Origin of the sequence: Microbacterium sp. NPDC058342, assembly GCF_042723935.1 — a bacterium.
GTDB lineage: Bacteria > Actinomycetota > Actinomycetes > Actinomycetales > Microbacteriaceae > Microbacterium.
This window is the reverse complement of record NZ_JBHXID010000002.1, coordinates 16,116-244,260: the sequence shown is the minus strand read 5'-3', so window position 1 is coordinate 244,260 and position 228,145 is coordinate 16,116. Positions and strand designations below refer to the sequence as shown.

Below are 228,145 nucleotides of genomic sequence, written 5' to 3'. Positions count from 1 at the left end.
AGGGGCGAACGATTCGGGAGATCGCGGCTCAGCTGGGCATCAACGACAAGACGTTGAACCAGTGGGTGGTTGCCGCGCGCAATGCCGAGATCGATCCGGAAGGGTCGATGTCGGATGCCGCGAAGCGGCGGATCCGGGAGTTGGAGAAGGAAGTCGCTCGGCTGGAGAAGGATCTCGAGTTCGAGAAAAAAGCGCGGGCCTTCGCCCAGCAGATCTCACTGCGTCGGAGAAGTTCGACGTGATTGATGGGTTGAAGGCCGACTTCGGGATCAAGTACCTGTGTGGCAAGCTCGCCGTCAGCGAGTCCGGGTATCACGCTCGACGATCACGTCCGCTCTCGGACAGGCATCGGTGGCGGTGGGAGCTGACCGCGCGAGTGCTGGGCGCGTTCGTCGCGTCGGGGCGCGCGGATGGGTATCGCAAGATCGCTGCGACGTTGACCGCGGACGGGTTCAGAATCAATCCGAAGACCGTGTTGCGGGTGATGCGGGATCTGGGCATCATGCCGCTGGCCGCGCGCGCCGCGTATCGCAAGGCCGCAGCACGAGCGCGTCGATCTCCAGACCCGGATGACCTGCTTGAGCGGCGCTTTCAGGAGAGCATCGAGCCGGGGACCGTGCTCGTCGGAGACATCACGTATGTCGCGACCAGTGAGGGGTGGCTGTATCTGGCGACCGTCATCGACCTCGCCACCCGGATGGTGCTCGGCTGGGCCACGAGCAAACGACAAACCGCTGAACTGGTCGTGACAGCGATGAACAGAGCCCGTGCCAGCGGGCACGTCCGCGCCGGCACGATCTTCCATTCCGACCACGGCACCCAGTACCGGTCGAAGCGATTCGCGTCGTTCTGCGCCCGCCACAGCATCCGCCGATCGATGGGCAAGAACTTCCAATGCTGGGACAACGCCATCGCGGAATCGTTCTTCTCGAAGATCAAGAACGAACGACTCCGCTGGCTGCGCCTGACCAGCCGCCGGCACGCGACCCGGGAGATCAGCAACTACATCCGCTACTTCAACACCCGCCGCCGACACCAGGCACTCGGCTACGCCACACCCGCCGAGACCATGCAACAACTCACCCAACCCGCCGCAACCGCGGCCTGACAGGAAGGAGCAGGGACCAACTCCACGACACGCGGAGCAGCCCAGACGTCTTCGTCCTGTTCTGGACGATCCTCATGTTCTCAGGCGCCGCGCAGGCGCTCGGCCAGGTAGGACTGCAGGTCCGCCAGCGGCACGCGCTCCTGCGCCATGGTGTCGCGGTCGCGCACCGTCACGGCGTCGTCATCGAGCGAGTCGAAGTCGACGGTGACGCAGAACGGCGTGCCGATCTCGTCCTGGCGGCGGTAACGGCGGCCGATCGCGCCCGCGTCGTCGAAGTCGACCGTCCAGCGGCCGCGCAGGGTGTCGGCCACCTCGCGCGCCAGCGGCGAGAGGCGCTCGTTGCGCGACAGCGGCAGCACGGCGATCTTCACCGGCGCGAGGCGCGGGTCGAGCTTGAGCACGGTGCGGACGTCGGTGCCGCCCTTCGCGTTCGGCACCTCCTCCTCGACGTACGCGTCGACGAGGAAGGCCATCATCGACCGGGTCAGCCCGAAGGACGGCTCGATCACGTACGGGGTGTAGCGTTCGCCGGATGCCTGGTCGAAGTAGGTCAGGCTCTGGCCCGACGCCTCGGTGTGGCTGGACAGGTCGTAGTCGGTGCGGTTGGCGACGCCCATGAGCTCGCCCCACTCCTTGCCCGGGAAACCGAAGCGGTACTCGACGTCGATGGTCCCTGCGGAGTAGTGCGCGCGCTCGTGCTCGGGAACGTCGAACTGGCGCATGTTCTCGGGGTTCACACCCAGGTCGATGAACCAGTTCCAGCACGCCTCGACCCAGTGCTCGAACCACTCCTGCGCCTCGGCCGGGGGCACGAAGTACTCGATCTCCATCTGCTCGAACTCGCGGGTGCGGAAGATGAAGTTGCCCGGCGTGATCTCGTTGCGGAACGCCTTGCCGACCTGGCCGATGCCGAACGGCGGCTTCTTGCGCGATGCGGTGAGCACGTTCGAGAAGTTCACGAAAATGCCCTGCGCGGTCTCGGGGCGCAGGAAGTGCAGGCCCGACTCGTCGTCCACGACGCCGAGGTACGTCTTCACCAGGCCCGAGAACGCCTTCGGCTCGGTGTACTGGCCCTTGTTGCCGCAGTTGGGGCAGGGGATGTCGGCCAGCTCGTTCTCGGCCTTGCGACCCTTGCGCGCCTCGAAGTCCTCGATGAGGTTGTCGGCGCGGAAGCGCTTGTGGCAGCTCAGGCACTCCACCAGCGGGTCGGTGAAGGTGGCGACGTGACCGGATGCCTCCCACACGCGCTTGGGGAGGATGATCGACGAGTCCAGACCCACCATGTCGCCGCGGCCGCGCACGAAGGTCTGCCACCACTGCCGGCGGATGTTCTCCTTCAGCTCGGTGCCGAGGGGGCCGTAGTCCCAGGCCGAACGCGAACCGCCGTAGATCTCACCCGCTTGGAAGACGAACCCGCGATGGCGGGCGAGGGCGATGACCTTGTCAAGACGGGACTGTTCGGCCACGGTGGCTCCAATGGTCGCATGCTGCGGGAGAAAGCCCGGGATCACGGGCATGTTCGATCTTACCGTCGCGCCGCAGCCGCAACCGGTCCTCTCCCGCCGGTCGAGAGCACGGGATCTCGCCGAAAGACGGATGACGGAACGGACGTCGGATGCCTCTGCCAGGGTGGTGCGCATGGAACAGCGCCTGAGCCTCATCACCCTCGCCGTCGCCGACGTCACCCGCAGCCGTGCCTTCTATGTGGACGGGCTGGGCTGGCATCCGATGTTCGAGTCCGAGGAGGTGCTGATGCTGCCCGTCGCCGATCGGGTGATCCTCTCGCTGTGGAGCGCGGAAGGCTTCGCCGCGGAGATCGGCGAGGCTCCGGCATCCGGCGTCGCCCCGATCACCCTCTCGCACAACCTCGCGACCGAAGCGGAGGTGGATGCCGTGCTCGCCGAGGCCGAGGCGCTGGGCGCGACGGTGTCGAGAGCGACCCGTCGCGAGTGGGGCGGATACTCCGGCTACTTCGCCGATCCCGACGGGTTCCGCTGGGAGATCGCGGTCAATCCCGGCGACACCGGGGCGTTCGTGCTGCCGCCCGCCTGACGGGGAGGGCTGCGAAAGGGACGCGGGCTATGCGGTGAAGAGGTAGCCGCGGGACGTGTCGAAGCCGGCCAGGCGCAGGCCACGACCGAGCAGCTCCTCCATCTCACCGCGCAGGCGCAGACGCCACTCGTGCGCGGCATCCGGATCCGAGACGCGCATCGCCTCGACGTCGCCGGGGATCTCGAGCGTCGCGACCACGGCGTCGGATGCCGGCGGCCGGGCGATGTCGGCCAACGCCCACTCGACGTCGAGACGGTCGCTCTCATCGCCGGCGTCACCGCCGCCGAAGATGCCGTAGCGGTTCACCGAGTAGCCCGTCGCCCGCGCGCCGAGGACGGTCAGGAAGAAGTGCGCGTTGCGCGCGACCAGCGGATCGTAGGTCCAGGTGATGCGACCGACCTCTCGCGAGAACGCCCACTGGCGCTGGTGCTCCTTGAGCTCACGGCCCCAGCCGCGACCCCGGTACTCCGGGAGCAGCGCCGTGATGTGCGAGTGCATCGCCCGGCGGGCGGGTTCGCCGAAGAAGGCGATCGAGGCGCCGATCATCCGCTCCTCGCCGCCGTCGCCGTCGAACAGACCGACCACGTAGTTCCCCGACTGCTGCAGCGCGCGAAGCGTGCCGGCGTCGATGACCCGCTCGGGCCCGCGGATGGAATCCAGCAGGCTCTGCGCGTCGATGATGAGTTCTACGGTGTCGAGATCGCGGATGGTTCGCACCCTGACAGTCTGCCCCTCGACGCGCTCAGGACGAAACGCGGTCACGGTCTCCGCGCGACGGGAACGCCTCGCCGCCGCCCGCGGCCAGCGCGTTCGCGACGATCTCGAGGTACTCCTGCATCATCGCCTCGGGCATCGCCGGCATGCTCTGCTCCCAGTACGGCAGGATTGCGCCGCGACCCTGCATCATGCCTGCCGGGCGCGCGTACGCCCACAGGTGCAGGTGCGCAGAACCGTCGTTCCATCGCGAGAAGTGGCAACGCGCCACCGCGGGGATCGCCTTCGCCGCCTCCGACACCCGCTGCAGTACCGGTCCGAGACCTGCCAGCACTTCAATCGGGGCGTCTTCGAGCTTGACGTGGCGGCGGGGCGAGATCGCGCCGATGAAGGGCAGTCCGCTGGGGCCCTGCATGCCGCCGCTCACCCGCCACTCGTCGTCCTCCCAGATCGTGAACTCGGATGGCTTGCAGTGGTGGCATGTCGACGGGTCGAGCTCGCCGCCACGCGGCTTCTCGGGCACGAGCATCGGCTCCAGCGGCAGGAGTTCGAACGCCGCGATGCTCGGCACTGGCCCACTGCGCGGCACGCCGCTCGTGTCGAGGGTCTGCCCGATCGGCGCCCAGCGGTGCCAGTCGGTGTCGGCGGGGTGCTGTTCGTACTCGCTCATGCGCCCATCGAACCATGCGCACCACAGAACGGCCGGAGCGTACGCTTGTCGGATGACCTCGGACACCTCGGAATCGGCACGGGCCGAGCACGGCTTCTTCGGCCAGCCCCGGGCGCTCGCGAACCTCTTCGGCGTCGAGATGTGGGAGCGCTTCAGCTTCTACGGCATGCAGGGCATCCTGCTCATCTACCTGTACTTCAGCGTCACAGAGGGCGGCCTCGGCCTGCCCGAAGCTCTGGCCGGCGGCATCGTGGGCGCCTACGGCGGCTCGGTGTACCTCTCCACGATCCTCGGCGCGTGGATCGCCGATCGGCTGCTCGGATCGGAGCGGGTGCTGTTCTTCAGCGCGATCGTGATCGTCGCGGGACACGCCGCCCTCGCTCTGCTGCCCGGTTTCGTCGGCGTCGGCATCGGCCTGGTGCTGATCGCGCTCGGCTCCGGCGGCCTGAAGGCCAACGCCACCGCCGTGGTCGGCACGCTCTACTCCGAGACGGACACGCGGCGCGACGCGGGATTCTCGCTGTTCTACCTGGGCATCAATCTCGGGTCGTTCTTCGGCCCGCTGCTGACCGGCTGGCTGCAGTCCACCGTCGGCTTCCACTGGGGTTTCGGGCTCGCGGCGATCGGCATGACGGCGGGGCTCATCCAGTACGGCTTCGGCCGGCGCAGCCTGCCCGCGGCGGCATCCGCCGTACCCAACCCGCTGCCTCGGAACCGGTACCCGATGACGATCGGAATCGCCGTCGCCGCGGTCGCGGTCATCGTCGTGCTCACGCTCGTCGGCGTCGTTCGCGCCGACAACCTGTCGGGCATCGTCATCGTCTGCGCGCTGGCCGCGACGATCTCGTACTTCGCCGTGATCCTCTCCAGCCGCCATGTCGATGCCACCGAGCGTTCCCGCGTCTGGGCGTTCGTGCCGCTGTTCATCACGAGCGTGGCGTTCTGGTCGCTGTACCAGCAGCAGTTCACCGTGCTCACCGTCTACTCGGACAAGCGCCTGGACCGGCATCTGTTCGGGTGGGAGATGCCCGTGTCCTGGGTGCAGTCGATCAACCCGGTGTTCATCATCGTCCTCTCCGGCGTCTTCGCGGCGATCTGGACGAAGCTCGGCCGACGCCAGCCCTCGACGCCGGCGAAGTTCGCCCTCGGCACGATGCTGATGGGCGGCGCGTTCCTGTTGTTCCTGCCGTTCGCCGGCGGCGGCCCGGGCTCGACGCCGCTGCTGGCCATCGTCGGCATCCTGTTCGTCTTCACCGTGGCCGAGCTGCTGCTCTCGCCGATCGGCCTGTCCGCCGCGACGAAGCTCGCGCCGGCGCGGTTCACCACGCAGATGGTCGCGCTGTTCTTCCTCTCGATCTCGCTGGGCACGGCGATCTCGGGGTGGCTCGTGCAGTTCTACGACCCGGCGGACGAGGTTGCGTACTTCGCCGTGCTCGGCGGCATCGCGATCGTCGTGGGGCTCGGACTGGCCCTGTCGGTCAGACCGGTGCTGAAGCTGATGCGCGGGGTCGCCTGAGCGCTCCCGCAGCCGAGCCGAGCGCCTCAGAGGGTGCGGCCGTCGGGATCGCCCGGACGGGCCTCGCGCAGCCGGGCGGGCGCCGGCCACGGCAGCGTGAAGCGCTCGGCGGGCGGACGCTGCATGTCGCCGAAGTCGTCGGCCTTCACGACGATGCGTCCCGCGGTCGCTCCCTCGGACGGCGTCACCTCGACGAAGCGCACGCGCAGGGGCGTGGGCGCCTCGTCTTCCAGCATCCACACGTCCGCGAGCCACGCCAGCCCGACCGCTTCGAGGGCGGCCTCGGCGTCGAGCCAGTCGACGGCGCCGGATGCTGTGCGCCCGAGCACGTCGATCGCGACCCAGCCCTCGCCGTCGGGCCGGATCCAGCCGAGCAGTTCGCCGTCGTCTCGACGATGCGGGGTCCAGTCGGAGGGGAGCATGCCTCGACGCTACCGGGTCAGTGCGTGTACTCCATGAGGTCGGTGCCCAGCACCCGGAACGCGTCGTGCGCGCGCAGCCGGTGGCTGATCGACAGGTCGTCGAAGCAGACGGTCAACGCGTAGGCGACCCCGGCGCGGGGACCGGCGAGCACCCCCGCCTCGGCGCGCACCCCGCGATCGCGGCCCGTCTTGTTGATGAAGAGCAGTCCGTGCGCGTCGTGCTCGTGCGCGAAGGGATCCAGGCCGGTCGCGGACGCCACCAGGCTGAGGTCGTGATTGAGGCTGAGCCATTCGGCCACGTGCGCGCTGACCCCGGCGTCGACGACGCGGGAGTTGACGAGGTCGGCGAACAGCCGCGCGAACTCGCGGGTCGTGCCCAGCGCGACGTGCGGGGCGTCGTCGGGACCGCGCTTGTCACGGAAGTGGTCGAGCACCGCGCTGCGCGGCATCCCGAGCGCCACCATGCGGGCGCGGACCTGCTCGTGCCCGAGCGCGTCGAGCAGGGCGTTGGCGGCGTTCGGATCGCCCGTCGCGGCCGCGAGCACGGCGAGGTCGATCATCGGCAGCGCGGGCGCGCGCAGATTGCGCCAGAGGCCGGAGCCGGCGACGAGGTCGTCCTCCGAGCGGTCGACGATGCGAAGCGGATCGAGCGCGCCGGCCTCGAGCGCCGCGGCCGTCTCGACGAGAACGGGCACGAACCCGAGGCCCGCGATCGGCAACGGCACGTGATCGTCGCCGGCGAGCACGACGCGCGACGAGTCGAGATCGGTCACGTGCACCGAGACCTGGGCGCCCGTCTGCGCGAGCTCTTCCAGCGCCCGCAGCGTCGAGCTGAAGGAGCGGCGGCCCACGGCAGCGCGGCGTGGGGCTCGCCGGCTGCTGCGCTGCGACCGGCGCAGGGCGGTGGCGACGCCGTCCGCGGACGCGGAGGACGCGCCGTCGGACGGCTCGGGGACCTGAGCGGAGTGCGAGCTCACGCGGGTTTCCTCACGGGATGGGGGATTCGGCGGTGTCCGGATGCATGCACGGGGGCTCGCGCATCCGACCGTCCCGGATATCGTAACCCCGCCGCCTCACCGCGAGGACGGCGGGGTCGAAGCGTTCACCAGATCGTGACGCGCTCGTCTTCCGGCAGGAACAGCGCATCGCCCTGGGCGACGTCGAACGCGCCGTAGAACGCGTCGATGTTGCGCAGGATCTGGTTGCAGCGGAACTCGTTCGGCGAGTGCGGGTCGATCGTCAGCAGGCGGATCGTCTCGGCGTCGCGGCTCTTCTGCTGCCACACCTGCGCCCAGCTCAGCAGCAGGCGCTGGATGCCCGTGTAGCCGTCGATGACCGGCGCCTCGTCACCGCCGAGCGAAAGCTCGTACGCCTTCAGGGCGATGCCGAGGCCGCCCAGGTCGCCGATGTTCTCACCGATGGTGAGGGCGCCGTTGACGTTGTTCTCCTCGCTCAGACCGACGGGCACGAGGGCGTCGTACTGGGCGATCAGGGCCTTGGTGCGATCCTCGAACGCGGCCCGGTCGTCGTCGGTCCACCAGTCCTGCAGGCGGCCGTCGCCGTCGTAGCGGCTGCCCTGGTCGTCGAAACCGTGGCCGATCTCGTGGCCGATCACGGCACCGATGCCCCCGTAGTTCGCGGCCGCGTCGCGGTTCGGGTCGAAGAACGGGTACTGCAGGATCGCGGCGGGGAACACGATCTCGTTCATGAGCGGGTTGTAGTACGCGTTGACCATCTGCGGCGGCATGAACCACTCGTCGCGGTCGATGGGCTTCCCGACCTTCGAGATCTGCCGATCGTGTTCGAACACGGTGGCGCGGCGGGCGTTGCCGACGAGGTCGTCGGCGGCGATCTCGACGCCGTCGTAGTCGCGCCAGACATCAGGGTGACCGATCTTGGGGCGGAAGGTCGCGAGCTTGTCCAGCGCCTTCCTGCGCGTTTCGGCGCCCATCCACTCGAGCTTCTCGATGCTCTGCCGGTACGCCTCGATGAGGTTGCCGACCAGTTCATCCATGGCGGCCTTGGACTCCGCCGGGAAGTGGCGCTCGACGTAGATCCTGCCGACCGCGTCTCCGAGCGACCCCTCCACGAGCGACACGCCGCGCTTCCAGCGCTCGCGGATCGAGGGGGTGCCGGTGAGCTCGGTGCCGTAGAACGAGAAGTTCTCGTCGATGATTTCGTCGGTGAGGTACCCGGCCAGCCCGTGCACGACCTTGGCCCGCAGCCAGGCCTTCCAGTCGTCCAGGCGCTCCTCGGTGAGCAGGGTGCCCAGTCCCTCGAAGAAGCTGGGCTGATACACCACCAGCTCGGCGAAGGCATCCGGGTTCGCGGCCGCCACGGCATCCCGCCACGGCGCGAGGTCGACGCCGACGAGCTGCTGGAACTCGTCCCAGGTGTGCAGGTTGTACGTCTTCACGGCGTCGCGCGAGGCGACGTTGTCCCAGTGGTGGCCGGCGATCTCGTGCTCGAGGCCGAAGGCGCGGTCGGCGGTGCCCGCCGCGTCGTCGACCCCGGCGAGGGTGAGGATGCGCTCGAGGTGCGAGCGATAGGCGGCACGGGTGTCGGCGAAGCTCTCCTGGCGGTAGTAGCTCTCGTCGGGCAGCGAGAGCCCGGCCTGCACCGCGAAGGGCACGTAGCGCTCGGGGTTGCCGGGATCGGGCTCGATGAACACGCCGATCAGGGCGGCGACGCCCTCGCGGTCGAGGGTGCCGACCGTGCTCAGAAACGAGGGGATGCTGTCGATCGCGTCGACATCGGCGAGCTGCGCCGACAGCGGAGCCGTGCCGAGCCGGGCGATGCGGTCGGTGTCCATGAAACTCGTGAACAGGTCGCCGACCTTGCGGGCGAGGGTGCCCTGCTCGGCGTCCTGCGATTCCTCGATGATCGCGCGCACGTCCTTCTCGGCCTGCTCGGCGAGCAGGTGGAAGGAGCCCCAGCGCGCCTTGTCGGCGGGGATCTCGGCGGACTCGAGCCACGCGCCGTTGACGTGGCGGTAGAGGTCGTCCTGGGGACGGATGGAGGAGCTGAACTCGGAGACGGCGAGGCCGGAGGGCAGAACGTCTGTCATGGGTTCCAGCTTAGGCACGCCCGCCGACGTCGTCGCTCAGACACAGCCGTCGCGCGCCGGCAGCTCGGCGAGGCGGTCGGCGGTCCACGCCAGCGCCTCCTCGATGGCGGGGGAATCCGCTTCGACGAGGCTGAGATGGCCCAGGCCGCCGTAGGCGCGGAAGTCGACGGCGCCGCCGGCCGTGCACAGCCGCTGAGCGAAGGCGCTCTGCATCGGGAATCCGACCAGGTCGTCGTCCGAGCCCTGCGCCAGCAGCACGGGGATCCCGGGCGCGGCCGGAGGGATGTTCTGCTTCAGCCTTTCGCCCAGCGGGCCCGTCGTCGGATCGTCGGCGAGGATGTTCGGGTCGTCTGCGAGCGCCATGACCGTCAGGACCGAGACGAGCGTGTCGGGCGCGGCGAGGCACCTGGTCGCCATCTGACGGACGGTCACGTCGGCACCGGGGCGGATGTAGCGGCTGAACGACACGTCGGGATACGCCGCGCCGTACGCCGAGATCACGAAGGACGCGAACACGCTGCCACCCGAGACGTCGGGCAGGCTGGCCACGAGCCCGGTCAGATCGCTCGCCGGTGCGAGCGCGACCGCGCCGGCGAGCGGCACATCGGGGGCGTACTCCTCGGCGACGGCGCTCGACCAGAGCGCGGCTCCGCCACCCTGGGAATGCCCCCACGCGACGGTCTGACCGGAGATCCGCGCGGCATCGAGCTGTCGCGCGGCGCGCACGGCATCCAGCTCGGCGCGAGCGCTGTCCTGCCCGATCAGGTAGGGATGGGGGCCCTCGGAGCCCAGGCCGATGTAATCCGTCGCGACCAGCGCCCACCCTCGTTCGACGATCGCGTCGAGAACGAACATCGCACCGGATCCGAAGGGATCGGAGGCCAGCGACGGCGCGCACGTGCGATCGAATCCGGTCGTGCCGTGATGCCAGGCGATGGCCGGATGCCGCTCCGCGTCGTCGGGGGCGACGACGATGCCGCTGGCGACCGCCGGGCTGCCGTCGCCGTGTGTCGTCGTGTACAGGATGCGCCAGCCCACGGCGCCTTCGGGCACATCGCGCCCGAAGGGCTCAGCGCGGATGAGCTCTCCCGGCTCCCCGGGGACGGACCGAGGGGCGACGTAGAAGTCGTCGACGACCGGGGCGCCGCCGCGCAGGGCGATGCTCGTCACCACGGCTCCCGCGGCGAGCGCGACGACGCACACGGCGCCGATGGTGCGCATCCAGCGTCGTGCGACGGTGTCGCGGGCCGCTCGCCTCGGACGGCCCGCGCGCAGCATCCGCAGCAGCGCGGCCGTTCCCGCGATCGCCAGGGTGGCGCCGAAGACCACGGCGACGACCAGCAGAGTGACATCGGGCCAGGAGATGGCGAGGATGCCGAAGGCGATGCCTGCGACGCCGAGCAGGACCTCGGCCACCCGCCGGTCCAGGGCCCGCTCCGGCCCCAGCACCAGGGCGCTGACGCCGACGGCCCCTCGGACGATCAGCGTGACGCCCACGACGAGCACGAGGGCGCGGACGGTGAGCCAGGGCAGCACCAGCACCACCAGGCCCGTCGCGGTCAGGGCCGCGGCCAGCAGCATGCGGAGGCGGTCGACTCGCGTCACCGGAAAGAGCAGCTCGAGAGCCCCCGCCAGCACCAGGCCGGCGCCGATGAGCAGGGCCAGCACGTCCAGCGCGGTGGTGGGGCGCACGATCAGCACCACGCCCACGGCGATCGCCGCGACGGCGAGCGCGATCACGACGGATGCGGGCAGCCGCCTCGCGACGCGGATCACGGCCGGCTGCGCGGTCGCCTCGGGCTCGGCGGTCGAGTCGGATGTCACGGCGCCAGCCTATCCAGCGGGCGGACGGCGCCCGGGGTTCGAGGACGGCTCGTTCGCGCGGCGACGCGGGTCAGCGGCGCCGCCATCCGCGTCGGCGACGGGGTGCGACGGCATCCTCTGCGCCAGCGCCGCCGGCAGCCGCCGACGACGACGCACGGGCGGCGACCCGACGCTCCCGCCAGGCGGCCACTTCGGCGTCGACGTCACGCGTGCCGGTCACGACCGGCGGCCCGCCGAGCAGCTGCCGCCGCGCCTCGGTCACCCGACGATTGAAGTCCTCCAGCACCGTGCGCACGTCCTCCTCGCGACCGAGCTGATCGAGCTCCGCGTCGAGACCGCGATCCTCCACCCGCAGCATCAGCGCAGGAGGGCCGAGACCCGACAGGTTCTCGTTCTCGATCTTGCGCCGGATCCACCAGTCCGGATCGTGGTGCGTCCCGAGGCCCTCGAGCGGCTTGCCCGCGCCGGGCAGGTCATCGAACTCGCCCCGCCGGATGGCCACCTGGATCGCCGTCTCGACGAACTCCGACGCGTTCTGCGCGCTGAGCACCATCGGCGCCTCGTCGCCGTCGTCGGTGGACGGTGCGCCTCCTGCTTCGCGGGCTGCGCGGTACCTCGCCGCGCGACCCATCGCATCCGACATCGGATCACCTCCGGTCGTTCCAGGCTACGTCGTCGTCGCCCGCAGGGACACCCCAGCGCGCCCGGGAGACGACCGCCCGGGCGCCGGCGCGTCCCTGCCACACCCTAGGCTCGTGGGGTGCCCACCCCCGAGTCCCGGATGCCCCGGGCCCGCCCGTCGCTGAACCGCGAGATCCTGCACCTCGCGGTCCCGGCGCTCGGCGCGCTCGTCGCCGAGCCGCTGTTCCTCATCCTCGACGCGGCGATGGTCGGCCACCTCGGCACGGTGCCGCTCGCCGGGCTCGGCATCGCCAGCGCCGTACTGCAGACCATCGTCGGCCTGATGATCTTCCTCGCCTACTCCACCACCCCCGCTGTCGCCCGGCGCTTCGGTGCGGGACGCCCGGGCGACGCCGTCTCGGTCGGCATCGACGGCATGTGGCTCGCGCTCGGGCTCGGCGCGGTGCTCGCCATCGTCGGCGCCCTGGCCACCCCCTGGCTGGTCACCCTCTTCGGAGCCGACGGCGCCGTCACGTCCGAAGCCCGCACCTACCTCGCCATCTCGATGTGGGGCCTGCCCGCCATGCTCATCGTCTTCGCCGCCACCGGACTGCTCCGCGGCATGCAGGACACCATCACCCCGCTCTGGATCGCCGGGCTCGGGTTCGCCGCGAACGCGCTGCTGAACTGGCTGTTCATCTACGGCCTCGGCTGGGGCATCGCCGGGTCCGCCTTCGGCACGGTGACCGCGCAGTGGGGCATGGTCGCCGCCTACGTGCTCGTCATCCGACGCCTGGCCATCCGGCACGGCGCCTCCATGAGGGCGCAGCGCGACGGCATCCGCGGCACCGCCCGCTCGGGCGGGTGGCTGTTCCTGCGCACCGTCAGCCTGCGCGTCGCCCTGCTCGCCACCGTCGGCGTCGCAACCGGCATCGGCACGCAGGAGCTGGCCGGCTGGCAGATCGCCTTCACGATCTTCTCGACCGCCGCCTTCGCGCTCGACGCACTGGCCATCGCCGCGCAGGCCCTGATCGGAAAGGCGCTCGGCTCCGGCGACCTCACCCAGGTGCACCGGGTGCTGCGCCGCACGGTCGCCTGGGGCCTGTGGTTCGGCGTCGTCGTCGGGGCGGTCGTCGCCGCGCTCTCGGGCGTGCTGGGCATCGTCTTCACGGGCGACGCGGCCGTCGCCGCCCTGGTGCAGCCCGCGTTCCTCGTGCTCGCGGTCGCCCAACCCGTCGCCGGTGTCGTCTTCGTGCTCGACGGCGTGCTCATGGGCGCGAACGACGCCCGCTACCTCGCGCTCGCGGGCCTCGTGAACCTCGTGCCCTTCCTGCCCGCCCTGTGGATCATCTCGGCCACCGGCGTCGACGGAGCCGCAGGGCTCCTCTGGCTCGCCGCGGCCTTCTTCGGCGTCTACCTGCTGGCCCGGCTCGCGACCCTCGGCTGGCGCGTGCGCACCGACCGGTGGACGACCGCGGGGGCGTGAGCGCCGGACCGCGACGCCCCGCTTTACCGCGACAGGAGTCAGGCCACCTCGCCGGCCGCCACTGTCTCGGCGAGCATGTGCACGCGCGGCAGGTGATGCGCGCCGTAGAAGTCCGCGGACACCAGTCGCGCAGCATCCGCGTCGTCCTGCGCCTCGTGCGCGAGCACGGCGACGACGGCGAGCGCATGCATCCAGCCGCCGGCGAGCGTGCCGAGCAGCATGAGGTAGGGCACGCTGACGCCGTAGGCGTCGCGCGTCTGCCCGAAGCCGAGGACGGATGCCGTGGCCGCACGCGCCGAGGCGATCGCGCGCTCGAGACGGTCGGCGGTGCGCGAAGCGATCGCGTGGTCCAGCGCACGCAGCGCATCGACGGTCTCGCTCATCGACGCGAACAGCGTCTCGGCGGTCGCGCCACCGTCGCGGATCACCTTGCGCCCGACCAGGTCGTTCGACTGGATCGCCGTGGTGCCCTCGTAGATCGGCATGATCCGGGCATCCCTGTAGTGCTGCGCGACCCCGGTCTCCTCGATGAAGCCCATGCCGCCGTGTACCTGGATCGCGTCGCTGGTCAGAGCCACGGCGTCCTCGGTGGCCCAGCCCTTCAGGATCGGCACGAAGAACTCGGCGAGCGCCGTGGTGCCATCCGTGTCGGCGCGGTCGAACAGGTCGCCCAGGTAGACGCCGAGGGCGCGCATCGCGAACAGACGGCTCTGCATCGACAGCAGCAGGCGGCGCACGTCGGGATGCTCGGCGATCGGGCTGCCCGCCGGACGGTCGAGCACACCGCCCTGGCGCCGGCCGGCCGCATACGCCGCCGCCTGCTGGTAGGCGCGGTCCGAGATGCCGGTGGCCTGGAAGCCCATCCCCGCACGCGCAGAGTTCATCATCACGAACATGCCGGCCAGTCCCCCGCCGACCTCGCCGACGAGGTATCCGGTGGCGTCCTCGTACGCGAGCACGCAGGTCGGGCTGCCGTGGATGCCGAGCTTGTGCTCGAGTGCGACCGTGGTGACGGCGTTGCGCTTCCCCGGCGCGCCGGACGCGTCGGGCAGGAACTTCGGCACGACGAACAGCGACAGTCCCTTGGCACCTGCGGGGGCGTCCGGCGTGCGGGCGAGCACGAGGTGCACGATGTTCTCCGCCACGTCGTGGTCGCCCCAGGTGATGAAGATCTTCTGTCCGCTGACGCCCCACGACCCGTCGGCACGCGGCGTCGCCAGGGTGCGGATGGCGCCCAGGTCGGTGCCCGCATCCGGCTCGGTGAGGTTCATCGTGCCGGTCCACTCGCCCGAGACGAGCTTGGTCAGGTACGTCTCGCGGAGTTCGTCGGATGCCGCGGCGTCCAGGGCGTGGATCTGCCCCGTCGTGAGCAGCCAGCACAGGGCGAAAGCCGCGTTCGAGGCGTTCCAGATCTCGCCCAGCCCGGCGCGGATCGACTCGGGCAGGCCGTCGCCGCCGGCGGATCCGGGAGCCTCGGCGGTGACCCATCCGGCGTCGACGAAGGCGCGGTACGCCTCGGCGAATCCGGCGGGTAGGCGCACCTGGCCGTCGTCGAGGCGGGCGCCCTCCCGGTCGCCGATGCTCTCGAGCGGCGCGAGGACGGATGCCGCGAACTCGCCGGCGCCGGCGATGATCTCGGTGGCGTCCTGGGCGCTGAAGGCGCCGCCCGTGCCGCGCGCGACCAGGTCGAGCCCGAACGCCTCGCCGTAGAGGAAGCGGTAGTCGTCGACCGGGGGGATGTAGTCGGATGCCATGGCGGACTCCAATCCGTTTGGGACTGAGCGGCAGTGTACGCGGAACTGCGTTTCAATGGGAGATCGTCCAGCGCGACTGACCGTCGCCGCTCAGGCGTACCGGCGGCACCATTCGTACATCACGACGGCCGCGGCCGCACTCGCGTTGATCGAGCGGGTCGAGCCGTACTGGGTGATCTCGATGTGACCGGATGCCGCGGCGAGCGCCTCCTCCGAAAGCCCCGGGCCCTCCTGACCGAACAGCAGCACGCATCGCTCGGGCAACTCGGCCCGGTCGACCGGAACCGCCTCGCCGACGTTGTCGACGGCGATGACGGGGATGCCGGCATCCGCCGCCCACGCGGCGAAGGTCTCGACATCGGGGTGATGGACCACGTGCTGGTAGCGGTCGGTGACCATCGCGCCGCGCCTGTTCCAGCGTCGCCGGCCGATGATGTGCACCGTGTCGGCAAGGAACGCGTTGGCGCTGCGCACGATCGAGCCGATGTTCATGTCGTGCTGCCAGTTCTCGATCGCGACGTGGAACGGATGCCGCTGCAGGTCGAGGTCGGCGACGATCGCCTCCATCCGCCAGTACCGGTAGCGATCGATCACATTGCGGGTGTCGCCGCGCTCCAGCAGCTCGGGGTCGTACCAGTCGCCCTCCGGCCACTCCCCTTGCCACGGCCCGAGGCCATGCGTCGTGCGCTCGGGCGTCGCGTCGAGAGCCGGCTCTTCCACGTCGCAAGGCTATCCCGCCGCACCGCCGCCCAGGTCGCAGTTCGTCCCGGAAAGTCGCTCGCGCCAGCGTTCAGGTCGCAGCTCTTCCCGGAAAACGCGCGGGAAAGCGTGCGCAACTGCGACCCGAAGACGGGGATGCTCGGATGCGGCACCCAGGACCGCCCATCGAAACGACGCGGCCGAAGGAGATTTAGGTACGCCGAAAAATTGAGTAGGGTTTCGGTATGCCTAAATCTGTGCAGAGCGTGAGCATCCCTCCGGCGAGGCGTCGGCAGCGGCGGATGCCGCGGCGCGGACTCACGCTGCTCGGCCCGGCACTCGTCGCGGGTGTCGCGTACCTCGATCCGGGTAACGTCGCCAGCAACATGACCGCGGGAGCCCGGTACGGCTACCTGCTGGTCTGGGTCGTGCTGGCGGGCAACGCCATGGCGTGGCTCATCCAGTACCTGTCGGCCAAGCTCGGGGTCGTGACAGGCCGTAGCCTGCCCGAGGTGCTCGGCGCCCGCATCCGCAACCGCTGGGCGCGACGCGCCTACTGGCTCCAGGCCGAACTGGTGGCGATGGCCACCGACATCGCGGAGGTGCTCGGCGGGGCCGTGGCGCTGAACCTTCTGTTCGGCATACCGCTGCTGTACGGCGGCGTGATCACCGGTGCGGTCTCGATGGTCCTCCTCGCCGTGCACTCCCGGCGCGGGCCGCGGCACTTCGAGTTCGTCATCATCGGGCTGATGGCCGTGATCGTGATCGGCTTCGTCGCGGGGCTGTTCGTCGCACCGCCGGACCCCGCCGGGATCGCCTCAGGGATGCTGCCGCGCTTCGTCGACAGCGGTTCAGTGCTGCTGGCGGCCTCCATCCTCGGCGCGACGATCATGCCGCACGCCATCTACGCGCACAGCGCGCTCGCACGCGACCGCTTCGGGGGCACGGCAGATGCGTCGGCACCGTCGATCCGCAGAGTGCTCGCCGCGACCCGCTGGGACGTCACGATCGCCATGGTCATCGCCGGCTCGGTGAACCTCGCGATCCTGCTGCTGGCCGCCGCCAATCTCGCAGGCGTGGAAGGCACCGACTCGCTGGAGGGCGCCCACCGGGCGATCGCCGACAGCCTCGGCGGGCTGATCGGCACGCTCTTCGCCGTCGGCCTGCTCGCATCCGGTCTCGCGTCGACGTCGGTGGGCGCCTATGCGGGTGCCGAGATCATGCACGGGCTGCTCCGTGTGCGAATCCCCCTGCTCGCCCGCCGGCTGGTCACCCTGATCCCCGCGCTGGTCATCCTCGGCGTCGGCTTCGATCCGACCCTCGCACTGGTGCTGAGCCAGGTGGTGCTGTCGTTCGGCATCCCGTTCGCCCTGATCCCGCTGGTAGCGCTCACCTCGCAGCGTGGCACGCTGGGCGCCCACACGAACCGACGCATCACGACGCTGCTGGGCATCCTGTTCGCCGTGCTGCTGATCGCTCTGAACGCGGTGCTGCTCTGGCTGGTGCTCACGGGCGCCTGAGCCGCGACCGGGCCCCGGGTAGGCTCGAGGCATGCCTTCCGCCCCCGCCAAGAAGCACCGCGACGACTCCGAGGCGCGCCGCTCCGTGCGCCTGGCGACCTGGTTCGCCCTGGTGTCGGCGGCTCTCGGGGGGCTGCTGATCGCACTGCCGAAACTGCTCCCCGCCGGCGGCCCGTGGGTGCAGCTGGCGCTCGGCGCGATGGCGCTCTTCTTCGGCTTCCGCGCCCGCGCCATCGGCGTGCGCGGCGTGAACGACTACGACGGCAGGCTCTCGCTGCTGGCCGCGCTGGCCGGCTTCGCGATCCTCTTCTTCGCCGGCGGCGAGGCCTTCCGCCTGCTAGCGGCGCTGGGGGCCTGAGATGGCTCCCGTCGCCTCCCCGGCCTTCGACGACTACCTGAAGACGGTCTACGCCCACACCGAATGGCAGGAGGCGCCCATCACGCCCTCCCAGCTCGCGGCGGCGCTGGGCATCGCCCCGTCGAGCGTCACCGAGATGGTCAAGAAGCTCGCCGCCGCCGGGCTCGTCTCGCACCAGCCCTACGGGGCGGTGCGGCTGACGGATGCCGGCCGCGACCGGGCGCTGCAGATCGTGCGTCGCCACCGGCTCATCGAGACCTGGCTGGTGAGCGAGTACGGCTACGCCTGGCACGAGGTGCACGACGAGGCCGAGGTGCTCGAGCACACGATCAGCGATCGGCTGCTGAACGCGATCGACGAGCGGCTGGGCCGCCCGCGGTTCGACCCGCACGGCGATGCGATCCCGGATGCCCGGGGGCGCGCCGAACGCGAGCCGTTCGTGCTGCTCGCCGATGCCGCGCCCGGCCACTCCGGCCGGGTGCTTCGGGTGAGCGACCGCGACCCCGGGCTGCTGCAGCAGCTGGAGGACGCCGGTGTCGGCGTGGGTGCGCGCATCACGGCATCCGGACCGGACGTGCGGGTCGACGACTCACCCGTCACCCTGCCCGCCGGCGCCGCCGAGGCGATCTGGCTCACCGCGTGAGACCCGGCGCGCGTAGGCTGACCCCGAGAGGATCACGATGACGCAACAGGACATTCTGTTCATGGCAATGGCCGGGATCGGGCTCGCCTCGCTGACGCTCGTCGTCATCCAGCTCCTCAAGCCGCGCCGGCGCGACAACCGCGGAGAATGGTACGAGGGCCCGTGGGACGACGACGACCGCCCTCGCGGATCCCGCGGCTGACGGCGTCGACGGCGGTCAGGACTTGACCGACCCGCTCATCAATCCGCCGATGAAGTACTTTCCGAGCAGGATGTACACGGCCAGCGTCGGGATCGACGCGATCAGCGCACCCGCCATCGAGGCGCCGTAGTTCGATAGCTGCGCCCCCTGCGACAGGTTCACCAGCGACAGCGACACCGGCCCCTGGTTCGCGTCGGAGAGGAACAGCGCGAACAGGTAGTCGTTCCACGCCGAGGTGAACTGCCAGATGATGGTCACGACGAACCCGGGCAGCGACAACGGCAGGATGATGCGCCAGTACGAGGCGAGCATGCCCGCGCCGTCGACGCGCGACGCCTCCATCAGCTCCTCGGGCACGCCCTCGTAGTAGTTGCGGAAGATCAGCGTGCAGATCGGCAGTCCGTAGATGATGTGCACGATCAGCAGCGTGACGATGCTGCTGGGCATCCCCAGCGACGTCTTCATCTGCACCAGCGGCACCATGATCGCCTGGTACGGGATGAACATGCCGAACAGGATCAGGGTGAACACGATGTTGGCATAGGGGAAGCGCCACCGAGACAGCACGAAGCCGTTCATCGACCCGAGGATCGCCGAGATCAGCGCGGCGGGGACGGCCAGCAGGAAGGTGCGCCCGAGAGGGGCGGCCAGCGCATCCCACGCGGTCGCCCAGTTGCCGAAGCCGGTCCGGCCGTCGGCGTCCGCCTGCCAGGGCCACAGCGAGGGCCAGCTCCACGAGGTGACGGCGCTGACGTCCGACGGGGGCTTGAGGCTGGTCACCACGAGCACGTACACCGGCATCAGGACGATGACCACGAACAGCAGCAGCAGCGCGTACTTGGCCGTGCGGCCCATGCGCGCGCGTGTGCGGTGCGCGGTCGGGATGCTGCCGCCGGTGCTGACGCGGCGCTCGATTCCGGTCGCGACACTCACCGGCGGGCCCTCCTCTCGGCGCGGGCCGTGGAGATCAGGTACGGCACGATGAAGATGCAGACCAGCAGCAGCAGCACGGTGGCGATCGCCGACGCCTTGCCGTACTCACCGCCGGTGAGTGCCGTCCACATGTAGGTCGCGGGGACCTCGGTGATGTAGACCGGGCCGGTGACGGCCATGATCAGGTCGAAGACCTTGAGCGACATGTGGGCGACGATGACGAGGGCCGAGAGAGCCACCGGGCTCAGCTGCGGGAAGACGACGTGCCGGTAGAGCTTCCACTCGCTGGCGCCGTCCATGCGGGCCGCCTCGCGCAGCTCCTCGGGGATGCCGCGGAAGCCGGAGAGGAACAGCGCCATCACGTAGCCGGAGAGCTGCCAGATCGCGGGCATCGCCATCGCCGCCATTCCCCACAGCGGCTGGTTGTACCAGTCGTTCTGCAGGCCGCCGAGCCCGATGGACTCCAGCATGCGGTTCAGCCCCGACGCGCGCTCTCCCTGCGCCGAGCTGAGCAGCCAGCGCCAGACGACGCCGGAGGCGACGAAGGAGACGGCCATCGGGAAGAGGTAGACGGAGCGGAACACGCCTTCGGCGCTCACGCCCTTGTCCAGCATCCAGGCCCAGAGGAACCCGAACAGCATGGTGCCCACCATGAAGAACAGGGTGAAGATGCCGAGGTTGGCCAGCGAGTGCAGGAACCGCGGCTCGGTGAGCAGGTCGGTGAAGTTCTGCAGCTCGACGAACTCGGATGCGCTCAGCGCCGAGTCCTTGGTCATGGCTGTGGAGAAGTTCACGCCGATCAGCACGTAGACGAAGACGCCCAGCAGCACGATCGTCGGCGAGATCAGCAGCAGCGGCGGCCCCCAGTTGCGGATGCCCTTGCGCATCGGCGTCCTCCTTCAGACGGGGATGCGCGCGGGGCGACGCGGTCGCGTCGCCCCGCGCGGTGCGGAATGTTACTCGCCGAGCCCCTTGGCCTGCGCCTGCACGAGTGCGTCCTGAAGCGACTTGCCGTCCTTCGTGGAGACGAACTGTCCGATGGCGGAGGTGATGTCGTTCAGCCAGGAGACCTTCACCGCGGCGCCGTGCGCCAGCGAGCTGACGACCGTGTCCTCGGCGAACGAGGCCATCGCACCCTGCTGGTACTCCGGGTAGTCGGTCGCGACGGCGTCGGTGCGCGCGGGGATGGACCCCTTGGCGAGGTTGAACGCCTTCTGGCCATCGGCCGAGCTGATGGTCTTCAGCCAGTTCTTCGCCCCACCGGCGTGGGGCGCGCCGACCGGGAGCGTGAAGGAGTCGGCGAGGAAGTCGAACATGCCGTCGGTCCCCGGAGTCGGCCAGGTGGTGTAGTCCGTGCCGTAGGCCTTGCCCTTGGCGTCGAACTCGGCCAGCGCCCAGTCGCCCATCACGTTGTAGGCGGCCGTGCCGTCGATGACCATGTCCGTCGCGACCGGCCAGTCCTGGCCGGTGCCGTCCGTGTTGGCGTACGAGAGCAGCTCCGTGTAGTGCTCGATCGCCGTGGTGACCTCGGCGTCGTCGAATGCCGTGGAGCCGTCCCACAGCCCCTGGTAGCCCTCGGCGCCCAGGTCGGCGAGCAGCACGTTCTCGAACAGCTGCACCTGCGTCCAGTCGGTGGCGACCGACAGCGGCGTCTCGACCCCCGCGTCCTTCAGCTTCTTCATGTCGGCGAGCCAGGCGTCCAGATCAGCCGGAGCCTTCATGGGATCGATGCCGGCCTGCGTCAGCAGGTCGGTGTTGACCCACACGACGTTGGCCCGGTGGATGTTGCTGGGCACCGAGTAGATCTTGCCGTCGACGGTCAGTCGGTCGATCAGCGTCGACGGGAAGACGTCGTTCAGGCCGTTGTCCTCGTAGAAGGAGCTGAGGTCCTCGATCTTCTCCGCTTCGATGTAGTCGGTGAGCTCGGCACCGGCGTGCGCCTGGAACGAGTCCGGCGGATTGTTCGCCTTCAGGCGCGACGCGAGGGCGTTCTTCGCATTGGAGCCCGCGCCTCCGGCGACCGCCGCGTTGACGAACTCGGTGTCGGGGTACTGCTCGCCGAACACCTTGACGAGCGCGTCGAGGCCCGTCTTCTCGGAGCCGGATGCCCACCAGGTGAACACCTCGACCTGGCTGGCGTCGTCCGAGCCGCCGTTGCTGCCGCCGTCGTCCGCGGTGCCGGAGCAGCCGGCGAGCGCGAGCGCGGTGATCGTGAGACCCGCTGCTGCGGCGAGTGCCTTGCGCATGTGATCCTCCATTGGATGGTGACAGCCCGCATTCCGCCGGCTCTTTGCCATCGAATCTGAAAACGTTGCCAAGCGCAACCGTCGAGACGTCACAACCGGATAACGCCGGGTCGATCGGCATGCCGTCAGACCGGAGGCTCCTCGCCCGAGCCCCTCTCGACCAGGCGGGTGCCGAGCACGATGCGGCGCTCGGGTCCGGACAGGCCGGCGATCCGGTCGAAGAGCAGTCCCGCCGCGGCTTCGCCGATCGCCCACGGGTCCTGCGCGATGGTGGTCACGGGAGGCGTCATCAGCTCGGCGAGCTCGAAGTCGTCGAATCCGACCAGCGCGGGATGCGCGTCGAGCAGCCGGAGCGCCTTCAGCACGGCCTTCGTCGTGCGGCTGTTCGTGGTGAACAGCGCCGTGGGCGGGTCATCCAGCGAGAACATCTCGCGCAGCGCCTCGACGCAGACGTCGACGTCGTCGTCGACCGCGACGATGAGCTCTGCGCGCGCCGGGAGCCCGGCGTCGCGCACACCGCGGCGGAAGCCGGCCTGACGGTGCTCGGAGGTGAATCTGCCGGAAGTGTGCGCGAGACAGCCGATGCTGCGGTGCCCCGCCTGGACCAGGTGCGCCACGGCATCGGCCGCACCCTTCTCGTTGTCCACCACGACGAGGTCGGCATGCAGACCGTGCGGCGGCCGGTCGACGAAGACGATGTCCGTGCCCGCGGCCTTCTCCGCCGCCAGGAAGGAGACATCGGCCTCTTCGTGCGCGACGACGATCAGCCCGTCGAGGCGGCGGCTCAGCATCCGTCGCAGCACGCGCTCGCCCTCCGCCGGGTCGTCGCCGGTGGACGTCACCAGCACGAGCAGGTCGCGCTCCTGCGCGCACTGCTCGACCGTGCTGACCAGCTGAGCGAAGAAGGGATCCGAGATGCGCGTGACCACCACTCCGATCGTGCGAGCCGATCCGGTGCGCAGGGTGTGGGCGAAGTCGTTGCGGCTGTAGCCGAGCTCTGCGACAGCACGTTCGACCGCCGTGCGCTTGGGGCGGCTGACGCCGCCCTTCCCGGAGACGACGCGTGACACCGTCGACAGCCCGACGCCGGCGCGGGCTGCGACGTCCTTCATGGTCGGCCGGCCCGCGGCGTCGGCGTTCTCACCGCTCAGATTCCCCACACACGGAAGATTCCCATGAAAACGTTGCCAGGTCCAGGTCGGATGCCCCGTCTATGCTGAGCGCAGCATCGCGCGGGACGGAACGGCGCGCTCGAGTGGAGGAATCGATGGGTGCTCTCGACGACGGCGAGCGGATCCGTGCGGCGGATGCTGCGGCCTGGCGCGACTGGCTGGAGGCCAATCACGCCTCGGCGGCCGGCGTCTGGCTGCTGAACGTGCGCGGCTCCTCGGCCGACGGCGTGGGCTATGACGACGCCGTGCGCCAGGCGCTGTGCTTCGGCTGGATCGACGGACCGGTGCGCACCTTCACCGACGATCAGACCGGACACGGGAGCCAGGCGGGCCAGTGGTTCTCCCCACGGCGGCGCGGCAGCGGCTGGGCCGCGACGAACAAGGCGCGCCTCGTCGAGCTCGAAGCGGCCGGCCTGCTGGCGCCGGCGGGCGTCCGGGCGATCGAGGCCGCGAAGGCCGACGGGTCGTGGACGATGCTCGACGGTCCCGAGGCCGGTGTGGAGCCCGGCGACCTGGCATCCGCCCTCGATGCCGTTCCCGCGGCACGAGCCGCCTGGGACGCGTTTCCGAAGTCGGTGAAGAAGTTCGGCCTCACACAGATCGCCACGGCCAAGCGCCCCGAGACCCGCGCGAAGCGCATCGCCAAAGTCGTCGCGGACGCCGCCGCCGGCCGCCGCCCTTGAATCCGGAACTACTGCGGGTCGAGCCCCAGATCGTCGAGATCGAACGCGGCCAGCCACTCCAGGCCTTCGGCCTCGACGGCGGCCTGGGCGCCGGTCCTGCGGTCGACGATGACGGCCACCGCGACGACCTCGGCGCCCTCTCGCCGCAGCGCCTCGACGGCCTTGAGTGCCGACTGACCGGTGGTCGAGGTGTCCTCGAGCACGATCACCCGCCGGCCCGACACGTCGGCGCCCTCGACCTGGCGGCCGCGACCGTGGTCCTTGGGCTCCTTGCGCACGACGAAGGCGTCGAGCGGACGCTCGGAGGCCACCGAGGCGTGCATCACGGAGTTCGCGATGGGGTCCGCGCCGAGGGTGAGCCCGCCGACGGCGGAGACGTCGTGGTCCTTGATGAGATCGAGCATGATGCGCCCGATCGCGGGAGCGGCGCGGTGGTCGAGGGTGAGCTTGCGCATGTCGACGTAGTACGTCGCCTTCTTGCCGCTGGAGAGCGTGAAGTCGCCGTGGAACACCGCCTCGGCGGTGATGAGGTCGAGCAGGGCCTGGCGGTCGGCTGCGAGATCGGTCACGGCTCCAGTGTATTCGGGGCTGGTTCTGCCGATCGTGCGCGATTAGCGTGGCATCCGGAGGTCTCATGTTCTCTTACGATCCCTATGCCGCCCTCGCCGAGCTGCGCCCGGTGCCGCCGCTGGAGCTGACCAGCCCCGAGCTGCCTCCCGGCGGGCCGATGCCCCTGTCGGCCTGGTCCTCCAGCCGCGGGGGCGAGGACAGGCATCCGGCCCTGCAGTGGTCTCAGCCCCCGGCCGGCACGAAGAGCTTCGCGATCTCCTGCTTCGACCCGGATGCACCCACCGGCTCCGGATTCTGGCACTGGGCGGCGTTCGACCTTCCCGCCGATCTGCGCTCGCTGCCGGCCGGCGACGGTGACGCGGCGAGCCTGCCCGACGGCGCGAAGGTCATGCCGAACGAGGCTCGCCTGCAGCGCTTCATCGGCGCGGCTCCCCCGCCCGGAACCGGCGTGCACCGCTACTTCTTCGTGATCGACGCGCTCGACGTCGAGCGACTCGACCTCGACGGCCAGGAGACGCCGGCGGTGCTGGGCTTCAACCGGCACTTCCACACGCTCGCCCGCGGCATCCTGATCGGCACCGCCGACCCTGCCGAGCGCTGAGCCGGAGCCCTCAGAGTCCGAGGAATCTGTCGAGCTTCCGATCGCTCACGACGAGCGTGACGGAGAAGTCCGATCCGAGGATGTACTGCGCGGTGTGATCCTCCGACTCGAGAATCGAATCGGCGGCTCCGGGCTTCGGCCCGCTCTCCGTGGCACCGCTGAGGCTCCAGCCGTCCGCGGCCAGCCCCTTCATCCATTCACCGACCTGCGGCTGGATCTCCGGCGGCCCCTTCAACGTCCACGTGGTCGATGCCGGGGTGAAGCCCTCGCCCTCTCGGTAGGCGCTCGATTCGCGGGCTTCGCAGTCCTTGAAGGACGCGTCCGGGTGAGGGAAATCGGTCCAGCTCTCGGCCGGCGTGTTCGCCACATGGACCGGGATTCCCGGCTTCGCCGTCTCCTGCAGATGGAATCGGTAGCCGCCGGTGGGAAGAGTCTCCCAGCCGACGATCTTGGTGGCGTCCATCGCACTGGGCTCGTCCTGGATGTGGCCATCCGCTTTCAGACCGTCCGTGACCCGATCCCGGATCGAATCCTGCCCGTGGCCGCTTCTGACATCCGCGGGAATCGCGAAGAGATCCTGCACGCTCTCGAGGTAGGCCTGCGTGGTCTCCTCCGTGGCGTCCGGGCTCGTGATGAGCACGGCGAGGAGGGTGCCGTCGCAGGCGAAGTGGCTGTCGATGCCGTCGAAGCTCATGCTCTCGGGCACCGGGAGCGTCATCCCCTCCGGCCACGGGATGTCGCCCTGTGCCTCGGCGAGTCCGAGTGGCTTCGGGGAGGTGGCCGGCTGCTGCGCGGCGATCTCGGCTGTGGACGGCTCGGTCGACGACTCCGGAGTTCCGGCGCAAGCGGTGGCGCCGGTCATCAGCAGTGCCGTGGTGGTCAGTGCGAGGCCGCGAGCGAGCTTTGATCCCATGGCTCCGACGCTATTGACACCTGCGGTGCTCGGAGCACTGCCTGCTGTTCAGGGTTGTGCGAAAACCGTGTTGAAGGAGGTCCGAGCGGGCCTTTCCCTGAGGACACCGAGATCCTCGATGAGGGGCATGTGCTTCGCGGACAGTCGCATCCTGGTGTGGAGTCCCGCGAAGATCGCAAGGGCGATGAAACCCGTGAGCAGCTTGTCGAGGACGGATGTCGAGATGTTCGAGGTGAAGGTGGCCACGATGAAGGGCATCCCGGCTTCCTGGAGCGATTCCGCGATCCGGCCGATGACACCGTAGGCGCCTCCCCGCAGCACGACGAGGATGGGCGTCGCCACGAAGCTGCAGGCCGTGGCCACCAGCAGGGTGAGGAAGAAGAAGCTGAGGATGTCTCGGCCGAGTCGGGTGCGGTGGACTCCGTAGCCCCAGACCAGCGCTCCGGTGATGTTGACCAGGGTGAAGGCCAGGATGCCCTCTTCGAAGATCGGCCCGGTGAACCCGGTGGCGATCGCCACGGCCACGCCGTGCCAGGGCCCGAAAGCCAGCGCGGCTGCGGCAGTGCCGATCATGTCGAGGTAGACGGGAAGGTCCAGCGATGCCGCGATGAACCAGTGAGAGGCGTGGTTGAGCACCACGAAGCCGAAGAGCAGCGGCAGCAGCGCAAGCGCGGGGACCCTCCGGGGCACGGCGGAGCCGGGGCTCGGGAGCACCGGGATCGGTGCGGGTGCCGATGGGACCGCGGACTTCGCTCTCCGGGCGTCCCTGGATCGCCGCAGCCATCGATCGGTGGCCACGTCGTCCTCTCCGAGTGCGACGACGATGTCCCGGAGCAGCTCCGTGTCGTACCGGCTCCGGCCGGTCTTGAAGGCGTTGTAGACGGTGGACCGAGCGGGGATCGCGGCCGCGGCGGGGATGCCCCTTCGCAGCCGAAGATCGGTGATGCGTCTCACCAGCTCGGCGTAGGAGACATGGCCGGCTGCTTCCCGGAGCTCCTGCAGATCGCGGGCGATCCTGTCGAAGGATTCCTGCTGCGGAGAGGATTCCGGACTCTGCATCTTCGCTCTCCTGTTGCGGGGCCCGCACGGCAGCTGCGGCACAGGGGCTCGATTCGACGGGCCCAATCATACATTCGAGCTGTTCAGGGTTGTGCGAAATCCCCGGAATCCTGCGGCTCGCAGCCGCTCTCCGCCTAGCGTGGCGTCGGCGGCATCTGCCTCGGTGCGCCATGGACTGAGGGGAACGAGGAACCGTGCGACGTCGCCAGAGCAAGCTCCTGCGGGGAGTACTCGCGCTCAGCCTGATCGGAACGCTCGCGCTTGCGGGATGCAGTGGAGCGGCGGAGACGCAGACGACCCCGAAGCCGACGGGCGCGCAGGCGTCCCCGACGTCGAGCCCGACGTCCCGACCGGTGGTCCTGCCGAACTGCGACGGCATGAACGCGACGGCGCAGCGGGAGTACGAGGACTTCGGTGTGGAGATGTTCGCGGAGCCTGCCGGGGAGACGGATCTGGTCACGTTCGACGAGGTCGTGGGCCCCGCAGCCCAGAAGGCGATGGCCCAGGCCGTGCAGCACCGGGGATGTCGCTGGCCCGTCCACTCCGAAGGCACCGTGACCGAGTACGTGGCTGAGATCGCGGAACCGGACCGAACGCCCCTCATCGAGGCGCTGCGGGCTGATCCGATGGTCACCGAATCGGTGCTCGGAGACGCCAGGAGCTTCGATTACGAGAGTCCGGCGCCCAATTCCTACATGAGCGCGACCAGGATCACGCATCTCTTCGTCGGAGACGTCTGGATCGCGATCCTCGACCATTCGGGGCAGCGGGAGTACGCACAGGCGGCCCTGGACGGAGTGCTCGCCGTGAACCCGTCGCTCAGCGGGGCCCCGGGCCCCGAATCCTCCGGAGCGGGGGACGACCGGCGCTGCTCGGGGCTCACGGGAGCCGACGCCCTCTCGAAGTGGGGAGCCGGAGTCGCAGGAGGCCCCTGGGACCTCTCCTCCCGGTACAGCGATGTGACCGGCTACGACGAGTGCGCTGCACTCTCCTGGATCGTGCTGCGACCAGAGCCCTGCTGCACGCGATTCTCGGTCACTCCCGTGCTGTTCTTCCACGAGGGCGAATACGTGCCGAGTGCGACGGTCTCGAAGTACTCCGTCGATTCCGAGACTCCGGCGGTCCGCGCTTCGGATGGCAGCGTGGCCCTGACCTTCATGTGGCCCGGCTCCGACAGCGCGGGACCCGCGAGCAAGGCGACCTCCACGTACGCCTGGGACGAGCAGTCCGGCACCGTCACCCGCGTCGGCGACCTTCCGCCGAGCTGAGCGTCCGTCCCCGCCGTCTCGCCGCCCCCGAAAGGCTGCCCATGCCCGATTACCTCCGCAGTACGCGCAAGACCGTCGCGTCGATTCTGTGGATCCCCTTCAGCTGGCTCGTCCAGGCTCTTGTCTTCGCGCTCGTGGGGATGGCGTTCACGGCGACCCTCGGATTCCGGGGGTCCGTCGAACCCGGCACCGCACTGCTCATCATCGGGCTTCTGCCGGTGCTCGGGCTCATCGCCGCAGCCGTCGCGGCGTTCGTCGTGATCCGCGCGCACCGAGGTGTGGGGACCAGCAGCATCGGTCTCTTCCTCCGGGCCTTCTTCTGGTTCTTCAGCTTCCCGGCCCGGGGGTGGCTCATCGGTTTCGGCTGGGCGCTGAAGTTCATGGTCGTCTACGCCATCGCCGTCGTGATCGGCTTCGTCGGCCTGCTCATCACGTGGTGGGCGGTCAGCACCATGGTCGGCTTCGGAGCCAACGGGTGGCTGATCCTCCTCGTCGGCGTCGGGCTCCCGCTGCTCACCGTCGGAGGCGCCGCCTGGGGGAATCAGTACGGGAGCGGGACGACGGGAGGGATGCCCATCGGCTGCGTCCTGATCGTGCCGCTGGCGATCGCCGGCGGATTCTTCTGGTTCTGTCTGCTCCTGGTGATACTCGCCCTGTTCGCGCTTCCAGCCTCGGTCGTGCTTTTCGGTCTGGGCGGAGGCACCCTCTCCATGGACTGGGAATGGCACGAGTGGGCGGCAGCAGTCGGGGGCTTCGCGGTGATGGTCGGTCCGCCCTTCGTCGTGGAGAACTTCACGAGAAGTGCCGGTCGCGAGTTCCTCGACCGGCTTCCGTACCTCGGTGTGCGGCGCCGGCGGAAGCGGGCCCAGGAGGCCCGGCTCGCTGAACTGCGACGACAGCATCTGGAGGGCGGGCGCTGGAGGCGATGAAGCCGGTGAGGCGCGTCGGCGCCCCGCAATAGGCTGGATGCATGCGTCTGGCCACCTGGAACATCAACTCGATCCGCACGCGTGTGGCGCGCGCCGTCGACTTCGCCGTGCGCGAGGACATCGACGTGCTCGCGCTCCAGGAGATCAAGTGCAAGCCCGAGCAGTTCCCGTACGCGCCGTTCGAGGAGGCCGGGTACCACGTCGAGGCGCACGGGCTGAACCAGTGGAACGGCGTCGCGATCGCGAGCCGTCTGCCGATGACCGACGTGCGCACCTCGTTCGAGGGCCAGCCCGGGTTCGCGAAGGGGCACGAGGGGCCGGATGCGCCGCTCGAGGCGCGCGCACTGGGCGCGATGGTCGACGGCGTGCGGGTGTGGAGCCTGTACGTTCCCAACGGCCGCTCGCTGGGCGATGAGCATTACGTCTACAAGCTGCACTGGCTCGAGGCGCTGCGCACCGCGACCGCCGCCGAGCTCGCCGCGGTTCCCGCGCTGCCGCTCGCCCTGGTGGGCGACTTCAACATCATCCCGTTCGACCACGACAACGGCGACCCGGCCATCGTGCAGGGCTTCTCGACCCACGTGTCACCGCCCGAGCGCGACGCGTTCTTCGCCCTGGAGTCCGCGGGCGTGAAGGATGTGGTGCGCCCGCTGATCCCCGAGGGATTCACCTACTGGGACTACCAGCGGCTGAAGTTCCCCCGCAACGAGGGCATCCGCATCGACTTCGTGCTGGGCTCGCCGACCTTCGCCGACGCGGTGACCGGCGCATCGATCCACCGCGACGAGCGCAAGGGCGAGCAGCCCAGCGACCACGTGCCGGTGGTCGTCGATCTCGACCTGGGCGGCGCCGAGGACGACGACGATCTGCCGATGATCTTCGCTTGACCCCGCCGTCGGGGCGAAGGCGGCCGCGCTGACGACACGCGCCGGGGATGCCTACGGTGCATCCGGGCTCCGAGCCTGACTCCGCCCTGCGGGGGATGCCCCCGCGTCGCACTGCTCCTAGGTTGGAAGGATGCCGCAGACCCCTTTCACCCGCACGCCGACATCTCACGACCGGCGTCAGGACCTGCTGCTGGCGGCGGTCATGCTCGTCGGGGGCGTGATCAGCGCGGGCCTGTCGACCGTCGCCGGGCTGTACGGCGACGAGCAGGCGCCGATGTGGTCGGCTCTCGTGGTGGTCGTCGTCGTCTCGGCTCCGCTGGCGGTGCGCCGCCGCTGGCCGGCCCCGGTGGCGATCGTCATCGCCCTGACCATGTTCCTCAGCGTGACCCTGCGGGTGCCGGAGGTGTATGTGCTGAACATCACGATGTTCGTGGCGCTTTACACCGTGGGCGCCTGGATGCACGACCGGCGCACGGCGAAGATCGTGCGCGTCGGCATCATCATCGGGATGTTCGCCTGGCTCATCGTGGTGATGTACCGCGATGCGATCGCCGAGGCCGGCCAGGCCGACATGGCTGCGGGCCTGTTCTCGCCGTACGTGGCCTTCATGATGATCCAGCTGCTGCTCAACGTGCTCTACTTCGGCGGTGCGTACTACTTCGGTGAGCGCTCGTGGCAGGCGGCCGCCCAGCGGCATGCGCTCGAAGAGCGCACCCGTGAGCTCGAGGCCGAGCGCGAGCTCACCGCCGCGCAGGCTGTGGCGCTCGACCGCGTGCGCATCGCGCGCGAGCTGCACGACGTCGTCGCGCACCACGTCTCGGTGATGGGCGTGCAGGCGGGCGCCGCGCGGCTGGTCGTCGAGCAGGACCCGGCGCAGGCGAAGCGGATGCTGACCGGCATCGAGGAGGCGTCGCGAGAGGCGATCCGCGACTTCCGGCAGCTGCTCGAGACGCTGCGTGCGCCCGGGGACGGCGAGGAGGGGCCCTCGACGTTCGGGCTCACCGACATCGAGCGGCTGGCGCAGTCCTCTCGCGATGCCGGGCTGCCCACCGAGTACGCGGTGATCGGCGAGCCGGTGGCCGTCCCGAGCACCGTCGGGGTGAACCTGTACCGCATCGCGCAGGAGGCGCTCACGAACGCCCGCCGGCATGCGGGCGCCGGCGCGAAGGCCGACGTGCGGGTGCGCTACGGGACCGATGCCGTGGAGCTGGAGGTGGTGAACACCGGCCGGCCCATCGCCGGCCTGCGCCCCGGGCTCGGCCAGCTGGGCATGCGCGAGCGGGCCCTGGCATCCGGCGGCTCGATCGAGCTGCTCCCCCGCCCGCAGGGCGGGTTCCGGGTGCGCGCCAGCGTGCCGCTCGCCCCGGCGCGGAAGGAGGCCGTGCGATGATCCGCGTGCTGCTCGTCGACGACCACGCGATGCTGCGGGCGGGCTTCCGCACCATCCTGGGCACGCAGCCCGACATCGAGGTGGTCGGCGAGGCGGCGACGGGGGCGGAGGGCGTCGCGCTCGCGGCCCGACTGCAGCCCGACGTCATCACGATGGACGTGCAGATGCCCGACATGGACGGCATCGAGGCGACCAGGCGCATCGTGGCGGATCCGGCGATCACGGCATCCGTCGCCATCGTCACCACCTTCGACCGCGACGAGTACCTCTTCCAGGCGCTGGATGCCGGCGCCGGCGGCTTCCTGCTGAAGAACGCGGGCCCGGAGGAGCTGATCACGGCGGTGCGCGCCCTGGCCGCGGGCGACGGCATCCTCGCGCCCGAGGTGACCCGGCGGGTGCTGGCGCGCTTCGCCGCCCAGCCGCCCGCCCCTGCCCCGGTCGTCGCGCCGCCCCGTATCAGGACGGATGGCGTGCCGTCCGAGTCGCTCACCGAGCGCGAGGGCGAGGTGCTCGCGTTGATGGCGGATGCCCGCAGCAACGCCGAGATCGCCGCGGCGCTGTTCATCGGCGAGGCGACCGTGAAGACCCACGTGTCCCGCGTGCTGCAGAAACTCGGCGCGAGAGACCGGGTGCAGGCGATCGTGCTCGCCCATCGGCACGGACTGACCTGACGTCGCGGCCCGGAGACGACGGATGCCCCGGGCCTCGTGGCTCCAGGGCATCCGATGGGTCGGATCAGACGTGCTTGCGAGCCGCCTCGACGCGAGCGATCAGCGTCAGGAAGGACTGCAGGTAGAACGCCAGGAACTCCTTGGTGCTCTCGACGGTCACGTCGCCGTCGGCGTCGATGAGACCGGGGGTGAACTGGATGAAGCCCTCGGGCTGGCCCATGGTGACGGCGTTGTAGTGGCCGAGGATCGCACGCAGGTGCTGCTGTGCGGCCGCCGTGGCGATGCCGCCGCCGGAGGCGCCGATGACGGCGGTGGGCTTGCCGTCGAAGGACGCCTGCCCGTAGGGGCGGGCCGACCAGTCGAGGGCGTTCTTGAGCACGCCCGGGATGGAGCGGCTGTACTCGGGGGTGACGATGAGCACGCCGTCGGCGTCGGCGATGGCCTGCTTGAAGTCGAGGGCCGACTGCGGGAAGGAGCCGTCGAAAGCGGGCGAGTAGAACGGCAGGTCCTTGATCGGGATCTCGCGGAACTCCACGCCCTCGGGCGCCAGCTTGGCCAGCGCGCTGGCCAGGGTGCGGTTGATGGACGTGCTGGAGAGGCTGCCGACGATGTAGCCGATGGTGGTCATGGAGATCCTTGTCCTGAAGAGCGGTTGACAGCAGGAAGAACCGGCTGCATCACAACTCTATTCCCGCGAATAGAAAGGTTTCTTCGTGTGACGATAGCCTCGGAGCATCCTGCCCGACGAGGAGCCGATGACAGTCACCGCCCGTCCCTCCCTCTCACGACCGGTCACCGCCGGCGTCGTGACCGCTCTCGTCGGCTTCACGAGCTCGTTCGCCGTGGTGCTGACCGGCCTGGACGCCGTGGGCGCCAGCCCGGAGCAGGCCGCGAGCGGCCTGCTCGCACTCAGCCTCACGATGGGCGTCGCCTGCGTGGTGCTCGCCTGGCGGTACCGGATGCCGATCACCGCGGCCTGGTCGACGCCAGGAGCCGCGCTGCTCGCGGCGACGAGCGCCGTCGAGGGCGGCTGGCCCGCCGCGGTCGGCGCCTTCCTGATCGTCGCGGGGCTCATCCTGCTCACCGCGCTGGTGCCCCGACTGGGGTCGCTGATCGCGGCCATCCCCCCGTCGATCGCGCAGGCGATGCTCGCGGGCGTCCTGCTGCCGCTGTGTCTGGCTCCGGTCACGGGGATCGTGGAGAACCCGTGGGGCGTCGCGCCGGTGGTCGTCACGTGGTTGGTCTTCACCCGGCTCGCGCCGCGGTGGGCGGTGCCGGCGGCGTTCGTCGCAGCCACGGTCGTCGTCATCACCGGCATCGCCCGCACCGGCACCCAGGTGGACCCGGCGGTGCTGGTACCGGCCGTGCAGCTGACCGCCCCGACGTTCACGGTCGGCTCCATCGCGGGGATCGCGCTGCCACTGTTCATCGTCACCATGGCTTCTCAGAACGTGCCCGGAATCGCCGTCATGCGCAGCTTCGGATTCGAGGTGCCCTGGCGTCCCGCCATGCTCGTCACCGGCGCCGGCTCGGCCCTCGGCGCCGCAGCCGGCGGCCATGCCATCAATCTCGCGGCGATCAGCGCGGCGCTCGCGGCGGCACCCGACGCCGAGCCCGATCCCGCCCGCCGCTGGGTCGCGGGCGTCTCGACCGGCCTGTCCTACATCGTGCTCGGCGGACTGTCAGCCGTGTTCGCCGCTCTCGTGCTGCTGGCCCCGGTCGCGGTCATCCCCGCGGTGGCGGGCCTGGCGCTGTTCGCCGCATTCGGCTCGGCCGTGCAGCAGGCGATCGATGAGCCGGGTGAGCGGATGCCGGCGGTGATCACCTTCCTGGTCGCGGCATCCGGCATCGCCCTGTTCGGCGTCAGCGCGGCGTTCTGGGCACTGGTCGCGGGCCTCGTCGTCCGCGGCGCGCTGCGCGCCGGCCGCGGTTGAGTCCATCCGCGGGCGGACGATCGGAATCCGCCGCACGGGGGATGCCCCCTGGCACCTGTCGTCTCTAGCGTGGAGGCATGAGCGAACGGAGCGGGATCAAGTGACAGGCAATCTGCATCTCGACGGGATCACCAAGAGCTACGGCTCGCGCACGGTGCTCGATGACATCCGCTTCGACGTCGCCCCCGGGCGGCTGACCGGATTCGTCGGCGGCAACGGCGCGGGCAAGACCACCACGATGCGCATCATCCTCGGCGTGCTCGCCGCGGATGGCGGCACCGTCACACTGGGCGGCGCACCGGTGACCACCGCCGACCGGCGCCGCTTCGGGTACATGCCGGAGGAGCGGGGCCTGTATCCGAAGATGAAGGTGCTCGAGCAGGTCGTGTACCTCGCCCGTCTGCACGGCTTCGACAAGACGGATGCCACGGCGCGCGCCACCGCCCTGCTCCGGGAGCTCGGGCTCGGAGAGCGCCTGGACGACATGATCGAATCGCTGTCGCTGGGCAACCAGCAGCGCGCGCAGATCGCCGCCGCCCTCGTGCACGACCCCGAGGTGCTCATCCTCGACGAGCCGTTCTCCGGGCTCGACCCGATCGCGGTCGACGTGGTCGCCGAGGTGCTGCAGCAGCGCGCCGCGCAGGGCACCGCGATCCTCTTCTCGTCGCACCAGCTCGACGTCGTCGAGCGCCTCTGCGACGACCTCATCATCATCGCCGGGGGCACGATCCGCGCCGCCGGCTCCCGCGAGCAGCTGCGGGCGCAGCACTCCACTCTGCGCTATCAGCTCGACACCGACGGCGATGCCGGGTGGCTGCGCGGCGAGCCCGGCGTGAGCGTCATCGACTTCGAAGCCGGCTCCGCCCTCTTCGACGTCGACTCCCCCGACACGGCGCAGCGCGTGCTGCGGCTGGCGGTCGACCGCGGTGCCGTCACGAGCTTCGCGCCGCAGCATCCCTCCCTCGCCCAGATCTTCAAGGAGGTCATCCTGTGATGTCCACCAGCCCCTCCCCCCAGAACCCGGCGTCGGCGGTCTGGCTCGTCGCCGAGCGCGAGATCGGCTCCAAGCTGCGCAGCAAGGCGTTCCTGATCTCCACGGGCATCCTGCTGCTGATCGCCCTGGCCGGAATCCTCATCGGCGGGTTCGCGGGCAAGTCCCCGGCGCCGGATGCCGTCGCCGCGACCTCGCAGACCGCCGCGGCGGTCGAGTCGCTGCCGAACGTGACGGTCACCGAGGTCGCCGACCGGGCGGCCGCGGAGCGGCTGGTGCTGGATGACGAGGTCACGGCGGCCGTGCTGCCCGCCGAGGGCAGCCCGACCGGCATCGTCATCCTCGCGAAGGAGAACCCGCCGAGCAGCCTCGTGATGGGGCTGTCTCAGTCGCCCGAGGTGGAGATCCTGGAGCCGGCGACGACGAACCCGTTCGTGCGCTACATCGTCGCCATCGGGTTCGGCGTGATCTTCCTCATGGCGGCGTCGACCTTCGGCGGGACGATCGCGCAGAGCGTGGTCGAGGAGAAGCAGACCCGCGTGGTCGAGCTGCTCATCTCCGCCATCCCGACCAGAGCACTGCTGGCGGGCAAGGTCATCGGCAACACGGTGCTCGCGATGGCGCAGATCCTGCTGCTGGCGGCGATAGCCGTCGTCGGTCTGATCGTCACCGGTCAGAACGAGCTGCTCGCCGGCATCGGGGCGCCCGTGCTGTGGTTCGCGGTGTTCTTCCTGTTCGGCTTCATCCTGCTGGCATCCCTCTACTCGGCTGCCGCGGCGATGGTCTCGCGCCAGGAGGACATCGGCTCGACCACGATGCCGCTGATGATGCTGGTGATGGCGCCGTACTTCCTGGTGATCTTCTTCAACGACAACCCACTGGTGATGACCGTCCTGTCGTACGTGCCGTTCTCCGCTCCGGTCGCGATGCCGGTGCGCCTGTTCGTCGGCGAGGCGATGTGGTGGGAGCCGCTGGTCTCGCTCGTGATCCTGCTGGCGAGCTGCATCGGGGCGATCCTGGTCGGCGCGAAGATCTACGAGAACTCGCTGCTGCGCATGGGCGCCCGGGTGAAGCTCGGCGAAGCGCTGCGCGGCTGAGGTCGGGAGACCGATCCGTCTACCGCGGGCGCAGCTCGGTGCTCGTGAGGGCGTCGGCAGCCCTCACGAGCGCCAGGTGCGAGAACGCCTGCGGCGTGTTTCCGACCTGCCGACCGGCGATCGGGTCGTACTCCTCCGAGAGCATCCCGACGTCGTTGGTCAACGCGCACAGCCGCGACATCAGGGCACTCGCCTCGTCGTGACGACCGGTCGCCGCGTACTGCTCGACCAGCCAGAACGAGCACGCCAGGAAGGGGCTTTCGGAGCCCGCGAGCCCGTCGACGCCCGTGTCGGTGCGGTAGCGGTACAGCAGTCCGTCGTGCATGAGAGTCTTCTCCATGCGCTCGACGGTCGCCAGCATCCGAGGGTCGTCGGGCGCGCAGAAGCCGACCTCGGCCAGCAGCAGCAGCGACGCATCCACCTCGTCCGTGCCGTAGTACTGCGTGAAGTGCCCGTCGCGCACGCCCTCGCGATCGATCTCGTCGCGCACCCGATCGCGCAACTCGCGCCAGGTGTCGGCCGGCCCGTCGAGGCCGAAGTCCTCGACCGCGCGCACACCGCGGTCGAACGCCGCCCAGATCATGGCACGCGAATGAGTGAACATGTGCGGCTCGCCGCGGATCTCCCAGAGTCCATGATCCGCGCGCTCGATCTGCTCTGCCTGGAACCGCAGCAGTGCTCGCTCGAGAGGCCAGGCGAACTCGCTCTCGGCGAGGCCCGCGACGCGGGCTGCGGCAAGCGTGACCATCACCTCTCCCACGACGTCGGCCTGGTACTGCGAGGCGGCTCCGTTGCCGACGCGCACCGGCGCGGATGCCTCGTAGCCGGGCAGCTCGTCGAGCACCCACTCGCCGAGATCGCGCTCGCCGGCGAGGCCGTACATGATCTGCAGGTCGGCGGGGTCTCCCGCCACGGCGCGCAGCAGCCATTCCCGCCAGCGTTCCGCGAGCGCGAGGAAGCCGTGATCGAGCAGCGCCTCGAGGGTGAGCGCCGCGTCGCGCAGCCAGACGTAGCGGTAGTCCCAGTTGCGCTCACCGCCGATCTCCTCGGGCAGCGCCATGGTGGCGGCTGCGGCGATGCCGCCGGTCTCATGGTTGGTCAGCGCGCGCAGGATGAGCAGCGATCGCACGACGCGCTCGTGATGCGGTCCGCTGTGCTCGATCCGGTCAGCCCAGCTCTGCCACCAGTCCTTGGTGAGCGCGAGCATCTCGTCGACGTCGAGCGGATCGGGCACGTCACGGTGCGAGGGAAACCACGTCAGATGCACGTCGCGGGTCTCGCCCGCGGCCACTGTCAGCTCCCCGCGGTGCTCGTGGTCAGCGGCCTGCAGGGGGGCGCCGTGCACGGCGACCGCATCCGGCCCCGCCATCGCGACCAGCCGCGGATCCTCGTCCGTGCCGGTCTGGCGCACCCACGGCATCGCCCGGGAGTAGTCGAAGCGGATGCTGACGCGCTGCTCGAACCGCATGGATCCCCGCACACCGACGATCCGGCGGATCAGGTCGGTGCGTCGGATGGCGACGCCGGGATCGGGGTCGATGGGCATGAAGTCGTGCACTTCGGCCGCCGCATCCGCCGTCTCCCACCGCGCGATCAGCACGAACGTGTCGCGATCGTAGCTGCGGCTGACGGCGGCATCCGGGTCCGCCGGGCGCAGCTCCCAGCGGCCGTGGCTGTCGTCGCCGAGCAGAGCGCCGAACGTGCTCGCCGAGTCCAGCCGCGGCAGGCAGAGCCAATCGATGCTTCCCGTTCTCGACACCAGGGCGGCGGTTCGGCAATTGCTGAGCAGGGCGTAGTCCTCGATTCGCGATGCCATCTTCCGGATACTTCCATTCGCGCCGCATGCGCGCCAGGCCCCTTGCGTTCCACGCCGACGCGACTATTGTCTGCCCCATGCCGACAACAACCCTCTTCATCCTCGGCGCCTCGGGCGATCTGACCTCGCGCCTGCTGCTGCCATCGCTCGCCGCTCTGCTGGGCAAGACGCCGAAGAAGCGCGTCGTGCTGCGCGGCGCCGGCACGGAGCCGTGGGAGGCGGACCGGTGGCAGCAGACGGTGCAGACCGCTTTCGGCGACGTCGCCGATGCACTGAAGCAGGTGGACATCGCCGACTACGTTCAGGCGGATGTGACGGATGCCTCCGCGGTGGCCGCGCTGGTCGAAGGGCTCGATGAGAACACGGTGCTGTACTTCGCGTTGCCGCCGGCGGTGACCGCTGCGGCTATCGACGCGATGGAGGGGCTCACGCTTCCGGAGGGCACGGTGCTCGCCATGGAGAAGCCCTTCGGGGAGGACGAGGCGAGCGCGCGCGACCTGAACGCCAAGCTGCTGGCGCTGGTGCCCGAGCAGCGGATCTTCCGGGTGGATCACTTCCTCGGTCGCTCCACGCTGCTGAACCTGCTGGGCGTGCGGCTGGCGAACCGCATCTGGGAGCCGGTGTGGTCGGCCGAGCACATCGAGAAGGTGCTGATCCGCTTCGACGAGAGCGTCGCCCTCGAGGGCCGGGCCCGCTACTACGACAAGGCCGGGGCGATGATCGACATGATCCAGAGCCACCTGCTGCAGGTGATGGCGCTCGTGGCGATGGACCCGCCCTCCACCCTGCACGAGCGCGACCTGCGCGATGCGAAGGCCGCCGTGCTGCGTGCCACCCACGTGATGGGCGACGATCCCGCCGCCGCGTCGCGTCGCGCCCAGTACACCGCCGGCCGGATCGGGGAGCGCGAGCTGCCCTCGTACCGCGACGAGGAGGGCGTCGACAACGCGAGGGAGACCGAGACGCTGGCCGAGGTGACCTTCGAGATCGCGAGCGATCGCTGGGCGGGCGTGCCGTTCGTGCTGCGCTCGGGCAAGGCCCTCACGCGCAAGCACTCCGAGATCGTCGTGACCTTCAAGCCGGTGCGTCACGTGCCGCCGGGGCTGGACGGCACTCCCGCCGACGGCGGCCGGCTGACCTTCTCGCTGGGCCCTGACGAGATGCACCTCCGCCTGCACGTCACCGGTGGCGACGATCCGTTCGCGCTGCGCCACGAAGACCTCGTGGCCGACCTCGGCGAGGGCCAGCAGCGCTCCTACGAGGAGGTGCTGGACGAACTGCTCGACGGAGATGTCGCGCTTTCGGTGCGCGCCGACGAGGCCGAGGAGTGCTGGCGGATCATCCAGCCGGTGCGCGACGCCTGGGCTCGCGGCGCGACGCCGCTCGAGGAGTACCCCGCAGGCTCCACGGGCCCGGACGGCTGGGCGACCTCGCACGGTTCCTGACCCGCCTCCGGCATCCACACGTCGGCCCCGCTCCGGTCGAACGACTCGACCGGCGTCGTCAGGACTGGGCGGTCAGCACCAGACCGGAGCCGTCTGCCGCGACCTCCACGCGCACCGTGTCGCCGTCGTGCACACCGCCCGAGAGCAGCGCGGTCGCCAGGCGGTTCTGCACCTCCGTCTGGATGAGCCGGCGCAGCGGGCGCGCGCCGAACACCGGGTCGTAGCCCCGCTCGGCGAGCCACGACCGGGCGTCCGGTGTCACCGCGAGGGTGAGCCGGCGATCGTGCAGGCGGCGCTGCAGCTGGTCGACCGAGAGCTCCACGATCTGCGCGAGGTCGTCCTGGCTGAGCGCCTGGAACATCACGATGTCGTCGAGCCGGTTCAGGAACTCCGGGCGGAACGACTGCCGCACCAGCGCCATCACCGCCTCGCGCTTGTCGCCCTGCGACATGACGGGGTCGATCAGGATGGGCGAGCCGATGTTGCTTGTGAGGATCAGGATGACGTTCGAGAAGTCGACCGTGCGACCCTGTCCGTCGGTGAGACGCCCGTCGTCGAGCACCTGCAGCAGCACGTCGAACACCTCGGGGTGGGCCTTCTCCACCTCGTCGAGCAGCACGACGCTGTACGGGCGACGGCGCACCGCTTCGGTGAGCTGACCGCCCTGCTCGTACCCGATGTATCCCGGAGGGGCACCGACCAGTCGCGAGACGGAGTGCTTCTCGCCATACTCCGACATGTCGATCCTGACCATGGCGTGCTCGTCGTCGAAGAGGAACTCCGCAAGCGCCTTGGCCAGCTCGGTCTTGCCGACGCCGGTGGGGCCGAGGAACAGGAACGACCCGGTCGGACGCCCGGGATCGCTGATCCCGGCGCGCGAGCGCCGGACAGCATCCGACACCGCCTTCACGGCATCCTTCTGGCCGATCAGCCGCCTGCCGAGCTCGTTCTCCAAGTGCAGCAGCTTCTCGCTCTCGCCCTGCAGCAGACGCCCGACCGGGATGCCGGTCCACGCGGCGATCACGGCGGCGATGTCCTCGTCGGTGACCTGCTCGTTGACCATCCGGCCTTCACTGGAGACGGCCGCCTCTGCCTGCTCGGCCTCGGCGATCTCGGCCTGCAGACGCTTGATGGTCTCGTACTCGAGCTTGGACGCCCTCGTGTAATCGGCCTCGCGCATGGCGAGGTCGCGCTGGGTCACCGCCTCGTCGAGCTGCTTCTTCAGCTCGCCCACGCGGTTCAGGCCCTGACGCTCGCGCGCCCAGCGCTCCTCGAGCCCGGCGAGCTCTCGCTCGAGTCCGGTGAGCTGCTCGCGCAGCGTCGCCAGCCGCTCCTTGGAGGCGGCGTCCTTCTCGCGCTTGAGGGCGAGCTCCTCGAGCTTCATCCGATCGACCTGGCGCTTGAGCTCGTCGATCTCGACCGGCGAGGAGTCGATCTCCATCTTCAGCCTCGACATGGCCTCGTCGATCAGGTCGATGGCCTTGTCGGGCAGCTGACGGCTGGGCAGGTACCGGTTGGAGAGGGCGGCGGATGCCACCAGGGCGCTGTCGGAGATGGTGACCCCGTGATGCGCCTCGTAGCGGCCCTTGAGCCCGCGCAGGATCGCGATGGTGTCCTCGACCGTGGGCTCGCCGACGTACACCTGCTGGAAGCGGCGCTCGAGGGCGGCATCCTTCTCGATGAACTCGCGGTACTCGTTGAGGGTGGTCGCGCCGATCATGCGCAGCTCGCCGCGGGCGAGCATGGGCTTGAGCATGTTGGAGGCCGCGACCGACCCTTCGCCGCCGCCCGCGCCCATGAGCACGTGCAGCTCGTCGATGAAGGTGATGACCTTGCCGTCGGACTCGGTGATCTCCTTGAGCACGCTCTTCAGGCGCTCTTCGAACTGGCCGCGGTACATCGCTCCCGCCACGAGGGCCGAGATGTCGAGCGAGACGAGCTCTTTGTCCTTGAGCGACTCCGCGACGTCCCCCGCGACGATGCGCTGCGCGAGCCCTTCGACGACGGCCGTCTTGCCGACGCCGGGCTCGCCGATCAGCACGGGGTTGTTCTTGGTGCGCCGGGTGAGCACCTGGCTCACGCGACGGATCTCGCTATCGCGGCCGATCACCGGATCGAGCTTGCCCTGCCGGGCGCGATCGGTGAGGTTGATGCCGAACTGCTCGAGGGCGCTCTGCTGCTCTTCCTGCTGTGCGGGGTTGACCATCTGTTCCTCCGGAGAGACTCCTTCAAAGTTGAGTTGTGATGACTCAACTTTATCCGAAGTGCTTCAGATCGACAAGACGACCACTCCTCGGCGTCCTGCGCCGCTTCCCCTCACCCGGATGCCGCATCGATGAGCGCATCGAGCATGCCCAGCACGCGGGAGCGCGCCGGCTCGATCCCGAGCACGGCCGCGATCTCCCGCGCGATGACCGCGTGCCCGGCGGCGTTGGGATGCACCGGATCGGCGAGCAGGCCCCACGCAGCGCGCCCGGCTCCGAGCTCGGTGAATCGCGCGTGCTGGTCGACGAGGATCACGTCGTGACGCACCGCGGCATCCCGCACCGCGCTGACAAAGGCGGGCAGACGGTCGCGGCCCGGGGCGTTCACCGCATCCACGGCTGGCGGGGTCTGCAGGATCGGCGTCGCGCCGAGCATCCGCACCCGCCGGACGAAGCCGTCGAGCGATGCCGCGAATCCGTCCGGCTCGACGAACGGCAGCCCGTCGCGGATCATCGCGTCGTTGGTGCCGATCATCAGCAGCACGATGTCGGGTCGCCACCGCGCGATGCGGTGCTCCCAGTCGTCGAGGATGTGACCGAGCTGGTGCCCCGCGACGCCCGTGTTGATGAACGCGTCACGCGTGCGCCCCAGATCGGTGCGCACGAGTTCGTGAAGGTGCTCGGGATAGCTGCGCGCCCCGAGCGTGTGCGCCATCCCGTGCGTGATCGAGTCGCCGGTGAGCACCCAGGAAAGCGCCGCACCGCCCGCGAGACGGGCGGCAAGCGCCGCCCGCTCGGATCCGTCGTCGGCCATCAGTATCCGCGCACGTCCGGCCAGTGCAGCTCCACTCCCTGGCGCTCGAGACCGCGTTGGAAGTCGGCGAGAAGCTCGGCGTCGGCATGCACAGCCGCCGGCTTCACCCCACGGTCGAGGCAGAAGGCGGCGAGCAGCCCCGCGGACTCCCCGATGTTCCACTCGACCGGATGCAGCCGGAACGCCCCATTGGTGATGTGCGTGGTCCCGACGTTCTTGCTCGCCGGCAGGAGGTTCTCGATCCGGATCGGCACGAGGGCGCCGAGAGGGATCTCGAAGGGGACCGACGCGATGTCGAGGTAGTTGTCGCCTCCCGTGGTCGGGTGCAGATCGATCCGGTACATGCCGACGCCGACGCTGTCCGGGTAGCGGGCGGGACCGTCATCGCCTCGCGCGGCGATCGACAGATCGCCCTCGACCACCGTGCGGCGCGTGCGCAGGCGACGCGACTCGCGGATGTACGGCGCCTGCGCGAGACCGTCGTCCGTGCCGGCCACATCGGGCCGCAGGCGCAACCCGGGCCAGCCGGTTCCGCCATCGGGACGCGGCGCCTCGGTCTGCAGCCAGTAGAACATCGACAGCGACAGCGATCGCGCCTGCTCCAGGTGCCGGTCCGCGTCGGGGTTGTCGATGATGCTGCCGCCCAAGTAGTCGATCATCGGCCAGTTCGCCAGCACGATGTCGCTCGCATAGGCCCCGTCGGTGAACATCCGGCGCGAGGCGATGCGACGGAAGGTCCACAGCTCCCGGTCGCCGGCCGCGGCGCGCTGGTCGGCGAGCAGCGCCTGCGGATCATCATCGACGGTCGGGGTGAAGGTGCGCGTGAACGTCTCGAGCGTGCGCGGGTCGGGACCGGTCAGAGACAACATCGGAGCGCCCCAGAACTCGGGCTGGAACGAGGCCCAGCGGTCGTAGTCCGCGGGCTTGTCGATCGTGTGGTCTCCGTCGACGTGGTCCATGACGAAGCACCACGACAGGGCCTGCACGTTGTCGGGCTGGGCGACGGCGGGCGCGCTCGGCTCGCCGGTGTCGGACTGCGCTTCGAAACCCGTGACGTACTCGGCGCCGGCGAGGGGCAGCAGCTCGCCGGTCTCGGTCGCATCGAGCACGTACCCGGCACTGATCCTGTGCAGGTCGCCATCGAGCACACCCTGCACGGTCACACCTGCGATGCGATCGCCGGCGGATTCCGCGGCCACCGGTCGCGTGCGACGGAGGATGGTCAGCCGGCCGCCCGCCACGTGCGGCGCGAGCAGCGCCTCGATCACGGCGACCGCGACACGCGGCTCGTGGCACAGTCGGCTGACGAGCCCGGCGCCGGGATTGAGGTAGGGGTCCCGCCGCGCCTCGTCCGTGAGCGGGTACCAGCGCCGGTAGTGCTCGCGGATGCCCTCGCGCAGCTGCCGGTATGAGCGCGTCGCGCCGAACTGCTCGATCCAGGTGTGCTCGTCAGGCGGCACGGCCTGGCTCGTGAGCTGGCCTCCCAGCCACTCGTACTCCTCGGTGAGGATGACGGAGCGGCCGGCGCGCAGCGCGGCCAGCGCGGCGGCCACGCCGCCGACACCTCCCCCGATGACGGCGATGTCGGCAGTGTGATCGACCATGGGTTCTCCTCCGGGTCAGGGCTGGATGGTGATGCCGGTCGCGAACGACGGCGAGGTGATGTTCAGGTCGGCCAGCGTCGTCGCGTATCCGCTGGCGCCCGGCATCCGGATCTTGTCGAAGAGCACGTTCTGCACGGACGAGGCGGCGCTGAAGCCCTTCATCACAGCGGGAGTCGTACCGGCGCTGCGCACGTTGATCGAGCGGATGAGCGTGTTGGTGATCGGTCCGGCGCCGTCGCCGTACGCGTCATCGATCTTCAGCAGCAGCCACGTGCGGTTGCCGTCGTTCGACGTGGTCAGGCGCTCGATGTCGATGTTGTAGAAGCCGACGTCATCCGCCGTCCCCGCACCCGACTTGTGATGGATCCCGATGCCGACCGAGGCGTCGTGGACCACGCTGTTCGTGAAGCGGATGTTCGAGTGGTCGTTGACGACGCCCTGACCGACCTTGAAGCCGTAGCAGTAGGTCCAGGAGATGAGGCGGTCGAAGCGCACGTCGCGCACGTCCTCCGGGTCACCCGGCCAGTTCTTCGTGATGCCGACGTTCTTGGGCCAGGACTTCGTGGTGTACGGGTCGTCCAGCCCGATCCCGACGCCGTCGCGCACGAGCACGTTCTGCGACTCGATGACGTCGATGCCGTCGTTCTCGCCCATGTCGAGGCGGTTGAACAGCTTCATATTGAGGAACTCCAGGTGGTCGGAGCGCACCGGGATCACGGCCCAGCTGGCGGCCTCGCGGACGGTGAGCCCCTCGACGCGGAAGTTCGTGGTGGCGATCGGCGCGAGGATGTTCATGCCGAAGCCGGCGGCGACGGCCGCCTGCCCGCGGCCGTCGAGCGTGCCATGGCCGCGCAGGGTGATGTTCTCCGAGCCGAACTCTGTCTGGATCCACCACGTCAGATCGCGGTTCTGGGAGCTCTTGTGCGCGTCGATCGAGTACAGCGATCTGTCGGGGATGAGCCGGAGCACGGCGCCGCGCACGAAGTAGACCTCGATGTTGCTGCGCAGCTCGAGGTTGGCGACCTGATAGGCGCCGAACGGGATGCGGACGACACCGCGCGGGTTGCCGGGCGCGCTGCCATAGGCGCTCGCGGCGTCGATCGCCTGCTGCCCGGCGGTGGTGTCGGCACCGGCGTCGTCGGGAACCGCACCGTAGGCGGTGATCGGGAAGATCCCGGGCCCGGAGACGGCGGGGATGTTCGACTCCTCGCGCTCGGCGGAGATGATCAGGCGCCGGTTGCCGTCGAGCTTGACGATCAGGTACTGCGGCCCCGCAATGGTGAAGGTCGACGTCGATCCGGCATGCGAGGCGACGTAGCCGGCCTTGATGGGAGTGATGTAGGTCGCGCCGACGTTCGTGCCGTTGAGCTTGGTGACCGCGATCCGCGCCTCACCGGCGCCCATCGTGAACTCGGCGCAGTCGTAGCCGCTGTAGCCGTTGACGGGCACGCTCACGCCGTTCACGGAGAGCGAGTACACCGACGATGCGGCATGCGCGGTGGTCAGCGGGACGGGCTCGACGGCCGCCGGGGCGGCGAAGGCGGGCGCGGGCGCCGCCACGAACAGTGCGGTCGCCAGGCCCGCGAGTGCGGATACGATGCTGAATCTCCTGCGGACATTGCGGTGTGCGGTGCGGTGTGCCATCGAGAAGCCCCTATGCTGTCGCTGACGCGTTAGCATTCATGTATGTGGACGCGTTCACGTTAGCGGCTGGCTGAGGCGATTGCAAGGGTCACGACGACCAGGGCACTCCTACCGGATGTGCGGGATCGGTGAACGGGCCGCCGAGCCGCTCGTATGCGTCCTGCGTCGACTCGACCGCGTCGGCGAACGACTCGGCATCGTCGAGCGGGTGGTACCCGATGCGTCGGCCCGGCTCGAGGGAAACCGGCCGACGCGTGTTCGCCGACACGCCCCACACGATGTGATGACCGCCCTCGCGCATGGTCGCCACCGCCTCTGTCAAGCGGACGAGATCGCCGGGAGACAGCCAGGTCTCCAGCATCCGCACCGTCCGCGGTCGCACGCCGAACGTCATGATCCGGGCGGTCACCACGGTCATCCCGTGGCGATCTGCATACAGCGAGCCGAGCGCCTCCGCCGCGGCCTTTCCGACGCCGTAGTAGGTGTCCGGCCGGACCGTGCTCACCGCGCTCTCGGCGTCCTCGCGCCGCACCCAGCCCGCGGCGTGCACGGAGCCGGCCAGCAGCACGCGACGCACCCCCGTCTCGCGCGCCGCCTCGAGGACGTCGCGCGTGCCGGTGACGTTGGCCTCCAGGATGCGCTCCCAGGTGTCCTCCCTCGGCACCCCAGCCAGATGGACGACGAGCTCGGCACCTCGGAACGCCTCGCGCAGCGCCTCGTCGTCCGAGAGCGGCGCCGTGGTCCAGCCTGCTGCATCCCCCGGGTCCGGCTCGATGTCGAAGCCGCTGACGTCGTGCCCTGCGGCCGCAAGTCGGGGAAGCAGCTCGCGCCCGATCCCCCCTGCCGCACCCGTGATGACGATGTTCATATCCGCCCCTCTTGACATCCTGTTGTCGCCATCATAGTGTCGCAGCGTTCACAATGGCGTATTCGTACACATATGTGAACGGTCGACTCGGAGCCCCTCTCCGACCCCGTCGCTCACTGGAAGGTGACCATGGAAGCTCTACCCTCTCGTACACGACTCATCCGCACCGCCGCGATCCTCAGCATCGGGGCGGTCGCCCTCGCCGGCTGCTCCGGCGGGTCGGGCGGCGACGCTGACGGCGATGCCGCCGACAAGCTCACCGTCTGGTTCCCCGGTACCAACCAGGCCGAGATCGACCTGGTGACCAAGACGATCGTCCCCGCCTTCGAGAAGGAGACCGGTGTCGAGGTCGAGGTGACGTACCTCGACTGGAGCGATCTGTCCACCAAGCTCAACGCGGCCTTCCCCGCCGGAACCGCTCCCGACGTCTTCGGCCACGGACCGGCCGCCATCGCCGATTTCGTCGTCAACGACCGCATCGAGGACCTCGACCCGTACCTCGACGAGCTCGACACCGCAGACGTCGAGGACTTCGCCGCGGCACTGCCCGGCGGTCAGGTCGACGGCGTCCAGTACCTGATCCCGCTGTCGATGCAGGGCAACCTGTTCATCTACGACGCGGAGGACTTCCGCGACGCCGGGCTGGATCCGGATGCCCCGCCGACGACGTGGGAAGGCATCCTCGATGCCTCCGAGAAGCTCACCGTCCGCGACGGGTCGGGCAAGATCACCCGGTCGGGCCTGCTCCTGCCCAGCCAGGCGGTCGGGCGCCAGCAGACCTTCGCCAACCTCCTGCTCGCCGCAGGGGGAGACCAGATCGAGGACGGAAAGGCCGCGTTCAACACGGATGCCGGTGAGGAGGCGCTCTCCTTCTTCGTCGACACCTACGCCGGCGACGACGCCGTCGCCACCAACCTCGGCGAGAACTACATGGACGCGCCGGCGGCGCAGCAGCCCATCGTCACCGACGCCGCGTCGATCACGATGACGGTCGCCCCGCGCGCCGCTCAGATCGCCGAAGCGGCTCCCGACCTGGACCTGCGCGTCCTGCCGGTGCCGTCCTTCGAGTCCGCCGACCCCGGTGCGCTGGGCGGATCGGGCGCCGGCCTGATGATCAACAAGGACTCCCAGGCCAAGGACCTCGCCTGGAAGTTCATCTCCTACATGCTCTCGCCCGAGATCAGCGAGCAGTACACCGAGGGCATCGGTGCCGTGCCCACCCGGATGTCCGCGCTGGACTCCGACTACGTGCAGGGCAGCAAGATCGTCCAGGCATGGCTCGAGGCGGGTCCGTCGTTCACACCCAACCCGAACGTCGCCGGCTGGGTCCAGGCGCGCGACACCATGGACGTCTACCTCGAGCAGGCCCTCCACGAGAAGCTCAGCGTGAAGGACGCCCTCGCCCAGATGGAGGACGCCGTGAACAAGGTGCTCGAGGCGAGCGCAGGCTGATGACCTCGATCGTCAAGGAATCGGTGGTGCGGGCGGACGCCCGCACCACCGGATCCGTACCCACCGCACCGCGCCGTCGACGGCTGTGGACGCGCAATGCGCGGGTCGGACTCCTGTTCGTGCTCCCGGCGGCCGTGTACGTCGGCATCTTCCATCTCGCACCCGTCATCTACGGGTTCGTCATCAGCCTCACCGACTTCAACCCGCTCTCCCGGGACGCCGCCGACTTCGTCGGAGGCGACAACTACGGTCGGCTGCTGCAGGACCCCGCCTTCGGGAACGCTCTGCTCGTCACCGGCCAGTACGTGCTGCTCGTGCTCCCCATCACCGTGATCCTGGCCCTCGGCCTCGCGATGCTGGTCAACCGTCCGTTCAAGGGCGTCGGGATCGTGCGCTCGGCCATGTACGTGCCGCACATCGTCTCCCTGACCGCCGTGAGCATGATCTGGCTCTGGATGTACTCCCAGAACGGCCTGTTCAACGAGATCCTCAGCGGCATCGGCCTGCCCACGCAGAGCTGGCTCCTCGAGCAGGACAGCGCGCTCACGGCCGTCGCCGCGATGCGCATCTGGAAGGCCCTCGGAAGCAACATGGTGCTGCTGCTCGCCGGCCTGCAGACCGTGCCGAGGGAGCTGTACGAGGCCGGACGCGTGGACGGAGCCGGGGCGTGGCAGCTGTTCCGCCACATCACGCTGCCGAGTCTGCGCCCGATCCTCGTCTACGTCGTCGCGATGGACATCATCTTCCTGGCGCAGGGCTTCGCCGAGATCTACGTCCTCACCGGCGGCGGGCCGCTCGGCAGCACCACGACCGTCAACTACATCGTCTACACCGAGGCGTTCCAGTACAACCGCATGGGCGACGCCTCCGCCATGGCATTCGTGCTCTTCGCGTTCATCGCCGCAGCGTCGATCCTGTCGGTGAAGGCGCTGATGGGGCGCAGGGAGAAGTGATGAGCCGTTCTGTCCGCAGCACCACTCGCGATCAGCGGATCCTCCGCGCCGCACTTCTGTTCACGGCGTCCGTGCTCGTGCTGACGCCGTTCGCCTGGATGGTCTCGCTCTCGTTCACGCCGAGCGAGGTGGCCTTCGGCAGCGTCTCGCTGCTCCCGGCGAACCCGACCCTCGAGAACTACGAGACCGCAATCGTCGACGCGAACCTCGGCCGTGCGCTGATCAACTCCGGGCTCGTCGCCATCGCCGTCGTGGTCGCGAACTGCGTCATCGCCATCCTCGCGGGCTACGCCTTCGCGATGCTAAGATTCCCGGGTTCGGGCGCGGTCTTCATCGCGCTGATCGCGACCAGCGCGATCCCGGCCTCGGTCACGCTGATCCCGCTGTTCCTGATGACCAAGGGCATCCCCCTCGCCGGCGGGAACGACCTTCTCGGACAGGGCGGAACGGGCCTGCTGAACACGGTCGCCGGCCTCACCCTGCCCCACTTGGTGATGCCCATGAACATCTTCCTCGCACGCCAGTACTTCCTCGGCGCGGCACCCGACCTCGCCGAGGCCGCGCGCCTGGACGGCGCGGGCGAATGGCGGATCTTCAGCCGCATCTACCTTCCCCTGGCGCGACCGCTCGTCGCCGTGATCGCGATCTTCTCGTTCACCGGCGTCTGGGACGACTTCCTCTGGCCCCTGGTCGCGACCAGCAGCGAGAGTGTCCAGACGGTGCAGCTCGCGCTCACTCGCTTCCTCGCCAGCGGGAACATCCAGTACGGCCCACTGATGGCCGGCGTGGTCCTGGCCACGCTGCCCGTGCTGGCGGTGTTCCTGTTCAACCAGCGAAGCTTCATCTCCGGCCTGGCGGACGGGAGCTTGAAGGGATGAGCGTGCCGCGCATCGTGGGCATCCACGCCACCCCCATCGCCCTGGAGGATCCTCCCCTGCTCAACGCCTGGGGTGTCCACGAGCCCGAGGCTCTGCGGATCGTCGTCGAGCTGCTCGCCGACGACGGTTCCACGGGCCTGGGCGAGTGCCAGGGGGGATCGATCGCGCTGCAGCGACTGCTGCACGTCGCTCCCCTCGCGACCGGACTGCGCATCGACGATGCGGCGGGGTTGGAGCGGATCGTGCGCAACGCGTTCCACGGGCAGGGCGAGCGCGCCATCCTCACCGTGCTCGCGCCGCTCGAGACGGCGGCACTGGATGCCGAGGGCCGGTACCGGGGCATCCCCTGCACCGAGCTCCTCGGCGGCCGACGCCGCGACCGCGTCGGGTTCGCGGGATACCTCTTCTACAAGTGGCCCGGGCATCCGGACGCGTCCGGGATCCTGCGTGACGATGAGTGGGGTGAGGCCGCCGACGCCGAGGGCGTCGTGCGCCAAGCGCGCGAGCTGCAGCGGCGCTACGGCTTCGAGTCCTGGAAGCTTAAGGGGGGCGTCTTCCCGCCCGCCGTGGAGCGCGAGGCGCTCGAGGGCCTCGCCCGGGAGTTCCCGCAGGCGCCGCTGCGCTGGGACCCGAACTGCGCGTGGACGGTTCCGACAGCCCGCGACACGATCCGCGCGACCGCCGACCTCCTGGAGTATCTCGAGGATCCCGTGGGAGACCTCGACGGCATGGCGGCGCTGCGCGACGAGGGGATGCCGCTGGCCTCCAACATGCTCGTCGCCACGGAGCGCGAGTTCGAGGAGGCCGACGAGAAGGCAGCCGTCGACGTGCTGTTGGTCGATCACCACTACTGGGGCGGCATGCGTCGCGCGGTGCGCGCGGCTGATCGCGCGCACGAGCACGGCTGGCGGGTGTCCATGCACTCGAACAGCCACGTCGGCATCTCGCTGGCGGCCATGTCGCACGTCGCCGCCGCCATCGCGGCCGATCCGCTCGCGGGCGACACACACTACCCCTGGACCGCGGGTTCGGATGTGGTCGCCAGCGGCGTCGCGCTCCGCGACGGCGGTGTCGAGCTCGGTGACGCCCCGGGCCTCGGGGTGGACCTGGATCGGGATGCCCTCGCGGCCGGTCACGAGCGGTATCTGCGCGCGGGCCGCACCCGGCGAGACGACACCGGGTACATGCGGCGCAGGCATCCGGACTTCCGAGCGGAGCTGCCGCGATGGTGAGCACCACCCACTACCTGTACCCCTGGGACGTCATCGGCGATCCGGGCGCCGTCGAATCCCTGCGCGAGGCCGGAGCGCAGCACGTGGCCCTCGCCGTCGCCTATCACGCGGTGCGCGCCATGACGCCCTCGCATCCCCGGCACCGCCACGTCATGCTGCCGCGCACCACGGTCCTGCTCCCCGCGACCGCGACGTACCCCGACGGGCTCGCACCGGACCACGCCCCGGAGCACGACTGGCGGCGTGCGGCCGACCTGCTCACCGCGGCGGGTCTCACCGTGAGCGCCTGGGCGGTGCTCACCCACGTCGACGGGTTGGAGAACCCGACCCGCGGACGGCGCGTGACCGCGTTCGACGACGTGCTCGACTTCTCGCTGTGTCCGAGCGCCCCGTCGACACACGAGTACGTCGAGGCCCTGATCGGCGAGGTCGCCGGCGCCGTCGGCGGGGCCTCTCTCGTGCTGGAGTCCGTCGCCGCGATGGGCTGGCGACATGCGTCCGGGCACGACAAGACCACGGGGAGGAGTTCCGCGGAGACGGATGCCGCCCTCTCGCTGTGCTTCTGCGTCCACTGCAGCACCCGCATGTGCGACGCGGGCGTCGATGTCTCACGCGTGCGCAGCCGCATCCGCTCGATGCCCGTCGGCGGTGGCGCACTGCCCGAGCTGCTGGGAGAAGACGCGGACGCGCTCCGCGCGCTGCGGATGCGCGAGGCCGCGGACGCTCTCGCACACGTGCAGCGGCTCGTGCCGGCGGCGTTCGCGGTGCAGGCGACCGCCGCGGACCCGTGGTACGCCGGGCCCGCCGTGACGGTGGATCTCGCCGACGGTCTGGAGCACGTCACGCTCATCGCCTCAGCCTGGGACGGCGACGAGCAGGCGATCCGCCGTCGGGACGCGCTGTCCGCCGCGCACCCGCGCAGCCGCACCGCCGCATTCATCCCCCTGCTCGGCGCGACGACGTCGACCGCCGTGGACCGCATCGGTCGACTGGCGTCATCGGGATTCGATGAGCTGCATCTCTATCACTTCGGCCTGCTGACACCTCACGAGAGAAAAGGGCTGGTGGCTGTGCAGGCGGCCGCCGACCGATGGAAGGAAACCCGACGATCATGACCGATGCCATTCAAGAACTCGCCCAGCGGCCGGTGATCGTCGTCCTGCGCGCCGGCACCGACCGGTGGCTGCTGCCCGCCATCGACGAGCTCGTCGAGCTCGGTTTCGACAACCTCGAGGTGACGCTCACCACGCCGGGGGCCGTCGCAGCGATCTCGGCCGCCGCCGCAGCGCACCCCGGGGCGCTGATCGGGGCGGGCACGGTGCGCTCCGCAGCGCAGGCCGAGGCTGCCGTGGCCGCCGGGGCGCGCTATCTCGTGAGCCAGGTGACGGATGCCGGCGTGCACGCGTTCGCCCGGTCGGCGGGTGTCCCGTACATCCCCGGCGGCCTGACGCCGAACGAGATCGTGGATGCCTGGAGCCTCGGGGTCGACGCGGTCAAGGTGTCGCCGATCGGGCCTCTGGGAGGGATCTCATATCTGAGTGAGCTGCGCGGACCGCTGCCCGAGATCCCTCTGATGCCCACGGGGGGCGTTCGGATCGAGGACGTCACGGGCTACCTCGCCGCCGGCGCCGTAGCGGTCGGCGTGAGCAGGCACCTGCTGGGCGACGTGCTCGAGGACGGCGACATGGCCGGCCTGCGCCGGCGGGCCGGTGCTCTGCGCGAGGCGCTGGATGCGGCAGGCCTGGCTCTCAGCACGGTCGAATGACCACGAAAGACGCGGAAACGGACACGGAGAGATCAGCATGAGCAGAATCGCATTCATCGGACTCGGGATCATGGGCCTGCCGATGGCGGCGAACCTCGTCGCAGCGGGGCATCACGTCACCGGGTACAACCGCAGCCCCGCTCGCACCGCGGAGCTCGTCGCCCGCGGTGGCACCGCGGCCGAGAGCGTCGCGGAGGCCGTCGCCGACGCCGAGTTCGTCATCACCATGCTGCCGGACGGCCCCGATGTCGCAGCGGTCGTCGAAGGCGAAGACGGCGTTCTCCGTCACCTCCGCGATGGTGCCGTGATCGTCGACATGAGCAGCATCTCGCCGACGACCGCCCGCACGCTCGCGGAACGGGCGGAATCGTCCGGTGCGCCCATGCTCGACGCGCCCGTCAGCGGCGGCGAGCGCGGAGCCATCGACGGCACCCTGTCGATCATGGTCGGCGGCACCGAGGAGGCCTTCACCCGCGCGCTCCCCGTCCTGAAGGCGATGGGCTCCACCGTCGCACTGGTGGGCCCCGCGGGGGCCGGGCAGACCGTGAAGGTCGCCAACCAGCTGATCGTGGCCGGCAACCTGCAGGTGCTCGCGGAGGCCATGGTCTTCCTGCGCAGTCGCGATGTTCCCCTCGAGGCGGCACTCGGAGTGATCGGCGGCGGGCTCGCCGGCAGCCGGGTGCTCGACGCGAAGACCGAGCCGATGAGCAGGGGCGCCTTCGACCCGGGCTTCCGGATCGAGCTGCACCACAAGGACCTCGGCAACTACCTCAGCGCCGCCCGCGACAGCGGCGTCTTCACGCCGACGGGTGCCCTGGTCTCGCAGCTCTTCGCCGCCGCGGTCGCCCAGGGCGACGGGGGGCTGGACCACTCCGGTATTCTGCGTCTCGTTCAGCGCCTCTCGCCGCAGGCGGTCGAGCAGGACTGATTCAGCGCACCCCGGCGCGGCGGAGTGCGGATGCGAGCTCCGCCGCGTGGCGCACGACTGCCTCGCCGACCCGGGCGACCTCCTGCTCCGAGGCCGCCGCGAGCGGCAGGGAGCAGCTGATGGCATCGGTCGCGGGAATCCGGTAGGGGACAGTCGCGGCGACGCAGGAGATGTCCGCGGAGTTCTGCTCCGCCTCGATCGCGTAGCCACGCTCGCGGATGCGGTCCAGCTCGGCACGCAGCTCGTCGAGGTCGGTGATCGTCCTCTGCGTGAGCGGCTCGAGCTCGGCGCCGTCGTAGAGGACATCCAGCTCGGCGCTGCTGCGGTCCGCCAGCATCGCCTGGCCGAGGGCCGTGGCGTGCGCGGGCAGCTGCCGGCCGATGCGGGAGAGCACGTGCCGGACCTCGTGCGTCTCCTTCGTGGCGAGGTAGATCACGTTGCGCTCGTCGAGCCTCGCGAAGTGACAGGTGTAGCCGAGCTCCTTCTCGAGCGCGTCGAGCTGGCGGATCGCCAGCGGCACGGCGGGGTCGCGGTCCAGGTACGCCGTCCCCGTCAGCAGCGCATGCGGCCCGACCGAGTAGGAAAGGCCGTCCGGCCCGGGCTCGAGCCAGCGCAGAGCGACCAGGGTCTGCACGAGCTGGTGCAACGAGGATCGCGGGTAACCGGTCACCCGGTGCAGATCGGAGAGGCTCAGACGCGCGGGGCTGGACCCGAACACCTCCAGCAGTCGAACCGTCCGCTCGGCCGACTTGACCAAGGGTCGTGTCTCTGCGCCGTCGCTCTGCATCCTGCCTCCGCCCGGAAGCCTAGCATCGGAGCCGGGCGGCCTCGGCGGCCGCCGCGTCAGTCGAGCTCCGCGGCGAGCTACTCCTCAGCAGCGCGCCTGCGACGGACCAGGACCACCCCGACGGTCGGTCCGATGACCGCCACCGCGAGCACGAGGATGCCGAGCGCAACCGCGATCGCGAGGTTCCCGGGACGCGCGTCCGGCGTGGGCGGAAGGGCGAGCGTCGCCGGTTCAGGCGGAGGCAGTGGTGCCGCGGTCGCGCTCAGGCGCGTGAGCGCCGCGACCGGGTTCACCACCCCGTACCCCATCGACGGATCGCGCTCGGACTCCGCTCCGGACGCGGTCGCCGCGGCGTCCGCGGTGTCGATGAGTCGCTGACCCACCTGCCCCGCGCTCAGCTGCGGCTGTTCGTCCATCACCAGTGCCGCCGCAGCGGCGACATAGGCGACCGCCAGGCTCGGGTCGCTCCCTCCGATGTGCCCAGGACCGTCGGGAACGGCCGCCGTGAGATCCATCGACGGGGCGGCGAGGTCGGGCGGCGCGCCGATCTGCCCCGACTCGACGGGCCCTGACGGAGTGAGCGGAGCGACCGCCAGCACATCGTCCATCCGCGCGGGGAACGCCGCCTTGCCGCTCGGGCCGGCCGCAGGCGCTACGACGAGCACGTCCTCGTCGACGGCGGCCTGCACCGCTCGTCTGAGCCGGCTGTCATCCTCGGTGACGGTGAGAGAAAGGGCGATCACCCGCGCACCCGCCCGCACGGAAGCGTCGATCGCCGCAGCGAGACGACCGGGATCGCCTTGGCGCTCGAACTCGGCCGGATCGTCCGTCACGCGGATCGGCAGGATCGTCGCGCCCGGCGCGACACCGGCGAACTCGGTGCCGTCGACCTGTCGCGCGGCGATGAGGGAGGCGATGAAGGTTCCGCGCCCGAAGCAGTCCACGTCGCCTCGGCCGCCCGACAGGTCGGATCCCGCCAGTACCGCGCCGCGGAGAGACGGCGTCTTCGCGCTCACGCCGGTGTCGATGACGGCCACGGTCACCTCGCCGGTCGAGCGCGGCCAGGCGCGCTCCGCGCCCATGCGCTGCTGCCCCCAAGACGGATCGGCGACGACGGGCGCGTCGGCGTTCGCCGCGCAGGAAGCAGCGGCGGCGGGTGCGACCGGCACGAGCGCGGTCAGTGTGGAGAGCAGACCCGTCGCGAGGGCGAGTGCGACACCCGACGCCAATGTGCGAGAGATCATTCGGGCGCATCCGTCCAGCCGACCTGCAGCCCGGTGCCGCCGCGGCGGGTGAGCAGTTCGGCGCGCCCCGGGGGAAGGGACCGCCCCCGGCCGAGCGAGAAGGTCATCGGCTCGGACGAGGGCATCGAGAAGGTGAGCTCCGGCGTGTTCGACTCGTGGAGTCGACGGATGACCGAGTCCATGGCCGTGCGGCTCGACCCGGCTCCTGCGCGCGCGACGATCAGGTGCAACCCGATGTCGCCCGCCTGCGGAATGAGCTCCACGAGCGGGCCGAGCGGGCCGCCCGTGACGCTCAGCAGCAGGTCGTAATCGTCGACGAAGACGAAGAACTCGGGACCGCTCCACCAGTCGCGCCGCCGCAGCTGGGCCGGTGTGATGTCGGCGCTGGGCACACGGTCCCGCAGCTCGGCGGTGAGCTGGGCGATGACCTGCTCGGCTGCGGACGAGGAGAAGGCGGTTCCGAACAGATAGGGCTCGGGCACGGTCTCGACGAGGGTGCGCCGGGGATCGATGGCGACGACGCGCGCCTGCTCGGGAGAGAACGCTGTCGTCACGCCCGATGCGATCAGGCGGAGGGCGGCTGTCTTTCCGCTTGCGGAATCGCCGACGATGCTCAGATGCGGCACCTTGGCGAAGTCGTGCCATACCGGCTGAAGGTCCTGTTCGCCCTGGCCGAGGGCGATGCGGGGCCCGGCTTCCGGAGTGGGCAGGAGGCCGGCTGCGAGCACGGCGGGCAGCATCCGCACCTTCGGCGCCGCAGCGCCCGCCCATGCGTCCGCGACCGCTTCGCACAGGTCCCGCGATGCGGCGGCCAGACCGTCGGCGCTGGTGCGTCCATCGATCCGGGGCACGCCGGCGAGGAAGTGCATGCTCTCGGCGTTGATGCCGCGTCCGGGCAGCTGCGGCACGGTCGCGGCCTTGCGCATGCCGTGGACCGAGTCGATCGGATCGCCGAGCTTCAACTCGACACGGGTACCCAGCTGGTCCCGCAGCGAGCTGTGCACGTCCGTCCACCGGTTCGTGGTGATCATCACGTGTACCCCGTAGGCCAGCCCTTGCCGGGCGATGTCACGCAGAGTCACATCGTGCTGCTCGTACTCGGCGCGCAGCGCCGCCCAGCCGTCGACGGCCAGGAAGACGTCGCCGAAGGGTTCATCGGCGAACTCGCCCTCCCGGCGGCGCGCGCGATAGTCGGCCATGCCCTCCAGGCCGTGCGCGGTGAAGAACTGCTCACGGTCGTGCATGAGCGTGGTCACTTCAGCGATCGATCGGGAGATCTGCTCCGATTGGCGCCGCGTGGCGATCCCGCCCACGTGGGGAAGCCTCTCGAGGGTCGAGAGTCCGCCGCCGCCGAAGTCGATGCAGTAGAACTGCACCTCTGCGGGGGTGTGGGTCAGCGCCAGAGCGCTGATCAGCGTTCTGAGCAGGGTCGTCTTGCCCGATTGCGGTCCTCCCGCGATGCCGACGTTTCCGCCCGCGCCGGAGAGATCGACCTCGTAGAGCTCGCGAGTCTGCTCGAAGGGCTTGTCCACGACGCCGATGGGCACGCCCAGGTTGCCCGATCCCGTGTGCCCGATCGCATGCAGGCCTCGCCGCGGGTCCGGGAGCAGCGGTGGCAGCAACTGATCGAGGGTGGGCGGATCGGTGAGCGGCGGCAGCCAGACCTGGTGCGCGGGGGGACCGAATCCGATGAGCTTGTTCACGATGATGGACATGACGGTCTCCTCCGCCGCATCCGCCGAGGCGCCGCCGGGCTCTGCGACGGCGAGCTCGGCACCCTCGGTGTCCGAGGAAGGCGCCTCGAGCGCCGGCTGCGAGAGCGTCTCTTCAGCCGCGGGCGCAGACGTGCGCTGAGCGTTGAACAGCACCACCTGCTGCCGCACCTCCTCCTGACGCTCCTCGCGCGTGCGACGGCGGTAGGTGCCGGACACGTACGCGGCCTTGAACCGCGTCAACGTCGCCACGTCACTGCGCAGATAGCCGTTGCCGGGGGCGTTGGGCAGGGAGTGCGCGTCGGGCACGCCGATCACGCTGCGGCTCTCGAGCGCCGAGAACGTGCGCAGGCCTATGCGATACGACAGGTGGCTCTCGAGTTTCGTCATCCGGCCGTCCTCGAGTCGCTGGCTGGCGAGCAGCAGATGAACGCCGAGCGAGCGGCCGAGTCGTCCGATCATGACGAACAGCTCGGCGAAATCCGGGTTCGAGGCGAGCAGTTCGCTGAACTCGTCCACGATGACGAAGAGGGTGGGAAGCGCTTCGAGAGGTGCGCCCGCCAGACGCGCCTTCTCGTGCTCCAGAAGCGAGCTGTAGTTCCCCGCCGCCCGGAGGTACTCCTGCCGGCGATTGAGCTCTCCGGCCAGCGCATCCTGCATGCGCGTGACGAGTGTCGCCTCATCCGCAAGGTTGGTGATCAGAGCCGACACGTGCGGAAGCTCGTCGAGACCGAGGAACGTCGCCCCGCCCTTGAAGTCGACCAGGACGAAGTTCAGCGTCTCGGAGGAGTGCGTCATCGCCAGTCCCAGCACCAGGGTCCGCAGCAGCTCGCTCTTTCCGGAACCCGTCGCGCCGATCAGAAGGCCATGCGGTCCCATCCCGCCCTGCGCCGCCTCCTTGATGTCGAGCTCGACCGGTCGGCCGCGCTCGTCGACGCCCAGGGGAATGCGCAGCCGTGACCGGTTGAGTTCGTCGCGCATGTGCTCGACCGGCTCCCATCGGTCGACATCCTCGACGTTGAGCAGCGTCGGCAGTTCGAAGTCGGCGACCATCGGCTCATTCGACTCGATGCTGCGCCCCCCTGCCCGATACGGCGCGATCACGCGGGCGAGTGCGACCGCCCCGGCGAGGCTGAGGGTGTCCGGCCGGCACAGCGCGGTGCGTTGCTCGGTGCCCTCGTTGCGGTCGATCCTGACCATGTGGACCTGATCGGGTTCGACTTCCAGGAAGAGCCCCGGTGACTCATCCGGCTCTCCTTCCGGGTCCAGCGAGATCGTGGTCACGCACCGGTATCCCGCACCGCCGAGGCGCGTCCCCGGAGACGGGGCGACTCCGTCGAACACCACGAGGTAGTACGGTTCCTCGGCACTGGGGGCAGCCCCCGGCTCGAAGCGCGACCGGCTTCTGAGCTCCTCGTCGAGCATCTCCGAGAAGGTCAGGGCGTCGACGCCGAACAGGCGCGCCGAACCCGCGCCGTCCTGCACTCGCGGATGCTGGGCATGCCCCAGCCACTTCACCCAGTCCCAGTCATCGACACGCTCCGGTGACACGCACACCGCCAGACGCAGCTCATCCGGGCCGTGCAGCGTCACCGCCTGCGCGACCAGGGCGCGGATCATGCCGCGGGCGACCTCTTCGTCGCCCACGATCCGGACATCCGCCAGCCGCCGCAGGAACAGGGCCACCGGAAGGTTCTCGACGGTGCTGTGGACCGCGATGAAGCGGCGCAGTGCACGGGCGGACAGCGGCTCCAGGTCAGCGATCGGCTTCGTCGACAGCGGCATGATCCGCTGGCTCAGGCTGTGCGCGCCGAGGCCGATGCGCAGCTCGCCGAAGTCGCCGTGATTGCCTCGTCGCTCCCAGAGCCGGGCGGTCATGGCCAGGTTCGACAGCGAAGCCGGGTCAGGGTGCCGCCACAGCAGTGATGCACGCTGCTGTGACGCGGCTCGCCGCACGCGCGCCCGAACCTGACCGAGGTATCGCATGAAGTCGCGCCGATCCCCCCGCACCGTGTTGCGACGCTCGGCAGCGGCCCGGGTCATCTGGACGAGGACCATCAGGCCGGCGAGCACGAGCATGCCGAGGAAGAGTCCGACGGCGAGCGCAGGGTTGCGCTGACCGAGGAAGACGAGCATCATCACGCCGCTGATGAGCATCATCGGCAGCATCATCAGCATGGTGAGCGGGTCCTTCGCCTGCAGTTCGGGCAGCGAAGGCGGCTCCTGCAGTTCGATCTCACCCGATGGCAGTTCAGGCGGCTTCTCACGCTGCCGGCGGAACGGGATGGTGCTCATCGTTGATCTCCTCGCGCGGGGATGGCTTCGCCGGGAACACGCTCGGGTGCCGTGGTTCGGTTCACATGAGGCGATTCGGGAGCGGATTGAACCCTTCCAGCGGGGCGAGGCGTATGACGAACATGACGACTCTTGCTCAGACGGTGCCGTCGGCGACACCCGGCGTCCAGTCCGACAGCGCTCTGGCGGCGGCAGGAGACATGTGCCGCCTGGTGGTGATCGGACCCACGTCCCGAGTCGAACTGGCCGTGCCGTCGCACATCCCCGTCGTAGAGCTCCTGCCGACGATCGTCGGCCATCTCGATCCGGCGCTGGCCACGCGAGGGCTGGCGCACGGCGGATGGGTGCTGCAGCGCCTCGGTCACGCGCCTCTCGACGAGAACCGGAGCACCTCTGCCGCAGGCCTGCTCGACGGCGATGTCCTCTATCTCAGGCCGCGCGGTGATGAGATGGCTCAGGCGCAGTACGACGATCTCGTCGACGGCGTGCAGACCGCGCTGGGCAAGCGAGGAGACGAGTGGACGGCGGGCGACACGCGCACGGCGGTGCTCGTGGGTCTGGTGCTCGCGTGCGTCGGCGCGGCCGCGGTGACCGCGCTGATGGGAAGCGTCGCGCCCCTCGTCGCCGGGGTGCTCGCGGCGGCGGCCACGGGTGCCGGTGCCCTCGTGGGACGCCTGTGGGACTCCCTGGCCGGCGACATACTGCTTCTCGGGGCAGTGGCCGTCGGGGCTGTCGCAGGAGCCACCCTGCCCGGGGCGCTGTTCCCGGTACCCGGCACCAGCCCGGTGGCGCAGGTGATGACGGCCGCGGTGGCCGTCGGGGTCGTCGCCGCGTCAGGCGCATACGCGCGTGGTGGGCTCCGGCCGGTACTGCTGGCGATCGCGGGGTCGGCGCTCGTCGTCGTCCTGGCCCTGGCACTGCCGCTCCTGCTGGGTCTGTCGCCGGAGGCGGGTGCGGCCATCGGAGTGATGCTGCTGCTGGTGGCCGCTCGGCTGGTTCCGCGGTTGTCCATCTGGATCGCGGGGCTCGAGATCGATTCCGTTCCCACATCGGCAGAAGAGTTCCAGACGGATCTCGACACCATCGCGACGGCGGACATCGCGGAGAAGTCGAAACGCCTCCATTCAGTCGTGACCGCCTTCTGGGTCGCGTGGTCCGTGCTGCTGTGCGCGGCGATATCGGTGCTCGCGGTGGCCGAGGGGTGGGCGCCGCTCTCGCTCGCGATCGCCGGCTCGGTCGCCACCCTCCTGCAGGCGCGCGAACTGCGCGCGAAAGCGCACCGCACGACCCTGCTCGCCGCTTCCGCCCTTCCGATCATCCTCCTCGCGCCGTTGTACGCGTCTCGCCTGGAACTGCTGTGGCAGATCGTCATCCTCACGGTGCTGGTCATCGCCGCCGGCTATGCGGTGGTCGCCGTGCGCGTGCTGCCCGGTCGTCGTCTCGCGCCGACCTGGGGACGCTCGGGTGACGTCCTGCACTGGCTGTGCGCGATCGCCGTGCCGGCTCTGGTTCTCGCGGTGACCGGCGTGTACGACCTGATCGCCGACCTGTTCTGAACCCTTGACGACTTCGCACGCGTAGACGAGATGACACCGCAGCGCACGAGGACGTGAGAGGAGGCAGACATGTACGGACGGCGCGATCTGGTTGACTCGCATCTCTTCCTGCGCGGGCGCCTCACCTCGGCCGCGCTTCGGATCGACCCGGATGCCCCGGAGCGCCCTCTGCGTCGCAGCGCTGTCGGCATGAACGTCGGCATCGCGATCGCCGTCGCGGCAGCCGTCGTGGTGGCCGTCCTCAACATCTTCCTGTTCAAGGTCAACGATGCCTGGCGTGACACCCCCGGCGCGCTGATCTTCGACGAGTCCACGGGAGCCCGTTACCTGCTCGTCGAAGACACCCTGCATCCGGTGCTGAACCTCGCCTCCGCCGCGCTGCTCGTCGGCGGCCCGCCCCAGGTGATCACTGTCTCCGCCGACGACATCGCCAGCGTCCCGCGAGGGCCCGGAATCGGCGAGGCGGGTCTGCCCGACACCCTCCCCTCGCCGTCGGTCGCCGCATCCGTGTGGACGGCATGCGCATCGGATGACGGCACGACTCTGCGCGTCGCGCCGTCATCCGATGCCGCTCCGATCCCGCGAGACGAAGCCGTGCTCGTCAACACCGAAGGTGTGCTCCACCTGGTGTGGAACGGCCTGCGATTCAAGGTGAGCGAGGACTGGAGCGCCAGGGCCCTCGGTTTCGAGCCCAAGGCTGCGAGGGAGGTCGAGCCGCGCTGGCTCGACACGATCCCCAGCGGTGCCGATCTCGACCTGTCGGAGCTGACGATCGGCGGCGAGGGCCCGGTCATCGGCGGCGAGGAGACGCAGCTCGGCCAACTGTTCGTTCTCACGGGTGAAGAGGCTGAGGGAGCCGGATACGTCGTCACCGCCGAGGGGCTCATGCCGGTGACCGAGACGGTCGCCGCATTGCTGAGCGCGATCCCCGACGACGAGCTTCCCGAGCCGCAGGCGGCCACGAGGCGCTTGCTCAGTTCGGCGGCGGTGGTCGAACGAGCCGAATGGCAGGACGCGCTGCCGCGAACGGTGCCGGAACCGCTGGATGACCTTCTGACGCCGTGTTCGGTCTGGAAGGACGGCGAGCTCAGGCTCGCCGCCCTGGACGCGGACGCCCCGGATGACGCCGTCGACGTGGCTCCGGGAGCCGGCCTGCTCGCCGCGACGGCTTCGGCCCCCGGCATCAGCGGCGCCGCCCTCTACCTCGTCAGCGACGCGGGGATGAAGTATCCCGTCGCCGACGATCCCACGGCAGCCGCACTCGGGCTGAGCGCCTCGGACGCCCCGGCGATTCCGGAGGAGCTTCTCGCGCTGCTGCCCACAGGCCCCCTGATCGCTCAATGAGGAAGGACAGATCAACGACTTTCACCTCAGAACGCTCTTCTCATACCCACTCTGAACACCCAATCGATATGGAGAACGAACATGACTGATGGAACTCTCACCGGATTCGAGGCGACTCAGCTTCAGCAGATCATCGCCCGGACGCAGGACCAGGTCGTCGCGATGGAAAGCGCGCGCGGCCGCGTCGAAGGCGCGACCGAGATGATCGCGTCTGCCGCGCAGGCCCAGGCCGGTCTGGTGCTTCGCCAGCGCCTGAGCGAATGGCAGCAGCAGTACAGCGACATCAAGAACAAGCTCGACCAGCTGAACTCCCAGGTGCAGTCGCTCCTGGCCGAGCGCACCAGCACAGACGACTCGACGGCTGCCGCCGCCGCGTCCTGACACACGACCACGAAGGGAACAGACTCATGTCATTCAACGTCAACCTTGCGCAGTTCGAGACGGCGAACATCACGCTCAACAGCTCCTGCCAGGAGGTGGAGCAGATCCTGCAGAACATCTACGACACCATCCGTCCGATGGGCGAGGCGCAGTGGGGTCGCTCGCTTCCTGCATGGGGTGAGCTGCAGCAGCGCTGGAACACCGAGTACGCCGAGGTGCAGCAGGCCGGCGTGAACATCAAGAACGCGGCGGTCCGCGTTCGCGACGACTTCTACCAGGGCGACATCCGAGGCGCTGCGATCTTCAGTTGAGCTGTCGGGGATGCCCGCGACTTCCCACGGGCATCCCCGCTTCTCACGGAACAGGAGGTAGAACCATGGCAGCAGACAACACCGGCGCGTCGCCGGCGAACGCCGTCGAAGGCGTCAGGCTGGCGACGGATCAGACTCAGGTCAGATTCGACAGAGGACCGTACGACAACCTTCGTCGTGTCATCAACGACGTGGCCGAGACGACGTCCGACGCGGTGTGGGATTCGGATGGCTACTCCATCGGATCCGATCTTCGGGGTCAGCCCGCCCAGGCCACCTGGTTGATCGCGACGCAGGTCGGCAACAGCGTCAACAGGCTCGCGACGCAGGTGCGCGGTTACACGGACACGCTGTGCGGGAAGACGCTGCCGGGCTTCTCGGACGCTGTGGCCAAGGCAGCCGACACCCTCGCCGAGACGGATGAGACGGCCAGCACCGACGCGAACAGCTAGCCGGCGCTGAGGCGCATCTCTCCCACCACGGACCCCCTGCAGAAAGGAAAGCACCATGCCTGAATCACAAGATCCTCCGGGATCGTCGGATACTGCGGGGGGTTCTGGTGGGGGTGCCGGAAGGTCGGGTGCCGGATCCGATGTCACCGCCGACATGTCTTTCGAGACGATGCTCGCGGCGGTCACCGGGCTCACCGAAACAGGCCTCGAGGAGGCGCTGGTGGCAGCCAGCGGCGGCGAAGGCACCGGATGGATCTCCACCACGCCCGGCGGACCCGGCCGCGATGCCTGGTCACCGAACCTCTCCTACGGCTACTTCCACTATGAGGACGACCAGCGCTACTTCGAACTGATCGCGAATCCCGAGCCCGTGAACGAGTTCAACAGCGCCATGACGGCGATCGCCGCGAACATCGCCAAGGTGCAGCACGACACCATGCCGGGATTGAGCGCGCAGCAGATCAATCGTGCGGCTTCGCTGTTCTCCAACTACAGTTTCCGGGTCTCCTCCAATGCGGGCACGTTGGAGAGCTATCGCGCGGGGCTCGAGGCGGAGGACTCCCCGATGAAGGGCGCCACGGCCGCCGCCTTGGTCGCGAATCTCGAGGCGATCGCGAAGACGTTCGAGTCGATCCGCAGGCAGCTCTACGACCACGGGATCGCCTACGTGGCGATGTCGACGATCGGCCAGGCGATCAAAACCTTCAGCGCAACGGTCGCCGAGATCTGGGACCGTTACGCCCCACAGATCGCATCGGCATTGACCCGGACGCGAAGGGCTTATCTCGAGGACATACGGCTCTGGATCGAGGCCTGGGACTTCTCGTATCGCAACGAAGACAGCTCGCACAACGGGATGCCCAAGGACCGCATCCTGCAGACCCTTTCGCAGTATCAGGGAAAGGTCGGCTCGAGCGACGACGGCGGTTACACGCAAGTGAGCGGAAATCTGCTCGATGCAGGAACCATCGCTCAGATGAATCAAGCGATCTCGCAGGCGGTGCGCTCGATCATGAGCAAGGCTGCGGCTGAGCTCTTCACCGCGCAGCAGACACTCGCGGACACCATGAGACGCTCGTTGCGAGCATTGGACCAGATGGTCGATCCCGTCGCCCAAGCGGATGTCCCCAACCCCGGCCCGGGCCCCGGACCCGGGCCTGGGCCCGGGCCTGGGCCGGGGCCCGGTCTCGGCGGTCCCGACGGCGACGGAAAGGACGTTCCCGACGGCGGCGGAAAGGACGGGCCCGGCGGAAAGGACATTCCCGACGGCGACGGAAAAGACATTCCCGACGGCGGCGGAAAGGACGGGCCCGGCCCGGACGACGTCGGTGGCCGCGACATTCCCGACGGCGGCGGAAGCGGCTTCCCCGGGCCGGACGACGTCGGTGGCCGCGACGTTCCCGGCGGCGGCGCGGGTGGCGGCGGCGGCCTCGACGGCAACAGGCTGGCGGGCGGTGGGCCTCCCGGCGGTGCAGGCGGCGGTTTCGGCGGCGGCGCTGGCGGCGTCGGCGCAGGTGGCGGTTTCGGCGGCGGCTTCGATGCTCCTGGCTCGAACCTGTCCGGTGCCACGGGTGGAGACGGCTTCGGCAGCGGTCCCGCCGAGGTGGGCGGTGGCTCTGTCGGAGGCGGCGGAGTGGGCGCCGGGTTCGTTGGGGGCGGTGGCGTGTCGTCGGGCCAGAACTCGTCCACGCACACTCGTTCTCAGCGAGGCGGAAGCGGCGTCGGCGAGCAGGAAGGCAGCGGCTTCTGGGGAACGGATGCCCCAGACATCGAGTCCGTCGTCGGCGGGGCACCCGGCAGCGGCACAGGGACACCGGATTCGGGGATCCCCGACTCGCTCACTTCGTCGAGTGAGAACGTGCCGCCGCGCGACTCTCCGGGAGCAGGTCTCGGAGGGTCCGGATTCGACCCCGGAGCCGGCAACGATCTCGGGGCAGTCGCGCCGGGAACGGCGGGTCCTGCCGATGATGGCTTCACCGGGACAGGTTCGGAGACCGGATCTTCTGGGACTGGCTTCGGTGGCGAAGGCACCGCAGGTCCAGGCGCCGGGTTCGACCCCGGCGACTGGACCACGGGCGGCTCCGGCACGTCCGACGACGGATACGCCGGCGGCGGCCCCGGCACCGGCACCCCGGGCGGATCCGGAATCGGCGGAGACGGCTTCGGCGGCCCCGGCACCGGCACCGGGTTCGACCCCGGCGACTGGACCACCGGCGGCTCCGGCACGTCCGACGACGGATACGCCGGCGGCGGCCCCGGCACCGGAACCCCAGACGGATCCGGAATCGGCGGAGACGGCTTCGGCGGCCCCGGCACCGACTCCTCCGGCTTCCCGGGCTTCGGAGGCGCCGACGTCGGGGGCGATTACGACTTCCTCGCGGGTGGAGGCGCTGGTTCGCCGGCGGGCGGGCCGGATCTCGCCACTTCCGGGAGCTCGGGCGGCGGCGGTTACAGCCCGTCGGGCGTCTCGGGCGACGCCGGTCTCGACGCCGCTGAGCTGCCGGCCGAACAGGCCACGTTCGGCGAATCGAACGCCGCCCATGTTCCGCCGGGCGGCGAGCAGTTCGGCCGGTCGAACCCAGGGGGAGCATTCGGCCCCGGTTCCGGCTTCGGCGACATGGGCGGCGGCGGAATGGGCGGCGGTGGAATGCCGATGATGCCGATGATGCCGGGTGGTCAGCAGGCCAAGGACCGCGACCGGGAACGCAACACCTGGCTCGCCGAGGACAGCGAGGTCTGGGGAACGACCAACGCCAACGGCAACGGAGTCATCGGCCTGACCGAGGACAACGAGGAGGCGCGTCCTGCGCACGTTCCCGCTGGCGTCGCCGCGGGCAGGGCCCCGTCGACGTCGCCGCGCCGTCGGCCCGTACAAGAAGCGAGGGCCGAGGAAGCCTCGGCCGCCGATCAAGGAGGAAACTGATGCGATTCACGGGTGAAGAGCTCGAACAGATGATCGCGGAGATGGCGGAGACTCAGGCATCCATCGCCGGTGTCGAGAAGCAGCTGAGCGAGCTCTCCGCCACGGTCGTGTCCAAGGATCGATTGGTGAGCGCGACCGTTGACGCGCAGGGAGCGATCTCGGAACTCAAGCTCTCAGGACAGTCCTGGCGTGAGATGTCCGCGAAAGAGCTCACGACGAAGATCATCGATGCGGTGACACAGGCGCAGCACGATGTCGCGGAGCGCAGCGCGGCGCTGCTCGCCGGCATCGCGCCGGAGGGGATCGATCCGATGAGCGGACTGCCCGACGGCATCGACATGGAGTCGATGATGACGGGTCTGCTGTCACAGTTCGGGAGCGTGACACATGAGTGAGGACATCTTCGCAGCCGATCCGAACGCGCTGCGCAGCAGCAGCCGACGAATCGCCGCGCTGAAGGGCCGGGTCCAGGAGCTCGCGCGGGGCGTCAACGACATCATGGTGGGCTACCCGAACGCGGCGGGCGACGGCAGCTACCGCGAGGCCTTCGACAAGAAGTACGTTCCCTCGGCGACCGAGTCACACCGGTACACGCAGGAGCTCGCCGAGGCCGTCCAGGATTTCGGCAAGGACATGTCGGATGTCGCGGTCGTCGTCGACGATGCGGACGGCGACGCCACGGCCAACGCCAGCCGGCGTTAGGCCGGAACCGAGAGCCGGCCGGAAGCGAAGACGCTATGGCGTTGATGATGAGCCCCGAGGCGTCGACCCTGTTCCAGGTGTTGACGGGCGAGAGGTTTCCTCAGGCCAATGAGGATCAGCTGAGGAGGATGGCTCAGGCGTGGAGACGCGCCGCCGTCGACCTCACGGACATCGAGAACGACATGCGTCTCGAGGCGATGCGCGCGCGCCGCAGCTTCGTCGGAAAGAGCGCCGAAGCGTTCGCGACGCGAGCGGACGCGCTCACCGGCGACGGCTCCATGGGCAAGGCCGCTGCCGGCTTCCAGAAGAACTCGGTGACTCTGGACGATCTTGCTCGTGATGTCGAGTACACCAAGTACACGCTGATCGGTGCGATGATCGCGCTTGTCATCGAGATCGCCTGGGCATTCGCGATGGCGGTCCCCTCTTTCGGATCGTCCCTGGTGTGGCTGGCCGCGCGGAAGGCGATGTACGCCGTCGTGTTCCGCACGATGCTGCGCAAACTCCTGTCTCATCTCGCCATGTCCGTGGCGTTCGACGTGGCGACCGAACTCGCGATCGACGCGGCCGCTCAGCTCGCGCAGATCGGCAAGGGGACGCGCACGTCGTGGGATCTGAAGAAGACCGGTGACGCCGCGGGCAGTGGCGCGCTCTCCGGCACCTTCTCCTTCATCGGCTCGGGGGGTGCGAACCTCGTGAAGAAGGCCTTCCCCGGCGGAAGGGGTGCGGGAGGCGGGCTCGTTCCACCACCGAACAACGCGTTCACGAGGCCGACGCCGAAATCGACGGCGGGGGACATCGCCGAGGGCGTCTTCGTCAACATCTTCACCGAGGTGATGACGGAGGGTACGTGGAGCGCGGCCAACGGTCAGGGGTTCAACGTGACCTGGGGCTCCGCGACCGCCGGAGCATCGTCGGGCATCGGCACGGGACTGGCCGCCGCTGCGGGCGGACACGTCGGCCCCGACGGCGGGGAGACGGGACTCGGTCTGCGCGGCGGCGACGACGACGGTGAGACGGGACTCGGTCTGCGCGGCGGCGGCGACAACGACAGCACGAGTGACTTCGGTGGCGAGTCGGACGACGACGGCTCGTTCGATGGCGAGCGGTTCGACGCTGGGGCGGGATTCGACGGTGGCGACGGGATCGACGGTGGCGCGGATACCGACAGCGTCGATGGTGGCCGCGGTCCTGCCGATGCAGCAGGGAGCTTCCGCGACGTCGCGGACGCGTCCTCCTCGGCACCGGTCGTACAGCCACGAGATGTCCCCACCGGCGCGGTCGGCTCGCCCGATCCGGTCGGCGGCGTCACCGGCGCGCACGCTGCACCCACGAACCAGCCTCCGCCCACACCTGTGCCGCCGCCGAACGGCCAGGGCAACGCGGCGTCGACGAGTGGAGAGCCGAACCCGCAGCCCCGAGACCAGCCGGGTGACCCGACGGACGCCTCCGGTTCGAGAGTCACCGCGCCCGCCCCGCATCCGAGGACCGACGGTGCGAGCAGCACGGGCACCACCCCGGACCCGACCGGGCCCGTGCCCTCTCCCACCGGTGACGAGCCGAGGGTGTCGAACACCGGCGGCGCTCCACAGCCACAGCCCACCCCCGACCCGACCGCTGCCGCACCCGCTCCGGATCCGATGCCCGAGAGCAGCAGTGCAACCGACACCGGTGCAAGCGCGGACGCCGCTCGCACCAACCCGGACCGGGCCGACACCATCCCCGACCCCGTGCCCGCCCCGGGGAACGATCCCACCAACGCTCCCACCGGCACGGGCACCGACACGGGCGCCGACGACGGCGCCGAGAGCACGCCAGCGCCACAGCCACAGCCACAGCCACAGCCACAGCCACAGGTCACACCCGCCCCGACGGCTGCCGCACCCGCTCCGAATCCGACGCCCGAGAGCAACGGCGCAAGCAACGCCGGCACGACCGTGGACCCCACGCGCAGCATCCCGGACCCGACCGGCACCATCCCGGACCCCACGCGCAGCATCCCGGACCCGACCGGCACCATCCCGGACCCCACGCGCAGCATCCCGGACCCGACCGGCGCCATCTCCGACCCGACCAACGCCATCCCGAATCCGACAGGCGGCGTCCCGGACCCGACCGGCACCGTCTCGGACCAGACCGGCGCCATCCTCGACCCTGTGCCCGCCCCGGGGAACGATCCCAGCAACGCCGGAACGGACACGGACGCGGACACCGGCACCGGTAGCGAGACCACACCCGCACCACAGCCACAGCCACAGCCACAGCCACAGCCACAGCCACAGCCACGGCCCACCCCCGACCCGGCCGGTGCCGCACCCGCTCCGGACCCGGTGCCCGCGAACGCCGATGCGAGCGACGCCGGAACGACACCGGATGCCACCGGCACCGTGCCCGACCCCGGGCCCACTCCCGCCGACAACCCGTCGAGCACTCCGAACGACGATGGCACGGCGACGGCCCAACCACAGCACGGGCGGGACGAGCAGAACGATGCGGCTGCCCCGCCGGGCCCCGGGGACGCCACGACCACAACCCCCACTCCTGCGCCCAGCCCCGGGGGGAACGACGAGGGCAGCACCGCCACCGGTGGCGATCCGATCGGCACCTCGGCCGAGCCGGCCGACAACAGCTCGACGCCCGCGCCCACGCCTGCGCCGGAGAGCCACGAAGCGACCGATACCGGCACCGACCCGGTACCGGTGACTCAGGACGATCAGGTCGACACAGCCGTCGCGCCTGACCCGATCCGCACGGATCCTGATCCTGCCGGCTCCGTCACGACCGGTCCCGAGTCCGCACACGCTCCCAGTCCTGAGGGCAGCGACCCGAACAGCACCGACGTTGATGGCGCACCTGCGCCACAGCAACGAGACGATCAGAACGGCACAACCGTCGAGGCCGACCCGGCCCCCGTCGAGGTCGACCCGGTCCCCGCCCAGCCTGGTGCGTCCGACGACGGCTCTGCTCCCCCCGAAGGCAACGATCCGAGCACAGACCCGGTCGCCTCCGACACGGGCTCCAACAGCACGATCAGCGACGACCCTGTCCCCGGCGACAGCGGCCCGGCGAACCCGGACACAGGATCCGACGGCTCCGCCGTTCCCGCGACGGGGGCGCTGCGATCGTCATCCTCCGGAGAATCCGGAGGGCGCCGGACGCCGAACCCGCCCGCCTCGGCGAAGGTCCCGACCAGCGATACCTCCGACACGGGCCAGGGATCGACGAGCGAGACCGAATCGCCTGGTGACGGCCGAGACACCGCCGGGAGCGACCTGCCTGCGACGACGAGTGACGCGCATCCGCAGCAGCTGCCTCCCCGGCCCGATGTTCGTCAGCCGACTGCCGCCGTGGCCACAGCCGAGACATCGGGGACTGCTCCCACGCCCGACCCCACACCTGCACCCAAGCCGCGACGCAAACTCCAGCGCAACCCGAGGTTCCAGCCCCCACGCAACACCGACACCGCACCCACACCCGACCCCGCACCCATCCCCGATCCCGAACCGGCAACCGACCCCACGCCCACCCCCGCGACCGACCCCGCACCTGCACCCAGACCGCGACGCAAACTCCAGCGCAACCCGAGGTTCCAGCCCCCACGCAACACCGACACCACACCCACACCCGACCCCGCACCCGTCCCCGACCCCGACCCGGACCCCACCCCCGCTCCCGCGACCGACCCCGCACCTGCACCCAGGCCGCGACGCAAGCTGCAGCGCAACCCGAGGTTCCGGCCCCCGCGCAACACCGACCCGGTACCCACACCCGACCCCGCACCCGTCCCCGACCCCGAACCGGCAACCGACCCCACGCCCACCCCCGCGACCGACCCCGCACCTGCACCCAGACCGCGACGCAAACTCCAGCGCAACCCGAGGTTCCGGCCCCCGCGAAACACCGACCCTGCACCCGCGCCGACCCCGGAACCCGGGCTCGCTCCTGTCACGGGAACAGGCAGCTTCTGGAATCAGGTCCTGGCCGGGGGACACATCCCCGTGGTGTCGCTCGCGGATCAGGGACCACTGGTCACGGAGATCGCGAGGCAACTCGACGTTCCGCCGACCGACGTGCTGACCGCGCTCGGTGTCACCCCGGGAACCTCACCGGCCGACCTGTCGGCGGTGTGGCGCAAGGCGTTCGATGACGGCGGAGTGGACATCGGCGGCGAGCGGGTCGACCTCGCCATCACTGATGTCACCTCACGGCCGGACGACGGCGATGCTCCCGGCCAGATCTCCCGAAGCTACGCGGCCGAACCCGACACCGAGCTGAAGAGCAGCTTCACCGACACGAAGGCGCTGACGTCTGTCATCATCTCGGGCGTCGCGTGGGGGGTGTTCGTGCCGATCGTCGGCGGCAGCTCCACCAAGACGAACGCAGAGGGAACCAAGCGCGACGGTGAAGTGACCACGGGCGTGTCGACGGCGGCTGATCCGAAGCCGTTCACGCTCAAGGTCGAAGTGCGCTCCAGCCGCGCGGCGGGCCCCGTCGACGTGGACGGGTACCTCGCGGTGCCGGATCTCAAAGACACCGATCCATCCGCGCCCACGCAGTTCACCGGCCCGCCGGCGGGCCGTACGACCGGCGCCCGTGGCGGGCAGCCGCGACTCAGCGCCAAGGCCGCGGGAAAGAGGCCGGAGGCTGCGGCTCCCCCCGTTCACGGCCAGCCGTCTACGACCGGGCCCGCGCGCCCCGTCGACATCGACGGCCTGTCGCCTGCTCGCGTCTTCCGCGAAGGTCCGGATTCGCGGAAGATGCTCTCCGAAGAGGAATCGCGTGCGGTCACCGATCTTCTGATGAAGTCCCACGATGCCGAAGCGAAAGCGAAGGGCGACGGAAAGGACACCATCTTCTCGGTCCGCGCCGACGACCCGGCCGCCATCACGTTCCTCGGCATCACCGAAGGCGACGTCGACCTGAAGTCGTCCAACAGTGCGATCAACTCGCGCAGCGTCGATACCGGGGTCTCCGGCGGGTTCATCCCTCTACCTCAGGCCGTCGACGGCATCCTCACCGGCGGTCGAGTCAGGGTCGGCGCGGGCGGGGCGGCTTCACAGAAGACCGAGACCAGCGTGAAGGAGACCAAGGGAGGTCACATCGACCTGGCCGTCTACTCCGTCACGCGCACACTGCACCGCCGGCAGGCCCCAGGGCTGAAACAGCACCTGCCCGGTCACACTCCCGCGTCCGCGAGCGACGGACGTTTCACCGTCACGAGCACTTTCGCGGTTCCCGTGGTGACGGCGATGGATCGGGGACTCTACGTCCCGGCGCAATCACAGGGCACAGAACCGCCGAACCGCGCGTCGGACGAGATCTACGAAGCCTCCCCTTCCCCTCGCGACGGCGACGGCGCCCCGACACCCGGCGTGCAACCTGGCGGGTTCGACCCTCGTCAAGACGCGGTCATCCTCACACCGACGGATCTCGCCAGCAGTCTGATCACTCAGCTGAGACTCTCCGACGGTGGCGCGGCCGCTGTCCGGAAGGAGCTCCATGGCCCGCACGGTGCAGAGTTCCTGCAGAGGTCCGCAAGTGACGGGGCGTTCATCACGTGGGAGGAGGGTTCCCGGACGCACCGTGTGCGGGTACGAACGGACATCAACCTCGACGGTTCCGTCCGCGATACTCACAGCGGCTCGAAGCACGGAGACGCCAAGTCGTCGGCGAGCATGGCCGGGACGAGTTCCCACAAGGGCGGCGGTGGCGACTTCGCACTCATCGTCGACCTGCCCGACAGTCGCGGCTACTTCCTTCTGTTCGCCGGGGGTCGGTACCACACGGGTTACGGCACCTCCGTCACGCATTCCAGCACCGAGGGTGTGACTGTCAAGACCGACGGTCGGGTCACCTATCACCCGGCGAGGGTGCACGTCGACGCGACTCATCACGTGACGAAGAACCCCGGCTTCCTGCAGAAGGTGTTCCTGGCCGGACGCATGTGGGGAAGCGGACCAGCCGCGAACCGCACCCAGCAGGTCGCCGCCGCCCGCTACGACGACGTCGGGAGCACGGTCGTGCGCCGGGACGGGACGATGACGTCGTCCCGCCCATCTGCGCAGGGGGACCCGCAGACCGTCCTCGGCGTGTCCGATCCTCCCTCCAGAGCCGTCGACCTGCACCGCTTCGGGAAATTCGCGAAGGTGGAATCCGCCGAAGGTGCTGAGACCCACAAGAAGCTGCTCGAGGCCGCGCTTTCGAAGCGCCCCCCGGTGTCCGGCGACGATGCGGGCGCACGGTCTCGCTCGCCATTGGGAAGCGGATTCTTCCCCAGCTGGGGTCGTGGCGATGTGAACATCGACGGTCGCAATGTCTCCTTCCCTCAGGGCCCGTTCACGAGACCGGGCACTCAATCCGCTGCTGTCCTCAGCAGCATGGGGACCTCCAAGGGTCTGCGTGATGTGATCTACGACGGCATCCGGAATCGGTCGACCGATACCGGCACGTTCAAGCGCCCCGGACGCATACGCGATTTTCAGGGTGACGTCGTCATCCGAAGCGCCCTGTGGGCGCCCGAGGTCACGGACATCCGCGACAACCGCACGCTGGAGCGGTCCTCCGCCACCGATCACAAGACGGTCACCTCAGACGACAGCGGCGGCGGCGGCTCGGTGCAGGCACGGATCCGGTTCGCACCGCACGTCGACGGAGACAATGGCCCCTCGGCACAGGCGGAGATCGTCGGTGGAGCCGGCAAAGGGAAGGGGCACGAGCAGGAGCGCACGCATGGCACGACGGCGACCCAGAAGTACACGGGCAAGACCGCCGTGATCCGGTTCGGATCGACGCGCACGTACACCCCGTCGCTCGAGATGCGCTCGTGGCTCTGGAACAGCGCGTTCCCGGCGACGACGTTCACCCGGCACGAGCCGGGCAGCGTGACGATCGAGATGCCGCTGAGGGATGCGATCGACTTCTACGAGGCGAACGACCTTCCCGTGCCTCCCGAGCTGCGAGAGACCGACGGCGACGATCAGGACAACGGCCCCACGAGCGCGCCGACCGAACCCGCCGACGCGGCCAACCCGACCGACCCGACCGACCCTGTCGAACCTGCCGACCCCGCCGACCCCGCCGACCCCGCCGAAGCGTCTGACCCGGCTGACCCTGTCGAACCTGCCGATCTCGCCGAGCCCGCCGGCCCGGCCGAACCTGCGGAACCGGCGGACCCGGTTGAATCTGCCGAACCGAGCACGGATGAGTCGGCAGACGGCACCGGCCCGACCGCCGATCCGCTCACACCGTTCCGCGGCCATACCGACGCCATCGCGGCCTCCGTGAACTCCGACGGACTGACACCGGCCGACCAGGATGCGATCAGGACGCGCGCGACGGAGCTGGGGATCGGCCGCGACGATGCCCAGCGCGTCATCGATGAGGTCAATCAGGCGGTGAACGCTCCCGCGGGTTCCGGCATCATCCGCAGCGCGGTGGTGCAGCCGGCCACGATCAGCGTGCCGCTCGCCCTCGGCAACTTCCACGCGCGTTTCGCCGAGATCACCATCGCGGTGGATTCTCGGGATGCCGTCGACGACCCGGCCGACGTTCGCGAACTCGACGGGCAGGGCTACACCACCAGCCATTCCAGTGGCGATCGGCACACGCGGAGCAAGGTCGGGGGCTACAGCGTCGAGGCGAACGCTCGGGCCGGTGGCTGGGGTCAGCTGACCCAGGATGAAGACACACCCAAGACGTTCGCGACGCCGCAGGCACGAAGGACGTTCATCGATCGCACGCATGCGAAGGGTGGAACGGGAGGCACGTCTTTCACTCGCACCGCAGAGCACAAGGACGTCACCGACCACCACGTACCCGTCTCGTTCACCGTGAACGTGAAGTTCCGCGAGCACCTCTCGGGGGCCGCCGATGTGATCACGCCCCGGAAGTACAGCGAGGGGACGAGTCATGAACTCGGCGAGTTCACTGTCGACGGCAGCATCGACTTCACGGAGCCCAAGAACACCCCGAGGCCCCTGCCTTCCACGGCCGGGCGTGAGAGCGGATCCGGTGAGAGGTTCACCCTGCCCGCGACCGGCGGCTGGCGGCCGGTCTGGCTACCGGGCCACAGCGGTCCGGATCTTCGCGCGGCCGTGCTCGACGTCATCGGTCAGCGCGGCGCCCCTCGAGACGGGCACGTCTACGACCAGTCCTTGCAGACACTGTTCTCGGGCGGGACGCTCTTCGAGACTGTCCCTGACATCCTCTCCGGCGACGGATCCTCTGTCGGCGGGCTGCTCGCAAGGGGAGGCCTCTTCCGCGACAGGCTGGTCGACATCTCGATGACGGGAAGGATCACGAACCCGTCGGTGCGAGATGGCGCCCCGCCCCCGTCTACGAACTTCTCGCAGGAGAAATCCGAGTTCTCGGGGCCGTACAAGGGAAAGGGCACCGCCGATGGCGACGAAGCGTCGCTGCCCTGGCTCATCGGCGACAACCGGAACGCCGATGAGTACGGCACCGGCGGCCTGTTTCCCGCCATCAGGGTCGGCGAGTCGCATACCAGCGACAGCGTCGTCGATTGGAAGAGGACGACGAACCACAGCCATTCTGGCGACAGCGTCGTCGTCGACGGCACCCTCGTGGTGACGGTGACAGGCTCCACGTCGTCGACCAGCCCCTTCACCCCGGCCCCGACTCCCCGATCGCAGGACGTGCATCTTCCGATCATCCTGCAGGTGTCGCGGGATCAGCTCGGCTCGCTGAACCTCACCCCGCCTCCGCCCTCGGACACGAACCCGCCGGAGGAAACGCCCGCGGCCACCGACGATCCGACATCCGTGGACAGCACGAGCCCCGCAGAGGCCTCGCCGCCCGTAGACACTCCCGCACCCGCAGACGACCAGACACACCAGACAGACCAGACAGACCCCGCACCCACCGTCGACCAGACACACCAGACAGACCACACAGACCCCGCACCCACCGTCGACCAGACAGACCAGACAGACCAGACAGACCAGACAAACCAGACAGACCAGACAGACCCCGCACCCGCCCTCGACCACACAGACGACACAGACCAGACAGTCCAGACAGACCCCGCACCCGCGGACGACACCCCGCCGGCAGAGGCCATCTCACCTGCCGGTGAACCTGCTCCTGCCCATCGTCCGACACCGGCGCCACTGCCTGCGGCCGCCTCGATGCCCGGAGGAGCCACCATGACCTCACCCGCCGGTTCGACGTCTGGTGTGATCGGCTCCGTCGGCAACCCGGTGCCCGTGCCTTCTACGCCCGCGCATCCGTCCCCCGTGCGCCCCGGAACCGACGACCCCGCTCCCGTGATCGTCGACGCCGTCGACGACCCGGCTCCTGTCGCCGTGAACCCCATCGAGGTGACCCTGGTCGAGGTGACCCCGGTCGACGTGACCCCGGTCGACGTGACCCCGGTCGACGTGAACCCCATCGCCGTGACCCCCATCACCCCGAGCCCGGTCGACGTGACACCCATCACCCCGACACCCATCACCCCGACCCCCGTCACCCCGACTCCTATCGCCCCGGCCCCCGTCCCGGTGAGCCCGACCACCGTGCACCCGGCGACCGCCGATCCCGGACCCGCGAGCCCCCGAACCGTGGATCCGAGGCCGGCGAAGCCCCGAACCGCCACCCCCGGCCCGGAAGGCGACGCGCGTGCCGACGCTTCGGAGCACCCCGCCGACTCCGAGACGGCCGACACTCCCGAACCGACGCAGCCGGCCGAGATCCCCGCCGTCGATCCCGGACCCGCGAACCCGGGTCCCGACGGCGCGGCGGCGGATGCCTCGGCGTCGGCCGGATCCGGCCGACCACGCAGCGCATCGGCTGAGCTGCAGGATCTCTTCGAGGACGCGCTGACACGGCATCGGGGGGAACCCTCGCGCAGGCACTCCTGGTGAATGTTCACCTGAGATGAACCCTCCACACGACGGCGTGCGTGTGCATTCCGAGGGAAGGAATCACAGTGACGACGATCACGGTGGAGCCGACGGAGAGCAGCCTCCTCATCTCCGAGGCCGGAACGAACGATGCGGCGGAGAGGTTCACCGCGCTGCCGCCCTTGACCGCTGCCCGTTACCTCGTCGTCGCATCCGACGCGGTCGACCGTCTGCGACAGAGCGAGACGCCCCTCCTGGACAGCATCCGGCCGCACGCACACAGCACCTTCGTGGCTCTCGAAGCCGGCTTCGGCACCGCGGTCGACGAAGAGAAGCAGCCGCCCGCGATGCGACTCGCCGCAGAGCTCGGGGTGACAGTGGTCGCCCCCGAAGGGCAGTTCCTCTCCTGCGACGGCGCACTGTTCGCGGTCGGAGCCGACAACGGCTGGGTCGCTTACAGTCCCCTCGGCGTCAAGTTCGTGCACGGCAGAAGGTACCCCGCGCCGTCGTGGCAGGAGCATCTGCCGGTCAAGGTGAAGGGCACCGTTCAGATACCCGCCGGGCTCTGGGTCACCGCCGAGGCGGATCCCTCGCACGCCGTGCACCTCGCCGACATCGCCGTGCACCCTCAGAAGCTCCTCGTCGTCGTCGGAAGCCCGGATGCGCCCGCGCCAGAGTTCACGCAACTGCTGGACGCCCTTCGCGCACTGCCCGACCAGACGCGCGCCTCGGCCCTTCTGGTCGGCTATGGGGAAGAGAGCCTCGGGCACGACACCGTCCGCCGCCTGGCCGAAGAGCTGCAGGAGCCGCTGAGGATCGCGCATGGCGTGACGATCGGCGGAGAGCTCGTTCGCCTCGATCGTGCGCGGGAGACTCTCACGGCGACCTTCGCGAAGGAGAGCGTGTGCACGCCGGACGGCGTGATCGAACTCGACCGGTGGTCGGCTCCTCTGGGGCTCGCGAACGTGAGCCGGAACAGCTATCGGCTCGCTCCCGGCTGGCTCGCGGATGTGGTTCCGGCTGGTCTGGTCGTGCGGCCGGCCCGGCAGGCCCCCGTCGATGCAGTGGATGCCCTCGCTGTCATGCCCGAGACCCTCACCGTCACGCTGTGCGCGGACGGCGCTGAGGATCTGAAGAGGGTGGTCGAGCCTCTGCGTACGATGCTGGAACGGCTGCGCGAGCACACCCGGACCCGTCTCATCCCCGGCGACAGAACAGCCAGACGCGTGATCCGCAACGCCTTCCCCGGTACATGGGCGCCGACGGCACGATTGGCGGTCACGGAGGACGGCCGGATCATCGCGGCGTCCGTCGACGATGACGAGATCATCCTGCTCGAGGAGCAGGTTCCCCAGGCCCCGCGGGATGCCGACGACGTCGGTCCGCAGATCGGCGACGATCAGGATGGGGCCGACGGCCTCCCCGCACCCGCTCCCCCCTCCTCACGGGTCGACACCGGCACGGCGTCGGAGGACGCGGAGGACAGCGGGCGCGAACTCGTGCCGGGGCGCCAGCCCGATGCCGCGGACCTCGCGCCGACGGTCCTCTGGAACAGGGAGGCGGGCGCCTCGGCTCCTGCGGCCGACGGCGTCGCCAGCCGATCCGCGCCGATCCCGCATGCGCGGGTCGAACCCCCAGCGCCTTCAGCCCTGGCCCTCACCCACGAAGCGGGAAGGCCGTCCGCGGGCGCGGAGGAGATGCCGGCGCGCAGCCACACCGCGCCGCCGCCGGCGGCGGCGGCGGAAGAGGACGACGACGCGCTCGTCGAGCCGACGGGCTCCCAGAAGACCGCGGCGATGGCCGCGCCCCAACCCGCACCACGGCTTGTCACGAAGCCGAGCGACCCTTCCGACGCGCTCGCCCGCGCACTTCGCGGTTCGGCGGCGTCGGCAGACCTGCTCGCCGGGGGCTCGTCCCGGCCGGCCGGGTTCGACGCTGCCGATGCGATCACCGGCGCCGCGGGACGCGGAATCTCAGAACTGTCGCTGAGACTGGGTGACGTCGCGCCCAGAACTCGCGGCACGGCCTCCTCCTGGCGCCCGGAATCGCCACGGGCCGAGGAGGCGGCGGCGAGCGACGTCGGAGGTGCCTCGGCATCCGGGAGCGACGCGTCCGCGAGCGAGCCCGGCGGTGCTGAAGCGGGGAAGACGGGAGCCGACGCGGCGGCGGAGAGCGAGTCCGGCGAGATCGCGACCGCCGACGCGCGCGCCGCCGAGGAGTCGTCTTCGGCGGCATCCGTCGACCCTCCGGACACGATGGTCTCGGCACCGATGGACGACGTCGCCCCCACGGAGATCGAGGTTCCCCGGGACGCGCGTTCGACGGCTGCTCAGCGCCAGCGCGTGCGCGCGGCGCTCGGCGCACGCTACGACGTCGCCAGCCGCTCGGTCTCGCAGCTGCTGGCGCAGCAGCCCGGCATGCGGGTGACCAGTGGGGATCGCGCAGCACTCCTCACGGCGTTGTCGGTCGTGAGCGTCTTCGCTCACGACCCGACCGCTCGATACGACCTCGACTTCCATACCTGCCTCGCCGAAGGGCTCGCAGCCCTGCCGACCACTCGGTCGATCGTCGTCCGCGGGCTGCCGGCTGCGCCGGCGGCCCCGCAGGACGCGATGGTGTGCTCGTCCACCCCGTTCCTCTCGGCTCCCGTCGACGCACCGCTCACCGGTCCGGTCGAGGCCCTGATCTGGACCACGAGCGGACGCCGCCTCGATCGGCTGATGGCGGGAACGGATGCCGCGGCCGACGTCATCGTCCCTGCGCATACGCGACTGCGGGTCTTGGGCACGGCTGACGGGCGGGTGCCGCGTCTGCTTCTGGCGGAGGCCGGCGTGAACGAGGAGGGCGTGCTCACGCGGCTGCACGATGCCGCCGCGCGCCGCGACAGCGCGCCGATGGCAGCTGGAGATTCCCGGTGGCTGGGCGAACTGCGAGAAGCGGTGTGATGGAGCATCCGATGACCGACACAGCAACCGCATCCGTCCCGGCGGGCGAAGCGGAGCCCCGCGGCGTGCCCGGATTCTCCGGCGTCTCGCAACAGGCGTCGGCGACGATGCGACGACTGCTGGCTCAGCTGTCGCGGCGCGGGGCGAGAGAGCCACACGTCGCCCGCGTGTACGACGGATGCGAAGACGGCCGGCCCTGGTTCGATCCCGGTCACCCGGTCATCGTCGACGCCGACGAGAGGGCGAGGATCCTCCAGCTTCTGCGTCGCGGGGGAACCGTCCTCCACGCCGCCGCTCCCCTGCGCGACGAGCTCAGCGGCGAGGAAGGCGCTGTTCCCGGCGACCTGCGCTCCGACGGATCCTGGATCTGGAGCGATGCGGCCGCCTACTACCTCGACAACCACTGGATCGCCCCCGATCCGCTGCTGATCGCCCACTTCGCGAACACGAGACCTGTTGCCCTGACCGATGACACCTGGCGCCGTCTGTACACGGCGATCCGTCCGGACCTGTGGAGAGGAAGCACATGGCCGCTCGACTGATGACGCAGAAGCGGTCCGCCCTCACCGTGTGGGCGGGAAACGCCGACTGCCACCAGACGATCACCTCGGCGATCGCGGTCGCCAACGATGGCGACGTCATCTCCATCCGGCCCGGCGTGTACGCCGAGTCCGTGGTGATCGACCGTTCCGTCACGCTCTCGGGCACGGGAAACGTCGACGACGTCCGCATCGAGGCGACGGTCGCGCCCGCGATCACGTGCACCGTCGGCGACGCGCGGATCTCGGGCATCACCATCCAGCGCTCCGACGGCGATGTCGCGATCGACGTCGGCTCCGGCTCGCTCTCGATGGACGAATGCGTGGTGGAGGCGTCGGCGGACGTCGCCATCGTCGTGCGCAGCGACACCCGTCTCACCGCACACAGTGTTCGCATCGGCAACGAGTCCGGTGCGGGCGTGCTGGTGTACGACGGCGGTGTGGCCGAGATCACGGAGTCCACGCTGCGCGAGATCAGCACGACCGCGCTCGTGGTGCGCGGCGCGAGCTCCGCGCAGTTCATCGACTGCGACATCGATGATGTGCAAGGCGGGTTCCTCGTCGCCGACGGTGCACGGCTCACCATCACCCGCGGAAGGGTCTCCCGCGCCCAGCAGAGCATGGTGACCGTGGAGACCGGCGGCACCGTGGACATCACGGGGACGAGCTTCAGCAGCGGAGCCGGCATCGGCATCCTCGCCACGACGGGCGCGAAGGCCGCACTCGCCGACGTGGACATGGACGGGCTCGGGGCGCAGAGCATCGTCGGCGTGGGAGATTCGACGATCAGTCTGTCGCGCGTCGAGATCGTGCACAGCGGAGCGCACGCGCTGCAGCTCGCAGATCAGGCGAAGGCATCCGTGAAGGACTGCCGGTTCTCCGACGTCACCCACGACGCCGTCGTCGTGACGGGAACGGCCCGGCTGGAGCTGTCGGATTCGACCGTCGAACGCGTGCACGGCACCGGGGTCCTCGTTCTGGACGACGCCACGGCCGTCCTGGAGAACGTGCAGATCGCGGATGCGGAGGAGACCGGCGCCTGCGCGCGCGACCGCGCCGAACTCACCGTGGATGCCGGGGCCATTCAACGCTGCCTGGTCGGCGCCGCCTGGCACGATGAGGCCCGCGGGATGCTGCGGGCGACGACGCTTGCCGAGCAGGAGCACGAGGATCTCCATCTCGGCGAGCACGTGGACGTCGAGGTGGTCACCCGCGCCGAGGCGGACGGCGACGACGCTGCGGCGGGCCGCGCCGCCGACTCCGCGCAGCGCTTCGGTGTGCTCGCCGACGGCACGGACACGGCGACGACGCCCGTTCGCGAACGCAGCGAGCTGGACGGCCTGCTCGCCGAGTTGGACAGCCTCGTGGGCTTGGACAGCGTCAAGCGGCAGGTGGAGACGCTGGTGCGCATGCACCAGATGGCCGAGCGACGCGCGGAAGCCGGGCTGCCCTCTCCCCCGATATCGCGGCATCTGGTCTTCGCCGGATCACCCGGCACCGGAAAGACCACCGTCGCACGGCTGTACGGGCGCATCCTGGCCGCGCTCGGCGTCGTGCGCACGGGCCAGCTCATCGAGGTCGCACGACCCGATCTCGTCGCCGCCGTGATCGGCGGCACGGCGATCAAGACCACCGAGATGTTCAACAAGGCGCTCGGTGGCGTGCTCTTCATCGATGAGGCGTATGCGCTTTCCAAGGACTCGGGCTCGAGCAACGACTTCGGCGGAGAGGCGATCGACACCCTCGTGAAGCTCATGGAGGATCACCGCGATGACGTCGTGGTGATCGTCGCCGGGTACACCAACGACATGCGCAGCTTCATGGTCGCCAACCCCGGGCTGTCATCGCGGTTCTCCCGCACGATCGAGTTCGCGGACTACTCCTCGGCCGAGATGGTGACGATCGTAGAGGGCCTGTGCAGCGCCAACCACTACAGCCTGGAGTTCGAGACCGTCGCCGAGCTGCACAACTACTTCACCGATCTGCCCCGCGACGAGACCTTCGGGAACGGTCGCACGGCTCGAAAGGTGTTCGAGGAGATGCTCGGACGGCAGGCCTACCGGCTGGGGAGCAGCGACGAGATCGACGCGCTCACGCTCACCCGCCTGATCCCGGACGATCTCGGCCCTCTCCCCGGCTCGTCCATCGGCGCCGGAGTCGGACGCGTGGATGACGTGCGGGTCGAGCAGCTGCTGGGAACACTGCGCGAGCTGGTGGGACTCGACGGTGTCAAGGCCGAGGTGGAGGGCATGGTCGACCTGCTCGCCTCTGCGCGCCGGCGGCAGGCGGCCGGGCTTCCGGCGCCGTCGCTGAGCAGGCACCTGATCTTCGCGGGCCCTCCGGGAACGGGCAAGACGACCGTCGCACGACTGTACGGGTCGCTGCTGACCGCCCTGGGCGTCCTCGCCCAGGGCCAGGTGACCGAGGTGTCGCGTGCGGACCTGGTCGGCGAATACGTCGGGCACACGGCGCGCCGAACGACCGAGGCGTTCAATCGTGCACGCGGCGGTGTGCTGTTCATCGATGAGGCGTACACCCTGTCATCCGCCAGTGGCGGCGGCAACGACTTCGGGAAGGAGTCCGTCGACACGCTCGTGAAGCTCATGGAGGACCACCGTGACGAGGTCGTGGTCATCGCGGCCGGATACGAGCGCGAGATGGACCGCTTCCTCGAGACGAACCCCGGACTGGACTCCCGCTTCTCCCATCGCGTCAGCTTCGCGAACTACACGCCCGATGAGCTCGTCACGATCGTCAACCAGCACGCGATGCAGTCGGGGTACGAGTGCACCGGTCCGACCGTGGCGGCGCTGCGGGGTCACTTCACGGCCGTGGAGAAGGGACCGGCGTTCGGCAACGGACGCTACGCGCGCCAGGTCATGGAGGCGGCCATCGCCAATCACGCCCGCCGAACCCGTTCGCTGCAGAACCCGACGATGGACGATCTCGTGCTCCTGCTGCCTGAGGACGTGCCCAGGCCCGCGGACATCGGTGCCCGAGTCGGGTGAGGAGCCGGGCGGCGACCGGCCGTCGGACAGGTGTCAGGCGGCCAGTCCGGTGGCCTCGGCGGCACAGCGCATGGTGCGCAGCGCATGGAACACCCGGCTCTTGACCGTTCCCACGGGCACTCCGAGCACGGCGGCGGCTCCGCCTGCGGTGCGGTCGGCGAAGTAGACCTCTGCGATCGTCCTGCGATGCTGATCGGAGAGCCGCTCCATCAGCTCCTCGACGATCATGTGACGCTCGACCTCGTCAGCGGGCCGGTTCGGCGCCGCGACGCGCGAGGTCTCCAGATCCGACCACGCGACCTCGGTCGGGCGGGCGCGTCGAGCGCGATGCTGATCCATGGCGATGTTGTGTACGACGCGCATCAGCCATCCCCGCACGGAGCCGTTGTGCTCGGTGAGCTGGTCGAGGTGGCGCCATGCCCGCACCCAGGTCTCCTGAAGCACGTCCTCTGCTGCCAACCTGTCACCGTTGAGGAGCTTGGTGGCGTAGTTGAGCAGTCCGGGACCGTGCGCGCGGATCAGTTCATCGATACTTGCCGTCGCTGCTTCCGTGATCGCCACGATCGCCTACCTCCCTGTGCCGACGTTCTGTTCCGATCGTCGGCTTTCAGGGAGGGGATGTCTCTGGGGGGAGCCCCCGAACGCGGGTGGCGTCCCGAGGTCCGGAGTAGGGGTGTCCCTACCTCCGGGCCTGCTTCAGCAGGTCAGCGCATCGGGATCCTTGCCGCTGTCGCGCTCCCAGCGGATGTCGTCCAGGTTCACGACGATGTCGCCCTGGCCGATGAGAAGAAACGGAGTGTTCACTCTGCCCGCATCCAGACCGTTGCTCGTGAAGCACTGCGCGGGGATGATCATGTGCGTCGTCGTGTCCGGGCCGAGCTCGGCGACGGTGTCGGTGACGTCGACCGGGCCGGAGCACGGGAACGTGCAGTGCGCGGCGACCCGCAGAGAGCTCGCCGCCCCGGAGAGGACTCTGAGGTCGAAGACGAGCGCCCCGTCCGCAGCGACGATCTTCTCGAGGTCGACGCTCTCGCTGTTCGTCATCTGCGCGTATATCTGAGATTCCCAATCCGGTGTGGACCAGCGCGCGTGGAGGCCGTCCTCGGTCTCCTCCAGGCTGATGCCCGGCATCTCCGCAGCACCGTCCTCCAGAGCGGCCACGCCCCAGGAGTTGAACTCCCCCGCCGTGGCCGCGTACCAGTGCAGACTGCTGGGGGTCTTGCCGTTCTCCGTCACCGGGAAGACGGATTCCGGCGGCTCCGCCGATGTCGTCCGCCCAGACGCCGACGGGGCGCCCGCGAATCCGTCTGGTGCCTGCGCCTGCGGCGGGCCGGAGAGCAGGGCGGGCACGATGAGGGTCGCGGCGATCGCCACGAGAACGATGAGACCGGCGAGCGCGATGCCGATCAGCCCGCGCCGGGACGGGGGCCAGAGCGATCGGGCACGAGGGGAGTCGCCCGCCGACTCGACGAGTGCACCCGGCGACGCTGTTCCGGTGCTGAGAGCGTGCGCGGCCCGGGCGGCCCCGAGCGCGACCATCAGCTTGGGATGATGAACCGATCGCACGGGACGTTCGATGGCGGCGAACTCCTCGGCGACCACGGGGATACGGGACGCACCGCCGGCGAGCACGATGCTGCTGATGGCCTGATCGTCCAGTTCCGCGAGGCTGATCGCGCGACGCAGGGCGTCTACGGCAAGGCGCACAGACGGCCGGATCAGCCGGGTGAACTCCTCCCGTGTGACGTCCATGCGGTGCGCCCCGTCAGGAAGGGTGATCGACACCGCCGCCTCTCTGCGCGTGGAGAGAGTCTCCTTCGCAGCCCTGCAGGCGTTGTCGATGGCGACGAGCAGTGACGCTTCGGCGGGATTCGCGGGATCGAGCGCAGAGATCATCCCGCCGAGCTTCTGATCCAGCAGCGTCCGCATGGCATCGTCGAAGTCCGCGCTGCTGGCGCGATCGATCTCCTCCGGGGTGCCGAGGATGTCGAAGCCGCCGATGCCCTTACGAAGGAGCGTGATCGTCACGGCGTCGCTGCCGAAATCGACGATCGCGACGACGTCCCCCTGCTTCATGCCGCCCTGCGCGTCGAGGTGCGTCGCCACCGCGACGGGCTCGGTGATGCTCGTGCTCACCCCGATGCCGGAGAGGTCTGCGATACGGGCGAAGTGCTCCGCCCGGTACGGCCCCCAAGTGACCGGATAGGTCAGGGCGATGTCCTGCGCGGGCTCGCCGCGCTGCTCGGCGACCTCGGCGACGACCTCGCGCAGCTGCGCGGCCATGAGTTCTTCCGCCGTGAACTGCATCCCCGCCACGACCAGCGGCGTCGGGTCGCCGAGCCGCTTCTTGAAGCTGGTCACCAGTCGTGACGGGTCCGCCTCGCCGGCGCGGACGGCCTCGTCACCGGTGAGGAGCTCGCCGTCGGAGGGGACGTAGACCGCAGAGGGCACGACGAGCATCGGGGAGAGCTGGGCGGCATGGGTACCGACCTCATCTGCGATCGCGACAGCGGTGAAACTGGCACCAAGGTCAACGCCAAGAGAGTAAGGCATGTCATCCATCCGGTGTGGAAGTGGGAGAGGTCCGTTCTGGAGAGCGTGCGTCTCTCGCGCTAGTTTAGGAGAGTCCGCCGTCGCAGGGCGACCGGACGAGCGTTTCCCCTATGGGCGCACGAAGTAGCATGATCCCGATCACAGGATCCGCGGAGTTGCCGGGAGGCAGTCGATGAAGACCATGCGGGTAGCTGTCGCCGACGACGCAGACCTCTTCCGCGAGGGTCTCGTCCTGCTGCTGCAGGCTGCCGGGCACGAGGTGGTCTCCACGCACACGAACGGGCTTTCGCTCTACGAGAGCCTGGACACCGCTCCCGCCGACGTCGTCCTGCTCGACATCAGGATGCCCCCCGGCGACGAGGGTGGCCTCACCACGGCGGCACGGATCCGCGAGCGTCATCCCCACGTGGGGCTGCTGCTGCTGTCGCACTACTCCGAGGCGCATTACCTGCGCAGCATGCTGGCCATCGGCACAGAAGGCATCGGCTACCGGCTCAAGGACCGCATCGCCGGAGTGGAGATGCTCAACGACACCCTTTCTCGCATCCAGACGCGCGAGATCGTGATCGAGCCGATGCTGGCCGGCGCTCTGGTGAGTGGGGGCGACCACCCGGTCAACCCGCTCACCGGCAGTCTCGCCCCGCGCGAGCTCGACGTGCTCCGCCTCATGGCGGAGGGGAAGTCGAACAGCGCCATCGCCAAAGAGCTCTTCGTCTCGGTCAAGGCGGTCGAGAAGCATGTCGCCTCGCTGTTCGTCAAGCTGGAGATCCCGGGAGACTCGACGGTGCACCACCGGCGGGTCCTGGCCGTACTCAGCTACCTGCAGTCGCGCCGCGTCGCCGGCGGAGTGCAGGGGTGACGAGACAGCGCGCCCGCAGCGTCGGTGAGATCCTCACATCCCGACCGCGCGCGCAGCTCGTCGACGCGCTCCTGGAGAATCTGTCGCGAGGTCTCGCGACGCCGGAGCACAGGACTCCTCGGGTGTGGCTCGTCAGGCGATTCGACGACGGGTACGAGCAGCGGATCGCCATCTGGCCGCGCGCGAGGAGACGCCCGCTGCACGAGACGGAGAGGCAGGCGGTCTTCGAGGTTCCCGACTTCGGGATCGTCCGCATCTTCGCCGTGGAGCCGCGCACTCGGGAGCAGAGGCGACTCGTCGAGGAGACCGTCACCTGGCTCGGAGCGATCATGCGCACCGTGCCCCCTCGGCGACGCCTGGAGAAGGCGCGCCACGACACGCTGACGGCGCAGGCCGAGGTCGAGGCCGCACAGATCCGGATCGCGCGAGTCCGCGACAGCGAGCACATCCGTCTTGTGGAATCGATGACCACGGCCGCCGTGCGCGATCTCGATACCGTGCGCACGATGCTCGCGCAGCCCGCGCGCGACGTTCCGTGGTCATCGGTCTCCACCGCGATGACCGCGCTCATCCACGACTTCCGGACCGTCGTCCGGGGAGTGTTCCCCGCGATGCTTCCCCGGCGCGGAGCGGCGGAAGCGCTGAGCGAGATCGCCGCCACCCTGCCGATCGGCGTGGAGTTCCACGGCGACTTGGGACGCCGAGCCCGGTGGGAGATCGAATCCTGCTTCGCGCTCGCCGTCGCCGGCGTGCTGGGAGCCCTGGCCACGACACGGAAGCCGGTCGAGGTCGTCTTCGAGCGAGACGGCGCGCTCTGCGCTCGCGTGAGGAGCGCATGGACGGACGCGGGGGGCACGCTGGCGCGGGCACTCACCTCCGATCGCCAGCGCCTGGAGGCGCTGGGCGGCGCGCTCACGATCGGCGCCGGCCCCGCCGGCACAGAAGTCTCCGTGACCGTGCCGGACCGCTCGGGAATCAGCTGGCTTCCTCTCAGCCGACGGCAGCTATCGTCCCGCCCCGTGCACTCGCGAGTCGCTGCGCTTCTGGAGTCGGCTCGGCTGCCGGAAGACGAGATCGCGCCGTGGCGCAGGGAACTGTTCGCGCCCGTGCGACTGCTCGTCGTCCAGCAGCCGATGCCCGCCCTCCTGGCGGGAGTCCAGGCCGTCATGTGCGAAGAGCATCCGGATGGGGCCCTCGCCCGACGACTGCGCGATCCCGACGGACCCTGGGGACGGATCGACGCGGTCGTGTGCACCGGCGAGTACCGCGACGACTTCGTCCGCGAGCTGCCGGAAGGGACACTGCTGTTCTCGCGCGGCACCGACCCCGCCGATGCGGTCTCGATGCTCACGGCCCGCGCCCCCGTGTTCGCCGCGCGCAGGGCGCTCGCCGGCATCTCCGACTACGTCCGCCGGCACCCCGAGGCGGAATGGCTGCGCTCGCAGGTGGAGCACCTCACTGCGGGCTCGCACGAGCTGGTCGAAGATGCCCTTCTCGACCAGCTCGCCCGCGGCGTCGCCCCATCCGTCGTCGATGACGAGGCCGCCCGCCTGATCGGAGCGCACGGGGGAGACAGCCGTTCGCGACTGGGCCTTCCGCACGGCGCGACCCCGGCAGCCGTGGCTGATGCCATCGACGTCGCGCTCGAGCGATGGACGTCGATCGTGGCCCACCCGGAGCTCGACGCCGCCAGCCGGTCCGCATCCGAAGTCGTCCTCGGGAGCGCGACGAGGCTTCTCATGGCCTGAAGGACCGCGTCACGACCTCACCGACGCGGTGATGCACGTGCCGCGGCCGAGCACGGACTCCACCTCCAGCACTCCGTCGATCGCTTCCAGGCGGTCAGCGAGATGCGAGAGCCCTCCGACCCCGTCCTCGTTCACGACGAACCCCGGCCCGTCGTCACGGATCGAGATGGTGACCCGGCCGTCCCGCATCCACGCGTCGACGGCCACCCGGGCGCCGGGGGCGTGCTTCTGCGCGTTGCTGACGGCTTCGAGCGCGATGAAGTAGAGCGCCGACTCGACCGCCGGCATGAGGCGGGGAAGACGGGAGCTGACGCTCAGGTTCGCGCCGGCGAGCGCCTGAAGCGCGCCGTTGAGCCCTTCGGCCGCCAGGATCCGGGGCAGCACGCCGCGGGCTGTGGCGACGAGCACGCGCTCGACCGACTCCAGGTGCGTGCGCACGGCGTCACGGCGGTCGGCCTTCCCCGGGTCCTCCTTGTGGTGCTCAGCCATCGCGATCGCCATCTGCAGCGCGACGAGGTGATGCTGCGCGCCGTCGTGCAGATCCCGCTCCAGGCGCCGTCGCTCCTGAGCCATCTCGACGCTCGCCCGCCAGCGCGCATCGTCAAGGCGCTGCACGACGTCACGGCGGGTGCGCTGCTCCTGCTCGGCGGCCTCGGTGAAGGCCAGCGGTTCGAGGAGCACGAGCAACGGCTGCCAGTGACGCGCTTCGAGCATCGCCGAACGAGGAGCGACGGCGACGGCGATGTCCGGATCCGAACGGAGCTGAAGACTCGCCGCTTCATCGCTTCGGCGCGCCGGTGCCGACCATTCGTATCGTCGGCTGCCGATCGTGAACTCGCACCATCGAGCGCGCAGAGTCTCCCCGATGACGCGAACGAGACGCTGCGGGTCCACGTCTCCCTCGGCGAACATCGCCGTCAGTCTCTGCACCACCCGCTTTTCTCGACGCACCCTGCGACGCTATCAATCGAGTCGCTCGCCGGATGCTCCTGACCGCGGATCAGTCCAGATTCGAAGCGATCACGTCCCAGATGTCGTCGGCGACGTCGCGCTTGGAGCCGGATGCCTTCGCCAGCACGGCGCCGGCGTCGCCGATCACCTGGACGGCGTTCTCGGCGGCCTCGAAGCCCCGGTTCCAGCCGACCTCGTTGACCACGAGCAGGTCCACGCCTTTGCGCTCGCGCTTGCGGCGCGCGCGAGCCAGCAGCTCCTCGCCGTCACCGGGTGTCTCCGCGGCGAAGGCCACGACGATCTGACCCGGATGCCGTCGCGCCGCCAGGCCCGCGACGATGTCCTCGTTCTGCACGAGCTCGATGCTCTCGAGCAGCCCGGACTCCTTGGTGAGCTTGCCCTCGGCCACCTCGGCCGGCCGGTAGTCGGCCACGGCCGCGGCCATCACGATCACGGCGGCATCCTCGGCGGCGCTGCGCATCGCATCGCCCAGCTCCGCGGCCGTGCCGACGCGCTCGATGCGCACCAGCGGGTGGCGGCCGGCATCTGCCAGCACGGCGTCGTCGATGTTCGCCGCGACCAGCACGACCTCGGCACCCCGATCGGCTGCGGCGAGCGCGAGTGCCGTGCCCTGGCGCCCGCTGGAGCGGTTGCCGAGGAAGCGCACCGGGTCGAGGGGCTCGCGCGTGCCGCCGGCCGAGACGGCCACGCGCAGTCCGTCCAGATCGCGCTCATCGCCGTCGCGCTCGTCGTCGCGCTCGTCGAGCAGCGCGAGCGCCGCATCCATGATCTGCTCCGGTTCGAGCATCCGCCCCGGTCCCGAGTCCCCGCCGGTCAGCTCACCCTCCGCTGGACCCAGGATCGCGACCCCGCGTTCGCGGAGCACGGCGATGTTGGCCCGGGTCGCGGGATGCCGCCACATCTCGGTGTGCATCGCGGGGGCGATCGCGACCGGCGCCGTGGTGGCCAGCAGCGTCGTGCCGAGCAGATCGTCGGCGAGGCCCGCCGCCATCCTGGCGATCGTGTTGGCGGTCGCGGGGGCGACGATCACGAGTTCCGCGGCCTGCCCGAGTGCGACGTGGCGCACGCTCGCCACGTCCTCGTGCACGCTCGTGGTGACCGGGTTGCGGCTGATCGACTCCCAGGTCGGCCGGCCGACGAAGCGCAGCGCGTCGTCGGTCGGGACCACCGTCACCTCGTGCCCGGCCTTGATCAGCAGGCGCACCAGGTGCACCACCTTGTACGCGGCGATGCCGCCCGTGACTCCGACGACGATGTTCACGTTTCGATTCTGCCCCAGGTGCGTCAGGAGCGCAGGAAGTCGACGACGGCGCGCGCCACGGCATCCGGCGCCTCCTCCGCCATGTGATGGCCGGAGTCGATGCCGCGACCGGACACCCGATCGGCCCACCGCCGCCACACGATCCGGGGATCGCCGACGAGCTCCTCCAGGTCGTCGCGCAGCGACCACAGCGAGAGCACCGGCATGCCGAGCCGGCGTCCTGCCGCCCGATCGGCACGCTCCTGGTCGGCGTCGATCGTGACGCCGGCGCGATAGTCCTCCAGCATCGCGCGGATCACCTCGGGCCTGCGCACGGCCGTGCGCCATTCGGCGTGGTTCTCCGCGCCCATGACCGCTGGATCGCCGCGGTACCACGAGTCGGGGTCCGCGCCGATGACCCGCTCGGGCACATCCGGCTGCGCGTAGAAGAACCAGTGCCACCAGTGCAAGGCGAAGCGCGTGCCGCCCTCGTCGAGATGGTGGGTGAGGGGCACGCCGTCGAAGACGCCGAGAGCGCTCACGCGATCCTCGTGGTCCAGCGCCATGCGGAACGCGACGTAGCTGCCGCGGTCATGGCCCATGACGGCGAACCGGCGATGCCCGAGCCTGGTCATCACCTCGACCATGTCGTCGGCGACGGCTCGCTTGGAGTGCGCGACGTGACCCTCGTCCGGTTCCGGGCCGGCCGATCTGCCGTAGCCGCGCAGGTCCGGGCAGACGACGGCGTGCCCGGCATCGGCGAGGATCGGCGCCACGCGATGCCAGGTGGCGGACGTGCGCGGATGCCCGTGCAGCAGCAGCACAGGCGTGCCCGCGCCGCCGTGCCGGACGAGAATGCGCGCCTGCCCCGTGTCGATGACCTCTTCGGTGAATCCCTCGAACACGCGCTCTCCTCACCCGGGCGATCGACGGCCCGCCGGATACGACTCCACCCTAGACTCGTGCTCGTGTGCACCGTCGTGATCGATGTCGCGGAGACCGGGTCTCGGCTGCTGGCCGTGCGGGACGAGGACCCGCAGCGGCCCTGGGACGACCTGGGCGAATGGTGGCCGGATGCCTTCCCGGGCGTCATCGGCATCCGCGACCGGCGCGCGGGCGGCGCCTGGCTGGCGATGGACCCGCAGGCGCGTCGCCTGGCGGTGCTGCTGAACCGGGCCGACGTGCTCGGCCTCGCCGAGGAGGCGGTGCTCTCGCGCGGCTCACTGGCGCTGGAGTCGGTGGCCGGTCGCTCGCCCGAGCGCGGTCCGCTGCCGATGCACGGCTTCAACCTGCTCGAGGTCACGCCGGCCGCATCGCGGGTGCTGCACTGGGACGGCGTCGAGCTGCGCGAGACGCGGGTGCCGGCCGGGGTGCACATGATCGCGCATGACGACCTCGACGACCCCCGGACGGCGAGGATCGACGCCTGGCTGCCGCGCTTCGCCGATGCCCGCCCGGAGGACGCCGGCTGGGCTGCGCGCTGGGTGGGCCTACTCGCCGAGAGCGCGAAGCTCTCCCCCGACGACGACCGGGCGATCATCCGCGACAACAACGCCCACGGCTACCCCACCGAGTCGCTGCTGTACTGCACGGCCGAGGTGTCGGCGGATGCCGCGACGGTGCACTCGCACGTGCTGGCCGAGCCGGGGCACTGGGGCTGAGCGGGCTCCGCGTGCCCAGGTCGCGATTCGTCCCGGAATGATCGCCGGATAGCGGGATCAAGGGCGACCTGGACGACGAAACCGTGCCGAGAGCGGGATGAACTGCGACCTGGGTCGACGGGGGCTCAGACGAGGGCCGGCTGATCCTCGGGCATCCGCTCGTCGCGGCAGGAGAAGCGGGCGCGGTACGCCGTCGGCGTGGTTCCGAGCACACGGGCGAAGTTCTGCCGCAGCACGCCCGCCGAGCCGAAGCCGCACTCCTCGGCGATGCGGTCGAGGCCGAGGTCGGTGCGCTCCAGCATCCGCTGCGCGTGGATCACCCGCTGCCGGGTGAGCCAGGACGCCGGTGTCGCACCGAACTCGGCCTTGAACCGGCGGGCGAAGGTGCGCGTCGACATGTGAGCGTGCCCGGCGAGCTGGTCGATCGACAGCTCGTCGCGGATGTTCCGCACGGCCCAGTCGGCGACGGATGCCAGTGAGGCGCTCGACGCGACCGGGAGCGGCCGGTCGACGTACTGCGCCTGCCCGCCGTCGCGCTGCGGCGGCACGACCATGCGACGGGCGATGCGACCGGTCAGCTCCGCACCGAGCTCGATGCGCAGCAGATGCAGGCACGCGTCGATGCCCGCTGCGGTGCCGGCGCTGCTGATGATGCGGCCGTCCTGCACGAACAGCACGTCGGGGTCGACCTGCACCCGCGGATACATCTGCGCCAGCTGGTGCGCGTACATCCAGTGGGTGGTGGCGCGACGTCCGTCGAGAACGCCCGCCGCGGCGAGGATGAACGAGCCGCTGCACACGCTCATGACCCACGCGTCGCGGGCCACGGCCTGCCGCGCGAGGTCGATCAGGCGGGGGTCCACCCGATCCCACGCCTCGCTGCGGATCGGGCAGAAGATCACCAGGTCGGCCTCGCGAGCGAACGAGAGGTCGTGCTCGACCTCGACGGAGAAGCCGATCTTGGACGGAACAGGGCCCGGATCGGGCGCGACCACGCGGAAGTCGAACTTCGGGATGCCGTCTTCGCTGCGGTCCAGCCCGAAGGCCTCGCACGCTACGCCGAACTCGAACGGGGCGAACCCGTGGTCGATCACGCAGGCGACGGTTCTCATCGGCTCTCCTCGCTGTCCGGATGCTGGCAGGAATCCTGCGATCGATCCCTGACTGCCACTCGCGAGATTCTATCCCGCCGGATCGGCACCAGACCACCGCCGGCACGGTCGCGCGCGTAGGCTCATGCCCATGAGCGAACCGCAGCAGCCGCCCTACGCCGCCCCGTCCCCTTCCGGCCCGTCCGCCCAGCCCGCATCGGGCTATCCGCAGCCCGGCTACCCGCAGCACGATTACCCGCAGCACGGTTACGCCGCCGCCCCGTCCGCGTCGTCCGGCGGCCTGGGGCGCACGGCGTTCATCATCGCGATCGTCACCGCCGTGCTCGGCCTGCTGTTCGTGCTCGCCTCGCCCCTGATCATCACCGGCACGATCGGCGACCGCTACGCGTACCAGTTCTTCTCGCTGGGGCGCTCGGTGCTGGGCATCGCGCTCGGCGCCACCGCACTCATCCTCGGCGTGATCGCCGCGCGCCGCGGCTCACGACCGGTGCTGGCCGGCATCGCCATCGGCGTCGGCGGCGTCGAGGTGATCGGAACCGTGGGCTCGCTGGCCTCGAGCTCCCTCTACTCCCTGCTCTACTGAGCCCGGAGCGCGGTGCGGCGTCAGGCCGGCAGCGGCTCGTCGCGGTAGAGCGCCTCGAAGGTGTCGAGAGTGCGGTTGATGTCGTGCACCGCGACGCCGTCGAGCGATGCGCGCTGCATCCGCTCGTACTCCTCGGGCGACGCCGTCAGCACGCGGGTGAGCTTGTCGGCGAGATCGTCGACGTTCCCGGGCTCGAAGAGGTAGCCGTTCTCGCCGTCGTGCACGAGGTGGGGCAGGGCGACCGCGTTCGCGCCGACCACGGGCAGGGCGGATGCCATGGCCTCCATGGTCACGATCGACTGCAGCTCCGCGATCGAGGCGATCGCGAACAGCGAGGAGCGCGAGTACAGCTCGCGCAGCTCGTCGTCGCTCACGCGACCGTGGAAGGTGACGCGGTCCTCGAGACCGAGCTGCTTGGTGAGGGCTTCGAGCGCCTTGCGCTGGTCTCCGCCGCCGGCGACGTCGAAGTGCACGTCGAGCGCGGGATCGAGCTGCGCGACCGCGCGCAGCACGACGTCGACGTGCTTCTCGCCGGTGAGCCGGCCGACGAAGAGGATGCGGTTCCTCTCGCGCGGTCCGACGACCGGGGTGTAGTTGCGGCGGTCGATGCCGCAGGAGATCGGCACGACGCCGGAGATCTCGATCGTGCGCTCCAGGAAGTCGGCGGCCTTGCGCGTGGGGGTGGTGACGGCGCGCGTCATGTCGAAGGTGCGCTTCGCATCGGCCCAGGCCAGCTGGAGCACGATCCGGTTGATGAAGTCCGGCATGGTGGTGTGGTCGAGGATGTTCTCGGCCATCACGTGGTTGGTCGCGACCACCGGGATGCCGCGCTGGTGAGCGATGCGGGTGAGACCGCGGCCGATCACGATGTGCGACTGGATGTGGACGATGTCGGGCTGCACGGCGTCGAGCACCTTGCGGGCGTAGTGCTTCGAGCGCCAGGGCCAGATGAATCTCAGCCAGTCGTGCGGCAGCCAGCGCACGGCCGGCAGACGGTGCATGGTCATCGGCTCGCCCTCGATGACCTCGGTGTGAGCGGGCGAGCGGCGGTAGGCGGTGTTGGGCGCGACGACGTGCACCTCGTGGCCGCGCTGCACGAGTCCGGCGGCGAGGCGCTCGGCGAAGCGCGCGGCGCCGTTGATGTCGGGAGCGAAGGTGTCGCAGCCGAGGAGGATCTTCAGGGGACGTCCGGAGGTCACGGGAGGATGCTGCCTATCTGTAGCTCTGGGGCCTCTGCGCCGTGCGGCGCGACCCTGGGCGTCGGACCGCGTGGGCGCAGGCAACTCTACCCGAGCACTCTGGGCGATCCGGGATGCGGGGCACTCCCAGCGCATCCTGCATCGCACCCCGTAGCGTGATGCCATGCGCCTGATCTCCTCCGCCGACCCGTCGCTGTGGATCCCCGTCACCGGCTCGCTCGGCTTCACCGGTCGCCGGCACCGGAAGGCGGCGATCCGGATGCTCATGACGCAGGCCGGCGCGGGTCTCGGTCGCGAGACGCTGCCGGGCGCGCGCTTCGGCAGCTGGCTGGCCAGTCAGGCCATCCCGTTCGCGATGCGACGGGCCGACGGACGCGTGCTGGCGTGGACGTGGAAGGCCGAGCCGGAGCTCGTCGTCGCGATGGCGACCGTTCAGGAGCTCACCGCCCAGCTGCGCATGGCGCGGGCGTCGATGCCGATCGAGTACGACGACACCGAGAGCTTCCCGACCGCGCTCGGCGTGGGCGAGAAGCTGCTCATGCCGATGCCGCCGAACCCGGCATCCCCACCCTCGGCCACCTACACATGGGACACCGGAACCCACCTCATCACCCTCACGGCGGTGTGCGGCGACCGCGAGCGGTTCGGCACACTCGAGCGCCCGCTCGACGACCTGGCGCGCAGCATCCGCATCGCCGCCGATCTGACCGGCGGCGAGTCGAACGTGCTGCAGCTGCCACCGGCCTGAGCATCCGCCCGCTCATGCCGGTCCGCGCTCATCTGCGGGCGACCGGACGTCTGGGTCGCAGTTGGTCCCGCTTTCCAGCGCTTTTTCCGGGACGAACTGCGACCTGGACGAGTGACGGGGCCGGTTTCCGGGACGAACTGCGACCTGGGGCGACCTGGGGACCTGGGAGGCCGGGGCCGGTTTCCGGGACGAACTGCGACCTGGGGAGGCCGGGACGAGTGCCGGGGCCGGTTTCCGGGACGAAGGGCGACCTGGGGCGACTTGGGACGATTCGGAGCGAACCGGCGAGCGGCGGGTGCGGGCGTCTAGGCGAGCACCCGGGCGATGAGCTCGGCCAGCAGAGCCGTGCGGCCGGCGATCTCGCCCACGATGACGTGCTCGTCGTCGGCGTGAGCCCCGCCGCCCACCGCGCCCATCCCGTCGAGCGTGGGCACGCCCATGCCGGCGGTGAAGTTGCCGTCCGAGCCGCCGCCGACCGTCATCCGCCGCAGCGGGGGCAGCCCCAGCCGCTCCGCGGCGGCGACCGCCTCCACCCACAGGCCCTCGGACGACGACGGCTCCAGCGGCGGACGGTTGACTCCGCCCCGCACGTCGATCGTGCAGCCCGCCACGGGTGAGAGCGCGCGCATCGCGGCATCCACGCGGTCCTGCTCCGCGGCCGTGACGGCACGCGCGTCGACGCTGAACACCGCCTCGGCGGGCACGGTGTTCGTCGTCTGGCCCGAGTGCGCGAGCGTCGGCGTGACGGTCGTGCCCTCCGCGGCGTCGGAGAGCGCGGTGACCGAGAGAACCTGACGGGCCAGCTCGACGGTCGTGTTGCGCCCCTTCTCGGGCTCAAGCCCCGCGTGCGCGGCACGGCCCGTGATCTCGACCCGGTACAGCGACACTCCCTTGCGGCCGGTCTTGAGCGCACCGCCGTCTCCTGAGGCTTCCAGCACGAAGGCGGCGCGGCATCCCGCGGCCTCGCTCTCGATGAGCGCGCGCGAGGTCGGCGAGCCGAGCTCCTCGTCGCCGGTGACGAGGAGCGTCACGGCGGCGGAATCGAGGCCGGGCGCGACGCGGGCCGCGGCGTGCATCGCCATGACGAGCCCGGTGAGCATGTCGAAGCAGCCGGGACCGCGCATCACGCCGTCGGCGACGACGAAGGGATGCGTGCGCAGCGACCCGATCGGCCACACCGTGTCGTGATGCGCCAGCAGCAGCACGCGAGGCGCATCGGGCTCCGCGGAGCCGAGCCGCCAGCGCAGCTGCACGCACCCGTCGATCACGACCCGCTCCGGTCCGACTCCGAGGCGTCGCGCTCCGAGCTCGGCGACCTCATCCGCGGAACGTGCGACCGCCTCGAGGTCGGCGGACGGCGACTCGCAGCGCACGAGCCGTTCGATGTCGGCGAGCATGTCCGGGAGCGCCCCCTGCGCCCACCGAACGAGGGCGCCCGTGCCGGTGCCCGGCTGACGCGTGCCCGGCTCACCGGTGCTCGTCCGACCCGCGCTCGTCCCGATCGTGCTCATCCCGGTGCTCGTCCCGATCGTGCTCATCCGATGTCGGCCCGGATTCCGCGGCCGGGGTACGCGTCGACCACGATGTCGCCGTCGCGCACGACGAACTCGCCGTTGACGAGGAGCTGATCGATGCCGAGGGACGGCCGGGTCGAGTCCTGGAAGGTGGCCTGATCCGTGACGCGTTCCGGATCGATGACGACGAGGTCGGCATCGGCGCCGACCGACAGCCTCCCCTTGCGCGCGAAGGCGGGCGCCAGGTCGGCGAGCACCCCGGCGGGCAGCAGGCTGCAGCGCCGGAACGCCTCGACCCAGCTCCACAGGCCGTGCTCGCGCACCATCGTGCGCAGCGACCGCGCGAACGTGCCCGCCGTGCGCGGGTGGGTCTGCCCTCCCGGCGGCAGAGGCCACTCCCGCGAATCCGTCACCCCGCCGGGCCATTCCACGTGCATCGCATCCGACGCCACGATGCCGTCGGGGTGCTCCAGGGAGCGGCGCAGCAGATCGGCATCCGCCTGGTCCCGCTCGTCGAGGAACTCGACGACGCACACCGCACCGGGGTCCGCGGCGCGCAGCTGGCGCAGCCGCGCCTCGTCGGCCACCCGCTCCCCCGTGCCCAGCAGCAGGATGTTCTGCGGACGCAGGCCCCAGGCGGGCAGCCGTTCGGGTGCGAGGAAGGCGGCGCCGATCCCGGTGCTGCCCGCGCCGTACGGGTACGTCTCCACCGAGATGGTCGCACCGGCCGCGCGCGCGGTCTCGATCGTGCCGAGCGTGCGGTCGATGTGCCGTCGTGACGTGCTGTTGACGTGGCAGTGGTGCACGCGCCCGCCGAACTCCATCGCGGCCTGGGCCGCCTCCAGGGTCCCGTCGACGGGCGTGCGCGGGTCGGCCTCGACGATCTCACGCACGTGCGTGAACGTCGGAGCGCCCATCCCTGCGGCCAGGCGCGAGGTGGCCCGGTACTCCTCCGGGTCGGTCTCCGGCGCGTAGCCCATCAGGATGCCGATGCCGAGCGCACCGTCGGACAGCTCCGACTCGAGCCGGGCCAGCCACCGGCGCAGCTGCGCAGGCGTCGAGTCCGACTGCCAGGCGGGCTCCCCCAGCATCGCGAGCGAGCTGGCGAGGTCGGTGCCGTCGAACTCCCACCCCAGCAGCACCTCGGCCCTGGCGAGACCCCACGAAGCCGAGAAGCCGTAGTTGAGCGGACGCCCCTCGTCGGCGGCGTGCTGATAGGCGCGGGCGACCGGAAGCAGTCCCGCCTCGAGCTCCAGCGCCGTGGTGACGCCATCCATGGCCTGCAGCCGCTGGCCCGCGATGCTGTTGACGTGGCTGTGCAGGTCGATGAAGCCCGGTCCGACGATGCGTCCGGTCACATCGACGACCACATCGGCGTCCTGAACCGCCGCGACGCCGATCGCCGCGACCGTGCCGTCGCGGACGAGCACGTCGGCGACCTCGTCGCGCCCCGATTCCGGGTCGATCACCCGCCCGCCGCGCAGCAGCACCGCCGGCATGCTCAGGACACCTTCGGCGTCGCCCGGGCACCGAAGTGCACGTACTGCTCTCCGGTGTCGAGGCTGTAGAACTTCACGCCCATCCACGTCTCGGTGCCCGGGGCGCGCGTCGCGAACAGGCCCGGTTCCACGGCATGCAGCGGGAAGTCGGTCACGTCGGGCTCACCGGCCTCGATGCTCCAGGTCGCCGTGACGCGCAGGTTCGCGGGCTCGCCGGCCGCCGGTGCAGGCTGCACCTCCATGCGCATCGAGGCGCGCTCGTACGTTCCCAGGTAGGGCGTCACGTCGGTCTCGGCGCCGGCGACGGGCTCGAGCGTCGACGCCATCTGCACGCCGGCGATCTCGGCGAAGATCTCCCGGTAGAGCTCCATGTAGAGATCGCGGGTGTGTCCGCCGTTGGTCAGCAGCGTGACCGCGATGCCCTGCTCCGGCAGCAGTCGCAGGAACGCCGCCTGTCCGATGGTGTTGCCGTCGTGTCCGATCAGGCGCTCGCCGTTCCAGCCGAAGCGGATCCAGCCCAGCCCCCACGAGTCGCCGAGCGAGTGCTTCTCGGGCACGTCGGCCTGCATCGCGGCCATGTCGTCGACCAGCGCCTCGGCGAGCACGCGGGTCCCGTCGGCGGCCACGCCGCCGGCGAGGTGCATGCGCGCGAAGGCGAGCACGTCCGCCGCCGTCGAGGTGATGAGCCCCGCCGGTCCCAGCGGGCGCGGGAGCATCCAGGCGGGAGCGACCTGGAGCTCGCCGTCGGGTCCGTCGACGTGACCGACGGCGACCGGGCGCAGGATGGCGTCCTCGGGCAGGGTGACGGTGTCGGTGAGCCCCAGCGGGTCGTACAGGCGCTCCTTCATCGCAGCATCCCAGGTCTGCCCGGTGAGCACCTCGATCACGCGACCCGCGAGCACGAAGCCGGCGTTGCAGTACGACCAGGTGGCGCCGAGCGGGTGGTTCTGGGTCTGCTCCACGAGCAGTGCGATGTACTTCTCGATCGTGTCGTCGCCGCGGCCCGTGTCGGTGAACACGTCGCCGTCGATCCCGCTCGTGTGGGTCAGCAGGTGGCGCAGGGTGACCCGGGAGGCGGCGTCCATGTCGGCCAGCCGCAGCTCGGGGAGCACCTCGATGACGGGCTGGTCCAGGCCGATGAGCCCTTCGTCGACCAGCTGCATGGCGACGGTCGCCGTCCACACCTTCGAGATCGATCCGATCTGGAACACCGCGTCCTCGCGCACGGGGATCTGTGCGGGCACGTGCAGGTGCCCGGCGGAGACCACGGTCTGCTCGTCGGCGGCGCCGTCGGCGCCCATGCGCAGGATGCCGAGCTGCGCGCCGGGCACGCCGTGCTTGCGGGCGAGCTGGTCCAGGCGCGCTCGCCAGTGCTCGGCGTCGATGGGCAGGGGTGCTGCCTCGGCGGTGGTGACCGGCTGGGTGGCGGTGTCTGTCATGATGCACTCCTCAGGGATTCGGGCACGGCGGCGAGAAGCTCGCGCGTATAGGGATGTTCGGGGTGTTCCAGGATCTGCTCGACAGGGCCCTGCTCGACGATCCGGCCACCGCGCATGACGGCGACCGTCGAGGCCACGTACCGGACCACGGCGAGGTTGTGCGAGATGAACAGCATCGACAGGCCGAGTTCGCGCTGCAGCTCGCGCACGAGGTTGAGCACGGCGCCCTGCACGGACACGTCGAGCGCCGAGGTGATCTCGTCGGCGACGATGACGTCGGGGCGGGCGGCGAGCGCGCGGGCGATGGCGACGCGCTGGCGCTGGCCTCCCGAGAGCTCGCCCGGCCGTGCCGCGGCGCGCGCCGGGTCCAGGTGCACGAGCTCGAGCAGGCGGGCGACCTCGGCGGCGCGCCCGGCGCGCGGGATCTCGGGGCCGAACGATTCGGCGATGGAGCGCGCGATGCTCATCCGCGGGTCGAGCGAGGACTGCGGGTCCTGGAAGACCATCTGCACGGGCCGGCGTCCGCGTCGCGGCACGGGAGCGCCGTCGAGCAGGATGCTTCCGGATGCCACGGGCGCGAGCCCGACGATCGCTCGAGCGACCGTCGACTTGCCCGACCCGGATTCGCCGACCAGCCCGACGACCTCGCCGCGCGGCACTGTCAGGCTCACGCCGTCGACGGCGACCATCGCGTTCGAGCCGTGTCCGTAGCGGACCACGAGATCCTGGATGCTCAGAGCGCTCATCGCACCGCGCTCCTCTCCGCCACGACGCCCCGCTGGGCTTCGTCGTCGGTGTCCTCCGGGTCGGCCGTGGACGCCGTCGCCGCGGGGAGTCCTCCGGTGGGCGTCACGATCGGATTCCAGCACGCGACCCGCTGCTGCGGGGCGACCTCGGCGAGCACGGGATCCTCCTGCGTGCAGCGCGCCGTCGCGGCCGGGCAGCGGGCGGCGAAGGCGCATCCGATCGGCACGCTTCCGGGGGCGACCGGCCGGCCGGGAATGGTCGTCAGCGGCCGTGCCCGGTCGGTGCGCATGTCCGGAACGGCGGCGATGAGCGCGCGGGTGTAGGGGTGCTGCGCGTCGTCGGCGAGCCGGTCGGCGCGGATCTCCTCGACGATCCGGCCCGCGTACATCACGACGATGCGATCGCACACCTGCCGCACGACGGCGACGTCGTGGCTGATGAGCAGCAGAGCCGCGCCGTTCTCGCGCCGCACCCGGGCCAGCAGCTCCAGCACCTGCTTCTGCACGGTGACATCGAGCGCGGTGGTGGGCTCGTCGGCGATGACCAGGCGCGGCGCGGCCATGACGCCCATCGCGATCATGGCGCGCTGGCGCATTCCGCCGGAGAACTCGTGCGGATACTGGCGGATCCGCCGCTCGGGATCCGTGATGCTCACCGCGCCCAGGCGCTGCGCGGCGCGCTGCAGCGCCTGCCGCCAGGACATGCCGCCGTGGAAGCGCGAGACCTCGGCGAGCTGCACCCCCATCCGCATCGTGGGGTTGAACGAGGTCATCGGGTCCTGGAACACCATCGCCATGGCGGTGCCCAGCAGCGCCCGGCGCTGCGCGAGATCCTGCGCCGTGCGCGGTGCGGCGGCGAGGTCGGTGCCGGCGAACCGGATGGCGTCGGCGTGCACGCGCAGCGGCTCCTCGAGCAGCTGAGCGATCGCGAGCGCCGTCAGGGACTTGCCCGACCCGGATTCGCCGACGATGCCGACCGCGTCCTGCACGTGCACCTTCAGATCCACTCCGCGCACGGGTGCCGCACCGTCCGGCAGCTCGACGCGCAGCCCGCGGACGTCGAGAACGGCATCCGCGGCATCCTGCGCCGGCTCGGGCGCCACCTGCGGCTGACGGCGCCGCTGCGGGGCGCGGCGGCGGATGCCGAGCATGCCGCCGGGCATGGCCGAGACCGAGTAGACCTTGGCGAGCGCCTCGCCGGTGAGATTGAACGCCAGCCCGGCGATCACGACGGCGATGCCGGGAGCGAGCGCGGCGAGCGGGTTGAGATAGATCCGGCTGAGCCCCTCGAGCATCAGTCGGCCCCAGTCGTAGGCGGGCGCCTGCACGCCGAGCCCGAGGAAGGACAGCCCCGCGAAGGCGAGCAGGCTGCCGCCGGCGGCGATGGTGGCGTTCACGATGAGCGGCTCGGCGATGTTCGGCAGCACATGCCGGGTGAGCAGGCGCATGCGGCCGAGTCCGGCGATCCGCGCTGCCGCGATGTAGTCGCGATCCAGGATGCCGGCGATGAGTGTCTGGCAGAACCGGCCGAACGACGGCGCACCTGCGATGCCGATGGCCCACATGGTCGACCACTCGCCCACGCCCAGCACCGTGGCCAGGAACAGCGCCAGCAGGATGCCCGGGAAGGCCACCGCGATGTTCACGAGGGCGATCACGAGGCGCCCGCCGGCGCGGCCGAGCAGCAGGGGCGCTGCGCCGAGGATGACGCCGAGCACGAGCGCGATCGCCGTGGCGCCCAGCGCCAGCACGACGGTGAGCTGTGTGGCGACGAGGGTGCGCAGCAGCAGATCGCGGCCGACGGCGTCCGTGCCGATCGGATGCTGCGCCGACGGCGCCGCATTGATGTTCGATGTGTCGGTCTCGACCGCCGCCGCGCCCCAGAGCAGCGGCGCGAGGATCGCGACGACCAGCACGAGGGCGAGCATGATGAGGGCGCCCAGCGCGAGCGGGCTGCGCAGGATCGCGAGACGGCGCATCAGGAACCGCCCCCTGTCTCGTCGAGCACTGTGGAGCGCGGATCGAGCACCGCGAGGATGATGTCGACGACCGTGTTGGCGATCAGCACGCCCACGCCGTAGACGAGCACGATGCCCTGCACGAGCTGGTAGTCCTTGCCGAGGATCGATCCCGACACCGTGGAGCCGATGCCGGGCCACGCGAACACGTTCTCGACGAGCACGGTGCCGGCGACCATCGAGCCCAGCAGCAGTCCGCCCAGGGTCAGCGAGGCGGTGACCGCGTTCGGCACGGCGTGACGCAGCACCACGCGGGCGATCGGCAGGCGCTTGGCGCGCGCGGTGCGGACGTAGTCGGCGTCGAGTGCGGCGAGCAGCTCCACCCGCACGATCCTCGCGAGGATGGCAGCCGGTCCGGCCGACAGCGCGACCACCGGGAGAAGGAACGACTCGAAGCCGTCGGCGCCCGCGACGGGCAGCCACTTCAGCGTGACGGAGAAGATCCAGACCAGGGCGACGCCGACGAGGAAGTCGGGGATGGCGCCGACGACCACGCTCGTCGAGGCGAAGCCCAGCTCCAGTCCCCGCCTGCGCCCGCGCCGGGTCGCGACCGCCACCAGCGCACCCATCGGTATCGCGACGAGCACCGCCACGACGAACCCGGCGATGCCGAGGGTGAGGGTCGCGGGGAGCCGGTCCCCGATGATGTCGGCGACCGGGAGGCGGAACTGGATCGACATGCCCAGGTCGCCGGTGAAGATGCCGCCGAGGAAGCGCAGGTACTGCTCCCAGAGCGGGTCGGCCAGTCCGAAGTTGCGTCGGGTCTGCTCGATCAGGGCCGGTGTGGCCGTCGGGCCGAGGGCCGCCCGGACGGGGTCGCCGGGCACGAGGTGGATCATCAGGAAGGCGGCCGTCGCCAGCACCCACAGCGAGACGATCAGCCGGCCGCCGCGCCGGACGGCGAAGCGGAGCCACCTGTTCTCCAGTGCGGGCCGACGCGGCGTCCGCACCTGCGGTGCGGACGCCGTCGTCTCGCTGATGATCGTCACGGGGCTCCGATCAGCCGACGAGCCGGATGCTGGTCGGGTCGATCGTGTCCGCGCCGGTGAACTCGACGCCGTTCGCGTACATCGGCAGGACGTTGACGGCGAAGGGGAGCAGGTCGAGGTTCGAGACCAGCGCCTTCTCTGCCTCGAACCACGTGTCGCAGCTGTCGGTGCCCGTCATGGTCATCGCCTCGGCGGTGAGGGCCGCATACTCGTCGTTCGCGATGGAGGCGAAGTTCGTGCCGCCCTCGGCCGGCCCGGCGCCGGTGAGGAAGCCCAGCAGCTGATCCGGGGTGTTCACGTTCAGCGGCTCCCAGACCACGTCCCACGCGCCGCCGCCGAAGAGCACACCGGAGAGCTCGTCGGTGGGCATGGTGCGCACGTCGAGATCCACGCCCAGCTCCTGCCAGGCTGCGGTGACCAGCTCGGCCGCCGCGGCCCCGCCCGGCCCGAGCGCGGAGTCGTGGATGAAGGCCACCGAGAGCGGCTCGCCGTCCTTCTGCCAGCCCTCTCCGGCCCGCGCCCAGCCGGCATCCTCGAGGGTCTTCTGGGCGTCCTCCGCCGAAGAGGCGGGAAGCGCGGAGGTGAAGTCGCCTGCCGTGCACGCGGCGGGTGCCGCCACGGCGAGCTGCGTCGCGCGTTCACCGCGTCCCGAGGTGATCACGTTCGCGAGCTCGTCCAGGTCGAGCGCCTGCGTCAGCGCCATGCGCACGGCGGGGTCCGCCGTGACGCGCCCCTCCGCCTGGTTGAACCAGGTCTCACCGACGACGGCCTGACTGGAGGTCACGTCCTTCCCCTCGAGGCGGTCGCGGTCCGGTCCCACGATGCGGGCGGCGTTGACGTCACCGGCCAGCAGCAGGTTCGCCACGGTGGTCTCGTTGGGGATCACCTTCAGATCGACGACGGCCGGCGTTCCCGGCTGGTCGGTCGTCGCACCGTCGGGGCCCCAGGCGTAGTCATCGCGGACGGCGTACGCGTAGTGGTCGTTCGACACCGCCTCGGTGAGGGTGAACGGGCCGGTGCCGTCGGTGCCCGCGACAAGCGTGCTGCGATCGGCCAGCCCCGCGTCGCACACCATGCCGACGTTCGAAAGGCTCTGCACGACGAACGGCGCCGCCGTCGCGAGCGTCAGCGTGACGGTGCGGGCCGCCTCGTCGGCCTCGACCGTGACCCCGGCCGGCACGAACGCACCGAGCAGCGGGCTCGCGTTCTCGGGGTCGGCGATGAAGTCGAGGTTGCCCTTGACCGTCGCCGCGGTGAAGGGGCTGCCGTCCGCGCAGGTCACGTCGTCGCGGAGCGTGAACGTCACGGTGGTGCCGTCGACCTTCCAGTCCTCTGCCAGCCCGGAGACGATCTCGCCGTCCTCGGTCATGTTCACCAGTGAGTCGTACGCGAAGCGGGATGCCGCGAGCGACGAGCTCGTGGCGCTCAGGTGGGGGTCGAGCGAGCCGATGTCCGTCGCGATCGCGAGCACGAACGTGCCGTCCTCCACGTAGTCGGGTTCAGCGCCGCCGCCGCCCTGACCGGAGCAGCCGGTCAGAGCCAGCGCTCCCGTGAGGGCGAGGCCGGTCAGGGCGAGGCCGCGATTGCGGGATCGAGCACGGATGATCATCATTGTCTCCGATACGAACTCAGGGTGGGTCGGTGGTCAGGCCGAGCGGGGCAGTGCCCGCCCGCAGTGCAGGAAGCCGTAGCGGCCGTCGTCATCCGGGTCGAGGAAGGCGTAGACCATGACGGGTCCGTCACCGCCGTCGACGGGGATGAGTCCATGTTCACCGTACGGTGCGACGCGCTCGGGCGGCTCGGCCGGGGCGATCGCGGCCATGTCTCCCTTCATCACGCTCTGCACCCACAGGCCGCCCTCGTCGTCACGGGTGACGACGAGATCCATCACCGACGCCGAGTAGGTGCCGACGAAGGCGGCGGCGCGCTCGGCATCCGGCACGGGCTGCGCGGCGGCAGGGTCGGCGGCCGCGGGCAGCACGCCGACGAGGCCGGTGAGACGCTCGAGCAGCTGCTCGAACAGGTCGCGCGCGAGGCTGTACGAGTCGCCGCCGTTGCCGAGCAGCGCGACCGCGACGCCGAGAGACGGGATGACGCGCAGGTAGGCGTTCTGCCCGATCGTGCTTCCGTCGTGCGAGACGAGAGGTCCCGCGGGGCTCGGGTCGAGCTCCCATCCCAGGCCCCAGGAGTCACCGAGCAGCGCGACGTAGGGCACCGACACCTGCGACTCCTGCATGGCGGCGACGGATGCCTCGGACAGCACGCGTGTGCCATCCGCGGCGACGCCGCGGTCGATGTGCATCCGCGCGAAGGAGAGGAGCTCCGCCGCGCTCATCGCGAGGGAGGCTCCGGCCGGGCCGTTCGAGCGGGCGAGCGACCAGACCGGAGCCGGGACGAGAGCACCATTCTCGCCGGTCGGGATGTGGCCCTGTGCGACGCGGTGCATGATCGCCTCGTACGGGCCGGGTGCTGCGTGGGTCAGCCCGAGCGGGGTGATCAGGCGCTCGGTGAGCACCTGCTCCCAGGGGGCGCCGCGCAGCACCTCGATGAGTCGTCCGAGCACGATGTACCCGGCGTTGTTGTAGGAGAACTGGGTGCCGGGAGCGAAGAGCTGCGGGGTGTCGGCGAGGGTCGCGACGAACTTCTCCACGCAATCGTCTCCGCGGCCGGTGTCGGTGAAGAAGTCCCCCTCGAACCCGGCCTGGTGGGTGAGCAGATGCCGGGTGGTGATGACCTCGGCCGCCTTCTCGTCGGCGATCGCGAACTCGGGCAGGTAGGTGCGGACGGGCGCGTCGAGGTCGAGCAGTCCCTCGTCGACCAGCTGCATCACGAGCGTGGCCGTCCACACCTTGGTGATCGAGCCGATCTGGAACAGCGAGGCGGTGTCGGCGTCGACACCGGTGCCGAGATGGAGCGTACCGGCCGCGGCGTCGACGATCTCTCCGTCGACGAGGACGCCGGCCGAAGCGGCGGGGACTCCGTGCGCCTTCAGCAGGGCGGGCAGTTCGGCGCGGAGCCAGTCACGGATGGCCGGGGCGTCGACTCTGGTGAGTGCAGTGGTTGCCATGGCATGAAGCTACGCGGGACCGCCGGAGCCGGGTTTGTGCGAAAGTCCAAAGAACCTCCTGCCTCTTCTTGTGATCGCATGAACCGCGGCTCCCTCCCGCTGAGGATGCTGGACGGCATGGATACGACCCTCGGTGCGCAGGCGCCTGTGCGCACCGGCAGCGCGGCCTCGGCCGCCCGCCGACTCGCGGATGAGGCCTGCCGGACGGCCGGCATCCGGCTGACGGCCGCGGATGACGCGCCGGCGTGCGAACGGGTCATGGACGTCATGGGCCGCATCTGGGGCTGGGCGCGACCGCAGTTCGAGACTCCGATCGCGGTCGCACTGGCTCACGGCGGCAACTTCATCGCCACCGTCGAGACGCCCGACGGAAGGCCGATCGGCGCGGCGATGGGCATGTGCGGCCCGCCTGGACGCGCCTTCCACTCGCACATCGTCGGGCTGCTGCCCACGATGACCGGCCGGGGAATGGGGCGCGCCGTCAAGCTGGCACAGCGCGCCTGGTGCCTGGAGCGCGGCATCGACACCATGACGTGGACGTTCGACCCGCTCGTCGCACGCAACGCGTTCTTCAACATCCGGCGTCTGGACGCCTCGGCCGTCGAGTACCTGCCCGACTTCTACGGCCCCATGACCGACGCCATCAACGCGGGTCAGGGCTCGGACCGCCTCCTCATGCAGTGGCGGCTCGATGCCGAGCCACCGCGTGCGACGCGTCCCGAGCCGGTGCTGCACGATGCCGTGCACGCGGTCGCGGACGTCGCCGGCGAGGCATCCGACTTCCTGCCGCCTCCGGCGGGAGCGTCGCTCGCACTGGTGGACGTGCCGGGCGACATCGAGACCATCCGCCGCGACGACGGTGCGCGCGCTCGCCGCTGGCGGGAGCAGACCGGCCTCGCCCTGCGGGAGCTGACCTCGCGCGGCTGGGTCATCGACGACCTGGCACGGCGAGGAGACGCAGGAGTGCAGTACGTGCTGCGCAGAGAGGGGGCCCTGTGAAGCTCCATGGACTTCGGCTGCATCACCTCGAGATGCCGCTGGTCGCGCCGTTCACGACGTCCTTCGGGACCCAGACGTCCAAGCGGACCTTCCTCGTCGAGGCGAACCTGATCGCCGACGACGGCACCGTCTGGACCGGCTGGGGCGAGAACGTGGCGCTGCCCGACCCGGTCTACTCGCCTGAGCATCTGGAGGGGGCGGCGCTCGTCATCGAGCGATGGCTCGCGCCGGCGCTCTTCGCCGCGGACGACGTGACGGCCGAGACCGTCGGGCATCTGCTGCGCCACATCGTGGGGCAGCAGATGGCCAAGGCCGCCGTGGAGATGGCCGTGCTCGACGCGCAGCTGCGCGCCGACGGGCGGTCGTTCGCGTCGTATCTGGGCGCCGTGGCGCCCACGGTGCCGTCGGGGGTGTCGGTCGGCATCCAGGAGTCCGTCGATGCGACCGTGCGTGCGGTCGGCGGGTACATCGAGCAGGGTTATGCACGCATCAAGCTGAAGATCCAGCCGGGTGCCGACCTCGCTCCGGTCGCCGCCGTGCGGAAGGCCTTCGGAGACGAGCTGCCGTTCCAGGTGGATGCCAACGCCGCCTACACGCTCGTGGACGCCGCGCACCTGCGCCGGCTCGACGAGTACGGCCTGCTGCTCGTCGAGCAGCCGCTGGGCGAGGCGGACATCCGCCAGCACGCGGAGCTCGCCGCCCGCATGACCACTCCGATCTGCCTGGACGAGTCGGTGGTGTCTGCCGAGGCGGCAGCAGACGCGATCTCGCTGGGAGCGGCATCCGTCATCAACATCAAGCCGGGACGCGTGGGCGGCTACCTCGAGGCGCGGCGCATCCACGACATCGCACGCGCGCACGGCGTCGCGGTGTGGTGCGGCGGCATGCTGGAGACCGGCATCGGCCGGGCGGCCAACGCCGCGCTGGCGGCGCTTCCGGGCTTCACCCTCCCCGGCGACATCTCCGGCTCCGACCGGTTCTACGCCGAGGACCTGCTCACGCAGCCGATCCGCATGCACGACGGCGTGGTGGACGTTCCCACCGGGCCGGGATTCGGCGTGCAGGTCGATCCGGATCGGCTCGAGGGGTTCCGCACCCGTCTGGTCGAGCTGTCGCCCGAGCGCTGATCCCGGCAGAGACTCAGCGCCGCCGGGCGAGACCGGGGAGGATGCGCAGCTGCAGCTGCGCGGCGAAACGCGCATCCGGGTCGTCAAGGTCCAGCCCGCTCACCTCACCGATGCGCCGCAGGCGATAGCGGAACGTGTTCGGATGGATGTGCAGTGCCGCGGCCGCCGCCGCCACATCGCCCAGTCCATCCAGCCAGGCGCGCAGGGTCTCGACGAACTCGGTGCCGTTGGCGCGGTCGTGGGCCAGCAGCCGCGCCAGCGGTCCCGTCGCGCCCTCGCCGTGCAGGGCGATGCGGTCGCGCAGCTCGAGCAGCAGCACCGCCACGTGCACGTCGTCGAACATGGCGATCCGCGACCCGGTCGACTGCTGCTCGCGGAGCACTCGCAGGGCGCGGTCGGCTCCTGCGCGCACCTGCGGCAGCGCCTGCCCAGCCACGGCGACCGCTCCGATGCTGATGAGCAGCGGCATCCGCCGGCCCACCCGTGCGAGGAACTCCTCGGCCAGGCGCTTCGCATCCGCCTCCCCCGTCTCGGCGGAGCGCACGGGCAGCAGGCCGTACACGGTGTCGCCCACCAGCGCCGCGCACGCCTGCGGGTGCACGGCCGCCAGATGCACCGAGATCGCATCCGCGATGCGGTGCCGCTGCGCCTCCCTGGCGCTCTCCACGCCGAGGTCGTCGCCTTGCAGTGCGGCGGGCTGGATGGCGAGCACGACCACGTCGGCCCCGCGCAGCCCCAGCCGCTCGAGCGCGTAGTCCGCGCCCTCGCGTCCTTCCAGTGCCGTGCCGAGCAGGTCGGCGCGCAGCCGTCGCTCGACGTCGACTCCGGCACGCACCCGCAGCAGATGCAGCGCCACCAGCTTCGCCGACTCGCGCATCGCGCTGGCGCGCTCCTCGGAGAGCGGCTGCGCGGTGGCCGCCCAGATCGATCCGAGGATCTCGTCGCCGGCGCGCACCGCGATCGCGGTGCGCGGCACCGGGGCGTCGAGCATGCCGTCCATGAGCTCCTGCAGCGCGACGAACTGCGGCTCATCGCTCGCGTACAGCCGCCGGAAGACGCCGGCCTCGGCGAGCACGCGCGAGTAGGGCTCCGGCACCTGGCGCTCCAGGATGGTCGCGATCCGGCCGGCATCGGCCAGCTCCTGACTGCCCGAGAACGCGAGCACCCGCGAGTTGCGGTCCTCGATGGTCACGGGCGCGTCGAGAAGGGCGGCGATCGCATTCGCCAGCGCGAAGAGGTCGCCGGAGGGGACGCCTCCGATCGCGCCGTCGCTCCCGGCCTCGCGGCCGTGGGCGAGGATCGACGAGAGCATCGTGCCGAGCTGCGTCCACGAAGCCCCCCGGGCCAGGCCCAGAAGAGTCACCCCGTCACGCGCCGCCGCCGCCCTGGTCTGCTCGTCGACGACCACGGGCTCCCTCAGCACGAGAGCCGAGGCGCCGGCCGGCCCGATCTGCGCGATCACCCGGCGCACCTCGTCGTCGGCCGCCAGGCCCACGCCGAGCACGATCGCACCGCGCGGCATGACCTGCTCGTCGAGCGGATCGTGCATCGTGATGCCGCCGACCTGCGCCGAGAGGTCGGCGACGGGCTCGAGCGGGAGCAGGAAGGTCGCGCCGAGGTCGTGCAGCACCCGGGAGAGCGTCGCCTGAGGACGCGACGCGTCGAGGCGCGCCGTCGTCTCAGCCGGATCGACGTCGTCTGCGGGTCTGCGCATGTGCCCTCCTCGTGGCCGGGAACGGGGCGGTGGCTACCAACCTACGGGCTGCCGGTAAGATCGGTGCGGTACGCAATCCCGAGCACCCGGAAGTGAGGTGGTTAATCATGTCCAGTGACAGTCACAGTCGCAGACACACTCTCCCCACCGCTTCCGCACCGCTCGGCTGAGCAGCCCCGGCGGCGTCTGCTGCGACGCACGTCCCCTCGCCTGACGGCGATACCGCTCGGCGCGGTGCCTTCCTGAAGGCACGCCATGACCCCCACTCAGCTTCAGAACGTCTCCGAGGCCGCCGACGACATCCGCCGTCTCATCTCCCAGGGCGACCTGGCCGGCGCATCGGCGGTCCTCACACCGCTGTCGGTGCCCGAGGTCGTCGAGCTGGTCGACAGACTCGGCATCGAGGACGCGGCGATCGTCTACCGCCTGCTGGCCAAAGCCCGCGCGCTCGAGGTCTTCGAGGCGCTCTCTCCCGGCGCGCGCGGCGACCTCGTCGGCGCTCTGCGCAATGTCGAGGTCACCGCCCTGTTCGCCGAGATGGACCCGGACGATCGGGTCTGGCTGCTCGACGAGCTGCCGGCGACCGTCGCCCCGCAGCTGCTGCGCGGACTGACACGCCAGGAGCGCGACCTCACCTCCGGCATGCTCGGGTACCCGCACGCCTCGATCGGAAGGCGGATGAGCCCGGAGTTCGTCACCACGCATCCGCACCTCACGGTCGCCGAGACCCTGGTGCGGGTGCGCGCCGCGCTCGGCAGCGCCGAGACCGTCTACACGTTGCCGGTGACCGACGGCGGCCGGCGGGTCGTCGGCGTGGTGAGCCTGCGCGACCTGCTGTCGGCCGAGGAGGACACCGTCATCGCGGACCTGATGAGCGACGCGCACCTCGCCGAGGTCACGGAGGATGCCGAGGCCGCCGCCCGCCGCACCACCGACTACGGGCTGCTCGCCCTCCCGGTGGTCGACCGCGAGCAGCGGCTGGTCGGCATCCTCACGATCGACGACGCGGCGCGCATCCTGAAGCAGGAGGAGAGCGAGGATGCCGCGCGCCAGGGCGGCGTCGAGCCGCTGCGCCGCTCGTACCTGTCCACCCCGATCCGTCACCTGGTGCGTTCGCGGGTGGTGTGGCTGCTCGTGCTGGCCGTCGGCGCGACGCTGACCGTGCAGGTGCTCGACTCCTTCGAGGCGACGCTCGCGCAGATGACCGTACTGGCTCTGTTCGTGCCGCTGCTGATCGGCACGGGCGGCAACACCGGCAATCAGGCGGCCACGACGGTGACGCGCTCCCTCGCCCTCGGCGAGGTGACGCCGCGCGATCTGCGTCGCGTGCTCTCCCGCGAGATCCGGGTCGGGTTCAGCCTGGGACTGCTGCTCGGGATGCTCGGCTTCGCCCTGGCGGGGCTGATCTACGACTGGCACATCGGAACGGTGATCGGGCTGACACTCGTCGCGGTGTGCACCGTGGCCGCCTCGATCGGCGGCGTCATGCCGCTCGCGGCGCGAGCCATCCGGGTCGACCCGGCGGTGTTCTCCAACCCGTTCATCACGACCTTCGTCGACGCGACGGGCCTGATCATCTACTTCCTCATCGCGAAGGCCGTGCTGGGCATCTGAGGAGGACGACGGATCAGCGTCGCAGTCGGCTCAGCCGCCCTCGGAGGCAGGGGCGGAGTCGTCGGGCGCGGAACCGTCGGGGGCGGCGTCGTCTGAGACGGATGCCGCCCGCGGGCGCCACAGCACGACCTCGGTGGAGCGACGGATGCGGCGGCCCGAGGCGAGCGTGACGATCGATCCCGTCGCGCCGGCGGCGAAGACCCGCACGCCAGGTCGGCTCTCCCGCTCGCTGCGCAGCGCCCCCTCCAAGTCGGAGACGCGGCGGCGCAGCATCCGCACCTCGTCCTCCAGATCCAGCAGGCGCGCGATCGCCGGCAGGCTCATCCCCTCGCTCGAGAGCTGCGCGACCTCGCGGAGCTGCTCGATGTCGCGCATCGAGTAGCGCCGCGAGCCGCCGCGCGTGCGGCCGGGGACCACCAGGCCGATGCGGTCGTACTGCCGCAGCGTCTGGGGGTGCATCCCGGCCAGCTCGGCCGCGACCGCGATCGCGAAGACGGGGGATTCGGCGTCCATGTCAGGCCTGATTCCTCGTCACCCGCGAGCCTTGGACATCATCTCGGCCCGGGGGTTCTCCTTGGGCTCGAGCTCGTGGAAGCGCTCCAGTGCCTCGCGGGCCGCATCGTCGAGATGCGCGGGCACGGCCACCTGCAGCTCGGCGAGCAGATCGCCGGTGCCCTTCTTGGTCGAGGCGATGCCCCGGCCCTTCACCCGCAGCACGCGGCCCGAGGGGGTGCCGGGTGCCACCCGCAGCTTGACGGGGTCGCCGCCGAGCGTCGGGACCTCGATGGTGGCGCCGAGCGTGGCCTCGGTGAACGTGACGGGCACGGTCACCCGCAGGTTGAGCCCGTCACGGGTGAACACCGGATGCGGACGCACGGTCACCAGCACGACGATGTCACCGGGCTCCCCGCCGTCGGGCGAAGGCCGGCCGCGGCCGCGCAGCCGGATCTTCTGTCCATCGGCGACGCCGGCGGGCACCTTGATCTTGAACGGCTTGCCGTCCTCGGCCTGCAGGGTGATGGTCTCCCCCTGCGCCGCGGTGGCGAAGTCGATCGTGGTGCGGGCCGTGACGTCGGCGCCCTTCTGCGGGCCGCCGAAGCCGCGGAACCCGCCCGTCGGCTGCCCGAAGCGACCGGAGCCGAAGGAGCCTCCCCCGGCGCCGCCGCCCTGGCTGAACATCGAGAAGATGTCGTCGAAGTCGGCCTGCCGGCCGCCCTGCCCGAACCGGCTGAAGACGTCGTCGAAACCGCCCGCCCCGCCGCCGCCGGGCGCGGTGAAGCGCGCGCCCGATCCCATCGCACGGATCTCGTCGTACTCGCGACGCTGCTCGGCGTCGCTGAGCACGCTGTACGCCTCGCTGATCTCCTTGAACTTCGCCTCGGCAGCGGCATCCCCGGCGTTGGAGTCCGGGTGGTACTTGCGGGCAAGCTTGCGGTAGGTCTTCTTCAGATCCGCGTCGGAGATGTCCTTCGAGACGCCGAGCGTCTTGTAGAAGTCCTTGTCGAACCAGTCCTGGCTAGCCATCGATCACCTACTCCGCGGGGACGGCGACGACGACCTTCGCCGGTCGCAGCTCGACGTCGCCCAGGCGGTAGCCGACCTCGACGACGTCGAGGACGGTCGAGGAGGTGGCGCCGGGGGTGGGCTGCTGGAAGATCGCCTCGTGGCGCTGCGGGTCGAACTCCTCGCCCTTCTCGCCGTACGCGGTCACGCCGAGGCGTTCGACGACGCCACGCACCTTCTCGGCGATCACGGCGAAGGGCGAGCCCTCTGCGAGGTCGCCGTGCTGCTGCGCGCGGTCGAGGTCGTCGAGCACGGGGAGCAGACCCTTCGCGGCCTCGCCCTTGGCGCGGGCGATCTCGATGTGGCGCTGCTCCTCGGTGCGACGCCGGTAGTTGGCGTACTCGGCCGTGAGGCGCTTGAGGTCGGTCAGCAGCGCGTGCTCGGCATCCGCGATGCCGGAGTCGGAACCGTCCTCGGAGGCGGCGTCGTCGATCTGGGTGGCGTTGAGGATGTCGTCGACCGTGAAGTCGTCGTCGGATCCCTCGGCCGCCGCGGCCCCGGTGGAGTCCTGCGGAACGCTCTGGTTCTGCGACTCGGGGCCGGATGCCTGAGCATCCGACCCCTCGCCCGGAACCTCGGCGCTGTTCTCGTCGAAGTTCTTGTCCGTCATGGTTACTTCTTCTCGTCCTCGTCGTCGATGACCTCGGCGTCCACCACGTCCTCGTCGGACGCGGTGTCGGCGGGGGCGCCCTCGTCGGCCGAGCCGGCCGCGCCGGCGGCATCCGCCTGCGACTGCGCGTAGATGGCCTCGCCCAGCTTGCCCTGCGAGGCGTTCAGCTTGTCGAACGCGGTCTTGACGGCGTCGTCGTCCTCGCCGGCGAGAGCCGTCTTGAGCGCATCGACGTCGGCCTGCACCTCGGACTTGACGTCCTCGGGCAGCTTGTCCTCGTTCTCCTTGATGAGCTTCTCGATCGAGTACGCGAGCGACTCGGCCTGGTTGCGCTGCTCGAGCGCTTCGGCGCGGCGCTTGTCCTCGGCGGCGTTCTCCTCGGCCTCGCGCACCATGCGCTCGATGTCGTCCTTCGACAGCGACGAGCCGCCGGTGATGGTCATCGACTGCTCCTTGCCGGTGCCCTTGTCCTTGGCGGACACGTGCACGATGCCGTTGGCGTCGATGTCGAAGGTGACCTCGATCTGCGGGATGCCACGGGGCGCGGGGGCGATGCCGGTGAGCTCGAAGGTGCCCAGCGGCTTGTTGTCGCGGGTGAACTCGCGCTCGCCCTGGAAGACCTGGATCGCGACCGACGGCTGGTTGTCGTCGGCGGTGGTGAAGGTCTCGCTGCGCTTGGTCGGGATGGCCGTGTTGCGGTCGATGAGCTTGGTCATGCGGCCGCCCTTGGTCTCGATGCCGAGGCTCAGCGGGGTGACGTCGATGAGTAGCACGTCCTTGCGCTCACCCTTGAGGACACCGGCCTGCAGGGCTGCGCCGACGGCGACGACCTCGTCCGGGTTGACGCCCTTGTTGGCCTCCTTGCCGGTCTCGCGCTTGACGAGCTCGGCGACCGCGGGCATGCGGGTCGATCCGCCGACCAGCACGATGTGGTCGATGTCGGCGACCTTGATGCCGGCCTCGCGGATGACGTCCTCGAAGGGCTTCTTGGTGCGGTCGAGCAGGTCCTTCGTGAGGTCCTCGAACTTCGCGCGGGTCAGGGTCTCGGAGAGCGAGACGGGACCGGCGTCGGTGAGCGAGAGGTAGGGCAGGTTGATGGAGGTGCTCGTCGAGGACGAGAGCTCCTTCTTGGCCTGCTCCGCGGCCTCCTTCAGGCGCTGCAGGGCGATCTTGTCGCCCGAGACGTCGACGCCCGAGGTCTCCTTGAACTGCTTGATGAGGAAGTCGACCACGCGCTGGTCCCAGTCGTCGCCGCCGAGGCGGTTGTCACCGGCGGTGGCGCGCACCTGGATGGTGGAGAAGTCGTCGTCCTTGCCCACCTCGAGCAGCGACACGTCGAAGGTTCCGCCACCGAGGTCGAAGACGAGGATCAGCTCGTCCTCCTTGCCCTTGTCCAGGCCGTAGGCCAGGGCGGCGGCGGTGGGCTCGTTGATGATGCGCAGCACGTTCAGGCCGGAGATCTCGCCGGCCTCCTTGGTGGCCTGGCGCTCGGCGTCGTTGAAGTACGCGGGGACGGTGATGACGGCATCCGTCACGGTGTCGCCCAGGTACGACTCGGCGTCGCGCTTGAGCTTCATGAGGATGCGCGCCGAGATCTCCTGCGGCGTCCACTTCTTGCCGTCGACGTCGAAGGACCAGTCGGTGCCCATGTGGCGCTTGACCGACGAGATCGTGCGGTCGACGTTGGTGACGGCCTGGCGCTTGGCGGTCTCGCCGACGAGCACCTCGCCGTCCTTGGTGTAGGCGACCACCGAGGGGGTGGTGCGGAAGCCCTCGGCGTTGGCGATGACCTTGGGCTCGCCGCCCTCGAGGACGCTGACGACGGAGTTGGTGGTTCCGAGGTCGATTCCGACAGCACGTGCCATGTGTTTCTCCTTGTTGTGTGAAGTCAGGGGGGGGTCAGAAAACCTGAGCCGCGATGACTCAAGGATACGCCCCTCACTCTTCCCTGTCAACAAAGTTGATACGGCTCGACTCAGGTTTGAGTTGTCCACAGGCCTGAAACGCGACGAGGCCGCCTTCGCCTACCTTGACGCTCATGAAGACCTCGAGATCGGTCGGCGCATTCCTCATACTGCTGCTCGGCGCCGCCGCGATGGTCGGCTGCAGCGAACGGGCGTCACCGAGCACGTCCCCGAACGCGCCGGCCAGCCCGCACAGCACCGCGACCGCGACCGCGGCCGACATCACGACGCTGGGCTTCGAGAGCGGAATCGGCCTGCCCGCCGACACGACCGTTCACTGGGATCTGGCTCTCGACGACATGCAGGGCTGGGAACTGGTGGATGATCGCATGGCGGATCTGAACGAGGGGGATCACGTCGTCTACAACGCGGAGTTGACGTGCGTCGCGAGCTTCATGCACCTTGACCTCGCCGGTACGACGGGTCTCACTGATCTGCAGGCGTCGGATGACGCCTTGCGGTCGGAGGTCGAGCGAGGAGCAGTCCGCATGGACCCCGCCGCCGTGATCAGCAGCTCCCTCGGCTTCCAGACTGCGGGGAATCCCGGCCTCGCCGCAAGGCGGTACATCGCGCAGGCCGAAACGGGGGTGGTCGGCGTGTTCTTCGCGCGTGCACTGGTCAGCATCGAGCGTGGTGTGCTGTTCTTCGCCACCTGCGATTCCGAGGAACTCGCTCTCGAGACGGCTGAGACCCTGTTGCAGAAGAACACCGTGGTCCTGCGCTGATGAGTGCCGCCGCGCGAGTGCGCGTCGGGCGACGTGCTGGCGGCGGCGCGAACGGTCTGGAACGAGAACGCGGTGAGGGTCGACTGAGCACGGGCATCCTGGCGTTCGCGCACCGCCTACGCTGGCTTGCATGACCCGCCCCGCGCTGCTCGCCGTCTCCCACGGCACCGCCGATGTCGACGGTGCCCGCTCGATCGCGGCGCTCGTCTCGCGGGTCGCCGAAGCGCTGCCCGGGGTGGAGGTGCACGCCGCGTTCGTCGACGTGCAGCAGCCGGATGCCGCCGACGCGCTGGCCGCGATCGGCGGTCCGGTCGCGATCGTTCCCCTGCTGCTGTCGAGCGGCTTCCACGTGCACCACGATCTGCACGGGATCGCGGCGGCGCGTGCGGATGCCGCGGTGGCCGCCCCCCTGGGCCCCGACGCCCTGCTGGCCGACGTCCTGGCGTCGCGCCTGAACGACACGGGGGACTCCGGGGCTCCGGTGGTGCTCGCCGTGGCCGGCTCGCGCGACGAGCGCTCGGTTGCGGATGCCGAGGGCGTCGCCGCCCTGCTGCGCACGCGCACCGGCCGCCGGATCACCCTCGCCTACCTCGCCGCCCGTCAGCCCGACCTCCCCACCGTGCTCGCCGCGCAGCCGGATGCCGTCGTGGCGACGTACCTGCTGGCGCGGGGCTACTTCTTCGATCTCGCGCGGCGACAGGCGGGCGGGCATCCGCTGACCCCTCCCCTGCTGGACGACCGTCTCCCCGACGGCATCCCTCGGGCCCTCGTCGACCTCGTGGTCGCCCGCTACACCGCCGCGTCAGCCGACCTCGCCTGACGCGCCCGGCGCGGGCCGGATGCACACGACGTGCGATCAGGCCACCCGCGCTCCGTCATATTTCGCGTCTCGTGACCTTCTGTTTCGCCCGTTGACCTTGCGTGTCATCGGGGGTTCTTGGACCGCGTGCACCTCCGTACGGTGAACCGCAGCCATTCACGAGGGGGCCGAGATGACCATCCAGCAGCCGACGACCATCCGCGGCGCGCGCACGCGCACTGGCCGGACGCCCACCAAGCCCCACGGTCAGTGGGCGGTCGACGGACGCGAGCCCCTGAACCCCAACGAGGAGATCAAGCTCGCCGACGACGGCCTGAACGTGCGCGAGCGCATCGAGAACGTCTACGCGCAGGGCGGGTTCAGGTCGATCGACCCGTCCGACCTGCACGGGCGCTTCCGGTGGTGGGGCCTGTACACCCAGCGCAAGCCCGGGATCGACGGCGGTCGCACCGCCCAGCTCGAGCCGCACGAGCTCGAGGACGAGTACTTCATGATGCGGGTGCGCATCGACGGCGGGCAGCTGACGACCGAGCAGCTGCGGGTCATCGGCGGCATCTCGACGGAGTTCGGGCGAGACATCGCCGACATCACCGATCGGCAGAACGTGCAGCTGCACTGGGTGCGCATCGAGGACGTACCCGAGATCTGGCGCCGCCTCGAGTCGGTCGGGCTCAACACCACCGAGGCGTGCGGCGACGTGCCGCGCACTTTCCTCGCCTCGGCGGTCGCGGGCATCGCCGAGGACGAGCTGATCGATCCCACCCCGCAGCTGCGCGAGATCATCGACCGCTACCTCGGCGACCCGAGCTTCTCCAACCTGCCGCGCAAGTACAAGACCGCGATAACCGGGCATCCCAGCCAGGACGTCGTGCATGAGATCAACGACTGCTCGTTCGTGGCGGTCGAGCATCCCGAACTCGGCATCGGCTACGACCTGTGGGTCGGCGGGGCGCTGGCCGCCGTTCCGCGCCTCGGCGAACGACTCGGTGCGTTCGTGGCGCCCGAGCGCGTGGCAGAGGTGTGGCACGGGGTGACGAGCGTCTTCCGCGACTACGGCTACCGACGCCTGCGCAACAAGGCGCGCATGAAGTTCCTGCTCGCCGACTGGGGCACTGCGAAGATGCGCGAGGTGCTCGAGACCGAGTACCTCTCCTCGCCGCTTCCCGACGGGCCGGCTCCCGCCCGACCGATCGGCGCGCCCGACCATGTGGGTGTGCACCGCCAGAAGGACGGCCGCTTCTACATCGGAGCCTCCACGACGGTCGGCCGCCTCTCAGGCTCCACGCTCACGCGCCTGGCGGATCTGGCCGAGGCGAACGGCTCGCACCGCGTGCGACCGACGGTGTTCCAGAAGGTCCTCGTGCTCGATGTGCCCGAGGACCGGGTGCCGCACGTCGTCGCGGGCCTCGACGATCTGGGGCTGCCCTCGCGACCCAGCCTCTTCCGCCGCGGCACGATCGCCTGCACGGGCATCGAGTTCTGCAAGCTCGCCATCGTCGAGACCAAGCAGAACGCGGCGCGGGCGATCGACCGGCTCGAGGAGCGCCTGGCCGAGCTCGAGCCCGAGATCGGCCAGACCATCACCCTGCATGTGAACGGCTGCCCCAACTCGTGCGCGCGCATCCAGTCCGCCGACATCGGGCTGAAGGGACAGCTCGTCACGATCGACGGGCAGCAGGTCCCGGGCTATCAGGTGCATCTCGGCGGCGGCCTGGCCACCGAGGGGCGTCCCGAGGCCGGTCTGGGCCGAACCGTGCGGGGCCTCAAGGTGCCCGCCGACGGCATCGCGGACTACGCCGAGCGGGTGATCCGCCGCTTCCTCGCCGACCGCGAGGGCGGCGAGACGTTCGCCACCTGGGCGCACCGCGCCGACGAGGAGGCCCTGCAGTGAGCGCCGCCCAGAACTCCGGCAGCGACACCCCTGCAGTGAGCGCCGCCCAGAACGCCGGCAGCGACACCCCTGCAGTGAGCGCCGCCCAGAACTCCGGCGGAGGCGCCGCTGCAGTGAGCGCCGCCCAGAACGCCGGCAGCGGCACCGCTGCAGTGAGCGCCGCCCAGAACTCCGGCGGAGGCGCCGCTGATCAGAGCTTCGGCGTCCGCTCCCCCCGCCGCTCTCCCGACCAGTTGCGTGAGCTCGCCGAGCGCGGAGCGCTCGAACTGCGCAGCGGCCGGCCCGACGAGGCGGGTCCGGCCGAGGTCGTGGCCTGGGTAGCTGCGCACTTCGGCGTCCCCCAGGCGGCCGTCGCCTGTTCGATGGCCGACGCTGCGCTGCCGCATCTCGTCGCCCAGCATCTTCCCGGGGTGGACGTGCTGTTCCTCGACACCGGGTATCACTTCGCCGAGACGGCCTTCACTCGCGACGAGGTGGCCGAGCGGCTCGACGTGCGGGTCGTGGACGTGCGGCCGGAGCAGTCCGTCCGCGAGCAGGATGCCGAGTTCGGCCGCGACCTGTTCGCTCGGGACCCGGGGCTGTGCTGCGCACGGCGCAAGGTCGCTCCGCTGCAGCGCGCCCTCGGCGGCTACGAGGTGTGGTTCACGGGCGTGCGACGCGATGAGAGCCCGACGCGTGCGGGCACCCCGCTGATCGTCTGGGACGAGCGCAACGGACTGGTGAAGGTGAATCCCGTCGCGGCGTGGAGTTTCGACGACCTCGTCGACTATGCCGCTGCGCATGACGTGCCGGTGAACCCCCTGATCGCGAACGGCTATCCGTCCATCGGCTGCGCGCCGTGCACGAAGCCCGTCGCGCCCGGTGAAGACCCCCGGTCCGGCCGCTGGGCGGGGCTGGCCAAGACAGAATGCGGGCTGCACGTATGAGCGCGGACATCCGGGACGAGGCCCGGCAGACGGCGTCGCCACCGAGCGCATCGGCCGACCTCGGCACTCTCGATCTGCTCGAGGCCGAGGCGATCCACATCATCCGCGAGGTGGTCGCCGAGTTCGAGCGGCCCGTGCTGCTCTTCTCGGGCGGCAAGGACTCGGTGGTCGTGCTGCACCTCGCGACCAAGGCATTCGCGCCCGGGCGGGTGCCGTTCCCGGTGCTGCACGTGGACACCGGCCACAACTTTCCCGAGGTGATCGCCTTCCGCGACAGGACCGTCGCCCGGCTGGGCGTCGACCTGCGGGTCGCGCAGGTGCAGTCGTACATCGACGACGGACGTCTGGCGGAGCGCCCCGACGGCACCCGCAACCCCCTGCAGACGCAGCCGCTGCTGGATGCGATCGCCGCCGGACGTCACGACGCCGTCTTCGGCGGTGCCAGGCGCGACGAGGACAAGGCCCGCGCGAAGGAGCGGATCATCTCGCTGCGCGACGAGTTCGGCCAGTGGGACCCGCGCAACCAGCGCCCCGAGCTCTGGAGCCTCTACAACGGCCGCCACCTGCCGGGCCAGCACGTGCGCGCGTTCCCGATCTCGAACTGGACCGAGCTCGACGTCTGGCGCTACATCGAGCGCGAGCGCATCGAGCTGCCGCCGCTGTACTACGCGCACGAGCGCGAGGTGTTCCGGCGCGACGGCATGTGGTGGGCGCGGGGAGAGTTCGCCCAGCCGCGCGAAAGCGAAGACGTGGTGCGCCGCACCGTGCGCTACCGCACGGTGGGTGACATGAGCTGCACGGGCGCCGTGGAATCGGATGCCGCCGATGTGGCATCCGTGGTCGCCGAAGTCGCCCGCTCGACCCTCACCGAGCGCGGAGCCACCCGGGCGGACGACCGCATCAGCGAGGCCGCCATGGAGGACCGCAAGAAGGACGGATACTTCTGATGAGCGCCGCTGAAGAGACTCTCCCGCCGGGCACGACATCCGGCACGACGCTGTTCCGTTTCGCGACCGCCGGCTCCGTCGACGACGGCAAGTCGACGCTCGTGGGCCGGCTGCTGCACGACGCCAAGGCGATCCTGGCCGATCAGCTCGACCAGGTCGCCGCCACCTCGCGAGCCCGCGGCTTCGCACACGGCGCGTTCGACTTCGCGCTGCTGACAGACGGTCTGCGCGCCGAGCGCGAGCAGGGCATCACGATCGACGTCGCCTACCGCTACTTCGCCACCGACAGACGCAGCTTCATCCTCGCCGACTGCCCAGGTCATGTGCAGTACACCCGCAACATGGTCACCGGTGCCGCCACGGCCGACGCGGTCATCGTGCTGGTCGACGCCCGCAAGGGCGTGGTCGAGCAGACGCGCAGGCACCTGGCCGTCGCGTCGCTCCTGCGCGTCGAGCACGTGATCGTCGCGGTGAACAAGATCGACCTGGTCGGCTTCGACGAGCAGGCCTATGTCGACGTCGAGCTCGATGCCCTGCGCGTGGCGGACGAGCTGGACATCCACGCCGTGCGGGTGCTGCCCGTGTCGGCGCTCGAGGGTGACAACATCGTGGAGCGCTCCGCACGCACGCCCTGGTACGAGGGCGAGACGCTGTTCGAACTGCTCGAGACGCTCCCCGTGCGCGCCGAGGCGGCTTCGGACCTGCGCCTTCCCGTGCAGCTGGTGCTGCGCCCGCAGGGCGGGCTCTCCCCCGACATCCCCGCCGGCGAGGCCGAGCGACTGCGCGATTTCCGCGGGTTCGCGGGTCGCGTCGCTGCCGGCCGTGTCGCGGTCGGCGACCGCGTGCAGGTGCTGCCGGGCGGGCAGCGCACCGCGGTGACCGGCGTTCACGTCGCTGGAGCGGATGCCGGTGCGGCGGCGGCACGCCAGTCGGCGACCGTCACCCTTGCCGACGAGATCGACGCCGCCCGCGGCGCCCTGATCGTCGCGGAGGGGACCGCGCCCGAGCTTCTCCGCGAGGTCGACGTCGAGCTGTTCCAGCTCGACCGCCGCCCCACGACGCCTGGCACCCGCGTACTCGTCAAGCACGGCACCGCGACCGTGCAGGCCGTGATCGCGGAGCTGATCTCCCGGCGCGACCTCGAGACGCTGGGTCACGTCGATCTCGGGCAGGACGACGCTCCGGCCCTCGCCGAGAACGAGATCGGGCGGGTGCGGCTGCGCCTGGCATCCGCCCTCCCGCTCGAGCCCTACGCGCGCTCGCGCGAGGGCGGCTCACTGCTGCTCATACACCCGGCCGACGGTGCGACCCTCGCCGCCGCCACCGTCGTCGGCGACTGACCGCCGCACTCGAACCCGATTCCGACCCGCACCACCACCGACCTTGAAGGAGGCGAAACCGTGAAGATCACCCGCAACAACAGGATTCTCACCGCACTGGGGACTCTCGTCATGGCGCTCACCGCAGGGGCGCTGGCAGGGTGTGCGCCGTCGCCTGCGAGTGCGGGCGGCGGGGCTGAAGAGGTGCGCCTGGGCTACTTCGCCAACGTCACGCATGCACCTGCGCTGGTCGGCCTGTCGGAGGGACTGTTCGAGGAAGCGCTCGACGACGTGCAGGTGAAGACCGAGGTCTTCAACGCGGGGCCGGCCGCCATCGAGGCGCTCTCCGCGGGCGCCATCGACGCCGCGTACGTCGGTCCGAATCCGGCGATCAACACGTTCATCCAGTCGGGCGGAGCCTCTGCGCACGTGATCGCCGGCGCCACCTCGGGCGGCGCCTCGCTGGTCGTGCGCGACGGCATCGACGGCCCGGCCGACCTGGCCGGGACGACGATCGCCAGCCCTCAGCTCGGCAACACCCAGGACGTGGCGCTGCGCAGCTGGCTCGCAGGAGAGGGTCTCGCAACCTCGACCACGGGCGATGGCGACGTCACGGTGACGCCCACGGAGAACGCGCAGATCCTCACCCTCTTCGGCAAAGGGCAGCTCGACGGCGCCTGGGTCCCCGAGCCGTGGGCGTCCCGCCTGGTGCTCGAGGCCGGAGCGCACGTGCTCGTCGACGAGGCCGACCTCTGGCCCGACGGCGCCTTCCCGACGACGGTGCTGCTCGTGCGCGCGGAGTTCGCGGCGCAGCATCCGGATGTCGTCGAGGCCCTTCTCGAGGGTCATCTCGACGCGCTGGAATGGCTGAGCGGTCACCCCGGCGATGCGTCCGACGTGATCAACGACGCCCTCGAGGAGTACACGGGCAAGCGTCTGCCCGACGACGTCATCGCCCGGGCTCTGGAGAACGTCACCTTCACGGCGGATCCGCACGCCGCCGCCTTCACCGCACTCGTCGAGAACGGCGTGCGCGCGGGCACGCAGAAGGAGGGCTCGATCGACGGCCTGTTCGATCTGCGCGCGCTGAACGGACTTCTCGCCGGGCGCGACGCCGAGCCCGTCTCGGCTGCCGGGCTCGGGGAGCAGTGATGCCGACCGTCGAGGAGAGCACCCGCCCGCGGCTCACCGGCGCTCGGCTGGGTCCGAGCTTCGACGCGGTCACCCCGCTGCCGTCGCCCCGTCCCCCTGCGGCCCCGGCCGTGCGGATCGCCCACGTCACCAAACGCTACGGGGCGGGCCCGGTGGTTCTCGACGATGTGTCGCTCGACATCGCCCCCGGCGAGTTCGTCTGCCTGCTCGGCGCATCCGGATGCGGAAAATCGACGCTGCTGAACCTCGTCGCCGGCCTCGAGCCGGTGACGACAGGGGCGATCGAGACACCCGCGGATGGAGCCGCGGTGATGTTCCAGGAGGCGGCGCTCATGCCGTGGCTGACCGCGCGGCGGAATGTCGAGCTGGCGCTTCGCCTGCGCGGGGCGTCCCGCGGCGAGCGCCGCACCGAGGCGGAGCATCTGCTCGCCACGGTGAATCTGACCGAAGCCGCAGATCGCCGCCCGCACGAGCTCTCCGGCGGGATGCGGCAGCGCGTGGCGCTCGCGCGCGCCCTCGCGCAGGACCGGTCGGTGCTGCTGATGGACGAGCCGTTCGCCGCCCTCGACGCGATCACCCGCGACCTGCTGCACGAGGAGCTCGAGCGGGTCTGGCGGGCGACCGGGCGCACCATCGTGTTCGTCACGCACAACGTGCGCGAGGCGGCGCGACTCGGCGAACGGGTGATCCTGCTCTCCAGCCGCCCGGGTCGCATCTCCGGCGAATGGCGGGTGGCGCAGACCTCGGGCCGGCGCATCGAGTCGCCCGAGGTTGGCGCGCTGGCGTCGGAGATCACCGCCGAGCTGCGGAAGGAGATCAGCCGAAATGCCTCCTGAGATCGTCACCGAGCCGGCGACCGGAGAGGTCGACGAGCTGCGCGCCCTCTCGACCGGTCTCGACCGTCTGCAGGAGCAGCAGCCGCATCGACCGCGCACCGACGGCGCTCTGGTCAGGATCCTGGCGCCGGTCGCGCTGCTCGCTGTGCTGCTCATCGCCTGGCAGCTGTACGTCGTGATCGTCCAGCCCCGCCCCGACATCGCTCCGAGTCCGCTGCAGGTCGCCGGAGCGTTCGCGGATGCCTGGGTGTCGGGCCGCCTGCAGGAGGCGGTGCTCACCAGTCTGGAGCGCGGCGTGATCGGTTTTCTCATCGCGATCGCCGTCGGCACACCGCTGGGCCTGCTGCTGGCGGAATGGCGACCGCTGCGCCGCGCGGCCGGACCGCTGATATCCGGCCTGCAGGTGCTGCCGTCGGTGGCGTGGGTGCCGGCCGCGATCATCTGGTTCGGACTGTCGGACGCGACCGTCTACTTCGTGGTGCTGATGGGCGCGATCCCCTCGATCGTCAACGGCCTGCTGTCGGGCGTCGATCAGGTGCCGCCGCAGCTGCTGCGCGTGGGCACCGTGCTGGGCGCGACCCGCTGGCAGCTGGCGACGTCCGTCGCGCTGCCGGCCGCGCTGCCCGGATACGTCGCGGGCCTGCGCCAGGGGTGGGCGTTCTCCTGGCGCTCGCTGATGGCAGCCGAGATCATCGCGGTCGGCGGGTCGATCGGCTTCGGCCTGGGGTCGATGCTGCAGCAGTCCCGCGAACTCGCCGACCTCGCCGGGGTGCTCGGCACGATCCTGCTGATCCTCGCCATCGGCATCCTCATCGAGCTGCTGCTGTTCGGTCCGCTCGAACGCCGGATGCTGCACGCCCGCGGTCTCGCACCGGGAGGCGCGCGATGACCCCCGCGACCGTCACGCTCGTGGGCGCCGGTCCGGGCGACGCCGGCCTGCTCACGCGACGCGGCCTGCGCGCTCTGGAGCAGGCCGACGTCATCGTCGCCGACCGGCTCGGCGCCCGCACCGTGCTCGAGCAGCTGGCCGACGAGGGCGTCGTGCTCGGCGCCGAGGTGATCGACGTCGGGAAGCTTCCGGGGCATCACCGGGTGCCACAGGATGCCATCAACGCGCTGCTCGTCGAGCTCGCCCGCGGCGGCCGGCGGACGGTGCGCCTGAAGGGTGGCGACCCGTTCGTGTTCGGCCGCGGCCGCGAGGAGCAGCTGTTCTGCGAGGCGGCCGGGGTGCCGGTCGATGTCGTGCCCGGCGTGACGAGCGCCGTGTCGGTGCCCGCCGTGGCGGGCATTCCGCTGACCCACCGGGGCGTGGCGGCATCGTTCTCGGTGGTGAGCGCGCACGACCAGATCGAACCGGGCGGTGCGCTCAGCTCGACGGGGAGCGACCACACCGTCGTCCTGCTGATGGGCGTGAGCACGCTCGCGCACTCCGCGCACGTGCTCGCGACGGGCGCACGCGGTGCGAACTGCCCCGTTGCGATCGTCGAGGACGGCTACGGCGCGGGCGAACGCGTGACCGTCGGCACGCTCGCCACGATCGCCCAGCTCGCCGCGGCGCATCGCGTGCGCTCCCCCGCGGTCGTCGTCGTCGGCGACGTGGTGCGCCTCAGCCCCCACGCGGTGCCCGCGCATTCCGACAGCGCTCTCGCCGACGGGGCCGCCGCCGTCGGCGCCGGCACCCCCGTTCCTGTCAGCGCTCTCGCCGACAGCGCCCTCGCCGTCGAAGCCGGCACCCCCGTTCCCGTCAGCGCTCTCGCCGACAGCGCCCTCGCCGTCGAAACGGGCGCGACCGAGCCTTCGCCGACACCGCCCGTCACACGACCCCGGTCGCGTCTGGCCGCGGCGATCGACGCGGGACTGGCCGTCGACACCGGCCTGATCAGTGCGATCGACTCGTCTCTGACGCCTGGCATCCAGAAGGCCGCCGGTGGCGGCATCCGCACCGCTCTGTCCGCTCTGCTCTCCCGGAAGGCCCCCACCTCATGACCTCTCTCTCCTTGCGCGTCGCGATCGTCGGCGCCGGTCCCGCAGGCATCTACGCGGGCAATCTGCTGGCCAACGCCGTGGCCGAAGGGCGGCAGGCGCACGGCACCGACGCCCGCGTCGAGATCGACCTCTTCGAGTCGCTGCCCGCCCCTTACGGGCTGATCCGCTACGGCGTCGCACCCGACCACCCGCGGATCAAGGGCATCGTCAACTCGCTGCACGAGATGCTCGACGCGTTCCCCGACGACGACGCCGACCGCCGCACGATCCGCTTCATCGGCAACGTGGAGGTCGGGCGCGACATCGCCCTCGGCGAACTGCGCGAGCGCTACCACGCGGTCATCCTCGCCACCGGCGCCGTCCGCGACGCCGCACTCGACGTCCCCGGCGTGGAGCTTTCGGGTTCCCACGGCGCCGCTGACTTCGTGGCCTGGTTCGACGGTCACCCCGACGTCGCGCGCACCTGGCCGCTCGATGCCCGCGAGGTCGCCGTGATCGGCAACGGCAACGTCGCCCTCGACGTCGCACGCGTGCTGGCCAAGCACGCCGTCGATCTGCGCACCACCGAGATGCCCGACAACGTGCTCGCAGGTCTCGAGGCGTCAGCGGTGACCGACGTGCACGTCTTCGGCCGCCGTGGCCCCGCCGACATCAAGTTCACCCCCATCGAGCTGCGCGAGCTGGGTGAGGTGCGCGATGTCGACATCGTGCTGCACGACGAGGATTTCGAGGGCGTCGATCCGGCATCCGCCGCGAACAATCAGCTGAAGGTCATGCTGCGCACCCTGAACGGCTGGCGCGAGCGCCCGGCGGGCACTGCGTCGCGGCGCCTGCACCTGCACTTCTGGCACACGCCGGAGGCGATCGTCGGCGAGGGACGGGTCGAGCGCATCCGCTTCGCACGCACCACCGCCGGCCACGACGGCGCACTGGTCACGACGGGCGAGGTGCGCGAGTACGCGGTGCAGGCGGTCTACCGCGCCGTCGGGTACTACGGCACGCGGGTCGACGGCGCGCCCTTCGACGAGCGACGCGGGGTCGTGCCGAACGAGGCGGGGCGCGTCACCGGAGAGCCAGGGCTGTACGCCACGGGGTGGATCAAGCGGGGGCCGGTGGGGTTGATCGGGCACACCAAGTCCGATGCGCTCGAGACCATCACGAACCTGATCGCCGACGCCGGGGCCGGACTGCTGAGCGCTCCGGATGCCGGCGACGACGTGCTCGATCTGCTCGACGCGCGCGAGACGGCGTACACGACCTGGGACGGCTGGCTGGCGCTGGATGCCCATGAGCGCGCGCTCGGCGAGAGCCACCGGCACGCGCGCGAGCGCGTGAAGGTCGTGCCGCGCGACGAGCAGGTGGCGATCTCGCGGCCGGGGGTGCTCACCCGATGACCTATGTCATCGCGCTGCCCTGCGTGGATGTCAAGGACCGCGCCTGCGTCGACGAGTGTCCGGTCGACTGCATCTACGAGGGAGAGCGCTCGCTGTACATCCACCCCGACGAGTGCGTGGACTGCGGCGCCTGCGAGCCGGTGTGCCCCGTCGAGGCGATCTACTACGAGGACGACCTGCCCGAGGAATGGGCCGACTACTACAAGGCCAACGTCGAGTTCTTCGACGAGATCGGCTCACCGGGCGGTGCGGCCAAGACGGGTGTCCTGTCCTTCGACCACCCGCTGGTGGCCGCGCTGCCGCTGCAAGGGGAAGGAGATGCCTGAGTACGACGTGCTCGTCGTCGGCGGCGGTCCCGCCGGACTCTCCGCCGCGCTGAATCTCGGACGGTCGCTGGCGCGGGTGCTCGTCGTCGACGCCGACCGTCCGCGCAACGCGGCGACGCTCAACTCGCACGGATTCCTCACCCGCGACGGCGTGCCGCCCTCCGAACTGCGCAAGATCGCCCGCGCGGAGCTGACGGCGTACCCGAACGTCGAGGTCCGCTCGCGGATGCGGGTGACCGCCCTCGGCGCCGCGGACAACGGCTTCGTCGCGGGTATCGGCCGGCGCGAGGCGACAGAGTCGGTGTCGGCGGGTGCAGTGCTGCTGGCGACCGGGCTGCGCGAGACGCTGCCCGAGGTGCCCAACCTGCGCGGCTTCTACGGCATGAGCCTGTTCAGCTGTGCGGCATGCGATGCCTGGGAGCTGCGCGGGCGCAGCCTGGCGCTGATCGGAGAGTCCGCCGACCTCGCCGATCGCGCGCGGCTGATCGCGCACTGGACGCCGAGGCTGACCGTCTTCACGCACGGTTCGGAGGCGGTCACGACCACCGAGGAGGCAGAGCTGGCCTCCGCCGGGGTGACGGTCGTGCGTGAGGCGATCACCGAGCTCGTGGGAGACCGCGGTCGCATCGAGGGGGTGCAGGTCGCCGGCGGCGGCGTCCACGCGGTGGACGGTGGCTTCGTGAGGCCGGAGTGGGAGTCAGACCTGTCGTTCCTCGACGGCATCTCCCCTCGTCGGGATGCCGACGGGCACGTGGTGACGGACCGGTCGGGGCGCACCAGCGTGGGCGGGCTCTACGCGGCCGGCGATGTCGCCGCTCCGGGTCCCCAGCAGCTCATCGTCGCTGCGGGCGCGGGGGCGAGGGTGGCCGCGGTGATCACGCACGACGCGATCGGGGTCGCCACGACGCACTGACACTGCCGCCGACTCGACTGCCACGCGGTTGTCGCCACGACGCACTGACGCGGATCAGCGGTCCGCGGAAGTGGCTTGCCACGACGCCCTGACACTGACGCCGACGCTGACGCGGGTCAGCGACCGCCGGGTGGTCCGACGAGCAACAGGATGCTGAAGATCGCTACGACGAGAACGAGGACGAGCAGGGCGAGCACCCACGGCCGGTGCAGGAACCAGCGCATCGTGCGGTCGTACCAGGTGCGGTCGCGAGGGTCTTCGGTCTCGCTCAGGCGCCACTCGCCCTCGAGGCGGCCGGAGCGGTGCAGCCAGATCTCGGCCGGGATGGTCGCGTACGGGACGATCGCGCTGGCGACCGTGGTGATCGCGACGCCGACGTGCCAGCGCTGGTGGAAGGCGAGCAGCACCGACATCGCCCCGTAGGACAGGAAGACGAATCCGTGGATGCCTCCGGCGATCGTCACGAGCACCGCCGGCTGGCCGAGAGCGCGCGCGACGAGCGCGCTGATCAGCAGGGTCCAGGTGATCGCCTCGGCGATCGCGAGCGCGCGGAAGAGGCGGGCGGGCTGGGTGAACACGGGTTTCTCCTCGGATCGGTCTTCCTCCACGCTAGGCGAGCGGGGAAGCGGGTCCGCGCTCGAGCGCGAAAGATCAACCGAAAGGGTGAGAGTGCACGTCGTGCCGGCCGGTCAGACCCGAGCTGCGGATGAGGTTCGGTCGGCGCGCTGCGCACGTCGGCACGACTGCCGTGCCGGTGAGCTCCGACCAATGGGTCAGAAGAGTGCCAGAAGTTCGCCGGGCACCGCGGCCCAAGGGTCGACGGTGTCACCGGAATCCGGTGGCGGGTCGGTATCGCTGCCGGTATCGGCACGGACACCGGCGTCGGTGCGGACACCGGTATCGGTGCGGACACCGGCATCGGCGTCGGCGCGGACAACGGCATCGGCATCGGCATCGGCGAAGATGACGGTGTTCTGCGGTGGCGGTCTGTCGATGTAGACCCGGCCGGTGGGACTGGTCCATGCGAGGAGCCCGTCACCGAGCTGTTCGACGTGCCAGGGCGAGTGATGCTTCAGGATGTGATGCCGGCGGCACAGGCCCGCGAGGTTCGCCTCGTCGGTGGGCCCGCCGAGAGCCGCGTCGAGCGTATGGTCGAGGTCGTTGTCGCGGGCGGGGAGGCCACAGCACGCGAACCGGCACCGCTGATCCCGCGCCTGCAGCCGGCGACGCATCTGTGCGCTCGGCCGGTACCGATCGACCGCCAGCAGAGCGCCGGTGATCGGGTCGGTCAGGATGCGGTCCCATCCCGACGCTGCGCCGGCCAGACGCCCAGCGGTCTCGATGTCGATCGGGATGCGACCGTTCAGCTCCGCCGGCGGCGTCGCCACACCCTCGGCGCCGATCAGGGTCGTCACCGGCACCGTCACGCTCACGTGCGGGACGATCGCGGCGAGGAGCCCGTCGGTCGTGTCGTGCCCTGCGGGAGCGCCGGTCAGCAGCAGGTCGAGGGCGAGATCGGCGCGCTTCTGCGAGAGCGTACGCGGGTCGACTGCAGCGGGCGCCGTGTTCGCGGCAGCCTCGTCGTCTTCACCCGTGACAGGCGCCGCACCCCGCGTGGAGCCCGGGCCGAACGCCGCGCCGCACGCGACAGTCGAAGAGGCGGCATCCGCCTTGGCCATGCCGGTGATCCGCTCGAACGCCGCGTGCACCAGGGCCGCCGGTCCCAGAACGCCGAGTTCTGCCATGCCGTCGGCGGCGTCCTTCGTCCACACACGACGCTCTTCGCGAGCATCCGCATGCCGCTCCTCCAGCGACCGGGGCTGGTACTGCTCCGCGATCCGCGCTGCGATGGGCCGCAACCGGTTCGGCGACTCGTCTTCGGCGAGTTCGAGCACGCGGACGGAATAGGCTTCCCGCGCCTGCGGGTCGTCGAGATGGTCTCCGGCATCCACGATCACGCGAGCGTGTCCCGCGCTGATCCGCCCGGCGCCCTGCGCCGCCCACACCAGCGGGAACCGGTCGACCTTGAACTCGGCCTCGCTCATCCGCCGCTGCACCGTGCGATCGGAGACGTGCAGCGCCGCACCCAGTTCTGCCGCGACGCTGCGGAACGCGATGTCGGCCTCGTCGGCGTCGCCGGCCGCCGACATCGCCCAGCGCGACGCGAGCGCCAGCACCCCGTCGAGCCCCGCCTGCATACTCGTGATCGAGCGATGCACGCCCTGGGCCAGGTCGACCAGCTCGTCGAGCGTGGTCACCTGCTCCACAGAGACATCCATCAGTGCCGTCATGCATCCAGTATCCGAGGGGCCACCGACATTCGGCCGAGGACGAGAGGCTCCGGCCGAGCCCGGGTATCGGGAGTACGTTCAGGGCATCATGGGTCTGTGAAGACGACGTGTTGGCCTTCATGGACATCGATGCCGGACCTGCGTGCCCCGAACAAGGAGTGAACGATGAACACCGCTGAACAGATCAATGCCGTGACCCGCAGCGTCGAGCACACCGCATCGGAGCACGTCGTCGTGCTCGAACAGGCGTTCCCGACCACGCCCGGCGACCTGTGGGACGCGTGCACCAGCCCCGAGCGGCTCTCGCGCTGGTTCGAGCCGATCGACGGGGACCTCGTCGAAGGCGGCCGCTACCGGCTCACCGGCAGCGGAACGACCGGCACCATCACGCAGTGCAGCGAACCGCACGCCCTGCGCATCACCTGGGAGCACGGTGGCGATACCAGCATCGTCGACGTGAGCCTCACCCCGGCGGGCCAGAGCACGGTCCTGACGCTCCGCCACAGCGTTCCCGACGATGAGCACTGGAGAACCTACGGGCCCGCCGCCCCCGGCATCGGGTGGGACGGCTCACTGCTGGCGCTCGGCCTGTTCCTCGCGGGGGACCATCGCTCGCATCCCGAGGAGATGGCCAAGCTCCACGCGACGGACGAGGGCAGGGATTTCATCGCACAGAGCGCAGAGTCGTGGCAGGCAGCTCACATCGCCGCCGGCTCTGATTCCGCAGAGGCTCGCGCGATGGCCGGGAGAACCGCAGCCTTCTATCGCGGCGAGTGATGCGGCGCGGCGAGCGATGAGGCGGCGCGGCGAGCGCGATCTCGAGACGCTCTTCGCCGAGCTGCTCGCGGCATCCTTCGGGCGAGGATGCGCCGTGCGGCGCGCCGTCACCCGCCGTTCACCGCTCGACGCCAGACTTCGAGCATGAGCGAAGAGCACCCGGCCCCGGCGGAGACGCCGATCACCACGGCCGCGATGACCGCCTTCGGGCGCGAGCACGAGGGCGGGGCGCCCGCCGCCACGCGCAAGCAGGTGGTCTCGTGGGCGATGTGGGACTGGGCGATGCAGCCGTTCAACACCGTCATCCTCACGTTCGTGTGGATCGCGCTGTACCTGACGTCGCGGATGTTCCTCGATCCTGCCGTGCGCGAGTCCGGGTTGCTCGCCGACGGCACGTACATGAACTGCAACAAGGATGAGTTCATCGGCTCCGCCTACTGCCAGGGGCTCACCGACCTGTCGGCGTGGTGGGGCTGGGCGAACTTCGCCGCCGGCATCCTGATCCTCGTGTTGGCGCCGGTGCTGGGCCAGCAGGCCGATGCGCGCGGCAACAAGAAGAAGTGGGTCATCGGGGCGACGATCGCGATCGCCCTGATCCAGTTCGGCCTGTTCTTCGTCGAAGCCGATCCGAAGTACTTCTGGTTCGGGGCCTTCGCCGTGGCGATCGCCGCCGTGGTCAGTGAGATCGGCAACGTCAGCTATTACGCGATGCTCTCGGAGGTCTCGACGCCGAAGAACGTCGGACGCGTCTCCGGCCTCGGCTGGGGCCTCGGCTACATCGGCGGCGTGGTCGCCCTGATCGCCTGCATCCCCGTGCTGTTCACGGTCGGGCAGGACAACCCGCTGTCGTTCAAGCTCGTCGCGGTCATCTGCGCGGTGTGGACGCTGGTGTTCTCGATCCCGATGTTCCGCAACGTGCCCGAGTCGCCCGCCTACGACGCCTCGAAGCGCGTCGGCTTCTTCCGCTCCTACGTCGTGCTGGCGAAGAACATCGCGAACCTGTTCCGCACGAACCGGCCGACCTTCTGGTTCATGCTCGCGGCCGCCGTGTACCGCGACGGCCTGGCCGGCGTGTTCGCGTTCGGCGCGGTGCTCGCAGCTCAGGGCTTCGGGTTCTCGTTCATCGAGGTCATCATCTTCGGTCTCGCCGCGAACCTCGTCGCCGGCGTCTCGACCCTGCTCGCCGGACGCATCGACGATGCGATCGGCCCGCGGCGCCTGATCGTGATCACGCTCGCCGGCCTTGTCGTGATGGCGTTCGTGGTCTTCGCCCTGAAAGACCTGGGCACGATCGTCTTCTGGGTCTGCGGCCTGCTGCTGTGCGCGTTCGTCGGCCCGACCCAGGCGTCGAGCCGCAGCCTGCTGACGCGTCTGACGCCTCCGAGCCAGCAGGGCGAGATCTTCGGCCTGTACGCGACGACCGGTCGCGTCGCGTCGTTCCTGTCGCCGCTGGCCTGGTCGCTGTTCCTCGCGTGGTTCGGGGGGATCGTCTACGGCGTGCTCGGGATCGGCCTGATCCTGCTGATCGGTCTGGTGCTGCTGCTGTTCGTCCGCTTTCCGAAGGACGTCGGCGTCTGAGCGCGCGTAGCCTGTCCGGATGACCGTCGTCATCGCCTTTCTCGCCAACCTGCTCGTCGCGATCGCCAAGACGATCGCCGCCATCATCACCGCTTCGGCATCGATGGTCGCCGAAGCGGCGCACTCGTGGGCGGATGCCGGAAACGAGATCTTCCTCCTCATCGCCGACCGGCGGGGCAGCCGGCGCAAGGACGCCCGGCATCCCCTCGGTTACGGCCGAGCGCGTTCGTCTGGTCGCTCATCGCCGCATTCGGCATCTTCACCGCCGGCTCGATCGTCTCGATCATGCACGGCATCCAGCAGCTGTCGGAGGATGAGCCCGTCGAGAACCCCCTGGTCGCGTACATCGTGCTCGCGATCGCCTTCGTGCTCGAGGGCGCGTCGTTCTCGCAGGCGCTGGTCCGATCGCGGCGACTGGCGCGGAGCCGCGGCACGTCGACGTGGGATTTCGTCATCGACACGAGCGACACCACGCTGCGCGCCGTGTTCTTCGAGGATGCGGCTGCGCTCATCGGCCTGGTTCTGGCCGGCGGAGCGATCGCCCTGCACCAGGCGACCGGCGAGGCCGTGTGGGATGCGGTGGGATCCATCCTCGTCGGCATCCTGCTCGGCATCGTGGCCGTGATCCTCATCGGCAGGAACATGGCCTTCCTGGTCGGAACGAGCGTGACCAGCGCCGTGCGCAACCGCGTCGGCCACGCACTGCTCTCCTCCCCCGGGATCGATCGCGTGACGTACCTTCACATCGAGTACGTCGGTCCCAACCGGCTCTTCCTCGTCGCCGAGATCGATCTTCCGGGTGATGCCCGCGAACACGACGTCGCGCGGAGGCTGCGTGAGGTGGAGCGGCAGATCGAGTCGCACGAGGCGGTGGAGACGGTGGTGCTGTCGCTGTCGGTCGACGACGAGCCCTCCCTGGACTTCTCCGCCGCCTGAGCGAGCGGATGCCCCGGCTCAGGGCCCCCAGTTGTCGGCGAGCTTGGTGAGCAGCCGCGCGAGCTCGGCGCTCTCCTCGTCGCTGAACGCGGCGAGCGCGCGACCCAGTGCCTCGCGCCGCTCGCCCCGCACGCCGCGGAACAGGCGCGAGCCCTCGTCGGTGAGGGCGATCCGCGTGCGGCGCGCATCGGCGGGGTCGGCCTCACGCCGCACCCAGCCCCGATCGACCCCCTGCTGCACCAGACGCGAGGCGCGCGGCTGATCGACGCCGATCGCCTCGGCGAGGCCGCTCACGCTCAGGGGCTCGGATGCCTGGGCCAGCGACTCCACCATGCGGATGACCGCGGGTGCACCGTGGCGCATGCCGCCGTCCGCACCCCAGGGGCCCCCGCGCCCTCGCTGCGGGCGCATGCCGTGAGGGCCGTGCTCGTGCGGGCCGTGTCCGCGCGGATGCGGACGTCGTCCCCGCAGTCGGGACAGCGCGGCGGCGATGGCATCGGCGGGGTCCACCGGTTCGGAGGTCATGAGTCGATTTTACATGCGACTTGACATGTACCCAAGTTGCATGTCAGACTGCATGTACATGCAACATGACATACAAAGGACATTCATGAACAACCACGACACCACCACACCCCGCCCCTTCGGCTACTGGCTCACCGCCGTCGACCGGCTGCTCCGCGCCGAGTTCGCCACCGCCTTCCAGGCCGAGGGCATCACCCGCCGCGACTGGCGGATGCTGAACCGCATCGACGGCACGCATCCCGACCCCGCCGACCGCCACCTCCACGAACGCAGGCTGCACCGCCTCATCGAACTCGACTGGGTCGAGCGCGACGGCGCCGGCTGGGCGCCCACTGCTGCCGGACGCCTCGCCAAACAGCGCCTCGAGACGGTCGTGGACGACATCCGATCCCGCATCGCCGGTGCGCTCTCGACCGAGGAGTACGAGGTCATGACGGCCTCGCTGGAGAAGGTGGCCCGCGAACTCGGCTGGGAGGAGGGCAGGCGCCTTCCTCGACGCGAGCCGCGCCGCGGACGCGGTCGACGAGACGTCCGTCACGCCCGGGGTAACGATCCCCGCCGCGGCATCGGCCCCGATGCGGAGCACGGTTTCGCCCACGGTCGCGGCCTCGGTCGTGAACACGGTCGAGGCTTCGGCGCCGGCCACCACGGCGCCGGCCACCACGGCGCCGGTCACCACGGCGCCGGTCACCACGGCGCCGGTCACCACGGCGCCGGCCACCACGGCGCCGGTCACCACGGCGCCGGCCACTCCGCGCCCGCGACGCACATCCACATTCACCACCACCACTGAGCCGTCACGCGCGGTGAGCCAGTGGAATAGCCGGGGTCGGCGCACAGTTCTCATGGAACATGAGCCCCGTCGCGTCGCCTCCGGCCCCGCCGGCCGCGCGCGATGACGCGCTGGGACGGCTGCTCGGCGAGGTGGCGATCAGCATCCGCTCTCAACGCCGCCTCCGCCCGACCACGGCCGAGACCGTCGCGCTCGGCGCGGACGGCCTTTCGCTCGTCTACGTGATCGCCGGACACATCGATCTTCCCGCAGGCGCCGGCCTGCCGGATGCCCTGACCGCGGGCGACGCCCTGCTGGCCACGGGCGCCCGGGCGCTCACGGCGTTCGTGCCCGCCGGCTCCGCAGCGCTCGTCTCGCACCTGAACCTGGCGGACAGCGCCGCCCACCTGGCGGACCTGCTGCCCGACGTCGGATGGATCCGCGGCTTCGCCCAGCTGGAGCCGGCGGCCGCCGCGCTCGCACAGCACCTCGGCGTCGAGGAGACGGCGTGCACCCGCGAGGGCGACCTCGTGATCTGCCGGATGATGGCCACCACGCTGCTGCAGTCCGTGATCCGCGCCTGGTCGAGCATGGGGTGTGCACCGCAGGGCTGGCCGTCGCGCTCACGAGACCCGTTCCTGGACCGCGTCGCCGACGCCATCGCCGATGATCCCGGTCGCGAGTGGACCGTGGAGCAGATGGCATCGGCCAGCGCCCTGTCGCGATCGGTGTTCACCGAGCGGTTCCGCCGGGCTTTCGGCGTCTCCCCGGCCCAGTACGTCGCCGAGGTCCGCATGCGCGCCGCGCGCGCCCTGCTCGTCGACGGTCGCGGAGTGAGCGAGGTGTCGCGCGAGCTGGGCTACTCCTCGGATGAGGGCTTCAGCCGTGCCTTCCGACGGCACACGGGCCTCACGCCGTCGGCCTGGCGGGCGCATCGCCTCCCCGCTCACGCCTGAACCGTCCGGACTCGGACCGGTTTCCGCCGGCGACCTTGACCAGCCCTGGGTTGTATGGTTACCTACTTGAGTAACTAACCACTGAACCGGAGGCGATGCGTGATCGACGAGGGCAAGCCACTGTTCCTGCAGATCGCCGAGGCGATCGAGGAGTCCATCCTCGACGGCTCGCTCGACGAGGAGGGACAGGCGCCGTCGACGAACGAGCTCGCCGCGTTCTACCGGATCAACCCCGCCACCGCGGCGAAGGGAGTCGCGATGCTCACCGACAAGGGCATCCTGCTCAAGCGCCGCGGCATCGGCATGTTCGTGTCGGCCGGCGCGCGCGACATCCTGCTCGCCGAACGCCGCACGCGCTTCGCCGAGCGGTTCATCGATCCCCTCATCACCGAGGCCCGCACTCTCGGCCTCGGTGCCGACGACCTGGCCGCGCTCCTGCGGGAGCGCGCCGCACGCACACCCACAGAAGGGAGCACCTCATGACCGCCGTCATCGAGGTCCGGAACCTGACGAAGCGATATCGCGACAAGCTCGCGCTCGACGACGTCTCGCTCACGATCGAGAAGGACACCATCTACGGGCTGCTGGGCCGCAACGGCGCCGGCAAGACCACGCTGATGTCCATCCTCACCGCTCAGAACTTCGCCACCTCGGGCGAGGCGCGGGTCTTCGGCGAGAACCCGTACGAGAACGCGAAGGTGCTCAGCCGGATCTGCTTCGTGCGCGAGAGCCAGAAGTACCCCGACGATGCCCGCCCGACGCACGCCTTCCGCGCGGCGCGGATGTTCTTCGAGAACTGGGATCAGGAACTGGCCGATCGGCTGATCGACGACTTCCAGCTGCCCGTCGACACGCGCATCAAGAAGCTCTCCCGCGGACAGCTCTCGGCCGTCGGCGTGATCATCGGGCTGGCATCCCGCGCCGAGATCACGTTCTTCGACGAGCCCTACCTCGGCCTCGACGCCGTCGCGAGACAGGTCTTCTACGACCGTCTGATCGAGGACTACGCGGAGCATCCTCGCACGATCCTGCTCTCGTCCCACCTGATCGACGAGGTGTCGAACCTCATCGAGAAGGTCATCGTCATCGACGCCGGGCGGATCCTGCTCGACGAGGACACCGACGACGTCCGCGGGCGGGCCTCCACGGTCGTCGGCGATGCGGGGCGCGTCGAGGCCTGGGCGCAGGGTCGCGAGGTCATCCACCGCGAGTCGCTCGGCCGCGTGGCATCGGTCACCGTGCTCGGTCATCTCGACGAGGCGGATCGCGCGGGCATCGCCGCCGCCGATCTCGACCTCGCCACGGTGTCGCTCCAGCAGCTCATCGTGCGCCTGACCCAGAACGCCGCGCAGACGGCATCCGAACCCGCCACCGCACGCACCGAGGAGGTCCGCTGATGCGACGCACGCTCAACGTCGTCAGACTCCAGCTCATCAACCGCGACACGTTCATCTGGGTGCCGCTGATCGTGCTGGCCAGCGCCACCCTCGTGTCGGTGCTCATCTACGCCATGATCCCCGTCGACACACCGAAGTACGGTGGCGGCGGTCAGGCTCCGCTGTGGGTGTTCTTCGCCGTGGGCATGTCGGCGATGACGCTCACCTTCCCGTTCTCGCAGGCGATCAGCATCACCCGCCGCGAGTTCTTCGTCGGCACGATGATCGCGGCCGTGCTGGGCAGCGCCTTCATGGGCGCGCTGTTCCTCATCGGCGGCGCCATCGAGGTCGCCACCGGCGGCTACGGCGTGAACGGCTGGGTCTTCCACCTGCCGTGGATCTGGGAGATGGGCCCCCTGGGCGCCTTCGTCGTCTACTTCACCCTCGCGCTGTTCTTCTTCGTACTCGGATTCACCGGGGCGACCGTGTACAAGCGCTGGGGACCGCTGGTGCTGACCATCGCCAGCGTCGCCATCGGCCTGGTGCTCGTCGCGCTCGTATTCCTCGTCACGCGCCTGGAGCTGTGGGGCCAGGTCGGCAGTGCGATCGTCCAGCTGGGCGCCGTCGGGCTGGCACTGTGGGGACTGGTCGGCGTCGTGGTCCTCGCCGGGATCTCGTTCCTCACCTTCCGCCGCACCATCCCCTGACCGGCAGCTCCCGCCGTCATCGTCAGCAGCGCGGCATAGGGCATCCGGTGCGTCGACGCGGCAACGGTCGGGACGGGGGCGGTGACGGTCATGACTCCAGCCTCGTCTCACCGCGCGCCCGGCGCCCGACCGTCCGTCCGGAGCATCCGACCGTTCGTCCGAGGCGGATCCGCGCGGGCCGCCCGGTACGAGCCGCGGCGACGGTCAACCGACGAGATCGATCGTCGTCTGCACGGGCGCGGGCTGCGAGGCGGGGAACGGCGTCACACCCTGAGCGAGCATCGTCGCGATCGTGACGACGGCTCCCACCAGCAGCGCGAGCAGGATGCCGAAGATCGCCACGGTCCACCCACGGTAGCTTCCCGGCGTCGCCCCGGATGCCGGAGGCACGACGTCCTCCTGCGCGAGCGACGGCTCGGGTACGACACCGCGTCCCTCGATCGCGGCGTCGCCCGCCGCCGTCGCGGGCTGGGGCACGTCGGCGGCCGGCCGGGCCGGCTCAGCGGGACGCGCGGCTCGGGCGCGTCGCGACGTCGGCTCGGTGAGGGAGGCCTCGGACGGCTCGTCCCAGCCTTCGCGCCAGTCCGCGCGCGTCACGGGCGCCTCCGCGGGAGGCGGCGGTATCACGGGCTCGGCGAGCGCGGACTCCGGGATCACCGGGTCCGGGATGACCGGATCCGGCACGTCCAGCTGCGGCAGCTCCGCGTCGGGGATGTCGAGATCCGGCACCTCGATGCCGGGAGCATCCGGGTTCTCTTCGTCTTCACGCGGGTCGACCATGTCAGCCTCCGATCGCTCCCGCATCGGTGGTGCCCACATCGGTGCGGTGGAAGTTCAGATGGGCGCGGGATGCCGTGGGCCCCCGCTGCCCCTGGTAACGGTTGCCGTACGGGCCGGAGCCGTAGGCGTTCTCGGCCGGCGAGGTGAGCCGGAAGAAGCAGAACTGGCCGATCTTCATGCCCGGCCAGAGCTTGATCGGCAGCGTCGCGACGTTGGCGAGCTCCAGGGTGACGTGCCCGCTGAAGCCCGGGTCCACGAAGCCCGCCGTGGAGTGCGTGATCAGCCCCAGACGCCCCAGCGAGGATTTGCCCTCGAGGCGGGCGGCGATGTCGTCGGGCAGGGTCACCTGCTCGAAGGTGGCGCCGAGCGCGAACTCGCCGGGGTGCAGGACGAACGGCTCGTCCGGGGCGACCTCGATCAGGCGGGTCAGCTCGGGCTGGTCCTCGGCGGGGTCGATGAAGGGGTACTTGTGATTGTCGAACAGCCGGAAGTAGCGGTCCAGACGCACGTCGACGCTCGAGGGCTGCACCATCTCGCCGTCGAACGGGGAGAGCCCGATGCGGCCCGATGCGAGTTCCGCCTTGATGTCGCGATCGCTGAGAAGCACGTCTTCAGCGTAACGGTGCCGTTGCCGCACCGCAGAGCTGTGTCCGAACTCGCTGTGAGTCCTACGAGCCCCCGCTCGGCAGCTCCGCCCCACCCGCACCTTCCGGGACGCGACCCTGAGCATGTTCCAGAAGGGACCGGTCCGCGACAGCCCGACCCGCCACTACTGGGACGCGCCTGCGCGTCGGGCGCAGAAAGCGCGGGTCCATGGCATCCGAACTCGCATCGTGTGAGACACCGCCGGCAGCGCGTCACAAGTTCCCCGGGTTCTGCGGCTCAGGCCGTGCCGGCGAGCCCCCACTCGTGCGCCAGGATCACCACGTGCACCCGATCGCGCGCGCCGAGCTTCGCGAGCACGCGGCCCACGTGGGTCTTCACGGTCGACTCGCTGAGGAAGAACTGCGCGGCGATCTCCATGTTGCTCAGCCCCTGCGCCATCGCGTGGAAGACGTCGCGCTCGCGTTCGGTGAGCTCGCTGAGCCGCTCGGTCTGCGGTGCCGCTGCGGACTGACCCGCGGTGTCGAGCTCGGGCGCGAGATGGTCGAGCAGCGCGCGGGTGGCGCGGGGGGCGAGCACGGCGTCGCCGCGGTGCACGGCGCGCACGGCGGCGACGAGCTCGTGCCGGTCGGCGTCCTTCAGCAGGAATCCGCTCGCGCCGGCGCGGATGGCACCGAACGCGTACTCGTCCAGGTCGAACGTGGTCAGCACGAGCACGCGCGCCTGCGGATGACGACTGCTGATCACCTCGGTGGCAGCGATGCCGTCCATACCCGGCATCCGCACGTCCATGAGCACCACGTCGGGTCGCAGGTCCGCGGTCAGCGAGATCGCCTCGGCGCCGTCGCCCGCCTCGCCGACCACGTCGATGTCGGACTCGGCGTCGAGCACCAGACGGAATCCGATGCGGATGAGGGCCTGATCGTCCACGAGCAGCACGCGGATGGGTGCGGTCACGGTGCCTCCTCGGCGGTCCGGTCGTCGTTCTGGGATGCGGGCCCCACCGCTTCGGATGCCGGCGGATGCGGCAGCTCGGCGCGCAGCATCCACCGGCCCTCCCCCGCGGGCGCGGAGACGAGGGTGCCGCCGAGCAGCGCGGCGCGCTCGGCAAGGCCCCGCAGCCCGAATCCGCCCTCCGCGACGGGCCCCGTGACGCCGTCGTTGACGATCTCGATGATCAGCGGAGCGGCGTCGTAGTCGATGCGCACGTCGATCGCGCGCGCTCCAGGCGCATGGCGCATGGCGTTGGTGACGCCCTCCTGCACGATGCGGCCGATGGCGAAGCGCAGGGCCGGCGCGGCGTCCGGCTCCCCGCGCACGGCGAGTGTCGCGGCGAACCCGGCGCGCTGGGCGGCCTCGACGGTGTCGGCGGGACTCGCCGGTTCGAGCGGTGCGAGCGGGGCGTCCGCACCGCCGTCCCGCAGCACGCCGAGCATCGCCCGCATCTCGCTGAGCGCGTTTCGCGCGGTGGTGGCCGCGGCGGTCGAGGCGTCCTTCGCGCGATCACGGTCGGGCGTGGCTGCGGCGCCCTCGGAGAGGGCGACGACGACCGTGAGCGAGTGCGACACGATGTCGTGCATCTCTCGGGCGATCCGCTCCCGCTCCGCTGCGGCGGCGAGTCGGGCGTGCTGGTCGCGTTCCACGAGCAGCTGCCGCGAGCGATCGATCACCGCCTCGAGGTAGCGGCGTCGGTTGCCGATGTTGACGCCGATGAGCGCGCCGATCAGCCCGGGAATCGCGAGGGCGAGCAGGGAGTTGAGCGCATCCTGCAGCGAGATCGACCCGTACGCGAGCATCGTGAAGGCGAGGGCCCCGACGAGTCCCACGCCGAGGCCGAGACCGATCCAGCAGGCGCGCGTCGATCGGTAGGCCGCGAGCGTGTAGACCGCGAGCGGGAACACGAGGGTGCCGGCCGAAGAGGTGATCGCGAGCAGGAGCATCTCCACCGCGATCGCTGCGGCGACGACGGTCTCCGGCCAGCGGCGACGCCACATCAGCAGCACCGAGGAGCCCGTCACGGCCAGACCGATCGCCACGCCTCCGCCGACCGACAGGGGCCGGGCATCCGCTGCGCCGGTGGCGCTCGCTCCGATGGAGCTGAGCAGGCAGATCAGGGCGATCAGGGTGTCGGCGAGGCGCGGATGCCGGGCCCAGAACCGCCGGATGACACCGGGCGGACGCGGCAGCCGCAGCTCTTCGTCCCGGGGGACGTCGGAGCTGCGGCTGCGCGTTCTCGACACGTGTCGACTCTACGTGGGCAGGATCACACGTCCCGGCCGCGCACGACCGCCCAGGCCCCCAGCAGGGCGGCGGCGGGCCAGGCGACCAGTGTGATCCAGGCGACCGGCGCCTCGACCGGCATCCCGTCGGAGGGCAGGATCGCGAACTGCGTGGCCGTGGCCGGCAGGTAGTTGTTGAGCTCGCCGACCCATTCCAGATCGTGCAGCCATGCGCCGAGCATGCTCACGATGATCGGCAGCACGAACAGGATGCCGACGGTGACGGCGATCGCTCCTGCACCCGAGCGCAGCAGGAAGCCCAGGCCCACGCCGAGCAGGGCGAACAGCGCCATGGTCGCGGAGGCGGCCAGGACCGGCAGGATCGTCATCGTCGGATCGACCCAGTCCAGGGCCAGGTCCTTCGACGCCGCGAGCGGGCTGATCGCGACGGCGGCGAGCCCGAAGATGAGCAGCGAGACGACGAACATGAACGCGCCCAGCACGACCGCCTTGGCGGCGACGACGGAGCCGCGCACCGGGTTGGCCGTGAAGGTGGATCGCACCATGCCGGTCGAGTACTCGCCGGTCACGGAGATGACGCCGAGGATTCCGGCGAGCATCATCGTGAACTGCACGGGCGACACGACCGCCATCACCATGTTGTCGACCGGCGGGCTGATCGCGGACGTCACGATGAACGCGAGCCCGATGGTGAGCACGCCGACGATCGCGACCGACCACCAGGTGCCGCGCACCGTGAGCAACTTGACGAGCTCGCTGCGCATCTGGCGCACGAAGGTGACGTTGAAGGCGGATGCGGGGATGTGACTGGCGCGAGCCTGGATCGCGGTCATGAGAGTGCTCCTTCGAGCTGGGCGTCCTGAGGAACGGCGCGGGTGCGGTACTCGACGGCGTCGCCGGTGAGGGCGAGATAGGCGTCCTCGAGCGACCCGCTGGTCGGGGTGAGCTCGTGGATCGGGATGCCGCGCTGGAACGCGACATCGCCGACGCGGGATGCCGGCAGGCCCGAGATGTCGAGCGTCTCGGGGCTGGTGGTCACGACCTCGACGTCGCGTCCGGCGACGGCGGATGCCAGTTCGGCGGCGCGAGGGCTGCGCACGTGCACGCGCTCGGTCGTCCAGGAGCGCACGAGGTCGGGCAGGGCGGCGTCGGCGAGCACTTTGCCGCGGCCGAGGACGATGACGTGGTCGGCGGTCTGCGCCATCTCGCTCATGAGGTGGCTGGAGAGCAGCACGGTGCGCCCCTCGGATGCCGCGTGGCGCACGAACTGGCGCACCCAGCGGACGCCCTCGGGGTCGAGTCCGTTGACGGGCTCGTCGAGGATGAGGGTGTGCGGATCGCCGAGGAGGGCGGCCGCGATGCCGAGACGCTGGCCCATGCCGAGCGAGAAGCCGCCGGCGCGCTTGCGGGCGACCGACCCGATGCCGGTGATGTCGATCACCTCGTCGACGCGGGATGCGGGGATGCCGTGGGTCGCGGCCATCGCCCGAAGGTGGTTGCGCGCCGAGCGGCCCGTGTGCACGGCCTTGGCATCCAGCAGCACGCCCACCTCGGTGATCGGGGCGCGCAGCCGCCCGTACTGGTGACCGTTGACCGTGACGCGGCCCGTGGTCGGACGGTCGAGTCCGACGATCATGCGCATGGTGGTGGACTTTCCTGCGCCGTTGGGTCCGAGGAATCCCGTGACGCTTCCCGGACGCACGGTGAACGACACGTCGTCCACCGCGAGCTTGTCTCCGTACCTCTTGCCGAGGCCCTCTGCTGTGATCATGCTTCGACGCTACGTCGCGGAGCGGGCGTCGCGCGTCCGCCTGCGGGATGAACCCGGCGCCCGCACAGGTGGTACCCCGGTGCCATCGCAGGTGTTCTCGTTTGTTATGCTGACTGAGCGCCTCCGGGTGCACGGGGCTGTAGTTCAATGGCAGAACTTCTGCTTCCCAAGCAGACAGCGCGGGTTCGATTCCCGTCAGCCCCTCCACAGGATCTTCCCTCAGCGCTTCGGCGCCGCGCACGTCCGCGCGCTCCGGCGTGGAGCGCGCGGACGGACGGGTTTCAGCTGCGGCGACGGCGTCCCGCGATGACGATGACGATGACGATCGCCGCGACGACCACGACACCGAGACCGATCAGCAGCGGCCACGGCGCCGGATCGGCATCCGGGGTCTCGCTCTCCGACGACGTCGGGGTGTCCTCGGGCTGATCGGTGGCCGTCTCGGCCGACGCCGTGGGGGTGGGGGCGGTCTCGGCGGCCGCGACCGAGAACGCGTACTCGCCCGACGTGGGGTGGCCGTCACTCGAGACGACCTTCCACGTCACCTGGTACTCGCCGTTCGGCATGCCGGCCTCGAGGGGCACGGTCACGGTGTCAGCCGCGACGACCGGGTCACCGGCGACCCAGTCCTCACCGTCGGAGTCGACGACGGTCATGGCGGTGCCGTTGTTCTCCTCGAGGGCCAGCAGGTCGTTCGAGAACGTGAGGACGATCTGCTCGGGAGCGGCGGTCAGCTGCTCGTCGGCGGCCGGCGAGCTCGAGACGATCACGTCGTGGGCGGATGCCGGGGCGGCGACGGCGAGCACGGCGGCCACGGCGACGGCGGCCCCGGGGAGGACGGTGCGGATACGGGACATGGGAGAACCTCTCTTCGGATGCCGCTGAGCGGCGTGTGCGATCTGGACGCGGTCGTGCGACGGCACGTCCGCGGGCCGCGGCGGGAACGGCCGCGGTGGTGGCTCAGAGCGCGGGAAGAGGCGGCCCGCGTCGACGCAGACCCGCCAGTGGCGGGTTCCGGCGCACGGGTGCGGGCAGCAGAGCCCAGCGTCGCCCGGCAGGGTGGTCGAGCACGGGCGCGGCCCGGGGTGGCACCGCGCGGCGCACCCAGGCGGCGACGGCGGATGCCACGGCCAGCAGCGCTCCCACGATCCGCTCGCCGCGGTGCAGCACGGCCACCGTCAGCGCGGCGGCGACGAGGTGCGCGATCCACATCCCGGCATCCTGCGGCACGAGCACGGTCTCACCGTCGAGGACGACGGCTGCCGCACCGTGCACGTGCGGCGCGAAGCCGCCGCGCGGAGCGATGCTGCCGAGAACGAACAGCGCATGGAACAGCAGCTGCGAGACCAGCACCGATGCACTCAGCCGCACGACCGACAGCCGCCGACCGGCCAGCAGGGTGCATGCCGTCAGTGAGAGCACCCAGGGCACGGCGATGCCCAGCATCCCGGGCATGTCTCCGCCGACCACGACGTGGGACAGCAGCGCGGCGAAGGTCGCGAACGAAGCGCCGAGCAGCCCGCGAAGAAGCGGGATTCTGCGGGAGGGGCGCACCCGTCCATCCTCTCACGCTCTGCGGCACCCGCCGCGGGGCGAGGTCACTGCGCGGCGGGCGCCTTGCAGATCGCACCGTCGGTGATCGCCTTGGCGTACTGCTCGGCCGTGAACGGCAGTCCGAACTCCGGCGCGGTCTGTCCCTCGGCGGCGGGCGCCTTCGACGCGATCGCCGCGAGCTCCCAGGCGAGGTAGGCCGCGACGCTGCCCCCCGCGCTGGAGTTGTTCAGGGTGACCGCCACCGTGAAGCCGGTCGCCGGATCCGAGTAGGCGGCCGTGGCGTAGCCCGGCACCCAGCCGTGCTGCCCGATGAGCGAGCCGACCATGTACGCCCCGCCCGTCGCCTGGTACCAGGAGGGCGACTTCGTCGAGACCGGCAGCGGCTTCGCGAACCGACCGGGCTTGGCGCCCTCGTCACGCAGCGCCTGGCGGGCCTCCGCCTGCGCGTAGCGACCCAGATCGGTGATCGTCGAGACGACACCGGAATCGGTGAAGCCGATGCTCGAGGAGCTCTTGGTGACATCCACCGGCGCCGCGCAGTCGAAGCCGCCCTCGACGGCGGGCAGGTAGGCGCCCTTCAGCGCAGGTGCCGGCCCGGGGGCGGCCGCCGACGCGCCGGGCAGCGACGTGGACTCGAGCTCCAGCGGCGTGGTCACGTACTTGCTGATCAGCTGGGAAGCGGTGAGCCCCGAGACGCGCTCGAGCGCGAGCCCGAGCATCAGGTAGCCGGCATCCGAATCGCGGAAGGCGGTGTGCGCGGGTCCGCGCTGCACACCCAGTCCGAAGCTCGCGAGCTGCAGCGGAGCCCAGTGGCGCTCGGGCGTGTTCAGCCAGTAGGGCTTGACGGATGCCTCCGACGAACCGATCCCGCTGGTGCCGTTGCACAGGTCGAGCAGGGTGATGTCGCCGAGGTCGGCGACCCCGGGCACGTACTTCGGCACGGGCGCATCGAGCTTGACGCGGCCGTCGTCGGCCAGCCCGTACAGCACGTCGCAGGTCATCAGACGCGTCACGTCGGCCGCGCGGAAGGACATCTCCGCCGACACCTCCGTGTCGTCGCCCGCTCCCTGCGTGCCCAGGCCCGTGACCCACTCCCCGCTCCACGGCGCCCACACTCCGACGATCGCCCCGGACGAGCCGGTGGCCGTCATGGCCTGCTCGACCGCCTTCTGCAGCTGTGCGGTCATCTCGTCGGGAAGCTTGCCGTCCACCTGCTCGGGAGGCGTGTAGCTGAACTCGGGCTCCGCGGCGGAGCATCCGGTGAGAGCCAGAACGAGGGCGACAGCGCCGCCGACGGCAGCGCGCAGACGACGCGACGAACGTAGATGCATGTATCGACTCTCCCGGAGATGGACCCTCCGAGTCTAGAACGCGGATGCTGAGAGCCCGCCGGTCAGCTCTCCACCCTCTCGGCCTGCCTGGCCTCCCACGCCTCGCGCATGAACCGGCGCACGTCCTCGTCCACGCGGATGTCGCCCGGCCGCAGCGGCCGCGACAGGTACAGCCCGTCGAGCGAGGTCAGCCGGCTCAGGGCGACGTACGTCTGACCCGGCGCGAACGCCCCGGACCCCAGATCCACGATCGCTCGGTCGTACGTCTTGCCCTGCGACTTGTGGATCGTGACCGCCCAGGCCAGGCGCAGCGGGAACTGCGTGAACTCCGCGACGACCTCGCGCGAGAGCGTCTTGGTGCCCGGGTTGTAGGCGTAGCGGAACCTCTCCCACACCGCCGGCTCGACGTCGAACTCGTCGCCGTCGACATCCACCCGCACCGTGCCGCCCAGGATGCGCGTGACCGTGCCGATCGACCCGTTCACCCAACGCGGGGGCTCCCCCTGCATGGCCACGTCGTTGCGCAGGAACATGACCTGGGCGCCCACCTTGAGCCGCAGCTCGGGTTCGGCCGGATAGTTCGACTCGCCGCGGCCGAAATCTCCCGAGACCTCGGCGTGCGCGGTCTGCTCCCGACCCGGCAGCGCCGCGAGATGACGCTTGTTGATGCCGTTCACGATGTCGTTGCGGGTGGCGAGCGTGATGATCGGCACCTCCCCCGCCTCGGGTTCCGGAGGAGTCCTCGCCCCCTGCGCATTGAGCACGTCGGCGATGTCCTTCGTGACCCGCCCGTACCGCACCGCGTTCAGCATCGATTTGAACCCGTCGTCGGACTGCCGGTGGATGTGCACGAGCTCATGGACGTGCAGCCTGGCGCCGTGCGCGCCCAGATCGAGCATCCCCCCGCCCTCGCCCGCGACGCCCCCGGTCCAGACCTTCGCGTCGAAGAACCAGAACGAGCGGTAGTGGTCCTGGATGTAGCGCAGTTCGTCGCCGCGCGGCGGGACCGGAGCCAGCTGGTACGGGTCCCCGAACATCACCACCTGCACTCCGCCGAACGGGATGCCGCGCTTGCCCCTCGCCTGACGCAGGGAACGGTCGATGGCATCCATCAGGTCGGCGTTCACCATCGAGATCTCGTCGATCACCAGCGTCTGGATCGCGTTGAGGATGCGCCGGGTGGCATCCGACTGCTCGATCTCGCTCTCGGCGATCAGCCCGATCGGCAGCCGGAACAGCGAGTGGATCGTCTGCCCCTCGACGTTCAGCGCGGCGACGCCGGTGGGAGCGCAGATCGCTATCTGCTTCTCGGTGTTCCACGCGAAGTGCTGCAGCAGAGTCGACTTGCCCGTGCCCGCGCGCCCCGTGACGAACACGTGCTCGTCGGTGTCCTCGATCAGGCGGAACAGCGCCTGCTGTTCGTCGGAGAGGGTCACGGGCACGCACCCCATGTTAGGCGCGCGGCGCCGCCGCTCGGCTCGGTCCCAGCCCCGGATCCCTAGACTTGGGGCATGATGCAGGGGCGGGCGGTGTCACGACGGCGAGCGACGCTCCGCACCGACCTCACCCTGCTGGCCCTGATCGGCGTGCTGCTGATCGCCGCGCTCGGGGCTGGCGGCATGGCGCTGTACCAGCAGTTCTACGGCCCGTCGGCGTTCGTGCAGCGCTACCTCGACCTGCTCTCGTCGGGCCAGGCGGCGGATGCCCTGCGCGTGCCCGGCGTATCGGTCGATCTCTCCGCGGAGCAGGACGGCGCCATCGACTCCGTGGCATCCGAGGCGCTGCTGCGCACCGCGGCGCTCGGCCCTCTCACCGACTACGAGGTCACCGCCGAGAAGCACGAGGACGGGGTGTACATCGTCTCCACCGACTATCGCGCTTCCGGCGTCGAGGGCACGTCGACGTTCTCGGTCGTGCAGGACGGCTGGGTCGGCGTGGTGCCGAACTGGAGATTCGAGCGCAGCCCCCTGGCCGAGATCGACCTGACCGTGCGGGGAGCGGACGTGTTCTCGGTGAACGGCTTCGAGATCGACCGCCGTCAGGTCTCGCCCGACGGTGCGGCAGCCGAACCGCTCGACAGCCTGCACCTGCTCGTGTTCACCCCCGGCGCCTACTCCGTCACGGTCGACACGCCCATCGCCGCCACCCCCGGCGTGCGGGTGCTGGCGGACACGGCACTGGCCAGGACGCCCGTCGACGTGCAGGCCATGCCGACCGAGGAGTTCACCGGCATCGTGCAGCAGAAGGTCGAGGAGTTCCTCACCACCTGCGCCGGGCAGGAGGTGCTGCTGCCGACCGCCTGCCCGTTCGGACTCGAGGTGCAGAACCGGCTCGCCGACGGCTCCCTGCCGCGGTGGTCGATCGTGACGCAGCCGACCGTGAGCGTGCAGCCCGACGGCGCGCACTGGGTGATCCCGCCGACCGAGGCGGTCGCCCACATCGACGTGAAGATCATGTCGCTGTTCGACGGCTCGGTGCACGAGGTGTCGGAAGACGTCCCGTTCGAGGTCGACGGCACCATCCGCATCCTGCCGGACGGCACGGCATCCATCCGGGTCGGGTCTCCCGGCTCCGAGTAGCCCCGGAGGACTCAGGGGCGGCGGGCGGACTCCCGCGCGTCGCGCTCGGCCAGGCGCGCGAGACGGGCGTTGTACTCCTCGAGCTCCGCCTCGCCGGTGCGGTCGGCGTGCCGATCACGGCGGCGCTGCAGCCGGGCATCCGACCGCGACCACTGGATCGCCACCGTGATGGCCAGGATCAGCGTCGGGATCTCGCCCACCGACCACGCGATGCCACCACCGATGTACTGATCCTCCATCGGCGTCGGGCCCCAGGTGCGTCCCATCGAGCCGAACCACTCGGCGACGAGCAGCCCCTCCTGCATCATGATCGCGATGCCGAAGAAGGCGTGCAGCGCCATGACCGCGATGAGCGTGATCAGGCGCCCGGCGTGCGGCAGGCGGTACGGGATCGGGTCGACGCCGACCAGGGTCATGACGAACAGGTAGCCCGAGATGAGGAAATGGATCACCATCCACTCGTGCCCGAGGTGCTCGTACATCGCCCAGCGCACCAGGTCGGTGAAGTAGAACGCCCACAGCGACAGGATGAAGATGGCCGCGGCGACGAACGGATGCGTGATCACGCGCGAGAACGGCGAGTGCACCGCCCAGAGGATCCACTCGCGGCCGCCCCGCGTGCCGTCCTCGCGCTTGTGGATGGCGCGCAGCGCCAGCGTGATGGGGGCGCCGCTGACGAGCAGCAGCGGGATGGCCATGCTGAGCACCATGTGCCCGGCCATGTGCACGCTGAACAGGTAGTCCTGGTACTCGTTGAGCGGCCCGCACGTCACCCAGAGCAGCAGCAGCATGCCCGCCAGCCAGAAGATCGTGCGGTGCACCGGCCAGCGGTCGCCGCGAGCGCGCAGACGCAGGAGACCTGCCACGTAGAGGAAGACGCCGAAGCCGACCGCGACCAGCCAGAGGATGTCGATGTCGTACGAGGTGAACCAGCGGTCGAGGGTGAGCTCGGGCGGCAGCGGCGACCGGGCGAGCCGCTCGGCCGCGGTCTGCACGGCCGGCACGTCCTCGCCCAGCGGCGGGGGAGTGCGCGCCAGTGCGGCCGCGGCACCGGATGCTGCGCCCATCAGCGCCAGCTCGCCGAGGATGAGGGTCCAGAACGAGCGGCCCTCCCGTGCGCCGCTCAGGTGCGGGATGAGCCGGCGGCGGTACCAGGCGCCGAACAGGCCCAGCGCGAGGAGTGCGGCCGCCTTGCCCAGCACGATCAGGCCGTACGGCGAGAGCAGCTCGCTCCAGTCGCCGAGTGCGACGACCGTGCGCGCGACGCCCGACACGGCGACCACCACGAAGGCGGCGATGGCGAGCGAGGAGTACCGGGCCACGAGCACGGGCATGTCGACGGCATCCGTCTTCTGCGATCCGCGCGAGCCGGCGCCCTTGCGGTTGCCGCTGCGCTGAACAGTGCGGCGCTGCACGATCAGCTGGATCAGACCGCCGACCCACACGGCGGCGCCGACGGTGTGCAGCAGGATGGCGTTCACGGCGACGCTGTGCCCGGCGACGTCGCCCGAGTGCCCCTGCGTGGCCAGTGGCAGGAACGACGCCGCGGCGAGGCCCGCTGTCATCAGCGCGCCGGTCCAGCTGCGCCAGCCGAACGCGAGCAGGGTGGTCACGGCGCCCATCAGCACCGTGATGAGCCAGGACTGCCCGAGCGGAAGCTCCAGGAGGAAGCGTCCGAGCTGCTCGCCGAACGATCGGTCGGCCGAGAGCTGCGGGTTGAAGGCCGCCAGCAGGGTCATCCCCGCGGCCAGGCCGGATGCGACGGTGAACACCGCAGCGCCGACGGATGCCGTGTCGAGGGCGGTGTCGAAGGGGCGCGTGCCGCTGCGCAGACCGAACAGCGCCAGGACGAGCGAGCCCAGCATCGCGGCCGCGCCGAGGTTGGCGAGGAGCTTGACGGCGGGCAGACCCCACATCACGATCGGTCCCGGGTCGAGCAGCTTCGGGGGCACCGCGCCGCCGCCGACGACGAGCGCGGCGATCAGTCCGGCCGCCGCGCCGGCGAGGAGGATCACCAGTCCGACGAGACGGTACGGTTTCACGCCTCCAGCCTACGGCGGATGCCTGTGACGGCCCTGCCGGGCGCCGCCCGCCCGCGCAGCATCCGCCCGGACGCGAAGAAGGCCGCCCCGGCGGGGACGGCCTTCTTTCGCAGCGGTCTTACTTGACGGCGGCCTTGAGCTTGGAGCCGGCGGTCACCTTGACGCGCTTGCCAGCGGGGATCTTGATCTCGGCGCCGGTCTGCGGGTTGCGACCGGTGCGAGCGGCCGTGTCGACCTGCTCGAACGAGATCCAGCCCGGGATCGAGACCTTGCTGCCCTTGGCGACGGCGTCGGAGACGGTGCCGAAGAGCGAGTCGAGGACGCGCGAAACGGTGGCCTGGCTCTCGCCGGTTGCGGAAGCGATGCTCGCGACGAGCTCGGTCTTGGTGATGGACTTGTCAGCCATGTCATCCTCCAGCGACGATGGTCCGTCGCATCGTGTTGATTTCGAGGGAAACCCCCGTCGGTCGTTCGACCGCCTTGAATGTACCAACCAGAACCAGGAAATCCGCGTCATTTCGCGGGTTTCGGCTCGATTTCTCGGCGTGTCTCGCTACAGGAGTCACATCCGTCACAAATTTCTCTCCCCGCGTTCGCCGCTTCGGGAGGACTTCTCCCCGATGGGAGGAAGCTCATGCCCGGAATCTCCTCCGATCAGCGAGTTCTCCTCCTCAGTCGGAGTCCCTCACACGGCAAGATGCAGGCGTTGTGCGATGGCTGCGAGAATCATCGCCTGCACCTCGTGCCAGCGCTCCATGAGCTGCTGATAGCCGATCCGGATGACGTGATACCCGTGCAGCTTCAGCAGCGCATCGTGCGCGATGTCACTCGTGCGCTGCGCCCCGACGTGATGGCCGCCGTCTATCTGGACGACGAGCCGTTCACCGATGAGGAAGTCGACACGATGGCCGAGCAGCCACACCTGCGGGGTGATCGGCACCCGCAGCCAACGCAGCCTGGTCCGGAAGATGGTCTCGGTGCCTGCATCTGCGAACGGCGTCGCCTGTTGGAGCATCCTTCGGGCATCCGGTGGCAGCGCCGCGCGGGCGAGGATGCCGGGATCGACGAGCCGCTGGTTGAGTGCGGACTCCCAGATGGCGAGCGCCTCTTCCTCAGGCCGGCACCGTGCCACCAGGACCAGCGCATTCTCGAGCGAGTCCTCACACGAGTCCGGATGCCGTGGAAGCAGAGGAGCACTCCAATGCACGACTCCGCGCGAGAGCGTGACGTGACCTGCGTGGGGCGGCGCGGCGACGTGCGGTTCCGTGGCGTTCAGCACCCACAGTCCACGTCGCGCAGCGAGAGTGACGCAGCTGAGCACCACACCGCGTTTGGCAGCAGCCACGAGCATCCGGTCCGCATCCGTCCGGGCCACCCAGCCGCGGCGGACGGAGAAGATCAATCCGCGTTCCCTGGCGACCCTCAGAGCATGCTCTGACACCCCGTGCCGTCGTAGCGAATCCACCCGCGCGACACCGTCGAACCGATGCAGCGCATCCAGAACATCCATGGTCCTGATCGTGCCTGCTGGGCGGTCGGCGCGACCCACGCATTCCCACGATCTGTGCACAGATCCTCACGGGCGCCGAATGTGCAGGAGGAGTCGCGGTTGCGTTCGGGAGGAGATCTCACCCTTGGGAGGAGCGCTCCTCGAGGATCACGCTCCCATCACGGAGTTCTCCTCCCGAGCAGGCGGGCGGGCGGGCACGCGAAAGGGGCGAGGATCCGAAGATCCTCGCCCCTTCACAAGCGGATGCTTACCAGCTCGACTTGGTGATGCCGGGCAGCTCGCCGCGGTGCGCCATGTCACGGAAGCGGACACGCGAGATGCCGAACTTCGTGAGCACACCACGGGGGCGGCCGTCGATGGCGTCACGCGAACGGACGCGAACCGGCGACGCGTTGCGCGGCAGCTTCTGCAGGCCGACGCGTGCGGCCTCGCGGGCCTCGTCGGTCGCGGTCGGGTCGACCAGGGTCTTCTTCAGCTCGGCACGGCGCTCCGCGTAGCGGGCGACGATGACCTTGCGCTGCTCGTTCTTGGCGATCTTGCTCTTCTTGGCCATGTCTTAACGCTCCTCTCGGAATTCGACGTGCTTGCGGACCACCGGGTCGTACTTCTTCAGCACGAGGCGGTCGGGGGTGTTGCGACGGTTCTTCTTGGTCACGTAGGTGTAACCGGTGCCGGCCGTCGAACGCAGCTTGATGATCGGACGGACGTCCTGAGCCTTCTTGGCCATTAGAGCTTCACACCCTTCGCCTGGAGGTCCGCGACGACCTTCTCGATGCCACGCGCGTCGATCACCTTGATGCCCTTGGCGGACACGTTCAGGGTGACCTTGCGACCGAGCGACGGCACGTAGTAGGTCTTCTTCTGCACGTTCGGGTCGAAGCGGCGCTTCGTCCGGCGGTGCGAGTGCGAGATGTTGTGACCGAAGCCGGGAACAGCACCGGTCACCTGGCACACTGCTGCCATGATGACTCCTTCTCTACCGTGAGGCCGGACGGCCCCACCCAAGATCCCTTGTCTGCTCCCCTCTCCGCGCACGGCACAGCGCCGTGAGAAAGAGGAAGGGGAACGAACTGCGCACAGGAGTGTGCACAGACAAGGAGCCACTTTACCAGAAGCGCGTCACTTCTCCGAACCGGCCACCATCCCCTTGATGAAGTACTTCTGCAGCACCAGGTAGACCACGAGCACCGGCAGCGCCGAGAGCAGGGATGCCGCCGCCGCAGCGCCCACGTCGCTGGCCGTCGTCGAGAAGAATGTGGCCGTGGCCGGCGCGATCGTGCGCATCTCGGGGCTTCGCATGAGGTACACGCTCAGTGCGTAGTCGTTCCACACGTTCACGCTGGTGAGGATCACCACGGTCGCGGTCACGGGCTTGAGCATCGGCACGACGACGCGGAACAGCACCTGAACCGCACTCGCTCCGTCGACCGAGGCGGCCTCCTCGATGGAGACGGGCAGAGCGCGCATGAACGCGGTGTACAGGAAGATCGCCAGGGGCAGCTGCGTGGCCGTCATCACCAGGATGGTGCCCGCATACGTGTTGATCGCATGCCACTGGCTCATCATCGAGTACAGCGGCACGAGGATCGACAGCGGCGGGATCATGATCAGCCCGACCACGCCCGCCAGCACCAGCCTGTTCTGCAGCGTGGGACGCCGCGCGAGCGGGTAGGCGGCGAGCGCGCCGAGCACGCAGACCAGCACGGTCGCACCGAGCGTCACGATCGCGCTGTTGCCGATCGCCCGCAGGATGCCGCCCTCCTCCACAGCGGTCGCGAAGTTCTGCCAGTGGATGCCCTGCCCACCCAGTGGCGCGAGCGGCGGCAGCCACTGCGACGACAGGTCGCTGCGCGCCTTCAACGCCGTGGTGACGGTGATGTAGAACGGCAGCAGCTGCAGCAGCACCGCCAGCAGCACGCCGGCGCCGATGGCGAGCCGCGCGGGCCAGGGCGAGCGCGTCGGTGTTCGGGATGCGCGCGCGGCGACGGATGCCCGGGATGCCCCACTCACAGCTGGTCCATCCTTCGGCGGTTCAGCACGGTGTTCAGCACCAGGGTGAACACCGCGATGATCAGGAACAGCACCACCCCCATGGACGACGCGTATCCGGCCCGCTGGCTGCCGAAGTACATCTTCGCGATGAGCGTCGACACGGAGTGGGTGGCGTAGCCGGGCCCGCCGGCGGTGAGCACCTGGATGACGTCGAAGAGCTTCATGCCGCCGATGAGGTTGAGCACGATGCTGGTGGCGAACGCGGGCTGGAGCATCGGCACCGTGATGTGCCGGAACGACTGGACCGCACCGGCCCCGTCGAGTCGGGCAGCCTCGTAGTACACGGTGGGGATCGACTGCAGCCCCGCGAGGTAGATGACCATCGAGATGCCGGCGAACTGCAGCGAGTTCACCGCGACGATCAGCGCGATCGCGGTGCCCGAATCGCTGAGCCACGCGGTGCGCTGCCCTCCCAGGGCGATGATCAGGTCGTTCAGCCCGCCGCCGTTGTACGACAGGAACAGGTAGTACATGGTGCCCATCACGACCGGCGAGACGAGCACGGGCAGGTAGATGATCGCCCGCGCGACGCCCCGGCCTCGCACGTGCCTGTCCAGCGCGAGCGCGAGGCCGAGCCCGATCACCTGCTGCAGGACGGTGGATCCGACTCCATAGAGGAACGTATTGCCGAGGGCCGTGCGGAAGTTCGGATCCTCGAACAGCCGCAGATAGTTCTCGATGCCGACGAACGAGCGCTGCGGCGAGAACCCGTCCCAGTCGGTGAGCGAGAGCAGCACGCCGTTCGCCAGCGGCCACAGTGTGAAGACGCCGAGGACGGCGATCGCGGGCAGGTACAGCAGGTCGAGCGAACGGCCCGCGAAACGGGGGATGCCCACCCCGGTCCCCCGTTTCGGCTCGGGCACCGCGGACGCGGTGTTCGTCGTCATCGCAGCGAGTCGTAGCTCGTCTTCATCTGCTTCACCGCGTCCTCCGGGCTCATCTGTCCTGTGATCACGCCGTCCGTGGTCGTCACCATGGTGTCCCAGATGCCGCCCGGCAGGTAGACCCGGTCGAAGTACGGCCTGAGCGGCAGCTCCCCCGGCTTGACGAAGGCGTCGTAGCTCGCGGTGAGCACGCCCAGATCGCTCGTCGCGTTCGTCAGGCCCGGGATGCCGCCGACGGCGCCCGCGAGCTCGGACAGATGGGCGGGCTCGGCCAGGTAGGCCAGGTAGTCGAGTGCCTGCTCCTTGTCGGGCGAGGTCTTCGAGACGCCGTAGGCGCGCCCCTCCCCGCCGACGAGGAACGGCTCACCGTCTTCGGACGGGATGGGCATGTAGCCGAGATCGGCATCCGGGTTGAAGCCCAGGGCGGTGGCGACGAGATAGTTCTGCACGAAGACGAAACCGGTGTTGCCCTCGGCGAGCGCCCTGCCCAGATCGTCGGTGGTGGCCGACGAGTAGTCCGGGTTGAACCAGCCGCTCTGCTGCCAGGTCGAGACGTGGTCGAGGATGCGGGTGTACCCCTGCTCGTCGAACGTGCCGTCCTTGAAACCCTCCAGCTCGGCGTGGCTGAAGTCGCCCGAGCCGATGAAGTCGGCGATGTTGCCGGCGAACCAGCTGTCCTTGCCCGACGAGGAGACCGGGGTGACGCCGGCATCCTTCAGGGTCTTCAGCGCCGCCTCGAACGACTCCCAGTCGGTGAGTTCCGCCGGGTCGATCCCGGCGTCGTCGAGCACCGTGCGGTTGTAGACGATGCCGGCCACGTCGGTGTCGATCGGGAGCGCGAAGAACTCGCCGTCCTCGTTCTGCATCGCCGGCGCGAGCGCTTCGTTGAAGTCCTTCGCCCACGGCTGGTCGTTCAGCGGCTCCAGGAACGGGCTGTAGCGCAGCAGCGACCAGCCGTGCGTGGCCCAGATGTCGGGGATGTCGTTCGACGCGAGCCGCACCTTGATGTCGGCCTCGTAGGTGTCGGTCGAGGGCACGAGATCGATGCTCACGCCCGGGTTGTCCTTCTCGTAGGCGTCGGTGATCTTCTGCAGCACCTTCAGCGACGGGTCCGTCGCCCCGAAGTTCGTCTGCATCTCGAGCTCGACGCCGCCGCCGGGCTCGCCGTCGTCCTGACCCGCGCAGCCGGTGAGGGCGAGCGCGGTGGCGGTGACGACCGCGAGCGCCGCCACAGGGTGCTTCGGAGCCGGGGTGTTCGTCATGGTCTGGTCCTCACTGTCTCTCGGCGTCCCTGTCGATCAGAACGGGTGCGGAATCGCCCTGTTCGTGATACGTTACCCGCGTAGATCACTGGGGAACAGGGGGTCTCGGAATCGTTCTGAGGGGCACGATTCCGGGGCCTCCCTCCATGTTGACACCCGTAGACAAGCGATTGGAAGGCTCGAGTACATGGGCTTCACCCTGGGGATCGTCGGAGCCGGCCAGTTCGCCGGTCAGTTCGCGACGCTGTTCCACCACCACCCCGGCGTCTCCGCGGTGCACGTGACCGACGTGATCCCCGCGCGCGCGGACGAGCTCGTGCGGAGGACCGGACTGGCGGGCACGTTCACCGCCTTCGACGACATGCTCGCCGATCCGGCGATCGATGCGGTCGCGATCTTCACGCAGCGCTGGACGCACGGGCCGCTGGTGGTCAAGGCGCTGCGCGCCGGCAAGCACGTGTACTCGGCCGTGCCGATGGCGATCACGACCGAGGAGATCGCGGCCATCATCGACGCCGTCCGCGAGACCGGCCTGACCTACATGATGGGCGAGACGAGCTACTACAACCCGGCCACGGTGTTCGCCCGCCAGCGGATCGCCGAGGGCGCGTTCGGCCGGCTGTTCTACGGCGAGGGCGACTACGTCCACGACATGGACCTCGGCTTCTACGACGCCTACCAGTACTCCGGCGGCGAGAACTGGAAGGCCACCGCCAGCTATCCGCCGATGCTCTACCCGACGCACTCGATCGGCGGGGTGCTCGGCGCCTGGCCCACGCACGCGACAGCCGTATCGGCCGTCGGCGTCGTCGATCAGCGCGGCGACGGCGTGTTCGATCGGTCGGTCAGCCAGTTCGACAACGACTTCTCCAATGCGACGGCGCTGTTCGAGCTCGCCGCCGGCGGCTCGATGCGCGTGAACGAGTTCCGCCGTGTCGGCTACCCCGCGCATCTGCGCGAGTCGCGTTTCCGCTGGTTCGGCACTGAGGCATCGTTCGAGCAGCTGGCCCGGACGTCGGTGTGGCAGAACCGCGACGGCGTCGAGGACATCTCCCACCTCATCGACACGCACGCTTCGGTCTCGCACGACGACCCGTCGCTCGCCCACGTCGCCCCGGCGCTGCGCGACGCCTTCGTCTCGGGGTACGCCGCGATCCACGAGAGGGACCGCGCGCGCATCCCCGACGAGCTCCTCCCCTTGCACAATGGGCATGAGGGCAGCCACCATTTCCTTGTGGACGATTTCGTGCGCGCCGTGAACGATCGCACCCTGCCGCCGGTGAACGCCTGGCAGGCCGCGCGCTTCACCCTGCCCGGGGTGATCGCCCACGAGTCCGCCCGCCGCGGCGGCGAGCGCCTGAGGATCCCCGATATGGGGGATCCGGATGTCCGCTGAGCGCCGTTCGCGCTCGGTGACCCGCGCTGACGTCGCGCGCTACGCCGGCGTCAGCACCGCCGTCGTGAGCTACGTGCTCAACGACGGGCCGAAGGCCGTGGCCCCGCTCACGCGGGAGCGGGTGCTGGACGCCGTGCGCGTGCTCGGCTACCGCCCCAATGCCGCCGCGCGGGCACTGTCGATGGGCGCGGCCGACATGTTCGGCCTGCTGGTGCACGACAACCGCAACCCGTTCTTCGCCGAGCTCTGCCATGCCCTCGACCAGGCGTCGGCCGACGCGGGACGCTCCCTGCTGATCGTGAACTCCGATCGCACCCAGATCTCCACCTCCGAGCAGATCCGCGATCTCGCGTCGCGGCAGATCGGCGGGCTGATCATCGCAGACGTCCTCACGGCGAGCGAGCAGTCGCTGGTCGAGTCGCTCGGCATCCCGACGGTCGTGATCGGCCAGTTCGGCGAGACCGACGGCCTGGCCAGCGTGGGCGTGGATTTCGCGCTGGGCGCGCGGACGGCGACCGAGCATCTGATCGGGCACGGCTACCGCGAGATCGCCTTCGCCGGCAGTGCCGCACGGTACGACGAGCGCGAGCGAGGATGGCGAGATGCGCTGACAGCCGCGCGGCTGCCGCTGGGACCGCTCCTGCACACGCCGTTCAGCTATCAGGGCGGGTACGACGCCGCGGTGCGGCTCGTCGAGGCGGGCGGGATGCCGCGAGCGGTGCTGACGGCATCCGATCAGATCGCGATCGGCATGCTGACCGCGTTCGGCGAACGCGGTGTGCGGGTGTCGGACGAGATCGCGATCGTCTCCTTCGACGGCACGGTGACCGCCGATTTCGTGTGGCCCCGCCTGACCACCGCCGCGCAGCCGTTGCAGGAGATGGCGGAGGCCGCGGTGCAGCTCCTTGGGGATCCGGATGCCGCTGCCGACCACCGTGCGTTCCCGACGCGTCTGCGCATCCGGGAGTCGTGCGGCTGCACGCTCTGACGCGCGTCAGGGAGTGCGCGCGGCCTCGGCCGCCCCGCGGCCCCACCGGAACGGAGACACCGTCGGGTCGCCCGTGATCCAGAACCGCCACGGGAACGCCATGGTGCCGGCGACGCCCGCGACGCCGACGCGCGGGCCGGCGGAGACGTCGTCGAGCATCCGGCCCAGCATCAGCCGTGCGACCGCGCCGTTCTGCTCGGCGCCGTCGACCGCATCGATGCCGTCGTGCAGCGCGTAGCGCAGACCCACGGCCTGACCGAGCCGCCCCGGTCCGCGCGCGAGATCGCGCAGGGCCGTGCGCGAGAGAGGTGAGCCGACCCCGCGGCGGCGAGCCGCGGCATCCATCCCCTCCACGACTTCGCCGGCGCGCAGCAGCACTCCCCCGGCGGTGCCCTCCGGACCGCACACGACGTTGACGCAGGAGTGGATGCCATGGCTCAGGTACACGTAGAGGTGCCCGGGCTCACCCCACATGGTGGCGTTGCGGGCCGTGGGACCCATGCGCGCGTGCGAGCCCGGGTCCGGGAGATCGCCCGTGCCGCGGCCGTGATAGGCCTCGACCTCGGTGATGCGCAGCCGGATCCGCTCTCCGTCGACGTCGGTCGCGAGCTCGGCGCCGAGCAGGCGCGGGGCGACGTCGAGGGGCAGACCGCGCAGGTCGTCACGCCGGGCGGGTCGCAGGGCCGTGCCGTCGCGCGTCACGGTTGCGGTGCCTGTCCGCACCATGAGACGTCGAAGCCGCTCAGCGTCGGCAGCGTTCGCTCGCCCGCGAGGTCGATCAGCTGGGTGTGCAGCGTGACGGGCAGCGGCAGCAGCAGGTCGTCGTAGTCGTTGTTCGGCAGGTCCGGGGCGACGACGACCGCGGCGTACTGCCCGCTGGGCGAGACGCAGGTCTGCACGATCGAGTCCGTGCCGCCGACCTCGCTGACGATCTCGGCCGTGCCGTCGTCGTCCACGCGCACGACCGCCTGTCCCGTCGGCATGCCGCCCTCGTCGCGCTGCACGATGTGCCGCAGCGTGCCGCCGGGGTAGGGCACGATCTCGTCGGCATCGCCGTAGTCGGGCTCGGACGCCGGCAGCGGCGTCTCGTCGCCGCTGGTCAGGTCGAGCTGCACGATGCTCGCGTCGGTGCGCTGCACGATCGCCGTATAGGTGCCACGGCTGACACCGAGGATGCTCGCCGCATTCCCCATGGACTGCACGCCGTTCGTCGTGGTGGGGTCCTCGACGCTGAGCGCGCCGTCGAAGTCGATGAACAGCATGGACGACGAGTCGGGGACGAACTGCCATTCGGCGACGCTCGCGTCGGCGTCCTCGATCTGCACGATGCGCGGCTCGTCGGCACCGCTGAGCGGCTGGGTGACGAGCACGCTCGCCCGACCGGACGTCTCGGTGAGGTCGCGATCCGAGTAGCTGTAGCCGACCAGGCCGCCGCGATCCGACACCTGCACCGACGACACGTACCCCTCGCCGGGGAGCTTCAGCTCGCGCTGTCCCGAGCCGTCGCGGTTCATCACGAGCAGGCGGGACCCGTTCTCCTCTTCGACGGCCGCGACGATGAGGTCGGAGGTCGCCCGGAAGTCGTCGATGCGCGGGTGCTGGAACACCGACCGCGCCCGCTCGCCGGTGAGGTCGGTGCTGAAGATCTTGTCGTCACCGTCGGCGTCGCGCTGGAGCAGCAGGATGCGCGTGGCGGGAGTGGTGAACGAGGTGGCCAGTTCGCTCTTCGGGCCGCCGCCGGCGGCGACGACGCCGCCCACGGTGACGCGGTAGGTGGTCTCGTCGTCGAGCGGGACGGTGAAGCGGATGCCGATGCTGCGCCCCGCCGTGTCCACCGTGAACGGCACCGCGGGATCGACGGCGACCTGTTCGGGTTCGACCGTCGCGAGGCTCTGGTTGGCGGTGAGGATCAGACGACTGCCCGAGCTCTCGACGGCCTGCGCCGGATCGACCTGCACCTGGCTGACCCGCGGCCCCTGCGTGAGGCTGATCACGCCGAGCACCCCGGCGACGAGCACGAGCGCGCCGAGGACGCCGAGCAGGGCGAGCGTGAAGCGCCGATTGCCCGGCCCTGACGGCCGGTGCTCCCGGGCGGTGTCGGTCTGCTCGGGCACGGTGGGGACGGTGAGGCCCACGGCGATGGGCGCGGTGGGGACGGGGATGCCGTGCGGCACCGCGGGGGCGGGTTCGAGCTCCGCGGCTGGTGCGGGTTCGGGCGTCGCGGCTGGTGCGGGTTCGGGCTCCGCGGCTGGTCCGGGCTCGGGCTCCGGTGCCGGTTCCGATTCCGAGACGGCCGGGGATTGCGCCGCGCGCAGCGCGCGCAGCTGCGCGCGGGTGAGGGGTGCGTCCTCGGATCCGTCAGTACTCATACGGATCCTTCGGCTCCGAGACCTTCTTCACCGCGCTCGGCTCGATGCGCAGCATGCCGTCGGCATCCGCCCGCACCGTGCCGGTGACCTCGACCCACTGGCCGGTCTCGTAGTCGCCGGTCAGCCCGCCCGCGACCGGCACGGTGGCGGGCTGGGCGTCGATCACGCAGTGCGTGATCGTCATGCGGGTGAGGCCGACGCCGTCGCCCTCACCCGGGGTCACGAAGCCGGTGAGGGTCACCGCCGCGCCGTCGAAGTTCTCCGGGCGTGTGGCGGTCGCGAAGGCGCTCGCCCAGTCGCCGACTCCGAAGGTGGTCGTGTCGGCGACTCCGATGGTCACATCGTCGGCGCCGGCGAACAGCACCGTCGCCTCGCCGGCGCGCGACATCGCGAGCTGGGCCGACAGCGACGCCGGAGGCAGCAGGAGGCCGGCCAGCACCACGCCCGAGGCCACCACACCGCCCGCCACCACGCCGGCGGTCTGCAGCAGCCGGCGACGGGATGCGGCGGCATCCGTTCCCGACGCCGACGCGGTGTGGTCGTGATCGCCCTCCCCGCCGAGCGGGATCGTGCAGGACCACACCGCGATGATCAGCAGCAGAGCGGATGCGGCACAGGCGAACCAGACCGTCTCGGGGCTGACGTACAGAGTGAGGCGTCCGGTGACGCCCAAGCCGAGGGTCACCACGGCGACGACGGTGGCGAGACCGAGACCCAGCCAGCGGCTGGCGAGCGCGCGCAGTCGCGGAGTGCTTGCCGCATGCTGATCAGCCAAAGACGTTCACCCCGATCCCGATGGCGCAGGCGCTGAGCACCACGATGCCGACGAGGCCGGCGAGCACGCGCGCGGTGAAAGTGGTGCGCAGCAGGGCGAGCATCTTGACGTCGACGAGCGGGCCCACCAGCAGGAAGGCGATGATCGCGCCGGACGAGAACGTCGAGGCGAACGACAGTGCGAAGAAGGCGTCGACGTTGGAGCAGATCGCGACGGTCATGGCCAGCGCCACCATCGCCAGGATCGACAGCACCGGGTTCGATCCGATCGCGAGCAGCACGTCGCGGGGCACCAGCACCTGCACGGCCCCGGCGAGCGCCGAGCCGATCACAAGGGCGGGCATGACGGCCCGCAGCTCCACGAGGAACTGGACGAGACTGCGCCGGGTGGGCGAACCGGGCTCGTGGGCCACGTGCTCGCACGTCTCGACGAAGCGGGCGGTGAGCAGCGCCTGCGGATCGCGGTGTCGACTGTAGACCCAGCCGATGAGGTTGGCGATGACGTACCCGCCGACCAGGCGCGCCACGAGGATGCCGCCGTCCCAGCCGAAGGCGGCGTGCGTGGTGAGGATGACGATGGGATTCACGATCGGTGCCGCGATGAGGAACGTGAGCGCCTCGGCGGGCGCCAGGCCGCGCATCATCAGTCCGCGCGCGAAGGGCACGTTGCCGCACTCGCACACGGGGACGAACATGCCCAGCAGCGACAGCACGGCGCGTCGCGCCCAGGCGCTGCGCGGCAGCCATCGCTGCACCGCATCCGACGGCAGCCAGACCTGCACCACGATCGACAGCACGACGCCGACGAACACCCACGGCAGCGCCTCGATGAGCACGCTCAGCGACAGGGTCAGTCCGTCCTGGGCACGGTCGGGCAGCGCCTTCGGGAACAGCGTGGGCGCCAGCACGTCGATGAGCACCAACACGGCGAGGATGCCCGCGCCGATCGCCAGAGCCCGGCCCAGCGGGATGCGGCGCGGCGCGTGGCGGTGCGCGCGAGCCGTGCTGCCGGGGGACGCCGCATGCGGCATCCGTGGCGGAGCTGAGGTCACTCCCCTGCTCCGTCAGGGGCTGCTCCGTCAGCGGCTGCTCCGCCGGGAGCTGTGGTCGCATCGGCCGCCGCGGCGCACTGCGCGCACAGTCCGAAGATGTCGACGACGTGCTCGGCGTCACGGAATCCGTGCACCGCCGCAGTGCGCTGCGCCCACTGCTCGACGTCGGTCGCCTCGATCTCGACCGCCCGCCCGCAGGAGCGGCAGATCAGATGGTGGTGGTGCCCCTGCGTGGCGCAGGCGCGGTAGAGCGCCTCGCCCTCGGGGCTCTGCAGCGAGTCCGCATCGCCCGATGCGGCAAGCCCCGCCAGCGCCCGGTACACCGTGGCGAGCCCGATCCCGGTGTTCGCCTGTCGCAGGTCGGCGTGCAGGGTCTGCGCGCTCACGAAACCGCGCGCGTCGGCGAGCGCATCGCGCACGCGCTCTCGCTGCCAGGTGTTCCGCTGAGCCATGCCTCGAGTCTAGGCCGTGTCCCTTGGCCCCGGCCGAGTGCCCTGAGGCCCGCCCGTCCGCAGGGTCATGTCTCAGAAAGAGCGGGTGGGCGTGGCATCCACCCGCCGCTGCTGAACCCACCTCCGGCCCCGTGTCCCAGAAAGCGCCGGTGCGGGCCGCGCGCACTCGCCTCTGCTGGGACGCGCCATCAGGAATGTCTCAGAACGTGGGGGTGCGCGCTGCGGCCCGGGATGCCGTCAGGAGCGCGACTCGGCGTCCGCATCCTCCAGGTCGTCCGCGTCGGATTCGGCGTCCTCGAGATCGGCATCCTCGTCGGGCTCGTCGTCGAGGGCCTCGTCGTCGGACTCGTCCGGGTCCTGCTCGTCGAGCAGCTCGTCGAACTCGGTGTCGAGATCCTGCGCGATGGGGCTGTCATCGGTCTGCTGCGGCTCCTCGGATGCCGGACGCGCCAGCACCCCCTCGGGACGGATCAACTCGCGCACCTCGGCCATGAAGCTGTTCAGCTGCTGCTGCTGCCAGCGCAGCTGACGCGTGCGGTCCTCGGCATCGCGCAGAGCTGCGGTCGCATGACCGGTGACCGACTCGATGATCTTCTGCGCCTTCGCCCGGGCACGATCAAGCGTCTCGCGCGACTTGACCTGGGCGTCGGCCTCGATTGCCTGCGCCTGCGAGCGCATCAGCCGCTCGTAGTCATCCGCCTTCGCCGAGATGCGCTGCGCGTGCTCGAGCGACGCGGCCACCCGCTCGTTGGCATCCGTGGTGATGCGCTCGGCGTGCGCGACGGCCTGGTTGTGCAGCACCAGGAACTCCTGCTGCGCATCGTCCTGGCGGCGGGTCAGGGTCTCCTCGAACTCCAGCACGCGGGCGTTCATCTCGCGCACCTCGCGCTCGGCATCCGACCGCTGGTCGCTGGTCTCGCGGGTGACCATGGCGCGCAGCGCCGCGGCGCCCTTCTCGGCCTCGGTGCGAACGGTCGCGGCCTCCTGCTCGGCCTGCACGACCTTCTCGGCGGCGTGCGCCGACTCGCGCTCCAGGCGCGCCTGATGCGCGGTGAGCTCGGTCTCGATCCGCAGGCGCACCTGGTCGGCATCGCTCTGCGCCTGGGCGGTGATGCGCGCCACGTCGGCGGCCAGCTCCGCCCGCTTGGCCTCGGCCTCTTCGCGGGCGGCGGCGAGCAGGCGCTCGGCCTGCGTGGCGGCATTGTGGATCAGCACACTCGCCTGCTCCTCGGCCACGCGCAGCACGGCCTCGAACTGCTGGCGGCTCTGCGGCTCGTCGGCGCCCTGGGGCGCATCGCTGAGCTCGGTGGCCAGGGTGGCGACCTGCGCTGCGGCATCGTCGGCCTGCGCGCGCACCGTGGTGAGCTCATCCTCGAGCCGGGCGAGACGCGCCTCGCTCTCAGCACGCGCGTCGGCCAGGGTGCGCTCGTTCTGCTCGCGCAGGGAATCGATGGTCTCGCGATGACGGGCATCGGCCGTTTCGCGGTCAGCCGTCAGGCGAGCCAGCTGGTCGCGCAGCGTGGCGACCGCGGCATCCACCTCGGCCTTGTCGTAGCCGCGGAACGCCTGCGTGAAAGACGCATGCTCCTTGTTCGGCGCGGTCGTCAGCAGCTGGTCGAAGAAGTCGCCGTTCTGCCCGTTGTCCGACTCGTGCGTCTCGCTCACCGGTCGCCACCTTTCTGAAGAAGTCTGCCCCCGGCATCCATGTTCTCATCCCGGGCGGTGCGCCGACGACGGGATCGGAACATTCAGGCCCGGCGCACGCGGGTGCGGATGCGCTGGGCCAGCCAGCATCCCCCGTAGATGAGGAACGAGACCGTCGTGATGTACGGACTGACCGGCAGGGTGCCCGCCAGCGCGAGCAGGATGCCGCCCACCGCCGACACGAAACCGAACAGCGCCGCCAGCAACGGGACGGCGACCGGTCCGGCCGACAGACGCATGGCCGCCGCGGCCGGGGTCACCAGAAGTGCCATCACGAGCAGGGCGCCGATGATGTGCACGCTGACGGCGACGATCAGGCCGAGCAGCACCATGAACGCCAGGCTCACCGCCCGCACCGGCACGCCCCGCGCGGCGGCGGACTCGGGGTCGAGCGAGTCGAAGCGCAGCGGGTTCCACATCAGCAGCAGGCCCACCAGGACGATCAGGCTCATCCCGATCAGCCAACCCAGGTCGGGGTTCGACACCGAGACGATCTGGCCGGTGAGCAGGCCGAAGCGGTTGGCGCCTCGGCCGTCGTACAGCGAGAGGAAGAGGATGCCCAGGCCGAGCCCGAACGGCATGAGCACGCCGACGATCGAGTTGCGATCCCGTGCCCGTGCACCCAGCACGCCGATGAGGACGGCGGCGACAAGGGCTCCGGCGAGTGAGCCGACCACGACGCTGCCGCCGAACAGCAGCGCGGCCGCGGCGCCCGCGAACGACAGCTCGCTCACGCCGTGCACCGCGAACGCCAGGTCGCGCTGCAGCACGAAGACGCCGATCAGCCCGCCGACGATGCCGAGCACCGCGCCGGCGACGAGGGAGTTCGCGAGCAGGGCGAGCAGCTCGCCGTAGTCCTGGAACGAGAAGACGTCGCCCCAGTCGAGCAGCGGGCTCATGCGGCGCCGCTCGTCGGGAGGACACCGGTGGCGGAGTCGTCGCCGTGGTCGTGGTGCGTCTCGGCATCCGGCACGCCGACGACGACCAGCCTGCCGCCGGCGCGGAACACGAACACCGGGGTGCCGTAGAGGGCGGTGAGCACGTGGCTCTGCAGCACCTCGTCGGGGGTGCCGAGCACGAAACGACCGCCCGCGATGTACAGGATGCGGTCGACGCGATCGAGGATCGGGTTGATGTCGTGCGTGACGAACAGCACGGCCGTGCGGTGCTCGCGACGCCGGCAGTCGATGATCTCGGTCACCGCGCGCTGGTTGGCGAGGTCGAGGTTCGACAGCGGCTCGTCGCAGAGCAGCAGCGCGGGGTCATCGGCGAGGGCCTGCCCCACGCGCAGCCGCTGCTGCTCGCCGCCGGAGAGCAGCCCGACCGGGCGGTCGCCGTAGTGCGCGGCACCGACGCCGGCGAGCAGGGCGTCGACGCGTGCCCGCTCGCCTCGGCGCGGGAGAGGGAGTCCGAAGCGGGCTCCGTTCACACCGAGCGCCACCACGTCACGCGCGCGCAGGCTGGTGTCGGGCGGCAGCGGCCGCTGCTGCGGGATGTAGCCGATCCGCGGGTTGCCGCGCCGCGCGGGGTCGCCCCCGACGGTGACGGATCCGGCAGAGAGCGGCTGCAGCCCCAGGATGCTGCGCAGCAGCGTGGTCTTGCCCGAGCCCGAGGGCCCGAGCACGGCGATGAACTCGCCTTCCTCGACGTCGAGATCGAGGCCCGACCAGAGTTCCCGGTCGTCGCGGTGCAGGGCGGCGCCGCGGATGCTGAGGACGGCCGCGCTCATCGTTCGAGCGCGGTCTCCAGGTCGTCTATTGCAGAGCGCATCCACTCAGCGTACGACTGATCGGCGTCCAGCAGCTCCGAGAAAGTCACGACGGGGATGTCGGCCTGCTTCGCGGCATCGATCACCCGCGTCGTCTCGGACCCTCCGGTCTGCGCCGTGGTGAGCACCGCCCGCAGGTCACCGGCCTCGATGATGTCGAGAGCGTCGAGCAGGATCGCGGGGGCGACGTCGTTGCCCTCTTCGACCGCGGCGGCGAACCCGTCGGGTGCGACGTCGTCGAGGCCGGCGGACGCCGCCAGGAGGCCGGGCAGCGGCTCGGTGATGAACACCTTCTGCGCCTCGTACTGCTCGTGCAGCGCATCGAGGTCGCCCTCGAGCGCCGTGAGCTCGCCGGTCAGATCGTCGGCGGCGGCGGTGAAGTCGGATGCCCCCTCCGGGTCGAGCTCGGAGAGGTCGGCGGTGATCTGCTCGACCACGTGGGTGATCGTGTGCACGTCGAACCAGACGTGCTCGTTGAAGCCCTCGATGTGCGAGTGGCCCTCGTGCTCGTCGGTGTGCTCGTGACCGTGTTCGTCGGTGTGCTCGTCCTCGTGCTCGTGGGCGTGGTCTCCGTCCGCGCCGGGGTAGTCGTGCGAGAACTCCGCAGCGGTGATGACCGCGGCATCCGACCCCTCGCGCAGGTCGGTCATGAACGAGTCGTAGCCGCCGCCGTTCTCGATCACGAGGTCGGCCTTCTGCACGGCGAGCCGGTCGCGGGCGGTCGCCTCGTAGGAGTGCGGATCCTTGGCGACGGAATCGATGAGGCTCGTGACCTCCACGCGGTCGCCGCCGATCTGCGCGGCCAGCGAGCCGTAGACGTTGGTGGATGCGACGACGGCGATCCCCTCATCGCCGCCCTCCGCCGCAGGAGTCGTGGAGCAGCCGGCGAGCACGAGCACGGACGCGGCGCCGAGCGCCGCCGAGGTCAGGATCTTTCGCATTGCCCCATGCTAAACGCTAATGAGAACCATTATCAACTTGAGCGGCGCCGACCATCCATCGCATGCGGCCTATCAGTCGACGAGCAGGGCGGGCTCCTCCATGATCGAGGCGACATCCGCGATGAAGCGGCTCATGCCGTCGCCGTCGATCACGCGGTGGTCGAAGGATCCGGCGACCGTGGTCACCCAGCGCGGGCGCACCTCGCCGTCGACGACCCACGGCTTCTGCGCGATGGTGCCCATGGCGACGATGCCGGCCTCGCCGGGGTTGATGATCGGGGTCCCGGCGTCCATGCCGAACACGCCGATGTTGGTGATCGTGATCGTGCCGCCCTGCTGGTCGGCAGGGCTGGTCTTCCCCTCCCGCGCCGTCACGGTCAGCCGGTTCAGCGCACGGGCGAGATCCTTCATGCCCAGATCCTGCGCGTCCTTGATGTTCGGCACGAGCAGTCCGCGCGGAGTGGCCGCGGCGATGCCGAGGTTCACGTAGTGCCGCACGACGATCTCCGCGCCGTCCTCGGTGTCCAGCCACGCGGCGTTCACCATCGGCGTGCGGCGGGCCGCCCAGATCACGGCGCGGGCCATGATCAGCAGCGGCGAGACACGGATGTCGGCGAAGTCGGGCGACGCCTTCAGCCGCTTGACGAGCTCCATCGTGCGGGTCGCGTCGACCTCCTTCCACACCGTCACGTGCGGTGCGGAGTACGCGCTCTGCACCATCGCCGAGGAGGTGGCCTTGCGCACGCCCTTGACGGGGATCGTCTCGGATCGCTCCGGATCCGAGACGGGCCGGATGCCCCGGGCCAGGCCCACGGGTGCGGTTGCCGGCGCGGGGACCGTCTCCTCGCGCACGTCGCCCCACTCCGGAGTCTGGATGTTGCGGAACACGCTGGCCTGCGAGGCGTGGTTCACGACGTCGTCGCGGGTGACCTCGCCGTCGGCGCCGGTCGCGGTCACCTCGTTCAGGTCGACGTGCAGGTCGCGGGCGAGCTTGCGGATCGGGGGCTTGGCGATCACTCCCACCGACGAGCGCACCGGGCGCTCGGCCGGCCGCTTGCGGCGCGAGGTGGCACCGCCGCCGCTGCCGTAGCCGACCAGCACCGAACCGCCGCCCTCGTCGGCCGCGGGGGCCGCTGGCGTCGGCTCCGCAGCATCCGTCCCGTCGGTGACGAAGGTGATGATCGGCGCACCGACCTCGACGGTCACGCCCTCGGCGACGAGCAGCTCGCCCACCGTCCCGGCATGGGGCGAGGGCAGCTCGACGAGCGACTTGGCCGTCTCGATCTCGCAGATCACGTCGTTGATCGCCACGGTGTCGCCGGGGGCGACCTTCCAGGCGACGATCTCGGCCTCGGTGAGGCCCTCGCCGACGTCGGGAAGGGTGAAGGTCTGAGTGGTCATGAGTATGTCCTTCGTGCGACGGTCAGTAGGCGAGGGATCGGTCGACGGCCTCGAGGATGCGATCGGCATCCGGAAGGTAGGAGCCCTCCAGCTTGGCGGGCGGGAAGGGCACATCGAAGCCCGAGACCCGCAGCACGGGCGCTTCCAGGGCGTAGAAGGCGCGCTCCATGACGGTCGCGGAGATCTCGCTGCCCAGACTGGTGAACCCGGGGGCCTCCTGTGCGTAGACCATCCGCCCGGTGGATCGCACCGAGTCGAGGATGGGGCCGTAGTCCACGGGCGAGAGGGAGCGCACGTCGACGACCTCGCAGCTCGTCCCCTCGGCTTCGGCGAGCGCCGCAGCCTGCAGCAGGGTCGTCACCATCGCGCCGTGCCCGACGAGGGTGACGTCGGTGCCGCGGCGCACGATTCTCGAGGAGTGCAGCGGGAGAGCGGATGCGGAGAGGTCCACCTCGCCCTTGGGCCAGTAACGGCTCTTGGGCTCCAGGAAGATCACCGGGTCGTTCGACCGGATGGCCTCCTGGATCATCCAGTAGGCGTCATTCGGCGTCGACGGCGAGACGACGCGCAGGCCCGGGGTGTGCGTGAAGTACGCCTCGGGGCTCTCCTGGTGATGCTCGACGGCTCCGATGTGCCCGCCGTAGGGAATGCGGATGACGATCGGCATGGACAGCGCGCCCTCGTGCCGATTGGTCATCTTCGCCAGCTGCGAGGTGATCTGGTCGAAGGCGGGGAAGACGAAGCCGTCGAACTGGATCTCGCACACCGGGCGGAAACCGGCCATCGCCAGCCCGATCGCCGTGCCGACGATTCCGGACTCCGCGAGCGGTGTGTCGAGCACACGGCGGTCGCCGAAATCGCGCTGCAGGTGCTCGGTGACGCGGAAGACGCCGCCGAGCCTGCCGATGTCCTCGCCCATGAGCAGCACGCGGGGGTCGTCCTCGAGAGCCTTGCGCAGCCCGGCGTTGAGCGCCTTCGAGAAGGGCATGGTCGAAAGCGTCACAGCGCGCCTCCCTCGAACGACGCCTCGTACCGCTCCAGCCACTCCCGCTGTTCGTCGACGAGCGGATGCGGGTCGCTGTACACGTGCTGGAACATCTTCTCCGGCTCGGGCGGGGTCAGCGCCACCGTTCGAGCGCGCAGGTCCTCGGCAGCATCCGCCGCCTCGGCATCCACCTCGTCGAAGAAGGACGCCGACGCGCCGCGGCCGAGCAGGAACGTGCGCATCCGCGCGATCGGGTCGCGCCGCGCCCACTCCTGCTCCTCGTCGGAGCCGCGGTACTTGGTCGGGTCGTCGCTGGTGGTGTGCGCGCCCATCCGGTAGGTGACCGCCTCGATCGCGCGCGGCCCGAGCCCGGCGCGCGACTCGTCGAGCAGCGCCCGGGAGACCGCGTAGCTGGCGAGCACGTCGTTGCCGTCGACGCGCACCGAGGGGATGCCGTAGCCGGTTCCGCGTCCGACCAGAGGAACCTTCGACTGGGTCTCGACGGGGACGGAGATGGCCCAGTGGTTGTTCTGCAGGAAGAACAGCACCGGCGCGTCGTAGCTGGCCGCGAAGACCATCGCCTCGTGCACATCCCCCTGGCTCGAGGCGCCGTCGCCGTAGTAGACGACGACAGCCTCGTCGCGCTCCGGATCGCCGGAGCCCGTCTTGCCGTCGAACGCGAGGCCCATTCCGTAGCCGGCGGCGTGCAGGGTCTGCGATCCGAGCACCAGCGTGTAGATGCGCGTGTTGCCGTTCTTCGGGTCGGTGGGGTTCCAGCCGCCGTGCGAGAGCCCGCGCATGAGCTTGATGATGTCGACCGGGTCCACGCCGCGGACGCGGGCGACCACGTGCTCGCGGTAGGAGGGGAAGAGCGTGTCCTGTCTGCGCGCGGCATGGGCGGATCCGACCTGCGCGGCCTCCTGCCCGCGGCTCGGCGGCCAGAGCGCCAGCTGACCCTGACGCTGCAGGTTGGTGGCCTGGGTGTCGATGTCGCGGATGATCACCATGTCGCGGTAGAACTGCTCGAGCTCCGCGTCGGTGAGCGCGTCGACAAGGGGCAGATAGGGCTCGGATGCCGCCGACGGAGCGAATGATCCATCCGCTTCCAGGACGCGAACGAGGGGTGTTTCGGTCGTGGTCACGGCTCCACGCTACCCACGCCCGCATGCCCGGTCACGTATAGTTCGGGGGCCCTAGCACCTGGTCGGAATGCGGACTTTCGACGGTCGGGCCCCGTCGATGTGGCGCGACGCGCTGCATCCGCCGCAGGGATGCGGCGTGTTGCGCCACATCCACGGACGGGATGCCCGGGTTCAGCGCCCGTGCGCCGCGACGAGCCGCTCCAGCGCCGCGGCTACCGCGTGCCGGGGCGCGGCGAGGTTCATGCGCTCGAAGCCTTCGCCCTCCGGGCCGAACATCGCGCCCTCGTCGAAGAACACCAGGGCCTCCTGCTCGTGGACCCGCTGCAACTCCTGCGCCGAGAGCCCCAGGGCGCGGAAGTCCATCCACTGCAGGTACGTGCCCTCCAGATCGTGCACGACGACCTCGGGCATCCGCTCGGCGAGGAACGAGCGCACCAGTTCGTGGTTGCCCTGCACGAGGTCGACGAGGCCGTCGAGCCAGCCGCCTGCCCGCGTGTACGCGAGGCGGCAGGCCTGGAAGCCCAGCGCATTGAGGGTGAAGAACCCGGTGCGGGCCTGATCCTCCAGATACCGCTGCCGCAGCGCCTCATCGGCGATCACGATGTTGCTGGTCGCCATGCCCGCGAGGTTGAAGGTCTTGCTGGGCGCGGTGCAGACGATGGTCCGCGCGGCGGCGTCGTCGTTGAGCGTGGAGAAGACGGTGTGCCGGATTCCCGGCATGACGAGGTCGAAGTGGATCTCGTCGCTGATGACCGTGAGGCCGTGGTCGCGGGCGATCCGCCAGACGGCCTCGAGTTCCTCCCGCTCCCAGACCCGGCCGGTGGGGTTGTGCGGGCTGCAGAACAGCAGGGCCGTGGTGCGGGGGTCGGCGGCCTTCTCGGCCAGGTCGTCGAGGTCGATCCGCCAGCGGCCGTCGCGCAGCACGAGCGGGTTGCGGACGACCACGCGGTCGTTGCCCTCGACGGCGCCGAAGAAGGGGTAGTACGCGGGGGTCTGCACGATCACGCCGTCGCCGGGGCGCGTCACCGCGCGCACGGCGGTGTTGAACGCCGGCACCACGCCCGGGGCGAGCACGATGTGCTCGCGGTCGACCGCCCAGTCGTGCCGCTCGCGGAACCAGCCGGTCACCGCATCCCAGTACTCGTCCGTGGCCGTCGTGTAGCCGAGCACCGCCTCCTGCAGGTGCTCGCGCAAGCCATCGATGATCTCCGGAGCGATCCTCAGGTCGAGGTCGGCGACGGAGAACGGCGAGATGCCGGCGGGCACCGCGGGGTTCGCGGCACGCATCGAATCCCACTTGGCCGCACCGGTGCCGGTGCGATCGACGACCGTCTCGAAGTCGTAGGTCATGCCCTGACCTGCGCCGCGGCGACCTGCAGCACCTGCTCGATCGACTCCTCCTCACCGACGGAGATGCGGATGCCGTCGCCCGAGAACGGGCGCACGATCAGGTCTGCGGCGTCGAACGCCGCCGCGACCTCGTCGGTGCGCTCGCCTGCGGGCAGCCAGACGAAGTTCGCCTGCGAGTCGGGCACGTCCCAGCCCTGCGCGCGCAGACCGCCGAGCAGGCGCGTGCGGCGCTCGACGATCACGCCGACGCGCTCGCGCAGCTCGGCCTCGGCATCCAGGCTGGCGATGGCGGCGCGCTCGGCGGCGCTGGTGACCGACAGCGGGATGCCCGTGGTGCGGGCGGCGTCGAGCACGCGCGGGTGCCCGATCGCGTAGCCGACGCGCAGGCCGGCGAGCCCGAACGCCTTGGAGAAGGTGCGCAGCACCACCACGTTGGGGTGCTTCTCGAAGATGCGCTCCTCGAGCCCGTCGACCGCGTCGGGCGCCGTCACGAACTCGGCGTAGGCCTCGTCGAGGATGATGAGGACGTCCTGCGGCACGCGCGCGACGAACGCCGCGAACTCGGCGCTGGTGACGATCGGCCCCGTCGGGTTGTTCGGCGTGCAGACGATGATCACGCGGGTGCGTTCGGTGACGGCATCCGCCATCGCGTCGAGGTCGTGCCGCGCACCCGCCGCGAGGGGGACCTGCACGCCGGTGGCGCCGGCGACCAGAGGAAGGCTGGGGTAGGCCTCGAAGGAGCGCCAGGCGTAGACGACCTCGTCGCCGACGGACGAGGTCCCGAGAACCAGCTGGTGGAGGATCGAGACGGAGCCGGATGCCACGTGCACCGCATCCGGCCCGACGCCGTACTTCTCGCCCAGGCGCGCGCGGAGCGCGCCTGCGGTGGCATCCGGATACCGATTGATCGGGGTGGTGCGGGTGAGCGCCTCGAGCACCGACGGCAGCGGCTCGAACGGGTTCTCGTTGCTGGAGAGCTTGAAGGCGTCGGCCCCCGCCTGCTTTCCCTGCCGGTACGGCGGAAGGGCGGCGATCTCTGGGCGGATTCGGGGCAGCGTCGGCTCGGTCACGGGAACAGTCTATGAGCAGCACTTTCACCCGGCGCCATTCTTCATCGGTTGCGATTCTCAGGGAATGGACGTACTGTTCATTACATAAGAGTAAGGAGGCATCGTGGCTTCTCCCACCACCCCTGTGCGCAGTGACGCTGAACTGGCCGACCTCGCAGCCCGCGCACGTCTGCACGTGCTCGAGACGGTCGCATCGAGCAAGGCGGGCCATATCGGTGGGCCGATGTCAGCGATGGACCTGTTGATATCGCTGTACTTCGACCGGCTGCGCATAGACCCTGCGCGTCCCGACTGGCCAGAGCGGGATCGCTTCATCCTCTCGAAAGGTCACTCCGCGATCGGGCTCTACGCCGTGCTCGCGCTGCGGGGCTTCTTCCCCGTAGAGGAGCTGCTCACCTTCGATCACGGTGATTCCCGCCTGCAGGGCCATCCCGACATGCTGCTCACGCCGGGGGTGGACTCTTCGACGGGGTCCCTCGGGCAGGGCCTCGCCATGGGCACGGGCATCGCTCTCGCTTCGCAGAAGAGAAGAACCGACGTCCACACCTGGGTGCTCTGCGGTGACGGCGAGCTGCAGGAGGGCATGATCTGGGAGAGCGTCATAATGGCGCCGAGGTACCGGCTCGACAACCTGACGCTCATCGTCGACAACAACGGCCTTCAGCAGTTCGGCTGGCCCTCCGACGGCACCTCGCGGTTCGATCGCAGCGAGCCCATGGGGCATGTGGACCTCGTCGCCGCGCTCCGGGCGTTCGGCTGGGAGGCCGAGGAGATCGACGGACACGACCTCGAGGACATCCGGGCGGCGTTCGACCGCGCAGAGGCACGCCGTGGCACCGGTGCGGCACCGACGGCGATCATCGCCCGCACGATGAAAGGTCGCGGAGTGTCCTTCACCCAGGGCCACTTCACATGGCACAACGGAGTGCCGTCCCCCGAGCAGCTCGCCCTCGCACGGGCGGAGTTGCTCGGCCCCGCAGAAAGGATGAACGCACGATGAAGAGCCAGCGCGTGGTGTGGGGCGAGGTGCTCGCAGAGCTCGCCGCCGAAGACGATCGCATCGTCGTGATCGACGGAGACCTGGCGACCTCGACCAGGGCGGACATCGTCGCCGAGCGCGTCCCGGAGGCCTTCGTCGAGGCGGGCATCGCCGAACAGAATCTGGTCGGGGTGGCCGTCGGAATGAGCACCGTCGGCTACCGACCGTGGCTGTCCACCTTCGGCGTGTTCCTCACGCATCGCGCACTCGACCAGTTGCGCATGCTCGTCTCTCAGACCAAGGCGCCGGTGCGGGTCGTCGGCTCGTATTCGGGCCTGCTCACCGGCGCGAGCGGAAAGACTCATCAGGACCTCGCCGACATCGCGATCATGCGCGCGATGCCGCACTTCGCGGTTCTCGCTCCCGCTGACGAGTACGAGCTGGAGGCCATGATGCGCTGGGCAGGCGATTTCGAGCAGCCGCTCTACTTGCGCGTCGCCCGCGACGCGGTCTCACCGGTGGGAGAGCCTCAGGGCTTCGTCCTCGGAGAGCCAAGGCTGCTGCGCGATGCCGACGACGCGCGGCTGGTCGTGATCTCCACCGGCGTCCAGACATCGCGCACGGTGGAGGCGCTCGACATCGTGGCGCACGCCCACCGGATACGGCACATCCATCTCCCGACACTGAAACCGCTCGATGAGGACGCCTTGCTCGACATGATCGGAGACTGTGACCACGTGGTGACAGTGGAGGAACACAGCGTCTTCGGAGGGCTCGGGGGCCTCATATCGGAGGTGCTCTCCGCGCGTGCTCCACGACGCGTGGACCGGATCGGTCTCGCAGACGGGTGGGCCGAGTCCGCTCCGAACGAATTCCTCCTCGATCGCTACGGCCTCAGTGCGCAGCGGGTCGCGGACCGGATGATGGAGCTCCTGGGTGGACGCGACGGTTCATGACCGCGACCTGGACGACGAGCAGCTGGAGCTGACCGCGCTCACGTTCACGCCCGCGCCGAGCATCGACCGCACATACTCCCTGAGCACGCTCCAACCGGGCGAGGTCAACCGCGCAGGCTTCTCCCGAACCGCACTCGGCGGCAAGGGCGTCAACGTGGCCGGAAGCCTGGTGGCGGGGCGGAAGCGAGCGATCGCGGTGCTCCCTCTGGATCCGGCGCTGGTGCCCGCTTCCGTGCCGGATCACCTGGAGATCCTCGATGTCGCCGGGGTGGGGCGAACGAACGTCATCCTCGTCGAGGACGGCGGCGCCACGACGAATGTGAACGACAGAGCAGCTCCCATGGCGACCGACGATTGGCTTGGGCTGCATCATCGAGTCCTCGCAACGGCGCGCCGAGAACGCGCCCGCTGGGTCGTTCTTGGCGGTGCGCTACCGGACGTCGACGGCCGACCGGCGCCGCTGGAGCGTCTCGCAGCCGAGACTCAGCTGTCCGGCATCCGTGTGGCCCTCGACACCGCGGGTGTCGAACTCCGCAGGCTGCTCGCGGCGGGGATGCGTCCAGATCTGGTGAAACCGAACGCGAGCGAGCTGTCGGAGGCGACGGGACATGCGGTCCCCGATCTCGACGGCGCCGTCGCGGCTGCTCAGGTTCTGCGGGACATGGGCGCGAGTGCGGTGCTCGCGAGTCTGGGCGATCGGGGCGCGATCTACCTCGACGATCGCCACTCGCTGATCTGCGCTGCGCCCCGCGTACCGGTCCTCGATACCACCGGAGCCGGCGACGCACTGCTCGCCGGATTCCTCTCAAGAATCGAGACCGGTGGTTCCCTCGACATCCATGACGCACTGTGCACGGGTGTGAGCTGGGGAGCGCTGACCGTGCAGAGCACGTCTCCCGTCGCTTCGGCGCTTCCCTCCAGCCACGGGCTCTCCGCACGCGAGCTCCCGGCAGCCGTGCCACTCGGCTGACCGGGATCGCGCTCAGAACGTGCCGTCGACCGTCAGGCCGCCGTCGACACGGAGCATTGCTCCGTTGACGAACGAGGCGTCGTCGGATGCGAGGAAGGCGATCGCCGCCGCGATCTCCTCGGGCTCGGCGAGCCTTTTCAGCGGTGTCCTGGCCAGGAGGGCACCCTCGCTCAGCGCACCGGTGCGCAGCCCGGATCGCACCATCTCGGTCGCCACATAGCCGGGCGCGACCGCGTTCACTCGAATGCCGTAGCGGCCCCACTCGACGGCCAGGGTCCTCGTCATTCCCATCACGCCGGACTTCGCCGTGGCGTACGCGAGCCGACCGGGCAGTCCGAAGGTCGAGCCGACCGAGGCGATGTTGACCACCGAGCCCCCGGTCGTCTTCAACTGCGGGAACAGCGCCTTGCTCATGTTGAGCGCACCCGTGAGGTGCACAGTCAGCACTCTGTTCCATGAATCCGTATCCTGCTCCTCCGCAGGCATGCGTGCGATGATTCCCGCGCAGTTCACCAGCGCGGAAGCCGCTCGGCCGGCTTCCGTCAGCGCAGCCGCCACTTCACGGGCGTCGTTCTCACGGGTCACATCCACCCCCACGCCACGGTGCGCACCGCCGGAAGACGGATGATCGGCATTGAGCCGATCGGCCATGGCCCTGGCCGCGGTCCCGTCCAGGTCTGCGACGGTGACCGTCCATCCGCGCGAGGCGAAGAGCGCCGCGGTAGCTGCACCGATCCCTTGTCCGGCTCCGGTGACGACGACCTCATGTGCACTCATCGAACACTCCTGTACTCTCTTTCAATGGGCAGTGAGTCCAGTGTATGATAATTAGAACCAGATGGGAGGGTTTCGATGTCGAAACCGGATAGTGGTGTTCTCGCCGGACGAACCGCCGTCGTCACGGGTGCGTCAAGCGGCATCGGAGCGGCCGTCGTCCGTCGCCTCCTCGACGCCGGAGCCGCAGTGCACGGGCTGGCCCGACGCGAAGGCGCCCTGAACTCCGTCGCACCTGAACACCGCGAATCCGGACGGTTCACACCTCACGTCGTCGATGTCAGCGACACTGCAGCCCTGGAGACCGTGATGGCGCGGATCGAGCGCTCGGCGCCGGCAGACATCCTCGTGCTCGCGGCCGGCACCAACATTCCGCAGCGACGGTTCGCTGAACTCACCGCCGACTCGTTCGACCACGTGATCCAGACCAACCTGCACGGCGTCTTCAACACGATCCGCGTGGCCCTCCCTCAGCTGCGCGACCGCGCGGGAGACGTCGTGATCATCTCGAGCATTGCGGCTTCCTGGCCCGACCACTCCGGGGCCGCGTACGGCGCGTCGAAGGCTGCGCTACTCGGTCTGGCGCGCGGTCTGTCGCGTGACGAGCACCGGCACGGCGTGCGCGTGTGCACCGTCCTTCCCGGCATCGTCGACACCGAGATCCTCGACAAGCGACCCGTCCCTCCTCCGCGCGAGGTCCGTGATCTCGCCGTCGCTCCAGAGGATCTCGCCGAGGCCGTGCTCACCGTCGTCTCGCTGCCCAACCGCACCAACATCGCCGAGATCAGCGTCGTCGCTACGCGGCTTCAGGCCTTCAGCGGCACGCAGGACGCGACTCCGATGCTGCCGGAGTCAGCATCGTGACCGAGACCATGAGCGCCGTCCGCGTGGGCCCCGGCGGTGGCGTGGCCGTGAGGTCGACGCCCAGGCCGGCGCCCGGCGCGGGAGAGGTGCGCATCGATGTCGCCTACGGCGGCATCTGCGGCTCCGACCTGCACTACGCGACGTCTGGACGCAACGGCTCCTTCGAGGTCATGTCCTTCCTCACCCTCGGGCACGAGTTCTCTGGCGTCGTCAGCGGGCACGGCGACGGCGTGGACGGACCACCGCTGGGCACACACGTCACCGTGCATCCCGCTCAACCCTGTGCCCGCGCGGGCGAGGGTCCGACCGGACGGCACCTGCTGACGGGCAGCTACTTGGGCAGCGCATCGACCCTGCCACACACCCAGGGCGGCTTCGCTGACAGCGTCGTCGTCAAGGCGGACCAGGTGCGTGTATTGCCCTCCGCCCTCCCCCTGCGTCGCGCAGCACTCGCCGAGCCGCTCGCCGTCGCGCTCCATGCCATCCATCTCGCCGGCGAGCTCGCCGGCGAGCGGGTCCTCGTCGTCGGGTGCGGGCCCATCGGCCTCCTGGCCGTCGCAGCCGCGCGTATCAGCGGCGCACGGGTGGCGGCCGCTGACATCGCCGCGCAGGCCATCGAGCGCGCAGTGCGCCTCGGCGCGGCAACCAGCTACCTGATCCCTGACCAGTCCCCGCCGAGCGGCGGGTTCGACGTCGTCATCGAAGCATCGGGCGCGGCAGCTGCGATCCGAGGGGCATTTCGCCAGGTAGCCGACGGCGGCACCGTGATCCAGCTCGCCATCCCCTCCGTGGAGCGCGCCGACATCGAGGTCGGCGAGCTGATCCGTCGCGAGATCGTCTACCGGGGCACCTGGCGGTTCGACACGGAGATCGACGAAGCCGTCGTGCTCCTTCGAGATCACCCCGAACTCGACGAGGTGATAACGCACGAGTTCCCTGTCGCCGAGGCCACCGAGGCGTTCGAGGTCGCACAGGACTCACAACGCTCCTCGAAGGTGCTCCTACGCTTCGACCGCTGACAGATCCGCGCCCTGGGAGCGCTGCGACATCGATCCGCTCAGGCTGTCGGCGGCGTCGACCGCGGCCGCCGCGATCTCGTCCGCTCGTGCCCGAATCTCGTCGGCGAGTCCGGCGACGGAGAGAACGGCGCCGAGCGAGCCGTCGACCCACACGGGAGCACCGATCGCACCGATTCCCGACGTCACGTCCTCATCCGACAGCGAGTACCCGCGGGACCGGATCTCGGCGGAGTCGGCATCGAGCTGCGCCCGGGAGGTCAAGGTGCAGGGTGTGAATCGCTTGAGCTCTCCTGGGAGACTCGCGGCGCCGTCCGGATCGAACGCCAGGATCAGGCGGCCCGCCGCGCCCACGTGCAACGGCAGCGAACGACCGGGCTTGAGCAGCATCATGCTCACCGCGCTCCCCGGCGCCCAGCGCACGCACATCGCTGCGCCGTGGTGCCGCACGGACAGGTAGACCGTCTGCCCCGTCTTCTCGGCGAGCTCGTTCAGTACGACTTCGCCGGCGGAGCCGATGTCGAAGGCGTTCGCCGCCCGGTCGGCGAGAGTCAGCCAGCGGTCGGCGAGCGCCAGAGTCGCATCATCGCGGATCTCCACCATGCCGACCGCCGCCAGCCCCTCACCCAGCCGGTATACAGACGAGCGCGGTATCCCGGTTCGCGACGCGATCGCCGCCGGGGTCATCGGCCCCTGCTCCGCGAGGCACAGTAACAGCGCCTGCGAGTTGGCGAGGACCCGGATCAGGCGAGGCGCGCTCACTGCGCACCGCCCGGCACGTACCCCAGCGCACGACTGATCTCCTCCGCGACCGCCCGGACCCGCTCGCCCACGGTCTCGCTGCCGAGCACTTCGTCGCGCAGGCCGCTCACGGAAATGGCAGCCACCGGTTCACCTCGGTGGTTCAGTACCACGGCTCCGACGGCGCCGATGCCGCGCGTCACGTCCTCATCCGAGATGGATATCCCCGAATCGCGGATGGCATCCAACTCCTCCTGCCACCGCGCGCGCGCCGCCGCGGAGTGCCCAAGGCGCTCCAGCGTGCGATCGCGCTCTGCGCGCGGGGTGGCGGCCAGAAATGCCCGGGAGACGGCGCCGCGATCCAACGGCAGGCTCCCGCCGAGGCGGAGCGCCAGCGCCTGCACGCTACGACCGTCGAAACAGCCCACGCATGCCATCGCATCCTCCACCCGCACACAGAGGTAGGTCGTCAGTCCCGTCTCGCGACGGACACGCTGCAGACGGGGCAGCGCCTCGACCTGAAGGTCGCGCTGGTCACCTGCGAGACTGCCGATCTGCAGCAGGGTCAGACCCAGGCGATAGGTGCCGCGTCGGTTTCCCTCGTCCACCCAGCCGAGCTGCCGGAGGTTGGCGAGGAGTCGATGTGTGGAGCTGGTGGGCTCACCGACGGTATCCGCGATCGTCGCAGCCGTATCGGCGATGCCGCTCTCGAGCACGCGGAGGATCGCGTCGGCCTTGTCCAGGATCTCCAGCCCCGCCCCGGCAGGACGCGATTCGCTCATGGCACCTCCGGTCGGCCCGCTCGCGTCTCGCGGGTGTCCTCCACGGTAGCGGATAGCTCGGCGACGAGCCTTCGCAGCTGCGCGAGCCTCTTCACTCCGGAGGAGCGATGCGTCACCTCGCCTCCGGCGAAGGCCATCAGCGTCGGCAGTGTGCGGATCTGCTCCGAGTCGGCGACTTCCGGGTGCAGGCCGACGTCCAGGTGCAGAATCCGCACCTGGGCCTCCGCGGCGATCTCCCGCAGCGCGGGCATCATCGCGGCACACGTGGTGCACCAATCGGCTCCGAACATCACCAACGCCGGTTCACGCCCCGATCGCAAGGCGTCGAGCTCGGCCGGTCCGGCATCGATCACGTCAGGCATAGATCCTCCTCGGAACAGGGAGACCATCGAGGTCGTCGTCAGAGAGCGTGTCGGTGAGCTGGACCGCGGCTTCCTGCAGGAGGTGGGCGATCTGACGAGTGTGTTGTGCAGCATGCCAGACCTCTCGCTCGAGGAGCTCGTGCATGGTGTGCGCGCCCCAGTAGCTGTCCAGGACGTCGTCCATGGGGTCGTCGGGGTCCATGTCCTCCCACCACTCGGCGACCGCGCGCCGAGTGCCTTCGATGAACACGCCGAGATCCGCCGCGTCACGCGCCTCTGGCTCGAGGTCGTCGAACAACAGCGAGAACTCCGCGTCGTCGAACTTGCCGAGGAAGTACCGCATGGTGCACCCCGCGTGGCCGAACAGCTCGGCCAGGTCACGGCGGCGATGCGGGAATCGCAGACCCTCCGTCTCCGGCGTCAGGTGCCGGAGCATGGACTGCAGAACCGTGTTCACGCGGTCGTAGCGTCGCACCAGCTCGGCCGGGTCAAGCATCACCGGAGGCGAATAGGGCACGCCCAGCAGCTCCGCAACGGAGGCGAGCGCCACACCATTGCGGCAGGTTCCGTTCCAGGAGATCGCAGGCAGCCTGACGTTCTGCCCGGCGAGAAACTCCGCGGCTGCATCATCCTCCTCCACGTTGATGGCGTCGAATGCGAGGCCCGTACCCTCCATGAATTCCTTCAAGCGCAGGCAGCTGCTGCAGCCCGGCATCCAGAAGATGGTGGGTTTCTCGGGGGAGAGGTGTCCGGTGGTCATGTGAGCTCCTTCGCTCCTGTGTTCAATGCTCCGGCTTCGGGAGCATGGTCCGCCCGGTGAGGACGAGGATCGCGGCCAGCGCAAGCTGCGCGGCGCCGGCCAGCCATGCCCCGGTGAATCCCGTGGCGGCCACGACACCGAAGACGACCGGGCCCACCATGGCGCCTATGCTCATCGCCGTCTGCACCACCCCGCTGGCCTCGGCCACGCGACCGCGGTGATGCAGCGCGATCGCGTAGTGGAACACTCCATTCCAGGAGAACCCCAGACCGAACGCGATCAGCACGCCGGCCACGAGGATGCCGTCCGCCCCGCCACGCGAGACAAGCACGAGTCCCACGGATCCGGATGCCATCATCGCGGCGACGACGATCAAGTGGCGACCGGCACGATGGTCCGCAGCGATGCCGGAGACGATGCGCATCACCACGGCGAGGATGCTTGCGACGATCACCAGCGCACCCGCCTGTGAGGACGAGACCCCGATGCTCACGACGTAGGTGACGAGGAACCCGCCGAGCGTCATCGTCGCGGCAGTGGCGACACCGGCGCCGGTGGCGAGGACCAGCAGCGCCCCGCTCGGACGGGGCGGAGACACGACGCGTCTTCTGCGGCGGTCCGCTCGCTGCCGGCTCTCGCCGTTCCGGTACGCACCGCTCGAGGGCGCCGCGCCCCCCTGCGCGACGGCTCCGCCGCGCAGGGCGCGGAGGAGCACAAGAGCCATGATCGCGGCCGCGACACCCGTGATGGCGAACGGCCATCGCCAGAGGTCGTCGTGGGAGAAGAGCGGAATGGCCGCACCGGCGAGAAGCGTCGTAAGAGGCAGAGCAGTCTGCTTGACACCGAAGGCCGTCGCCTGCCGTCCTGCTGGTACGGTGCCGGCGATCGCGCTGTTCGACGCCGGGGCGGCGATGCTGTTGCCCAACGCCCCGAGCCCGCACAGGGCGGGCAGCAACATCCAGAGGCTGCCGCTCACCGCCACGAGGGTCAGACTCGCTGACGCACACGCGACGCCGATCAGCATCGCCGTGCCCCATCCGCGGCGAGCGACCAGCCTGCCGCAGACGACCGCGAAAAGCGCCGACATTCCGAAGTACGAACCCAGCAAGAACCCGAGTCCGCGCTCGTCGAATCCGAAGCGGTCGCCGATCTGGGGCGCAAGTCCCGAGAGCAGCCACACCGGCAGTCCGCTCATCGCCGTAACGCATACGCCCCATATGACTGCTCCCCGCGCTCGCACGCTCAGCCCACGGCGAGACTCTGCCCGCCGTCGACCGCGAGGCAGACGCCGGTGATGAACGCCGCTTCGTCCGAGGCGAGGAAGAGAGCGGCATTGGCCACATCCCAGCCCGTTCCCATCCGCCCGTTCAGCGGAACGTGGGAGTTGCGCCCCTTGATGACGTCCTCACGCGTCATGCCGTTCAATCCCACACGGTGCTCGATCGCCATCGGGGTCTCCATCAGACCGGGGAGGATCGCGTTGGCGCGGATGCCATGCGGGGCCTGTCGGATGGCGAGGTTCTGCGTCATCGCGACGACCCCCGCCTTGGAGGTCTTGTACGCGATGTACGGATAGTCGATCTGTGAGGCGAGCGATCCGACACTCAGGATGACACCGCTGCCCTGCCGGCGCATGACGGGCAGCACGTGCTTGCAGGTGAGCACCATGCCGGTCAGGTTGATCCGCATGACACGATCGAAATCGTCGGCTTCGATCTCCTCGATGATCGCGTCGTTGCCGCCGAGGCTGACTCCGACGTTGTTGTGCAGGATGTCGATGCGCCCGAGCGTCGCTTGAGCATGCTCGACCAGTGTGACGATCGAGCCCTCATCGGTCACGTCCGCCTGGGCGGCTTCCGCCTGTCCCCCCTCGTCCAGGATCATGTCAACGGTTTCCTGCGCCGACTGCGGATCACGATCGGCGACGAGTACGCGAGCGCCTGCTCGCGCGAAGGTCATGGCGGTCGCCCGTCCATTGCCCACCGTCGCCCCCACGGTCTGCCCTCCTCCGACGATCAGTGCGGTCTTGTCCTTGAGTCGGGGCGTGTCTGTCATGGTTCCTCTTTCGGTGGTTCGGGTTGCGGATGCAGCAAACGAATCGGCGCACCCGCCGAGAACGCCTGGATCGCATCGCGCGCGTCTGTGAAGAAGAGCTCGAAGTTCTCGGCCGTGACGTAGCCGAGATGAGGGGTGAGCAGCGTGCGAGGCCATTCGCGAACGTCGGCGTCGCCGGGCAGGGGCTCGCTCTCGAAGACGTCCAGAGCGGCGGCGCCCAGCCTGCCGTCCCGCAGCGCGCGTCCCAGTGCGCGGTTGTCGACGATGCCCGCTCGCGACGTGTTCACCAGCAGCGCCCGGGAGGACATCGCATCGATCGCCGCCGCATCGACGATCCCGAGTGTTCGTTCGCTCTCGCGCAGATGCACGCTGACGACGTCGGACTGCGAGAACAGAGTGCTCTTCGACACCGCCTCGGCGCCGACCTCGGAAGCGCGCTCCGGCGTCAGATTGGTGCTCCACCCCAGCACGCGCATCCCGAACGCCTGTGCGATGCGGGCGACGCGCTCGCCGGCGACGCCCAGTCCGACGATGCCGATCGTCGATCCTTCGAGACCAGCGCCGAGCGGAGCGGCTTGCCACCTGCCCGCGCGCAGCGCAGCACTTTCGGACAGGAGCTGTCGTCGGGAGGCCAGGATCAGCGCCCACGTGAGCTCGGGTGTCGGAGACGACAGCGCACGGGTGCCGCAGAGCGCGATGTCATCGACGCGATCGATCACGGAGTTGCCCATCCCCGTGGTGACGATGAGCTTCAAGCGGGGAAGTCGTTCCAGCAGCCTCTCGGGAAGCGGCGTCCGCTCCCGCATGGCCACGATGACGTCGCTGTCGACGAGGAGCTCGGCCAGCGCATCCTCCTCCGTGACGTGCTCCCGGAGGGAACGGACGTGCACCGAGCGCTCACCCCTTCCCCAGTCGACGATGTCGGCGGCGACACCGTGGTAGTCGTCAAGGACGGTCACGTTCCACGTTGGCGCAGAGTTCATCGTGAGGCGCTCGTCAGGGTGACCCCGCCGTCGACGGGCATCACGAGGCCGGTGACCCATCTGGACTCATCGGAGGCGAGATAGAGCGATGCGTAGGCGACGTCCCATGCCGTGCCCTCGGTCCCGAGGGGAGAGGAGCGCCGGCGACGATCCCGTCGCTCGTCGGACATGCCTTCGACGACCACGTGCGGTGTGAAGACCGGTCCCGGCGCGATGCAGTTGACGCGAATGCCCTCTGCCGCGTGATCCACGGCCATGGCCTGGCTCAGCGCGATCACCGCGCCCTTGGAGGCGGAGTAGGGGGTCAGGCCCCGCGGCCGCAGCGCAGAGATGGACGAGATGTTGATGATGGATCCTCCTCCGCCCTGGCGCATCGCCGGCACGGCGAACTTGCCGGTCAGCATCATGGTCTTGACGTTGATCTCCATGACGCGGTCCCACATCTCCTCGGTTGCTTCGACGACGCTGCCCGGACCGTTGATCCCGATGTTGTTCTGCAGCACGTCCAGCCGCCCGTAGGCATCGAGGGCCTCGGACACCATCCGCTCAGCGACCGCGGCGGAGGTGAGATCCCCCACGAACGGGAGCGCGACACCGCCCTCCTCACGGATCATCTCGACCGTCGCATCGGCCGCGTGCACGTCACGGTCGTTCACCACGACTCGTGCGCCGTGCCGGGCGAACAGGATCGCAGCGGCGCGGCCGTTGCCGATGCCCTCGGTCTGCGACCCGGCCCCGGTCACGATCGCGACCTTGCCGTCGAGCCTGCCCTGCGTCCCGCGCGCGGAATCGGATTCCCTCATGTGTCCTCCCTGGGTGTGTCGGCAGTGCGATGGTTCAGATGCGCATGCTCTGCCGGGCGCGTTCCGGCTGGCGTTCCGTTCGCCGTCGCGTCGTTCACGAGCGCCGATTCCACTGGTGCGGCAAGATCCTCACCGGGCAGCTCGGCGGGTGCGGAACCGCTGTCAGCCGACCCGCTCTGGTCCGGCGCCGCTCCCGCACGCTTGGCGGCTCGGCGTTTGATCAGAGGTGTCACCATGCCGGCGAGCAGGACCAGGCCCACCCCGATCCAGATACCGGCCGACATGGGTGTGGAGACGAAGTATCCGATGTCTCCTCGTCCGACGAAAGTCCCCTGTACGAAGTAATGCTCGATCATCTCGCCGAGCACGAGGCCGACCAGGAAGGACGCCAGGCTGAAATCGTAGAGACGCAGGATGTAGCCGACGACGCCCATGGCGAGCATGATGTGCACGTCGATGAAGTTGTTGTTCAGGCTGTAGGAGCCGATCACACCGAAGACGATGATCGCCGGGATCAGCAGGTGCCACGGCGTCCGCAGTACCCGGACCCAGACGCCGACCATCGGCAGGTTGAGCACGAGCAGCATGATGTTGGCGATGAACATCGCCGCGATCACTGACCAGAAGACGTCGGGGTGCTGGGTCATCATCAGCGGGCCGGGCTGGATGCCCTGCACCACCATCGCCGACAGCATCATCGCCAGGGTGGCGGAGAACGGCAGACCGAGCACGAGCACGGGGACCATGCTTCCGATCGCCGCAGAGTTGTTCGCGGCTTCGGGGCCGGCGATGCCTTCGACGGCCCCCTTGCCGATCTCCTTGCGGTACTTGGAGACCGTCTGCTCCACCTTGTAGGAGCCGAACGTCGAGAGTGTCGCAGACGGGATCGGCAGGAGGCCGAGGAAGAAACCGATGAGAGTGCCTCGACCCCAGGGCGTCCACGACCGACGCCACTCCTCGCGCGTGGGGAGCAGCTCGCGCAAGCGAACCTTCTGAGGCTTCTGCGCACCGCTCCTGCCCGAGAGCATGAAGACGATCTCACTGATTCCGTACAGGCCGACGGCGACCGAGGCGAGCGCGAAGCCGAGTGAGAGGTCGAGGTTTCCGAACGTGAAGCGGTTGTAGCTGCTGCTGGCCTCGGTCCCGACGGTCGAGAGGCCGACGCCGATGATCATCGGGAACAGTCCCCCACCGATGCTGCCACCGGTCACGCGGGCCAGCACGATCAGCCCACCGGCGGTGAGGGCGAAGAACTCCGGTGCACCGAACTTCATCGCCATCTCCGAAACGACCGGCGCAGCCAGGACCAGGATCACCAGTCCCAGGAATCCGGCGATGCACGACCCCACCGCCATGATCGACAGCGCCGCACCGGCGCGACCCTTCTTCGCCATCTCGTGGCCGTCGAACGTCGCCACGATCGACGACTCCTCGCCGGGGATGTTGAGGAGCACGGATGTGGTGGACCCGCCGTACTGAGACCCGAGGTAGATCCCGGCGATCATGATCAGGCCCACCGCCGGCTCGTAGGCGAAGGTGAGCGGCAGGATGAGCGCAGCGCCGGCCACCGGGCCGAGACCGGGCAGTACCCCGATGAGCGTCCCCATCAGCGCTCCGGCGAGAGCGGCGACGAGAAGCTCCGGTGTGATGGCCATGGCGAGCCCCTGAAGGAGGCCGTCGATCGAGCTCATCCGAGGATCACCCCCGCGGGCAGCCGCACACCCAGTAGTTCGATGAAGACGAAGGATGTGCCGATGCCGGCGATCAGCCCGTACAGCATGACCTTCCACCAGGCGATCCGCCCGAGGAACCAGATCATCGCCATGAAGTAGAGCGTGGCTCCGATGTACTGCCCGAGCAGAGGAAGCAGAAGGATGAAGGCAATGGTCAGAACGGCGAACCCGATGACGTTCTTCGCTTCTCTGCCCTTCGGCAGCTCGATCTCGCCACCGCCGGCCGACGAGAGCACCGCCTCCCCGATGACCAGGAGGGAGATGATGATCGCGGCGATCCCCACGATCATGGGGAATCGGCCCGGGCCGGGCGTTCCGGCACCGCCCATCGGCATCCCGAGTGCCACCGACAGATAGCCGCCGGACACCGCGACGCCGACGAGTCCGATCACGGCACGGCCCGTGCGCTTCTGATCCCAGCGCCCGTCCGGCGCCTTCAGGCGAGTCAACATGCTCATTCTCCCGATCTCAGTCCAGCGGGTGCGTGTCGAGCTCGATCGCGTAGTCCGGCTCGACTTCGATACGCACGGTGCCGAGCACGCGCACGACGTAACAGTAGAAGGAGGCGATCACGACGATGTCGGTGAGGTTCTCCTCGGAGAACAACGCGGAGGCGCGCGTCCAGGCCTCGTCGTCGACCGTCCCCGGCTCCACGATCTGAACGGTCATGGTCAGTGCGGCGATCACCTCAGGTTCACCGGCGAAGGCCTCGGTGGAACCATTCGCCCACTCCGTGATCGCGCGAACGTCGTCCGAGTCCACGTCGAAGCTGCGGGCGATCGCGATGTGATGGCTGTACTCGTACGGTGAGTGCGTGAGGTAGCCGACCAAGAGAATGATCAGCTCGCGCAGCCTTCCGTCCAGCGTGCAGTCCCAGCGGATCCATTCGCCGAAGGCATGGTGCACGCGCAGTGCTCCGGGGCTGTTCGCGAGAGCACGGAAGAGGTTGATGGGGCGGGACATCAGGTCCCGGTCCTGGGGTGCGAGGTCCTGCGCGTCCCGGTACGGGACCCGCGCTGCGGGCTGAGCATGGAGCCCAGCCCACAGCGGGCCGATCCGCGTGGAGCGATCGATGGAGGTCATATTCGTCGTGCACCTACTCCCTGGCGTCCATGAGCTTGATGCCCTCGTCGCTCGCGGTCGTGGTCTTCTCGATCCAGGCCACGAGCTCGTCGTCGGCCATCGGGTCGGCCACGAATCCGCTCTTCTCGCAGAATGCGGCCCATTCGTCGCTCTTGGCGACGGCGAGCGCTGCGGCGACCAGCTTGGTTCGTACGTCGTCGGGCAGACCGGGCGCGGCGATCGTGACGTAGTCGGAGGAGTAAGGCACATCGAACCCGAGGCTCTCGAAAGAAGGACCCTGGGCGACGTCGTCGTACCTCTCGTCACCGGTGTGTGCGAGCACGCGCAAGTCACCCGACTCCACGAGACCCAGCTGGGCGGCGGCCGTCGGCACGGCGGCCTCGACCTCGCCGCTCATCGTCGCGAGCACGGCCTCGCCGGCACCACCCGAGAAGGGGACGATCGTGAGCTCGACATCCGCCTGCTTCTCCAGCGTCGCGATCACGAAGGAGTTGTTGGTGAGGCGACCCGTCGTTCCGACCCGCACCTCGCCCGGTCGCGCCTTCGCATCCGCGATGAGGTCGTCCAGCGTCTCGTACGGCGAGTCCTTGCCGACGACGAGGATGTTGGGCGCTTCGAGCATCTTGGCCACCGGCGTGTAGTCGTCGATGCCCTTCCAGGTGAGGTCCGGGTTCACCATCGGCTGCACGACGATGCCGGTGGCGGAGCTGATGCCCAGGCGCATCCCGTTGGGTTCCGCGTCGATCACCGACGCGAGACCGATCGTCTCGTCGCCGCCGGGCAGATTCTCTGCGACGGCGCTGGTGCCGAGCTCCTCAGCCAGCAGTCGTGAGAACTCGCGTCCAGCGGGATCGGTGGATCCTCCGGGCTTGTACGGGATGACGTACTCGAGTTTTCCGTCCGGGTAGCTCGAGGCCGCGTCTTCCGACCCGGGTTCGGCGTTGCCGCCGGAACCGCAGGCGGTGAGGACGAGGGCTGTGAGGGCGGCGAATGCCACCATGGATACTGTTCTCTGCTTCGGGCGCATCTTCGAGCCTTCCTGCCCCGGCCAGGTCGAGGCACATGGTGATTGAAGTGCTCTGAAGCTATCACTTGATGAACACAGTGTCCACTGTCTGATTCAAACTCCGCCCGCCGAGCTTGAAGCACAGGCGCTGAACATCACTCCCGCTCCACGCCTCGCCCCACCGTGCAAGACTGTGCAGACCATGCGATTCATCATCCGCGTCGTCATCAACGCCTTCGCCATCTGGGTGGTCAGCCTGATCCCCGTGCTCGGGATCACGATCCGGCCGTTCGCACCCGGCGAGACGCTGCAGCTCGTGCTCACGCTGCTGGCCGTCGCCGCGATCTTCGCGCTGGTGAACACGATCATCGGCACGATCATCAAGATCGTCGCGTTCCCGCTCTACATCCTCACGCTCGGGCTCATCTCCTTCATCGTCAACGGCTTCCTGCTCTGGCTGACGGCCTGGATCACGAGCGGCTTCGGCTGGGGCCTGGGCGTGGAGTCGTTCTGGTGGGGCGTGGTGGCGGCCATCCTCATCTCGATCATCAACGCCGTCTTCGGGGCGATCCTGCGTCCGCAGAAGAAGCGGCGGCGCTGAGCGGTCGCACACGGGTCTCGCATCCGCCGTCCCGGTGACGATCATGGGCGCTTCGCGCTGAACTCCATCCTCTCGACGGAGACGATGTCCTCGGCCTCGTCTCGCAGGCTCTCGTCGAGTGCGTCGATACGGGTGTCGCCGGATGCCTCGGCAAGACCCAGGGTCTCCATGTAGGCGTCGAAGAAGTGCGACTGCCCCGAGGTGAACTCTCCCCCGGTGGCGTACTCCCTCGACACCGTGATGCTGTCGGCCGACCCGGTCGTGCCGGCTGGGCCCCCTCCCGTGAGCCCCGACCCCACGGGATCGTCGGTGTGGGTGATGTGGATCAGCTGCTGATCGGCATCCAGCCACGGCACCGTCGGCGATCCGATGAGCGTCACCCGATCGGTCTCGTACAGCCCGCTCATCGCCAGGGGTGTCACGACCGCCCCGCCCTGCGAGTAGCCGACGACATCCACCTTCGCCCCCGGCTCCGCGCCGGCCATCTCCAGCGCCTCCAGCACCGCCTCGTACGAGGCGCCCTCCCGGCGGCTGACATAGAGGTCCCAGTTCGATCCCATGTCCCAGGGTTCCTCCGTGAGCGCAAAGCCTCGGGTGCCGTCGACGTAGACCTCGTACGACTCCGAGCCGTCACGGTGCTGCCGCTTCTCCACGGCGATCTGGGCGGTGGCCTTCGGGATGCGCTCGGCCAGCTGCTTCAGCGAGCGAGGGGCGCCGCTGACGTGCGTGCGCGCCACCTCTGTCACCGTCACCGGCGCGGCCGGCCCCCTCAGCCTCGTCCCCTTCGGGAGCATTCCGTACTGGTGCGGGTTCCGCCTCACCTCCGCCATCGTCGACGTCACGCCGAGCCCGATGCCCGGCCAGATGAATCCCACCAGCCGGTCGCCCCACTGGTCGAACAGGCCTTCCTGCGCGCTCTTCTTCCATCCGGCCGCGACGCTGATGGCCATGGCGTCGAGGCGGTCGTCCGAGGCGACCAGCTCGTCGATGCGCTCCTGCAGAACGCGGGCCTCCTCCGGACGCCCGATGCCCAGCAGCTCCTGACGGGCGCGCAGATCGGCGAGCTCGAACGCGTCGCCCATCAGTCGCGTCCCCTCCGCATCCGAGCGCAGTTCCGCGGCGAGCTCCTCCGCCCGCCGCGCACTGTCGGAGATGCCCGAGAGGTCCGTCAGCGCGACGAGAGCGGGAACCTGCCACAGCATCTGGTGGGCTCTTCGCGCGCTCTCGGCGACGGCATCCGTCCGGTCCGCGACCGCCGCCATCCGCGCGGCGACCGCACGCATCTCGTCCGGGTCGACGCTGATCCCGCCGCCGGCGGTGATGTTCAGCTCGTCGCTCACAGGATCACCGCCGCGACCCGATCACGGCACGAGGTCAGGTCGGAGCAGATGCCGGCGTACGCCGCATCCAGCTCGATCAGCACCCTCCGAAGCTTCCGCACCCCGGCCGCCTCCCACCGCGCGTCGGCGGCGACGCGCGCGACATCGGCGCGTGCCTGCTGCGCACCGTCGGCGGCCTCGTCGAGCTGTCGGAGCCCGGCGAAGACCGCCCAGAGTTCATCCGCCGCGTACGCGGTCTCATGTGCGATGGAGAGCATGCGAACAGCGTGCGGGAGCCGGACCGTGCGCACGCGCGCCGATCCCGCGGATTGTGGAGAACTTCTCGCATCCGATGATTGGGGACGGAAGTGCTTACCGGCAGAATGGGAGCCATGTCCGACCCGGATCCCTTCCGCGTCATCTTCGTCTGCACCGGCAACATCTGCCGGTCCCCGATGGCCGAGGTGGTGCTCCGCGCGCTCGCCGAGCAGCGCGGTCTGGGCGCACGCGTGCTCTCGCGCAGCGCCGGGACCGGCGACTGGCACCTCGGTGAGCGCGCCGACGATCGCACCCTCGAATCGCTGCAGCGCCGCGGCTACGATGGCTCCGCGCACCGGGCAAGGCAGTTCAGCGCGACCTCCTTCGCCGACAACGATCTGATCGTCGCCCTCGACCGCACGCACGAGCGCGTCCTGCGGGCCTGGGCGCGCACCGACGACGACGAGGGCAAGGTCACGCTGCTTCGCGCCTTCGACCCGCATGCGTCGAGCATGGACGTGCCCGATCCGTACTACGCGGGTCCCGCGATGTTCGATTCCGTGCTGGCTATGATTGAGACCGCGACGCGCGGCCTCTTCTCGCAGCTCGAGCCCGCCGTGCGAGCCCCCCGTACGACGCTCCGCACGATGCGGCGCCCCGATCAGGAGGATCTCCCCTGAGTTCTCTGCCCTCCCTCCCCGCCCAGCCGCTCAGCCCCCTCGACGGCCGCTACCGCGCCGCCGTCTCCGGCCTCGCCGACTACCTCTCGGAGGCGGGCCTGAACCGCGCCCGCGTCGAGGTCGAAGTGGAGTGGCTGATCGCCCTCACGGATCGCTCGCTGTTCGAGACGTCGCCGCTGTCGGATGCCGACAAGCAGCGCCTGCGCGCGCTGTACCGCGACTTCGGCCAGGCCGAGATCGACTGGCTGGCGGAGAAGGAGGCCGTCACCCGTCACGACGTCAAGGCCGTCGAGTACCTGGTCCGCGACCGCCTGTCGTCGCTCGGTCTGGATGCCATCGCCGAGCTCACGCACTTCGCGTGCACGAGCGAGGACATCAACTCCGCCTCGTACGCACTGACGGTCAAGCGCGCGGTCGAGGGCGTGTGGCTGCCGGCGCTGGATGCCGTGATCGCCAAGCTCCGCGAGCTGGCCGTCGAGCATGCCGACGCGCCGATGCTCTCGCGCACTCACGGCCAGCCGGCGACCCCGTCGACCATGGGCAAGGAGCTCGCCGTCTTCGCGTGGCGCCTCGAGCGCGTGCGCGGCCGCATCGCCGCATCCGAGTACCTGGCGAAGTTCTCGGGCGCGACCGGCACCTGGTCGGCGCACCTCTCGGCCGACCCCGACGCCGACTGGCCGACCATCGCCCGCGAGTACATCGAGGGCCTGGGCATCGACTTCAACATTCTCACCACCCAGATCGAGTCGCACGACTGGCAGGTCGAGCTGTACGACCACGTGCGTCACGCCGGCGGCATCCTGCACAACCTCGCGACCGACATCTGGACGTACATCTCGCTCGGCTACTTCGCGCAGATCCCCGTCGCCGGGGCCACCGGGTCGTCGACCATGCCGCACAAGATCAACCCGATTCGCTTCGAGAACGCCGAGGCGAACCTCGAGCTCGCCGGCGCCCTGCTGAACTCGCTGTCGCAGACGCTGGTCACCAGCCGGATGCAGCGCGACCTCACCGACTCGACGACGCAGCGCAACATCGGCGTCGCGTTCGGGCACTCGCTGCTCGCCCTCGACAACCTGCGCCGCGGACTGAACGAGATCTCACTGTCGCGCGACGTGCTGCTCGACGACCTGGACCACAACTGGGAGGTGCTCGCCGAGGCCATCCAGACGGTGATCCGCGCCGAGGTCGTCGCCGGCCGCTCGAGCATCACCGACCCCTATGCGCTGCTCAAGGACCTCACGCGGGGCCACCGGGTGGGTGCCGCGGAGCTCGCGTCGTTCGTCGAGGGGCTCGAGATCGGGGATGCTGCGAAGCAGCGCCTGCTCGCGCTGACGCCCGCCACCTACACGGGCATCGCCGAGCGCCTGGCCCGCTGAGCCGACCCCACGGGGCTCAGGCGGCCGGTGCGGGTTCCCCGCCGGCCGACGCGGGTTCGCCTCCGGCCGGTGCGGGATCGCGTGGCATGAACAGCAGCGCGACGAGCGTGAGCGCGGCGGTGACGGCCGCGCCGACGAACACCCAGGTGGATGCCGCGACGATCGTCGCCGGATCGTGCGGGCCGGCGCCCTGTGCGATGACCGCGTTCGAGATGGCGCCGAGCACGGCCACGCCCACCGCGCTGCCGGCGGAGCGGGCGAAGTTGTTCATGCCCGTGACGGCGCCGCGCTCGCCCCAGCCGACCGACGACTGCGCGGCGATCAGCACGGGAGCGGATGCCCAGCCCAGGCCGAAGCCGAGCACGAAGGCGATCACGGCGAGCAGATAGACGTTCGGCCACGGGCCGCTGACGGCGAGCAGCGCAGCGGCGACCGTGGCGGTGCCCATCCCGATCAGCGCCGTGCGACGGAATCCGATGCGCAGATAGAGGTGTCCCACGTTCGCGGCCGCGAGCGGCCACCCGAGGGTGAGCGCGGCCACGGCCAGCCCGGACAGGAGCGGGGCGATGCCGAGCGACCCCTCCAGGTAGGCGGGCGCGAAGCTGGTGACGCCGATGAGCAGCGCTCCGATGCCGAAGGAGACCAGCGTGGTGCTGAGGATCAGCCGACGTCCGATGAGGGCGAAGTCGATGATCGGCTCGGACGCCCGACGCTCCACCAGCGCGAAGGCGAGCAGGGCGAGCGCTCCGCCACCGAAGCAGATCGCGCTGGGGATGGACAGCCACGGCCAGGCGCTGTCGCCCTCCAGCAGGCCGAGGATGATGCCGGTGAGTCCCACGGTCAGCAGGGCCGCCCCGGCGTAGTCGACCCGATGCCTGCGGGTCTGCTTCTCCTCGTGGTACCGGCTGAGCAGCATCCATCCGGCGGCCGCGCACAGCGGGATGTTCACGAAGAAGATCCAGCGCCAGGCGTCCAGCTGGGCGAAGACGCCGCCCAGTGCCGGCCCCACCACCGAGGCGATCGCCCACACGCTCGCCAGGTAGCCCTGCACCTTCGCCCGTTCGGCGACCGTGTAGATGTCGCCCACGATCGTCATCGCCATCGGGCCGACGGCACCCGCCCCCAACCCCTGGACCACCCGGAAGATGATCAGCCAGAGCATGCTGCCGGCGAACCCGCAGAGCACGGAGCCGAGCAGGAACAGTGCGATGCCGAGCAGGATGACCGGTTTGCGCCCGATCATGTCCGCGAACTTCGAGTAGATCGGCACGCTGACCGCCTGGGCGAGCAGGTACACCGAGAACAGCCACGGGAACTGCTGATAGCCGCCGAGGTCGCGCACGATGCTGGGCACTGCGGTGGCCAGGATGGTCGCGTCGATCGCGATGAGTCCGGTGGCGAGCATGAGGGCACCGAGCACGGGACCGCGCGCGGAGCGCAGGCCGACAGAGGCTCGATCGACGGAGGTGGCCATGACAGGCTCAAGCGGGATCGGATGCCCGGTATTCCCGTCGGCGTGCTTCCCGCTGTGCCGTGCGATCCTGGGAGGAAGGAGGCGAACATGGGCGGCATCCGAAGGACTCTCGGCGTGTGGGGGCTGGCCGCGACGGCGCTGACCCTCGTCGCCTGCGCGCCGCCGGCCGTGGGCCCGCAGGAGGATCGGATCACGCTGGCATCCGGTCTCGACGCCCCCTGGTCCGTGGTGCCGGTCGGCGACGGCGCTCTCATCTCGCAGCGCGACGACGGCAGGGTGCGGGAGATGACCGCATCCGGAGACCTGCGCACGGCGGGCACCGTGCCCGGTGTCGTGGCGGGGGGCGAGGCGGGGCTGCACGGCCTCGCTCTGCGCGAGACCGACGGCATCCGCTGGCTGTACGCATACCACGGCACATCCGACGACAACCGCGTGGTGCGGATGCCCGTGACGGGCGAACCCGGCGCTCTGCGACTGGACACCGGCGACATCGAGGAGGTGGTCACGGGCATCCCGCGCTCGACCAACCACAACGGCGGGCGGATCGCGTTCGGCCCCGACGGGATGCTGTACATCGCCACCGGCGATGCCGGCCGGCGCGAGCAGGCACGGGACCGGGACTATCTGGGCGGCAAGATCCTGCGCGTGACGCCGGAGGGCGAGCCGGCGGCGCGGAACCCGTTCGGCACCGCCGTGTACTCCGTCGGTCACCGCAACGTGCAAGGGCTCGCATGGGATGACGACGGCACGCTGTGGGCGAGCGAGTTCGGGCAGGACACCTGGGACGAGCTGAACCGCATCGTACCCGGCGGCGACTACGGCTGGCCGGACCACGAGGGCATCGCGAACGCACCCGGGGTCGTCGACCCGGTGGCCGTGTGGAAGCCGCAGGACGCCAGCCCCAGCGGCATCGCGGTGATCGGCGACACCGTGCTCATCGCCGGGCTGCGGGGCGAACGGCTGTGGCGATACGACTCGTCGGATCCGGATGCCGAGCCGCGGTCGTTCCTCGAGGGCGAGTTCGGTCGGCTGCGCGACGTCGTCGCGGGCCCGGACGGCACCGCCTGGGTGCTGACGAACAACACCGACGGCCGCGGGTCGCCCCGTGCGGGCGATGACCGCCTGCTGCAGGTGCGCCTCCCGGAGGAGTGATCAGCTCAGCCGGCGGAGGGAGTGCCGGATGCGCCGGATGCGCCGCGCTCGTCATCGGACGGGCTCTCGGCGGCCGCGTCCTCGCTGTCGAGCAGCACGGCGCGGTCGATCTGCTTGGTGACGTCGGCCGGGTCGACCGCGAGCATGAGCAGGGAGAGTCCGAGCAGCGTGACGATGAACGAGACCCCGCCGATGACCAGGCCCAGGGCGAGCGGCGTGAGGCCCTCGTAGGCGCCGCTGGCGATCGCTCGGTTGACGCGCTCGGTGAACGCTCCGGTCGAGACCAGCGTGACGACGGTGGCGAAGATGCCGCACACCAGGGCGATGCCCACGAGGTGCAGAGGACGGAGGATCTCGCGTCGCGTCGGCTTCTGGTCGGTCATGCGTGTCCTCCGTGGTCGGCCAGGTGGTCGGCGGAGGCATCCGCCTCGACCTTCTTCGTCGCGTCGGGCGTGAGGCCGGCGATGGCCTGGAACACGGCGACGATCGCGGCGTAGCCGCCGAACAGGCCGACCCCGATGATGATGCCGGTGAGCGCGGCCTCGCCTTGAGGCGTCGTGTACTCCTGCACGAACCCGGCGGGGATCAGCAGCAGCACGAGGGCGAGCAGCAGACCGAGGGAGCCGGTCACGATCGCATCGCGCGCCCCGACCTGCCCTCGGAAGCGGATGCCCGCCAGCAGCTCGACGAGACCGGTCGTGGCGGCCCAGACGATCACCAGCACGAAGAAGACGGTGTCGGTGCGGAAGGACGGCACGCTCGCGGCCATGCCGAGCACGGTCGACAGGGCGCCCATGACGACCATCGGCCAGCGGCGCCCCTCGTCGAAGACGATGACCGCCGAGAGGATGAGGACCAGTCCGGTCGCGATCCCGAACCCGCCGAACACGGCCATGCCCACGGCGGCAGAGTGGTCGGGGGTGAAGGTGATCATGACGGCGGCCACGGCCGCCAGGACGGCACGGCTCAGATGCACGTGACGCGCCGTGAAGGGGCGGGGTGTGGGGGGCATGACGGTCCTCGGATCGGTGACCTCTCCAGTCTACGCCGGGGGGCGAGCCGCCCGGTTCGGCGCCGGTCGGTGAGAACCTCTCTAACCTTGCATTGCAATACTTGCGACGCAAGGTTATTGTGGGCCCATGGCGGAGAACACGGAGCGGATAGCGACCAACATCCGCAAGGGCGTGCTCGAGTACTGCGTGCTCGGGCTGCTCGCCGCCGACGAGCGGTATGGCCTGGAACTCGCCTCCGATCTGCAGCGACGCGGGCTGATCGCGAGCGAGGGCAGCCTCTACCCGCTGCTCGCCCGCATGCGCGACGGCGGACTCGTCGACACCCGCACCGAGGCGGTAGGCGGCGGCCGTCCGCGCCGGTACTACACCATCACGTCCGCCGGACGCGATCAGCTCACGACGTTCATCGAGGTCTGGCGCGCTGTCGGGCCCGAGGTCGACACCATTATCGAGGGGGCATCATGACCACAGAGGACGAGTACCTGCGATCGGTGGAGCGGATGCTGAACGGCATCGCACCCGAGCACCGCGCAGCCGTGATCGACGACCTGCGGGCGCACTTCGCGGACGCCGACGAGGCCGGGCGCCCCGTCGAGGACACCATCCGCGGTCTGGGCTCGCCGATCGAGATCGCCGAGCGCGCGGCGGAGGAGTTCGCAGCGGACGCGGCAGCCGTCGACGTGCGCGCCGAACGGGCCTGGCGGATGCTGCAGGGCGCCGCCGTCGTGCTGGCGGTCGTCATCGGCGTGGTCGCCGCGTTCATCATGCCGTCGTACACGACGGGCGACGGCACCTCCACGCTCGTCGCGGTGAACGGGCTCTGGGTCGCCCTGATCGCCCTGGTGCCCGCGCTGGTCGCACTCGTGCCCTTCGTCGTGCCGCGCCGTGCGCGAGTGATCACCTCGGTCGTCGCCGGCGTGCTGCTCACGGCGATGGTGCTGATCGGCGGCTTCACGCTCGGCGGCTTCTTCCTGCCGACCGTGCTGCTCGCGTGGACCGCGCTGATCGTGTGGACGCGGATGCGTCGCGGGTCCGTGTTCGGCCTGGGCTGGCGCATCGCCGGCGGGGTGCTCACGGCGCTGCCGGTACTCGCCTTCCTGGCGCCCGTCTTCGGCGGGATGCCGGGGCGCTACGCCGACGGTGGTTCGGCGTTCGAGCTGAGCGCCTGGGCCTGGCCGTTCTTCGCCGCGCTGCTGGCGCTCGCCGTACTGATGACGATCGGCTACCGCGCGGCCGGCTGGGCGGTGACCGCGATCGGCGCGATCGTGCTGCTCGTCGGCCTGGTCTCGGGCCAGCTGCTGACCCTGCTGTTCGTCTGGCTCGGGGGCTGGTGGCTGACGATCGGCCTGGCCCACGCGGTCACGGCATCCCGTCGCCCCTGACCCGGCATCCGGGATCCGGCATCGGCATCCGGCCCCGACCGGCCGGCATCCGCATCCGGCCCCGACCGGCCGGCATCCGACCGGCCGGATGTCGGCGCAGCCAACGGATGTCGGCGCAGAACGGGCCCCTCGACCTGCATCCGTGCTTTCTGCCGACATCCGTAGCCGGATCCGACCTGGGTGGGCCGGACGGATGCGGGAGAATCGGCTGTGACCACTCGACTTCGCTGGCTGCGGCTGCGCCCGCAGGAGCTCGCCCTCATCGGCATCACGGCGATCTGGGGCAGCACCTTCCTGCTCGTGCACTGGGCCATGGAGCACTCGGGGCCGTGGTTCTTCGTCGGGTTGCGCTTTCTCGTGGCGGCGGGCATCAGCATCCTCATCTTCCGTCGGTCGCTGCGGGGCATGACCTGGACCGACATCGGCGCCGGCGCCTCGATCGGCGTGATGATCTACGGCGGATACGGCCTGCAGACGCTCGGCCTGCAGACCATCGACAGCAGCACGTCGGCGTTCCTGACCGCGCTGTACGTGCCGCTCGTGCCGTTCGCTCAGTGGCTGTTCTTCCGCCGGCGGCCGCCCGCGCTGGCCTTTCTGGGCGCGGGCCTCGCGTTCCTCGGTCTTCTGCTCATCGCCGGACCGGCCGCGCTGACCTTCTCGCTCGGAGTCGGCGAGACCGCCACGCTCATCAGCACCCTGCCGATCGTCGGCGAGATCATCCTCATCAGCGTCTTCGCGAACCGCATCGACCTGGGCCGCATCACCATCGTGCAGCTGCTCACCGCCGGGCTGCTCGGACTGGCCACGATGCCGTTCACCGGCGAGGGCGTCCCGGAGTTCTCCTGGGCGTGGGTCGTGGCGGGCGTCGGCCTGGGGGTCGCCAGCTGCGTCATCCAGCTCACGATGAACTGGGCGCAGAAATCCGTCTCGCCGACCCGCGCGACCATCATCTACGCCGGTGAACCCGTGTGGGCGGCGGGCATCGGCCGCCTCGCCGGCGAGCGCCTGCCCGCCCTGGCGCTCATCGGCGGCCTGCTGGTGGTGCTGGGCATCCTGGCCAGCGAGCTGCGCATCGTCCGGCGTCGGTCGACAGCCGCCTGATGGCGGCGCAGCCGACGGATGTCGGCGGATCCGGACGATCCCGACCGACATCCGTCGTCTCGACCGACATCCGTGGCCCGCCAGCCGCCGCACGGCATCCGGACGCGTCTACGCTCGAATCATGTCCATCCCCGCCATCGTCGCCCCGTCCGCCACCGAACCGCTCTTCCTCGGCACCATCGAGCGCCGCGACGTCGGAGCATCCGACGTGCGCATCGACATCCGCTGGGCCGGCATCTGCCACTCCGACATCCACACCGTGCAGGGCGACTGGGGTCGGCAGCAGTACCCGCTGACCGTCGGTCACGAGATCGTCGGCACGGTCGCCGAGGTCGGCGCCGACGTCACGAAGTTCGCCGTCGGCGACCGGGTCGGGGTCGGATGCCTGGTGAACTCCTGCGGCGAGTGCGCGAACTGCGCGGCCGGGCAGGAGCAGCACTGCCTGCGGAGCGCCATCGGCACGTACGGCGTGACGGATGTCGACGGCACGATCACCCAGGGCGGCTACTCCACCTCGATCGTCGTCACGCAGGACTTCGTGCTGCGGGTTCCCGAGGCGATCCCGTACGAGAAGGCCGCGCCGCTGCTGTGCGCCGGCATCACGACGTACTCGCCGCTGCGGCACTGGAACGCGGGCCCCGGCAAGAAGGTGGCCGTGATCGGGCTCGGCGGACTGGGCCACATGGCGGTCAAGATCGCGCACGCGATGGGCGCGGAGGTCACCGTGCTGTCGCGGTCGCTGGCCAAGAAGGACGACGCGCTGAAGCTCGGCGCCGATCACTACTTCGCGACCGAGGATCCGGAGACCTTCCGTGCCCTGCGGAACTCGTTCGACCTCATCATCAACTCGGTCTCGGCCACGATCGATCTGGATGCGCATCTGAAGCTGCTGGCCCTGGACGGCACGCTGGTGAACGTCGGCGCCCCGGCCGAGCCGATGTCCGTACGCGCCGGCACCCTGATCGGCGGCCGCCGCTCGTTCGCCGGCTCCAACATCGGCGGCATCGCCGAGACCCAGGAGATGCTGGACTTCTGCGCCGAGCACGGCATCGCTCCCGAGGTCGAGATCACGTCGGCCGACCGGGTGAACGAGGCGTGGGCGCGGGTGCTGGCATCCGACGTCCGCTACCGCTTCGTGATCGACGTCGAGACGCTGAAGGGGTGAGCTGATCGAGCATCCTGCGGCGGAGGTGAATCGCGCAAGGATGCGCTGGAACAGCCGATGCCCGCGCGGGCGCCTACGCGACGGCGCGAACGCCTTCGGTCACAGGCGGCGCCGGGCGCACCGGCGTCGGCGTCACGCGCGACGGCTGAGTCCGCGATTCCTGAGCTCGCGGCTCCGGCGCCAGCGGGGTCTCGGCACGCGACTCGACCGGCTGCGGCGCGCGCCCACGGCCTCGCACGAGCACGCGCAGCACGGCGCCGATCACCAGAGCAGCCCCGAGCGCGCCCACCGAGACGAGCAACGGCGACCACAGGTCGGCGAACGACGATGCCCAGCTCAGCAGCGCGCCGACGATCCAGACGCCGACGGCCCCGCCTGCAAGCCCCGCCGCACCCCGCGCGAGCGCGAACGCCACGATCAGCGCACAGATCAGGGCGATGACCGCTCCCGCGATCCCGATCGGCACGAAGACCGATGCGAGTGCGCTCGTCACTGCGAGTGTGGACATGTCACGACCCCCCGTCGTGGACGCGCCCCCTGCGCGTCTTGTCCCCCAGGTTACCCGCGTCAACCTGCGGAATTCCTCCGCCCGAAGAACGATTCGGCATCATCCTGAAGGATGACGGGTGCACGACGGCGCGCTCAGCGGCGGCGGATGCTGCGCGGCAGACGCAGCCGAGACAGGCGGGGCGGCACGACCGGCATCGGCGCCGTGTAGACGGCATCCACCACCATCGAGCCGTCGGTGGGGCCGATCACCGGGATCGGGGTGGTGAGCGTCGTCTCGATCGGGTCGACCGCCATGCGTGCGAGACCGCGGTGCGCGCGCACGTAGGCGGGGGCGAGCAGCGCGACCGCGCCGAGCCGACGCGAGCGGGTTGCTCATCGCGACCCCGCCGAAATCCAGCAGCGCGCCGAGCGCCACCGCGGCGACGACGCGCATGACCAGCTCGATCACGCCCGTGACCGTGGGGACGAGCACCTCGCCGAGACCCTGCAGCACCCCGCGCAGCACGAACAGCACGCCCAGCAGCACGTAGGTGACGCCGTTGATGATGAGCATGAGGTGCGCCAGCTCGACGACCCGGTCGGCGCCGTCGCCCACGAACAGGCGCACTGCGGGCGCTCCGAGCGTGATCATCACCACGCCGAGGACCACGGCGGCGATCACGGCCATCCAGATCGCCTGGATGGTGCCGCGCCGGATACGATCGGGGCGGCGCGCCCCGAGGTTCTGCGCCGCGTACATCGACGCCGCGAGTCCGAGCGATGCCAGGAACGCGGTGGCGAGACTGTCGACGCGCGAGGCCGCGGTGTACGCGGCGACCGCGTCGGCTCCCAGCGTGTTCAGCGCGACCTGCACGATGAGCGCACCGATCGCGATGATCGAGGCCTGGAATCCCATCGGCAGCCCGAGCCGCAGGTGCGAGGTCACATCGGCGCGCGTCACACGCCAGTCGGCCCGGTGCACGTGCAGCACGGGAACGCGCCGCCACACGTGCAGCAGGCAGAGCAGCACCGATACGGCCTGAGCCACCACCGTCGCGCAGGCGGCGCCGGCGACGCCCCACTGGAGCGGTCCGACCATGAGGATGACCAGCCCCACGTTCAGCGCGCACGAGATCGTGAGGTACACCAGCGGGGTGGTCGAGTCGCCGATCGCGCGGATGATCGCGGCGAGGTAGTTGAAGAACATGATCGTGCTGCCGCCGATGAACGTCACCTGCGTGAACACGGTGGCCTCGGCCATCAGCTCGGGCGGCGTCTGCAGCAGCCGCAGGAACGGTGCGGCGATGAGCGGGCCGATCACGGTGAGGATCAGGCTGGTGGCGGCCGTCAGCAGCGTGCCCGTGGCCACCGAGCGACGCACGCCCTGGGCATCCGAGGCACCGAAGGCCTGCGCGGTGGGGATCGCGAATCCGCTCGCCAGGCCCCAGGCGAAGCCGATGACCAGGAAGATCAGGCTGCCGGTCGCGCCGACGGACGCCAGCGAGTCCACGCCGAGCCAGCGGCCGACGACCATGGCGTCGACGAACTGGTAGAGCTGCTGCACGACGTTGCCGATGAGCAGGGGCACGGAGAAGGCCAGGATGACGCGCCACGGGCGTCCGGTGATGAGGGTGGTAGCCATGAGGTCCTGGAGCGGGATGCGGGCGGCCGGAGAGCGACGATGGCACCGCGATCGGTCGCGGCGCCATCGCGCTCATTCTATCGAAACGATTCGGTGCCGCACCACTCCGAGGATCAGGGAAGGTCCTCCACCTCGATGACCCCTTCGTCCTCGTCAGCGGCGTCCTGTTCATCCGTGACGACGCCGGTGGGCTCCGCGTCGAGCACCCGGTGACGGGTGCCCGCCTCCTCCGCCAGCCGCCGGCCGGCATCGACGGCCTCCTCCTTGGTGGCGTATCCCTGCGAGAGCTCCTCTTCGCCCTCCACCCGGTTCACCCATTGCCCGCGCTTGGACATCGTGACGACGTCGCCGTGGTCGCTGTCGCTCATGGTCTTCTCCCTTCCGCTCGCGGAACCGGCCAGCGTAGGCGCCGACGCGGCGATCGGCGAGGGGCTTGCCCGGACGGACGGCAAGGCGGTACGCCGGATCCATGACGCGACTGAGACGCAGCGATCCGCACGCGCCCGGGCTGGCCCGGGTGCACCGCGGTCGCGGCTTCGAATACCGGATACCCGACGGCACCCGCATCGACGACGACGCCGTGATCGCACGCCTGCGCGCCCTGGCCGTTCCGCCCGCCTGGACCGACGTCTGGCTGAGCCCGCACGAGAACGGACACATCCTGGCCACCGGCCTCGACGCGGCGGGCCGCCGGCAGTACATCTACCACCCGGCGTGGCACGAGCGGATGTCGCGTGAGAAGTTCGATCGGATGCTGCAGCTCGCCGAGGTCATGCCGGCGGTGCGAGGCGGCGTGACCCGTGATCTGCGCACCGACGGGTTCGGGCGCACGCGAGTGCTCGCCGGCGCCTTCCGCATGCTCGACGCCGCGCTGCTGCGTGTCGGGTCGGAGCAGTACGCGCGCGAGCACGGCAGCATCGGCCTCGTGACCCTGCGCGGCTCGCACGCCCGCGTACGCGGCGAGCGCGTGGTCGAGCTGCGATTCCCCGGCAAGAGCGGCCAGCCGTGGGAGTCCGAGGTCGACGACGTGGAGCTGGCCGCGCTGATCGCCGGGCTCAAGCGCCGCGGCGGTCGCTCACTGCTGCTCAGCTGGCAGGACGGGTCCGCCTGGCGTCCGCTGCGCGCCGGCGACATCAACGACGACGTGCGCCTGCGCACCGGTGGCGAGTTCACCGCGAAGGACTTCCGCACTCTGCACGGCACGATCTCCGCCGCGATCGCGCTGGCCGGCATCGGCCCGAAGGCCTCGACGAGCGCCCGGTCGCGTGCGGCGGCCCAGGCGGTGCGCGCCGCGGCATCCGTGCTCGGCAACACGCCGGCCGTCGCGCGGGCCAGCTACATCGACCCGCGGCTGCTCGACCTGTACGACGAGGGCGTCGTCGTCGATCCGACGCGGCGCGTCGAGGGGCAGCTGATCGAGCTGCTGGGCTGAGTCCTACCAGCCGGCCGCAGGATGTCAACCCGCTGTGCATCGTCCGACGCCCCTCATAACGTCGCTCGGACACCCCGATGAAGGAGGAGAGATGAGCGACGCACAGCGCGGCAACACCACGCACGGACCGAACCTCGACGAACAGCTCGAGCAGGAGTCCCGGGGAATGGTCCAGGGTCACGGGGCGCCGCACGCCGAGCCCTTCCGCGAGACCGAGCCGCTTCCCGACGACACCGACGACCCCGAGGTGCAGGAGGCGTTCGCCCGCGAGGATCCGGATCTGGCCGGCGACGACCCGGCCGCGGGGAACGACGCCCGCGAAGACGATGCGACGCAGGAGGACGACGATGAGCTCGGTTGAGGTGAGCGGGCTGGACATGCATGAGGTGCTCGCCGAGCCCGGTGCCTGGACGACGGTCTACACCGACGGCCCGCAGGGTGAGCCGCCCGGTGCGGTCGAGAGCAGGATGCGGTCGCTGAAGGACAGGCTGCGGGACGCCGGCGTGCCGGACGACGACGCGGATGCCGTGCTGGCCGCGCTCCCCGATGACACGGGCCTTCCCGCCCCGTCGGCACGCTGGCTGCTGGTTCGCGCGGGCGACATCGTCGCGGACGAGGGTTTCTCGTCTGCGCGGCGCGGTCTCGAGCGCATCACGCACGGGTCGTTTCCCGACATCGTCCCCCTGGTACGTCACCGCGGCGCTCAGCGGCGCATCCTCGTCGTCGAGACGGGGCGCGACGGCGCAGAACTCAGCCTCGAGCGCCTCGGACGCGCCGAGCCCGAGCACACCGAACAGGTCGAGGGCGATCAGCAGCCGATCACCAAGGTCAATCCCGGCGGCTGGTCGCAGGCGCGCTTCCAGCGCAGCGTCGAAGAGGTCTGGCAGCACACGCAGTCCGACGTGGCGGACGCGGTGGATCGCATCGTGCGCGAGCGCCAGCCTGATCACGTGTTCGTGACCGGCGACGCGCAGGCGCGAGGCCTGCTGCTGGAGAACATCGAGGGCGGCACGCTCGATCTCGTGGTGGAGGTGGATGCCGACACCCGTGCCGACGGCGCCGACGACCAGTCGCTCCGTGACGCGATCGACGAGACGGTCTCGATCGCGCACGACGACGCCATCTCGGCGGTGCGGGACCGCGCAGCCGAGCAGGACGCCCGCAACGGAGCATCGGGCCTGGCCGATGTCGTCGGCGCACTGCAGCAGGCGCAGGTGCAGACGCTGCTGCTCGATGAGCGGATGGCGGATGACGAGGACACGCTGCTCGCACTGTCAGCGACCCCGTGGGTCGCCCTGACCGCGGCCGACGCGTTCGACGCGGGTCCCGGCACCCCGGTTCCGGCGGTGGAGGCGCTCGTGCGCGCCGCCGTGCTGACGGATGCCGAAGTGCTCTTCGTCGAGGACGAGCCCGACGACGGGGAGCCGCGGTCCGACAGGGGCCCGCAGCCGCCTCGGGCGGTGCTGCGCTGGCCCGCCGCATCGATCACCGGTGACGCGCCGGCACAGGAGAACGACGACACGACAGGGAGCACCTCATGAGCAGCACACCGCACGACGACGAGCCGATCCAGCCGCCCGACCAGCCCGAGCACCCCAGTCAGGCCGAGGGCGAGGACCGTGGGCGCGAGGACGAGCATCCCGATCCTCAGCGGGCGCACCCGTCGCAGAGCGAGGGCGAGGACCCCGCCCGATCCGAGGGATGAGCCCTCACGCGTCGCGCCGTCCGCGCGCTGCCGCTGTCGAGGTGACGGGCGGGATCGTTCCGCTCGCGTGCCTGAGTTGGGTGATCAATGCCGCCTACGGCGCCCTGATCGCCACGGGCGCGGTGCGCCGGCGGCGCACCCGGTGGGTGCATCATGCGCTGTTCATCGCGACGTCGACGCTGACCGGGCTGTCTCTGCTGGCCGCCTTGGTCGAGAGGCGCGACGTCGCCGTCGTGCTGCTGCCGGCGGCCGCGGCGATGGCGGCCATGCCCGCGACACGAGGCGGCACGGCGCAGCACACGGCGCTCGCGCTGTCGGCCGCGCCCTGGTACGCGTCGGCCGTCATGATGGTTCGGAGGTGAGTGGATGGACTTTCTGGATGTGGTGCGCCGGCGCAAGACCACGAACGGGGGCTTCCTGCCCGATGCGGTGAGCGAGGAGCATCAGAGACTGCTCATGGAGGTCGCCGGTCGCGCCCCCTCGCAGCTGAACAGCCAGCCGTGGCGATTCGTGATCATCGAGGAACGCGACACGATCGACGCGATCGCCCGCATCAGCGGAGAGAGCATGACCGAGGCGATGTCGAACGGCACGTTCTTCGAGCGCTACAAGCCGTACTTCCGGTTCAGCAAGCGGGAGATGCAGGAGCGCCGCGACGGGATGCTCTTCGATCGGCTCCCGGCACCGCTGCGTCCCTTCACCGGCCAGGTGTTCACCTCGCGCGGGCAGAAGCTGATGAACGCGATGCGCATCCCGCAGACGCTGGGCGAGGAGAACCGCAAGCTCGTGGCGGGGTCACCACTGCTGCTCGGTGTGATGCTCGATCGCTCGGAGTACCGGCCGGGCGAGCTCTCGGCGTTCTACTCGGTGTTCAGCATGGGTGCGGCGATGGAGAACGTCTGGCTCACCACGGTGGAGCTGGGCATGGGCATCCAGTTCATCTCGTTCCCGATGGAGGTGCCGGGTCGCTGGTCCGAGATCGAGCGGCTTCTGCAGGTGCCCGCCGAGCTCGAGCTGATGGCGGTGTACCGGCTCGGCTACCTGCCCGCCGAGCAGCGGCGGCCACCGATCGACTGGACGAGCAGCGAGCGCAAGCGGCCCTCGCAGTACGTCTTCCGCGGCACCTGCACCACCCCGCAGCAGGGGTGGGACGAGCCGGTGGCGCCCCCGGCGGAGGCATGATGGAGGGGTGGCCGACACGCTCGCAGATCTGAACCGCATGCCGCACCCCCGGTTCGTGGAGGTGGGCGACGGGGTCGGGCTGGCGACGTATTCGTGGGGCGAGCCGGATGCTCCCGTCGTGCTCCTGGTGCATGGTTTCGCCTCGAGCACGCGCGACAACTGGGTGCAGACCGGCTGGGTGCGGATGCTCGAGCGCGAGGGCCTGCGCATTCTCGGCATCGATCAGCGCGGTCACGGCGCCAGCCAGAAGCCGCACGACGCGGCCGGGTACACGGTGCGCAGCCTGGCGCGCGACATCGAGTCCGTGCTCGACGCCTTCCTCATCGATGAGGCGATGTACGTCGGCTACTCGCTCGGCGCCCGGGTCGGATGGCAGGTCGCGCAGGACCTCGGCCTGCGCATCCCCCGCGCCGTGCTGGGCGGCGTGCCCGACGGCATCCCGCTGGACCGGCTCGACATCGATCAGGTGCGCCGCTACGCCGCCGACGGCACCCCCGTCAGCGATCCGGTCACCCTGAACTACATCGCCCTGGCCGAGCGGGTGCCCGGCAACGACCTGCACGCCCTGCTCGCCCTCGCCGAGGGCATGCGCGACTCGCGGTCGATCGACCCCGATCCCGCGCACGCGCCGCAGCAGCCGGTGCTGTTCGCCACGGGCTCGAAGGACGCCGTGATCGAGGGATCGCGGCGGCTCGCCGAAGCGGCCGGCCAGGCGCGCTTCTTCGAGATCCCGGGTCGGCATCACTTCAACGCTCCCGGGTCGAAGGACTTCCGCCTCGCCGCACTGGAGTTCCTGCGCGGCGCGTGATGCGCGAACCGGCGGGACGGCCGGGTCTCAGTCGCGGACGCGGGCGCGGCCGGTGAGTGCCCGGAGACCGGCGTAGACGGCGACGGCGACCAGCGCCACCAGGCCGAGCTTGGCGATGAACCACAGCAGCGAGAACAGTGCGCTCACCAGCCACCATGCGATCACGACGGCGGCGATCACGCCGAGGACGGTCCAGATCGTGCTCTTCGTCATGGCTCCAGCCTACGAGAGCTTCCGCAGGCGTCCGCGCACGCGCTGCCCGCACCGAGCCGTAGGATCTGGATGCGACGGTCATCCCGTCCCGACGCCGGAGGAGGGCGATGTTCGACGGCCCGCTCTCGGCATCCGCCTACGAGGTGCTCGGCGTCGCGACGACGGCGGACGAGGACCAGCTGCGACGCGCCTACCGGCTCAGACTGCGCGAGACCCATCCGGACACCGGGGGCGACGCGGCGCTGTTCGTCCGCGTGCAGCAGGCATGGGAGCTGATCGGCACGCCCGAGGACCGGGCGTCGTACGACCGCGGCCGCGAGGTCGTCTCGTGGGGCGCGCCGCGGGCATCCGCCGCGCGCGCCGGCACCCGGCCGCGCACGAGATCGTACGGGCAGGCGGGCGGATGGCGTCGGATGCGATATCGGCGGATGCTGACCGATCACCTCGGCCGCTCGGCCACGGACGGCGAGGCGTACGACCCCGCGGTGGTGCGCTCGGCGCCGTGGGAGGTGAGGCGGATGCTGGCCGACGCCCTGGCCGAAGAGGCGACGGCCGCCGCGATCGACGACCTCGGCATCGGCTTCACGGCCTGGCACGGCGTCGCATGCGGACAGGATGCCGTGCTCGACCACGTGGTGCTCGGGCCCGCGGGCCTGTACGGGCTGGTGTCGGAGGACTTCGGCGACAGCGTGCGGTTCCGGCAGGGCGAGGCGATCGGCAGCACGGTGGGCGGCAGCACGCCGGTGGCCGACCTGGTCGCGCGGGTACGCTCGATCTCGCGGACGGCTCGCGTGCGCTTCGCCGGCGCCGTCCTGATCCTCCCCGACGAGGATCTCGACGAGCCGGCCGTCGTGCTGGGGTCGGTTCGCGGGCTGCCAGTGGTGGTCGTGCGTCGCAGCGCCCTGCGACCGCTGCTGCGCGGCGGCATCCCGGGTGCACGACCGCTCGGGGTCACCGAGGCGTTCGACGTGCGCACCCGGCTGGTCCAGTCGGCGCGCGTCATCATGACCTGAGCACCCGGTACCGTGAGCTTGTGGATGCTCCTGACGCGCTGCCCGACCGCCCCGCCCCCGACTCCCCGCAGGGAAAGCTGGTGCTGCTCCGGCACGGCGAGACCGAATGGTCGCGCACGGGCCGTCACACCGGGCTCACCGACATTCCGCTGACGGCGCACGGTGAGGAACTCGCGCGCGCCGCAGGGGAGCTGGTGCGCGGCTACGACTTCCGGCTCGTGCTCAGCTCGCCGCTGCAGCGCGCACGGCGCACCGCTGAGCTCGCCGGACTGGATCCCCGGATCGATCCGCTGCTGGTCGAGTGGGACTACGGCGGATACGAGGGGCGCACCACCAAGGACATCCGCGCCGAGCTCGGCTACGACTGGACGGCCTTCGCGCACGGGGTCATCCGCGGCGAGACGCCCGGCGAGACCGTGGAGGAGGTGGCGGCACGGGCATCCCGGGTGCTGACCCGGGTGCTGCCGGCGATGGCCGAGGGCGACGTGGCCCTCGTCGCGCACGGGCACTACCTGCGGATCCTCACCGCCGTCTTCCTCCGGCAGGCGCCACGATTCGCGGCCTCCATCTCTCTGGACGCCGGCTCGGCATCCGTGCTGGGCTTCGCACGTGAGCAGCCCGCCATCCTCGCCTGGAACCACGGTCCGGCCCTGCCGACCAAGCCCTCCGAGTCCTGACCGCACCGCTGTCGGTGCAGCGTGGTTGGATGTCGGAATGAGCATCGTGGCTTCCGCAGACGGCACCCCCATCGGCTTCACCGCGGCCGGATCCGGCCGCACGATCGTGATCGTGAACGGAGCGCTGTCCACCGCGGCCGACGCTGCTCCTCTCGCACAGGCGCTGACGGACGCCGGCTTCCGCGCGGTCGTCTGGGACCGCCGGGCGCGAGGCGCCAGCGGCGACCGCACCGGTTCCACTCCCGACGACGAGGTGGCCGATCTCGCCGCCGTGATCGAGGCGGCAGGCGGAGCGGATGCCGTGCTGGGGCATTCCTCCGGCGCGGTGCTCGCGCTGTACGCGGCATCCCGCGGCGTGCCGACGGGCGCGCTGTTCCTCTCCGAGCCGCCGATCGACTTCGACGGGCAGGGCTTCGGCGAGGATCTTCCTGCGAGACTTCAGGCGCTCGTCGACGCCGGCACGCCGGAGGAGGCGGTGGCGTCCTTCCAGCTCGACGCCGTGGGCCTGCCCGCCGAGATGGTGGAGGCGGGCCGCGCGAGCGGGCAGCTCGCCGCACTCGCGCCGCTGGGTCAGTCCACCGTCTACGACGCCCTGCTGACCCTGCGCCTCAGACGCGCGGAGGGTGCGCTGCTCGACGTCTCGGTGCCGGTGACCGTGCTGCGCGGCGCGCAGACGTTCCCCTTCCTCGTCGCCGCGGCCGACCGGCTCGCCGACGAGATCGCGGATGCCGAACTGGTGATCGTGCCGGAGTCGATCATGCACCGGCCCGACCCGGCGGCCACGGCCCGCGTCATCGGCGAACGTCTCTGACTCCGCCGCCGCGGTCGCGCCGCTCAGTCGTGAGGGTGTGCCGCGGTCCCGTGCGGCAGGTGGCTGCGCTCGCCATCGTGAGTCACGATGGTCAGGATCTCCACCGGACCGTCGTGCGCGCCGATGATGTGCGGAGTCGTGGTGGAGAACTCGGCGGCGTCACCCGTCTCGACCAGGATGATGCGGTCGCCCAGGTGAAGCCGTGCGGTGCCGGACAGGACGGTGAACCAGTCGCGGCCGGCATGCACGACCATGTCCTCCGGCCCTGTGGGCCGGTCCGGAGTGATGCGCATCTTCGCCACGGTCACGCCGTTCACTCCCCGCTCGTGCGAGAGCAGCCACGTGGTGATGTCGCCGGCTTCGGTGGCGTGAGGGCGGATGACCACGTCTTCGTCCTCTTCTGATTCGATGAGCTCGTCGAGGGTCGTTCCGAGAGCGCGCGCTATCGGAACCAGCTGGTCCAGGGCGATGCGGCGCTCGCCGGTCTCGATGCGACTGAGGTTGGACGCGCTGAGGTGGCACTGCCGCGCCAGCGCATCGAGCGTCCACCCCTTCGCCAGGCGCATCGCCCGGATCCTCTGCCGGACGACCCGATCCACATCCAGTACTTGCTTCATAAGCAAGATCATATGCGCATGACGCACGACGCGGGTACTGTGATCCTCATGTCACCGAGAGCCGCTTCGCCGAGTCCGCATCACCACCACCCCACATCGCAGGCGAGCGCGCACGGTCACGGTCACGCGGCCATGCTCGACCTCGACGCGCGCGTGGTCGGCCATCTCGAGGAGCTGACGAGCTGGGTCGGCGGCCACCTTCGCAGTGAGCCCTCGAGAGTGCTGGACATCGGTTCCGGAAGCGGAACGGGAACGCTCGCGCTGGCTCGTCGCTTCCCCCGGTCCACCATCATCGCCCTGGACCAGTCCCCGGAGATGATCTCGCACCTGACGGATGCCGCGGCTCGGGCGGGCGTCGGGGATCGGGTCCATCCCGTCCAGGCGAACGCAGACGAGCGCTGGCCCGACATCGGAACGTTCGACCTCGTGTGGGCGTCCTCATCGCTTCATCATGTCGAGCATCCCGACAGCGTGCTGCGCACCGCGCATTCGACGCTGAGCTCCGGGGGGATCATGACGGTGATCGAGATGGACGGTCTCCCGCGCTTCCTGCCCGAGGACATCGGCTTCGGTCGCCCCGGCCTCGAACGCAGGTGCCACGAGGCGATGCGCCGGGCCGGATGGAACGCTCACCCCGACTGGGGTCCGCACCTGCAGCACGCGGGATTCGAACTCGTCGCAGAACGGACGTTCACGTACCAGCGAGACCCCGCGCCCGCGGACGCGGCGCTCTACGCGAGACAGGTCTTCACCAACATCCGGGGACGCCTGACCCAGCTCGAGCCGCAGGACCTCGACGCCATCGACAGGCTCCTCGACGACGACGCCTCCGGCTCGTTGAGCGCCCGCGACGACCTCGTCGTGCGAAGCGAGCGCACCGTCTGGGTCGGCCGCCGTGAGTGACACGGCCACCCGCACCCCGTAGAAGCCCTCCGCACATGTCCGCCCGGCGACCGAGTCGCCGGGCGCTGCTCCCGCCTGCCCACCGACCACCCGAGAAGGACCCATGACCACCTCGCCACCGAACACCGCGCCCATCTCCACCACCCTCACCACCATCGACGACCCACGACGACGGCGGCTGATCCTCATCGCCGTCTGCGTCGCGCTGATGGCGGTCATCGCATCGGTCTCCGGCCTCAACGTCGCCCAACCGCAGGTCGCCGTCGAGCTCGGCGCCTCGCAGAGCTCGGTGCTGTGGATCATCAACGCGTACACCCTCACCCTCGCCGCACTGCTGCTGCCGCTGGGCGCGGCAGGCGATCGATGGGGCCGAAAGCGGACTCTGCTCGCGGGTCTGGCGATCTTCGCGGTCGCGAACATCCTCGGGGCTCTGGCGCCCTCCACCGAGGTGCTGCTGGCGGCACGCGTACTCAGCGGCGTCGGCGCAGCCGTGATCATGCCCATCACCTTGGCGGTGATCACCTCGACGTTCCCGGAAGAGGAGCGCGCGAAGGGCATCGGCGTCTGGTCCGCCGTGGGCGGCGGCGGCGGCATCCTGGGCATGTTCCTGTCCGCCGTGCTGGTCGACCTGGGCAGCTGGCGCTGGCTGTTCGTGCTTCCGGTCGCGCTCGCTGCGGTCGCGTTCGCGATCACGCTGAAGTCTGTGCCCGATTCCCGTGACAACTCCGCGCACCGCTTCGACGTTCTCGGATCCGTCTCCTCGGCGGTCGGCATCGTCGGTCTCATCACCGCGCTGCACGAAGGGCCCGTCCACGGCTGGAGCGCTCCGCTGACGCTCGTCGGGCTCGGTGCCGGCGTGCTCGGTCTCGCCTTCTTCGTCGTGTCGCAGCTGCGACGATCCGAGCCTCTGCTCGATCTGCGCATGTTCCGCTCCCGGGCGCTCTCGAGCGGATCCGTGGCGCTGCTGGCCGTGTTCGGAGTGCAGGGGGGCATTCTCGTGGTCCTCTTCCCGTACTTCCAGACGGTGCTGGGCTGGTCCGGCCTCGGCGCGACGCTCGGGCTGATGCCCATGGCGCTGCTCATGATGCTGTCCGCCGCACTCGCCCCGAAGCTGTCCACCCGCGTGGGCATCCGGCCCACCATGCTCACGGGCATCGGGGTCTTCGCCGGCGGGCTGGTCCTGCTGGCGGGCCTGGCATCCGCCGATGGCGGATATGTCGGCGTGCTCCCCGGACTGCTCGTCATGGGAGCCGGCATGGGCATCGCGATGACCCCCGCGACCGAGGGGATCACGAGCGCGCTGCCGCGGGCGCAGCAGGGCGTCGCCTCGGCGCTCAACGACGTCACGCGGGAACTCGGCACTGCTCTCGGGGTCGCCCTCCTGGGGGCGGTCCTCTCGGCCGGCTACCGCAACGCGATCGATCCGTTCGTCGCGGGCATGCAGGGCGCCACGGCCGACGCGGCCCGGGAGGGCGTGGCCAACCTCACCGCCGCCGCGGGCTCCGGGCCCGACGCGGAGGCACTGATCCGTGCGGCGCAGGACGCCTTCGTCGCCGGCTGGCAGCAGGCGATGTGGGTCGGAGTCGTCGTCATGATCGCCCTGTTCGTCTTCGTCGCCGTGTCCCGGCCTCGCGGGGGTCGCACGGAGGAAGCAGCAGACGTGTCCGCGTGATCCGTCGGACGGATGGACTCGCCGCGGCTGGGTCTCCCGTCACCAGCGGGATGTTCAGTTCTGTGCGTTTGCTCCGTTCCCTTCCAGACCTGCACGTACGATTCCGGGAATCCGCAATGACGCGTTCGTCGATGCCCGCCATCGGCCTGACCTTCTGGGGTTCCCATGCATTCCGTGACATCGACTCCCTCTCTCCTCCTGAAGAGCACGCTCGCGCTCGCCCTGGCGGTGACGATGTCGATGTTCTCGGTGGTGCCGGCCGGCGCGGTCGGCACCACCGGCGCGGCCGGAGTCCCGGCGATCGCGAATCCCGACTTCGGAGCTGTCGATTCCACCGGCCATCCGGCCTCCTGGCGGGCGTGGAACCCCGCCGGCACGGCCTCGGTCACCGTCGGCCCGGACGGTCCGCAGGCATCCCCCGCCGTGGCGATCACGTCGACCTCCGGTGAGACGACGCGGTACGCCCTGACCCAGAGCGTCGCCGTGGACGACACCACGCCGCGCCGCCTCACCGTCCGAGGCCTCGTGAAGGCCGAAGGGCTGTCCGGCGGCTTCAGCATGATCCGGGTGCAGGCGTACGACGCCTCCGGTCGCGTGACCGTGCCCGTGGCGAAAGGCCCCTACCTGACGGGATCGTTCGACTGGCGCGAGTACTCGACCGACCTCGTGCTGCCGCAGGGCACCACCCGCATCTCCATCGAGCCGATGCTCGACCGATCTGCCGGCACCGTCCGGTTCACCGCGATGGATCTCGTCGAGACGACGCAGACGGGTTCTCTCACCGCATCCGCGACGGCCCGCGGAGTGGTGGAGCTCAGCTGGAGCGTCGAGGCGGAGAACGCTGCGCGCTACGCGGTGCACCGCGCCGACGGGCAGCGGTCGCCGAAGGGCGACTCGTCCAGCCTGGTGAGGTCGGCGGTGGCGACCACGACCGCCGACGACAGCGTCTCACCGGGTGCCACCTACACCTATCAGGTCCAGGCGCTGGACGCGGACGGCGCGGTGCTCGCGACCAGCCCCACCGCCACGACCTCGACGCCGGCGACGTTCGCGGACCGCACCGAGACCACGATCCTCACCGGCATACAGGACGATGACGGCGCGGCTCACGCATCCTGGGCAGTGGCCGCCGACGAGCCCGAGACGGACCTGACGCTTCAGGTCGGAGACCGAGAGCCGCAGCGGATCGAAGGCATCGCCGGCGGCATCGACCTGCCCGGGGATGCGGGAGAAGAGCTCACGCTGCGCTCCGCCGGCGAGGTGCTCGCGACCGCTCGCGTCGGCAGAGCCGCTCATCCACGCACCTTCCTCGATCCGGACACCGTCGACCGCGTGAACGAGCAGCTGCGATCCGGAGACGCGACGACCGCCGCGGCGTGGGAGAAGATCACCTCACGCATCGCCGGACCCGACTCGGGATACCCGGGGAACGGGAGCGCGGGGCTGTATCGCGCACGCGAGGCCGCCTTCGCGTACGCCATCACCGGCGACCAGGGCTACGCCGAGAAGGCGTACCAGAGCCTGATCTCAGCGGAGGGATTCGTGGTGGCACGGCCGGTCAACATGGGACTGGAACTGGCCCGCGCGAACCTGCTGCTGGCGGCCGCCTACGATTGGGCGTTCACCGGCTGGACCGATGCCCAGCGCGCGCACGTCCGCGACATCATCACCCGATCGATCGACCTGCTCTCGACCTACCATCACGACGCACTCGACGACACGGTCAAGACCAGCAACTGGGTGGGAGTCGTGCGCTCGACCGAGCTCGCGCTGCTCCTGGCCGCTCGCGGCGACGCGGACTTCGGCGACCACGACGACCGGATCGCCTTCCTGCTGGACGAGACGAATCGTCACCTGCAGCAGGCCTACACCGACACCGGCTTCACCCAGGAGGGCTGGGACTACCTGCACTACACCGAGCTCTACATGTTCCCCTCCATCTACGCAGCGCAGGACAGCGGAGTGCGCACGCTGGATGCGGAGTTCAACCGGCCGAAGTTCTGGAACCTCGCACTCCACACCGTGTCCACGCGCAGTCGCGGCGACGTGCTCCAGTTCGGCGTCTCCGGCCCGAGCGGACAGGTGGACGGATCGTTCCCTCTGATGTTCCCGATCACCCCTGACTCCGCGGTCCCGGGGCTGAAGCACACGTACGACCGCGTTCAGGGCGTGCTCTCGGACGACAAGAACTTCGACGGCGTCCACGCGCTGTGGACCATGCTCTTCTACCCGGAGGACGCCAGCAGCGATCCGGCGGACCTGACGGCACCGGAGGCCCGGACGGCACTGCTCGACGAGGAGGAGGGCTTCTATGCCTTCCGGTCGGGGTATCGCGATCGGGACGACACCCTGATCGGCACGGCGAGCCGCAACGATCAGCACCGCGGATGGTCCAGCGCTGAGACCTTCTCCCTGACGTGGATGAGCCACGACACGACGTGGGCGAGCCTGGGCGGCAAGCAGTGGACGGAGCCGCTGGCGTGGAGCAAGCCGCTGGTCGACGCGAAGCTGGAGCCGTACCGCAACGAGTACGAGACCGCCACCGGAGCGGGCAGGACCCTCGAGGCACGGGCGTTCCCCGACCAGGGCGGCGGCTATCTCCGCCTGGACGGAGCCGCCAACTTCCTCGTCGACACCGCCCGGCGGGAGCAGGTCGTCGATCTCTCCGGCGGCGACGACGCCGTCGCGATCGTCGCCGTGCGGGACACGTTCGCGGACGATGTGTCGCACAGCTGGGATTGGCAGCTCCGACCCGAGGCGGGCGTGGCCATCTCGATCTCCGGCGATGCCGCCGAAGACGAACCCTACTTCACCTTCACCAGCCCCGGCGGCGCGGTGCTCTCCGGCTTCGTGCTCGATCGCGCGGGCCTGACGGCGGAGGTCATCGACGGCACCCTGCGCTTGACCCGCGTGGGAGCGGCGGCGGAGTTCCGCATCGTCCTCGCGACCTCGGACAGCGGTCCCCTCGATGCCGAGCTGATCGACGGGCAGCTGGTGGTCGACGAACGGGTGGTGGACTTCGAGCACTTGGACGAGAGCACGGCGAACGGACTGCCCCAGCGTCCGGACGACGGCGCGACCGCTCCGCCCGCCGCAGGCCGGCTGTCCTCCGACAACGGCTGGGACACCGGGCTGCAGGACGGCGACTACAACATCACCATGAACATGTGGTGGGGAGAGAACGCCGGCGTCTTCCATCTCTACGAGAACGGGTTGCTCATCGACTCCGTGGATCTCGCGCTGAACACTCCGCGAGCGCAGACGGCGACCGTTGCGATCTCCGGCCGAGCGGACGGCACCTACACCTACACCGGGGAGCTCGTGAATTCGCGCGGCCGGACGCCGATCGGACCCCTCACCGTGCGGGTCACCCAGGCGAAGCCCGGCAAGCCGTCGCTCAGCCATGACGACTATGACCGAGACGGCTCGTTCACCCTCACCGGAAACCTGTGGTGGGGCACGAACGGAACGAGCTACCACTTCTATCAGGACGACGAGCTCATCGCGGAGGGTGCGCTGAAGAGCCGCAGCCCCCATGCGCAGAAGGCCGTTCACAAGGTCGACGCGCTGGCACCGGGAGTCCATTCGTTCCGGGTGGAGTGGCGCAACGACGCCGGGGTGACGGCGAGCGACACGGTGAAGGTCATCGTCCGCTGACGCGACGGAGCGTTGCGCATACCCGCGCACCTCTGGACACTTGTGCACATGCTCCCCGCTCAGCGTCACTCGCAGATCCTGCGCGAGATCGACATCCGCGGAGGGGTGAGCGCCGCGGAGTTCGCCGCCCGGGTGGGCGCCTCCGGCATGACCATCCGACGGGACCTGGCGCTCCTGGAATCGCAGGGACTCGTCGAACGGGTCCATGGCGGCGCGGTGAAGCCGCGTCGCCATGGCGCGTCGGCATCCGCTCGCAGGCTCACCCCGCTCGCGACACTCGGCATGGTCGTCCCCTCGGCGAACTACTACTACCCCGAGATCATCCGGGGCGCGAAGGCCGCCGCGGCCGAGGCGGGCGCCCGCCTCGTGCTCGGCGTCTCCGAGTACTCGTCGGAGTTCGAGCGGGAGCAGATCTCCCGGCTCGCGACGAACGGGGTCGACGGGATGCTCGTCACACCGAGTCGTTCGTTTCACGCGGAGCCCGCGACCTTCGAGGCTCTTCGGGATGTCAGCGTGCCGGTCGTCGTCGTGGAGCGCGCCCTCGACTCCGCCGCTTCGCTCGGAGCGCTCAGCACCGTCCGCAGCGACCATGCGCACGGTGCCGAGCTGGCCGTCGCGCACCTCATCGCCGAGGGCTGTCGCCGGATCGCGCTGGCCCGGCGGCGGAGCCCGACCGCACCGTTCGTGCGGGAGGGCTACCGACGGGCGCTCGCCGCCGACGACCCGGCGCGCGCGCCCATCGAATTCGAGCTGCCTGCCCGCGAGGCATCCATCGCGTCCCTTCGGAAGCACTTGAACGAGCTGCTGGACGCCTGTCTCGACCAGAGGGTGGACGCGATCGTCGTCCTTCCCGACGAGGTCGCGATCTCTCTTCTCGAGGTCGCCGGAGATCGCGGGATCGTCGTACCGCGCGATCTCGCACTGGTCGCGTACGACGACGAGGTCGCCTCCCTGGCCTCGGTGCCGCTCACCGCCGTCGCACCTCCGAAGTTCCAGGTCGGGCATCTCGCCGCGCGCACGTGCATGGATCAGGTCCTCGCGTCGGCGCGCGGCTCGAGCGCAGAAGCGCTCCCGCGGGTAGAACTGCTCCCCGCCTTGAAGACACGGGAGTCCAGTCGTCGTGAGCACGCGCCCGCTGCTCTCAGCGTCGACGGCGAGCGCTGAGCGGACGACCCGCGCTCAGCCCTTGACCGCACCGCCCAGGCCCGCCCCGTTGAGGAACAGCCGCTGGAAGACGACGAACAGGGCGATGGGGATGACGGTCGCGATCGCGAGGGCCGCCAGGAACACGTCCAGCTCGATGAACTGCTGAAGCTGCGGCAGACGCACCGACAGCGGCTGCATGGCGGGGTCCTTGAGCACCAGCAGCGGCCAGAGGAAGTCCTTCCACGCCCCGATCACGGCGAAGACCGAGACGACTCCGATGATCGGCTTCGACATGGGCAGCAGGACCGACCAGAACAGCCGGTATGGTCCGGCTCCGTCCATGCGCGCCGCCTCGAACACCTCGCGCGGCAGCGAGTCGAAGAACCGCATCACCAGCAGCACGTTGAAGGCGTTGGCGCCGGCGGGCAGCCAGACCGCCCAGAAGGTGTTGATGAGTGACTGGCCGAGCAGCGGAGGCTGGACGATCGTGAGATACAGCGGGACCAGCAGCACGATGCTCGGCACGAACATGGTGGCCAGCACGGCCGCCACGATCACCTTGCCGTAGCGGGGCCGCAGCACCGAGAGCGCATAGCCTGCGGTGGTCGCGACCAGCACCTGCACCGCCCACACGCCCAGTGCGACGACCACCGTGTTGAAGAAGTACAGGTCGATCTGCACCCGGCTCCACGCCTCGCCCAGATTCGCCAGGTCGATGCCGTTCGGCCACAGGGCGAGCGGCTGGCGCAGCGTGTCCTGCGTGGGCGTCACGGCCGACTTCGCGAGCCACAGGATCGGTCCGACCCCGACGAGCACGAGCGCGCCGAGCAGCGCCGTGTGCAGCGTGCGAGCCGTGATCAGCACGGGCCGACGGCGCCGGTCCGCTGCGGAGAGGATCCCGCGGTCGAGGGGATCATCCGTCCGGCGGCGGCGCCGGATGCCCCGATCCGCGACGCTCACGAGGTGCTCCATCGCCGCGTCAGGCGGAAGTACACGGCGGAGAAGATCGCCAGGACGACGGCGAGCATGAGGCTGAGCGCGGTGGCGGCGCCGTAGTCACCGCCCAGGCTGGACTGGAACGCGTATTTGTAGATGAGGAGGAGGATCGTGGTCGTGGAGTTGGCCGGGCCGCCGGCGGTGAGCAGGAAGGGCTCGAGGAACACCTGGGCCGTGCCGATGATCTGCAGGATGAAGGTGATCAGCAGCACCCCGCGCAGCTGGGGCATGGTGATGTGCCAGACCTTGCGCCAGACGCCGGCACCGTCGACCTCCGCAGCGTCGTACAGCTCGGGCGCGACCCCGATCAGGGCGGCCAGATAGATGATGATCGTGCCCCCGGCGGCCGACCAGGTGGCGAACAGCACGATCGACGGCATGGCCAGAGCCTGATCCGACAGCCACGGCAGGGGTCCGAGGCCGAACCAGCCGAGGATGGTGTTGAACACACCGTTCGGCGAGCCGTCGTAGAAGAACTTCCACAGCAGCGCACCCACCACCGGAGGCACGATCACGGGAAGGTAGGCGAGAGCGCTGAACAGGCCGCGCGCTCTTCGCACCTCGCTCATGAGCACCGCGACCACCAGCGGCACGGGATAGCCGAGGATCAGCGCCAGCACCGCGAAGTACAGAGTGTTGAGCACGGCCGTGCCGAGCAGCGGGTCGTTCAGCACGGTCTCGAAGTTCTGCCATCCCACCCACTGGGCGGGCGACACGAGGTTCGTGTGCTGGAAGGCCATCACTCCGGCTTCGAGGATCGGCTTCCACGAGAACAGCACGAAGCTGAACAGCAGCGGTATGAGGAAGACGAGGGTGTGCGGACCGTCTCCGCGCACCCAGCTCCGCCTGCGGCGGTGCGGCGGCCGGCCGTCGCGTACGTCCTCGACGAGGTCCGACGGCGGCTCGGGCGGTGCCGCCTGCTCGATGGGGGTGATCTGGGTCATTTTCTCACCGGTGGTCGGGCCCCGGGCCGGCGTCGCTGCCGGCCCGGGGCGTGGATCATCATCCTGCCTTGGCGTACAGCGCCTCGGCCTGCTCCTGCGCACCGCGGAGGAGTTCGTCGATGTCGGCGTTCTCGTCGGTCAGCACCGACTGGACGACGGCGTCCAGCAGCGCGTAGACGTCCTGTGTCGCGACGCGGGGCTCGCCGATGAGCGGCTGTGACCCGCTGTGCTCGGTGTACGGGGCCATCTGCTGCAGCGGCACGTTCACCGACGGCGCGATCCACGACTGGTACTGAGCGAACCGCTCGTCGTCGAAGACGGGGAGCTCGGGAGCCCCGACCGGCTGATCCAGCGAAGCGGCGAGCTCGGCCGTCTGCACCGCCGTCTTCTCGTCGGCGAGCTTGGCCAGGTAGTAGAAGTCAATCCATTCCACCGCCGCCTGCTGCTGGGCCGCCTCGGCCTTGGGACTGACCGCCGCCAGCGTGCCGCCGCCGAGCACTCCCGGGTCGGCACCCTGCAGCGGCAGGATCGAAATGCCGTAGTCCTCGGGCTTCAGCGCGTTCTGCGTGACCAGATTTCCGTAGTTGCCGCCGCCCGAGACGTACATCCCGATACGGCCCGAGGCGAAGTCCTGGTTGATGGTGCCCCAGTCGTAGAGGAAGTTGGAACCCATCGAGTCGTCGTCCCAGCGCAGGGCGTGCAGGTACTCGAGGACCTCTGCCGCGGCGGCATCCGTGTCGATCGTCGGGGCCGACGCCTCGCCGTCCTCGGTGCGCCCGCCGAACGCGTTCACCAGCGTCGTGAAGATCCAGCCGCCGGTGTTCCCGCTCGTCATCGTCGCGTAGCCGGCCTCGCCGGTGGCATCCGAGATCTTCTTCGCCGCGTCCCGCACCTCGTCCCAGGTGGTGGGCGGCATGTCGGGATCCAGGCCCGCCTGCTCGAAGAGGGCGCGGTTGTAGTGCAGCGCCTGTCCGTACGCGGCGATCGGGATCGCCCACTGGCTGCCGTCATCGGCCTGGCCGGCCTGGGCGACGTTCGGGTTGAAGGCATCGGCGTAGGGAAGCTCGGCGACGTAGCCGCTGATGTCGGCGATCTGTCCCGCGGCGATGAGTCCGCGTCCGTCGGTGAACGGGATGGTGAACACGTCCGGCAGGGTGCCGCCGGCCAGGTCGGCGGTGAACGTCGTCGCGGTCCAGGTGTATTCCTGCGCCTCGACCGTGATGTCGGGATGGGCCTTCTCGAACGTCGCGACGCGGGCGTCGAAGTTGTCGCGCGCCTCCTGCTCGAGTCCGGCATCGATCGCGACGGTGATCGTCGTCCTGCCGTCGGGGGAATCGGCGTCGGCGCCTCCGCTGCAGCCGGCGAGCAGTGCACCGGTCGACAGGAGGGCGACGCCGGTTATCCCGACTCGGGTGAGGGATGACCTCATTGTCTTGTCCTTTCGTGCTGTGTTCATTGTGCGCCGGGGCCGGCGCTCTCCGGGTCGCCGTGCTTCACAGGGTGAGCCACACGGTGGAGTCTGCGGGCAGCGCACCGTCTCGAAGCGGTGAGCTGGCGAGGAGCACCGCTCGGTGCTCAGGGAGCGCACAGGGCGCGCCGAAATTGGTGATCGATGCGGTCTCGTCGCCGCGTCGGAACGCGATCACGTCCGGTCCCAGTTCGAGCCACTCCAGCCCGTCGCGGTGCAGATCGGCGGTCCGACGGCGGATGCCGAGCATGGCGCGATACAGCGAGAGCATCGAATCGCGATCCTCCGACTGCGCCTCCACCGTCAGCCGGGCCCAGTCCTCCGGCTGCGGCAGCCAGGTGTCCCGCCCCGGCGCGGTGCCGAAACCGTAGGGGCGCCGGCTGCCCGCCCAGGGAAGCGGGACGCGGCAGCCGTCGCGCCCGGGGTCGACGCCGTCGGAGCGGAAGTGCATGGGGTCCTGCAGCACCTCGACGGGGAGCTCGACCTCGGGCAGCCCGAGCTCGTCGCCCTGGTAGACGTAGAGGGCGCCGGGGAGTGCGGCGGTGAGCAGCGCCGCCGCCCGGGCGCGTCGGGTGCCGAGTGCGATGTCGCTCGGAACGCCGAAGCGCTTCCGCTCGAACGCGAAGCCGGAGTCCTCCCGACCGTAGCGGGTGACGGGGCGAGTGATGTCGTGGTTGGAGAGCACCCAGGTGGCCGGAGCGCCGACCGGCTCGTGCTCGCGCAGCGTCCGCTCGATGGAGCCTCGCAGCGCGGTCGCGTCCCAGGGGCGGGTCATGAACTCGAAGTTGAACGCGCTGTGCATCTCGTCGGGACGCAGGTACGCGGCGAAGCGCTTCGCATCGTCCAGCCACACCTCTCCGACCAGAGCGCGCGGCTGCTCGTAGGAGTCGGCGATGGTGCGCCAGGAGCGGTAGATGTCGTGCAGCTCGTCGCGGTCGAGGTGCGGATGCCTGCCCGGTTCGGGTCGCTCGGGGAGCTGAGGAAGAGCCGGATCCTTGGCGAGGAACGCCGCCGAGTCGATGCGGATGCCGGCCACGCCGCGATCGAACCAGAACCGCAGGATGTCCTCGTGCTCGCGACGCACCTCGGGGTTGTCCCAGTTGAGGTCGGGCTGTTCGGGGCTGAAGAGGTGCAGGAACCACTCGCCGGGGGTTCCGTCCGGGTCGGTCGTGCGGGTCCACGTGCTGCCCCCGAAACTCGACACCCAGTCGTTCGGCCGCTGATCCCCGTTCTCGCCGCGACCGGGGCGGAACCAGAACCGCGCACGAGCCGGAGATCCGGGGCCGGCGGCCAGCGCCTCCTGGAACCAGGCGTGCTGATCGGAGACGTGGTTCGGCACGACGTCGACGATGGTGCGGATGCCGTGCTCGGCGGCCTCGCGGATCAGCGCCTCGGCATCCGCGAGGTCCCCGAAGGCGGGATCGATGGTGCGGTAGTCGGCGACGTCGTACCCGCCGTCGGCCAGCGGAGACAGGTACCAGGGGGTGAACCAGATGGCGTCGACGCCGAGCTCGCGAAGGTAGCCGAGCCGGGCGCGCACACCGGCGAGATCTCCGGTTCCGTCGCCGTTGCCGTCGGCGAAGCTGCGGGGATAGATCTGGTAGATCACGGCGTCGCGCCACCACCGGTCGGCCGGGGCGGGGCCCGTCACGCGCTCGCGCGGCATCCGTGTGTGCTGCAGTTCCCGGCTGACCATTCGTCAGCGACCTCCTCGTCGACCGTGCTAGGTTTAGCGGTATATCTTGTCAAGAAAGGTAGAGCCGGATCGCAGCGCTGTCAACCGTTTCGCGAAAGATCTCCGCGATTCGCTTTAGCGATAAACTCGGAGTCGCCCAGCCCGCGCGGTGACACCGGCCCGCGTCGTAGGATTGCGCCCGGAGGAAGTGTGACCGTCAAGCTCAGCGACATCGCGGACGAAGCAGGCGTGAGTGTCATGACCGTCTCGAACGTCATGAACGGCAAGAGGGCGCGGGTGTCCCTCGCGACCATCGAACGGGTCCGGGAGATCGCCGACCGACTCGGCTACGTCCCCAACATCCCGGCGCGCAGTCTCGCCGCGGCGAGGTCGCACATCGTCGCGGCGTTCGTGCCGGTCCGCGAGAACAACAGTCTGCTGGTCAGCCCCCACACGGTGGCGGTCATCGGAGGGCTCGAGGCGCATCTGCGCCATCGCGGATACCACGTGCTGCTGCGCGGCATCGAGCACGAGGGCGACATCGCCGACGCGATCCGAGGCTGGACACTCGACGGCGCGATCCTCGTGGAGTTCGCGGATGCCGAGATCGACCGCATCCGCACCGACGGCGTGCCGCTCGTCGCCATCGACAGCTACTCGGCGAACCCTCGAACGGTGGGGGTGCGAACCGACGACTACAGCGGCGGGCGCCTCGCCGCGGAGCACCTCATCGCAGCGGGCCACCGGCGGATGCTGTTCGCGGGCCCTCCTCAAGGGGAGACGGGCGTCGTCGCGCAGCGCTGGGACGGCTTCCGGACCGCCGCCCAGGACGCGGGTCTGGACGGCCGATCCATCGCCGTCGAGGAGGTTCTCACCACCTTCGAGGACGGGCGCCGTTTCGGACTCCGGCTGCGGACCGATCACCCGGATGTCACAGCCGTGTTCGCGACCGCGGACGTCATGGCCGTGGGCATCATCGCCGGGCTCACTGAAGCGGGCGCGCGCGTTCCGGACGACGTCTCGCTGGTCGGCTTCGACAACCTCGACCTCAGCGCGTACAGCACGCCGGGGCTGACCACCATCGCTCAGGACATGCCGGCGAAGGTCGCCGAGGCGGCCCGGATCATCCTCGAGGAGATCGAAGGCGGCGAGGGGCCTCGCGCCGCCGTCTCGCTGCAGGTGGCGCTGGTCGAGCGCGGATCGGTGGCTCCGCCTCGCACGGACAGAAGTGGCGCGGGGGGCGGGGGGGGCGGCGGGGCGACCGCACGCGCGGTGACCACCGGCGCGCCGGTCATAAAAAAAAAACCACACGACCACCACCACTAAAAAAGGCAAGACAGGATAGGCGGAG

General features: G+C 70.1%; 207 protein-coding genes, 1 tRNA gene and 2 pseudogenes (1 of these 210 running past the window's edge). 100 read left to right on the top strand and 110 right to left on the bottom strand.

The genetic code is table 11. The annotated features are described in order from the left end of the window. Positions 1–242 carry the 3' portion of a transposase gene (locus ACFWHT_RS11085; protein ID WP_378829475.1) on the top strand. The gene continues 94 nt to the left of window position 1, outside the view, so the window shows 242 of its 336 coding nt (coding positions 95–336); its start codon lies beyond the left edge, outside the window; its stop codon occupies positions 240–242. Then, positions 239–1,108, top strand: coding sequence for an IS3 family transposase (locus ACFWHT_RS11080; RefSeq protein WP_378828408.1), 870 nt, complete (start codon positions 239–241; stop codon positions 1,106–1,108). Before ACFWHT_RS11085 ends, ACFWHT_RS11080 begins: the two co-directional genes overlap by 4 nt. Positions 1,109–1,188: 80 nt before the next feature. Here ACFWHT_RS11080 and ACFWHT_RS11075 read toward each other — a convergent pair whose 3' ends face one another. Then, complete coding sequence (locus tag ACFWHT_RS11075; RefSeq protein ID WP_378828407.1) at positions 1,189–2,574, bottom strand: glycine--tRNA ligase; 1,386 nt, start codon at positions 2,572–2,574, stop codon at positions 1,189–1,191. Between the two features lie 172 nt (positions 2,575–2,746). Here ACFWHT_RS11075 and ACFWHT_RS11070 point away from each other — a divergent pair, with 172 nt between their 5' ends. Beyond that, positions 2,747–3,160 (top strand): VOC family protein, encoded by a 414-nt coding sequence (locus tag ACFWHT_RS11070; RefSeq protein ID WP_378828405.1) that lies wholly within the window; start codon positions 2,747–2,749, stop codon positions 3,158–3,160. A 27-nt stretch (positions 3,161–3,187) separates the two neighbouring features. Here ACFWHT_RS11070 and ACFWHT_RS11065 read toward each other — a convergent pair whose 3' ends face one another. Both ACFWHT_RS11065 and ACFWHT_RS11060 read right to left on the bottom strand, forming a co-directional pair. Further along, positions 3,188–3,877, bottom strand: coding sequence for a GNAT family N-acetyltransferase (locus ACFWHT_RS11065; RefSeq protein ID WP_378828403.1), 690 nt, complete (start codon positions 3,875–3,877; stop codon positions 3,188–3,190). 25 nt (positions 3,878–3,902) lie between these two features. Beyond that, a complete protein-coding gene (locus tag ACFWHT_RS11060) occupies positions 3,903–4,544 on the bottom strand; it encodes a hypothetical protein (RefSeq protein ID WP_378828401.1) in 642 nt (213 codons plus the stop codon). A gap of 52 nt (positions 4,545–4,596) precedes the next feature. Here ACFWHT_RS11060 and ACFWHT_RS11055 point away from each other — a divergent pair, with 52 nt between their 5' ends. Then, positions 4,597–6,060, top strand: a complete 1,464-nt coding sequence (locus ACFWHT_RS11055) for a peptide MFS transporter (RefSeq protein ID WP_378828399.1) — start codon at positions 4,597–4,599, stop codon at positions 6,058–6,060. Between the two features lie 26 nt (positions 6,061–6,086). Here ACFWHT_RS11055 and ACFWHT_RS11050 read toward each other — a convergent pair whose 3' ends face one another. The 5 genes from ACFWHT_RS11050 to ACFWHT_RS11030 form a co-directional block, all read right to left on the bottom strand. Next, a complete protein-coding gene (locus ACFWHT_RS11050) occupies positions 6,087–6,482 on the bottom strand; it encodes a hypothetical protein (RefSeq protein WP_378828397.1) in 396 nt (131 codons plus the stop codon). A gap of 17 nt (positions 6,483–6,499) precedes the next feature. After that, on the bottom strand, positions 6,500–7,459 hold the full coding sequence (locus ACFWHT_RS11045; protein ID WP_378828394.1) for a serine hydrolase: 960 nt from the start codon (positions 7,457–7,459) through the stop codon (positions 6,500–6,502). Positions 7,460–7,584: 125 nt separating this feature from the next. After that, positions 7,585–9,549 (bottom strand): M13 family metallopeptidase, encoded by a 1,965-nt coding sequence (locus ACFWHT_RS11040; protein ID WP_378828392.1) that lies wholly within the window; start codon positions 9,547–9,549, stop codon positions 7,585–7,587. 36 nt (positions 9,550–9,585) lie between these two features. Next, on the bottom strand, positions 9,586–11,373 hold the full coding sequence (locus ACFWHT_RS11035) for a lipase family protein (RefSeq protein ID WP_378828389.1): 1,788 nt from the start codon (positions 11,371–11,373) through the stop codon (positions 9,586–9,588). Positions 11,374–11,443: 70 nt separating this feature from the next. Further along, positions 11,444–12,016, bottom strand: a complete 573-nt coding sequence (locus ACFWHT_RS11030) for a DUF1992 domain-containing protein (RefSeq protein ID WP_378828387.1) — start codon at positions 12,014–12,016, stop codon at positions 11,444–11,446. A 138-nt stretch (positions 12,017–12,154) separates the two neighbouring features. On the opposite strand from ACFWHT_RS11030, the gene ACFWHT_RS11025 reads away from it, so the two are divergent. Beyond that, positions 12,155–13,480: an MATE family efflux transporter gene (locus tag ACFWHT_RS11025; protein WP_378829473.1), complete on the top strand. Its 1,326-nt coding sequence runs from the start codon at positions 12,155–12,157 to the stop codon at positions 13,478–13,480. Between the two features lie 38 nt (positions 13,481–13,518). On the opposite strand, the gene ACFWHT_RS11020 is transcribed toward ACFWHT_RS11025, so the two are convergent. Both ACFWHT_RS11020 and ACFWHT_RS11015 read right to left on the bottom strand, forming a co-directional pair. Next, entirely contained in the window at positions 13,519–15,234 is a 1,716-nt protein-coding gene (locus tag ACFWHT_RS11020) for an acyl-CoA dehydrogenase (protein ID WP_378828385.1), read from the bottom strand. A gap of 90 nt (positions 15,235–15,324) precedes the next feature. Then, a complete protein-coding gene (locus tag ACFWHT_RS11015; protein ID WP_378828383.1) occupies positions 15,325–15,954 on the bottom strand; it encodes a TrmH family RNA methyltransferase in 630 nt (209 codons plus the stop codon). A gap of 224 nt (positions 15,955–16,178) precedes the next feature. Between ACFWHT_RS11015 and ACFWHT_RS11010 the strand changes: the two genes are divergently transcribed. Genes ACFWHT_RS11010 through ACFWHT_RS10995 form a run of 4 tightly spaced genes read left to right on the top strand, consistent with a single transcriptional unit; the run spans position 16,179 to position 18,656 of the window. Then, positions 16,179–17,453 carry an Nramp family divalent metal transporter gene (locus tag ACFWHT_RS11010; protein WP_378828381.1) on the top strand — a complete coding sequence of 425 codons (1,275 nt, stop codon included), beginning with the start codon at positions 16,179–16,181 and terminating at the stop codon, positions 17,451–17,453. A 31-nt stretch (positions 17,454–17,484) separates the two neighbouring features. Beyond that, positions 17,485–17,811, top strand: a complete 327-nt coding sequence (locus ACFWHT_RS11005) for a hypothetical protein (RefSeq protein WP_378828378.1) — start codon at positions 17,485–17,487, stop codon at positions 17,809–17,811. Between the two features lies 1 nt (position 17,812). Beyond that, positions 17,813–18,454, top strand: a complete 642-nt coding sequence (locus tag ACFWHT_RS11000) for a metal-dependent transcriptional regulator (protein WP_378828377.1) — start codon at positions 17,813–17,815, stop codon at positions 18,452–18,454. Positions 18,455–18,491: 37 nt separating this feature from the next. Then, entirely contained in the window at positions 18,492–18,656 is a 165-nt protein-coding gene (locus ACFWHT_RS10995) for a hypothetical protein (RefSeq protein WP_378828375.1), read from the top strand. A 15-nt stretch (positions 18,657–18,671) separates the two neighbouring features. Here the strand turns inward: ACFWHT_RS10995 and ACFWHT_RS10990 are convergent, their stop codons facing one another. From ACFWHT_RS10990 to ACFWHT_RS10975, 4 genes are all read right to left on the bottom strand, one after another. Next, positions 18,672–19,589, bottom strand: coding sequence for a carbohydrate ABC transporter permease (locus ACFWHT_RS10990; RefSeq protein ID WP_378828372.1), 918 nt, complete (start codon positions 19,587–19,589; stop codon positions 18,672–18,674). Beyond that, positions 19,586–20,476 carry a carbohydrate ABC transporter permease gene (locus ACFWHT_RS10985; protein WP_378828370.1) on the bottom strand — a complete coding sequence of 297 codons (891 nt, stop codon included), beginning with the start codon at positions 20,474–20,476 and terminating at the stop codon, positions 19,586–19,588. The genes ACFWHT_RS10990 and ACFWHT_RS10985 overlap by 4 nt, the downstream gene beginning before the upstream one ends. A 69-nt stretch (positions 20,477–20,545) precedes the next feature. Next, a complete protein-coding gene (locus ACFWHT_RS10980) occupies positions 20,546–21,835 on the bottom strand; it encodes an ABC transporter substrate-binding protein (RefSeq protein ID WP_378828368.1) in 1,290 nt (429 codons plus the stop codon). A gap of 125 nt (positions 21,836–21,960) precedes the next feature. Beyond that, positions 21,961–22,995: a LacI family DNA-binding transcriptional regulator gene (locus ACFWHT_RS10975; protein WP_378828366.1), complete on the bottom strand. Its 1,035-nt coding sequence runs from the start codon at positions 22,993–22,995 to the stop codon at positions 21,961–21,963. A gap of 107 nt (positions 22,996–23,102) precedes the next feature. Between ACFWHT_RS10975 and ACFWHT_RS10970 the strand changes: the two genes are divergently transcribed. Then, the gene (locus ACFWHT_RS10970) at positions 23,103–23,690 is read left to right on the top strand and encodes a YdeI family protein (protein WP_378828363.1); all 588 of its coding nucleotides are present in this window, start codon (positions 23,103–23,105) and stop codon (positions 23,688–23,690) included. An 8-nt stretch (positions 23,691–23,698) separates the two neighbouring features. Here ACFWHT_RS10970 and pyrE read toward each other — a convergent pair whose 3' ends face one another. Next, a complete protein-coding gene (pyrE, locus tag ACFWHT_RS10965) occupies positions 23,699–24,259 on the bottom strand; it encodes an orotate phosphoribosyltransferase (RefSeq protein WP_378828362.1) in 561 nt (186 codons plus the stop codon). Positions 24,260–24,324: 65 nt separating this feature from the next. On the opposite strand from pyrE, the gene ACFWHT_RS10960 reads away from it, so the two are divergent. After that, on the top strand, positions 24,325–24,861 hold the full coding sequence (locus tag ACFWHT_RS10960) for a YbhB/YbcL family Raf kinase inhibitor-like protein (protein ID WP_378828360.1): 537 nt from the start codon (positions 24,325–24,327) through the stop codon (positions 24,859–24,861). A 10-nt stretch (positions 24,862–24,871) separates the two neighbouring features. On the opposite strand, the gene ACFWHT_RS10955 is transcribed toward ACFWHT_RS10960, so the two are convergent. After that, positions 24,872–25,774 carry a hypothetical protein gene (locus tag ACFWHT_RS10955; RefSeq protein WP_378828357.1) on the bottom strand — a complete coding sequence of 301 codons (903 nt, stop codon included), beginning with the start codon at positions 25,772–25,774 and terminating at the stop codon, positions 24,872–24,874. 48 nt (positions 25,775–25,822) lie between these two features. Next, entirely contained in the window at positions 25,823–26,833 is a 1,011-nt protein-coding gene (locus ACFWHT_RS10950; protein WP_378828355.1) for a hypothetical protein, read from the bottom strand. Positions 26,834–27,027: 194 nt separating this feature from the next. On the opposite strand from ACFWHT_RS10950, the gene ACFWHT_RS10945 reads away from it, so the two are divergent. From ACFWHT_RS10945 to ACFWHT_RS10925, 5 genes are all read left to right on the top strand, one after another. Next, the gene (locus tag ACFWHT_RS10945; protein WP_378828353.1) at positions 27,028–28,101 is read left to right on the top strand and encodes an LppP/LprE family lipoprotein; all 1,074 of its coding nucleotides are present in this window, start codon (positions 27,028–27,030) and stop codon (positions 28,099–28,101) included. A gap of 41 nt (positions 28,102–28,142) precedes the next feature. Beyond that, positions 28,143–29,030, top strand: coding sequence for a hypothetical protein (locus tag ACFWHT_RS10940; protein WP_378828351.1), 888 nt, complete (start codon positions 28,143–28,145; stop codon positions 29,028–29,030). A 41-nt stretch (positions 29,031–29,071) separates the two neighbouring features. Further along, on the top strand, positions 29,072–29,917 hold the full coding sequence (locus ACFWHT_RS10935) for an exodeoxyribonuclease III (protein WP_378828349.1): 846 nt from the start codon (positions 29,072–29,074) through the stop codon (positions 29,915–29,917). Positions 29,918–30,047: 130 nt separating this feature from the next. After that, a complete protein-coding gene (locus ACFWHT_RS10930; protein ID WP_378828347.1) occupies positions 30,048–31,307 on the top strand; it encodes a sensor histidine kinase in 1,260 nt (419 codons plus the stop codon). After that, on the top strand, positions 31,304–31,978 hold the full coding sequence (locus ACFWHT_RS10925; RefSeq protein WP_378828345.1) for a response regulator: 675 nt from the start codon (positions 31,304–31,306) through the stop codon (positions 31,976–31,978). Before ACFWHT_RS10930 ends, ACFWHT_RS10925 begins: the two co-directional genes overlap by 4 nt. A 64-nt stretch (positions 31,979–32,042) precedes the next feature. On the opposite strand, the gene ACFWHT_RS10920 is transcribed toward ACFWHT_RS10925, so the two are convergent. Beyond that, positions 32,043–32,606 (bottom strand): NADPH-dependent FMN reductase, encoded by a 564-nt coding sequence (locus ACFWHT_RS10920; RefSeq protein WP_378828343.1) that lies wholly within the window; start codon positions 32,604–32,606, stop codon positions 32,043–32,045. 127 nt (positions 32,607–32,733) lie between these two features. Here ACFWHT_RS10920 and ACFWHT_RS10915 point away from each other — a divergent pair, with 127 nt between their 5' ends. The 3 genes from ACFWHT_RS10915 (at position 32,734) to ACFWHT_RS10905 (ending at position 36,000) form a co-directional block, all read left to right on the top strand. Next, positions 32,734–33,912, top strand: coding sequence for a benzoate/H(+) symporter BenE family transporter (locus ACFWHT_RS10915; RefSeq protein ID WP_378828341.1), 1,179 nt, complete (start codon positions 32,734–32,736; stop codon positions 33,910–33,912). A gap of 100 nt (positions 33,913–34,012) precedes the next feature. Then, complete coding sequence (locus ACFWHT_RS10910; protein WP_378828339.1) at positions 34,013–34,906, top strand: ABC transporter ATP-binding protein; 894 nt, start codon at positions 34,013–34,015, stop codon at positions 34,904–34,906. Continuing rightward, entirely contained in the window at positions 34,906–36,000 is a 1,095-nt protein-coding gene (locus ACFWHT_RS10905; RefSeq protein WP_378828336.1) for an ABC transporter permease, read from the top strand. The genes ACFWHT_RS10910 and ACFWHT_RS10905 overlap by 1 nt, the downstream gene beginning before the upstream one ends. 19 nt (positions 36,001–36,019) lie before the next feature. Here the strand turns inward: ACFWHT_RS10905 and ACFWHT_RS10900 are convergent, their stop codons facing one another. Then, positions 36,020–37,816, bottom strand: a complete 1,797-nt coding sequence (locus tag ACFWHT_RS10900; protein ID WP_378828334.1) for a glycoside hydrolase family 15 protein — start codon at positions 37,814–37,816, stop codon at positions 36,020–36,022. A 77-nt stretch (positions 37,817–37,893) separates the two neighbouring features. On the opposite strand from ACFWHT_RS10900, the gene ACFWHT_RS10895 reads away from it, so the two are divergent. Then, positions 37,894–39,261, top strand: coding sequence for a glucose-6-phosphate dehydrogenase (locus ACFWHT_RS10895; RefSeq protein WP_378828332.1), 1,368 nt, complete (start codon positions 37,894–37,896; stop codon positions 39,259–39,261). 58 nt (positions 39,262–39,319) lie between these two features. Here the strand turns inward: ACFWHT_RS10895 and ACFWHT_RS10890 are convergent, their stop codons facing one another. The 5 genes from ACFWHT_RS10890 to ACFWHT_RS10870 all read right to left on the bottom strand — a co-directional run bounded on the left by ACFWHT_RS10890 (position 39,320) and on the right by ACFWHT_RS10870 (position 46,395). Next, positions 39,320–41,467 carry an ATP-dependent Clp protease ATP-binding subunit gene (locus tag ACFWHT_RS10890; RefSeq protein WP_378828330.1) on the bottom strand — a complete coding sequence of 716 codons (2,148 nt, stop codon included), beginning with the start codon at positions 41,465–41,467 and terminating at the stop codon, positions 39,320–39,322. A 110-nt stretch (positions 41,468–41,577) separates the two neighbouring features. Further along, entirely contained in the window at positions 41,578–42,279 is a 702-nt protein-coding gene (locus ACFWHT_RS10885; protein ID WP_378828327.1) for an SGNH/GDSL hydrolase family protein, read from the bottom strand. Beyond that, positions 42,279–43,883 carry an FAD-dependent oxidoreductase gene (locus ACFWHT_RS10880; RefSeq protein WP_378828325.1) on the bottom strand — a complete coding sequence of 535 codons (1,605 nt, stop codon included), beginning with the start codon at positions 43,881–43,883 and terminating at the stop codon, positions 42,279–42,281. The genes ACFWHT_RS10885 and ACFWHT_RS10880 overlap by 1 nt, the downstream gene beginning before the upstream one ends. Before the next feature lie 15 nt (positions 43,884–43,898). Next, positions 43,899–45,527 carry a hypothetical protein gene (locus ACFWHT_RS10875; protein WP_378828323.1) on the bottom strand — a complete coding sequence of 543 codons (1,629 nt, stop codon included), beginning with the start codon at positions 45,525–45,527 and terminating at the stop codon, positions 43,899–43,901. Positions 45,528–45,615: 88 nt separating this feature from the next. Then, positions 45,616–46,395, bottom strand: a complete 780-nt coding sequence (locus ACFWHT_RS10870; RefSeq protein WP_378828321.1) for an NAD-dependent epimerase/dehydratase family protein — start codon at positions 46,393–46,395, stop codon at positions 45,616–45,618. A 129-nt stretch (positions 46,396–46,524) separates the two neighbouring features. Here ACFWHT_RS10870 and ACFWHT_RS10865 point away from each other — a divergent pair, with 129 nt between their 5' ends. Genes ACFWHT_RS10865 through ACFWHT_RS10835 form a run of 7 tightly spaced genes read left to right on the top strand, consistent with a single transcriptional unit; the run spans position 46,525 to position 53,603 of the window. Next, the gene (locus ACFWHT_RS10865) at positions 46,525–47,847 is read left to right on the top strand and encodes an ABC transporter substrate-binding protein (RefSeq protein WP_378828318.1); all 1,323 of its coding nucleotides are present in this window, start codon (positions 46,525–46,527) and stop codon (positions 47,845–47,847) included. Then, entirely contained in the window at positions 47,847–48,800 is a 954-nt protein-coding gene (locus ACFWHT_RS10860; RefSeq protein WP_378828316.1) for a carbohydrate ABC transporter permease, read from the top strand. Before ACFWHT_RS10865 ends, ACFWHT_RS10860 begins: the two co-directional genes overlap by 1 nt. Further along, a complete protein-coding gene (locus tag ACFWHT_RS10855; RefSeq protein ID WP_378828314.1) occupies positions 48,800–49,678 on the top strand; it encodes a carbohydrate ABC transporter permease in 879 nt (292 codons plus the stop codon). The genes ACFWHT_RS10860 and ACFWHT_RS10855 overlap by 1 nt, the downstream gene beginning before the upstream one ends. Continuing rightward, a complete protein-coding gene (locus ACFWHT_RS10850) occupies positions 49,675–50,910 on the top strand; it encodes an enolase C-terminal domain-like protein (RefSeq protein WP_378828312.1) in 1,236 nt (411 codons plus the stop codon). The genes ACFWHT_RS10855 and ACFWHT_RS10850 overlap by 4 nt, the downstream gene beginning before the upstream one ends. Beyond that, entirely contained in the window at positions 50,904–52,025 is a 1,122-nt protein-coding gene (locus tag ACFWHT_RS10845) for a hypothetical protein (RefSeq protein ID WP_378828310.1), read from the top strand. Before ACFWHT_RS10850 ends, ACFWHT_RS10845 begins: the two co-directional genes overlap by 7 nt. After that, a complete protein-coding gene (locus ACFWHT_RS10840; protein WP_378828308.1) occupies positions 52,022–52,675 on the top strand; it encodes a bifunctional 4-hydroxy-2-oxoglutarate aldolase/2-dehydro-3-deoxy-phosphogluconate aldolase in 654 nt (217 codons plus the stop codon). The genes ACFWHT_RS10845 and ACFWHT_RS10840 overlap by 4 nt, the downstream gene beginning before the upstream one ends. Continuing rightward, a complete protein-coding gene (locus ACFWHT_RS10835) occupies positions 52,641–53,603 on the top strand; it encodes a 2-hydroxy-3-oxopropionate reductase (protein ID WP_378828306.1) in 963 nt (320 codons plus the stop codon). Before ACFWHT_RS10840 ends, ACFWHT_RS10835 begins: the two co-directional genes overlap by 35 nt. Before the next feature lies 1 nt (position 53,604). On the opposite strand, the gene ACFWHT_RS10830 is transcribed toward ACFWHT_RS10835, so the two are convergent. From ACFWHT_RS10830 to eccCa, 3 genes are all read right to left on the bottom strand, one after another. Beyond that, positions 53,605–54,360, bottom strand: a complete 756-nt coding sequence (locus ACFWHT_RS10830) for an IclR family transcriptional regulator (RefSeq protein WP_378828304.1) — start codon at positions 54,358–54,360, stop codon at positions 53,605–53,607. 107 nt (positions 54,361–54,467) lie between these two features. Continuing rightward, the gene (locus tag ACFWHT_RS10825; protein ID WP_378828302.1) at positions 54,468–55,634 is read right to left on the bottom strand and encodes a S8 family serine peptidase; all 1,167 of its coding nucleotides are present in this window, start codon (positions 55,632–55,634) and stop codon (positions 54,468–54,470) included. Beyond that, a complete protein-coding gene (eccCa, locus tag ACFWHT_RS10820) occupies positions 55,631–59,641 on the bottom strand; it encodes a type VII secretion protein EccCa (protein ID WP_378828300.1) in 4,011 nt (1,336 codons plus the stop codon). The genes ACFWHT_RS10825 and eccCa overlap by 4 nt, the downstream gene beginning before the upstream one ends. Before the next feature lie 122 nt (positions 59,642–59,763). Between eccCa and eccD the strand changes: the two genes are divergently transcribed. From eccD to ACFWHT_RS10760, 12 genes are all read left to right on the top strand, one after another. Beyond that, on the top strand, positions 59,764–61,197 hold the full coding sequence (eccD, locus tag ACFWHT_RS10815) for a type VII secretion integral membrane protein EccD (protein WP_378828298.1): 1,434 nt from the start codon (positions 59,764–59,766) through the stop codon (positions 61,195–61,197). Between the two features lie 69 nt (positions 61,198–61,266). Beyond that, positions 61,267–62,541, top strand: a complete 1,275-nt coding sequence (eccB, locus tag ACFWHT_RS10810) for a type VII secretion protein EccB (RefSeq protein WP_378828296.1) — start codon at positions 61,267–61,269, stop codon at positions 62,539–62,541. A gap of 81 nt (positions 62,542–62,622) precedes the next feature. After that, positions 62,623–62,922: a hypothetical protein gene (locus ACFWHT_RS10805; RefSeq protein ID WP_378828295.1), complete on the top strand. Its 300-nt coding sequence runs from the start codon at positions 62,623–62,625 to the stop codon at positions 62,920–62,922. A gap of 26 nt (positions 62,923–62,948) precedes the next feature. Continuing rightward, the gene (locus tag ACFWHT_RS10800; RefSeq protein ID WP_378828293.1) at positions 62,949–63,233 is read left to right on the top strand and encodes a hypothetical protein; all 285 of its coding nucleotides are present in this window, start codon (positions 62,949–62,951) and stop codon (positions 63,231–63,233) included. Between the two features lie 65 nt (positions 63,234–63,298). Then, entirely contained in the window at positions 63,299–63,685 is a 387-nt protein-coding gene (locus ACFWHT_RS10795; RefSeq protein ID WP_378828292.1) for a hypothetical protein, read from the top strand. Between the two features lie 154 nt (positions 63,686–63,839). Next, positions 63,840–66,608 carry a hypothetical protein gene (locus ACFWHT_RS10790; protein ID WP_378828290.1) on the top strand — a complete coding sequence of 923 codons (2,769 nt, stop codon included), beginning with the start codon at positions 63,840–63,842 and terminating at the stop codon, positions 66,606–66,608. Further along, positions 66,608–67,003, top strand: coding sequence for a YbaB/EbfC family nucleoid-associated protein (locus ACFWHT_RS10785; protein WP_378828288.1), 396 nt, complete (start codon positions 66,608–66,610; stop codon positions 67,001–67,003). The genes ACFWHT_RS10790 and ACFWHT_RS10785 overlap by 1 nt, the downstream gene beginning before the upstream one ends. Then, positions 66,996–67,310, top strand: coding sequence for a hypothetical protein (locus ACFWHT_RS10780; protein WP_378828287.1), 315 nt, complete (start codon positions 66,996–66,998; stop codon positions 67,308–67,310). The genes ACFWHT_RS10785 and ACFWHT_RS10780 overlap by 8 nt, the downstream gene beginning before the upstream one ends. 35 nt (positions 67,311–67,345) lie before the next feature. Next, positions 67,346–77,191 carry a hypothetical protein gene (locus tag ACFWHT_RS10775; protein ID WP_378828285.1) on the top strand — a complete coding sequence of 3,282 codons (9,846 nt, stop codon included), beginning with the start codon at positions 67,346–67,348 and terminating at the stop codon, positions 77,189–77,191. A gap of 65 nt (positions 77,192–77,256) precedes the next feature. Further along, positions 77,257–80,115, top strand: a complete 2,859-nt coding sequence (locus tag ACFWHT_RS10770; protein WP_378828284.1) for a hypothetical protein — start codon at positions 77,257–77,259, stop codon at positions 80,113–80,115. 11 nt (positions 80,116–80,126) lie between these two features. Further along, positions 80,127–80,657, top strand: coding sequence for a hypothetical protein (locus ACFWHT_RS10765; RefSeq protein WP_378828282.1), 531 nt, complete (start codon positions 80,127–80,129; stop codon positions 80,655–80,657). Further along, positions 80,642–83,662 carry an AAA family ATPase gene (locus tag ACFWHT_RS10760; RefSeq protein WP_378828281.1) on the top strand — a complete coding sequence of 1,007 codons (3,021 nt, stop codon included), beginning with the start codon at positions 80,642–80,644 and terminating at the stop codon, positions 83,660–83,662. Before ACFWHT_RS10765 ends, ACFWHT_RS10760 begins: the two co-directional genes overlap by 16 nt. Positions 83,663–83,695: 33 nt before the next feature. Here the strand turns inward: ACFWHT_RS10760 and ACFWHT_RS10755 are convergent, their stop codons facing one another. Both ACFWHT_RS10755 and ACFWHT_RS10750 read right to left on the bottom strand, forming a co-directional pair. Then, the gene (locus ACFWHT_RS10755; protein WP_378828279.1) at positions 83,696–84,223 is read right to left on the bottom strand and encodes a sigma-70 family RNA polymerase sigma factor; all 528 of its coding nucleotides are present in this window, start codon (positions 84,221–84,223) and stop codon (positions 83,696–83,698) included. A gap of 135 nt (positions 84,224–84,358) precedes the next feature. Beyond that, positions 84,359–86,215 (bottom strand): Hsp70 family protein, encoded by a 1,857-nt coding sequence (locus tag ACFWHT_RS10750; RefSeq protein WP_378828277.1) that lies wholly within the window; start codon positions 86,213–86,215, stop codon positions 84,359–84,361. A gap of 172 nt (positions 86,216–86,387) precedes the next feature. Here ACFWHT_RS10750 and ACFWHT_RS10745 point away from each other — a divergent pair, with 172 nt between their 5' ends. Both ACFWHT_RS10745 and ACFWHT_RS10740 read left to right on the top strand, forming a co-directional pair. Next, complete coding sequence (locus ACFWHT_RS10745) at positions 86,388–87,074, top strand: response regulator (protein WP_378828274.1); 687 nt, start codon at positions 86,388–86,390, stop codon at positions 87,072–87,074. Further along, on the top strand, positions 87,071–88,822 hold the full coding sequence (locus ACFWHT_RS10740) for a hypothetical protein (protein WP_378828272.1): 1,752 nt from the start codon (positions 87,071–87,073) through the stop codon (positions 88,820–88,822). The genes ACFWHT_RS10745 and ACFWHT_RS10740 overlap by 4 nt, the downstream gene beginning before the upstream one ends. A 9-nt stretch (positions 88,823–88,831) precedes the next feature. Here the strand turns inward: ACFWHT_RS10740 and ACFWHT_RS10735 are convergent, their stop codons facing one another. From ACFWHT_RS10735 to ACFWHT_RS10725, 3 genes are all read right to left on the bottom strand, one after another. Continuing rightward, positions 88,832–89,755: a sensor histidine kinase gene (locus tag ACFWHT_RS10735; RefSeq protein ID WP_378828270.1), complete on the bottom strand. Its 924-nt coding sequence runs from the start codon at positions 89,753–89,755 to the stop codon at positions 88,832–88,834. 67 nt (positions 89,756–89,822) lie between these two features. Then, positions 89,823–91,055 (bottom strand): bifunctional phosphopantothenoylcysteine decarboxylase/phosphopantothenate--cysteine ligase CoaBC, encoded by a 1,233-nt coding sequence (coaBC, locus tag ACFWHT_RS10730; protein ID WP_378828268.1) that lies wholly within the window; start codon positions 91,053–91,055, stop codon positions 89,823–89,825. Positions 91,056–91,078: 23 nt separating this feature from the next. Beyond that, the gene (locus tag ACFWHT_RS10725; protein WP_378828266.1) at positions 91,079–91,939 is read right to left on the bottom strand and encodes an alpha/beta fold hydrolase; all 861 of its coding nucleotides are present in this window, start codon (positions 91,937–91,939) and stop codon (positions 91,079–91,081) included. A gap of 63 nt (positions 91,940–92,002) precedes the next feature. On the opposite strand from ACFWHT_RS10725, the gene ACFWHT_RS10720 reads away from it, so the two are divergent. After that, a complete protein-coding gene (locus tag ACFWHT_RS10720) occupies positions 92,003–92,695 on the top strand; it encodes an NRDE family protein (protein ID WP_378828264.1) in 693 nt (230 codons plus the stop codon). A 125-nt stretch (positions 92,696–92,820) separates the two neighbouring features. Here the strand turns inward: ACFWHT_RS10720 and ACFWHT_RS10715 are convergent, their stop codons facing one another. Beyond that, positions 92,821–93,807, bottom strand: coding sequence for a GlxA family transcriptional regulator (locus tag ACFWHT_RS10715; RefSeq protein ID WP_378828262.1), 987 nt, complete (start codon positions 93,805–93,807; stop codon positions 92,821–92,823). 130 nt (positions 93,808–93,937) lie between these two features. Between ACFWHT_RS10715 and ACFWHT_RS10710 the strand changes: the two genes are divergently transcribed. Beyond that, positions 93,938–94,390 (top strand): hypothetical protein, encoded by a 453-nt coding sequence (locus tag ACFWHT_RS10710; RefSeq protein WP_378828260.1) that lies wholly within the window; start codon positions 93,938–93,940, stop codon positions 94,388–94,390. A 20-nt stretch (positions 94,391–94,410) separates the two neighbouring features. Here the strand turns inward: ACFWHT_RS10710 and ACFWHT_RS10705 are convergent, their stop codons facing one another. Beyond that, positions 94,411–95,589, bottom strand: coding sequence for a glycosyltransferase (locus ACFWHT_RS10705; protein ID WP_378828257.1), 1,179 nt, complete (start codon positions 95,587–95,589; stop codon positions 94,411–94,413). Positions 95,590–95,752: 163 nt separating this feature from the next. Between ACFWHT_RS10705 and ACFWHT_RS10700 the strand changes: the two genes are divergently transcribed. Next, positions 95,753–96,337: a hypothetical protein gene (locus ACFWHT_RS10700; protein WP_378828256.1), complete on the top strand. Its 585-nt coding sequence runs from the start codon at positions 95,753–95,755 to the stop codon at positions 96,335–96,337. Between the two features lie 305 nt (positions 96,338–96,642). On the opposite strand, the gene ACFWHT_RS10695 is transcribed toward ACFWHT_RS10700, so the two are convergent. From ACFWHT_RS10695 to ACFWHT_RS10660, 8 genes are read right to left on the bottom strand one after another with little or no spacing between them, the layout of a single operon-like run. Next, a complete protein-coding gene (locus ACFWHT_RS10695) occupies positions 96,643–97,848 on the bottom strand; it encodes a M20 family metallopeptidase (protein ID WP_378828254.1) in 1,206 nt (401 codons plus the stop codon). A gap of 23 nt (positions 97,849–97,871) precedes the next feature. Then, on the bottom strand, positions 97,872–99,350 hold the full coding sequence (locus ACFWHT_RS10690; RefSeq protein WP_378828252.1) for an amidohydrolase family protein: 1,479 nt from the start codon (positions 99,348–99,350) through the stop codon (positions 97,872–97,874). Between the two features lie 2 nt (positions 99,351–99,352). Beyond that, the gene (locus ACFWHT_RS10685) at positions 99,353–100,789 is read right to left on the bottom strand and encodes a serine hydrolase domain-containing protein (protein WP_378828250.1); all 1,437 of its coding nucleotides are present in this window, start codon (positions 100,787–100,789) and stop codon (positions 99,353–99,355) included. Then, positions 100,786–101,535: an ABC transporter ATP-binding protein gene (locus ACFWHT_RS10680; protein ID WP_378828249.1), complete on the bottom strand. Its 750-nt coding sequence runs from the start codon at positions 101,533–101,535 to the stop codon at positions 100,786–100,788. The genes ACFWHT_RS10685 and ACFWHT_RS10680 overlap by 4 nt, the downstream gene beginning before the upstream one ends. Beyond that, entirely contained in the window at positions 101,532–103,514 is a 1,983-nt protein-coding gene (locus ACFWHT_RS10675; RefSeq protein WP_378828247.1) for a dipeptide/oligopeptide/nickel ABC transporter permease/ATP-binding protein, read from the bottom strand. Before ACFWHT_RS10675 ends, ACFWHT_RS10680 begins: the two co-directional genes overlap by 4 nt. Further along, on the bottom strand, positions 103,514–104,542 hold the full coding sequence (locus tag ACFWHT_RS10670; protein WP_378828245.1) for an ABC transporter permease: 1,029 nt from the start codon (positions 104,540–104,542) through the stop codon (positions 103,514–103,516). Before ACFWHT_RS10670 ends, ACFWHT_RS10675 begins: the two co-directional genes overlap by 1 nt. 10 nt (positions 104,543–104,552) lie before the next feature. Beyond that, complete coding sequence (locus tag ACFWHT_RS10665; RefSeq protein WP_378828243.1) at positions 104,553–106,154, bottom strand: ABC transporter substrate-binding protein; 1,602 nt, start codon at positions 106,152–106,154, stop codon at positions 104,553–104,555. Positions 106,155–106,187: 33 nt separating this feature from the next. Further along, the gene (locus tag ACFWHT_RS10660; protein ID WP_378828241.1) at positions 106,188–107,609 is read right to left on the bottom strand and encodes a serine hydrolase domain-containing protein; all 1,422 of its coding nucleotides are present in this window, start codon (positions 107,607–107,609) and stop codon (positions 106,188–106,190) included. Between the two features lie 117 nt (positions 107,610–107,726). Between ACFWHT_RS10660 and ACFWHT_RS10655 the strand changes: the two genes are divergently transcribed. Then, positions 107,727–108,608 carry a hypothetical protein gene (locus ACFWHT_RS10655; RefSeq protein WP_378828239.1) on the top strand — a complete coding sequence of 294 codons (882 nt, stop codon included), beginning with the start codon at positions 107,727–107,729 and terminating at the stop codon, positions 108,606–108,608. Then, positions 108,605–109,735 carry an o-succinylbenzoate synthase gene (menC, locus tag ACFWHT_RS10650; RefSeq protein ID WP_378828237.1) on the top strand — a complete coding sequence of 377 codons (1,131 nt, stop codon included), beginning with the start codon at positions 108,605–108,607 and terminating at the stop codon, positions 109,733–109,735. Before ACFWHT_RS10655 ends, menC begins: the two co-directional genes overlap by 4 nt. A 13-nt stretch (positions 109,736–109,748) precedes the next feature. Here the strand turns inward: menC and ACFWHT_RS10645 are convergent, their stop codons facing one another. Further along, complete coding sequence (locus tag ACFWHT_RS10645; protein WP_378828235.1) at positions 109,749–111,449, bottom strand: PucR family transcriptional regulator; 1,701 nt, start codon at positions 111,447–111,449, stop codon at positions 109,749–109,751. A 255-nt stretch (positions 111,450–111,704) separates the two neighbouring features. On the opposite strand from ACFWHT_RS10645, the gene mgtE reads away from it, so the two are divergent. Next, the gene (gene mgtE / locus ACFWHT_RS10640) at positions 111,705–113,063 is read left to right on the top strand and encodes a magnesium transporter (RefSeq protein ID WP_378828233.1); all 1,359 of its coding nucleotides are present in this window, start codon (positions 111,705–111,707) and stop codon (positions 113,061–113,063) included. Positions 113,064–113,093: 30 nt separating this feature from the next. Here mgtE and ACFWHT_RS10635 read toward each other — a convergent pair whose 3' ends face one another. Genes ACFWHT_RS10635 through dnaK form a run of 4 tightly spaced genes read right to left on the bottom strand, consistent with a single transcriptional unit; the run spans position 113,094 to position 117,101 of the window. Next, positions 113,094–113,576 (bottom strand): heat shock protein transcriptional repressor HspR, encoded by a 483-nt coding sequence (locus tag ACFWHT_RS10635; protein WP_378828231.1) that lies wholly within the window; start codon positions 113,574–113,576, stop codon positions 113,094–113,096. Positions 113,577–113,594: 18 nt separating this feature from the next. Then, on the bottom strand, positions 113,595–114,587 hold the full coding sequence (locus ACFWHT_RS10630; protein WP_378828228.1) for a DnaJ C-terminal domain-containing protein: 993 nt from the start codon (positions 114,585–114,587) through the stop codon (positions 113,595–113,597). A gap of 7 nt (positions 114,588–114,594) precedes the next feature. After that, positions 114,595–115,236 carry a nucleotide exchange factor GrpE gene (locus ACFWHT_RS10625; RefSeq protein ID WP_378828226.1) on the bottom strand — a complete coding sequence of 214 codons (642 nt, stop codon included), beginning with the start codon at positions 115,234–115,236 and terminating at the stop codon, positions 114,595–114,597. Positions 115,237–115,238: 2 nt separating this feature from the next. After that, positions 115,239–117,101 (bottom strand): molecular chaperone DnaK, encoded by a 1,863-nt coding sequence (dnaK, locus tag ACFWHT_RS10620; protein ID WP_378828224.1) that lies wholly within the window; start codon positions 117,099–117,101, stop codon positions 115,239–115,241. Positions 117,102–117,274: 173 nt separating this feature from the next. Between dnaK and ACFWHT_RS10615 the strand changes: the two genes are divergently transcribed. The 13 genes from ACFWHT_RS10615 (at position 117,275) to ACFWHT_RS10555 (ending at position 130,435) form a co-directional block, all read left to right on the top strand. Beyond that, positions 117,275–117,925: a hypothetical protein gene (locus tag ACFWHT_RS10615; protein ID WP_378828222.1), complete on the top strand. Its 651-nt coding sequence runs from the start codon at positions 117,275–117,277 to the stop codon at positions 117,923–117,925. A 130-nt stretch (positions 117,926–118,055) separates the two neighbouring features. Further along, the gene (locus tag ACFWHT_RS10610) at positions 118,056–118,745 is read left to right on the top strand and encodes a sirohydrochlorin chelatase (protein WP_378828220.1); all 690 of its coding nucleotides are present in this window, start codon (positions 118,056–118,058) and stop codon (positions 118,743–118,745) included. Between the two features lie 172 nt (positions 118,746–118,917). Then, on the top strand, positions 118,918–120,636 hold the full coding sequence (locus ACFWHT_RS10605; protein WP_378828219.1) for a nitrite/sulfite reductase: 1,719 nt from the start codon (positions 118,918–118,920) through the stop codon (positions 120,634–120,636). Positions 120,637–120,869: 233 nt separating this feature from the next. Continuing rightward, entirely contained in the window at positions 120,870–121,562 is a 693-nt protein-coding gene (locus ACFWHT_RS10600) for a phosphoadenylyl-sulfate reductase (RefSeq protein ID WP_378829470.1), read from the top strand. Beyond that, positions 121,559–122,509: a sulfate adenylyltransferase subunit CysD gene (gene cysD, locus ACFWHT_RS10595; RefSeq protein WP_378828217.1), complete on the top strand. Its 951-nt coding sequence runs from the start codon at positions 121,559–121,561 to the stop codon at positions 122,507–122,509. Before ACFWHT_RS10600 ends, cysD begins: the two co-directional genes overlap by 4 nt. Beyond that, positions 122,509–123,849: a sulfate adenylyltransferase subunit 1 gene (locus ACFWHT_RS10590; protein ID WP_378828215.1), complete on the top strand. Its 1,341-nt coding sequence runs from the start codon at positions 122,509–122,511 to the stop codon at positions 123,847–123,849. The genes cysD and ACFWHT_RS10590 overlap by 1 nt, the downstream gene beginning before the upstream one ends. A 60-nt stretch (positions 123,850–123,909) precedes the next feature. Next, a complete protein-coding gene (locus ACFWHT_RS10585) occupies positions 123,910–124,980 on the top strand; it encodes an ABC transporter substrate-binding protein (protein ID WP_378828213.1) in 1,071 nt (356 codons plus the stop codon). Further along, complete coding sequence (locus ACFWHT_RS10580) at positions 124,980–125,816, top strand: ABC transporter ATP-binding protein (RefSeq protein ID WP_378828211.1); 837 nt, start codon at positions 124,980–124,982, stop codon at positions 125,814–125,816. The genes ACFWHT_RS10585 and ACFWHT_RS10580 overlap by 1 nt, the downstream gene beginning before the upstream one ends. Then, positions 125,806–126,705: an ABC transporter permease gene (locus ACFWHT_RS10575; RefSeq protein WP_378828210.1), complete on the top strand. Its 900-nt coding sequence runs from the start codon at positions 125,806–125,808 to the stop codon at positions 126,703–126,705. The genes ACFWHT_RS10580 and ACFWHT_RS10575 overlap by 11 nt, the downstream gene beginning before the upstream one ends. After that, positions 126,702–127,802 (top strand): uroporphyrinogen-III C-methyltransferase, encoded by a 1,101-nt coding sequence (gene cobA / locus ACFWHT_RS10570; protein WP_378828209.1) that lies wholly within the window; start codon positions 126,702–126,704, stop codon positions 127,800–127,802. The genes ACFWHT_RS10575 and cobA overlap by 4 nt, the downstream gene beginning before the upstream one ends. Further along, entirely contained in the window at positions 127,799–129,196 is a 1,398-nt protein-coding gene (locus tag ACFWHT_RS10565) for an FAD-dependent oxidoreductase (RefSeq protein ID WP_378828208.1), read from the top strand. The genes cobA and ACFWHT_RS10565 overlap by 4 nt, the downstream gene beginning before the upstream one ends. Further along, entirely contained in the window at positions 129,193–129,522 is a 330-nt protein-coding gene (gene fdxA, locus ACFWHT_RS10560) for a ferredoxin (RefSeq protein ID WP_378828207.1), read from the top strand. The genes ACFWHT_RS10565 and fdxA overlap by 4 nt, the downstream gene beginning before the upstream one ends. Next, entirely contained in the window at positions 129,515–130,435 is a 921-nt protein-coding gene (locus ACFWHT_RS10555) for an NAD(P)/FAD-dependent oxidoreductase (RefSeq protein WP_378828206.1), read from the top strand. The genes fdxA and ACFWHT_RS10555 overlap by 8 nt, the downstream gene beginning before the upstream one ends. Positions 130,436–130,551: 116 nt before the next feature. On the opposite strand, the gene ACFWHT_RS10550 is transcribed toward ACFWHT_RS10555, so the two are convergent. Further along, entirely contained in the window at positions 130,552–131,013 is a 462-nt protein-coding gene (locus tag ACFWHT_RS10550; protein WP_378828204.1) for a DUF3817 domain-containing protein, read from the bottom strand. A gap of 195 nt (positions 131,014–131,208) precedes the next feature. Then, a complete protein-coding gene (locus ACFWHT_RS10545; RefSeq protein WP_378828203.1) occupies positions 131,209–132,726 on the bottom strand; it encodes a DUF222 domain-containing protein in 1,518 nt (505 codons plus the stop codon). A gap of 165 nt (positions 132,727–132,891) precedes the next feature. Between ACFWHT_RS10545 and ACFWHT_RS10540 the strand changes: the two genes are divergently transcribed. From ACFWHT_RS10540 to ACFWHT_RS10530, 3 genes and pseudogenes are all read left to right on the top strand, one after another. After that, positions 132,892–133,503 (top strand): SRPBCC domain-containing protein, encoded by a 612-nt coding sequence (locus tag ACFWHT_RS10540; protein WP_378828202.1) that lies wholly within the window; start codon positions 132,892–132,894, stop codon positions 133,501–133,503. Positions 133,504–133,647: 144 nt separating this feature from the next. Then, positions 133,648–135,081, top strand: coding sequence for an MFS transporter (locus ACFWHT_RS10535; protein WP_378828201.1), 1,434 nt, complete (start codon positions 133,648–133,650; stop codon positions 135,079–135,081). 19 nt (positions 135,082–135,100) lie between these two features. Beyond that, positions 135,101–136,017 (top strand): annotated as a pseudogene (locus ACFWHT_RS10530) (cation diffusion facilitator family transporter). Positions 136,018–136,035: 18 nt separating this feature from the next. On the opposite strand, the gene ACFWHT_RS10525 reads toward ACFWHT_RS10530, so the two are convergent. After that, positions 136,036–136,542 carry a MarR family winged helix-turn-helix transcriptional regulator gene (locus ACFWHT_RS10525; protein WP_378828200.1) on the bottom strand — a complete coding sequence of 169 codons (507 nt, stop codon included), beginning with the start codon at positions 136,540–136,542 and terminating at the stop codon, positions 136,036–136,038. 85 nt (positions 136,543–136,627) lie between these two features. Here ACFWHT_RS10525 and ACFWHT_RS10520 point away from each other — a divergent pair, with 85 nt between their 5' ends. The 5 genes from ACFWHT_RS10520 to ACFWHT_RS10500 all read left to right on the top strand — a co-directional run bounded on the left by ACFWHT_RS10520 (position 136,628) and on the right by ACFWHT_RS10500 (position 140,353). Further along, positions 136,628–137,335, top strand: a complete 708-nt coding sequence (locus ACFWHT_RS10520) for a hypothetical protein (protein WP_378828199.1) — start codon at positions 136,628–136,630, stop codon at positions 137,333–137,335. A 59-nt stretch (positions 137,336–137,394) separates the two neighbouring features. After that, positions 137,395–138,270: a helix-turn-helix transcriptional regulator gene (locus ACFWHT_RS10515; RefSeq protein WP_378828198.1), complete on the top strand. Its 876-nt coding sequence runs from the start codon at positions 137,395–137,397 to the stop codon at positions 138,268–138,270. A 99-nt stretch (positions 138,271–138,369) separates the two neighbouring features. Continuing rightward, positions 138,370–138,753 (top strand): GntR family transcriptional regulator, encoded by a 384-nt coding sequence (locus ACFWHT_RS10510; RefSeq protein ID WP_378828197.1) that lies wholly within the window; start codon positions 138,370–138,372, stop codon positions 138,751–138,753. Beyond that, positions 138,750–139,667, top strand: coding sequence for an ABC transporter ATP-binding protein (locus ACFWHT_RS10505; RefSeq protein ID WP_378828194.1), 918 nt, complete (start codon positions 138,750–138,752; stop codon positions 139,665–139,667). The genes ACFWHT_RS10510 and ACFWHT_RS10505 overlap by 4 nt, the downstream gene beginning before the upstream one ends. Next, the gene (locus tag ACFWHT_RS10500) at positions 139,667–140,353 is read left to right on the top strand and encodes a hypothetical protein (RefSeq protein WP_378828193.1); all 687 of its coding nucleotides are present in this window, start codon (positions 139,667–139,669) and stop codon (positions 140,351–140,353) included. The genes ACFWHT_RS10505 and ACFWHT_RS10500 overlap by 1 nt, the downstream gene beginning before the upstream one ends. A gap of 204 nt (positions 140,354–140,557) precedes the next feature. Here ACFWHT_RS10500 and ACFWHT_RS10495 read toward each other — a convergent pair whose 3' ends face one another. The 6 genes from ACFWHT_RS10495 to ACFWHT_RS10470 all read right to left on the bottom strand — a co-directional run bounded on the left by ACFWHT_RS10495 (position 140,558) and on the right by ACFWHT_RS10470 (position 145,747). Further along, complete coding sequence (locus tag ACFWHT_RS10495; RefSeq protein WP_378828191.1) at positions 140,558–141,133, bottom strand: hypothetical protein; 576 nt, start codon at positions 141,131–141,133, stop codon at positions 140,558–140,560. A 1-nt stretch (position 141,134) separates the two neighbouring features. Next, positions 141,135–141,740: a dCTP deaminase gene (gene dcd / locus ACFWHT_RS10490; protein ID WP_378828189.1), complete on the bottom strand. Its 606-nt coding sequence runs from the start codon at positions 141,738–141,740 to the stop codon at positions 141,135–141,137. 275 nt (positions 141,741–142,015) lie between these two features. Then, positions 142,016–142,693, bottom strand: a complete 678-nt coding sequence (locus ACFWHT_RS10485) for a response regulator (RefSeq protein ID WP_378828186.1) — start codon at positions 142,691–142,693, stop codon at positions 142,016–142,018. Then, positions 142,690–143,976: a sensor histidine kinase gene (locus tag ACFWHT_RS10480; RefSeq protein WP_378828184.1), complete on the bottom strand. Its 1,287-nt coding sequence runs from the start codon at positions 143,974–143,976 to the stop codon at positions 142,690–142,692. Before ACFWHT_RS10480 ends, ACFWHT_RS10485 begins: the two co-directional genes overlap by 4 nt. A 23-nt stretch (positions 143,977–143,999) precedes the next feature. Beyond that, on the bottom strand, positions 144,000–144,809 hold the full coding sequence (locus tag ACFWHT_RS10475; RefSeq protein WP_378828182.1) for an ABC transporter permease: 810 nt from the start codon (positions 144,807–144,809) through the stop codon (positions 144,000–144,002). Then, positions 144,806–145,747: an ABC transporter ATP-binding protein gene (locus ACFWHT_RS10470; protein WP_378828181.1), complete on the bottom strand. Its 942-nt coding sequence runs from the start codon at positions 145,745–145,747 to the stop codon at positions 144,806–144,808. Before ACFWHT_RS10470 ends, ACFWHT_RS10475 begins: the two co-directional genes overlap by 4 nt. A 133-nt stretch (positions 145,748–145,880) precedes the next feature. On the opposite strand from ACFWHT_RS10470, the gene ACFWHT_RS10465 reads away from it, so the two are divergent. Beyond that, a tRNA-Gly gene (locus ACFWHT_RS10465) sits at positions 145,881–145,954 on the top strand. 74 nt (positions 145,955–146,028) lie between these two features. On the opposite strand, the gene ACFWHT_RS10460 is transcribed toward ACFWHT_RS10465, so the two are convergent. The 4 genes from ACFWHT_RS10460 to ACFWHT_RS10445 all read right to left on the bottom strand — a co-directional run bounded on the left by ACFWHT_RS10460 (position 146,029) and on the right by ACFWHT_RS10445 (position 150,074). Next, positions 146,029–146,604 (bottom strand): copper resistance protein CopC, encoded by a 576-nt coding sequence (locus ACFWHT_RS10460; RefSeq protein WP_378828179.1) that lies wholly within the window; start codon positions 146,602–146,604, stop codon positions 146,029–146,031. Between the two features lie 103 nt (positions 146,605–146,707). Further along, positions 146,708–147,301, bottom strand: coding sequence for a hypothetical protein (locus tag ACFWHT_RS10455; protein WP_378828178.1), 594 nt, complete (start codon positions 147,299–147,301; stop codon positions 146,708–146,710). Positions 147,302–147,345: 44 nt separating this feature from the next. Beyond that, positions 147,346–148,632 carry a serine hydrolase gene (locus tag ACFWHT_RS10450; protein WP_378828176.1) on the bottom strand — a complete coding sequence of 429 codons (1,287 nt, stop codon included), beginning with the start codon at positions 148,630–148,632 and terminating at the stop codon, positions 147,346–147,348. 62 nt (positions 148,633–148,694) lie between these two features. After that, positions 148,695–150,074 (bottom strand): ATP-dependent RecD-like DNA helicase, encoded by a 1,380-nt coding sequence (locus ACFWHT_RS10445; RefSeq protein ID WP_378828174.1) that lies wholly within the window; start codon positions 150,072–150,074, stop codon positions 148,695–148,697. Between the two features lie 69 nt (positions 150,075–150,143). Between ACFWHT_RS10445 and ACFWHT_RS10440 the strand changes: the two genes are divergently transcribed. Then, the gene (locus tag ACFWHT_RS10440; RefSeq protein WP_378828172.1) at positions 150,144–151,211 is read left to right on the top strand and encodes a hypothetical protein; all 1,068 of its coding nucleotides are present in this window, start codon (positions 150,144–150,146) and stop codon (positions 151,209–151,211) included. Positions 151,212–151,222: 11 nt separating this feature from the next. Here ACFWHT_RS10440 and ACFWHT_RS10435 read toward each other — a convergent pair whose 3' ends face one another. From ACFWHT_RS10435 to ACFWHT_RS10395, 9 genes are all read right to left on the bottom strand, one after another. Continuing rightward, positions 151,223–153,253, bottom strand: a complete 2,031-nt coding sequence (locus ACFWHT_RS10435; RefSeq protein WP_378828171.1) for a cytochrome c oxidase assembly protein — start codon at positions 153,251–153,253, stop codon at positions 151,223–151,225. Between the two features lie 118 nt (positions 153,254–153,371). Then, positions 153,372–153,659: an HU family DNA-binding protein gene (locus ACFWHT_RS10430; protein WP_087129650.1), complete on the bottom strand. Its 288-nt coding sequence runs from the start codon at positions 153,657–153,659 to the stop codon at positions 153,372–153,374. 279 nt (positions 153,660–153,938) lie between these two features. Continuing rightward, on the bottom strand, positions 153,939–154,763 hold the full coding sequence (locus ACFWHT_RS10425) for an endonuclease domain-containing protein (RefSeq protein WP_378828169.1): 825 nt from the start codon (positions 154,761–154,763) through the stop codon (positions 153,939–153,941). 247 nt (positions 154,764–155,010) lie between these two features. Continuing rightward, positions 155,011–155,316 (bottom strand): 30S ribosomal protein S14, encoded by a 306-nt coding sequence (gene rpsN / locus ACFWHT_RS10420; protein ID WP_378743992.1) that lies wholly within the window; start codon positions 155,314–155,316, stop codon positions 155,011–155,013. A 3-nt stretch (positions 155,317–155,319) separates the two neighbouring features. Then, positions 155,320–155,490 (bottom strand): 50S ribosomal protein L33, encoded by a 171-nt coding sequence (gene rpmG, locus ACFWHT_RS10415; RefSeq protein WP_046014935.1) that lies wholly within the window; start codon positions 155,488–155,490, stop codon positions 155,320–155,322. After that, positions 155,490–155,726, bottom strand: coding sequence for a 50S ribosomal protein L28 (gene rpmB, locus ACFWHT_RS10410; protein WP_179409668.1), 237 nt, complete (start codon positions 155,724–155,726; stop codon positions 155,490–155,492). Before rpmB ends, rpmG begins: the two co-directional genes overlap by 1 nt. Positions 155,727–155,882: 156 nt before the next feature. Then, complete coding sequence (locus ACFWHT_RS10405; protein WP_378828167.1) at positions 155,883–156,773, bottom strand: carbohydrate ABC transporter permease; 891 nt, start codon at positions 156,771–156,773, stop codon at positions 155,883–155,885. Beyond that, complete coding sequence (locus ACFWHT_RS10400; RefSeq protein ID WP_378828165.1) at positions 156,770–157,702, bottom strand: carbohydrate ABC transporter permease; 933 nt, start codon at positions 157,700–157,702, stop codon at positions 156,770–156,772. The genes ACFWHT_RS10405 and ACFWHT_RS10400 overlap by 4 nt, the downstream gene beginning before the upstream one ends. Next, complete coding sequence (locus ACFWHT_RS10395) at positions 157,699–158,961, bottom strand: ABC transporter substrate-binding protein (RefSeq protein ID WP_378828163.1); 1,263 nt, start codon at positions 158,959–158,961, stop codon at positions 157,699–157,701. The genes ACFWHT_RS10400 and ACFWHT_RS10395 overlap by 4 nt, the downstream gene beginning before the upstream one ends. 187 nt (positions 158,962–159,148) lie before the next feature. Here ACFWHT_RS10395 and ACFWHT_RS10390 point away from each other — a divergent pair, with 187 nt between their 5' ends. Then, the gene (locus ACFWHT_RS10390; RefSeq protein ID WP_378828160.1) at positions 159,149–160,357 is read left to right on the top strand and encodes a Gfo/Idh/MocA family protein; all 1,209 of its coding nucleotides are present in this window, start codon (positions 159,149–159,151) and stop codon (positions 160,355–160,357) included. Beyond that, positions 160,347–161,345, top strand: coding sequence for a LacI family DNA-binding transcriptional regulator (locus ACFWHT_RS10385; RefSeq protein ID WP_378828158.1), 999 nt, complete (start codon positions 160,347–160,349; stop codon positions 161,343–161,345). The genes ACFWHT_RS10390 and ACFWHT_RS10385 overlap by 11 nt, the downstream gene beginning before the upstream one ends. 6 nt (positions 161,346–161,351) lie before the next feature. On the opposite strand, the gene ACFWHT_RS10380 is transcribed toward ACFWHT_RS10385, so the two are convergent. The 14 genes from ACFWHT_RS10380 to ACFWHT_RS10315 all read right to left on the bottom strand — a co-directional run bounded on the left by ACFWHT_RS10380 (position 161,352) and on the right by ACFWHT_RS10315 (position 176,353). Next, complete coding sequence (locus ACFWHT_RS10380; RefSeq protein WP_378828157.1) at positions 161,352–162,047, bottom strand: DNA-3-methyladenine glycosylase; 696 nt, start codon at positions 162,045–162,047, stop codon at positions 161,352–161,354. After that, positions 162,044–163,714 (bottom strand): hypothetical protein, encoded by a 1,671-nt coding sequence (locus ACFWHT_RS10375; RefSeq protein WP_378828154.1) that lies wholly within the window; start codon positions 163,712–163,714, stop codon positions 162,044–162,046. Before ACFWHT_RS10375 ends, ACFWHT_RS10380 begins: the two co-directional genes overlap by 4 nt. After that, a complete protein-coding gene (locus tag ACFWHT_RS10370) occupies positions 163,704–164,489 on the bottom strand; it encodes a TIGR03943 family putative permease subunit (protein WP_378828152.1) in 786 nt (261 codons plus the stop codon). The genes ACFWHT_RS10375 and ACFWHT_RS10370 overlap by 11 nt, the downstream gene beginning before the upstream one ends. Next, positions 164,482–165,519 (bottom strand): permease, encoded by a 1,038-nt coding sequence (locus tag ACFWHT_RS10365; RefSeq protein ID WP_378829468.1) that lies wholly within the window; start codon positions 165,517–165,519, stop codon positions 164,482–164,484. Before ACFWHT_RS10365 ends, ACFWHT_RS10370 begins: the two co-directional genes overlap by 8 nt. Before the next feature lie 17 nt (positions 165,520–165,536). Beyond that, a complete protein-coding gene (locus tag ACFWHT_RS10360; protein ID WP_378828151.1) occupies positions 165,537–165,992 on the bottom strand; it encodes a Fur family transcriptional regulator in 456 nt (151 codons plus the stop codon). Positions 165,993–166,229: 237 nt separating this feature from the next. After that, positions 166,230–167,657 (bottom strand): DivIVA domain-containing protein, encoded by a 1,428-nt coding sequence (locus ACFWHT_RS10355; RefSeq protein WP_378828149.1) that lies wholly within the window; start codon positions 167,655–167,657, stop codon positions 166,230–166,232. An 83-nt stretch (positions 167,658–167,740) separates the two neighbouring features. After that, positions 167,741–168,595, bottom strand: coding sequence for a metal ABC transporter permease (locus ACFWHT_RS10350; RefSeq protein ID WP_378828147.1), 855 nt, complete (start codon positions 168,593–168,595; stop codon positions 167,741–167,743). Further along, on the bottom strand, positions 168,592–169,425 hold the full coding sequence (locus tag ACFWHT_RS10345) for a metal ABC transporter ATP-binding protein (protein ID WP_378828146.1): 834 nt from the start codon (positions 169,423–169,425) through the stop codon (positions 168,592–168,594). The genes ACFWHT_RS10350 and ACFWHT_RS10345 overlap by 4 nt, the downstream gene beginning before the upstream one ends. Next, positions 169,422–170,405, bottom strand: coding sequence for a metal ABC transporter solute-binding protein, Zn/Mn family (locus ACFWHT_RS10340; protein ID WP_378828144.1), 984 nt, complete (start codon positions 170,403–170,405; stop codon positions 169,422–169,424). Before ACFWHT_RS10340 ends, ACFWHT_RS10345 begins: the two co-directional genes overlap by 4 nt. A 72-nt stretch (positions 170,406–170,477) precedes the next feature. Beyond that, positions 170,478–171,806: a dihydrolipoamide acetyltransferase family protein gene (locus ACFWHT_RS10335; RefSeq protein WP_378828141.1), complete on the bottom strand. Its 1,329-nt coding sequence runs from the start codon at positions 171,804–171,806 to the stop codon at positions 170,478–170,480. Between the two features lie 22 nt (positions 171,807–171,828). Next, positions 171,829–172,794: an alpha-ketoacid dehydrogenase subunit beta gene (locus ACFWHT_RS10330; protein WP_378829466.1), complete on the bottom strand. Its 966-nt coding sequence runs from the start codon at positions 172,792–172,794 to the stop codon at positions 171,829–171,831. Between the two features lie 11 nt (positions 172,795–172,805). Then, positions 172,806–173,933 (bottom strand): thiamine pyrophosphate-dependent dehydrogenase E1 component subunit alpha, encoded by a 1,128-nt coding sequence (locus ACFWHT_RS10325; RefSeq protein ID WP_378828139.1) that lies wholly within the window; start codon positions 173,931–173,933, stop codon positions 172,806–172,808. Between the two features lie 171 nt (positions 173,934–174,104). After that, positions 174,105–175,283, bottom strand: a complete 1,179-nt coding sequence (locus ACFWHT_RS10320) for a MalY/PatB family protein (RefSeq protein ID WP_378828137.1) — start codon at positions 175,281–175,283, stop codon at positions 174,105–174,107. Continuing rightward, the gene (locus ACFWHT_RS10315; protein WP_378828135.1) at positions 175,280–176,353 is read right to left on the bottom strand and encodes a histidinol-phosphate transaminase; all 1,074 of its coding nucleotides are present in this window, start codon (positions 176,351–176,353) and stop codon (positions 175,280–175,282) included. The genes ACFWHT_RS10320 and ACFWHT_RS10315 overlap by 4 nt, the downstream gene beginning before the upstream one ends. Before the next feature lie 103 nt (positions 176,354–176,456). On the opposite strand from ACFWHT_RS10315, the gene ACFWHT_RS10310 reads away from it, so the two are divergent. From ACFWHT_RS10310 to ACFWHT_RS10300, 3 genes are read left to right on the top strand one after another with little or no spacing between them, the layout of a single operon-like run. Then, the gene (locus ACFWHT_RS10310; RefSeq protein WP_378828133.1) at positions 176,457–177,353 is read left to right on the top strand and encodes a transketolase; all 897 of its coding nucleotides are present in this window, start codon (positions 176,457–176,459) and stop codon (positions 177,351–177,353) included. Next, positions 177,350–178,288, top strand: a complete 939-nt coding sequence (locus tag ACFWHT_RS10305) for a transketolase family protein (RefSeq protein WP_378828131.1) — start codon at positions 177,350–177,352, stop codon at positions 178,286–178,288. The genes ACFWHT_RS10310 and ACFWHT_RS10305 overlap by 4 nt, the downstream gene beginning before the upstream one ends. Beyond that, a complete protein-coding gene (locus tag ACFWHT_RS10300; RefSeq protein ID WP_378828128.1) occupies positions 178,269–179,258 on the top strand; it encodes a 1-phosphofructokinase family hexose kinase in 990 nt (329 codons plus the stop codon). Before ACFWHT_RS10305 ends, ACFWHT_RS10300 begins: the two co-directional genes overlap by 20 nt. 12 nt (positions 179,259–179,270) lie before the next feature. On the opposite strand, the gene ACFWHT_RS10295 is transcribed toward ACFWHT_RS10300, so the two are convergent. Then, positions 179,271–180,035: an SDR family NAD(P)-dependent oxidoreductase gene (locus tag ACFWHT_RS10295; RefSeq protein ID WP_378828126.1), complete on the bottom strand. Its 765-nt coding sequence runs from the start codon at positions 180,033–180,035 to the stop codon at positions 179,271–179,273. Between the two features lie 75 nt (positions 180,036–180,110). Between ACFWHT_RS10295 and ACFWHT_RS10290 the strand changes: the two genes are divergently transcribed. Both ACFWHT_RS10290 and ACFWHT_RS10285 read left to right on the top strand, forming a co-directional pair. Further along, positions 180,111–180,896 carry an SDR family oxidoreductase gene (locus tag ACFWHT_RS10290; RefSeq protein WP_378828125.1) on the top strand — a complete coding sequence of 262 codons (786 nt, stop codon included), beginning with the start codon at positions 180,111–180,113 and terminating at the stop codon, positions 180,894–180,896. Further along, on the top strand, positions 180,893–181,915 hold the full coding sequence (locus tag ACFWHT_RS10285) for an alcohol dehydrogenase catalytic domain-containing protein (protein WP_378828123.1): 1,023 nt from the start codon (positions 180,893–180,895) through the stop codon (positions 181,913–181,915). The genes ACFWHT_RS10290 and ACFWHT_RS10285 overlap by 4 nt, the downstream gene beginning before the upstream one ends. Here ACFWHT_RS10285 and ACFWHT_RS10280 read toward each other — a convergent pair. The 12 genes from ACFWHT_RS10280 to ACFWHT_RS10225 are packed head-to-tail and all read right to left on the bottom strand — an operon-like array spanning position 181,898 to position 192,214. Then, positions 181,898–182,674: an IclR family transcriptional regulator gene (locus ACFWHT_RS10280; protein ID WP_378828121.1), complete on the bottom strand. Its 777-nt coding sequence runs from the start codon at positions 182,672–182,674 to the stop codon at positions 181,898–181,900. The two genes, ACFWHT_RS10285 and ACFWHT_RS10280, sit on opposite strands and share 18 nt — an antisense overlap. Beyond that, the gene (locus tag ACFWHT_RS10275; protein ID WP_378828119.1) at positions 182,671–183,435 is read right to left on the bottom strand and encodes an IclR family transcriptional regulator; all 765 of its coding nucleotides are present in this window, start codon (positions 183,433–183,435) and stop codon (positions 182,671–182,673) included. Before ACFWHT_RS10275 ends, ACFWHT_RS10280 begins: the two co-directional genes overlap by 4 nt. Next, a complete protein-coding gene (locus ACFWHT_RS10270; protein WP_378828117.1) occupies positions 183,432–183,797 on the bottom strand; it encodes a thioredoxin family protein in 366 nt (121 codons plus the stop codon). Before ACFWHT_RS10270 ends, ACFWHT_RS10275 begins: the two co-directional genes overlap by 4 nt. Next, entirely contained in the window at positions 183,790–184,557 is a 768-nt protein-coding gene (locus ACFWHT_RS10265) for a glutaredoxin family protein (protein ID WP_378828115.1), read from the bottom strand. The genes ACFWHT_RS10270 and ACFWHT_RS10265 overlap by 8 nt, the downstream gene beginning before the upstream one ends. A gap of 22 nt (positions 184,558–184,579) precedes the next feature. Continuing rightward, a complete protein-coding gene (locus ACFWHT_RS10260; RefSeq protein ID WP_378828113.1) occupies positions 184,580–185,752 on the bottom strand; it encodes an MFS transporter in 1,173 nt (390 codons plus the stop codon). Positions 185,753–185,799: 47 nt separating this feature from the next. Then, positions 185,800–186,612: an SDR family NAD(P)-dependent oxidoreductase gene (locus ACFWHT_RS10255; protein WP_378828111.1), complete on the bottom strand. Its 813-nt coding sequence runs from the start codon at positions 186,610–186,612 to the stop codon at positions 185,800–185,802. After that, positions 186,609–187,595 (bottom strand): D-2-hydroxyacid dehydrogenase family protein, encoded by a 987-nt coding sequence (locus ACFWHT_RS10250; RefSeq protein WP_378828109.1) that lies wholly within the window; start codon positions 187,593–187,595, stop codon positions 186,609–186,611. The genes ACFWHT_RS10255 and ACFWHT_RS10250 overlap by 4 nt, the downstream gene beginning before the upstream one ends. Beyond that, positions 187,592–188,398, bottom strand: a complete 807-nt coding sequence (locus ACFWHT_RS10245) for an SDR family NAD(P)-dependent oxidoreductase (RefSeq protein ID WP_378828105.1) — start codon at positions 188,396–188,398, stop codon at positions 187,592–187,594. The genes ACFWHT_RS10250 and ACFWHT_RS10245 overlap by 4 nt, the downstream gene beginning before the upstream one ends. Beyond that, positions 188,395–190,089: a tripartite tricarboxylate transporter permease gene (locus ACFWHT_RS10240; RefSeq protein ID WP_378828103.1), complete on the bottom strand. Its 1,695-nt coding sequence runs from the start codon at positions 190,087–190,089 to the stop codon at positions 188,395–188,397. The genes ACFWHT_RS10245 and ACFWHT_RS10240 overlap by 4 nt, the downstream gene beginning before the upstream one ends. Beyond that, the gene (locus ACFWHT_RS10235; protein WP_378828101.1) at positions 190,086–190,583 is read right to left on the bottom strand and encodes a tripartite tricarboxylate transporter TctB family protein; all 498 of its coding nucleotides are present in this window, start codon (positions 190,581–190,583) and stop codon (positions 190,086–190,088) included. The genes ACFWHT_RS10240 and ACFWHT_RS10235 overlap by 4 nt, the downstream gene beginning before the upstream one ends. A 16-nt stretch (positions 190,584–190,599) precedes the next feature. Beyond that, entirely contained in the window at positions 190,600–191,214 is a 615-nt protein-coding gene (locus tag ACFWHT_RS10230; protein ID WP_378828099.1) for a carboxymuconolactone decarboxylase family protein, read from the bottom strand. Positions 191,215–191,227: 13 nt separating this feature from the next. Continuing rightward, positions 191,228–192,214, bottom strand: a complete 987-nt coding sequence (locus ACFWHT_RS10225; RefSeq protein WP_378828098.1) for a Bug family tripartite tricarboxylate transporter substrate binding protein — start codon at positions 192,212–192,214, stop codon at positions 191,228–191,230. 208 nt (positions 192,215–192,422) lie between these two features. Here ACFWHT_RS10225 and ACFWHT_RS10220 point away from each other — a divergent pair, with 208 nt between their 5' ends. Beyond that, positions 192,423–192,821, top strand: coding sequence for a phage holin family protein (locus ACFWHT_RS10220; RefSeq protein ID WP_378828097.1), 399 nt, complete (start codon positions 192,423–192,425; stop codon positions 192,819–192,821). Positions 192,822–192,862: 41 nt separating this feature from the next. Here the strand turns inward: ACFWHT_RS10220 and ACFWHT_RS10215 are convergent, their stop codons facing one another. Further along, on the bottom strand, positions 192,863–194,161 hold the full coding sequence (locus ACFWHT_RS10215) for a hypothetical protein (RefSeq protein WP_378828095.1): 1,299 nt from the start codon (positions 194,159–194,161) through the stop codon (positions 192,863–192,865). After that, positions 194,158–194,418 carry a hypothetical protein gene (locus ACFWHT_RS10210; protein ID WP_378828093.1) on the bottom strand — a complete coding sequence of 87 codons (261 nt, stop codon included), beginning with the start codon at positions 194,416–194,418 and terminating at the stop codon, positions 194,158–194,160. The genes ACFWHT_RS10215 and ACFWHT_RS10210 overlap by 4 nt, the downstream gene beginning before the upstream one ends. Before the next feature lie 105 nt (positions 194,419–194,523). Here ACFWHT_RS10210 and ACFWHT_RS10205 point away from each other — a divergent pair, with 105 nt between their 5' ends. After that, positions 194,524–195,078, top strand: coding sequence for a low molecular weight protein-tyrosine-phosphatase (locus ACFWHT_RS10205; RefSeq protein ID WP_378829464.1), 555 nt, complete (start codon positions 194,524–194,526; stop codon positions 195,076–195,078). Between the two features lie 5 nt (positions 195,079–195,083). Continuing rightward, entirely contained in the window at positions 195,084–196,457 is a 1,374-nt protein-coding gene (gene purB, locus ACFWHT_RS10200; RefSeq protein ID WP_378829461.1) for an adenylosuccinate lyase, read from the top strand. A 16-nt stretch (positions 196,458–196,473) separates the two neighbouring features. On the opposite strand, the gene ACFWHT_RS10195 is transcribed toward purB, so the two are convergent. Further along, complete coding sequence (locus ACFWHT_RS10195) at positions 196,474–197,931, bottom strand: MFS transporter (RefSeq protein WP_378828091.1); 1,458 nt, start codon at positions 197,929–197,931, stop codon at positions 196,474–196,476. Positions 197,932–198,018: 87 nt separating this feature from the next. On the opposite strand from ACFWHT_RS10195, the gene ACFWHT_RS10190 reads away from it, so the two are divergent. Next, positions 198,019–199,083, top strand: a complete 1,065-nt coding sequence (locus ACFWHT_RS10190; RefSeq protein ID WP_378828089.1) for a PQQ-dependent sugar dehydrogenase — start codon at positions 198,019–198,021, stop codon at positions 199,081–199,083. 5 nt (positions 199,084–199,088) lie between these two features. Here ACFWHT_RS10190 and ACFWHT_RS10185 read toward each other — a convergent pair whose 3' ends face one another. Continuing rightward, on the bottom strand, positions 199,089–199,466 hold the full coding sequence (locus tag ACFWHT_RS10185) for a hypothetical protein (protein WP_378828087.1): 378 nt from the start codon (positions 199,464–199,466) through the stop codon (positions 199,089–199,091). After that, positions 199,463–200,095 carry an acyl-CoA synthetase gene (locus ACFWHT_RS10180; protein ID WP_378828085.1) on the bottom strand — a complete coding sequence of 211 codons (633 nt, stop codon included), beginning with the start codon at positions 200,093–200,095 and terminating at the stop codon, positions 199,463–199,465. Before ACFWHT_RS10180 ends, ACFWHT_RS10185 begins: the two co-directional genes overlap by 4 nt. Positions 200,096–200,222: 127 nt before the next feature. Between ACFWHT_RS10180 and ACFWHT_RS10175 the strand changes: the two genes are divergently transcribed. From ACFWHT_RS10175 to ACFWHT_RS10160, 4 genes are all read left to right on the top strand, one after another. Then, positions 200,223–200,561: a PadR family transcriptional regulator gene (locus ACFWHT_RS10175; protein WP_378828083.1), complete on the top strand. Its 339-nt coding sequence runs from the start codon at positions 200,223–200,225 to the stop codon at positions 200,559–200,561. Next, entirely contained in the window at positions 200,558–201,478 is a 921-nt protein-coding gene (locus ACFWHT_RS10170; RefSeq protein WP_378828081.1) for an HAAS signaling domain-containing protein, read from the top strand. Before ACFWHT_RS10175 ends, ACFWHT_RS10170 begins: the two co-directional genes overlap by 4 nt. A 210-nt stretch (positions 201,479–201,688) precedes the next feature. Then, positions 201,689–202,579: a DMT family transporter gene (locus tag ACFWHT_RS10165; RefSeq protein ID WP_378828079.1), complete on the top strand. Its 891-nt coding sequence runs from the start codon at positions 201,689–201,691 to the stop codon at positions 202,577–202,579. A gap of 121 nt (positions 202,580–202,700) precedes the next feature. Further along, a complete protein-coding gene (locus ACFWHT_RS10160) occupies positions 202,701–203,744 on the top strand; it encodes an NAD(P)-dependent alcohol dehydrogenase (RefSeq protein ID WP_378828078.1) in 1,044 nt (347 codons plus the stop codon). A gap of 73 nt (positions 203,745–203,817) precedes the next feature. Here ACFWHT_RS10160 and ACFWHT_RS10155 read toward each other — a convergent pair whose 3' ends face one another. The 3 genes and pseudogenes from ACFWHT_RS10155 to ACFWHT_RS10145 form a co-directional block, all read right to left on the bottom strand. Beyond that, positions 203,818–204,252, bottom strand: coding sequence for a hypothetical protein (locus ACFWHT_RS10155; RefSeq protein WP_378828075.1), 435 nt, complete (start codon positions 204,250–204,252; stop codon positions 203,818–203,820). Between the two features lie 134 nt (positions 204,253–204,386). Then, a pseudogene (locus tag ACFWHT_RS10150) lies at positions 204,387–205,875 on the bottom strand (MATE family efflux transporter). 113 nt (positions 205,876–205,988) lie between these two features. Further along, complete coding sequence (locus ACFWHT_RS10145; RefSeq protein ID WP_378828073.1) at positions 205,989–206,243, bottom strand: DUF2188 domain-containing protein; 255 nt, start codon at positions 206,241–206,243, stop codon at positions 205,989–205,991. A 101-nt stretch (positions 206,244–206,344) separates the two neighbouring features. Here ACFWHT_RS10145 and ACFWHT_RS10140 point away from each other — a divergent pair, with 101 nt between their 5' ends. From ACFWHT_RS10140 to ACFWHT_RS10110, 7 genes are all read left to right on the top strand, one after another. Continuing rightward, on the top strand, positions 206,345–207,307 hold the full coding sequence (locus tag ACFWHT_RS10140) for a DNA topoisomerase IB (protein ID WP_378828071.1): 963 nt from the start codon (positions 206,345–206,347) through the stop codon (positions 207,305–207,307). Positions 207,308–207,398: 91 nt separating this feature from the next. Beyond that, a complete protein-coding gene (locus ACFWHT_RS10135) occupies positions 207,399–207,668 on the top strand; it encodes a hypothetical protein (RefSeq protein ID WP_378828069.1) in 270 nt (89 codons plus the stop codon). Next, positions 207,655–208,848 (top strand): Vms1/Ankzf1 family peptidyl-tRNA hydrolase, encoded by a 1,194-nt coding sequence (locus ACFWHT_RS10130; protein ID WP_378828067.1) that lies wholly within the window; start codon positions 207,655–207,657, stop codon positions 208,846–208,848. The genes ACFWHT_RS10135 and ACFWHT_RS10130 overlap by 14 nt, the downstream gene beginning before the upstream one ends. Then, on the top strand, positions 208,845–209,012 hold the full coding sequence (locus ACFWHT_RS10125; protein WP_378828066.1) for a hypothetical protein: 168 nt from the start codon (positions 208,845–208,847) through the stop codon (positions 209,010–209,012). The genes ACFWHT_RS10130 and ACFWHT_RS10125 overlap by 4 nt, the downstream gene beginning before the upstream one ends. Next, positions 209,009–209,374 (top strand): hypothetical protein, encoded by a 366-nt coding sequence (locus ACFWHT_RS10120; protein ID WP_378828063.1) that lies wholly within the window; start codon positions 209,009–209,011, stop codon positions 209,372–209,374. The genes ACFWHT_RS10125 and ACFWHT_RS10120 overlap by 4 nt, the downstream gene beginning before the upstream one ends. Positions 209,375–209,378: 4 nt before the next feature. Beyond that, positions 209,379–210,194 carry a nitroreductase family protein gene (locus ACFWHT_RS10115; protein ID WP_378828061.1) on the top strand — a complete coding sequence of 272 codons (816 nt, stop codon included), beginning with the start codon at positions 209,379–209,381 and terminating at the stop codon, positions 210,192–210,194. A gap of 37 nt (positions 210,195–210,231) precedes the next feature. After that, entirely contained in the window at positions 210,232–211,002 is a 771-nt protein-coding gene (locus tag ACFWHT_RS10110; RefSeq protein WP_378829460.1) for an alpha/beta fold hydrolase, read from the top strand. A 27-nt stretch (positions 211,003–211,029) separates the two neighbouring features. Here the strand turns inward: ACFWHT_RS10110 and ACFWHT_RS10105 are convergent, their stop codons facing one another. Next, complete coding sequence (locus ACFWHT_RS10105) at positions 211,030–211,215, bottom strand: hypothetical protein (protein WP_378828060.1); 186 nt, start codon at positions 211,213–211,215, stop codon at positions 211,030–211,032. A 107-nt stretch (positions 211,216–211,322) separates the two neighbouring features. Here ACFWHT_RS10105 and ACFWHT_RS10100 point away from each other — a divergent pair, with 107 nt between their 5' ends. From ACFWHT_RS10100 to ACFWHT_RS10090, 3 genes are read left to right on the top strand one after another with little or no spacing between them, the layout of a single operon-like run. Then, positions 211,323–212,228 carry a J domain-containing protein gene (locus ACFWHT_RS10100; RefSeq protein WP_378828058.1) on the top strand — a complete coding sequence of 302 codons (906 nt, stop codon included), beginning with the start codon at positions 211,323–211,325 and terminating at the stop codon, positions 212,226–212,228. A gap of 20 nt (positions 212,229–212,248) precedes the next feature. Then, positions 212,249–212,905: a histidine phosphatase family protein gene (locus tag ACFWHT_RS10095; protein WP_378828056.1), complete on the top strand. Its 657-nt coding sequence runs from the start codon at positions 212,249–212,251 to the stop codon at positions 212,903–212,905. 37 nt (positions 212,906–212,942) lie between these two features. Continuing rightward, positions 212,943–213,716 (top strand): alpha/beta fold hydrolase, encoded by a 774-nt coding sequence (locus ACFWHT_RS10090; protein ID WP_378828054.1) that lies wholly within the window; start codon positions 212,943–212,945, stop codon positions 213,714–213,716. Positions 213,717–213,739: 23 nt separating this feature from the next. Here ACFWHT_RS10090 and ACFWHT_RS10085 read toward each other — a convergent pair whose 3' ends face one another. Then, positions 213,740–214,333, bottom strand: a complete 594-nt coding sequence (locus ACFWHT_RS10085; RefSeq protein ID WP_378828052.1) for a helix-turn-helix domain-containing protein — start codon at positions 214,331–214,333, stop codon at positions 213,740–213,742. A 48-nt stretch (positions 214,334–214,381) separates the two neighbouring features. Between ACFWHT_RS10085 and ACFWHT_RS10080 the strand changes: the two genes are divergently transcribed. The 4 genes from ACFWHT_RS10080 to ACFWHT_RS10065 all read left to right on the top strand — a co-directional run bounded on the left by ACFWHT_RS10080 (position 214,382) and on the right by ACFWHT_RS10065 (position 221,729). Then, on the top strand, positions 214,382–215,236 hold the full coding sequence (locus tag ACFWHT_RS10080; protein WP_378828050.1) for a class I SAM-dependent methyltransferase: 855 nt from the start codon (positions 214,382–214,384) through the stop codon (positions 215,234–215,236). Between the two features lie 103 nt (positions 215,237–215,339). After that, positions 215,340–216,908 (top strand): MFS transporter, encoded by a 1,569-nt coding sequence (locus tag ACFWHT_RS10075; protein ID WP_378828048.1) that lies wholly within the window; start codon positions 215,340–215,342, stop codon positions 216,906–216,908. 174 nt (positions 216,909–217,082) lie between these two features. Further along, positions 217,083–220,565, top strand: a complete 3,483-nt coding sequence (locus tag ACFWHT_RS10070) for a hypothetical protein (RefSeq protein ID WP_378828046.1) — start codon at positions 217,083–217,085, stop codon at positions 220,563–220,565. 48 nt (positions 220,566–220,613) lie between these two features. After that, positions 220,614–221,729, top strand: coding sequence for a substrate-binding domain-containing protein (locus ACFWHT_RS10065; RefSeq protein ID WP_378828044.1), 1,116 nt, complete (start codon positions 220,614–220,616; stop codon positions 221,727–221,729). 15 nt (positions 221,730–221,744) lie between these two features. Here ACFWHT_RS10065 and ACFWHT_RS10060 read toward each other — a convergent pair whose 3' ends face one another. The 4 genes from ACFWHT_RS10060 to ACFWHT_RS10045 all read right to left on the bottom strand — a co-directional run bounded on the left by ACFWHT_RS10060 (position 221,745) and on the right by ACFWHT_RS10045 (position 226,785). Then, a complete protein-coding gene (locus ACFWHT_RS10060; protein WP_378828042.1) occupies positions 221,745–222,683 on the bottom strand; it encodes a carbohydrate ABC transporter permease in 939 nt (312 codons plus the stop codon). Then, positions 222,668–223,651, bottom strand: a complete 984-nt coding sequence (locus tag ACFWHT_RS10055; protein WP_378828040.1) for a carbohydrate ABC transporter permease — start codon at positions 223,649–223,651, stop codon at positions 222,668–222,670. Before ACFWHT_RS10055 ends, ACFWHT_RS10060 begins: the two co-directional genes overlap by 16 nt. 58 nt (positions 223,652–223,709) lie before the next feature. Continuing rightward, positions 223,710–225,080 carry an extracellular solute-binding protein gene (locus tag ACFWHT_RS10050; protein WP_378828038.1) on the bottom strand — a complete coding sequence of 457 codons (1,371 nt, stop codon included), beginning with the start codon at positions 225,078–225,080 and terminating at the stop codon, positions 223,710–223,712. Positions 225,081–225,144: 64 nt separating this feature from the next. After that, a complete protein-coding gene (locus ACFWHT_RS10045; protein WP_378829459.1) occupies positions 225,145–226,785 on the bottom strand; it encodes a glycoside hydrolase family 13 protein in 1,641 nt (546 codons plus the stop codon). 219 nt (positions 226,786–227,004) lie between these two features. Between ACFWHT_RS10045 and ACFWHT_RS10040 the strand changes: the two genes are divergently transcribed. After that, entirely contained in the window at positions 227,005–228,120 is a 1,116-nt protein-coding gene (locus tag ACFWHT_RS10040) for a LacI family DNA-binding transcriptional regulator (RefSeq protein WP_378828036.1), read from the top strand. The last annotated feature ends 25 nt before the right edge of the window (positions 228,121–228,145 follow it).

Bases quoted from the DNA above. Each gene is read 5' to 3' on its own strand.
- ACFWHT_RS10275 (WP_378828119.1), bottom strand. From the start codon at position 183,435: ATGAGCGAATCGCGTCCTGCCGGGGCGGGGCTGGAGATCCTGGACAAG.
- ACFWHT_RS10940 (WP_378828351.1), top strand. From the start codon at position 28,143: ATGCCCGATTACCTCCGCAGTACGCGCAAGACCGTCGCGTCGATTCTG.
- ACFWHT_RS10190 (WP_378828089.1), top strand. From the start codon at position 198,019: ATGGGCGGCATCCGAAGGACTCTCGGCGTGTGGGGGCTGGCCGCGACG.
- ACFWHT_RS10760 (WP_378828281.1), top strand. From the start codon at position 80,642: ATGGCCGCTCGACTGATGACGCAGAAGCGGTCCGCCCTCACCGTGTGG.
- ACFWHT_RS10905 (WP_378828336.1), top strand. From the start codon at position 34,906: ATGTCCACCAGCCCCTCCCCCCAGAACCCGGCGTCGGCGGTCTGGCTC.
- ACFWHT_RS10980 (WP_378828368.1), bottom strand. From the start codon at position 21,835: ATGCGCAAGGCACTCGCCGCAGCAGCGGGTCTCACGATCACCGCGCTC.
- ACFWHT_RS11010 (WP_378828381.1), top strand. From the start codon at position 16,179: ATGCCTAAATCTGTGCAGAGCGTGAGCATCCCTCCGGCGAGGCGTCGG.
- ACFWHT_RS10145 (WP_378828073.1), bottom strand. From the start codon at position 206,243: ATGAGCGACAGCGACCACGGCGACGTCGTCACGATGTCCAAGCGCGGG.
- ACFWHT_RS10915 (WP_378828341.1), top strand. From the start codon at position 32,734: ATGACAGTCACCGCCCGTCCCTCCCTCTCACGACCGGTCACCGCCGGC.
- ACFWHT_RS10970 (WP_378828363.1), top strand. From the start codon at position 23,103: ATGGGTGCTCTCGACGACGGCGAGCGGATCCGTGCGGCGGATGCTGCG.
- ACFWHT_RS10685 (WP_378828250.1), bottom strand. From the start codon at position 100,789: ATGACAGACACCGCCACCCAGCCGGTCACCACCGCCGAGGCAGCACCC.
- ACFWHT_RS10195 (WP_378828091.1), bottom strand. From the start codon at position 197,931: ATGGCCACCTCCGTCGATCGAGCCTCTGTCGGCCTGCGCTCCGCGCGC.
- ACFWHT_RS10235 (WP_378828101.1), bottom strand. From the start codon at position 190,583: ATGTTGACTCGCCTGAAGGCGCCGGACGGGCGCTGGGATCAGAAGCGC.
- ACFWHT_RS10625 (WP_378828226.1), bottom strand. From the start codon at position 115,236: ATGACGGACAAGAACTTCGACGAGAACAGCGCCGAGGTTCCGGGCGAG.
- ACFWHT_RS10845 (WP_378828310.1), top strand. From the start codon at position 50,904: ATGGTGAGCACCACCCACTACCTGTACCCCTGGGACGTCATCGGCGAT.
- ACFWHT_RS10645 (WP_378828235.1), bottom strand. From the start codon at position 111,449: ATGCGCAGACCCGCAGACGACGTCGATCCGGCTGAGACGACGGCGCGC.
- ACFWHT_RS10155 (WP_378828075.1), bottom strand. From the start codon at position 204,252: ATGTCCACACTCGCAGTGACGAGCGCACTCGCATCGGTCTTCGTGCCG.
- ACFWHT_RS10330 (WP_378829466.1), bottom strand. From the start codon at position 172,794: ATGCCCTTCTCGAAGGCGCTCAACGCCGGGCTGCGCAAGGCTCTCGAG.
- ACFWHT_RS10210 (WP_378828093.1), bottom strand. From the start codon at position 194,418: ATGCTCTCCATCGCACATGAGACCGCGTACGCGGCGGATGAACTCTGG.
- ACFWHT_RS10350 (WP_378828147.1), bottom strand. From the start codon at position 168,595: ATGAGCCCGCTGCTCGACTGGGGCGACGTCTTCTCGTTCCAGGACTAC.
- ACFWHT_RS10895 (WP_378828332.1), top strand. From the start codon at position 37,894: ATGCCGACAACAACCCTCTTCATCCTCGGCGCCTCGGGCGATCTGACC.
- ACFWHT_RS10260 (WP_378828113.1), bottom strand. From the start codon at position 185,752: ATGAGCGGACTGCCGGTGTGGCTGCTCTCGGGACTTGCGCCCCAGATC.
- ACFWHT_RS10450 (WP_378828176.1), bottom strand. From the start codon at position 148,632: ATGCATCTACGTTCGTCGCGTCGTCTGCGCGCTGCCGTCGGCGGCGCT.
- ACFWHT_RS10605 (WP_378828219.1), top strand. From the start codon at position 118,918: ATGACCATCCAGCAGCCGACGACCATCCGCGGCGCGCGCACGCGCACT.
- ACFWHT_RS10105 (WP_378828060.1), bottom strand. From the start codon at position 211,215: ATGACGAAGAGCACGATCTGGACCGTCCTCGGCGTGATCGCCGCCGTC.
- ACFWHT_RS11070 (WP_378828405.1), top strand. From the start codon at position 2,747: ATGGAACAGCGCCTGAGCCTCATCACCCTCGCCGTCGCCGACGTCACC.
- ACFWHT_RS10265 (WP_378828115.1), bottom strand. From the start codon at position 184,557: ATGACCACCGGACACCTCTCCCCCGAGAAACCCACCATCTTCTGGATG.
- ACFWHT_RS10900 (WP_378828334.1), bottom strand. From the start codon at position 37,816: ATGGCATCGCGAATCGAGGACTACGCCCTGCTCAGCAATTGCCGAACC.
- ACFWHT_RS10925 (WP_378828345.1), top strand. From the start codon at position 31,304: ATGATCCGCGTGCTGCTCGTCGACGACCACGCGATGCTGCGGGCGGGC.
- ACFWHT_RS10130 (WP_378828067.1), top strand. From the start codon at position 207,655: ATGAGCTCGGTTGAGGTGAGCGGGCTGGACATGCATGAGGTGCTCGCC.
- ACFWHT_RS11000 (WP_378828377.1), top strand. From the start codon at position 17,813: ATGGCTCCCGTCGCCTCCCCGGCCTTCGACGACTACCTGAAGACGGTC.
- ACFWHT_RS10125 (WP_378828066.1), top strand. From the start codon at position 208,845: ATGAGCAGCACACCGCACGACGACGAGCCGATCCAGCCGCCCGACCAG.
- ACFWHT_RS10690 (WP_378828252.1), bottom strand. From the start codon at position 99,350: ATGCCGGCGGTGCTGCTGCGCGGCGGGCGGGTGATCGACCCGGAATCG.
- fdxA (WP_378828207.1), top strand. From the start codon at position 129,193: ATGACCTATGTCATCGCGCTGCCCTGCGTGGATGTCAAGGACCGCGCC.
- ACFWHT_RS10180 (WP_378828085.1), bottom strand. From the start codon at position 200,095: ATGCCCCCCACACCCCGCCCCTTCACGGCGCGTCACGTGCATCTGAGC.
- ACFWHT_RS10395 (WP_378828163.1), bottom strand. From the start codon at position 158,961: ATGACGAACACCCCGGCTCCGAAGCACCCTGTGGCGGCGCTCGCGGTC.
- ACFWHT_RS10825 (WP_378828302.1), bottom strand. From the start codon at position 55,634: ATGATCTCTCGCACATTGGCGTCGGGTGTCGCACTCGCCCTCGCGACG.
- ACFWHT_RS10775 (WP_378828285.1), top strand. From the start codon at position 67,346: ATGGCGTTGATGATGAGCCCCGAGGCGTCGACCCTGTTCCAGGTGTTG.
- ACFWHT_RS10955 (WP_378828357.1), bottom strand. From the start codon at position 25,774: ATGGGATCAAAGCTCGCTCGCGGCCTCGCACTGACCACCACGGCACTG.
- ACFWHT_RS10050 (WP_378828038.1), bottom strand. From the start codon at position 225,080: ATGAGGTCATCCCTCACCCGAGTCGGGATAACCGGCGTCGCCCTCCTG.
- ACFWHT_RS10135 (WP_378828069.1), top strand. From the start codon at position 207,399: ATGAGCGACGCACAGCGCGGCAACACCACGCACGGACCGAACCTCGAC.
- eccD (WP_378828298.1), top strand. From the start codon at position 59,764: ATGACGACTCTTGCTCAGACGGTGCCGTCGGCGACACCCGGCGTCCAG.
- ACFWHT_RS10500 (WP_378828193.1), top strand. From the start codon at position 139,667: ATGCGACGCACGCTCAACGTCGTCAGACTCCAGCTCATCAACCGCGAC.
- ACFWHT_RS10860 (WP_378828316.1), top strand. From the start codon at position 47,847: ATGACCTCGATCGTCAAGGAATCGGTGGTGCGGGCGGACGCCCGCACC.
- ACFWHT_RS10115 (WP_378828061.1), top strand. From the start codon at position 209,379: ATGGACTTTCTGGATGTGGTGCGCCGGCGCAAGACCACGAACGGGGGC.
- ACFWHT_RS10715 (WP_378828262.1), bottom strand. From the start codon at position 93,807: ATGAGAACCGTCGCCTGCGTGATCGACCACGGGTTCGCCCCGTTCGAG.
- ACFWHT_RS10840 (WP_378828308.1), top strand. From the start codon at position 52,022: ATGACCGATGCCATTCAAGAACTCGCCCAGCGGCCGGTGATCGTCGTC.
- rpmB (WP_179409668.1), bottom strand. From the start codon at position 155,726: ATGGCAGCAGTGTGCCAGGTGACCGGTGCTGTTCCCGGCTTCGGTCAC.
- ACFWHT_RS10675 (WP_378828247.1), bottom strand. From the start codon at position 103,514: ATGCGCCGTCTCGCGATCCTGCGCAGCCCGCTCGCGCTGGGCGCCCTC.
- ACFWHT_RS10695 (WP_378828254.1), bottom strand. From the start codon at position 97,848: ATGAGCACGATCGGGACGAGCGCGGGTCGGACGAGCACCGGTGAGCCG.
- ACFWHT_RS10920 (WP_378828343.1), bottom strand. From the start codon at position 32,606: ATGACCACCATCGGCTACATCGTCGGCAGCCTCTCCAGCACGTCCATC.
- ACFWHT_RS11020 (WP_378828385.1), bottom strand. From the start codon at position 15,234: ATGGCATCCGACTACATCCCCCCGGTCGACGACTACCGCTTCCTCTAC.
- ACFWHT_RS10525 (WP_378828200.1), bottom strand. From the start codon at position 136,542: ATGACCTCCGAACCGGTGGACCCCGCCGATGCCATCGCCGCCGCGCTG.
- ACFWHT_RS10060 (WP_378828042.1), bottom strand. From the start codon at position 222,683: ATGGAGCACCTCGTGAGCGTCGCGGATCGGGGCATCCGGCGCCGCCGC.
- ACFWHT_RS11060 (WP_378828401.1), bottom strand. From the start codon at position 4,544: ATGAGCGAGTACGAACAGCACCCCGCCGACACCGACTGGCACCGCTGG.
- ACFWHT_RS10710 (WP_378828260.1), top strand. From the start codon at position 93,938: ATGAGCGAACCGCAGCAGCCGCCCTACGCCGCCCCGTCCCCTTCCGGC.
- ACFWHT_RS10205 (WP_378829464.1), top strand. From the start codon at position 194,524: ATGGGAGCCATGTCCGACCCGGATCCCTTCCGCGTCATCTTCGTCTGC.
- ACFWHT_RS11050 (WP_378828397.1), bottom strand. From the start codon at position 6,482: ATGCTCCCCTCCGACTGGACCCCGCATCGTCGAGACGACGGCGAACTG.
- ACFWHT_RS10140 (WP_378828071.1), top strand. From the start codon at position 206,345: ATGACGCGACTGAGACGCAGCGATCCGCACGCGCCCGGGCTGGCCCGG.
- ACFWHT_RS10750 (WP_378828277.1), bottom strand. From the start codon at position 86,215: ATGCCTTACTCTCTTGGCGTTGACCTTGGTGCCAGTTTCACCGCTGTC.
- mgtE (WP_378828233.1), top strand. From the start codon at position 111,705: ATGACCCCCACTCAGCTTCAGAACGTCTCCGAGGCCGCCGACGACATC.
- ACFWHT_RS10610 (WP_378828220.1), top strand. From the start codon at position 118,056: ATGACCCGCCCCGCGCTGCTCGCCGTCTCCCACGGCACCGCCGATGTC.
- dnaK (WP_378828224.1), bottom strand. From the start codon at position 117,101: ATGGCACGTGCTGTCGGAATCGACCTCGGAACCACCAACTCCGTCGTC.
- rpmG (WP_046014935.1), bottom strand. From the start codon at position 155,490: ATGGCCAAGAAGGCTCAGGACGTCCGTCCGATCATCAAGCTGCGTTCG.
- cysD (WP_378828217.1), top strand. From the start codon at position 121,559: ATGAGCGCGGACATCCGGGACGAGGCCCGGCAGACGGCGTCGCCACCG.
- ACFWHT_RS10470 (WP_378828181.1), bottom strand. From the start codon at position 145,747: ATGATCACAGCAGAGGGCCTCGGCAAGAGGTACGGAGACAAGCTCGCG.
- ACFWHT_RS10100 (WP_378828058.1), top strand. From the start codon at position 211,323: ATGTTCGACGGCCCGCTCTCGGCATCCGCCTACGAGGTGCTCGGCGTC.
- ACFWHT_RS10660 (WP_378828241.1), bottom strand. From the start codon at position 107,609: ATGGCAACCACTGCACTCACCAGAGTCGACGCCCCGGCCATCCGTGAC.
- ACFWHT_RS10460 (WP_378828179.1), bottom strand. From the start codon at position 146,604: ATGTCCCGTATCCGCACCGTCCTCCCCGGGGCCGCCGTCGCCGTGGCC.
- ACFWHT_RS10785 (WP_378828288.1), top strand. From the start codon at position 66,608: ATGCGATTCACGGGTGAAGAGCTCGAACAGATGATCGCGGAGATGGCG.
- ACFWHT_RS11030 (WP_378828387.1), bottom strand. From the start codon at position 12,016: ATGTCGGATGCGATGGGTCGCGCGGCGAGGTACCGCGCAGCCCGCGAA.
- ACFWHT_RS10960 (WP_378828360.1), top strand. From the start codon at position 24,325: ATGTTCTCTTACGATCCCTATGCCGCCCTCGCCGAGCTGCGCCCGGTG.
- ACFWHT_RS10185 (WP_378828087.1), bottom strand. From the start codon at position 199,466: ATGACCGACCAGAAGCCGACGCGACGCGAGATCCTCCGTCCTCTGCAC.
- ACFWHT_RS10855 (WP_378828314.1), top strand. From the start codon at position 48,800: ATGAGCCGTTCTGTCCGCAGCACCACTCGCGATCAGCGGATCCTCCGC.
- ACFWHT_RS10430 (WP_087129650.1), bottom strand. From the start codon at position 153,659: ATGGCTGACAAGTCCATCACCAAGACCGAGCTCGTCGCGAGCATCGCT.
- ACFWHT_RS10885 (WP_378828327.1), bottom strand. From the start codon at position 42,279: ATGGCCGACGACGGATCCGAGCGGGCGGCGCTTGCCGCCCGTCTCGCG.
- ACFWHT_RS10795 (WP_378828292.1), top strand. From the start codon at position 63,299: ATGGCAGCAGACAACACCGGCGCGTCGCCGGCGAACGCCGTCGAAGGC.
- ACFWHT_RS10220 (WP_378828097.1), top strand. From the start codon at position 192,423: ATGCGATTCATCATCCGCGTCGTCATCAACGCCTTCGCCATCTGGGTG.
- ACFWHT_RS10230 (WP_378828099.1), bottom strand. From the start codon at position 191,214: ATGACCTCCATCGATCGCTCCACGCGGATCGGCCCGCTGTGGGCTGGG.
- ACFWHT_RS10075 (WP_378828048.1), top strand. From the start codon at position 215,340: ATGACCACCTCGCCACCGAACACCGCGCCCATCTCCACCACCCTCACC.
- ACFWHT_RS10655 (WP_378828239.1), top strand. From the start codon at position 107,727: ATGGATACGACCCTCGGTGCGCAGGCGCCTGTGCGCACCGGCAGCGCG.
- ACFWHT_RS10950 (WP_378828355.1), bottom strand. From the start codon at position 26,833: ATGCAGAGTCCGGAATCCTCTCCGCAGCAGGAATCCTTCGACAGGATC.
- ACFWHT_RS10575 (WP_378828210.1), top strand. From the start codon at position 125,806: ATGCCTCCTGAGATCGTCACCGAGCCGGCGACCGGAGAGGTCGACGAG.
- ACFWHT_RS10580 (WP_378828211.1), top strand. From the start codon at position 124,980: ATGCCGACCGTCGAGGAGAGCACCCGCCCGCGGCTCACCGGCGCTCGG.
- ACFWHT_RS10390 (WP_378828160.1), top strand. From the start codon at position 159,149: ATGGGCTTCACCCTGGGGATCGTCGGAGCCGGCCAGTTCGCCGGTCAG.
- ACFWHT_RS10495 (WP_378828191.1), bottom strand. From the start codon at position 141,133: ATGGTCGACCCGCGTGAAGACGAAGAGAACCCGGATGCTCCCGGCATC.
- ACFWHT_RS10055 (WP_378828040.1), bottom strand. From the start codon at position 223,651: ATGACCCAGATCACCCCCATCGAGCAGGCGGCACCGCCCGAGCCGCCG.
- ACFWHT_RS10385 (WP_378828158.1), top strand. From the start codon at position 160,347: ATGTCCGCTGAGCGCCGTTCGCGCTCGGTGACCCGCGCTGACGTCGCG.
- ACFWHT_RS10805 (WP_378828295.1), top strand. From the start codon at position 62,623: ATGACTGATGGAACTCTCACCGGATTCGAGGCGACTCAGCTTCAGCAG.
- ACFWHT_RS10250 (WP_378828109.1), bottom strand. From the start codon at position 187,595: ATGAACTCTGCGCCAACGTGGAACGTGACCGTCCTTGACGACTACCAC.
- ACFWHT_RS10890 (WP_378828330.1), bottom strand. From the start codon at position 41,467: ATGGTCAACCCCGCACAGCAGGAAGAGCAGCAGAGCGCCCTCGAGCAG.
- ACFWHT_RS10635 (WP_378828231.1), bottom strand. From the start codon at position 113,576: ATGGACGCCGAATCCCCCGTCTTCGCGATCGCGGTCGCGGCCGAGCTG.
- ACFWHT_RS10120 (WP_378828063.1), top strand. From the start codon at position 209,009: ATGAGCCCTCACGCGTCGCGCCGTCCGCGCGCTGCCGCTGTCGAGGTG.
- ACFWHT_RS10800 (WP_378828293.1), top strand. From the start codon at position 62,949: ATGTCATTCAACGTCAACCTTGCGCAGTTCGAGACGGCGAACATCACG.
- ACFWHT_RS10080 (WP_378828050.1), top strand. From the start codon at position 214,382: ATGTCACCGAGAGCCGCTTCGCCGAGTCCGCATCACCACCACCCCACA.
- ACFWHT_RS10340 (WP_378828144.1), bottom strand. From the start codon at position 170,405: ATGCGAAAGATCCTGACCTCGGCGGCGCTCGGCGCCGCGTCCGTGCTC.
- ACFWHT_RS11040 (WP_378828392.1), bottom strand. From the start codon at position 9,549: ATGACAGACGTTCTGCCCTCCGGCCTCGCCGTCTCCGAGTTCAGCTCC.
- ACFWHT_RS10320 (WP_378828137.1), bottom strand. From the start codon at position 175,283: ATGACCTACGACTTCGAGACGGTCGTCGATCGCACCGGCACCGGTGCG.
- ACFWHT_RS10520 (WP_378828199.1), top strand. From the start codon at position 136,628: ATGAACAACCACGACACCACCACACCCCGCCCCTTCGGCTACTGGCTC.
- ACFWHT_RS10475 (WP_378828182.1), bottom strand. From the start codon at position 144,809: ATGACCGCGATCCAGGCTCGCGCCAGTCACATCCCCGCATCCGCCTTC.
- ACFWHT_RS10110 (WP_378829460.1), top strand. From the start codon at position 210,232: ATGCCGCACCCCCGGTTCGTGGAGGTGGGCGACGGGGTCGGGCTGGCG.
- ACFWHT_RS10345 (WP_378828146.1), bottom strand. From the start codon at position 169,425: ATGAGCGCGGCCGTCCTCAGCATCCGCGGCGCCGCCCTGCACCGCGAC.
- ACFWHT_RS10835 (WP_378828306.1), top strand. From the start codon at position 52,641: ATGCGGCAGGCCTGGCTCTCAGCACGGTCGAATGACCACGAAAGACGC.
- ACFWHT_RS10765 (WP_378828282.1), top strand. From the start codon at position 80,127: ATGACCGACACAGCAACCGCATCCGTCCCGGCGGGCGAAGCGGAGCCC.
- ACFWHT_RS10545 (WP_378828203.1), bottom strand. From the start codon at position 132,726: ATGACGGCACTGATGGATGTCTCTGTGGAGCAGGTGACCACGCTCGAC.
- ACFWHT_RS10375 (WP_378828154.1), bottom strand. From the start codon at position 163,714: ATGAGTACTGACGGATCCGAGGACGCACCCCTCACCCGCGCGCAGCTG.
- ACFWHT_RS10665 (WP_378828243.1), bottom strand. From the start codon at position 106,154: ATGATGATCATCCGTGCTCGATCCCGCAATCGCGGCCTCGCCCTGACC.
- ACFWHT_RS10985 (WP_378828370.1), bottom strand. From the start codon at position 20,476: ATGCGCAAGGGCATCCGCAACTGGGGGCCGCCGCTGCTGCTGATCTCG.
- ACFWHT_RS11055 (WP_378828399.1), top strand. From the start codon at position 4,597: ATGACCTCGGACACCTCGGAATCGGCACGGGCCGAGCACGGCTTCTTC.
- ACFWHT_RS10780 (WP_378828287.1), top strand. From the start codon at position 66,996: ATGAGTGAGGACATCTTCGCAGCCGATCCGAACGCGCTGCGCAGCAGC.
- ACFWHT_RS10290 (WP_378828125.1), top strand. From the start codon at position 180,111: ATGTCGAAACCGGATAGTGGTGTTCTCGCCGGACGAACCGCCGTCGTC.
- ACFWHT_RS10255 (WP_378828111.1), bottom strand. From the start codon at position 186,612: ATGACAGACACGCCCCGACTCAAGGACAAGACCGCACTGATCGTCGGA.
- eccCa (WP_378828300.1), bottom strand. From the start codon at position 59,641: ATGAGCACCATCCCGTTCCGCCGGCAGCGTGAGAAGCCGCCTGAACTG.
- eccB (WP_378828296.1), top strand. From the start codon at position 61,267: ATGTACGGACGGCGCGATCTGGTTGACTCGCATCTCTTCCTGCGCGGG.
- ACFWHT_RS10425 (WP_378828169.1), bottom strand. From the start codon at position 154,763: ATGGATGTTCTGGATGCGCTGCATCGGTTCGACGGTGTCGCGCGGGTG.
- ACFWHT_RS10365 (WP_378829468.1), bottom strand. From the start codon at position 165,519: ATGCCGCATGCGGCGTCCCCCGGCAGCACGGCTCGCGCGCACCGCCAC.
- ACFWHT_RS10305 (WP_378828131.1), top strand. From the start codon at position 177,350: ATGAAGAGCCAGCGCGTGGTGTGGGGCGAGGTGCTCGCAGAGCTCGCC.
- ACFWHT_RS10240 (WP_378828103.1), bottom strand. From the start codon at position 190,089: ATGAGCTCGATCGACGGCCTCCTTCAGGGGCTCGCCATGGCCATCACA.
- ACFWHT_RS10555 (WP_378828206.1), top strand. From the start codon at position 129,515: ATGCCTGAGTACGACGTGCTCGTCGTCGGCGGCGGTCCCGCCGGACTC.
- ACFWHT_RS10540 (WP_378828202.1), top strand. From the start codon at position 132,892: ATGAACACCGCTGAACAGATCAATGCCGTGACCCGCAGCGTCGAGCAC.
- cobA (WP_378828209.1), top strand. From the start codon at position 126,702: ATGACCCCCGCGACCGTCACGCTCGTGGGCGCCGGTCCGGGCGACGCC.
- ACFWHT_RS10515 (WP_378828198.1), top strand. From the start codon at position 137,395: ATGAGCCCCGTCGCGTCGCCTCCGGCCCCGCCGGCCGCGCGCGATGAC.
- ACFWHT_RS10535 (WP_378828201.1), top strand. From the start codon at position 133,648: ATGAGCGAAGAGCACCCGGCCCCGGCGGAGACGCCGATCACCACGGCC.
- ACFWHT_RS10680 (WP_378828249.1), bottom strand. From the start codon at position 101,535: ATGAGCGCTCTGAGCATCCAGGATCTCGTGGTCCGCTACGGACACGGC.
- ACFWHT_RS10045 (WP_378829459.1), bottom strand. From the start codon at position 226,785: ATGCCGCGCGAGCGCGTGACGGGCCCCGCCCCGGCCGACCGGTGGTGG.
- ACFWHT_RS10175 (WP_378828083.1), top strand. From the start codon at position 200,223: ATGGCGGAGAACACGGAGCGGATAGCGACCAACATCCGCAAGGGCGTG.
- ACFWHT_RS10440 (WP_378828172.1), top strand. From the start codon at position 150,144: ATGATGCAGGGGCGGGCGGTGTCACGACGGCGAGCGACGCTCCGCACC.
- ACFWHT_RS10995 (WP_378828375.1), top strand. From the start codon at position 18,492: ATGACGCAACAGGACATTCTGTTCATGGCAATGGCCGGGATCGGGCTC.
- ACFWHT_RS10870 (WP_378828321.1), bottom strand. From the start codon at position 46,395: ATGAACATCGTCATCACGGGTGCGGCAGGGGGGATCGGGCGCGAGCTG.
- ACFWHT_RS10935 (WP_378828349.1), top strand. From the start codon at position 29,072: ATGCGTCTGGCCACCTGGAACATCAACTCGATCCGCACGCGTGTGGCG.
- ACFWHT_RS10850 (WP_378828312.1), top strand. From the start codon at position 49,675: ATGAGCGTGCCGCGCATCGTGGGCATCCACGCCACCCCCATCGCCCTG.
- ACFWHT_RS10270 (WP_378828117.1), bottom strand. From the start codon at position 183,797: ATGCCTGACGTGATCGATGCCGGACCGGCCGAGCTCGACGCCTTGCGA.
- ACFWHT_RS10335 (WP_378828141.1), bottom strand. From the start codon at position 171,806: ATGACCACTCAGACCTTCACCCTTCCCGACGTCGGCGAGGGCCTCACC.
- ACFWHT_RS10630 (WP_378828228.1), bottom strand. From the start codon at position 114,587: ATGGCTAGCCAGGACTGGTTCGACAAGGACTTCTACAAGACGCTCGGC.
- ACFWHT_RS10565 (WP_378828208.1), top strand. From the start codon at position 127,799: ATGACCTCTCTCTCCTTGCGCGTCGCGATCGTCGGCGCCGGTCCCGCA.
- ACFWHT_RS10170 (WP_378828081.1), top strand. From the start codon at position 200,558: ATGACCACAGAGGACGAGTACCTGCGATCGGTGGAGCGGATGCTGAAC.
- ACFWHT_RS10700 (WP_378828256.1), top strand. From the start codon at position 95,753: ATGCGCCTGATCTCCTCCGCCGACCCGTCGCTGTGGATCCCCGTCACC.
- rpsN (WP_378743992.1), bottom strand. From the start codon at position 155,316: ATGGCCAAGAAGAGCAAGATCGCCAAGAACGAGCAGCGCAAGGTCATC.
- ACFWHT_RS10865 (WP_378828318.1), top strand. From the start codon at position 46,525: ATGGAAGCTCTACCCTCTCGTACACGACTCATCCGCACCGCCGCGATC.
- ACFWHT_RS10505 (WP_378828194.1), top strand. From the start codon at position 138,750: ATGACCGCCGTCATCGAGGTCCGGAACCTGACGAAGCGATATCGCGAC.
- ACFWHT_RS10880 (WP_378828325.1), bottom strand. From the start codon at position 43,883: ATGGTCGATCACACTGCCGACATCGCCGTCATCGGGGGAGGTGTCGGC.
- ACFWHT_RS10790 (WP_378828290.1), top strand. From the start codon at position 63,840: ATGTCTTTCGAGACGATGCTCGCGGCGGTCACCGGGCTCACCGAAACA.
- ACFWHT_RS10295 (WP_378828126.1), bottom strand. From the start codon at position 180,035: ATGAGTGCACATGAGGTCGTCGTCACCGGAGCCGGACAAGGGATCGGT.
- ACFWHT_RS10590 (WP_378828215.1), top strand. From the start codon at position 122,509: ATGAGCGCCGCTGAAGAGACTCTCCCGCCGGGCACGACATCCGGCACG.
- ACFWHT_RS10360 (WP_378828151.1), bottom strand. From the start codon at position 165,992: ATGGCTCAGCGGAACACCTGGCAGCGAGAGCGCGTGCGCGATGCGCTC.
- ACFWHT_RS11005 (WP_378828378.1), top strand. From the start codon at position 17,485: ATGCCTTCCGCCCCCGCCAAGAAGCACCGCGACGACTCCGAGGCGCGC.
- ACFWHT_RS10930 (WP_378828347.1), top strand. From the start codon at position 30,048: ATGCCGCAGACCCCTTTCACCCGCACGCCGACATCTCACGACCGGCGT.
- ACFWHT_RS11025 (WP_378829473.1), top strand. From the start codon at position 12,155: ATGCCCCGGGCCCGCCCGTCGCTGAACCGCGAGATCCTGCACCTCGCG.
- ACFWHT_RS10225 (WP_378828098.1), bottom strand. From the start codon at position 192,214: ATGGTGGCATTCGCCGCCCTCACAGCCCTCGTCCTCACCGCCTGCGGT.
- ACFWHT_RS10090 (WP_378828054.1), top strand. From the start codon at position 212,943: ATGAGCATCGTGGCTTCCGCAGACGGCACCCCCATCGGCTTCACCGCG.
- ACFWHT_RS10400 (WP_378828165.1), bottom strand. From the start codon at position 157,702: ATGACGACGAACACCGCGTCCGCGGTGCCCGAGCCGAAACGGGGGACC.
- ACFWHT_RS10085 (WP_378828052.1), bottom strand. From the start codon at position 214,333: ATGAAGCAAGTACTGGATGTGGATCGGGTCGTCCGGCAGAGGATCCGG.
- ACFWHT_RS10615 (WP_378828222.1), top strand. From the start codon at position 117,275: ATGAAGACCTCGAGATCGGTCGGCGCATTCCTCATACTGCTGCTCGGC.
- ACFWHT_RS10245 (WP_378828105.1), bottom strand. From the start codon at position 188,398: ATGAGGGAATCCGATTCCGCGCGCGGGACGCAGGGCAGGCTCGACGGC.
- ACFWHT_RS10160 (WP_378828078.1), top strand. From the start codon at position 202,701: ATGTCCATCCCCGCCATCGTCGCCCCGTCCGCCACCGAACCGCTCTTC.
- ACFWHT_RS10065 (WP_378828044.1), top strand. From the start codon at position 220,614: ATGCTCCCCGCTCAGCGTCACTCGCAGATCCTGCGCGAGATCGACATC.
- ACFWHT_RS10745 (WP_378828274.1), top strand. From the start codon at position 86,388: ATGAAGACCATGCGGGTAGCTGTCGCCGACGACGCAGACCTCTTCCGC.
- ACFWHT_RS10875 (WP_378828323.1), bottom strand. From the start codon at position 45,527: ATGGCACACCGCACCGCACACCGCAATGTCCGCAGGAGATTCAGCATC.